Below are 230686 nucleotides of genomic sequence, written 5' to 3'. Positions count from 1 at the left end.
CGAACCAGCCGCGGCGTTGCCACTGGCGGGTAACGAAGTCGGACAGGAGATGGCGGGCAGCGGGCATCGGGTTCCAGGAAGAACGGTTATCGCCACAGTGTATCGGGTCGGGATGATGCTGCTTCCCGCCCGGGCCTTCGTGGGAAGGCAGGACGCCTAGCGCGTCCCGCCGCTCTGCGTCGCGAACGTCAGCCGCGACAGGCCGGCGACCCGCGCGGCTTCCATCACGTTGACCACCGACTGGTGGCTGGCCTGGGCGTCGGCGCTGACGATCAGCACCGGTGCCTGCGCCGCCGCCGTGCCGGCCAGCGCGCGCAGCCGCTCGGCGAGCCCCGCGACATCGCGCGCCCCCACGCGCTCCTTGTCGATCGCGTATTCGCCGCTGGCGGACACCGACACCACGATCTCGCGCGGCCGCTGCAGGGCCGTTTCCGCCTCGGCGGTCGGCAGTTGGATGCGCAGCTCGGTGTAGCGCGAATAGGTGGTCGTGATCATCAGGAAGATCAGGATCACCAGCAGCACGTCGATCAGCGGGATCAGATTGATCTCCGGCTCGTCGCGCCTGGCACGGGTACGGAATCGCATGGCCGCCATCCGTCTCAGGCGCGCCGCTGCGGCAGGATCGCGTCGAGGAAGGTGGCCGCGCGCGATTCCAGCTCGGCGACATAGTCGTCGACGCGCCGACGGAAATAGCGCCAGAAGATCAGCGCGGGGATCGCGACCATCAGGCCGAAGGCGGTGTTGTACAGCGCCACCGAGATGCCGTGCGCCAGTTGTTCAGGGTTTGCGCCGGTACCGCCCTGGCTGCCGAAGATCTCGATCATGCCGATCACGGTGCCGAGCAGGCCCATCAGCGGGGCGACCGAGGCGATCGTGCCCAGCGCGTTCAGATAGCGCTCCAGTTCGTGCGCCACCGCGCGGCCCGCTTCCTCGACGGCGTCCTTGGCGGCATCGCGCGAGGTGTCGGGCTGGGCGATCACGTGCCGCAGCGCGGCGGCCAGCACCCGGCCCAGCGGCGAATCGCGTTCGAGCGAGTCGACCACGTCCGGCGTCGCGCGCCGTTGCCGCGCCACCGTCAGCGCCTGGTCGTACAGCTTCGCCGGCAGCACCTTGCTGCGCTTCAGGCTCAGCGAACGTTCGACGATCAAGGCCAGCGCGATGACCGAGGCGAGCAGCAACGGCCAGATCGGCCAACCGGCCGCTTCAATGATGGAAAACACAAGAACACCCCGAGTTGCCGGCGCGAAGGGAAGGACTGCGGCAGGCCGGCGTAAAAAAACAGGCGCCACTCTAACGCGCGGCCCCCCGCGGGGCAAGCCGCGATGGCGCGCGCCATCCACCTGCCATCCACTTCGCCGACATGTCCACACCCGGCAGGGACAGTGCTGTGGATGGATTGTGGAAAGCAGGCGGACAGCCTCGCCAAGTCCTTGATTCAAAAGGGCGAACGCCGGCTTGCTTAAAATATGGGCAGAAGCGGCGGCGGGCGCGCCGTGGTTGTCCGAGGCCACGGGACGTGCCGATCCTGCCGATGCCGCGTCCCGGCTTTCCACACCGCAGCGGGACAGGATTGTGGAACAAGTGTGGACAGACGCCTGACAAGCGTGCCAAGTCCTTGATCCATATGGTATTCCGACGCCTTGCTTAAAAATTGTGCAGATGGCTTCAAACGGCCTGCGGCGTCGGCGTTGGGCAACAAAAATTCAAAAGTCGACTTCTTTCCACATCTCAACGGGACAGTGTTGTGGAGCGCCTGTGGATAAGCGCGGGAGAAGCGAGGCAAGGGTTTGATCCGTAACGGAATTCCCCGGGCTGCCTAATAAAGTGGCAACACGGCAGGCCGCGAGCCTCGCCGCTTCCCGAACCGGGTGCTTCGGTTTCGGTGCGAGAGCGACGTTTCGGTCACGAGGCAGTGTGTGCCGCCGTACGGTCCGTGTTACCGCTCTGTAGTTGTCCAGAGTTCCTGTGGATAACTTTGTGAACAAGCTGGTGTGGACAAATGGTAAGTGATTGACGCGTAAGAGAAATTCTTACATTGCTTAAAAAGTGATGTTCGGGAAAGTCATTAAGAATCAATGGCTTGTGTCAAGCCCCTCGATATACAGGCCGTTTCAGCCACCCTACAGCGATGGGCTTGACATAGCGGTTATGCTGTGGACATGTCCATCTGACGCCGCTTCGGCGGCGATCTGCCATGTCTGAACCATTCTCGTTTCCGCCTTCGCCAGTCTCCCGGACGGCACCCGGCGGGCGCGATGTGATCCCGGTCGGCGAATTGAACCATGCGATCGCATCGGTACTCGAACGCAACTTTCCGCTGGCCTGGGTGCGTGGAGAAATTTCCAACTTCACGCGCGCCGCGAGCGGGCACTGGTATTTCTCGCTGAAGGACACCCGCGCGCAGATCCGCTGCGTGATGTTTCGCGGACGAAACCAGCATGTCGACTTTCCGGTGCGCGAAGGCGAGGCCGTCGAGGTGCGCGCGCTGGTGTCGATGTACGAGGCGCGCGGCGAGGTGCAGCTCAGCGTCGAGGCGATGCGGCGCGCCGGCGTCGGCAATCTGTACGAGGCCTTCCTGCGCCTGAAGGACAAGCTCTCGCGCGACGGTCTGTTCGATCCCGCACGCAAGCGGCCGATTCCCTCGCATCCGCGCACGATCGGCGTGATCACGTCGCTGCAGGCCGCGGCGCTGCGCGACGTGCTGACGACCCTGCGCCGCCGCGCGCCGCATATCCAGGTGCTGGTCTATCCGGTGCCGGTGCAGGGCGCCGGTGCCGCGGACAAGATCGCGGCGATGCTCGACACCGTCAGCGAACGCGCCGAGTGCGACGTGGTGATCCTGTGCCGCGGCGGCGGCAGCATCGAGGACCTGTGGTCGTTCAACGAGGAAGTGGTCGCGCATGCGGTCGCGCGCTGCACGCTGCCGGTGGTCTGCGGCGTTGGCCACGAGACCGACTTCACCATCGCCGACTTCGTCGCCGACGTGCGCGCGCCGACGCCGACGGGCGCCGCCGAACTGGTCAGCCCCGATCGCGCGCATCTGCTGGCGCAGGCCGCGCGGGCGCGCGACGCGCTCGGCCAATGCATGCGCCGCCAGCTGGAGCGGCGCGCCCAACATCTGGACTGGCTGGCGCGGCGCGTGCGCAGCCCGCAGGCGCAACTGCAGGAGCGGCGCGGACAGCTCGACAATCTCGCGCGACATTTGCGCGCGGCATGGCGCGACAGCGTAGTGGCGCGGCGCCATCGGCTGCAGCTGTGGTCGATGCGGTGGACGGCCCAGCGTCCCGATGCGGGCATGCGCCAGGCAGAACTGGCACGGCTCGCCGCGCGCATGCAGGCAGCCAGCGAACGCCAGCACGAACGTGCCGCGCAGCGCCTGCATCGCGCCGCCGGCGCGCTCGAACTGCTGGCGCCGCAACGCACGCTCGAGCGCGGCTATGCGGTGCTGCTGGACCCGCGCGGCAAGGCGCTGCGGGCCCCGTCGGAGCTGCGCGCCGGCGGCCGCGTCGAGGTCCATCTGGCCGAGGGCGTGGCCGATATCGGCATCGCCAGCGTGCAGGCCAAACTGCTCGATCTATAGGGCCGATCTACAGGCCGCGATGGCCGGTTGAGTTGCCCCGGAAGGTGCCCCACAGGCGCGGCGCGGCGGGGCGCGCAGCGGCATACTGCCGCGCCTTGAAGGGGTTTTGCCGCTGGTTTGCGCCACTATGGCAAGTCACCTACAATCGGTGTCTCCCGTCCCACAACCCACAGAGACAGAACAATGGAACATACTCTCCCCCCGCTGCCGTACCCCCATGATGCGCTGGCCCCGCATATGTCCAAGGAGACCTTGGAGTTCCATCACGACAAGCATCATCAGACGTACGTCACCAATCTGAACAATCTGATCAAGGGCACGGAATTCGAGAACGCGACCCTCGAAGAGATCGTCAAGAAATCGTCCGGCGGCATCTTCAACAACGCCGCCCAGGTGTGGAACCACACCTTCTTCTGGAACTGCCTGAAGCCGCAAGGCGGCGGTCAGCCGACCGGCCCGCTGGCCGACGCCATCAACGCCAAGTGGGGCTCGTTCGACAAGTTCAAGGAAGAGTTCACCAAGACCGCGGTCGGTACCTTCGGTTCGGGCTGGGCCTGGCTGGTCAAGAAGGCCGACGGTTCGCTGGACCTGGTGTCGACCTCGAACGCCGCCACCCCGCTGACCACCGACGCCACGCCGCTGCTGACCTGCGACGTGTGGGAACACGCCTACTACATCGACTACCGCAACGCCCGTCCGAAGTTCGTCGAGGCCTTCTGGAACGTCGTGAACTGGGACTTCGTCGGCAAGAACTTCGCTGGCTGAGCGTTCTCCAGCGCAAGCAGCAAAGCCCTCCATGCGAGGGCTTTGTTTTTTTGGATTGCCGTCAGGCAGTCGCGGACGTCGCGCATCTGCCGAAGGCATCGTAGCCGTTTGCGCGCTGACGCGCCGTACCGCTCAATTCAGCGTCGCCCCTGCCTCCTTGACGATGCGCGCGTGCTTCTCCAGCTCGCTGCTGAAGAACGGCGCCGCCTGATCCGGCGTGCTGCCGATGATGACGAGGCCCTGGGCGGCGAGGTTCTGTTGCACCGGCTTCTCGTCGAGCGCGGCCTTGATTCTTGCCTGCAGGTCGGCCGTCTTGTCCTTCGCCAATCCGGCCGGGCCGACGATCGCCAGCCAGGCGTCGAAGCTGTAGCGCGGCAGGCCGGACTCGGCCAGCGAGGGCACCTCCGGCAGCATCGGGATGCGCTTCGGCGTGGACACCGCGATCGCCTTCAGCTTGCCGGCCTTCAACTGCGGCAGCACGGCCGGCACCGTCAGGAAGCCCATCTGCACCTGGCCGCTGAGCAGGTCGGTTGTGTAGTTTCCCGCGCCCTTGTAGGGCACGTGGCGGACCTCGACCTTGGCCTCGCTGGAGAACAGTTCGGCGGCCAGATGCAGCACGGTGCCGTTGCCCGATGAGCCGTAGTTCAGCTGGTCGGGCTTGCTCTTGAGCAGCGCGATCAGTTCCTGCACGTTGTTGGCCGGCACCGAGGGATTGACCACCAGCACCAGCGGCAGCGTGCCGATCACCGTGATCGGCGTGATGTCGCGCAGCGAGTCGAACGGCATCGAGCGGTAGATCGCGGGATTGATCACGTGGTTCGACGACACCAGTCCGAGCGTCAACCCGTCCTTGGGCGCGCGCACGATCTGCTGCGTGCCCGGGATGCCGCCGGCGCCGGCGATATTCTCGATGACGATCGGGTGGCCCAGCTGGCGGCCCATCGATTCGCTAAGCGCACGCGCCACGGCGTCGGCCTGCGAGCCGGGCTGGGTCGGCACGATCAGCCGCAGCGGCTTGCCATCGGGCGATTGCGCGTGGGCCGCGGGCGCGGCGGCCAATGCGGCAGCGAAGGCAGCGGCGAAGGTGGCGGCCGCGGTCAGGGACGAGGTCAGCCGAACGCCGCGGCGCAGGGGAAGCAGGGCGTGGCGCAGGGAAGGCAAGGTGCGGCGCAGGCGGCCGACGGTGCGAAGGAAGGGGGGCATGCTGTCTCCGTTGTCGCAAGGCGGGAACCTGTGGACGGTTCCTCTGCGCGCCAGTCTAGAGCGGTCGGCTTGCCCGCAAGAAATGCTGTTGCGACGGACCGGGTATCGCGTTCCGCGATATCGGTCCGCGCGGCGTCAGTCTGAGGCGGACGGTGCCGACGGCGGCTCGGCGGCGGTTCGGTCGGCGGTTGGGCCTGCGGTTCGGCCCGTGGTTCGGCCTGCGTTCCGGCCCGGCGATCATCAGGCTCGTGGTTCGGCCGCCGGTTCGGCCCGCAACGCGGCGATCAGCGCATCCACCGCCCGCAGCCGCGGCGATTTGCGCGGCGCGTAGACGCGCAGCTCGCGCTGCCGCCACGGCTCGTCGAGCGGCACCCGCACGAAACCGCGCGTGCCCGCGTAGGCCGTGGTCGCGCTGTGCGGAATCACCGCCAGGCCTAGCCCTGCCTCGACCATCCGGCACGCCGCCTCGAAGCTCGACACCGCCACGCTTTGCCGCATCGGCAGGCCCGCCTCGGCGGCCCGGTCGCGCAGCTCGGTATCGAGCGCCCCGCCTTGCTGCACGATCACCAGCGGATACTGCAGGACCTCGGCGTAGCGCAGTCCCGCGCGGTCGGCCAGCGCATGACCCGCGGGCAGCAGCACCATCAGCGGATCCTGCGCGAAGTGCCACGATTCGAGCCCGCGCGCGCCGTCGATCGCCACGCCCACGCCGACGTCGGCATGATCGTCGAGGCAGGCGCGCAGCGTGTCGCTGGTGGAGCGCTCGTGTAGCGCGATATCGACATGCGGATGGCTGGCGCGAAAGGCGTGCAGCCGTTCGGGCAGGAAGCCGACGATCGACGAAGGACTGGCCGACAGCCGCACGGTGCCGGCCACCTGGTCGCCGAGGTCCTGCACCTCGCGGGCGAAGGCGGCGATGTCCTCGTTCAGCTTGCGGCCCAGTTCCAACGCGCGCACGCCGGCCTCGGTCAGCGCCACGCCGGTGGGCGAGCGCACCAGCAGCGTCACGCCCAAGCTGCGCTCCAGATCGGCGATCCGCCGGCTCAGCGCCGATTGCGCGATGTGCTCGGTTTCGGCGGCGCGCTTGATGGAGCCTTCCCGCGCGGCGGCGAGAAAGAGCTGGATGCTGACGGGATCGATGCGGTGCATGCGGACTCGGACTTAGGAGTGGGCGACGATGGGGAGATCATGGGGCGATCATGGGGCGGCCATCGGGCGTCCATGGGCGGGCCGCGGGATCGCCATGGGATCGCCATGGGACGGCGATGGGACCGCAATGGGATCACCATGGAACGGCCCGATGGCTCTTGCCTTGGCCGCGCAAGTGTCCCGCAAAACCGCGGCGCGGGACAAGGGCGGCTCGCCGCGCGCCGTTTTCGCCGGGCTGTCCCGTCGGCGGCCGGGCCGCGCGTTTACCCGGATATCTCTGCCGAAGATAACCCCGATGCCGCATCGGCGCTTGGCCGCCACGCGACGCCGCGCGTAGATTCGGCGATGTTCGGCACTGTGCCGACGTTCACCGATGAGACTGGAGAAGACCGCGATGGACCGCCTGCAGATCGATGGCCGCATTCTGTTCCTTGCCGATTGCCCGCGGACCATCGAACGGCAGTTGCACGGCGAGGCGCTGACGCTGGAGCAGGCCGGCGCGCTGCGAGACGATGTCTCGACCGACGAGATCACGCCGGTCCCGATCCTGACCCATTTCGACGACAAGCTCGGGCGCTATCCCTATACCGGCTTTCGCGCGGGCGGCGCGCAGCCGATCGGCGTCGATGCGATCCGGCAGGGCGGGTTTGCCGTGACCGTCGCCGGCAACCGCTACGGCAAGGGCTCGTCGCGCGAGCACAGTCCCGCGGCCGAGAAGCTGGCCGGCATCCGGCTGGTGATCGCCCGCAGCTTCGAACGGATCTATCGGCAGAACGCCGACAATATCGGCCTGCTGACCTCGACGGACTTTGGCTTGATCCCGCGCCTGCTGGCGGGCGAGGCGATCGCCCTTGAGGAACTGCTGGCCGGCCGCGATGCGCTGGCCGCGCAGATCCTGCGCGAGGGCGGCCTGCTGCGCTTCGGCCAGCGGCATCTGCGCGGCCTCGCCGGCGACCGCGCGCCGGCCGCGCGGCCCACGCAGCCCACGCAGTCCGCGCAGCACACGCAGCCCACGCAGCCCACGCAGCCCACGCAGCCCACGCAGCCCACGCAGACTACGCAGACTACGCAGCCCACGCCGCCGGCCGCTGAGCGACCGCGTACGCTGTTCGAGAAGATCGTCGCCCGCCATGCGATCGCGACCGCGGTCACGCCGGCCGATCCCGCGCCGGGCGACGGCATCTTCGTGCGCGCCGATTGGCGCTTCATCCACGAGTACTACACCGGCATGGCGGCCCATATGCTGCACGCCGCGCTGGGTCGGCCGCTTACCTTGCACGCGCCCGAGCGGGTCGTCGTGTTCGAGGACCACACCTCTTACGTCGAGCAAAGTCCCGCCCATGTGCGCGGCGGCCTGGTGGGGAACGTCGTGCAGATGCGGGACGCCCAGCGGCGCTTCGTCGCGGACTACGCGTTGCGGGTCCACCGGACACTGACCGAGGACGAGGCGCTGCGCGACGACGGCAGCAATGTCGCCGGCATCTCGCATGCGATGATGGCCGAGCATTACGCGCTGCCCGGGCAGCTGGTGGTCGGCACCGACTCGCACACGCCGCACAGCGGCGCGCTCGGCTGCGTGGCGTTCGGCGTCGGCACGACCGACATGGCCAATGCCTTCGTGACCGGCGCGGTGCGCATGACCTTGCCGGCGTCGCTGCGGATCGTGCTGGACGGCGCGTTGCCCGCCGGCGTGACGGCCAAGGACGTGGTGCTGCATCTGCTGGCCTTGCCGGAGATTCGCAGCGGCGCGGGCGTCGGCAAGGTGTTCGAGTTCACCGGCCCGGTGGTGTCGGCGCTGTCGACCGACGAACGGGCGACGTTGACCAATATGTGCGCGGAGCTCGGCGGCTTCACCGGCATCGTCGCGCCCGACGCGGAAACGGTGCGCTTCCTGAAGGCCCGGCGCGGCGTCGATTTCGCGATCGAGCCGTGGATGCGCAGCGACGAGGGCGCGGACTATGCCGCGACGATCGAGGTCGATTGCAGCGGCCTTTCCCCGATGGTGGCGCGCCCCGGCGATCCAGGCAACGGCCTGGCGCTGTCCGCGCTGTCGGAAACGCACGAGCCGGTGCGGATCGATATCGCCTACGGCGGCTCATGCACGGCCGGCAAGCGCGAGGACTTCGACTACTATCACGCGGTGCTGCGCTGGGCCGCCGATCGCGGCCTGCAGGTGCCGGCCGGCGTCACGCTGTACCTGCAGTTCGGCACGACGGCGGTGCGCGACTACTGCATCGCGCAGGGCTATCTGGATGCGTTCGACGCGGTCGGCGCGAAGATCCTGCAGCCTTCCTGCGGCGCCTGCGCGAATTGCGGGCCGGGCTCGTCGACCGCGCCCGAGCAGGTCACGGTCAGTTCGGTCAATCGCAATTTCCCCGGCCGTTCGGGACCGGGGCAGGTGTGGCTGGCGAGTCCGCCGACGGTCGCAGCCAGCGCCATCGCGGGCCGCTTGCTGTCGTTCGACGATCTGCGCGCGCAATGGGAGCGGGGCGATTCGCCTCGTGCCGCGGCGCCGGCTTGATGCCGTGATGACGTGATGCCGTGATGACGTAGCCGACCCGCGCGCTCGCGGCATCAAGCCGGTGCGCGCCGGCCGCGTCGCGCCGCCGCCGCGATAACGCTGGCATCAAGCGGCGGCACGCTCGGTCTTCGCGACGTCGCCGCCGCGACAACGCAACCTCAAGCCGCGGCGCGCTCGCCGTCCGCGACCACGCCACCGCGGTAACGCGCCATCAGCTCGGCCCGGCGCTCGGCCGCCTTGCGCATGCTGGCCTCCTTCACCGGCCCGAAACCGCGGATATCGTCGGGCAGCGCCGCCAGCGCCAGCGCCGTGTCGATCCGCTGCGCATCGAGGCTGCGCGCAAACTCGTCGACCATCGCCAGGTACTCGTCCACCAGCCGCCGCTCCTCGCGGCGCTCCGCGGTGCGGCCGAAGGGATCGAGCGGCGTGCCGCGCAGCCCCTTGAGCTTGGCCAGCAGCCGGAACAGCGTCATCGTGCGCGGGCCGAAGCGGCGCTTGACGGGGCGGCCGTTGCGGGTTTCGCCGGACAGCAGCGGCGGCGCCAGCCAGAAATTCAGCTGATAGTCGCGCCCGGGCTCGCCGTCGAACTGCGCGCGCAGCTTGTCGAGGAAGGCCGGATCGGCGTACAGCCGCGCGACTTCGTATTCGTCCTTGTAGGCCATCAGCTTGGCCAGGTTGCGCGCGACCGCCTCGGTCAGCGGCAGCTTGCGGTCGGCGCCGAGCGCCAGCTCCGCCTGCCGCACCTTGTGGACGGCAGCCAGATAGCGCGCGGCATAGGCGTCGTTCTGGTAGGCGCGCAGCAGGGCGGCGCGGTCCTCGATCAGGCGGTCCAGCGTCTGCGGAAGCGGCAGCACCTGCGTCGGCGCGGCGCCGGCCTGGCGCGAAGCCTGGCCCGCGCCGTCGAGCGCCGCGCGTACGGCCGTCTCGCCGCGATGCGCCAGCGCGCGGCCCCAAGCGAAGGCGAGCAGGTTCTTCTGTACCGCGACGCCGTTCAGCGTGATCGCGCGCGTCAGGCTGGCCAGCGACAGCGGCACCCAGCCGCGCTGCCAGGCGAAGCCCAGCAGCAGCGGATTGGCGAAGATCGCATCGCCCAGCAGCCGGACCGCCCACGCATTGGCGTCAATGAACGCGCAGGCCTCGCCGATGTTGTCGCGCAGGTCCTGCTCCGCCGAGGCGCCGGGGAAGCGCCATTTCGGATTGGCGATCAGGTCGGCGGTCGGCGTGCGCGCGCTGTTGATCGCCGCGGCGGTGATGTCGCGCCGGACCTTGGACAGCACCTCGGCCGATGCCGACACGATTGCATCGCAGCCGATCACCAGCCGCGCCTCGCCGGTGGCGACGCGCGTGGCATGCAACGCCTGCGGCGTGGCGGCGATCTGCACATGGCTGAGCACGGCGCCGCCCTTCTGCGCGAGTCCCGCCATGTCGAGCACCGTGACGCCCTTGCCTTCGAGATGCGCCGCCATGCCGAGGATGCCGCCGATCGTCACCACGCCGGTGCCGCCCACGCCGGTCACGACGATGCCGTAGGCGCGCTCCAGCGCGGGCAGCGTCGGCGAGGGCAGGGCGTCCAGATCGATTGCACTCTTCGATCCGGTCTGCGTTCCCGTCTGCGTCCCCACCCCGGCCGGCTTGCGCACCTGCGCGCCCTCGGCCGTCACGAAGCTCGGGCAGAAGCCGTTCAGGCACGAGAAGTCCTTGTTGCACGACGACTGGTTGATCGCGCGCTTGGTGCCGAGCGGCGTCTCCAGCGGTTCGACCGACAGGCAGTTCGACTGCACCGAACAGTCGCCGCAGCCTTCGCAGACCGCGTCGTTGATGAAGGCGCGCCGCGCCGGATCCGGATAGTCGCCGCGCTTGCGCCGGCGGCGCTTCTCCGTCGCGCAGGTCTGGTCGTAGATCAGCACGGTGACGCCCGGCGTCTCGCGCAGGCGCCGCTGCACGTCGTCGAGCCGGTCACGGTGATGCACGGCGATGCCGGCAGGCAGCCCGCCGCCGCCGGCGTATTTGTCCGGTTCATCGGTCACCACGACGATCTCGCGCGCACCTTCGGCCAGCACCTGATGCGCGATACCCGGCACGGTCAGCACGCCGTCGACCGGCTGGCCGCCGGTCATCGCCACCGCGTCGTTGAACAGCACCTTGTAGGTGATATTGGCCTTCGCCGCGATCGCCGCGCGGATCGCCAGCAGGCCCGAATGGAAATAGGTGCCGTCGCCCAGATTGACGAACACGTGCTTCTCGTCGGTGAAATGCATCTGGCCGGTCCACGCCACGCCCTCGCCGCCCATCTGGCTGAAGGTGTCGGTATTGCGGTCCATCCACATCGCCATGTAGTGGCAGCCGATGCCGGCCAGCGCCCGCGAGCCCTCGGGCACGCGGGTCGACGTATTGTGCGGGCAGCCCGAGCAGAACCAGGGCTTGCGTTCGACCGACAGCCGCGGACGCGACGCGTCGCGCTCCTTGGCCTCGATCAGCGCGACGCGCGCCGCGATGCGCGCGCGCACGTCGTCGGGCAGGTCGGCCTTGTCTAGCCGGCGCGCGATCGCCTTGGCGATGATCGCCGGCGACAACTCGTAGTGCGCCGGCAGCAGCCAGCTGCCGCGCGGCACCGACCATTCGCCGCCCTCGTTGTCGCGCTCGTCGAACTTGCCGAACACGCGCGGGCGGACGTCGTCGCGCCAGTTGTACAGCTCTTCCTTCAGCGCGTATTCGAGGATCTGGCGCTTTTCCTCGACCACCAGGATCTCGTCGAGGCCGGTGGCAAATTCGCGCGCGTCCTGCGCGTCGAGCGGCCACACGCAGCCGACCTTCATCACGCGGATGCCGATGCGCGCGCAGGTGTCGTCGTCGAGGCCGAGGTCGGTCAGCGCCTGCCGCACGTCGAGATAGGCCTTGCCCGCGGTCATGATGCCGAAGCGGGCCCGCGGCGAATCGACCACCACGCGGTTCAGCTTGTTGGCGCGCACATAGGCGAGCGCGGCGTACCACTTGTGGTCGAGCAGCCGCGCTTCCTGCGCCAGCGGCGGATCGGGCCAGCGGATATTGAGTCCGCCTTCGGGCATCGCGAAGTCCTGCGGCAGCACGACCTGCACGCGCTCGGGATCGATCTCGATCGAGGCGCTCGACTCGACCACGTCGGTGACGCACTTCATCGCCACCCACAGGCCCGAATAGCGGCTCATCGCCCAGCCGTGCAGGCCGTAGTCGAGATACTCCTGCACGGTGGACGGGTAGAGCACCGGAATGCCGGCCGCGATCAGCACGTGCTCGGACTGGTGCGCGACAGACGAGGACTTGGCGGCATGGTCGTCGCCGGCCAGCAGCAGCACGCCGCCGTGGGGCGCGGAGCCGGCGGAGTTAGCGTGCTTGAGCACGTCGATCGAGCGGTCGACGCCGGGCCCCTTGCCGTACCACATCGAGAACACGCCGTCGCGCGTGGCGCCGGGAAACAGGTTGACCTGCTGCGTGCCCCAGACGGCCGTGGCCGCCAGGTCCTCGTTCAGGCCGGGCTGGAACACCACGTCGCTGCCCGCCAGATGCGTCTTCGCCTGCCACAACGCCTGGTCGAGCCCGCCGAGCGGCGAGCCGCGGTAGCCGGAGACATAGCCCGCGGTATTGAGCCCCGCCGCGCGGTCGCGCGCCTTCTGCAGCATCGGCAGGCGCACCAGCGCCTGGGTGCCGCTCAGGTAGATGCGGCCCTTTTCCACGGTGTATTTGTCGTCGAGGCTGACGTTGGCCAGCGCGTCGGCGAGGGCCTGTTGCTGCGCGGGCGAAAGCGGACTGTTCATGGGGGGTGTCTCCGGCGGGGGGCGATAGCTCGCCCGATATCTCGCCCGATATCTCGCTGACAAGGTCGGGCGGTATCGTTCGGTATGCGGTTTTTGTGCGCGCTCGGGATGCGGTTCCGCGAGCGGGCGCCGTGTGCGCGTGGTCTTGCGCGGTGCGCGCATTCGATCCATGGATCTGCGCGTTCTGGTTTGCCGAACGAGTGTAGGAAAGCGCCTCGCTATCGTAAAATCACAAATTCAGAGCGCTGATATTTGGAAATCGCATGGCTACCCGACCCACTTCTCCCGCCATTTCCCCCGCCATGACCGGCGGGGCCTCGCGCGACGCCAAGACCCGTCCGGCGCCGCTGGCCCGCGACATCACGCTGCGGCAGCTGCGCTATTTCCAGGCCGCCGCCGAGACCGGCCAGTTCTCGATGGCGGCCACGCGCGAGCACGTGTCGCAGTCGGCCATCACCAATGCGGTGCTGGCGCTGGAGCAGCGCCTGGCCGTGCGCCTGTTCGACCGGCTGCCGCATGGCGTCGCGCTGACCGCCGAAGGACACCGGCTGCTGCAGCGGGTCGCGGGCATTCTCGATTCGGTCGAGGACATGCTGCGCGAACCCTCGCTGCAGGGCCCGAGCCAGCAGGGCACGGTGTCGTTCGCCGCCTCCTACACGGTGCTGGGCTATCTGCTGCCGGCCTTGCTGGCCCGCTTTCGCTCGCACTATCCGGAGATCGTCTTCGACCTGCGCGACCTCGACCGGGTCGACATCGAGGAGGCGGTGCTGTCCGGCGAGATCGAGCTCGGCGTGGTGCTGCTGTCGAACGTCTCGCGCCCGCAGCGCTTCGCCCACCGCACGCTGATCCGCTCCCGCCGTCAGCTGTGGGCGCCGCCGGGCCATCCGCTGCTGCAGGGCGGCGCGCCGACGCTGAAGGAAGTCGCCAGCTACCCGTACATCCTGCTGACGGTCGACGAGGGCGAAACCTCGACGCTGCGCTACTGGAAGAGCAAGCGGTTGACGCCGGACATTGCGTTTCGCACCACCTCGATGGAGGCGCTGCGCGGGCTGGTCGCGCACGGCTTCGGCATCACGGTGCTGTCGGACATGGTGTTCCGCCCGTGGTCGCTGGAGGGCAAGGAGATCGAGGCGCGCCCGCTGGCCGACGCGGTGCCGGACATGGAGGTCGGGCTGATCTGGCGGCGCGACGAGCCGTTGAGCGAGCCCGCGCAGCTGCTGCGCGATTTTCTGGTCTACGCTTGTGGAGCGCCGTGACGTTGCCTCGGCCGCGTGCTTTCACGGCGCTGACATACCGGGCGGCTACGCTGGCGAGCCCGCGGGCTGCGGACGACCGGCCGGCTGCCGGTTTCCGGCTTCCGGCGGCGGGCCTTCGGGACCGGTGGCGGCATTGCCGGCGGTCGCCGAGGACGTGGCCGACGTGAGCGGCGTGATAGACGTGATGGACGTGAAGGAGCGCGACGATGACCCCGAGCGAAGAGGAACTGGTACGCCGCATTCACCGCGAGGTGGCGGACCACTACGATGAGGAATTCGAGCTCGCGCTCGAGGATGGCGACGCGCAGGCGTTGCTGAACTCCGAATCGCTGCCCGGAGGCGCGGCCGACCGGGAATCGCGCCGGCACTATTTCAGCGAGCTGTTCCGCCTGCAGGGCGAGCTGGTCAAGCTGCAGAGCTGGGTGGTCGCCACCGGCCAGAAGATCGTGATCGTCTTCGAAGGGCGCGATGCCGCGGGCAAGGGCGGTGTGATCAAGCGCATCACGCAGCGGCTCAATCCGCGCGTCTGCCGCGTGGCTGCGCTGCCGGCGCCCAACGATCGCGAGCGCACGCAGTGGTATTTCCAGCGCTATGTTTCGCATCTGCCGGCGGCCGGCGAGATCGTGCTGTTCGATCGCAGCTGGTACAACCGCGCCGGCGTCGAGCGTGTGATGGGCTTCTGCACCGACGACCAGTACGAGGAATTCTTCCGCACGGTGCCCGAGTTCGAGAAGATGCTGGTGCGCTCGGGCATCCGGCTGATCAAGTACTGGTTCTCGATCTCGGACGAGGAGCAGGAGCTGCGCTTCCTGTCGCGCATCCACGATCCGCTCAAGCAGTGGAAGCTCAGTCCGATGGACCTCGAATCGCGCCGCCGCTGGGAGGCCTATACCAAGGCCAAGGAAATCATGCTGGCGCGCACGCATATCCCCGAGGCGCGCTGGTGGGTGGTGCATGCCGACGACAAGAAGGTCGCGCGGCTCAATTGCATCCACCATCTGCTGACGCTGATTCCCTATCGCGAGATCGAGCAGCCAAACATCGTGCTGCCCGAGCGCCAGCGCAGCAACGACTACGCGCGCCAGCCGGTGCCCGACGAGATGTGGGTGCCGCAGGTGTATTGAGGCACTGATTCAAGCGTCTATTGAGGGCCGGCCGGCTGGACACCGGCCCGAGCGCCGGCTTGAATGCGATCGCTGGCGCTGCAGCTCGGGAAACGCCTGCGGCAGCGTCAGCAGGGCGCGGTCCGGCGCACCCCGACCGCATGGATGTCAGCGGATCACCCGCGGTCCGCTACGCGGCCTTGGTGGATTGACGGCAGGGCAAAAAAGCTACTTCACCCGCTGCAGAATCTCCAAAATCACCAGCGTAAAAATTGTGGCGAGCAGCGCGGTGGCCTCGCGGCCCATGCCGGCGGCGACGCCGATAGCGGACACCATCCAGATGCTGGCGGCGGTGGTCAGGCCCTTGATGCTTTCTTCGCTGTTGAGCTTGATGATGGCGCCGGCGCCGAGGAAGCCGATGCCCGAGGCGATGCCCTGCAGCACGCGGCTCATGTCGGCCAGCGGCACGCCGGCCTGCAGCGGTACCAGCACGAACATCGCCGAGCCGAGCGCGACCAGCATATGGGTGCGCAGGCCGGCCGCCTTGCCGGCGGCTTCGCGCTCGTAGCCGATCATCGCGCCGAGCAGCATCGCCATGCCGAGCCGGACCACGACGCGGGTCGCTTCCTCGATGTCCGGAATGTCGGCGAACTCCGTGCGCAGCGCGCTCAGCATGTCTGACCAGATGCCATCCATCGTTGCCTCCCCGAGAGTCCGCCGTTGCGGCGTGGTGAACGGGTTCGGCGCAGGCGGAACCCGGCTGCCAGCAGGCTAGCATGGCGCGCCGGGCGGCGCCGTCGGGTGGGCGCTGACAGCGGTGCCGGAAGGGGGAAAACCCGTAGCTATCTCAGCCGTTCGAGCAGCGCGGGCAAGGAGAAAGACCTAGCGCAGCCGCAGCGGCTCGAGCAGCGCGGCATCGTACTGGTGCCGGTCGATGCGGCCAAGTTCCAGCATGCGCAGCAGGATATAGGCTTGCCGCTGCCGCGCGCGGCGGGGATTGACGACCGGGTTGTTGGCCGACGGCGCCTTGGGCAGGCCGGCCAGCATCGCGGATTCGGCCAGCGTCAGCTCGGCCAGCGGCTTGCCGAAATAGGTCCGCGCCGCCTGCGCGAAGCCATAGGCGCCTTCGCCGAGATAGACCTTGTTCATGTACAGCTCGAGGATCTCGTCCTTGCTGAAGGCCCCCTCGATGCGGTAGGCCAGCAGCGCCTCGTAGAGCTTGCGGGTATAGGTCTTTTCGCGCGACAGGAAGAAGTTGCGGGCGACCTGCATCGTGATGGTCGACGCGCCCTGCGACAGGTCGTCGGACAGATTGGCCACGCCCGCGCGGATCACGCCGACGTAGTCGATGCCGTCATGCAAATAGAAGCGTTCGTCTTCGATGGCGACCACGGCCTGCGTCAGCGCGGGCGGCATCTTGTCCAGCGGCACGTAGCCGGCCGAGTGGCGGAACGCGGCGATGGCGTCGAGCGGGGGCAATTGGCGGCTGGCGACCACCACCGCGAGCGTGCCGAGCAGCGCGCAGGTTGCCACCACCAGCACGAGCAAGCCCAGAAGATGCGACCAGAGACGTTTCATGGGCCGCTATTTTGCCAGCGTTGTGTGATGGAAACCGCGATGTGGGTTCGCCGGCCAAGTCTCGCTGGCTGGAGCTGGCCGGGGAGAGGGCCCGGGAGAGGACCCGTCGCTTCCGTCACCGCTTGAGCAATGCCGCCAGCAGGTCCGATTGCGTGATCAGTCCCAGCAGCCGCCGCTGCTCGTCGACCACCGGCATCAGGTGCCAGCCGCCATCCGACATCGCGCCGGCCAGCTCGACGATGGGCTGGTCGGGGCGCGCGGTCGGCAGCTCGGTCAGCATCGCGTCGCGCACCAGGCCGTCAGGCCGGCGCTGGCCCTTGGCGGGGTCGCCGACGAACAGGTCCGGCAGCGCGATCAGGCCGACCAGCCGGCGCTGGCGCGGCGACACTACCGGCAGCGCCTGCAGCCGGTGGCGCGTCAGCAGCGTCCATGCCTCGCCGATGCGCTGGTCGGCGTGGACCGCGACCACGTCGCGCGACATGATGTCGCCGCAGCGCACGTCGCCGAAGCGGCGGCCGAACGCGCGCAGTTCGGCCGCGACCAGGATCTCCTCGAGATCGTCGCGATCGACGTCGAGGAATTCGCCGCGCGCCGCCAGCACTTCGTCCAGGTCCGCACGCGTGAAGCCGACGCGCTGGCCCGGCGGCGGATCGCTGGTGCCGTGTCCCGGCACCGGGGGCGGCGGCCGATGCGGATAGCGGCGGCCGGTCAGGTTGTTGAACGACAGCGCGATCAGCAGCATCAGCATCGAATTGAGCGCGACCGGGAACAGCACGAAGGCATAGCCGAGCTTGGCCACCGCCGGGCCGCCGAACACCGCGGTGATGGCGACCGCTCCGGCGGGAGGATGCACACAATGCAGATGGAACATCAGGCCGATCGCCACGGCCACCGCAACGGCGGCCGCCAGTCCCGGGTCCGGAATCCAGCGGGCGCAGGTCACGCCCACCAGCGCCGCCAGCAGATTGCCGCCGATCACCGACCACGGCTGCGCCAGCGGGCTCGAAGGCACGGCGAACAGCAGCACCGCGGAGGCGCCCATCGGCGCGATGAACCAGGGGTTGTGCCCGCCCAGCATATGCCGGCTGATCCACTCCGTGCAGGCCAGCGCGAATATCGCGCCGAGACAGCTCTTGAACCGCTCACGGCTGCTTGCCGCCACCGGCATCGGAACGAAGGCGGCCAGCCAGCCGCGCCAGCGCAACCGGACTTCGCCGGCCAGGGCTAGAAGGGGAGAGGTTCGGGAGGACATGAAGGCGCCAGCGCGTGCCGCGACGCAGCAAAAAAAGCGTCGCGCAAAAAAGCCGTCAATGTATCACGTGATGACATACCTTGCCGGCGGCGCCGCGACCAGGCTTGGTTCGGCGTGGCCGGGCGTGGCTCGGCTCGGCTTGGCCAGCGGCCCAGCCCAACCGAGCCCAACCCGGCCCGGCTTGGCTCGGCCAGCACCGCCCAACGCGTCCTAGCGCGTCCCAGCGCGTCCCAGCGCGGCCCCGCCCGACCGGCGCGGTAACATAGCGCCGTTCCGACACCCTCGCGCCGTCCGTGGCGGCGCCACCCTCATGCTCGAACTACAGGGCAAGATCTGGTTTCGCGCCGGCAGCCGGGACCTCGGCGGCAAGGACCGCATCGCGCTGCTCGCGGCGATCGCCGAACACGGCTCGATCACGGCGGCCGCCAAGGCGGTCGGACTCAGCTACAAGGCGGCGTGGGACGCGGTCGACGCGATGAACAACAGCGCCGGCGAACCGCTGGTGGTGCGCGCCGCCGGCGGCAAGGGCGGCGGCGGCACCATGCTGACGCCGCGCGGCGAGGGGCTGGTGCGCACCTACCGCGCGCTCGAGGCCGAGCACCGCGCCTTCGTCGCGCAGCTGTCGCGCGTCAGCGAGCAGCTCGACGCGACGGCCGCCGACGCGCTGCAACACGACATCCATCTGATCCGGCGACTGATGATCAAGACCAGTGCACGCAACCGGCTGTTCGGCACCGTGACCCAGGTGCGGACCGGCGCGGTGAACGACGAGGTCACCTTGGCCCTGCCCGGCGGGCAGCAGGTGGTCGCCACGGTCACGCATGAAAGCGTCGAGACGCTGGGCCTGGCGCCGGGCAGCGAGGCGTTCGCGCTGGTCAAGGCGTCGTCGGTGCTGATCGGCGTGCCGTCGCCCGGGCTGCGGCTGTCGGCGCGCAATCAGTTGCCTGGCACGGTGGCGCGCATCGTGCCGGGTGCGGTCAATGCCGAGGTCGTGCTCGCGCTCGATGGCGGCGCCACCATCGCGGCCATCGTCACGCATGCCGGGCTGGACGAGCTGGGTCTGACCGAAGGCGCGCCGGCGCTGGCGATCTTCAAGGCGTCGAGCGTGATCCTGGGGACGATGGACTGAGGTCCACGGTTTGTCCGTTTCCCGCTTTGGGGGAGGCTGGGGGAGGGCAAGCGGCGCTCGCAGGGCCGGCCGCCGTGGTTCGAGACCGCCCCTCTCCCCACAACGCCACTAAGCGCTCAAGCCCTGCGGCGCATAGATCCGCCCGTCGCGGATCTCCATCACATGATCGGCCAGCGCCGCGACATCGTCGGGATCGTGCGAGATGACCAGCATCGGCACCTCCAGGCTGGTCTGCAGCGCGCGCAGTTCGGCCCGCATGCGCGCACGCAGCGCCGGGTCCAGCGCCGAGAAGGGTTCGTCGAGCAGCACGATATCGGGCCGCGTCGCCAGCGCGCGCGCCAACGCCACGCGCTGCTTCTGTCCGCCCGAAATCTCGGCCGGATAGTGGCCGCGAACCTCGCGCAGGCCGAAGGCGTCGATCCAGCGTTCGGCATCGTCATGGCTCTTGCCGCGCGGCGGATTGCGCCAGCCGCGCGCGAGACCAAAGGCGACGTTCTGCGCGACGGTCAGATGCGGGAACAGCGCATAGTCCTGGAACAGATAGGCCACGCGCCGCTGCTGCGGCCGCACATCGACCCCCGCCGCCACGTCGAACAGCGTGCGCTCGCCGAGCACGATGCGCCCGCGGTCCGGCCGCAGCAGGCCCGCGATGGCGCGCAGCGTCAGCGTCTTGCCGGCGCCCGAGGGGCCGAACAGCGCGATGCGGCGGCTGGTGGACGAGAAGCCGATATCCAGCGCGAAATGCCGGTCGGCGGTATCCAGCCGTTTGCTGACTTCGACCTGCAGCGTCGTAGCCGGAGGTGCGGTGACCGGGAGGGAGCCAGGCAGGGGGGCAGACATGCAGCCTCCGTTCAACGCACCGCCTGGCGCGTGCTCGGCACCAGGCGGCCTGCGATCACCAGCAGCAGCACGCAGGTCAGCGAGGTGACCAGCACCAGCAGATTGGCGGTGTCGTCGTCGCCGGCCTGCACCGCTTCGTAGATCGCCACCGACAGGGTCTGCGTGCGGCCGGGCAGATTGCCCGCCACCATCAGCGTCGCGCCGAATTCGCCGAGCGCCCGCGCGAAGGCGAGCAGCACGCCGGCAGCGATGCCGCGCACCGCCAGCGGCAGCGTCACGCGAAAGACGATGCCGGTCTCGCTGACGCCCAGCACGCGCGCGGCGTGCTCCAGCTGCGGATCGACGCCCTCGATGGCCGCACGCGCGGACTTCAGTACCAGCGGAAAGGCGACGATGGTGGCGGCCAGCACCGCGCCCTGCCACGTGAAGACCAGTTCGATGCCCAGCGACGACAGCCATTCGCCGAACACGCCGCGGCGTCCTACCAGCACCAGCAGGTAATAGCCGAGCACGGTCGGCGGCAGCACCAGCGGCAGCGTCAGCACGGCGTCGACCAGGTCGCGCAGCGGCGAGCGCCAGCGCGACAGCGCCACCGCGGCGGCGACGCCGAGCACCGCATTGATCGCGGTGGCCCAGCCGGCCACCTTCAGCGACAGTGCCAGCGGGACCCAGACCGATTCCATCAGCGGGTAGTCCAGGGCGACGTTCAGCGCGGCCGGAAGCCGTGGCGCGCGAGCAGCGCCTGGCCTTCCGAGGACAGCACGAAATCGACGAAGCGCGCAGCCTCGTCCTTCTGGCGCGAGCGGGCGGTCACGGCGATCGGGTAGGTGACCGCCGTGCGCGTCGGCACGTGCGCGACGACGCGGACCCTGCCCGGCGTCACGGCCGCATCGGTGGCGAAGACGAAGCCGGCATCGACCTCGCCGCGCGCGACGTAGTCCAGCGCCTGCCGCGCGTTCTGCGCCGGCACGCCCTTGGCCGAGACGGCCTGCCACAGCCGGGCATCCTCCAGCGCGTCGCGCGTGTAGCGGCCCACCGGCACCGAGGCCGGATTGCCGTAGGTCACGCGCCGCACGTCGTCGCGCAGCAGGTCGCGCGGCGAGGCGAGCTTCAGCGTGCTGTCGGCCGGCTCGACGAGCACCAGCGCATTGGCGGCGAAATCGCGGCGCGAGCCCGGCACGATCACGTGCTCGGCCTGCGCCTTGTCCATGGCCTGCTGGTCGGCCGAGGCGAACACGTCGGCCGGCGCGCCCTGCACGATCTGCTGCATCAGCACGTCGGAGGCGCCGAAATTGAGCACCAGCTTCGTGCCCGGATGCGCCTGCTCATAGGTGGTGGCGACCGCGCGGAAGGCATTGGTCAGGCTGGCCGCGGCGGACACCACCAGTTCGGCGGCCGCCGCGGGGCGGGCCGGCAGGATCGCCAGCATCGCCAGCGCCGCCGCCACGAAGGCGCCTGACAGACGCGAGCGCGCGCGGATGGGCGCGGCGGCAATGGCGGGAGAACGACGAGCAGGCATGGCAGGTGTTCCGGATTCGGGGAGTCGGTGAGGACAGCGGCCGGGGCCATCGAAGGCGCCCAGCCGCAGAGGCCAGGCGCTGGGCGACACCCGAGTCACATCGAGCGCAATATACGGTGGTATATAGCGGGGCGTCAATGCACGCCGGCGCAGGGCAGCCGATACCCTGGACGCGGTAAATCGGCCCCCGCTCAGGGCACCTCGGGCACCAGCAGGTCTTCGAGGAAGTAGGCCGCCAGTTCGTGCCGGCCACGCAGGCCGGCCTTGGCGTAGATGTTGGTGGCGTGCTGGCGCACCGTCTTCGGCTTGCTGTCGCGCACGCCGGCGATCTCTTCCAGCGACAGGCCCTTGATCAGCAGATAGGCCACCTCGCGCTCGCTGGTGGTCAGGTTCCAGCGATCGAACTGGCTGCTGATCGCATGCCGCATCTGCAGGCCGGCCTGATGCGCGGCCGCGTCGCGCTGCGCCAGCGTCCGCTCGGCCTCGCCCAGCGAGGCGCGCAGCTGGCGGATTTCCTGATCGGTGCGCAGCCGTTCGCGCGCCAGCATGAAGACGCCGGCCAGCGTGATCGAAGTGCCGATCGCATCGATGATGACGTGCTGCAGCCCTTCGGCCTCGTCGTAGTCGAACACCAGGTCGAAGCACGCGTACAGCGCGATAAAGACGAACAGGTAAAGAAAATGCCGTGGCATGGCTGGCGCGAGGGCGAGGCGTGGAATCGGGAAACGGGAAACGGGAATCGGCAATCGGCAAACGCGAAATCACGCGGCGCGGTGCTCCCGGGGAACGCCGCGCCGCGGCATCGGGCAGGGCGGCAAGCCCGCCGAAGGGTCTTACACGATCGGCGTCAGCACCTTGCCGGTTTCGAGGAAGGCGCGCAGATTGTCGAGCATCAGCGCCTGCATCGCGCCGCGCGTCTCGACCGTGCCGCTGGCCATGTGCGGGGCCAGCACGACGTTGTCCAGCCCGATCAGCGCCGGCGGCACGCGCGGTTCGTCGCGGAACACGTCGAGCCCGGCGGCGCCCAGGCGCCCATCGCGCAGCGCTTCGACCATCGCGCCCTCGTCGATCACGCTGCCGCGCGCGACATTGACCAGCACGCCCTTCGGCCCGAGCGCCTCGATGACCTGGCGTGACACCAGCCCTTCGGTTTCCGGGCCGCCGACGCAGGTCACCACCAGGAAGTCCGCCCATGCGGCCAGCGCCAGCAGGTCGGGTTCATGGCGCCACGGCGCGCCCTCGCGCGGACGCCGGTTGTTGTAGGCGATCTCCATGTCGAAGCCCTGCGCGCGGCGCGCGACCTTCTCGCCGATGCGGCCCAGGCCCAGGATGCCCAGGCGCTTGCCGGATACCTTGCTCGTCAGCGGGAACGGGCCCTGGTGCCAGCGGCCGTCGCGCACGAAGCGGTCGCCGTGGGAGATGCCGCGCGCGGCATCGATCATCAGGCCGAAGGCGAGGTCGGCCACGCAATCGTTGAGCACGTCCGGCGTATTGCTGACCTGGATGCCGCGCGCGCGGGCCGCGTCCAGCGCGATGCTGTCGTAGCCGACGCCGAAGCTGACGATCGCCGCCAGTTGCGGCAGCGCGTCGATGACCGCGGCGCTGCAGCCGTGCCGGGCCGAGGTGACCACCACGCGCGCCTGCGCACCATGCTCGCGCAGCCAGGCGGGCCAGTCGTCCTGCTCCCACAGCGCGGCGGCGCCGTGGCGCTCCTGCAGCGTGGCGTTGAGGTGCGGCGCGAGCGGGCCGATCTGGATCAGGTCGATGGCAGGCATGGTGTAGTGGATACGGGAAAAGGACAGCAGAGTGTATCCTGCCGGACGGCCTCTTGTCCGTGCCGGCGGCCTCGCCGGCGGGCTTGCTGGCGTGCTTGCCGCGCAGCACCATGCCGTCGCTTCCGCGAAAGGGGGAATCCGGCGTCTTCAAGCGCCACCGGGTCCCCGTATTCGCGTGGACGACCACGTTTGTCGGCAAAACTGCGTCTCTACCGCCTATCCCGAATCCGAACCCCATGCCCACCGTTTACCTCGCCGGCCCCGATGTGTTCCGTCCCGATGCGATGGCCCATGGCCAGGCGCTGAAGGATCTTTGTGCGCAGCACGGCTTTACCGGCCTGTTTCCGCTGGACCATCAGCTGCCATCCGGCCTGGCCGGCGAGGCCGCGGCGCGCTGGATCTACCAGGCCAATGTCGCGCTGATCCGCCGTGCCGATCTGGTGATGGCCAATCTGGACGACTTTCGGGGGCCGGCCGAGCCGGATTCCGGCACGGCCTTCGAGGTGGGCTTCGCCGTGGCGCTGGGCAAGCCGGTGTGGGCCTATACCGGCGACCGCGGCACCATCGTGGAGCGCGCCGCGGTGGGCCATGACGCCGAGGGGAGGCCGCTCGACGCGCGCGGCTTTCATGTCGAGGACTTCGGCCTGGGCAAGAACCTGATGCTGGCCTGCTCGGTGCAGCTGGTGCAGGGCGGGCCGGCGCAGTGCCTGGCGGCGATGGCCGCGGCGGGCGCCGGCGTCAGGCGCTGAAGGCCCTCGGGGCGGTGAAGGACCCGGAGAGCTTGAAGGACCTGGAGGCGTGAAGGTGCCGGAGCCGCTGAAAGTCCAGATAGGCTGAAGCGCCTGGCGACCCTGGAGGCTGGCGCTGACGGCGCCGAAGCGCTAAGGCTTGCCGCTGACCGTCGCCGGCTCCGTCCGCAACGACGCCACGCCGGCCGCGATCTGCGTGGCGGTGTCGGCCACCACCTGCCGCATCGCCGCGACCACGCCGGCGATGTCGTCGCCGCTGCCCGTGGCGGGCAGTTCGGCCTGCGTGCGTCCGGCCAGCGTGCGGCCATCGGGCAGGCGGCGCACGGTCCAGTTGACGGTGGCGCCGACGCGCGTGCCGGGCTGCGCATCGAGCCGCACCACCTCGGTGGTGATGCGGTACAGCGGCTGCACGCCGCTCAAGCCCTGCTGATAGACATCGACCGCGCCCAGCACGATCTGCAGGCGCTGCGACAGCGCATCGCGCCACTCGTCGGGCAGCGGCGCCGACCAGCGCGCCATGTCGAGCGGGGTCACGCGGCCGTCGGCTCCGCCGATCACGATCTGCTGGCGATTGAGCCGTTCCGGCACGCGCGCCGGCGCGACCTCGATCCACAGCGGCTGGCTGGCGGCGCTTGTGCCCGTGCCTGTGCCCGTGCCTGTGCCCGTGCCTGTGCCCGTGGGCGAACTGGTGCCGCTCACCACCGCGGTGGCGGGCATCGCCGCGCCGGCCGCAGCGGCCTCGCCGCCGTGCGCCAGCGTGTAGTAGCGCGGCTCCGACGACGACGCGCAGCCGCCGAGCAGCAGGGCGCCGGCGCAGGCCGTGGCAAACGTCGCGGCACGCAGCCGGCGGGACAGGATAAGCGAGCCCTTCATCGTTGAGTCTCCGTCTTGCCGCGCAGCAGCGCTTCGGGATGGCGTTCGAGATAGTCGGTCAGCGTGCGCAGCGAGATCGCGGTGCGCGTCAGTTCCTGCAGCATGCGGCGCGTGTCCTGCTGCAGCGGCGCGTCCGAGGCCAGCGTGCCGTTGGCCGACTGGATCGTGCGGCGCGCGTCCTGCAGGGCCGCCAGCACCTCGGGCGCGACGTCGCCCTGCAGCTGCGCGACCAGCTTGTCCGCGCTGGCCAGCGTCGTGTTCAGCTGCGCCACCGTCTTGCGCAGATCCTGGCCGATCTCATCGAACGGCACCTTCTCGATCTTGCCGACGATGCTGCCGAGCTTGGCCTGCAGTTCGTCGAGCGCGCCCGGCATGGTCGGCAGCTCGGCGATTGCGGTATCGGCCGGCGGCTTGACCGCCTTGGCGTTGGGGAAGAAGTCGAGCGCCACGTACAGCTGGCCGGTCAGCAGGTTGCCGGTGCGCAACTGCGCGCGCAGGCCGCGCTGGATCAGGCCCAGCATCAGCTGGCGGGCGCGCTCGCGGTCGGCAAGGTCGCGCTCGCGGAAGCCCATCCGCGACGGATAGAGCTCGACCACCACCGGCAGCCGGAACGACTTGGTCTCGCGCACGTAATCGATGCCGATCGAGCGCACCTGGCCGACCACCACGCCGCGGAAGTCCACCGGCGCGCCGGGCGCCAGGCCTCGCACCGATTGCTCGAAGTTCAGCACCGCCAGCGTCGGCGCCAGTTCCTCGGGCTCCTTCATCGCGTCGGCCTGGTCGCCCGCCAGCAGGAACTGGGTGTTCTCCTTGGCGGCCTCGGTCACGTTCGAGTTCGGCGGCGCCTGGAAGGCGACTCCGCCCAGCAGCATCGTCACCAGCGACTGCGTATTGAGCTTGAAGCCGCCGGCATCGAGCTTCAGGTCGACGCCGCTGGCATGCCAGAAGCGCGTGTCGGCGGTGACCAGCTCGTCGTAGGGCTTGTTGATGAAGACCCGCAGCGTGATGTCGCGGCCGGCCGGTTCGAGCTGATAGGCGACCACCTGGCCGACCTGCACGCGCCGGTAGTAGACCGGCGAGCCGATGTCGAGCGAACCCAGGTCCGCGGCGCGCAGCACGAACTGCTTGCCGGACGAGTCGGTGGTGACCACCGGCGGGGTTTCCAGGCCGACGAACTCGCGCTGGCTTTCCTCGGACTTGCCGGCGTCGACGCCGACATAGGAGCCGGACAGCAGCGTCTCCAGTCCCGATACGCCGCTGACGGCCAGCCGCGGCCGCACCACCCAGAAACGCGTGTCCTTGACCGCGAAGTTGTCCGCGTCCTTGGTCAGGTCGATCGTCGCGACCACATGCGAGCGGTCGGGGGCCAGCCGCACGGACTTGACGAGGCCGATATCGACGTCCTTGTAGCGCACCGGCGTCTTGCCTGGAGCCAGCCCCTCCGCGGTGCGGAAGGTGACCTGGATCTCGGGGCCGCGCTGCGACAGCGTATGGAACAGCAGCGACAGCCCCACCACGGCGGCGACGATGGGAATCAGCCAGACCACCGATGGCAGCCAGCGCGCGCGGCGCCGGCGCGCCGGCTCGCCGGGCTGTGGCGGCCGCGCGGGCGGAGGAGAGGAGGAAAGGTTGTCCGGATCGGGCATCGATAAAAGTCCAGCGTACGTCGGTGTTCGGTATGGGTGATCGGATCGGTGTTCGGTATCGGATCGGTATCGGTATCGGTATCGATGTTCGGCAGCCGTCGCGGCGGCTCAGTCGTTCGCCCGTGCCGAAGCCGGGGCGGCGCCGCCGGGCGCCTCGCGTTGCCCGTGGCCGGCGGCGCGGCCATGCGTGTGGCCCTCCGCGTGGTCGTGCGCATCCCACAGCAGGCGAGGATCGAACGACAGCGAGGCCAGCATGGTCAGCACCACCACCATGCCGAACGCCGCCGCGCCGGTGCCCGGGTCGACCTGGGCCAGCGCGCCGGCGCGCACCAGCGAGGCCAGCAGCGCCACCACGAAGATATCGAGCATCGACCAGCGGCCGATCAGCTCGACCAGCCCGTACAGCTTGGTCTGCTGCCGCAGCCGCCAGGTCGAGCGCAGATGCACCGACAGCAGCAGGAAGGTCAGGATCATCATCTTCAGCAGCGGCACCACGATGCTGGCGATCAGCACCACGATGGCGAGCATGCGCGAGCCCGACAACCACAGATAGATGATCCCCGACAGGATCGTGTCCTCCTGCGTGCCGAGGATCGAGCGGGTGATCATGATCGGCAGCACGTTGGCCGGTATGTACAGGATGTAGGCCGCCAGCAGGAAGGCCCAGGTCCGCGTCAGGCTGGCCGGCTTGCGATGGTGCAGCGTCGCGCCGCAGCGGCGGCACGGCTGGCCCTCCTGGTCGATCGGGCTGAGCGCGTCGCAGGCGTGGCAGGACAGCAGGCCCATCGACGTCGCGGTCGGCACCTCCGGCAGCGGCGTGCGTTCGTCGTCGTCGGCGAGCTCCTGCACGACGCCGGCGACCACCTCGCGCGAGCGGCGCAGCGCGCGCTGGCGCACGGAAGGTTTGGGATCGCCCGGATTCATCGCTGCGCCTCCCCCTGGCGCCGCTCGGCATGGCGCCACAGGTCGCGCGGATCGTAGGTCAGCATCGTCGCCAGCACGATCACCAGCGCGCCGAACGACCACAGCGCGATGCCGGGCAGCACCTGGGCCATTGTCGAGAGCTTCACCAGCGTGACCAGCACGCCCATCATGAAGACCTCGAGCATGCCCCACGGACGGGTCTGGCGGATGCCGCGCATGATGCGTTCGAAGCCCGGGGGGACGGTGCCGCGCATCAGCGGCACCAGCAGATAGGCCATCATCAGCATCTCGGCCAGCGGGAACACGATGGTGGTGGCGAACACCAGCAGCGCCACCAGCGTCATGTTGTCGGCCTGCAGCGCCTGGACGGCGCCCCATAGCGTGGTGCGCGTGCGCACGCCCTGCAGGTCCATCTCGACGATGGGATAGGCGTTCGACACGATGAACAGGATCAGCGCGGTCAGCACCAGCGGCAGCAGCCGCCGATAGGCGCGCCGGCTCTCGTGGTACAGCTCGCCGCCGCAGCGCAGGCACTGCGCGCGTTCGCCGGGGCCGAGCACGAGGCGGCGGTAGACCGCGTCGCAATATTCGCAGGCCACCAGCCGGTCCAGCTCGGCGCGGTCGGTGACGGCAGGGCCCGGCGGGACCCGCTCCATCGACTTTTCAACCGGATTGCCGGACGTCATTCGAACAGATCTCCAACTACCCGCATTGGGAGCGGGAAACACGTCAATATATCGGAATTTCAGTATGTGGCTTTGGGATCACGAAAGCGGGGCTTCGCCGCTGGATGGCGAACGCTGCTTTCCTTCGCTGTCCGCCAATCACCCCGGCAGGGGTCAATGGCAATCGCCATCCCCTTGACCTTCGACCGCCCTCACAGCTTGTAGGTCGACAGCAGGATGCTGGTCTCCGTCGCCGCAATCCCCTCGATCAGCCGAATCCGGTCCAGCGTCCGGTCGAACGCCTCCAGCGTGTCCGCGCGCAGCTCCGCGATGATGTCCCAGCGCCCGTTGGTCGTATGCAGCGTCTGCACGTTCGGCTCGCCGCGCAGGGCCTGCAATACCTTGCCGATGCGGTTGCCTTCCACCGAGATCGTCGTCAGCGCGCGGATGCGGTGCGGCTCCGCCTCGGGCTTGAGCCGCACGGTGTAGCCGACGATCACGCCCGCCTCCTGCAGCTTGTCGATCCGGTTCTGCACGGTCGCGCGCGACAGCCGCAGCGCCTTGGCCAGCGCGGTGGTCGGCGTGCGCGCATTGTCGCGCAGCAGTGCCAGCAGTTGGCGGTCGATATCGTCCATGGCGGCTCGCAGGTCTCGCGGCGGATGGCTTCGAAAACGCCGGCCCATGCCGGCTCGCAGGTTCCCGGCGGATGGCTTGGCAAAACGCCGGCCCATGCCGCCATTCTGTCATAGGGACCGCGCTTTTTGCGCAGTTTGTGCGCTATCCGCTGGCGCGCGTGTGCACCACAATCCATTCCGACAATAACCCGAACCGGAAGGAGTGCGGCGTGATCACCGAACCCACCATCCTGCTTGTCGAGCCGACCCACTACGACGTGTCGTACAGCATCAATCCGTGGATGGATCCGCTGCGCTGGGCCGCCGATCCGCAGGGCATGCATCGGGGCGCGCTGCGCGCGTTCGCCGAGCTGCGCGACGCGCTTGAAGCGGCCGGCTTCGCGGTCGAGGTCGCCGCGGGCGAGCCCGGCCTGCCCGACATGGTGTTTCCCGCCAATGCCGCGGTGGTGCTCGACGGCCGCGCGCTGCTGGCGCGCTTTCGCTACCCGCAGCGGCAGGGCGAGGAAGCGCCGTTCGCGCGCCTGTTCGCCGGGCTGCGCGAGCGTGGCCTGCTCGACGAGGTGGCCACGCTGGCCGACGGCTGCTACCAGGAGGGCGCGGGCGACTGCATCTGGGATGCGGTGCGCGGCCACTTCTGGGCCGGCTTCGGGCCGCGTTCGGCCCGCTGCGCGGCCGATGCGGTCGGCGCCTATTTCGGACGCGAAGTGGTCGCCCTGGAGCTCGCCACCGCGCAGAGCTACCACCTCGACGTCTGCTTCTGCCCGCTGGCCGGCGGCGAAATTTTGTACTACCCGCCGGCCTTCACCGAGGCCTCGCTGCGCGAGCTGCACGCGCGGCTGCCGGCCAGCCAGCGCATCGAGGCCAGCGCCGACGACCTGCGGCATTTCAGCGTCAACGCCGTCAATCTGCACGACCGCATCGTGATGGCGCGCACCACGCCTCGCCTGCGCGATGCGCTCGGCAAGCGCGGCTATCGCGTGCAGGAGGTCGATCTCGCGCCGTTCATGCTTTCCGGCGGCGGCGCGTATTGCATGACGCTGCGGCTCGATCGCAGCAGCGGGGCGCGCCAAGGGATCGAGCAAGCGTCCGGCGGCCGGGCCAGCGTCGCGGCGGCCTGACCGTTGACGGGGCCAGGGCCATGGCTTCAGCACAGAACCACAAGGAGACGACGATGAAGGAGACCGCGATGACCCGCTTCCTGGACGCGACGGCGGTGGCGGCCCTGGTGCGCAGCATCGGCGTGCAGACCGCGCTGCGGCAGCTGGCCGAGCACGTGCGGCAGGACTTCCTGCGCTGGCAGCGCTTCGAGAAGTCCGCGCGGCTGGCCAGCCATTCGCCGGTCGGCGTGATCGAGCTGATGCCGGTCACCGACGGCGAACAGTACGCGTTCAAATACGTCAACGGCCATCCGCGCAACGCCGCGCACGCGATGCCGACCGTGATGGCGTTTGGCGCGCTGGCCGAGGTCTCGACCGGCTTTCCGCTGCTGCTGGCCGACATGACGCTGGCGACCGCGCTGCGCACCGCGGCGACCTCGGCGGTCGCCGCCAGGGCGATGGCGCCGCACGGCACCACCGCGATGGCGCTGATCGGCAATGGCGCGCAGGCAGAATTCCAGGTGCTGGCCTTCCACGCGATGCTCGGCGTGCACGAGATCCGCGCCTACGACGTAGACCCAGCGGCGACCGCCAAGCTGCAGCGCAACCTGGCCGGCCTGACCGATACCGGCGCGCTGCGCATCCTGCCGATGGCGTCGATCGACGAGGCGCTGGCCGGCGCGCACATCGTGTCGACGGTGACCGCCGACAAGACCCGCGCCACCATCCTGCGCGACGAGCAGATCGCGCCCGGCGTGCATATCAACGCGGTCGGCGGCGACTGCCCCGGCAAGACCGAACTCGACCCGGCGCTGTTGCGGCGCGCACGCGTCGCGGTCGAATACGAGCCGCAGTCGCGGCTCGAAGGCGAGATCCAGCAGATGCCGGCGGACTTCCCGGTCATCGAGCTGTGGCGAATCCTGAATGGCGAGGTGCCGGGCCGCACCGCGGTCGAGGACGTGACGCTGTTCGATTCGGTGGGCTTCGCGCTGGAAGACTATTCGACGCTGCGCTGGCTGCACGCCGCCGCCTGCGCGCGGCACGCGGGGCGCTATGTGGAGCTGGTGGCGACGCCCGACGATACGCGGGATCTATATGGCTGGCTGATGCGGCAGGACGAAGCCGACGGCGCGCCGGTCACGCGGCGGGCGGCCGCTTGATGGAGCCGCGCCAGCGACCTGGCTGAGCGACCGGGCTGAGCGACCGGGCTAAGCGACCGGGGTGAGCGGCGCGGCTGGGCGACTCGACTGAGCGGCTTGACTGGGCTGCTTGACTGGGCTGCTTGACTGAGCGTCTTGACTGGGCGACCGGCCCGAGCGCAAGCGCCGCCCGCGGTTCAGATCCACACCGCCGGATGGCGCATCAATCGCTGCACCCGCACGAAGGCTTCGACTTCGTCGTCGGTCGGCGCCTTCAGGAACACCATGATGCCCCAGCGCTGCAAGGTCTCCGCCATGCCGCGCGCAGCCTCGTCGGGCGCCACGACGGCGAACAGCACATGGCGCGCCGTGCAGAACGACTGCAGCTTCTCCAGCGGCTCGAGGTCGCTCTCGCGCAGGCGCTCGACCTGGCACAGCACCAGCGTCGGGTGCGAATCGCCGGCGCCCATATAGGTGATCAGGGTCGCCTTGCCGCGCGTCAGCACGGTCCTCTCGAACGGCGACCGGTGGCTCGACATGCCGGCGCAGGATCTGGGATCGGGCTTCATCGCGTGGCTTCCTGGCAGGGAACGGGCCGGGCCGGCCGCCGTGCGGCCGCTCCGGGCATGGCGCCGAGAATCGTGGCCGCGGCGCTTTTGCGCTGAGTATCCCTGTTGCGGTGGCCGCCGCTCTGTTCGCTAGCCGACAGAGGGCGCGGGCCCGGGCGGGGGCTGCCGGCGGCTGCCGACGGCGGCTTACAGCCCGTACTTCCTGACCTTGTCGAACAACGTCGTCTTGGCCACCCCCAACGCCTCACTAGCCCGGCTCAAATTCCCCTCATGCCGCCGCAGCGCATCCGCGATCAACGCCCGCTCGAATTGCTCCACCGCCTGCGCCAGCGGCAATAGGGCCGGTTCCTCGGTGCCCTGTTCGGGATTGCAGCCCAGGCCAAGCACATGCCGCTCGGCCAGGTTGCGCAGCTCGCGCACATTGCCGGGCCACGGATAGGCGACCAGCCGTGCGAGTTCGGCGGGGGAGGCGGGACGCGCGTCGCGCTCGAAGCGCAGCGCCGCCTGCGCGACGAAGTGGTCGAACAGCAGCGGCACGTCCTCGCGCCGCTCGCGCAGCGGCGGCAGTTCCAGCGTGATCACGTTGAGCCGGTAGTAGAGGTCGGCGCGGAACTGGCCGGCGTCGGCCAGGGCCTTGAGGTCGGCCTTGGTCGCCGCGACCACGCGGGCGTCGACCGGCACCGGCGTATTGGAGCCGAGCCGTTCGACCACGCGCTCCTGCAGCACGCGCAGCAGCTTGATCTGCATCGACATCGGCATGCTCTCGATTTCGTCGAGGAACAGCGTGCCGCCCTCGGCGTGTTCGATCTTGCCGATGCGGCGCTTGGCGGCGCCGGTGAAGGAGCCGGCCTCGTGACCGAAGATTTCGCTCTCGAACAGCTGCTCCGGCAACCCGCCGCAGTTGATCGGCACGAAGTTGCGCGCGTGGCGGGTGCTGGCGTCGTGCAGGCAGCGCGCCACCAGTTCCTTGCCGGTGCCGGTCTCGCCGTGGATCAGCACATTGGCGCTGGTGTCGGCAAGATCGGCGATCAGGCGGCGCAGCCGTTCCATCGCCGGCGACACGCCGATCAGCCGCGCCTCGAGCCGTTCGCGGCCGGCCAACCGGTCGCGCAGTTCGGCGACCTCAAGTGCAAGGCGGCGCTGCTCCAGCGCGCGGCGCGCGACCTCGACCAGCCGCTCGGGGGCAAAGGGCTTTTCCAGGAAGTCGTAGGCGCCTTGCTTCATCGCCTGCACCGCCAGGCCGACGTCGCCATGGCCGGTGATCATCACCACCGGCAGCGCGGCGTCGCGGGCCTTGAGCTGCGCCAGCAGCGCCATGCCGTCGATGCCGGGCAGGCGGATGTCGCTGACGACGATGCCGGGGAAGTGCGGCGCCACCGTCTGCAGCGCGGCCTCGGCCGTGCCGACGGCGCGCGTGGCGATGCCTTCGAGGCGCAGCGCCTGTTCGCAGCCCAGCCGGACGTCGGCGTCGTCCTCGACGATCAGTACCGACAGGTCATTGAGTTTGGGCGCCATGGTGTGTCTCCTTGCCGGCCATCGGCAGCACCATCGTGAAGCAGGCGCCGCCGTCGGGATGATTGCTGGCGACCAGCGTGCCGCCGTATTCGTCCAGGATCCCGGCCGACAGCGTCAGGCCGAGGCCCAGACCCTGTCCCGCCGGCTTGGTGGTGAAGAAGGGTTCGAACAGCCGCGCGAACGCTTCCTCGGACAGGCCCGGGCCGTTGTCGCGGACGGTGCAGCGGACCATGCCTTCGGCCACCGCGGCGCGCAGCTCGAGACGGGCCGGCTGGGCACCTTGCGCCGGGCCGGCCGCCATCGCGTCGAGCGCATTGCCGATCAGGTTGACCAGCACCTGTTCGAGCCGGTTGGGATCGCAGGCGACTGCCAGCGTGCGGTCGACATCGCGCACGATCTGCGGCTGCACCGCCTGCACGCGCGTCTCCAGCAGGAACAGCGCGTTGTCGATCGCATCGGCCAGCAGCGCGCTGCCCTTGCCGTTGCGGCCCGGCTTGCGGGCGAAGGACTTGAGCGCGCCGGTGATGCGGCCCATCTTTTCGACCAGGCCGATGATGGTGCCGAGGTTCGCCTGCGCGGTGGCGAGGTCGCCGCGCGCAAGGAATTTCTGGGTGTTGCCCGACAGCGTGCGCAGCGCGGCCAGCGGCTGGTTCAGCTCGTGCGCGATGCCGGTCGACATCTGTCCGACTGCCGCCAGCTTGCCGGCCTGCAGCAGACCGTCCTGGGCCTGGCGCAGTTCGCGCTCGGTGCGGATGCGCTCGGCGATCTCGGTCTGCAGCAGATGGTTGGCGCTGGTCAGGTCGGCGGTGCGTTCGGCGACCTTGCGTTCGAGCTCGCTGTTGGCGGCCTCGAGCGCGGCGCGCGCGGCCAGCCGCTCGCTGACGATGCGCCGGCGCACGTTCCAGGCGGCGCCGAGCAGCAGCACGAAGGCGGTCAGCACGCCGCACAGCGCGGCGGTGTTCAGCGCCGCCATACGTGCCTGCGACGTATCGGTCAGCAGCGTCAGCTGCCATTCGGTGCCGGGCAGCATCGCGTTCTGCTCGAGCATCGATGGGCCGCGGCGCATGCGTACCAGCGCGTCGCCGTTGTTCATCGCCCGCACGCGAGTGAATTCGAGCGGCTCCAGCGGCGCGCGGTTGTACTGCAGGCTGCGGTTCAGCCGTTCGCGCTGCGCGGCGCTCAGCGGCCGCCGCGCGCGCAGCTTCCACGACGGCTCGGAGGCAAGGATCACCACGCCGTTCTCGTCGGACAGCAGCATCTGCATGTCGGCGCTCTGCCAGCGCTGCTCCAGCGGCTCGAGGCCGACCTTGACCACCGCGACGCCGCTGGGCCGCTGGCCGTTGCCATTGCCCAGGGGCGCCGACAGGTAGTAGCCCGATTCATCGCGCGTGGTGCCGACGCCGTAGAAGCGTCCCAACTGGCCGTCGATGGCGGCCTGGAAGTAGGGGCGGAAGCTCAGGTCTTCGCCCAGATAGCTGTCGGGGCGCTGCCAGTTGCTGGTGGCGCGCACGCGTCCCTGGCGGTCGAGCACGAACACGGCCAGCGTGCCGGCGCGCGCATTGACCGCGGCCAGGTGCGCGTTGGCCGCGGCGACGCGGGCGGAATCCTCGGGCCGCGCCAGCAGCGAGCTGATCTCGTCGTCCAGCGACAGCAGGCTCGGCACGAAGTCGTAGCGCGCCAGTTCGCTGGAGAGGGCCTGGCCGTAGAGCCGCAGCTGCACCTGGCCGCGCTCGGCCTGGCGGGCCAGCGCGGCGTCGAAGGTATAGCGGTAGCCCAGCCAGCCGGCCAGGCCCACCAGCCCGGCCAGCGCCAGCAGCGCGAGCAGCTGCGCGGCGGCGGCCAGTCCGCGCTCGCGGTGGGGCGGACGATGGTGCGCAGGGCGGGCCGGGCGGGAGGGGACGGCAGCAGCGGTGGCAGCAGCAGCGGCGGCAGGGCCGGAACGGGGCGAAGACACGGCGGAAGACTGGCGGTTCGGCATGGCGGTTATCTGCATGCGCTCTCTTTTATCACACCCGGTGAGCCGGCCCGGACGCTCGGGTCCGCTGCCCTTCATCACCCGGCGCCCCGAATGAAAAAGGCCCGGCCGCCGGATTGGCGGTCGGGCCCCTGGCACGCCCCGTGGAGCAGGCAGGGAGGCTACTTGCTCGCCAGGACCTGGACGGGTGCCAGGTCGGTAGCGCCGTCTTCAGCGGTGTCGTCCGCTTCTTCCGGCACCGGCGCGCCGATCGCGCCTTCGCTTTTGGCGACGACGGTCGTGGCAATGGCGTTACCGAGCACGTTGGTGACGGTGCGGCCCATATCGAGAACATGGTCGATGCCCAGCACCAGCAGGATGCCGGCCTCCGGCAGGCCGAACATCGGCAGCACGGCGGCGACCACCACCAGCGAGGCGCGCGGCACGCCGGCGATGCCCTTGCTGGTGACCAGCAGCACCAGCAGCATGGTGATCTGCTGGGTCAGCGTCAGCTCGATGCCATAGACCTGCGCGACGAACAGCGCCGCGAACGAGGTGTACATGATCGAGCCGTCGAGGTTGAACGAGTAGCCGAGCGGCAGCACGAAGTTGGTGATGCGCTCCTTGACGCCGAAGCGGGTCAGCTGGTCGATCACCTTCGGATAGGCCGACTCGCTGCTGGCGGTGGCGAAGCCGATCATCAGCGGCGCGCGCAGCGTCTTGAGCAGGCGGAACACGTCGCGGCCGAGGAACAGATAGCCGCCGAAGATCAGCGCGACCCACAGCAGCGCCAGCGCCAGATACAGGCTGCCGAGCAGCTTGGCGTAGACCGTCAGCACGCCCAGGCCCTCGGCGGTGATCACCGCGGCGATGGCGCCGAACACGCCGACCGGGGCGAACGCCATCACATAGTTGGTGACCTTCAGCATCACCTTGGCCAGGCCATCGATCGCCGCCAGCAGCGGCTTGCCCGGACCGTCCTTGACGGCGCCCAGCGCGAAGCCGAAGAACAGCGAGAACACCACGATCTGCAGGATCTCGTTGTTGGCCATCGCCTCGGCGATGCTCTTCGGGAACATGTGGGTGACGAAGTCGCGCAGGTTCAGCGCGCCCGTCTTCAGGTTCGAGGTGGCGTCGGCCGGCGGCAGCGGCAGGTTCATGCCATGGCCGGGCGTCAGCAGATTGGCCATCACCAGGCCGAGCAGCAGCGAGGTCACCGACGCGATCACGAACCAGCCCATTGCCTTCAGGCCGATGCGGCCGACCGCCTTGCCGTCGCCCATGCTGGCGATGCCGCTGACCAACGTGGCGAACACCAGCGGGCCGATGATCATCTTGATCATCCGCAGGAACACGTCGGTCAGGATCGACAGATGGCCGGCGATCGATTTGGCCGCGGCGGCATCGGGCGCGAGGTGGTGCGCGGTGGTGCCGGCCAGCAGGCCGAGCAGCATGGCGAACAGGATCAGGGTGGGCAGTCGGTTCAGTTTCATCGTGATTCAAACCTGGGGCGTCCGGCGCGGGCCGGACAGCTTGGGAAACGAAAGACGCGCAAGGCGGCGTACCGCCCCGCACAGCTCGACGGGCGCCGGAGCGCCCGGGCGGCGACGCGGGCCGGCTTCAGGTCAGCCGGCGGGGACGCAATCGGGGGCGCTGTGTGGGCCGGGCGGGCGGGGTGGGGGCTGCCATGTCGTTTCCTCCATCGTTGTGGCGCAGCCGGGGGCGGCGACGCTATAGATGGGGGGCCTAGTTCGCACGAGGCGTGCCAGCTTTGCCAGGCTGACAGCAGCCTGCAAGTGATTGAAACGAAAGGGAAAAGTTTCGCGCGCTGGCGACCGCGTTCGGATTTCCGAGCGGGCGTGGTGTGGGCGTGTTCGGATTTCCGAACGGCGGACGGGAGATGGCCTGGTCCTCAGGTCCGCAGGTCCTCAGTGCTCCGCGTGCTCCGTACTCGAGGTGCTTCAAGGTGCTCAAGGTGCCCGGGTGCTCCGGGCACCAAATCCCCCGGTCGCGCAGGGCCTCCAGGCCCTCAAGGCGCCGACGACATCCCGGCGTCCCGGCCGCCGCGCGGTTCCGCGCCGCTGTCCGACCTCAGTGCCCGGGCACGTTCGAGCAGCCGATCCAGCGCCCGCGTCGCCAGCCTCAGCGGCCACGGCACCTCGCGGCGGCAGAAGGCGATCTTGCGCACATGGCGGTCGACCTCCCACAGCCATGTCGTGTGCGCCGGGAAATGTCCGACGTCGCCGGCCCGCAGCGTGCGCACCTGTCCGCCGGGGCTGGTCACCCGCACCTCGCCGTCGAGGATCACCACGGTCTCCTCGACGCTGAAACGCCAGGCGAACGCGCCGGCGCTGCATTCCCACAGATGGGTCGACGCCAGTCCGTCGCGCGCCATCGCATGGGTCGCGGCGCGCGCATGCGGCCGGCCGGCGCGCACCCAGCCCGGTTCGATTGGGCAGTCCTCAAGCGTCATCGCCTCGATGCGGCTGAACACGCCTTCGATGCGGGCGTCGGGTGCGTGGGCGGGCCTGCGTGGCGGCATGGCGCGGTCTCCTGTCTTTTCCGGTAGCGCGGATGGGCCCAGCGGGCGTGGTCCCAGCGTAGCGAGGCCGCACTTCCGGTCTCTGTGCGTTCACGCACGATGCCATCCCACCTTTGCGGATCAAGATCGAGGCGAGGTCCTTCCGATTCGCTTGCCCGGAAACTAAAGAAGCACGCATTCCGCGTGACTTTTGCAGTTGCACACGTCGTACATTCCCGCCATCCCGAATTCGATAGTGCGCCGCACCATACGGTGCGTCGGTCTTGTGTCTGCAGTGTATTTGCGATGTGTCGCCAGCAGCGCCTGGCGGCCGTTGCGGGGACGACCATCATGCCTACGACTGCCTTTGCACCTTCCTTCACGGGTTTGCCGCTGACGGCCCCATTGCCGCAGGGGCCGCTGCAAGGACCGTTGCGGCAAGGACCGTTGCCGCCGCCTGCGGCCGCGGGCAAGGTCGGCGCCGACGCCGCGGTGCTCGCCGGCGTGGCCTGCCGCATCACCGCCGACAAGGCCACCAAGCCGATCGGCCGGCTCGGCAAGACCGAATGCGTGCTCTATCCGTTCTGGGGGCTCCTGGCCGCCGCGCTGACCGGCGTGCGCGGCGCGCAACTGCCCGCCATGCTGCGCGATGTTCCGAGCGCCGGCATCCTCGCCACGTGCAGCTTTCGGATCGGAATCGCGATGCCGGTGCTGGCGGCGCTGGAGGCTGGCGTGGCGATCGCACGATTCGTCAAGGTGGTGCGCAAGCGCGGCCGTCTGGACGCGCGGCTCCGGGATACCGCCGCCGACCACACCCGGTGCGAAGCGGCGCTGCGCCAGCGGCTGGCTTCGCGCACCGAGGCGGCGCTGCCCGCCGAGCGCGCGGTGCGGCGGCAGCAGCGGCAGGCGCTGTGCGACGACGGCAGCCTCGACGCCTTCCTGCTGTATCGCCATTCGCGCGCGGAGCGCGGCGACAACGACGGCAAGCTGTTCAGCAGCGGCCTGACGCTGGCGCGCGATGCCGTCGTGCAGGGCGTGGCCGCCTCGTCCGGTGTGCTGCAGGTGCTCAGCCGGATGCTTCCCACCGTGGCGGCCGCGCTGCCTTGGACCGGCATCGCGGGATGCGCGGCGTCGGTGGCCATGTCGACGGCCCAAATCGTCACCGGTGTCATGCAGTGGCGAGACTCGGCCAGGCAGCGCGCGGCGTTGCATCAGCGGCGCGAGGTCCTGCGGCGTTCGCCGCTGGCCGCCGCCCTGGACGGCCTTGAGCGCCACGGCGCTGCGGCCACCGTCTGCAAGGCGCAGCCGCTGTCCCCGCGGCGGCAGCGCATCGTCGGCGAGGCCGACCCCGCCCAGCTGCGGCAGACGGCGGACTTCTATCGAACCGTGATGCAGTACTGCGACAGCCAGATCGGCGAGGCGATCGAGTCCGCGAACAAGGATGTGCGCAAGGCCGGCCTGCGCATCGCGTACGGTGCCGGCACGCTGGGCGTCAACGGCGCTGTGCTCGGACTGACGGTGGCCGCGTTGACCACCGTGACCGCGGCCACCGCGGGCACGGGGCTGATGGTGGTGGGCGGGGTGCTGGGGCTGTGCTGGCTCGGTTTCGCGGTCTACCGGATGGTGAAATGGGTCAAGAGCCGGCGCGCGCTGCGGGACGCCGCACTGACGGCCCGGCAGGTGCTGACGCCCGCCGCCGGCAACGACGCCGCCGCCGCCAAGGCGATCGCCGCGGCCTGCGCGCAGCTCGATGCCGGCAACGCGGCCGATCACCGCCATGTGATCGCGGCACGCGTGATGCAGCATCTGCAGGCGCGCGGTTCCGCGCAGGCGCTGGCCGAGCGCAGCCTGGCACGCGCGCTGATGCGCACCCTCGGTGCGGATGCCGAAGTAGTGGCCGCGATCGAGTCCGCGCAGACGCCTGAGCAATGCCGGCTGGCAATCAAGCTGGTGCTGCGTCATCTCGACGGCCGCTGCATCGATCCGGGGCGCGAGCAGGAGGCTGTGTCGACGCGCGATGCCGATGGCGCGTCGGAGCCGCCGGTGGAGGCGCCGGACGATGCACAGCGCGGCGTGCAACGCGATGTGCGCGACGACCGCGTGCCGCTGTTGCACCGGATGGCCGCCACCGCCAGTGCGAGCTGATCAGGCCGGGCCGGCAGCGGCGATCTGCGGCGATCGTCCGCGACCGCGCCGCGAGCCTGCCGCGAGCCCGGCGGGACCCCACGGCGAAACTGCGGCGACACCGCGGCGAAACCGCGGCGAAACCGCGGCGAAACCGCGGCGAAACCGCGGCGAGCTGTCGCTACCGCGACTGCCGCTGCGCCGTCTCGCCTGGCACGCTGCCCGCGCAGCGCGCCAGGTAGTCCTCCAGCGGCATCGGCCGGCCGATCGCATAGCCCTGCGCATAGTCGACGCCGATCTCGCGCAGCACGTCCAGCGTGGCTTCGTCCTCGACCGATTCGGCCACGGTGCGGATGCCCAGCCGGTGGCCGATGTCGTTGATCGAACTGACGATTTCCCGATCCACCGCGCTCGCGGCCAGATGCCGGATGAAGCTGCCGTCGATCTTCAGGTAGTCGACCGGGAACTGCTTCAGATAGGCGAACGACGACAGGCCGGCGCCGAAGTCGTCCAGCGCCATGGTGCAGCCGGCCTTGCGCATGTCGGCGACCAGCCGGTTGGCCGCGGCCATGTTGTTGATCAGCGCGGTCTCGGTGATCTCCAGCCGGATGCGGCTGGCCGGCAGCACCGAGTTCGACAGCTCGGCATGCAGGAACGGCAGCAGGAAGGGCTCGCCCAGCGAATTGGCCGACAGGTTGATCGACACCGACAGCCCGGGCACCGCCAGCAGCCGCGCGCCGAAATCGCGCAGCACGTGCTGGATGACCCAGCGGTCGACATGGCCCATCAGGTCGTAGCGCTCGGCCGCGGGGATGAAGGCGCCGGGCATCACCAGGCTGCCATGCTCATCGACCATGCGCACCAGGATCTCGATATGGGTCGGAGGGGAGGACGCAGCCGGCGATGCGGACGCAGATGCGGATGCCGATACGGACGCAGATGCGGACGCCGATGCCGGCATCGATGCGGACGCCGATGCAGAGGACGATGCTGTCGTCGATGCCGGCGGCGTACCCCCGGCCTCCGGCGCCAGTGCGCGGATCTCCTGCGCAAACAGCCGGAAGCGGTTGGCCTCCAGCGCCGAGTGGATGCCCGCGGCCACCTGCAGCTCCCGATGGTGACGGCACGCATCGCTTTCGTCGCGGCGATAGACCGAGACGCGATTGCGGCCCGCCGCCTTGGCGGCGTAGCAGGCCACGTCGGCGCGGCTCATCAGCTCGCCCAGCGGTGGCGCCTCGCGATCGATCGCCGTGATGCCGACGCTCGCGCCGACGTCGTAGACGCGGCCTTCCCACGGAAAACGCCGCGCTCGGATCGCATCGATGACCTTCAGGCAGACGCGCTCGCCCTGGTCCACCGAGCAGTTGCGCAGCAGCAGTGCGAACTCGTCGCCGCCCAGGCGCGCCAGCAGATCGCCCGGACGCACCTGGCTGCGGATCACGTGTCCGAGCTCGCGCAGCAGCACGTCGCCGGCCGCGTGGCCCGCCGTATCGTTGACGATCTTGAAGCGGTCCAGATCGATGAAGCACAGCGCATGCTGCTGATCGAACTCGCGCGCCGACTCGCACGCCTCGCGCAGGCGCTGCTCGAACCAGATGCGGTTGGGCAGCCCGGTCAGCGCGTCGTGCATCGCCGAATGGGCGAGCTTGCGCTGCAGCGCGCGCGCGGTGGTGATGTCCTGGAACACCAGCACCGCGCCGATCACGTCGCCGCGCGGCGTCAGCACCGGCGCGGCGGAGTCCTGCACGTCGTGGCGCTCGCCATGGCGGCTGATCAGCACCGCGCCGTCTTCGAGATAGACCGGGCGCAGCGTCTGCAGGCACTTGGCGACCGGGCAGGCAATCGGCTGGCCGGTGGTCTCGTCGACCACGTGGAAGACCGTGGCGAGCGGCCGGCCGTCGGCCTCCGCCATGGTCCAGCCGGTCAGCTGCTCGGCGATCGGATTGATGAAGGTGATGCGCAGCGCGGCGTCGGTGCAGATCACCGCATCGCCGATCGATCGCAGCGTGATATGCAGGCGCTCCTTCTCCTCGAACAGCGCCTCCGTCAGACGATGGTGCTCGGTGATGTCCCAGTTGGTGCCGACCATCGACAGCGCCGTGCCATCGTCGGCGCGCGAGACCACCGCCATCGCGCGGATATGCCGCACCTCGCCGTCGGGCCGCACGATCCGGTACTGCGTGTCGAAGGGCTGCGTGCCCTTGACCGCCTGGCGCATCTCGTGGCGCGCGCGCATGACGTCGTCGGCATGCACCATCGCGATCCAGCCGTCCAGGTCCGGTGCGCCGCCGACGGCCTCGGTGCCGTGCAGCGCGTGCATGCGGCGGTCCCATGACAGCGTGCCGGCGGCGATGTCCCATTCCCAGATGCCGACCCGGCCCGCTTCGACGGCCAGCTCGGTGCGCCGCGACAGCGCTTCGAGCCGCTGCTGCGCGAGCTTGTGTTCATGGATGTCCTCGACCTGCGCGATGAAATGCAGCGGCGCGCCGGTGGCCTCGTCGCGCACCAGCGATACCGCCAGCAGCGTCCAGATGAAGTTCCCGTCCTTGCGGCGGTAGCGCTTCTCCATCCGGTAGCTGTCGGTCTGGCCGGCCACCAGCCGTTCGAGCTGCGCCAGGTCGGCGGCGAGGTCGTCCGGGTGCGTGATGTCCTGGAAGGCGATGCGGCTCAGCTCGGCCGCGCTGTAGCCGAACAGCTCGCACATCGCGCGATTGACCTGCTGCCAGCGGCCGTCGAGGCTGACCAGCGCCATGCCGATCGCCGAATGCTGCATCGCCTGGCGGAAGCGCCGTTCGCTGCCGCGCAGCTCGCTGCGGTCGCGGCGATTCTGCTCGCTCAGGTAGGCGATGCAGACCGGGAACACCAGGATCAGGCTGGTCGACAGCTTCATCGCATGGGTCAGGAATGCCGGCGCGTCGACCAGGCCCGCCTGTGCCGCGGCCAGTCCGAGCATCACCGTGACCAGCATCGACAGCAGCGTCAGCAATGCGGTGGTGAAGGGGTTGGTGAACAGCGCGGCGACCACCAGCGGCAGCGACAGCACGCCGAAGGGGTCGTGGGTCTGCAGCACCGACAGGCCGCCGACCGAGGCGGTCAACAGCAGCAGCCCGGCCACGCGCGGCAGGCGTGCGCGGGAAAAGGTCTCCCGCAGGCGCTCGCGCGAGTAGGTGACCGACAGCGGCACCAGCATCAGCATGCCGATCGCATCGGCGCTCCACCAGGTCGACCAGATGTCGCCGATGGGCCGGCCATAGGCGGCGGAGATGGCCGCGGCGCCGATGGTGGCGCCGATCACGGGCGCCAGCGTGCAGGTCGCCCCCAGCATCAGCGCGAAGCGGGCCAGCGGCACCGCGCTGGCCCGGCCGATCCCGCCGCTGATGCTCGGCGCCAGCCACGCGACGAACAGGATCTCGGCAACATTGGACGCGCCCAGCACCAGCGCCAGCCACCAGGGGTCGCCGAACATCGCATTGGCGGCCACGCCCGACACCAGCATGCCTGCCAGCATCCAGGCGCGCTCGCGCGGCCGCTGGTGCAGCGCCACGCCGGCGCCGAACGCGGTGGCCAGCCAGACGATCGCCGCATTGCCGGGATAGCGCGTCAGCGCGATGCCGGCGATCGCCAGCAGGAAGAACAGCGCGGACGCAAGCGATACGCGCTGCCAGCGAGGCAGGGCGGGCAGGGGCGGGGCTTCCTGAGCGGACGTCATGGGAAGGTGTGTTGGCGCATGGCGTGGTGCCGGCGACGGGCGGACAAGATGCGGGGCCAGGAGGCATCCCGTGCCATCCGGCGCGGTGCCGGGCAACGGGGGCCACGCCGGACGCGGGTCCGGCAGCATCGGGCGACTATAGCGACAGGCCGATGCCGGCCAAGCGCCGATAAGGCGCAAAGTCGGGGCGCATTTGGGGATGGCGCTCGGCGGCGTTTTGAGGTAGGGGCCGTGCGGATTGGCGGCGGAAGGGGGACGGAAGGGCGGCGGAAAGGCGGCGGAAAGGCGGCGGAAAGGCGGCGGAAAGGCGGCGGAGGGCGGCGGAGGGCGGCGGAGGGCGGCGGAGGGCGGCGGAGGGCGGCGGAGGGCGGCGGAGGGCGGCGGAAGGGCGGTGGAAGGGTGGTGGAAGGGCGGTGGAAGGGCGGTGGAAGGGCGGTGGAAGGGCGGTGGAAGGGCGGCGGTATTGCCGCGGTATTGCGGCGATTACCTTGCAGGTCATCGCATTGCGCGCGGCCAGCGACGATGATGAAGCCATCGCAACCGCCATTCGTTTTTCCCTTCGTTTTCCCTTAGCCTTCCCTTCACCCTACGGAGATCGACCATGCAAACCGTCCAACCGACCCGCCTGCTGCGCCATGTCCTTCTCGCCGACGCCATCGTCAGCGGCCTGATGGGCCTGCTGATGGTGTTCGACGCCAACGTGCTGTCCCACTGGTTCGCCATTCCGGCGTCCTGGCTGCGCTATGCCGGCCTGGTGCTGCTGCCCTATGCCGCCATCGTCGGCCTGCTTGCGACGCGCAATCCGATGCCGCGCGCGCTGGTGCTGGCGGTGATCGCCTGCAATGCGCTGTGGGCGATCGACTGCATGCTGCTGCTGGCCGCCGGCTGGTTGTCGCCGACCTGGCTGGGCAGCGCCTTCGTGCTGCTGCAGGCCTGGGGCGTGGCGGTGTTCGCGTGCCTGCAGTGGGTGGGCCTGCGCCGCGCGCAAGGGCAGCGCAGCGCGATGGCCTGAGCGCCCGGACTCGACGCCTTGCCCCACGCCGCTCGCCGATGCGGGCGGTTTTTCATACCCCGCTCAATTCGACATCGAGTTGGCCGCCGACCTCACTCGACACCAATGAGGGGCCAGCAGTCCAGGCGGCGGTTGCCGCTTTCCCCAGTTCGACGCACCTTCCTTTCGCCCGCAATGCTGAACGCCCATCGGACAGGAAGGGGAACAAGGGTCGGTAATCGCAGATGCCGATGGACCACCCTCCGCCCGTCGACGTCGTGCCCTCATCGCCGGTGCCTCGGTCAACGGCTGTCACTCGATGGCACAATGCGCGCTGTTGCGCTGCTCTATCGAAGGCATATTTGGCCCCTTGCCATCATGCCGGTCATCCAGCGAAACGAGTACAACACTGCCATCTCGATCAATCAGGCGCCATGACAACTCTGCTTTCGCAGCTGCAGAGCCCCGCAGCGGTCCAGACCGCTCTCGATGAGTTCGTTGCACAGGGGAGAACCGGATTCCTCGAACATTACGGCTTTGGCAAGGCTCGGGACTATCTCGTTCGCGATCCACAAACCGGCACGCTGTGCGACGCCAAGGCCATCGTTGCCGTCGCGTTTGGCAAGCAATTTCCAGAGAGCGGCCCACTGAAGCCGACCGACCTCACCAATGGCGACGCGATCGCGGTGAAACTGCAGGCACTCGGCTTTGCAGTGACGCGGACGGGTGAAGATTGGTCGCTTGAGGAGGTGAGGGCGACCGTTTCATCGTACTTCGAAATGTTGAATCTCGAAGCACGGGGGCATCCCTACACCAAGACGCAGTTCAACGCCTCACTGCGTGAGCGCCTCAACGGACGAAGCAAAGCCGCGGTGGAGCTCAAGCATCAGAACATCAGCGCGGTTCTCCACGATATGGATCTGCCCTTCATCCCCGGCTACAAGCCTCGGGGTAACGTGCAGCTGTTGCTTCGCAAGGAGGTCCATCAGTTCATCCTGACCCACCCCGATACTCTGACGCAAATTGTCAATGCGCTTCAGGAAGCGCGAGACCCAGCGGAGCAACCCTTCAGAGCTGTGCTGGTTGACCCTCCGCGCGTGCGGATCATCAAGGTCAATGACGACCAACGGCCCTGGGTCCCAATGCCCAGGAAGGTCGATTTCGCCGCACGGGACGAAGTTAACAGGCGACTGGGTCGCGCCGGCGAACAATGGGCTATCGCGTTCGAGCAGCGACGCCTGACAGACGCAGGTTGCCCCGAGCTATTCGACCGGGTTGAATGGATTTCGGACGAGCTTGGCGACGGCATGGGCTATGACATCCTGTCATATGATGCACCGGGGGCTCCGCGTTATATCGAAGTGAAGACGACCAACGGACCCCACGAGTCCCCCTTTGTCATTAGCCGGAATGAGTTACGCTGCGCCCGCGAAATGGGGGACGCCTTCTTCCTGTATCGCATCTTCAGTTTCCGGCAATCGCCATCTCTCTACATGCTCCGTGGCGATGTGAGCCGCCACCTCCATCTGGAGCCGATCGACTATCGCGCATCGTTTCGACAACTTCGAGCTTAATCGCCGCCACGCTCGCGCACTTGTCCTGCGACACCACGGCACCATCGCGGAGCTTGGCGCAGGGGCAGGCGATGTCAACGGCAGAAGCAATATCATTCTTATCTCTCGTCGCAAGCGGTATCGAGACGTGCGTGTAGGGGTAGCGACATCGCGGTCAGCGCTGGCGCCGTCTTGGTCCCAGAGCACTTGGATAGGCCTGGACAACTCCATCCAGGTGTGGCGCCTGCCGCTTATCGGGATCCTGAATTATCCATAATTATCCGTCGTGGGTATAATTATGCCCACCACGTATAATTCGGTGTAATGCCATGAAGCTCACGGACCTCTGGCACTTCCCCCGGCCTCAACTCGCCCGGTCGTACCTGGCGGCGCTGAACGCGGGAATCCTTGCCTCGTTGACCATCTTCGCGCCACGGCGCACGGGCAAGACCGTGTTCCTGCGGCATGACTTGACCCCTGCCGCGGAGAAGGACGGCTACCTCGTCGTATATGTCGATCTCTGGCAGACCAGGCAAACTCCTGGTGCCGCACTATTGCACGCCCTGGAGACTGCCAAGACGCCGAGGACGTTCGCCGGCAGGTTGAAGGCGAAACTGTCGCCTTCGATCAAGTCCATCAAGGGGAAGGCATCCGTCGGCGCCGGATCCGTCGAAGGGACGATCGAGTTGGGTGACGAGAAGGGGCGGCTGGCCGTCGACATGGCGCTGCGACTGGATGACCTGCTTGGCCGCCTGACAAACGACAGTCAGGTTCTGCTGCTGATCGACGAGGCCCAGTCTCTGGGGCGCAGTGAGGAGGGCGAGGATGTGGCGCGTGCCCTTCGCACGGCTCTGACCAAGTACAACAAACGGCTCCGCGTAGTGTTCACCGGCTCGTCGCGCACCCAACTGGGTCACGTCTTTACCGATACGCGGGCTCCGCTCTACTCGGCAGGCCACCCGCTGCAGGACTTTCCGCTGTTGGACGACGATTTTGTCGAGTTCGTCGCCAAGCAGTTTGCCGCCTCCACCGGCCGCACACTCGATCTGAAGAAGGCAAAGGCAGCGTTCAAGCAGTTCCATCAGCGACCGGAGCCGCTGCTCGAAGTCGCCGTGACGCTGATGATGCAGCCGAAGATGAGCTTTGCCAAGGCGGTTGCCCTACAACTGGAGAAGCTGGCGCTGGCCGAGAATCACGAGGCCACGTGGGCGAACTTGAGCGCCCTGGAACGTCTCTTGGTAAAAGAGTTTGCGAACAACCCAGCCGTCAAGCCTTTCGCACGCTCCCTGCTCGCAGCCTTCAGGGAGCAACTTGGAATCGAGGTCCTTGGCGCTGCCCACGTGCAGAAGGCGCTCGCACGCCTCGACGAGAAGGGCGTCGTGTCAAAGTCGCCTCGGGGCTTGTACGAATTCGAGAACGAGAACTTTGGCGCCTGGGTTCGGAACCTGGCGGATGCTCCCTAGTACGCGCAATAGCCATTCCGTTGCCCGCTATCGGTGGCTTTACACCACTTGTCCACGGTTCATTGGCTCAATGAATGCTCCGCCCGGCTGACCGCAACATCGGGAATTTGGCCTGGTCCCGGGCGTCCCGCGCAGGCGGGGACCCAGCGTCTTTCCCGGCAGCGCGACCAATCTGACACCAGGCTGTCATCAACCTTGCGCTCCGCTGACAGCATCGATTTCGCGCCAAACAAACGCGCGACTTTGCACTATGCTTGCGTCGTTTTAGCGCGCCACCGGCATTCCGCCCCCTGTCGCGGCGCGCGTGGCTGGCGGTTCGACAAGGGGGCGGCATGACAAGGAACGATCCCCATGACGACGCTGGAAATCAACGGCAAGCCGATGCAGGTCGACGCCGATCCGAGCACGCCGCTGCTGTGGGCGCTGCGCGATCAGCTGCATATGACGGGCACCAAGTTCGGCTGCGGCATCGCGGCCTGCGGCGCCTGCACGGTGCACATGAACGGCCAGCCGATCCGCGCCTGCGTGACGCCGATCTCCGCGCTGCAGGGCGCGCGGATCACCACGATCGAAGGCGCCGGCACCGACAAGGTCGGCCGCGCGGTACTCGATGCCTGGGTCAGGAACGATGTGTCCCAGTGCGGCTATTGCCAGAACGGGCAGGTGATGAGCGCGATCGGGCTGCTGCGCAACAAGCGCAAGCCGACCGATGCGGATATCGACCAGGCGATGGCGGGCAACCTGTGCCGCTGCGGCACGTACCAGCGCATCCGCGCCGCCATCAAGGACGCGGCCAAGACGCTGGGCTGATCGGCTACCGGAGACACCATGCAAATGCAACGACTTGGCGCGCGGATTGCCGCGCTATCCGGCGGCGCCGGCGACGGCCCGCATGACGCCCATGGCGCGCACGACAGCCATGACGCGCCGGCCGCCGGCATCGACCGGCGCACCTTCCTGAAGCTGACCGGCATGGCCGGCGGCGGACTGGCGCTAGGCATCGCGCCGCTGGGCGAAGTGCACGCCGACGAGGCCGCCGCGCCCACCGCGAAGGGCCCGGCCGCCGCGCCGCAGGCCTTCATCGTGATCGCGCCCGACAACACCGTGACGGTCGCGGTCAACCGGCTCGAATTCGGCCAGGGCGTGCACACCGCGCTGCCGATGGCGCTGGCCGAGGAGCTCGACGTCGACTGGCGCAACGTGCGCGCGGTGCTGGCGCCGGCCGGCGATCCGTACAAGGACTCCGCGATGGGGATCCAGATGACCGGCGGCTCGACCGCGGTCAAGCACTCGTACCAGCAGTATCGCGAGCTCGGCGCCCGTGCCCGCGCGATGCTGGTGGCCGCCGCCGCGCAGCAGTGGCAGGTGGAGCCGTCCGCGTGCACCGCCGCGCAAGGCGTGGTCACCGCCGGCAATCGCCGCGCGACCTACGGCGAGCTCGCGCAGGCCGCGATGGCGCTTCCGGTGCCGCAGCAGGTCACGCTGAAGGATCCGTCGCGCTTCACGCTGATCGGCAAGCCGACGCCGCGGCTGGACACGCGCGGCAAGCTCGACGGCTCGGTCGGCTTCGGCATCGACACGCAGCTCGACAACCTGATGGTCGCCGTTGTCGCGCGCCCGCCGCGCTTCGGCGGCAAGGTGCGCCGCTTCAATGCCGACGCGGCGCGCGCGATCAAGGGCGTGGCCGAGGTGCTGGAGGTACCGACCGATGGCGGCGGCACCGGGGTCGCGGTGATTGCCAACGGCTATTGGCCGGCCAAGCAGGGGCGCGATGCGCTGCAGGCCGAATGGGACGACAGCGGCTCGACGGTCTCGACCGCGGCGCTGTATGAGGAATACGCCAAGCTGGCGCGCCAGCCCGGCAGGACGCCGCGCGCCGATGCCTTCGACCTGGCGGGCGCCGCGCGCACCATCGAGGCCGAGTACCGCTTCCCGTATCTGGCGCACGCGCCGATGGAGCCGCTGAACTGCACGATGCAGGCCGAGGTGGCCGGCGGCAAGCCAAGCCGCGTCAAGGTCTGGGCCGGCACGCAGTTCCAGACGGTCGACCAAGGCGCGCTGGCCAAGGCCTTCGGCCTGCCGCCCGAGCAGGTTTCGGTGGTGACGATGATGGCCGGCGGCGGCTTCGGCCGCCGTGCGGTGCCGACCTCCGACTATCTGGTGGAGGCCGCGCAGGTGATGCGCGCCTGGGTCGCGAAGGGCCATCGCGAGCCGGTCAAGGTCATCTGGAGCCGCGAGGACGATATCCGCGGCGGCTACTACCGGCCGCTGCATCTGCACCGCGCGCGCATCGGCGTCGATGCGCAGGGCAGGGTGCTGGGCTGGGAGCATGCGATCGTTGGCCAGTCGCTGACGATGGGCTCGCCGTTCGAGGCCTTCCTCGTCAAGGACGGCGTCGACCACACCATGACCGAGGGCATCGTCGACCATGACTATGGCTTCCCGCTGCGGCTGTCGGTCCATCACCCGAAGGTGCAGGTGCCGGTGCTGTGGTGGCGCTCGGTTGGCCACACGCACACGGCCTTCGTCAAGGAGACGCTGATCGACGAGCTGGCGACGGTGGCGAAGCAGGATCCGGTGGCCTACCGGCTCGCGCAGCTGGATCCGGTCAAGGGCGCACGGCAGCGGGCGGCATTGCAGCTCGCGGTGGAGAAGTCGGGCTACGGCAAGCGCAGGCTGCCGACGGGCCGCGCCTGGGGCGTCGCGGTGCACCAGTCCTTCGATTCGGCGGTGGCCTATGTGGTCGAGGTCTCGCTGCAGAACGGGCAGCCGCACGTGCATCGCGTGACCGCCGGCGTGCATGCCAATCGCGTGGTCAACCCGCTGTCGGCGCGCGCGCAGATCGAGGGCGGCTGTGTGTTCGGCCTGGCGATGATCCGGCCCGGGTTTGCCATCGAGATCGACAACGGCGCGGTCAGGAACAGCAACTTCGGCGACTTCCCGCCGGTGCGCATCAATGATGCGCCGCCGGTGGAGGTGCACTTCGTGCCGTCCGACGACCCGCCCACCGGGCTTGGCGAGCCGGGCGTACCAGTGATCGCGCCGGCGGTCGCCAATGCGGTGTTCAAGCTGACCGGCAAGCGCCAGCGGCAGTTGCCGTTCGTGATGGCGTAGGCGGCGGCTGCTGCGTCGCGGAAAGCGGAAGCGGCCGACCCTGGTTGGGGCCGGCCGCTTTTGTTTGCCTTGTTCAAGCGGCACGTGGATGCGGGCGTGTGTCATCCCCCGAACGCGGCTTGCCATTGCCGGATGTGGCGCCTAATGTACGGACATGGACCCCAAGCAGGAAGCCACCTTGAGCTATGCCTTGCTGACCGATCCGGCGCGTGCCGACATTTGCCGCGCGCTGCTGGAGGCCGGCGAGGACGGCATGCCCGCTGCCGACCTGGCCGCGGCGGTCGGCCTGAACCTGCGCCGCGCGGGGCGGATCTTCCAGGAGCTGCTGCAGGCGGACATCGTTGCGCTGACGGTGCGGGACCGGCAGGTCTGCTACAGCCTGAAGGCACGCCGGGAGATACGGCAGGCCCTCGGGTATATCGAGGACTCGGGGCTGTTGTCCTAGCCGCTTGAAACCTGCCGCGCCGCTGTCCGCTCCTCCAGCCGCCTCCGTCGGCACGCTTTCCGTCTCCCTTCCATCCCCCTGATCCCCCGTCGGAAAAAATTACCGCGCCCGCGCAGGATTTGCGCATCGGTCCCACGGCGCCCCGGCGTCCATATCGGTGGGGCCTCGGACGAACCCGCAGATGCCGCCAGACAGGCATGGAAGCTGCATCGATGGGCGGATGACAACCGTCATTGCCAGCGTGCCCATGAATGTGAACGTCCGTGCCACCGTACCGGCCGGGGCCATGCCCGGCCCGCCCGCCGATCCCTCGCAGACCGTCGAAGCGACGCGCGACACCTCGCTGTGGTGGAAGAGCGCCGTGGTCTACCAGATCTACCCGCGCTCCTTCGCCGATGCGAATGGCGACGGTGTCGGCGACCTGGCCGGCATCATCGAGCGGCTGGACCATGTGCGCGCGCTGGGCGCCGACACGATCTGGATCTCGCCGATCTATCGCTCGCCGATGGCCGACGCGGGCTATGACATCAGCGACTACTGCGATGTCGATCCGGTGTTCGGCTCGCTGGCCGATGCCGACCGGCTGATCGGCGAGGCGCACGCGCGCGGCCTGCGCGTGCTGCTCGACTTCGTGCCGAACCACACCTCGGACCAGCATCCGTGGTTCATCGAATCGCGCTCCTCGCGCGACAACCCGAAGCGCGACTGGTACATCTGGCGCGACCAGCCCAACGACTGGCGCGCGGCGCTCGGTGCCGGCAGCGCCTGGACCTGGGACGAGGCCACCGGCCAGTACTACCTGCACCTGTTCCTGCCGCAGCAGCCGGACCTGAACTGGCGCAATCCCGAGGTCGTGCAGGCCATGCACGGCGTGCTGCGTTTCTGGCTCGACCGCGGCGTCGACGGTTTTCGCATCGACGTCGCGCACTGCACCGGCAAGGACCCGACCTTCGCAGACCATCCGCGCTGCCTGGCGGGCGAGCCGCTGGCCGACTTCAACGACGACCCGTACAGCCACGAGGTGCTGCGCGGCATCCGCAAGCTGGTCGACAGCTATCCCGGCGATCGCGTGCTGGTCGGCGAGGTCAATATCCGCTCGACCGCCACCGTGGTGCAGTACTACGGGGCCGGCGACGAGCTGCACATGTCGTTCAACTTCCCGCCGCTCGATGCGCCCTGGGACCCGGTGGTGTTCCGCACCTGCATCCGCGAGGTCGATGCGCTGCTGCAGCCGGCGCAGGCGTGGCCGACCTGGGTGCTGTCGAATCACGACAACGAGCGCCATCGCACCCGCTACGGCGGCTCGATGCGCCGCGCCCGCGCCGCCGCCGTGATGCTGCTGACGCTGCGCGGCACGCCATTCATCTTCCAGGGCGAGGAACTGGGGCTCGAGGACGTGGTGGTCGAGCCGGGCCAGCGCGTCGATCCGGGCGGACGCGACGGTCCGCGCGGCCCGATCCCGTGGGACTTCGCGCCGCCGCATGGCTGGCGCGCGGCCCGCACCTGGCTGCCGTTCCCGCCCGAGGCCGCGACGCTGTCGGTGCAGTCGCAATGGTCGCAGCCCTCGTCGATGCTGCATCTGTACCGCACGCTGATCGAGACGCGCCGCGCCAGCCCGGCGCTGCGCCTGGGCAGCTGGGAGGAATTGCCGTCGCCGCCCGAGGTGCTGGCCTATCGCCGCCGGCATGGCGACGGCGACCGCGTGGTCTGCATCAACTTCGCCGAACGGCCGCTGCCGATCGATCTCGAGGGCGATTGGCGCGTCGCGATCGACAGCCTGCCGGAAGGTCCGGACCGCCGTTTCGACGGCATGCTGCAGCCGGAGCAGGCCGTCCTGCTGGAGCCGCTGCATCGGCCACGGCCGCAACCGCAGCAACAGCGGCAGCCGCTGCAGCCGTAATCGATGCGGGCGGCGCGGCACCGCGCGCCCGAGGTCGCCGTTCAATCGTCAGGAAGGAGAGTCCATGCGTTCGCTCTGGTACCGCAATGCGATCATCTACCAAATCGACGTCAGCGTATTTCGCGACGGCAATAACGACGGTTGGGGCGATCTCCAGGGTTTGACGGCGCATCTCGAATACCTGCGCGGGCTCGGCGTGACCTGCATCTGGCTGTCGCCGTTCTACCAGTCGCCGTTTCGCGATGGCGGCTACGACGTCACCGACCATCTCGCGGTCGACCCGCGCTTCGGCGACCTGGCCGACATGGTGGCGCTGCTGGAGAAGGCCGAGGAACTCGGTATCCGCGTGATGGTGGAACTGGTGGCGCACCACACGTCCGATCAGCATCGCTGGTTCCAGGAGGCGCGGCGCGACCGCAATTCGCCGTACCGCGACTACTACGTCTGGGCCGACGAGCCGGAGGAGACCCACGTCAAGCCGATCTTCCCGACCGTCGAGGACAGCGTCTGGACCTGGGACGAGGAGGCGGGGCAATACTACCGGCACGCCTTTTATTCGCATCAGCCCGATCTCAATATCGCCAACCCGGCCGTGCGCGCCGAGATCGAGGACATCATGTCGTTCTGGCTGCGGCTGGGCGTCTCGGGATTCCGCATCGACGCGGCGGGACACATGATCGACGGGGCGAAGGAAGCGGACCCGCGCGACGACGGCTTCTGGCTGCTGAACGACCTGCGCGCGTTCGCGACGCTGCGTCGTTCCGACGCGGTGCTGCTCGGCGAGGTCGACGTGCCGGCCGAGGACTACGCGCGCTACTTCGGCAAGGGCCATCGCCTGACGCTGGTGTCCAACTTCTTCCTGAACAACTTCCTGTTCCTGGCGCTGGCGCGCGAGCGCGCCGAGCCGATCGAGCGCGCGCTGCGCGAGCAGCCCGACCCGCCCGAGCGCGCGCAATACGCGGTATGGGTGCGCAATCACGACGAGCTCGACCTGGAGCGGCTCAGCGAGGCCGAGCGGGAAGAGGTGATGCAGCGCTTCGCGCCGGACGAGGACATGCGCGTCTACAACCGCGGCATCCGCCGCCGGCTGCCGCCGATGCTCGATGGCGACCAGCGCCGCATCGCGCAGGTCCATGCGCTGCTGTTCTCTCTGCCGGGCACGCCGATCCTGCGCTACGGCGAGGAGATCGGCATGGGGGAGGATCTGTCGCAAAAGGAACGCCACGCGGTGCGCACCGCGATGCAATGGTCCGACGAGGTCAATGGCGGCTTCTCGCCCGCCGATCCCGACTCGCTGCCGGTGCCGGTGATCCGCGAGGGGCCGTTCGCCTACGACAAGGTCAATATCTACGAGCAAACGCTGCGCGACGATTCGTTGCTGGCCAGGACGGGCAAGATGATCCGCGCGCGCCTCGGCATGCCGGAGATCGGTTACGGGGAATGCACGGTGATGGACGTGGGCTGCCCGGCGGTGCTGGCGCTGCGGCACGAACTGGATGGACAGGTGGTCTTCACCTTCGCCAATCTGTCGGGCCAGGACGTCGAGGTGGGGCTGCCCGATGTCGAGGTCGGCGAGCTGCGCGACATGCTGGTCGACGGCCCGTATCCGCCGCAGCAGAACGGGGCCCATGCGCTGAAGCTGCGTGCCTACGGCTATCGCTGGCTGCGGCAGCGGCCGTGCTTTGCGCCGTGATCGTCGACACGGTGGACGGCCTGGACACTGCCAATCCCGCCACTGGCGAACAACAAAGGAGAAACCGATGGAAGCGATCGGACAACGGCGCTGGGTGATTGCCGAAGGCTATCTGCCGCCGACCGACCCGGCCGCGAGCCGGCAATTGAACAGCCACGAGGCGGCCTGCCTGCTCAATACCGGCGATACCGAGGCCAATGTCACCGTGACGATCTTCTATGCCGACCGCGAGCCCGTGGGCCCCTACCGGCTGACGGTACCGGCTCGCCGCACGCTGCATCTGCGCTTCAACGATCTGCGCGACCCCGAGCCGATCCCCGAGGACACCGACTACGCCAGCGTGATCGAGTCCGACGTGCCGATCGTCGTGCAGCACACCCGGCTCGATTCGCGCCAGGCCGCGCTGGCGCTGATGACCACGCTGGCGTATCCGGTTCCGGCAGCGGCCGGCTGACGGCCACTGCCGGCCACTGTCGTTCACCTGACGACCAGAACACGACCAGAACACGACCGGAAGACGGCCGGCCCATCCCCATCCCGCCCAGGAGTCCGCCATGCCCTTGATCGGCTATCACGCCTCGCACGAACAGTTCTCGCCGGGCGATCTGCTGCGCTACGCGCGCGCCGCGCAGCTGGCCGGCTTTACCGCGCTCAGCAGCTCCGACCACTTCCATCCGTGGAGCGAGCGGCAAGGGGAGAGCGGCCATTCCTGGTCCTGGCTCGGCGCCGCGATGGCGACCGTCGATCTGCCCACCGGCGTGGTCGCGTGCCCGTTCGGCCGCTACCACCCGGCCGTGGTCGCGCAGGCCGCGGCGACGCTGGAGGCCATGTTTCCGGGCCGCTTCTGGATCGCGCTGGGCACCGGCGAGGCGCTGAACGAACACATCACCGGCCGGCCGTGGCCGTCCAAGGCCGAGCGGCAGGCCATGCTGACCGAATCGGTGGACGCGATGCGCGCGCTGTGGCGCGGCGAGGAGGTGACGCACCACGGCAGCATCGTGGTCGATCGCGCGCGGCTCTATACGCTGCCGCAGCGTCCGCCGCCGATCTTCGCCGCGGCGCTGACCGCGCAGACCGCGCGCTGGGCGGGGCAGTGGGCCGACGGCCTGATCACGATCTCGGCCCCACGCGAGACCATGCGCGCTGTGATCGATGCCTTCCGCGAGGGCGGCGGCGAGGCCAAGCCGGTCCATATCCAGGCCAAGATCGCCTATGCCGACCCCACCCAGGGCGACGAGGCGGCCCGCCGAATGGCCTACGAACAGTGGCGCACCAATGTGTTCGACAGCGAAACGGCGGCGAACCTGGCGACCCCCGCCGAATTCGATGCCCGCGCCCGTACGGTGTCGCCGGACGACATCGAGCGCGCGGTCCGCATCTCCTGCGACGCCGCGCAACAGGCGGCCTGGCTGGCCGAGGACCTGGCCATGGGCGCCGACGCGGTCTTCCTGCACAACGTCTGCGGCAACCAGCAGGCCTGGATCGACGCCTGCGCGCAGACGGTCTTGCCTCAGCTGCGGGGCGGGGCCTGAGCCTTCCGTGTCTCCCCCCGCGACGGCGAGGCCCAGTGTCTCGGCTCGAAAGGCGACAATCGCCGGGTCGCCGCTTGCAGGGGGGACGACGGTAGAGGGAGATCGACTCCCCGGGCGACATCCGCCTGAAAAAATACTGGCCGCACAATATAAGAGACAATGCCCGTCCGGCCTTGCCCGGCGCGGGGCCGCGACGTTTTTCCTTCCTTTCTGCGGGTAAACCCGTATTCAGACCTCGTCTTGAAAACCCGAAACCCCGTCCCTATAATTAGCACTCGCCGGGTGCGAGTGCTAACAGCGTGCTGTAGCCTGCATCCGGTGTCCGATTTCAAGGGTCTCCGCACTCCCGCGGTGGCCACTTTGCAAATAAATGCTCACTTGTACTAAGGAGTCCGTATGAATCTGCGTCCTTTGCACGACCGCGTGATCGTCAAGCGTCTGGACAACGAAACCAAGACCGCTTCCGGCATCGTGATTCCCGACAATGCTGCCGAGAAGCCCGATCAGGGTGAAGTGCTGGCCGTCGGCCCGGGCAAGAAGGATGACAAGGGCGCCTCGATCGCCCTCGACGTCAAGGTGGGTGACCGCGTCCTGTTCGGCAAGTACGCCGGCCAGAGCGTGAAGGTGGATGGCCAGGAACTGCTGGTCATGCGCGAAGAAGACATCATGGCGGTCATCAACAAGTGATGTCGCTGTCCGGGCGCCGCGCGTCCGGAACCCCTGGGCGCCTCGGTTCCGCCGCGGCGGCAATCGCGCCCGGGACATTTCCCGTACAGAATTCTGGAGATCTAGAACATGGCAGCTAAAGACGTAGTGTTCGGCGACAGCGCTCGCCACAAGATGGTCGAAGGCGTGAACATCCTGGCCAACGCGGTCAAGGTGACCCTGGGTCCGAAGGGCCGCAACGTGGTGCTCGAGCGCAGCTTCGGCGGCCCGACCGTGACCAAGGACGGTGTGTCGGTCGCCAAGGAAATCGAGCTGAAGGACAAGCTGCAGAACATGGGCGCCCAGATGGTCAAGGAAGTCGCTTCCAAGACCAGCGACAACGCCGGTGACGGCACCACCACCGCGACCGTGCTGGCCCAGTCGATCGTGCGCGAAGGCATGAAGTACGTTGCCGCCGGCATGAACCCGATGGACCTGAAGCGCGGCATCGACAAGGCCGTTGGTTCGGCTGTCGAAGAGCTCAAGAAGCTGAGCAAGCCGACCACGACCAGCAAGGAAATCGCCCAGGTTGGCGCGATCTCGGCCAACAGCGACGAAGTGATCGGCAAGCTGATCGCCGAAGCGATGGACAAGGTCGGCAAGGAAGGCGTGATCACCGTCGAGGACGGCAAGTCGCTGGCCGATGAGCTGGAAGTCGTCGAGGGCATGCAGTTCGACCGCGGCTACCTGTCGCCGTACTTCATCAACAACCCGGACAAGCAAGTCGTCCAGCTCGACAACCCGTTCGTGCTGCTGTTCGACAAGAAGATCTCGAACATCCGCGATCTGCTGCCGGTGCTGGAGCAAGTGGCCAAGTCGAGCCGTCCGCTGCTGATCATCGCCGAAGACGTCGAAGGCGAAGCGCTGGCGACCCTGGTGGTCAACAATATCCGTGGCATCCTGAAGACCGCCGCCGTCAAGGCGCCTGGATTCGGCGACCGCCGCAAGGCCATGCTGGAAGACATCGCCATCCTGACCGGCGGTACCGTGATCGCCGAGGAAGTCGGCCTGACGCTGGAAAAGGCGACCCTGCAAGACCTGGGTCAAGCCAAGCGTGTCGAGATCGGCAAGGAAAACACCATCATCATCGACGGTGCCGGTGACGCCGCCGCGATCGAAGGCCGTGTCAAGCAGATCCGTGCCCAGATCGAGGAAGCGACCTCGGACTACGACCGCGAAAAGCTGCAAGAGCGCGTGGCCAAGCTGGCCGGCGGTGTTGCGGTGATCAAGGTCGGTGCCGCCACCGAAGTCGAAATGAAGGAAAAGAAGGCACGCGTCGAAGACGCGCTGCACGCCACCCGCGCTGCCGTTGAAGAAGGCATCGTCCCGGGCGGCGGCGTGGCCCTGCTGCGTGCCCGCGCTGCGATCTCGAGCCTGACCGGCGACAACGCCGACCAGAACGCCGGCATCAAGATCGTGCTGCGCGCGATGGAAGAGCCGCTGCGCCAGATCGTGCTGAACGCAGGCGAAGAAGCTTCGGTCGTCGTGGCCAAGGTCATCGAAGGCAAGGGCAACTTCGGCTACAACGCCGCCAGCGGCGAGTACGGCGACCTGGTCGAGATGGGCGTGCTGGATCCGACCAAGGTGACCCGCACCGCGCTGCAGAACGCCGCTTCGGTCGCGTCGCTGATGCTGACCACCGACTGCGCGATCGCCGAAACGCCGAAGGAAGAGTCGGCGCCGGCAATGCCGGGCGGCATGGGTGGCATGGGCGGCATGGACGGCATGATGTAATCACGCCGGCTGTCGGCTTCGGCCGACTGCCCTGACTGCCGAGACGGCGCGAGTCGTCGCTTCAGTCGAAACCCCCGCGGGTGCAAGCCCGTGGGGGTTTTTGTTTTGGGGCTTCCTTCCTTGCCGGGGCAGAGCGTATGGGGCGGTCGGAATGGCTGACGGGTGCGGGATTATCGGGGGCTCTTCCCTGTCCCCAACCCGAGAGAAGGCCGCGAGAACCACAACCGACCCTCACACCTCCACCACATACCCCCAATCGAACTTCGCATTCTCCAGCGCCCCGTCGCCGCGCCGCACATAGCCGCGCGGGTTGCAGACCACGCGCGCGCGGTCGACGCGGTAGTCGAAGCTGGTGTGCGTATGGCCATGGATCCACAGGTCGGCGCGCTGGACCAGGTCGGGCCGGCGCGAGATAAAGCCGGCCGAGGCGAGGTCGTGCGCATAGCGCGGGTCGAGGCTGCCGAGGTCCGGCGCATGGTGGGTGACCACCACGGTGGCGCCGTCGAAGGGCTTGTCCAGTTCGCCGGCCAGCCACGCCGACTCGGCGCGGTGGCGCGCCAGCGCGTCGGCGGGCGTGAAGCGGCGGATGCCGCCGTGCCGGCCGCCGCGGCCGTCCGCGCTGTCATCCGCGCTGTCATCCGCGCTGTCGTGCGCGCCGCCGTCCGCGCTGTCGTCCTCGACCGAGATCAGCCGATGGTCGAGCATCACCCTGGCGCAGGCCTGCATCGCGTCGTCGATGCGCTCGCGGCCGAACAGCGCGTAGTCGGCCCACCATGTCGTGCCCAGCACGCGCACCGGCGCCTGGCCCGGCAGTTCGAACACCGCCACGCCGCCGGTCAGCAGATGCACCTGCGGATGCGCGGCCGCGGCGGCGGCCATTTGCGCATCGACCCGGGTGAAGGTGCTGTCGTAGTACTCGTGATTGCCCGGCACATAGACGATCGGCCCGCGCAGGTGCCGCGCCGCCCAGTCGATGCCATGGCGGCCGTTGGCGATGTCCCCCGCGAGCACGACGACATCGGCCTCGCAGTCGGGGACCGTTTCGGGGGTATGGTGTTCCAGGTGCAGATCGCTCAGAACGCGTAGCTTCATGCCGCCTCCAGCCGGCCTCCAATGGGCCTGTGCCTTCGGAGTGTTCAGCATGCGGCGGTACCGGTCAAGTGCGCGGGTTCCCGCGCCGCGGCGCGGCAGAACGACTCCCAGCGAAAAAGCCCGGACCGGGTCCGGGCAAAGGCTGTCCGCACTGCCTGGGGTGATGGCGGCCAGCCGAGGGCCGAAGCCCGGCGGCGTTATCCGCCCTGTCCGGTCATGGTCGGCAGCAGCACGCGCACGATCTGGATGAAGGCGGGGCCGAGCAGCACCACCAGCAGCGAGGGGAAGATCAGGAAGATCAGCGGGAACAGCAGCTTCAGCGCGATCTTGGCCGCCTGTTCCTCGGCCAGCATCCGCCGCTTGGTGCGCAGCATGTCGGACAGCACCCGCAGCGATTCGCCCAGGCTGGTGCCGAAGCGGTCGGCCTGCACCAGCATCGCGGCGAAGCGCTCGACGTCCTCGACGCCGGTGCGCAGCGCCAGGTTGGACAGCGCCTTTTCCTTGGAAAAGCCCGAACGCATCTCCAGCAGCATCAGTTCCAGCTCGCCCGCCAGCACGGGGCAGCGCAGCGACAGTTCGCTGGCGACGCGCATCAGCGCCGCGTCCAGGCCGAGCCCGGCCTCGACGCAGACGGTCAGCAGGTCGATCGCATCGGGAAACTCCTCGAACACGGCGCGCTTGCGCTGGGCGATCCGGCGCGCCAGCACCGCGTTGGGCAGGTAGTAGCCGACCGCGCAGATCGCGATCAGCAGCACCGCCAGCAGTGCGCCGTCGCTGGCCAGCGGCGTGCCGACCGTCGCCACCAGCGCCGCCAGCGGCAGTGCCAGCGCCAGCACGGTCTTGGCGGCGAAGTACAGCGTGGGCGCGGCGGCGCCGCGCCAGCCCGCGTTCATGAAGCGCACCCGCAGCGCCGAGTTCTCCCAGCCCTCTTTCGGCAGCGCCAGGCGCGACACCGGCCTTGCCCACTCGCTGAGCCGCGCGCCCCAGTCGTTGCGTGCCGACGTTCCCGCCGTCCCCGCGGCGCCCGTGCCGGCGCCGCCAAGCCGCTCCAGCCGCGCACGCAGCCGGTTCGGCGAACAAACCAGCATCAGGCCGAGCGCCGCGCCGAAGGCGGCGACGAACACCAGGCCGAGCAACAGCCATTGTTGTGTCTGCATGGCTTGCATGATTCCTCCTATACCCGGATGCGGATGATCTTGCGCATCCACAGCACGCCCAGCGCCATCATCCCCAGCGCCGTGCCGGCCATGCGGATGCCGGCCGGGTCCTGCCACAGCACGTCGAGAAAGCCCGGGTTCAGCACCGAGATCAGCCCGGCGGTGCCGAACGGCAGCAGGCCGAGGATCCATGCCGACAGCCGGCCCTCCGCGGACAGCACGCGGATCTTGTCGAACAGCTTGAGCCGCTCGCGCACCAGGCGGCTGATGGTGTCGAGGACCTCGGCCAGGTTGCCGCCGCTGTCGCGCTGGATCAGCACCGCGATGACGAAATAACGCAGATCGCCGACCGGTACCCGGATCGCCAGGCTGGTCAGCGCATCGTCGAGCGAGACGCCGTAGTTGATCTCCTCGAAGGCCAGGCGGAACTCGGGACCGAGCGGGGCCTTCATCTCCTGGCCGACGGTGCCGAGCGCGCCGGCGAAGGAATGCCCGGCGCGCAGCGAGCGGCTGATCATGTCGATCGCGTCCGGCAGCTGCGCCTCCATGCGCTTCAGGCGCCGTTGGCGCTGCGCCAGCGTGCGCAGGCATGGCAGCGCGGCGGCCTGCAGCGCGCCGCCGGCCGCCAGCGAGAACGGCAGCGGCAGCAGCGACAGCGCGGCGAAGGCGATCAGCAGGCTCGCGGCGCTGAAGCCCAGCAGTTGTCCGACCGACCAGCTGCTGCCCGACTGCTGCAGCCAGCGGTCCAGCGCCGCCACCCGCGGCACCCGCATCAGCAGGCGCTGCATCCGCGGGCTGCCGGCCAGCATCCGCTCCTTCAGGATCGACATCTGCTCGCGGCCGAGCTGGCCGCCGGCCGACAGCGCGCGGATGCGCGCGTCGATGCGGCGGGCCGAGGCGCCATGATGGCTGTTCCACCACAGGTAGACGGCCTCGATGGCCAGCACCACCGCGATGAACAGCAGCACGCCGAAGGCGTACAGCGCGTAGTGTCCCAGTTGTCCCAATTGCCCCAGTTGCCCCAGTTGCCCGAATCGGCCAAGGTCCATGATCGCTCTCCGTCAGTCCGGCAGGTGCTAGATCTCGAAACGCCGCGCGGGATCGTAGATCTCGTCCGGCAGCCCCACGCCGTAGACGCGCAGCCGCTCGGCGAAGCGCGGATAGACGCCGGTCGCGCGGAAGTGGCCGCGCACGGTGCCGTCCTGTCCCACGCCGGTGCGCTGGAAGGTGAAGATCTCCTGCATGTTGATCACGTCGCCCTCCATCCCGGTGATCTCCTGGATGCTGACGATCTTGCGGCTGCCGTCGGTCAGGCGCGCGGCCTGCACGATCACCGTGATGGCCGAGGCGATCTGCTGCCGGATCGCTTTCGGCGGCACGTTCATGCCCGCCATGCCGACCATGTTCTCCAGCCGTGTCAGCGCATCGCGCGGCGTGTTGGCGTGGATGGTGGTCAGCGACCCCTCGTGCCCGGTGTTCATCGCATTGAGCATGTCGAGCGCCTCGGCGCCGCGCACCTCGCCGAGGATGATGCGATCGGGCCGCATGCGCAGCGCGTTGCGCACCAGCGAGCGCTGCGTGATCTCGCCCTTGCCCTCGATATTGGGCGGGCGCGTTTCCAGCCGCAGCACATGGGGCTGCCGCAGTTGCAGCTCGGCGGCGTCCTCGATGGTCACCACGCGCTCGTCGGCCGGGATGAAGCCCGACACGATGTTCAGCAGCGTGGTCTTGCCGCTGCCGGTGCCGCCCGACACCACCAGATTGACCTTGGCGTGCGCCAGTGCCTGCAACAGCTGCGCCATCGGCGGCGTCAGGCTGTGGTACGCGATCAGGTCCGCGATCTGCAGCGGATTGACGGCGAAGCGGCGGATCGACAGCAGCGGGCCGTCGATCGCCGACGGGGGGATGATCGCATTGACGCGCGAGCCGTCGGGCAGGCGCGCATCGACCATCGGGCTGGTCTCGTCGATGCGGCGCCCGACGCGCGAGACGATCTTCTCGATCACCTTCATCAGGTGGGCGTCGTCGTAGAACGTGATGTCCGTCAGTTCGAGCTTGCCGCGCCGCTCGACATAGGTCTGGCGCGCGGTATTGACCAGGATGTCGGAGACCGTGGGGTCGCGCAGCAGCGGCTCCAGAGGGCCGAAGCCGAACATTTCGTCGTAGATCTCGCCGATCAGCTGCCGGCGTTCTGCGTCGTTGAGCAGCACCTTGTCCTCGTCGACGATGGCGCCCACCAGCAGGCCGATCTCGTGCCGGACCTGCTCGAGCGGGATGCGGGCCAGCCGCTCGAGCTCGACGCGCTCGAGCACGGTCTCGTGCACGGCGCGCTTGAGCGCGCGATAGCCGCTGCCCACGGGCAGCGCGGCGGCCGGGTGGCCGTTGACGGGCAGGGCGGCGAAGCCCGGGCTGGCGTTCGACAGTTGTTCGCGGATCGACATGGCGGTCTCCGGCTCGAGAGGTGGGTGCGTGTGGTGTGTGGGCGCGCGCGGCGAGGTGGCGTACGACGAAGCGATAGGGTTGCCGCGCTCACGCCGCCTTGACCCGCAGCAGCAGCCGGCGCAGCGACAACGGCTCGCCGCCCGCGCGCGGTTCCGGCTCGGCCGCGGCCAGCTGCGTGGCGAGCGACTGCAGCGCGCGCGCGATGGCGCTGCGCCGGTGCATCGCCAGCACCGGCTCCCCGTGGCTGATCGCCGCGTTCACCGCGGCGGCGTCCTCGGGCAGCGCCTGCCAGACCGGGGTGCCGCAGATCTGCTCCAGCGCGGCGCGGTCCAGTTCGTTGCGGCGGTCGTCGCGGTTCAGCAGCAGGCGCACCTTGTCGTCGGGGTAGTGCAGCGCCCGCAGGATGTCGAGCAGGCGCCGGCCGGTGCGGGCATGCGCGATGGTCGGCTGCAGCACCACGCCGATGCGGTCGCTGCGGTCCAGCACGCCGATCGACACCGGATCGATGGCCTGGCCGGCGTCGACCAGCACGAAGTCGTAGTGCGGCAGCGCCAGCGACAGGATCCATTCGACCTGTTCCTTGCGCACCGATGCCGCCTTGATCGGATCGACCGCGCCGGCCAGTACGTCGAAGCCCTCGGCCACCGGCGTCAGGCACGCTTCGAGGAAGGCCGCATCCATGCGGTCGATCTGCGCGCAGACGTCGGGCAGCGTCGCCGGCGGCGTGCGGTCGCAGATCGTGTGGACCAGATCGCCGAACTGCCGGTTCAGGTCCAGCGCCAGCACGCGCTTGCCCTGGGCGGCCAGCGCATGTCCAAGGTTGCCGGTCAGGAAGCTGACGCCGGCGCCGCCCTTGCACGACAGCAGCGACACCAGCCGCGCGCTGCGGCGGCGCCGCTGCGTGCTGGCCGCCTGCAGCCGGCGCAGCGCGTCGCCGAGCTGGTTCTGCTCCAGCGGCCACGCCAGCACGTCGCGGATGCCGGTGCGCAGCGCCTGGATCAGCAGCTCGGGCTCGACCGCATCGGTGACCAGGATGCAGGGCAGCTCCGGATGCTGCTGCCGCATGGTCTCGATGCCCTGCATCTGCGCCGGGCCTATCCTGTCGTGCGCGATCACCAGCATGTCGGCCAGCGCCAGCTGGCTCGCATGCGACGCGATGCGCGCCGGCGCCTCGCTCAGCGCCAGCGTCTGGAACGACCCGCACTGCGCGCACAGCCGCGCGATTTCGGCCAGCCGTTCGGTTTGCTCGGAGGCGATCAGAATCGTCAGCATGACGGCTTCTCCTGTTCGTTGTCCTGTGCGCCGCGGCGGGCGCGGCAATGCTTGCCCACGTTCAGCTGCAGACCGGCCCGCCGGTCGCGCTGTTCATGCTTTCGCGCGACAGCGTGGTGGCGAAGGGCGGCACCGGCAGCGTCATCGGAATCATCGGCACGAGCGTGCGCACGGTCAGGCCGGTGACGCGGACCGTCACGCTGGCGCAGCTCGCGCGCGCGGTATCGGGATCGCTGTCGCAGCCGGCTGGCTCGTAGTCGAGCGCGATGTTCGACGGCGACAGCTGCGGCATCAGCGCCGCCATGCGGGTCTTGATGATGGCGGCATTGGCATCGCAGACCACGGCCATGCGCGCGCCCCAGCGTGTCGCTTCGCTGGCGGTGTTCCAGTGGAACAGCACGCGCGCCATTTCGACGACGCCGATCAACAGCGTGAAGAACAGCATCGCGACGATCGCGAACTCGACCACGGTGGCGCCGCGCTGGCGTGCGCGAGGCCGCGGTGCGCCCCCTGGCGGCCGCGCTGGGGTGCGGTGTGGCGACCGATGTGGCGGCCGACGTGTCGTCCGATATGTCGTCCGATATGGCGATGCCATCGGTGCGGATGGGCGGACAGCGGGATTCATAGCACTTGCCTCATCACGGTCATCACATCGGAGAACACCAGCCCGCTGGCATCGATCAGCGGCTGGATCGGCGTATAGGCGAAGCCGGTGATCTTGACCGCCACCAGGTTGACGGTGCCGGCCGGCACGCCGGCGCCGCCGCCGTTGTCGTAGGTATTGACGTTGGCGAAGGCCATGCCCGGGCACCCACCCGCGTCGACGCGGTCGCAGATCACCACCATCGACGTGCTCAGGCCGCCGACCAGCGGGCTGCCGGTGCAGCCGGTATTGCCATGCACCGCCAGGCATTTGGCCTGCGCGGCGGGGTAGCCGGCGTCGTCGGGCGAGAACTGCGACAGGTAGCGGGTGGCGCCGCGCGTGGCCTTGGTCAACGCGTCGTACTGGTAGATCGCGCGGCCGAATTCGGCGACGCCGCACAGCATCAGCAGCAACGGGATCAACAGGATGGCGAACTCGACGGCGGCCACGCCGCGCTGGCGTTCGCGTGCGCCGGCGCGGCGCAGTCGGCGCGGACCGCGGCGCAGGTTGTGGCGCGGTCCATGGCGCGCCGCATTGCCGGCAGCGGAGCGGGGGATCGGCGTCTTCACGATGGCCTCCTGTCGCTTGTCGATGTGCCCGGCCGCTACTGCACCAGGACCGGCACCAGCGGGCCGGGTCCGCTGCCGAGTCCAGGGATGCCCTGCGTCGCGCAGGGACTGCCCATCGAGCTCGACACGCCGCGATATTCGAGCCGCACCGAGTTGATGTTGCCGCCCCATTGCATCGGCTCGATCATCAGCAGGCAGGCCCACTCCAGCACGCTGGCCTTGTGCGTGCCCGACACCGCGAAGCCGCTGCAGTCGACCACCGGGGCCAGCACCATGCGCCGGTCGGCGCCGCCCTGATGCGCGGCGGTGCTGGACGGCGATCCCTTGGTATCGATCATCGCGATGCTGTCGCCCTGGTAGGGCGCAAACGTCTTGCGCCTGGCGGTGAAGTCCGGATAGGCATTGGCCTTGGCGGGCCAGGTGGTGTCGTTGTAGGCGTGGCCGGTGAAGTCGGGCACGCCGGCGACCTTGCCGGCCTTGACGATGCCGAAGCGGCTGTTCCACTCGTCCGCCAGCGACGACTTGTTGCCGGTGGTGCCGATCTCGGTGCCGAGCGCCGGCAGGTTGCACTGGCCCGAGCCCTTGAGCTGCTCGGCCAGGCTCTTGGTGCCGCTGCCGCCCGCCAGGTCGGCCCAGCCGAAATTGCCGCCGCCATACTCGCCCTTGTTGCCTGCGTCGAGCTTGGACACCAGCCACTGGCCCACGGTGTAGGGCGGTTCGGGCGGACTGATGGTGTCGGGCTTGCAGACGAACACCGGGATCGCGCACGCCGTCTGCGCGGCGCCCACGGTGGCCACCGCGAACGAGGACACCGTGCTCGGCCCCACGCTGCCGCCCGGCAGCAGGTTCAGCACCTGGGCGAACCAGTTGGCGATGCCGGCGCGCGAGGCCGCGCATTTGACGTATTTGATGGTGTCCAGCGCATAGGGCACGCTGTTCTTCGGATAGAAGGGGTTGGCCAGCGCGTCGCTGTAGGTCACGCTGCTGTCGGCGGTGAACTGCACCGACTCGCTCTGGAACAGCGCCAGATTGCGATAGCCGGCGGTGATGCCGGCCGCCTCGGACACCGCCAGCGGCGTGGCGCCGGTCAGGTCGCGCGCCGCCGCCAGCGCGCAGGCATCGGCGCCGTTCTGCAACTCGCTCTTGGCCACGTAGAGCTTGCCCAGGTCCAGCGCCAGGCCGAGGAAGCCCACCATCGCCACCAGCGCCAGCGCGACGACGATCGCGACCGCACCCTGCTGGCGCTGCCGCATGGCGGTTCGCCGGCGCATGCGCGATCCCGCTGTGTTCGGCTTCATGATGGGTTCCTCCATGGCTTGGCGAAATGGCTTGCGCGCCTGCATCCGCCGCGTTCAGCGCGTGCCGATGCCGCCCGACATGCCGATGCCGCCCTGCATGCCGGCGCCATTGCCATAGGCGCCGGCGGGCGACAGGCGTTGCAGCGAGCGGTCGTAATTGCCCATCGCGGCCACCGCGGCCCTGCCGTCGACGCCGGTCAGCGAAGGCAGGCCGGCCGGCGCATTCGGATTGATGATCTGGGCCTGCTTGACCGCATTGACGGACTGGCCGAAGCGGCTGTCCCAGATCGGCGTGGTGCTGATGCAGGCCGCGAGCAGCGGCGCGCCGAGCAGGGCGGCGAGCAGGGCCGCGGGGCGGCCGCGCGCGCGCAGGCGGGACGATTGCGAAGGCTGGTTCATGGCGTTCTCCTTGCGGTGGCGCTCAGTTCAGTGCGGCCGGCTTGCCGTCGGTGGCGCCGGTGACGTCGTTTCCCGCCGGGGCGGCGGCGCGTGCCCTGGCGAGCCGCGAGGCGGTGGCCTCGATGCGGGCGATGCGTTCGGCCTGCGATTCCTCGCGTGCGGCGGTTGTCGGCAGCGCGGCCGGCCGTGCCGCGCGCGTCGCCGCTGACGCTGCCGGTGCAGTGGTAGTGGCAGCGGCCGGTGTCGCGGACAGCGCCGCGGCGGGCGCCTCGCCCAGCGGCCGGCCCACCGGCAGCGCGGTGCGCGGCACCGGAGACGGCGAGGCGGGCGTCGACGGCGGCGGCGCCAGCGTGGCGGGCTGCGGGGCGGGGGCCTGCGGGGCCGGCGATTGCGGTGCCGGGAACTGCTGTGCCGGCGGGCGCTGTGCCGGCGACTGCGGTGCCGTGGACCCGCTGCCGGCCGGCGTCGTGGCCGGGGTGGCCGCGCGCTGGCCGGCCGAGCCTTCCATATTGCCGAGCAGGTAGAGCTCGAGCGGATTCGGCGTCGAGAAGCTGTCGGTCGGCAGCGGCGCGCCCGCATGCTGCATCGGCTGCACCAGCCGCGGCGTGATGATGAAGACCAGTTCGGACATGTCCTGCTGGAATGACGTGCTGCGGAACAGCGCGCCGAGCACCGGCACCTCGCCCGCGCCGGGCAGCGCCTTCAGCGTGCCGCGCGCGTTGTTCTGCAGCAGCCCGCCGATGGCGAAGCTCTCGCCATCGCGCATCTGCACGGTGGTGGAGGCGCGCCGCGTGGTGATCACCGGCAGGATGGTCTGGCCGGTCAGCGTCGCTCCCGTCACGGTGGCACCGGTGGGCGAGAGCTCGGACACTTCCGGCGCGACCTTCAGGTTGATGCGGCCGTTGGCCAGCACGGTCGGCGTGAACTTGAGCCCCACGCCGAATTCCTCTTCCTGCAGCGTGATGGTAGGGACGCCGCCGACCACCGCGTTGCTCTGCGCCACCGGGATATAGATCTTGCCGCCGGCGAGGAAGCTCGCCTCCTGGCCGCTCAGCGTGACCAGGTTCGGCTCGGCCAGGATCTTGACCAGCGAGTCGTTCTTCTGCGCGTCGATCGCGATGTCGAGCGGCAGGTTGTTGGCCTTGCTGCCGAAGATCGCGGTGCGCGAGCCGGTCAGCAGCGAGGTCAGCAGGCCGCCGGTCCACGAACCGAAGCCGCCCTGCAGGTTCAGCTGCGAGCCGAGCTGGTTCAGCAGGGTCTTGGACACCTCGGCGACCTTGACCTCGAGCATCACCTGCTGCGGCGTATCGACGCTGAGCATGTTGAGCACGCCGCCGTTCTTCGCCTCCTTGTCGCCCTGCGCGACGGCGGCATAGGCGCGCGCGATCTCCACCGCCTGCTGGGCGGCCTGCGCGCTGGAGACGCTGCCGGTCAGCACCAGGTTGTCGGCGGCGGTGGCGACGCGGATGCCGCGCTCGGTGGGCATCAGCTGCGCCAGCGAGCCCTGCAGCCCGCCGGCATCGACATTGACCGCGATATTGATCACGCTGCAGGCGCCGCTGCGCCCCTGCACGATCATGTTGGTGGTGCCCAGGCTGCGGCCGAGCACATACATCGTCTGCGGTGACACCATGGTCGCCTGCACGATCTCCGGATTGCCCACGGTCCGGTTGCGCACCGGCTCGGGCAGCGGGATCAGCGTCGACTTGCCGATCGGCACCACCACATGGCTTTCCTCGCGTACCGCGCCGCTGCAGTTGGGCCCGCGCGTATCGGCGGCGGGCACCGGTGCGCGGGCGGGCGCCATGCTGATCGTCATCTGCATCGGCGCGCCGGCGGCGATGCCGGCGTTGGCGTTGGTATTGGCGTTGGCATTGGCATTGCTGCCGGCGCGGGTGCCGGCCGCGGGCGTGGTGCCCCTGGCCACCGCGCCGGCTTCGGCTGCCGTCTGCGCGCCGGCGGTGCCGGCCAGAGCCAGCAGCAGGCAGGCCGTGCCCGCGCCGCCCAGCGTGCGCGCCGTGCGCGCGCGGTCCCTCTGCTCATGGTTTGTTTTCATATCTCCCCCCGGAGAGAATTGGTGCTGCCCGATTCGCTGCACATCGTTCCTGACGTGCGACCCGCCTTGCGCGGCATGCCCAGTCATGCCGCTGCCGTCCCGGCTGAAACCCTCCGGCTCAGAAACATTCGAGACTGCCCTGCACGCCCGACAGCACGCCGATGCAGTGGCCGGATCGGGCCGGCGCGGCAGGGCGCGCACGCACCGGCGCGCTGACCTTGACCGGCTTGAGCGGCGCGGCTGCCGGCGCCGCGGCGGGCGTGCCCAGCAGCGTGGTCTTCGTTGCACCTTCGGTATCGACCGCGGCCAGATCCACCTGATTGCGCAGCACCAGCGACAGCGTTCCCACGCTGCGCGCGACGTCGAGCTTTTCGGCCTGTTCGGGCGTGACCTCCAGCGTCACCGCATTGACCACCTTCGGCTGCGTGTCGTCGCGGCTGACCTGCTGCGCGACCGCCAGCACCAGGATCTTTTCCAGCACGATCTTCGAGATGCTGGCTTCGCCGTTGCCACTGGCGGCGCCGTTGCGCCTGGCCTCGGCCGCGGTGTTGACGATCACGTCGACCAGGTTGCCCGGCAGCGCGAAGCCGGCCACGCCGACCACATCGTTGACACGCACCGTGATCGCGCGCTTGCCCTCGCCGATCACCGCCGACAGCCCGCCCTTGGTGCCCTGCGGCGCCAGCTTGGCCTCGAGCAGCGGCTCGCCGCGCAGCACGCTGGTCCTGGCCACGCGCCCCTGCAGCAGTGCGGCGTTGGTGAAGGCGCCGGGCGGCACGCTGCCGCTGGGCCAGCTGACCATCCGCAACTGCTCGGGCCCGATCGGCTGGCCCAGATTGATGTCGCTGGCGGCCACCACCACCTGCGCCACCGAGTTCGACGACTGCTGCATCAGCCAGCGCGAGGCCGCGATCACCGCCGCCACCCCCGCGGCCAGTGCGACCAGAAGCATCAGAATTGCCCGTGCGTTTTTCATGGAAGCTCTCCCTGAGGTCGCCCTCGTTTCCCTCGTTTCCCTCATTCCCAGCGCGTTCGCTGCGTTCTTCCGCGTTTCCTTGTCGGCGCGGCGTCCGTCCGATCTGCTATCGCCGCGCCGTTCGCTCACCGCTGCGCCAGCGCATGCCGTCGCCGGCCTCGCGGCCGAAGTACGCCTGCCAGGCGCGCCGCAGCGCCGCCTCGGTGACGCGCGGCGGGTCGCCGTGGTAGCGCCGGGCCGAGTCGATCAGCTTGAGCAGGTCGCCCGGGATGCAGGCCAGCAGCGGAATCCCGTCGGCCAGGTGCAGGCCGTCGAGCAGGAAGCGGAACACCTCGTCGGCGCCGTGCAGGCCGAGCGCGTGCGCGGCGCGCGCGTAGACCTCGCGGTAGTCGTCCTCGGCCAGCGGGCCGATATAGAGCTTGCTGCCGAGCCGGCGCAGGAAGGCGTCGTCGCCCAGCGCGCTGGGCTCCAGGTTGGTCGAGAACACCGGCCACACATCGAACGGCACCGAGAAGCGCACGCCGCTGTGCAGCGTGAACATGTCGATGCCGCGGTCCAGCGGTACGATCCAGCGGTTCAGCAGTTCGCTGACGCCGACCAGTTGCCGGCCCAGGTCGTCGACGATGTAGACGCCGTTGTTGGCCTTCATGTGCGGCGGCGCCTGGTAGTAGCCCGCGACCTGGTCGTAGCGCAGGTCCAGCATGTCGAGCGTCAGTTCGCCGCCGGTCAGCACCGCCGGACGATGGCAGATGGTCCAGCGCCGGTCGGCGCCGCGCCGCCATCCGGGGTTGGTGCCCTCGTCGAAGGGCACGTGCACCAGCGGATCGAATACCTGGATGATCTCGCCGGCCACGGTGAGCGCGTGCGGCACCGGCACCGCGCCGGGCATCAGCTCGCGCAGCCGCCGCGCCAGGAAGGTCTTGCCGCTGCCCGGCGGGCCGTACAGCAGCAGCGCCGCGCTCGCGTTCAGCGCGATGCCGGCCTCGTCGACCACGTGCGGCGCGGCCACCATGTCGCCCAGCACGGCGGCCACGTCCGCCTTCGACACGCTGGCCTGGCGCACCGAATGGCGCCGCACTGCTTCCAGATAGGCGTCCAGCGTGACGGGCGCCGGGCCCGCATAGCTGCAGCGGGCGGCCAGTTCGGCGGCGCGCGCGTAGCCGGCATCGGTGAGCCGGTAGCGCACGTCGAGGTCGCTGGCGCCGCGATGGGCAATCTCGAGCAGGCGTTCGCGCACGCACGAGGTCGCGATCTCGCCGATGACCGAGCCGGGCAGGCGCAACGTCTCGGCCAGTTGCAGCAGCGTGACGTCGCGGTACAGGTAAGCCGCCTTCATCAGCAGGCTCGCCAGCATCGTGATGTCGATGCCGGTATCGGCGACCGTGCGCGGCGCCACGTGCCAGGGCTGGGGCTGCGCGGTCTCCGCCGCCTCGGCCGGCGCAGGGTCGCCGGCATCGGCCGCGGTCGGCAGCCGGTGCAGCGGCGTGGTCGGCTGTTGCTCGATCATGAGATCCCCCGATCTGTGCTGGTTGCCTGCCCGATGGGCCGGTTCGCCGGTCGCCATGGCCGCTACGCCGACGCGAACAGCATCGCGACGGTTCCGGCGGCAATGGCGATGCCGTACGGCATCGCGCCCACCGATACCGATGGATCGAGCGCGCCGGGCTTGCACCGGTCCGGATTCCATCCGCCGGGCGCCCGCAGGATGTTCAGCATGTTGCGTCCCAGCTCGCGGCCGCGCCGGCGCAGCAGCGCCCACGCGAGGGCCCACGCGCCGCCGAGTACGAAGGCGGCCAGCGCGATGTCGAAGGCCATGCCCGCGCCCAGCCACGCGCCGACCGCGGCCATCAGCTTGACGTCGCCCGCAGCCATGCCGCGCAGCAGGTAGATCGGCAGGAACATCGCCAGTCCGGTCAGCCAGCCGCCGGCCCAGGCCAGCGCGCCGGCCAGCGCGCCGGTCGTCGCCATCAGCACCGGCAGCGCCAGCAGCCAGGCGCCGAAGGTCAGCCAGTTCGGAATGCGGCGGCTGTGCAGGTCGGTCGCGGCCGCGGCCAACACCAGCAGCATCGCGGCGGGTCCGATCAGCGTGGCGAGGTGCGGGTGGGACATGGCTGGCTCCAGTCGTTGGATGCGGGTCGTTCGGTGAAGGCCGCTCGGTGCAGATCCTTCTCTGCGGGTCGTTCGATGCGACATGGGCACGTCGTTCAGAACGACGACGCGACCTTGTCGAAGATGGTGCTCAGGGTTTCGCCGACGGCCCTGACCGAGACGATGATCACCAGCGCGATCAGCATCGCGATCAATGCGTACTCGATGCTGGTGACGGCGCCGTCTTCATCGACGAAGGTGCGGATGGCATTCGGTAGCGCGCGCATCGGTGTCTCCCTTTGGTGTCGCAGGCCCGCGGGGCCGGAGCGTGTGGCCCCGCGGGGTTTTGCTTGCGCCGATCTCGCCGGCGCGGGTTTGGCGCCCGGAGCGCGCCTACTTCAGTGCGGACTGCACCTTCTCGAACACCGCGCTCAGGTTCTGCCCGACCAGCTTGACGCCGGCGATGATCACGATGGCGATCAGTGCGGCGATCAGGCCGTACTCGATCGCGGTGACGCCGTCTTCGTCCTGGACGAACTGCTTGGCTTGTTGCATCAGGTCTTGCATGGCTCTCTCCTTGGTTGGAATGCAGGGCACTACTCTGTCGATTCGCTACGGTTGGCAGCGGGGAGTTGCCCGCTGCGATGCGTGATGGCACGCGCTCGCCGGTGCGGCGGCCCGCATGCCGCGCAGGCATCGAAGGGCCAGCGGCCATGGCCGCCGCAGTGTCCGGCGGGATGGCTGTGCCGATGGCGGTCCGCATGGGCCGGGTGGCCGCTCGCCGCCAGGCGGCGTGCGCGGCGATGCGTGTGGTCGCGCCGCGCATGCCGCGGCGCGGCGTGCCGCGGCGACGAGGCATCGGCGCCATGCATGCAGCGCAGGCGCGGCGCGCGGTGCGGCCGCGATCCCCGCGAGGCGGGAGGCTGCGTGAGGCGGTGCGGGTTCGTCAGCATGGTCAATGTCCTGTCGCTTGCGGCGCGCTCGCGCTGCCGCCGCGTGATTCGGAACTGCTGCCGGGGCCGGCGGCGCTGTGCCGGCGACCGTGTGGCCACATCAAGGCAAGAGCTTTGCCAGCCGATGTGAAATCGTTGTGCGATAAGGCCTTGCAGCAAGCGGGGTGTCGACCGGCAGGCCGAAAGCAGGCCCGTGGACGGCCGCTCGTTTCCGAGCGGAAACGCGATGCCGTGCGATGGGTGGACGATTGGCCGATGATGGTTCGGCGATGCGGCGCGCGCCTCCGTCCGGCACTCGCCGCAAAGGATGAGGCGCGCCATGAGGCGGCGGTGACGTGGCGGCGTGCCGGGATGCCCGCCTCATCCTTTCGCACGAGGGTGGCGATGATGCGTGCCCGCCCGTTGCGCGGCGATTGCCATCCGTCTGGCGCAGCCGGTTTGCGCCGGCGCCGTGTTTCCCGCTTGAAACGTTGCCGCGTGCCGCGGCGTTGCATGAAGCCGCGTCGGCACGCCTGGCGCGCAGACGGACACGACGGCCAGGCGACCGCAAGCACCGCGCCGGCGCGCCAGCGCGCGCTCGCATCGGCCGCTCGCATCGGCGAATGCGGCGGTTCGCCGTGCCGTGCTTCCGCGCGGAAACGCCGGCGTGCAAACCGCCTCGATCGTCGCGGCCCCGTCGGGCGGCGCGCCTTGCGCCGCGGGCCGCGTCTGATAGAACAAGGACACGCGATGCCGCGTCGCCGTGCCCATTCCCCTTCCGAGCGATCCCATGACCCTCGAACGCGCCTCGATTGCCAACACACTGCCCACCGCGCGCGGACACTGGCTGACGCTGGAGCGTGTGCGGCTGTACGCCGGCGCGATGCTGCTGGCGCAATGCCTGATCCTGGTGGCATGGGCCTGGATCACGCGTGGCTTCACGGCAGACACCATCGTTCGGCCAGGTGCCGACTTCTCGGTGTTCTGGAGCGCCTCGCATCTGCTGCGCGGCGCCGGCGCGCTGGCGGTCTACGACTATGCGCAGCTGCAGCCGGTGATCGCCGCGCATGGCGCCGTGCCGCCCGACTCGGGCTTCTATCTGCCGTGGCTCTATCCGCCGACCTTCCTGTGGGTCGTGCTGCCGCTGTCGCTGCTGCCGTTCGCATGGAGCTACGTCGCCTTCATCGGCCTGTCCGCGGCAGGCTATGTCGCCGCGCTGCTGCGCCTGGCCGCACTCGCCTCGCCGCCACGCGCGGCGCGCGGCGCAATCGTGATGGCGCTGCTCGGCTTCCCTGGCCTGTTCCTGGCGGCGACCATCGGCCAGAACGCGCTGCTGACCGCGGCGCTCGCCGCATGGGCGCTGGTGCTGCTGCCGCGCCGGCCTCTGCTGGCCGGCGTGCTGATCGGCCTGCTGGCGATCAAGCCGCAGCTGGCACTGATGTTTCCGGTGGCATTGATCGCCGGGCGCGAATGGCGCGCGCTGGCGGCCGCGGCGGTCACGGCGGGAGCGCTGGCCGCCGCGAGCGTCGCGGCGTTCGGCTGGCAGACGGTGCCGGCCTTCGTGAGCGCCACCGCGCAGGTCACCGACCTGCTGATTCAGGAAGGCATCCGCGCCTGGTACGTCAGCCCGACGCTGGTGGCCTCGGTGCGGCTTGCCGGCGGCCCGCCCGCGCTGGCCTATGCGCTGCAGGCGGTGCTGACGCTGGCGACGGCCGGCGCGCTGGCCTGCGTATGGCGCCGCCATCGCGACACCGGCTTGCGTACCGCCGCGCTGGCCTTGGCGGCGATGCTGGCCACACCCTATCTCTGGTACTACGAGCTGGCGTGGCTCGGCATGGCGGTGGCGGGCCTGGCGGGGGAGGGCGTGCGGCGCGGCTGGATGCCGGGCGAGCGTCTGCTGCTGGTCGCGCTGTGGTGCATGCCGATGCTGATGTTCGCCAATGCGCTGGCGCAGCAGTGGCAGGGCGGGGTGCAACTGCTCGCGCTGGGCATGGCCGCGGTGCTGCGGCGCGCCTGGCGGACGGACACCGATACGGGCAGCAAGGGCGGGGGGACGGGACATGTCGCGACATGACAGGATCGGCGCCGCAAGCCAGCGCCGCCGCGAGGACACGGGGGCAGGGAGGAGGACCGCCGGGGGCGCCGTCGAGGGCGCCCCCAAGGGCGGCAATGTCGGCGGTGGCAATCACGTCCGCTCTGATGGCGGCCCTCATGGGGGCTGTCACGGTGTCTTCCATGGCGGCCTCGGCGGCGAGGGTGCGACCGAGGGGGCCGTCGGCGCGCCGGCCGGATCCATGGGCGCCGCGCGCCCCGACCGCCAGACGCCGTGGCACCGCGATACCCGGCTGCTGTCGGTGGTGGCGCCCTGCTACAACGAGAGCGACGCCATCGTGCCGTTCTTCTCGCGTGTGATCCCGGTGCTCGAGGCGATCCCGGGCATCCGCTTCGAGATCGTCTGCGTCAACGACGGCAGCGCCGACGACACGCTGCCGCGGCTGCTGGCGCAGGCACGCGCCGATGCGCGCATCCGCGTGATCGAGCTGACCCGCAACTTCGGCAAGGAGGCCGCCCTGACCGCCGGCATCGACGAGGCGTTCGGCGATGCGGTGGTGCCGATCGACTTCGACCTGCAGGACCCGCCCGAACTGATCGGCGAGATGGTGGCGCGCTGGCGCGAAGGCGCCGAGGTGGTGCTGGCGCAGCGCATCGACCGTGCCTGCGATTCGTGGCTCAAGCGCGTGACCGCCGGCGCCTACTACCGGCTGCACAACCGCATGTCGGAACTGCGGCTGCCCGAGAACGTCGGCGACTTCCGGCTGATGGACCGCGCCGTGGTCAACGCGCTGAAGAGCCTGCCGGAGCGGCGCCGCTTCATGAAAGGCCTGTTCGCCTGGGTCGGCTTCCATACGGTAACGCTGCCGTACACGCGCGAGCCCCGCAGCGCCGGCCAGTCGAAGTTCTCCGGCTGGCGGCTGTGGAATTTCGCGCTGGAGGGCATCACCAGCTTCAGCACGGTGCCGCTGCGCTGCTGGACCTATATCGGCGTGGCCGTCGCCTTCGCCGCCTTCTGCTATGGCAGCTTCATCGTCGGCCGCACGCTGTGGCTCGGCGTCGACGTGCCGGGCTACGCCTCGCTGCTGTGTGCGCTGCTGTTCTTCGGCGGGCTGCAGCTGATCGGCGTCGGCGTGGTGGGCGAATACGTCGGCCGCATCTATCACGAGACCAAGGGCCGTCCTATCTATCTGGTGCGCCGGCGCTACCAGGAGCGGCCGGCGACGCAGGGGCTCGGCGGCCGCCGCGTGATCGAGCTGTCCGCGGTGCAACGGGCCCGCACGCGCTGATTCCGCGGCGTGCCGACCTCTTGCGCGCTGACCTCGATCGCGCCGAGGTCGAACGCGCTGATCGGAAGCGATCCGGCGCCGCGGCAGCGATGCCGCGGCGTTCTGCTTTGCTCCCTGTTGTCAGACGGCACGCGCGACCGCGAGCAGCGATACGCCGAACGGCAAGGTGCCGCGCCGCAGCCAGTGCCGCTCGCTGCGGAACAGCGTGTACAGCAGCGCGTTCAGCAGGGCGGGCGGCATCGCCGTGCCGGTCGAGCCGCCGGCCTCGCCCGGCACGCCGTGCTCGGGCAGGCGCGCGTGCAGCAGGTCGCGCAGCCGGTCGTGCCAGCGTGCCGCCACCGCCAGCGGAAACAGCACGGTGTTGAAGTAGCTCACCGTTTCCACGCACAGTCCCGCGTTGCCGAGCCGCGTGGTCAGCGCCGTACGGCGATAGCGGCGCTGATGGTGCAGGAACACGTCATGCCGGCTCCATAGCCACGGATGCGCCGGCACCGTGATCAGCGCCGCGCCGCCGTGCCGCAGCAGCGAGCGCACCGCCAGCAGCGCGCCGGCATCGTCGGCGATGTGTTCGAGGCAATCGAGCAGGCAGACCAGGTCGAAGCTGCCCGGGCGGTACGGCATCGCGTCGGGGCAGCGGCCGTCGGCGATGGCATAGCGGCCCGCGGTCTTGGCCACGGCGAGCCGGCGGGCCATCGCATCCATCTCGAGGCCGCTGACGGTGCCGAAGCGCGCCAGCATGTCGAGATTGCCGCCGGTGCCGGCGCCGATCTCCAGGATGGCAGCGCCGGGCGGCAGCGCCAATTGCTCGAGCACCGCGGCGACGATGTCGCGGCGCGCGCGGAACCACCAGTGATCGGCTTCGGTCTGCGCCATTTCGAGATAGGCTTGCGGCGACATGGTGGTCTCCTAGGGAAGCGGCCGCCCGGATGGCGGCGGGCAATCGCGCGTGGCGTACAGCGACCAGTCGCCGGCCGTACGCAGCCGTTCCACGCGGCAGTCGGCCGCGGCGAAATAGCCGGCGGGCAGCGGCGTCGCGCGCCGTACGAACAGATAGCGATAGCGTCCGGCATCGTGGCGATGCCAGTCGAAGTTGGCCGGAAACGCGTTGTCGAGCATGTCGGCGGGATCGAGCGGTGGCGCATGGCCGCTGCGATAGCGGACGATCTGCGGCAGGAACCAGGCGAAGTTGAAGTCGACCAGTCCGTGCCGCCGCGCCTGGTACCACAGCGGGAAGTGCTGATAGGCGCCGGGATGCGCGGCGGCCGCGCTGCCCGCATCGAAGACCAGCATCAGCGCACGCTGGCCCGGCGCGGCCGCGCCGAGAACCGCGTCGAAATCGCGCGTCTCCGCGCCGAAAGCCAGCGTGCGCCTGGCCTGCCAACCCAGGTGCAGTGCGCAGGCCGCGCACAGCGCGAGCGCGCACCAGTGCGCAGCCATCGCGCGGCGCGGACCGTTCGTGCTCGTCGGCGCCGCGAACAGCAGCGCATAGCACGGCAGCAGCAGGATGCCGAAGCGCTGGAACAGGAAGGCGGTGCGCATCGCGTAGTGCGGCACGCACAGCCAGACCAGCAGCACGGCCGCAAGAGGCAGCCAGGCCTGCGGTAGACGCCAACGCGGCCGCAGGCCCATCGCCCACGGCGCAGCCAGCATCAGCAGCGTGGCCAGCGCGAAGGGCAGATGCGTCGACCACGCGCCCCAGGGCGAGACCAGCAGCAACGGCACGCGCATCCAGTCCCAGCGCCATTCGACCGCGGGCCACGCGTAATCCAGCGTGGCGTCGAACCGCTGCGCGTGCCATGCATACAGCAGCGCGACCAGGCCCAGCAGCGCGTACGGCATCAGCGCGCGCAGCACGATGCGCGGCGTGTGCGAGGAGCGGGCGCGGTGGGCACCGTCGCTACGGCGGGCACGGCAAACGATGCCACCCAGTCCGATCAGCGTGCAGGCGCCGCCCACAGCGCAGGCGAACAGGAAGACGAGCCCATGCGCGACGAACAGCAGCGCGCCGCCGGCCACGATCATGGCGCCGGTACGCAGCGTGGGCGTACGCGCATGGCGCCATGCGGGCAGCAGGAACAGCAGGCCGAGCGGCACCGCCAGCAGGAAGGTCAGGAAGCCCCATTCATAGGCGAAGCCGAAGATTCCCGGCACGAACAGCCAGTCCAGCCGCGCATCGGCGCCAACCTGCCGGCGCAGCGCGATACAGGCGCCGATACAGGCGAGATAGGCCAGCGACAGCAGCAGCTTCAGCGCGGCCGTCACCGGCATCCACCACGACAGCGCCAGCGCCGCGCCATAGCCGAGCAGGTAGGGCGTGAACGGATTGATGCGCAGGTCCTGCTGCCATGGCGAGGTACCGGCCAGCAGGTCGCGCAGCGCGGCGATCTGGCCGGCATGCTGCGGCAGGTCGATCATCGGGGGATAGGGCGCGAGCCAGGGCAGGGCGGAGCCGGCCGCGACGGCAACGACGAACGGCGCGTTGGCCATGACGGCGCGCGCTGCCGCGACGCGCGTGGCGCGGCCGATCTTCTTCCGCTGCGTGCAGCCCACATGTCCGCGAAACGCCCAATGCCGCGCCCCCAGGTACGTCAGCCCCGTATAGACGGCCATGCCGCCGAGTTGCGCCAGCAGGCTGCGCGGCGCCAGCACGTTCGAGAGGGCCAGCACCGTCGCCAGGTTGGCCAGGTAGCCGAGCACGCAGACCGTGCCGAAGCGCCACAGGCTTGCCGGCACATGGCCGCGATGCGCGAAGGTCCAGCGCCGGTTCAGCGCGAAGCTCCACAGGAAGCCGACCGCATAGCCGGCGGCATTGGCCGCGGCCGGATGCCAGTCCAGCCCGCGCAGCGCCAGCCAGATGGCGGCGAAGCCGAGCACGGAATTGCTGGCGCCGACCAGCAGGTAGCGCAAGCCGGTGTGGCGGACGGTGGCGCGCGGCCGGGCGGTGGCGGATGGCATGCGGGCAGACTCGATCGGGCGCGGGGCAGGGTGCCGGGTGCGGGTGCGGGGTCCAGGCGGCGAGGGGGCAGCAGCGCTCAGCCCTCGCGTACCACCAGCCCGAGGTCCTGCCTGCGTATCTGGAGCTTGTAGTCGCGCATCAAGCGGAACAGCGTCACCCGCGACACGCCCAGTTCGGCGGCGACATCGATCAGCCGCTCGTGATGGCGTTGCAGCGCCTCGCGGATCGCGTTGCATTCGGCCGCCTCGCGCACCGCGGCGAGCGTGCAGGGATGCGCCTCCGCGGGCGGCTGCAGGTCCAGATCGGCGGGGCGGATCACGCCGCCTTCGCACATTGCCGCGGCATGGCGGATGCGGTTGATCAGCTCGCGCACATTGCCCGGCCACGGATGCACGGCCATCGCGCGCATCGCCGAGTTGGAGAACCCCTTGATGCGTGCCGGCGCCTGCCGCCGGATCTCGCCGAGCACATGCTCGGCCAGCAGCACGATGTCGCTGCCGCGCTCGCGCAGCGCGGGCTGGCGGATGCGCAGCACGCACAGCCGGTGATACAGGTCCTGGCGAAAGCGGCCGGCCGCTACGGCCGCCTCGAGATCGACGTGCGTGGCCGAGACGATGCGCGCATCGACGGCGACCGAGTCCGTGCCGCCCAGCCGTTCGATGCAGCCCGTTTCGAGAAAGCGCAGCAGGCTGGTCTGGCTCTCGAGCGGCATGTCGCCGATCTCGTCGAGAAACAGCGTGCCGCCCTGGGCCAGCTCGATGCGGCCCGGCTTGCGCTTGAGCGCGCCGGTGAACGCGCCGCGCTCGTAGCCGAACAGTTCGGACTGCAGCAGCGCGGGCGGGATCGCGGCGCAGTTCAGCGCGACGAACGGTTGCGCGGCACGCGGCGAGGCGCGATGGATCGCCTGCGCGGCCAGTTCCTTGCCGGTGCCCGATTCGCCGCCGATCAGCACCGGCGCGTCCCAGCGCGCAACCTTGGCGATGCCGCGGAACAAGGCCTGCATCGCCTCGCATTCGCCCACCATGCCGGCCGGGCCCGGTACACGCGCGTTGGGTGCCAGGCTGTCGTGGCGCAGCTGGACCATGCCCCAGGCGTGGCCCAGACCCTGGGCCAGCGTCGCCGATTCGAATGGCGCGGTCAGATAGTCGATGAAATACAGCCCCAGCAGCCGGCGCGCCGTCGGCGTCAGCCGGTCGCGACAGCCGACCATCGCGATCCACGCAATGTTGGGCTGCGCGAACCAGGGTTCGAGCGCCTCCAGATCGGCGTCGCCGATATCGCCGCCGAGGTCGAGCAGGCCGGCGATCGGCTGCTCCTCCAGCGGGTGTGCTTCCACCTCGTGCGGGGTGGCGGCGAACAGCAGCTTCCAGCCACGCTGGCTGAGGAAGCGGCAAAGATTGGCCTCGTGGTGCTGCGATACGAACAGCAGCGGGCGGGTGATGGCGCCGCTCATGATGATTCCCCCGGATTCTTCTTATTGCCGAGGCAGACGCGGACAACGTCCCGCGCCTGCCACGGTTCCGGCCGGCGGCGGGCCGTCCCAGACAGACGTGCCCGTCGCCGTTCTCCGCTCGCGCGAAGATGCCCATCCCCAACCAGGCAATGTGCAACCTCCCATTGCCTGACCGCTGCTTCAAACATGACCAGTGGCCAGTGGCGCATCGCCTGTGTTGCGGCGTCGGGCGGTAGCGGTCGTGGTGCCGCCTTGCCGCCCGCCGTTGCCGCGTGCCTTCTTGCGAGACCGCACGCGTTTTTGTAACGATTCACCCAGCGACGAGCGTGCCACGCACTATAAGTCCTTGATTTTTATTGCGTTTATTTCTGCGCACTTGTTACATCGATGAAATCTTGTAACACCATGTATCCGACCTGGAACGGTGGCCTGTTTCGGCGTGATGCACTCCAGTGCATCAGTCGCGAAGGATGAGGCGAACGATTCTTATTCTTCGGGATGAAAGTGGCGCAGGAGGCGGTTCTTTGGATGCGCTCCGGCGGATGGCTTCATCGGCACGATTGACCAGGCAGGGTTTTCGCCGATGTGACAGCGCGTCCGCCGAGATGCCGAATGGTTGCGTTTGCTTTACAGCGTGGTGCCACCTGTGAAACGGCAAGGCGGAACCCTGCATACGCCACGCCATCGCGGCATCGCCCGGATGGGCGGCCCGGCGCATGGGGCACCGGGGGCGGGCAGAGGGCGCCCGATGCCCATGCGGGGCGCCAACGCCGACCGGTCTCATCCATTCGGCGTAGGCGGTGCGCCTACGGCATGGCCCTGCGCGGGCTGGCCAAAGTGTTCCGATCCTGAAACAAAGCGGCGCCGAAGGAATACCCGGTGCCCGTCGCCGATACGCCGCTGTGTCAGTCGGCGGCGCCGGCATCGGGTACGCGCGACGCCTCGATCTGCTGCCGCAGCCACGCGTGCATGCGCCGGATCGCGCTTTCGTGCGGATGGCCTTCCCGCCAGATCATCCAGTACTGCAGCGTCGACGGAATGCGCGTGGGCCCGATCTGCACCAGCGCGCCGCTGACCAGATAGTCGTGGGCCAGCAGCGCGCGCGCCGTGGCCACGCCGACGCCGGCCACCGCCGACTGCAGCAGCATGCCGGCATCCTGGAAGATCGGCCCGCGCTCCGGCTCGTTCGTCGGCAGGCCGGCCTGCTCGAGCCAGTCGCGCCAGGAACGCAGCGCGAAGCGCAGCATCGGCAGGCGCGGCAGGTCGGCCACCGTGAAGCCCGGATAGCGGGCCAGCAGCGCGGGACTGGCCACCGCGATGACGGTGTCCTCGATCAGCCGGTGGCATTCGAAGCCGGGCAGGTCGACGCGCTGGTGCCAGATGCCGACGTCCACCGAATACGGGTCCGGCGGCGGGATCTCGGCATGCAGGCGCAGGTGCACGTCCAGCATCGGCATCGCCTCGTACAGGCTGGGCAGCCGCCGGATCAGCCAGGCGTTGGCCAGGTCCGCCATCACGCTGACCTCGAGCCGGACGGCGGGCTGCTCGCCCTCGCCGCCGGCCTCGTTCAGCGCCTGCTGCAGGCCATCGAGCGCCGCGCGTACGCGCTCGGCCAGCCGCGCGCCGACGCTGGTGGGCAGCATGCGGGCGCCGGCCCGCTGGAACAGCTTGGTGCCCAGGCTCTGCTCCAGCGCGCGCACATGGTGGCTGATCGCGCTGTGCGTCAGCGCCAGTTCCTCCGCGGCGCGCGAGAAGCTGCGATGGCGCGCCGCCGCCTCCAGCGCGCGCAGCGCCTGCAGCGGTGGAAGATGCGGAACCTGGGCCATGGTGTCGAGGGAAGGGAGGGAGGAAACCGGGAGGGGCGAAGCCGAGATCGAGGAAACCGAGATGGAGACAGCGGCACAATCGAACGTCGGCCGTCAAATTTTACTCACAATCCGGGCGGGAATTCTTCGTTGGTGCCGGCGGGCCGGAGCGCCGACAATCCGCGCATGACAACCGCAACGCTTTCTCCTTCCGGACTTCCCGCCGCGGCCAACGGCCTGCGCTGGCGCGTGCTGGCGATCTTCTCGCTCGGCTTCTTCGTCTCCTACGTCTATCGCGGCGTCAATTTCGGCTTCGCGCCGTACCTGTCGCGCGAGCTGGGACTGTCGGCCAGCGATCTGGGGCTGCTGACCAGCTGCTACTTCCTCGGCTTTGCCTGCGCGCAATTGCCGGCCGGCCTGCTGCTGGACCGCTTCGGTCCGCGCCGCACCGAGGCGGCCTTGCTGCTGGTGGCGGCCGCCGGCACGCTGCTGTTCGCGCTGGGCGAGGGCATGGCCGCGCTGGCGGCGGGGCGCATGCTGATCGGCGTGGGCGTGTCCGTCTGCCTCGGCGCCGCGATCCAGGCGCTGTCGATGTGGTTTCCGCTGTCGCGCATGCCGCTGCTGAACGGGCTGGTGATGGCCATCGGCGGCCTCGGCGCGGTGGTCGTCGGTATGCCGCTCGACTGGCTGTTGTCGCTGGTGGATTGGCGCGCGGTCTGCATGGGCCTGGGCGGCGTCACGCTGGCGATGGCGCTGCTGCTGTGGTTCGGCGCGCCCGAGGCCGCGCGGCCCGGCGCACGCGAGAGCCTGGGCGCGCAATGGCGCGGCACCGTGGCGATCCTGCGCAGCGCGCCGTTCTGGCGCGTGGTGCCGCTGACGCTGCTGAACCAGGGCGTGTTCCTCGCGGTGCAGAGCCTGTGGGTCGGCGCCTTCCTGCGCGATGTCGGCGGCGTGGAGCCGGCCCAGGCCGCGAGGCTTGTCTCGCTGATCGGCTTCGCGATGATGGGCGGCTGCGTGGTGACCGGCTGGGCCGCGCGCCATCTGGAGCGGCTCGGCGTCAGCCTGTACGCGTTCGCGGGCGCCGGCATGACGATGTTCATCGTGGTGCAGGCGCTGCTGATGGCCGGCGCGCCGCTGCCCGCCTGGCTGCTGTGGTCGGGTTACGGCGTGTTCGGCTCGACCGGCATCCTGACCTACGCGGTGCTGGCGCGCCAGTTCGACGGCGCGATGATCGGGCGCGCGACCACCGCGCTGACGCTGACGGTGTTCCTGGCGATCTTCCTCTGCCAGCTCGGCATCGGCATGGTGCTGGACCTGTGGCCGGCGGTGGCGGGCCGCTATCCGGTGCGCGCGCATCTGGCCGTATGGGCCGTGCTGGTCGGGCTGCAGGCGCTGGCCGCGATCTGGTACTGGATGGGCGCGCGGCGGTATCGCGGCGCGGCCGCGGCATAACGCGGGAACGCCGCGGCGCAGGCGCGCATGAACGCCCGCGGGCAGGAGCGCCGGTGCGCCGGTGCGCCGGTGCGCCAGGAAGGCGGGAGCGCCGGTAGCGGCGCCCCCCGTTACAGCACGATCGGCCGGTCGTCGAGCTCGTTCGGATTGCCGTCGCCGTGCTGCGGGAAGTGCCGGGCCAGCAGCGCGTGGACCTGTGCCACCGTGGCGAGCACGGGCTCGATCGACAGATCGCTGGCGAGACCATGTGCCAGCGACTGGCACAGCGCGGCCCAGGTCTCGTGCTCGACGCGGGCATCGATGCCGCGGTCGGCGAGCAGTTCGACCGCATGATCGGCGAGGTTGATATAGAGCAGCACGCCGGTGTGGTCGGCGGTGTCCCAGACCTCGAGCGCGGCGAACAGTGCGCGGGCGCGATCGCGCGGCGTCACGCCGGCCCAGGCCTGCATCGCGGGCATGCTCGATTCAATGACCACGCGCACTTCGCCGCGATGCTGGCGTTCGCCGTCGCGCACGGCGCGCTGCAGCCGCGCCAGCGCATCGGGCGGGAAGTGGCGGTGCGCAAACGAGACGGGGGTCAGCGCATGGCGCAGGGCGCGCCGCAGTCCGCCGGCGGGGGAAGGAGAACGGGTAGGCATGATGTCGTTCCCTTACCAGTTGCCGGAGGCGCCGCCGCCATCGAAGCCGCCGCCGCCGCCACCGCCAAAGCCGCCACCGCCGCCGAAGCCGCCGCCACCGAAACCGCCGCCGCCATGATGGCGACCCCAACCGCCACCGAGGCCACCGAGTCCTCCCAGCCCGCCGAGGCCGCCTGCGGCGGCATCCCAGCCGCGCCGGCCGACCACGATCTGCCGGCGGCGTCCGCGCGTGGCGGAGAACAGGAAGAAGGCGATGATCAGCAGCGGAAACAGCACCGGCAGCCAGTCCGCGAGCCCGCTCTGCTGCGCCTGGCGGCGCGCCTGCGGGCCGGGCAGGCCTTCCTTGTCGATGGTCGCCTGGATCGCCGAGATGCCGGCCGCGAGGCCGCCATAGAAATCGTTCTGGCGGAAATGCGGCGCCATGATGTCCTGCAGGATGCGCCTGGACATCGCGTCGGTCAGCGAGCCCTGCACGCCGCGGCCGACTTCGAGCCGCATCTTGCGCAGGCCGGGCGGATTGTCCTTGGCGATCAGCACGATCACGCCGTCGTCGATGCCCTGGCGGCCTGCGCGCCACGCGTCGGCCACGCGGATGCCGTAGGCATCGATGGTCTCGGGATCGGTGGTCGGCACCATCAGTACGAAGATCTGGCTGCCGCGCGTGCGCTCGTATTCGGCGAGCACGTTTTCCAGCGCGCTGCGCTGCGCCGGCGCCAGCGTGCCGGTCAGGTCGGTGACGCGCTGGGTCAGCGGCGGCACCGCGACGAAGCCGTCGCCCTGGGCACGCGCCGCGCCGGCCACGCCAAGCAGCATGGCCAGCGCGAGCAGGGATGCCAGCATCGGCACCAGCGTGGGTACCAGTATCGGCACCAGCGCTGCCCGCAGCCAGCGCCGAAGTCCTGCGGCGAAGGTCATCGGCACGAGGATCAGAACTTGACCGCCGGCGGCGTCGAGATCGCCTTCTCGTTCTCGACCGTGAACGACGGCTTGACCTCGTAGTTGAAGATCATCGCGGTCAGGTTGGTCGGGAAGCTGCGGGCAAGCACGTTGTAGTCGCGCACCGCGGCGATATAGCGCTGGCGCGCGACCGTGATGCGGTTCTCGGTGCCCTCCAGCTGCGATTGCAGGTCGCGGAAGGCGGCGTCGGCCTTGAGCTGCGGATAGTTCTCGGCGACCGCCAGCAGCCGCGACAGCGCGCCGCTCAGTTCGCCCTGCGCCTGCTGGAAGCGCTGGAAGGCCTGCGGGTCGTTCAGCGTTTCCGGCGTGACCTGGATGCTGGTGGCGGTGGCGCGGGCCTTGGTCACGGCCTCGAGCGTCTCGCGCTCATGCGAGGCGTAGCCCTTGACGGTATTGACCAGGTTCGGAATCAGGTCGGCGCGGCGCTGGTACTGGTTGACGACCTCGCCCCAGGCCGCCTTGATGGCTTCGTCCTTGGCCTGGAAGTCGTTGTAGCCGCAGGCGCTCAGCAGGCTCGCCAGCCAGGCCAGCAGCAGCCAGCGCAAGGGGCGCAGCGACAACAGGGAAGACCGCGACGAAGCGAAGGTGGGCGACGAGGAAAGGAAGGCGCGCATCGGAAACTCCGTGGATCATCGGAACGCCAGTGTAGCGCACCGGCCGCTTGATTCATCCACGGAGCGGGCTGGGAGAGGGGGCCGGCGCGGACAGGCAGCGGCGGGAAGCGCGGCCTTGCTGCAGGGCTCACTGCACCGCCCCACTGCGCGGCCTCACCGCACCGCCTCACTGCAGCGCCTCACCGCACCGCCTTGCCGCAGCGCCTCTCTGCCCTCGTTACAGCGCCGCGAAGGCCCGGCGCGCGGCCTCGAAGGTCGCCTCGAGGATCGCGTCGTCATGCTGCGCGCCGACGAAGCCCGCCTCGAAGGCGGACGGCGCCAGGTAGACGCCGTTGTCCAGCATCGCGTGGAAGAAGCGGTTGAAGCGCGCGGTATCGCATTGCGTGACCTCGGCAAAGCTGGCCGGCACGCCCTCGCGGAAATACAGCCCGAACATGCCGCCGACCGCGTCCGCGGCAAACGGCACGCCCGCGGCGCGCGCGGCCTCGGCCAGGCCATCGGCGAGCTTGCGGGTCTGCGCTGCCAGCCTGTCGTGGAAGCCGGGCGCCTGGATCAGCTTCAACGTCGCCATGCCGGCCGCCACCGCCAGCGGATTGCCCGACAGCGTACCGGCCTGGTAGACGCCGCCCAGCGGCGCCAGTTTGGCCATGATGTCGCGCCGGCCGCCGAAGGCCGCCGCCGGCATGCCGCCGCCGATCACCTTGCCCAGGCACGTCATGTCGGGCTTGATGCCGTAGTGCGCCTGCGCGCCGCCCAGCGCGACGCGAAAGCCCGTCATCACCTCGTCGAAGATCAGCACCGCGCCGTCGGCGCTGCACAGCCGGCGCATCGCCTGCAGGAAGGCGTCGCTGGCACGCACCAGATTCATGTTGCCGGCCACCGGCTCGACGATCACCGCGGCGATCTCGCCGGCGTGGCGCGCGAAGGCCTGCTCCAATTGCTCGACGTTGTTGTACTCGAGCACCATCGTGTGGCGCGTGACGTCGGCGGGCACGCCGGCCGACGACGGCGCGTTCTGCGTGGTGTCGGCGAAGGTCAGCAGGCCCGAGCCGGCCTTGACCAGCAGGCTGTCGGCATGGCCGTGATAGCAGCCCTCGAACTTGATGATGAGGTCGCGCCCGGTGAAGCCGCGCGCCAGCCGCAGCGCGCTCATGGTGGCCTCGGTGCCCGACGACACCAGCCGGACCTGCTCGATCGACGGCACCAGCTTGCAGATTTCCTCGGCCATCTCGATCTCGGCCTCGGTAGGCGCGCCGAACGAGAAGCTGCCGGCCGCGACCCGCTGCACCGCACTGACGACCTCGGGGTGGGCATGGCCGACGATCATCGGACCCCACGAACCGATGTAGTCGATGTAGCGCTGGCCATCCGCGTCCCACATGTAGGGACCTTCGGCGCGCTCGATGAAGCGCGGCGTGCCGCCGACCGAGCGGAAGGCGCGCACCGGCGAATTGACGCCGCCGGGAATGGTCTGCTGGGCGCGGTCGAAAAGCTGCTGGTTTCGTGACATGTCGTGATCTGCCTGGAAGAGGAGAGGGGGCGCCGCCGGGAGGGAGGCGTGCGGACGCCAATTCGCGCGAACCGTCTGCGATCGGCTGCAATCCGCGTCAATCGCCATCGATTTCGGCGCCAAATACCGGGATGCCGGTGGCGCGCCGCGCGTCGATTCGGTACCATCTGCGCTGAATTTTAATCGAGACGTCACCACCCTATGGAATACAAGACCTGGATGTGCCTGATTTGCGGATGGATCTACGATGAAGCCGCCGGCGCGCCCGAAGACGGCATCCCGCCCGGAACCAAGTGGGAGGATGTGCCGATCAACTGGACCTGCCCGGAATGCGGGGCCCGCAAGGAAGACTTCGAGATGGTGGCGATCTGAGGGACGGTCCGGCAGGCATCAGGTACGCATTACACGCATCCCCGCACCCGCACAACGCATCGGCCGACGGTGGCCATCGCCGCCACCGTCCGGCTGGGCCAGCCTAGCCCGAGAACGGCCCGCGCCCACGCAGCGCATTGGCCACCATCATCAGCGCCAGCAGGAACGGCAGCGCGACATACAGGCACCAGTGCACCCGGTCGCCGATCGTTTCGCCCCACTTGCGCTTGAATACCTGCAGCCGCGGCATGCCCGACGGATTGGTGGCGCGCTTGTGATTGACGTGCCAAGCCATCCAGAAAAAGAAGATGGCGAAGGCGACCGAGAGGAAATTGATATTACCCATGGTGGATGGCGATGGTTTTGAGGGTGGTGAAGCCGTATAGCGCCTCGAAACCCTTTTCGCGCCCGTGGCCCGACTGTCCGGAGCCGCCGAACGGCAATTCGACGCCGCCGCCGGCGCCATAGTTGTTGATGAAGACCTGGCCCGCACGGACCTTGCGGGCCAGCCGCAGCTGGCGCGCGCCGTCGCGCGTCCAGATGCCGGCCACCAGGCCATAGGGCGTGCCGTTGGCCAGCGCGATCGCGTCCTGCTCGTCGTCGAAGGGCATCGCCGCCAGCAGCGGGCCGAACACCTCCTCCTGCGCCAGCCGGTGCGTCGCGGGCACGTCGCGCAGCAGCATCGGCACCTGGTAGTAGCCGGTCTCGGGCGCGTCGGCGACGATCTGGCCCTGCGCCATCACCGGGATGCCGGCGTGCTGCGCGTCCGAGACGAAGTCCCAGACCCGCTGCTGCTGCTTGCGGCTGATCAGCGGTCCGCATTCGAGGTCCTGCTCGGCGGGGCCGACCCGCAGCGACTCGAACACCATCGCCAGCCGGTCCAGCAGCGCGTCGTACAGCGGCCGCTCGACCAGCAGCCGGCTGCCGGCCGAGCAGGTCTGCCCGGCGTTCTGCACGATGCCGCGCACCACGACCGGCACCAGCGCATCGACATCGGCGTCGGCGAACACGATCTGCGGCGACTTGCCGCCCAGCTCCAGCGTCACCGGCACATGGTTCTCGGCGGCCATCTGCGCGACCAGCTTGCCGGTCTGCGGCGAGCCGGTGAACGACAGATGGTCGATGCCGGGATGGCGCGCCAGCGCGGCGCCGGCTTCGTGGCCATAGCCGGTCACCACGTTCAACGCGCCCTCGGGCAGGCCGACTTCGGCGGCCAGTTCCGCCACGCGCAGCAGCGACAGGCAGGCGTCCTCGGCGGGCTTGACCACGCAGGCGTTGCCGGCGGCCAGCGCCGCGCCGACGCTGCGGCCGAAGATCTGCAGCGGATAGTTCCACGGCACGATATGGCCGGTGACGCCGTGCGGCTCGCGCACGGTCAGCACCGTATAGCCGTTCTGATACGGGATGGTCTGGCCGTGCAGCTTGTCGGCCGCGCCGGCGTAGAACTCGAAATAGCGGGCGATCGCGCGGGCGTCGGCGTGCGCCTGGCTCAGCGGCTTGCCGGTGTCGCGCGCCTCGAGCGCGGCCAGCTCGGCCTCGTGCTCGGCGAGCTTGCGCGCGAGATCAGTCAGCAGGCGGCCGCGCTCGGCGGCGGACAGCGCGCCCCAGGCGCCATCGAAGGCCTGGCGGGCGGCATAGACCGCGGCGTTGATATCGGTCGCGTTGCCGCGCGCGATCTCGGCGAAGGGCGCGCCGGTGGAGGGGTCGAACACCTTGATGCGCATGCCGGAATCCGGCGCCATCAGGCGGTTGGCAACGAAGTGCTGGGCGTGCATCGTCATGCTCCGGCTGAAATTCCAAGCCGGCATTATCGCCCAGCCGGGCCGCGCGGCTGCAAGGGCGCGCCGCCGGCAGCGCCCCGGCGGAGCGTCTCCAGAGCGTCAGCAGCGCATCGGCAGCGCGTCGGCGGAGCGTCGCCAGAGCGTCGGCAGTGCATCGGCAGCGCATCGGCAGTGCATCGGCAGCGCATCGGCAGTGCATCGGCAGCGCATCGGCAGCGCATCGGCAGCGCGTCGCCAGAGCGTCAGCAACGCATCGGCAGCGCGTCGGCAAGGCCGCCGGGCTCGTCCCCGGGCTTGTCAGTTCCCGGTCAGACCGAGCCGCTATAATGCCGGCCATCGTCAAACCTTGGCCAAATACCGGCCGAATACAGGCATCTGGAGAACCGCATGAGCTTCAATCTCGTCCCGCCGGGCAAGGACATCCCGAACGACTTCAACGTGATCATCGAGATCTCGGCCCAGAGCGATCCGGTCAAGTACGAGGCCGACAAGGAAACCGGCCTGCTGTTCGTCGACCGCTTCATCGGCACCGGCATGCGCTATCCGGCCAACTACGGCTTCATTCCGCAGACGCTGTCGGGCGACGGCGACCCGGTCGACGTGCTGGTGATCACTCCGTTCCCGATCCTGGCCGGCGCCGTGGTGCGCTGCCGCGCGCTGGGCATGCTGAAGATGACCGACGAAGCCGGCGTCGATGCCAAGCTGGTCGCGGTGCCGGTCGACAAGCTGTCGCCGGCCACGGCCTACATGAAGGGCCTGTCGGACGTGCCGCAGAACACGCTGGACCAGATCAAGCACTTCTTCGAGAACTACAAGGCGCTCGAGGCCGGCAAGTGGGTCAAGGTCGAGGGCTGGGGCGGCATCGAGGAAGCGCACAAGGAAATCACCGACGGCGTGGCGAACTACAAGAAGTAAGCCGCCGCACGATCCCGCTGCTTGCTCCGATGCTTGCGGCGGGGCGGCGCGCTCTCCCCGGGCGCGCCGCGATCAGAACCATTGCCGCAGGCGCCGCAGCGCCGGCGGCAGACGCGGACCCTGCCTCGCCTTTGAGGCGGAGTCCGCGGCGGCGGCCACCTTCGAGGCCGCGTCGGCCGTGACCGCCACCCTGGCGCCCGTGCCGGCCGCCGTTCCCACCGGCTGTTCCGCCAGTCCTTTCCCTGTCGTTGCTCCGTAGACCCCCGCCGCAGCGGCGTTGGCGGAGGCGTGCACCGCAGGCACCGCCTGTGCCAGCGCGGCCCGCAGCGGCGCACCACAGGCCTGCGCCACCGCCGTCTCGCCGACCATCCCGCTCTGCTGCAATTGCCGGCGCTCGTCCGCGTCCAGCCATTGGCCGGCATCGAGAAAGGCCAGCATCGCGTCGACCCGTCCCATCCGGCAAGCCTCGAAGATCGGCCGCTCGCCCGCGGCATTGCGCGCTTGCGGGTCGGCGCCGCACGCCAGCAGCAGCGTCACCGTGGCGGCATGGCCCGCCGCGGCGGCCGCATGCAGCGGCGTGCGCTGTTGGCGGTCGCGCTCGGCCAGGCTCGCGCCCTGTTCGAGCAGCCAGCCGATCGCCGAACGGTTGCCGTGATAGGCGGCTTCGTTCAGCGCGCTGCGGCCATTGTCGTCGCGGGCCAGGGGATCGGCGCCCTGGATCTTCAGCCAGGCGAGCAGCGTGCGAGTGCGTTCGCCCTGGTCCTCGTGCGTGGCCAGCTGGATCGGCAGGCGGCCCAGCTCGGTGCGCCTGTGTGGATCGGCACCCAGCCGCAACAGCGACACGGCGAGCGCGAGTTCGTGGTGCTCGCAGGCCAGATGGAAGGCATTGCACCCGTCCGGCCCGGGCCGGTCGATGAAGGCCTTGCGCTCGGCGTCCGGCACGGCCTGCAGCACCGCCTGCACCACGTCGAGACGGCCCTGCCTGCAGGCCTGCAGCCAACCCTGGTGCAGCCCCGCGTCGACCACCGTGGCATGGCGCTCGCCGCGCAGCCGCGCCAGCGCCTGCGCGACGCGTGCCTGCTGCTCGACCGTGGGCAGGTTCAAGGCATCGAGCTGGTCTTTCAACTCGCACAGCATGGCTTCGAGCGCGGTCCACTCGTGTTCCAGGTCGGCACGCAAGGCTGCCCACCGGGTCGGCGGCCCGAACGAGAAGCGCCGGTGCACGGCCATCTCTTCAGCGAGCCGTCGATCGAAGCGGGCGACGCGGCGCGCCACTTCGTCGGCGTCGAGGCGGACGAAGCCGCTGCCGTCTTCGGCGACCACATGGGCGGTCCTCGCTTCGGGCATGCGGGCCTCGATGGTTTCGCGATAGCGCGCGGCGATCGTGGCGGCCAGCGCGTCCAGTTGGGCGAGATAGCGCCTGGCCAGGGCTTGCTGCGCGTGCGGCGCGGCGGAGTGCGCTTCGTCGGCATCATCGGCCCGATCGTCGCGCAGCAGCGTCAACTGAAGATGCACGACCTGCGAGCGCCGGCTCAGCCATCGCTCCAGTTCCTCGATCGGGGACACCACTGGATGGTGCGCGATGGCGGCCTGCGCCATCTGCTGCGTCAGCGCGTCGGCGCGCGCGCTCAGGGCGTTGTGAGCGGATACGGACAGCATGGCGGTTCTCCGGCTGAGGGGACGCAATACGGGCGCAATACCGGCGCAATACCGGCGCAATGCGCGCGCGATACGGACGCAGTACGAACGCAATACGAGCGCAATACGAGCGCAACGAACTCGACGAACGCGAACGCAATGCGGACGCAATGTGGACGCAATACGGACGAGACCGGACGGGCTCCGAATCTAACGGCCCGCGCCCCGTGCCCTGTCGAATTTGGCATCGTCTCTGTCGCGAATGATCCGCGCCGACTGGTTGTCGGCAGGGGCATCGCCTACCGTTCGCTGCGCCGCCGGTGCCCGCAGCCAGGCGGTGCCATCCATCGAACGGAGCGGGTCCGGGAGGGTTGCATCGCCATGTTCACCACCGTCAGCACACGTATCGGCATGCTGGTCCAGCTGGGGGCCGGCCTTTCCCCCGGCACGCAGCGGGACGCGCTGCGCGATGCCGTTCTCGCCGGCGACCGGCGGCGGGTCAAGGACCTGCTGGCCGGCATGCCCGCGCTGGCGCGCGCCGTCGACGACGACGGCGACTCGTCGCTGCACTGGGCGGTTCGTGCCGCGGGGCGCCACGACGTCGAAGACTGGCGCGTCATCGTGACCTGCCTCCTGGAAGCGGGTGCGGACTGCAAGGCCAGGAACCGGCAGGGTTTGACGCCGCTCGATCTCGCCGCCCAGGTGCCATACGATCCGGCGGTGCTCGGCGCGCTGCGTGCCGGCGGCCCGCACGCGGCGCACGACGCCGCGGACGAGGCTGCCGATGCCGATGGCCGAATCAATGAAGGCCGCGTCGACGAGGACCGCGGCGACGAGGGCGCGGCACACGACCACGAGGGCATGACGGTCCAGCAGGGCCTGCACGGCATCGCAGGCATGCTGCGCGCGCAGGCCGATCCGCCCGTCGGCGTGCCGCGGCTGCTTGGCAAGCTGGTCGCGCTGTACCGCGACGCCGGCGCCGATTGCGCCAAGGCCTGCCTGTCCTGCTTGCGCCTGCTGCTGCAGCGGTACCCGGCGCTGGACCATACCCGCCGGGACGACATGGTGCCCTTGTACGAGGCGCTGGTGCGGATGTGGACGCGCGGCAGCCATTGGAAGGAGGGCTTCTGCTACGCGCATCACGCGCGGCGCCTGCTGCCCGCCGGCGGCCGCCTCGCCGGGGAGCTCGGCGCGGTGATCGACCGGCTGGAAGCCGCGATGGTGCGCGAGCATCTGTCACAGTGGGCGCCGCGCGCGCAGGTGCAACTGCGTGCCGCACTGTTCGACCTCGGCATGCAGTGCGCGTCGATGGCGGCGCCATTGCGGATGCTGGAGCGCGCGCATTGCCTGTTCCAGGCGGTGGCGCGCACGGAGGCGCTGATGGCCGCGCACGGCATGGCGCTCGCGCCGGAGGAGGACCCGCGCGAGGCCCTGCCGGCGCGCCAGTTGTCCATCGCGATCGCCGCGGCGCTGGACCGCTTGCGCCGGACCACCCGAGGTGCGATCGACTTTGTCGACGTCGCGCAGCGCGTGCTGCTGCTTGCCGAATCGGCCGGCGCGATCGGCCTGCACGCGCATGGCGCCGCGTGGTGCGACAGCGTGGTGCGCAACGTCGAGCAGGAAGAGTGCGTGGCCTCGCTCAGGAACTACGACTGCGGCGCGCATCGGCGCATGGCGCAGGCCTTGCGCGGTGGATCGATGGTGCCGGGGGCGCCCGCCGATCCGCCACGGCCGGTCTGGCGCACGCTGCGCGACAGCCTCGAGGCCTTGCGGGCCCAGGCCGCGGCGGAGCTGGCGCATGTGGATCTGCCCGATCCGAGCGATCGCGCGGCGTTGCGCGACTGGGAAACCCCGCTGCCCATCGAGGAACTGCAGGAACGGATGACCGCGCGCTACAAGGCGCTGGTCGCGCAGATCGCGCGCGCCTGCCGGCACTGGATGCTGACCGAGCCGCCGTGCGCGTTCGCCATCGTCGGACTGGGCTCGATGAGCCGCGGCGACATGAGTCCGTATTCCGACTTCGAATATGCGCTGCTGCTGGCCGAGCCCGCACCGGCCGGCAGCCTCGCGCAGGCATGGTTCGCCAACTTCGGGCGGCTGTTCGACCTGGCCGTCTGCAGCCTCGGCGAAACGGCGGCGGGCGGCGATCATCCGCTGCCGGCGCCGGGCGGATTCGAGGTCGACGCCGGCGTGCGGGTGGCGGCGTCGGCGCTGGCCTGGACGGGCACGCCGGAGCAGCTTGCCGACATGCTGCGCCAGCGCTGCACGGCCAACGCCAACACCCATCCCGATTCGGACCAGGGGCTGCATTTCTCGTTGCTGACGCCATGCCTCGCGCATGGCGAGCCCACGCTGATGCGGCGGCTGTCGGCGGCGATGGCGGCCGTGCTCGACGTGCCGCTGCGCGCGGACGACCCGGGCCGCCTGTGCGCGCGCGAGGATCTGGCGCTGCGCCAGCTGCAGGCAGACATGGTGCGGCTCGGCGACGCGCTGGCGCATCCGCCCGCCGGCGGCCTCGATCTGAAGCACGGCTATCGCGGCCCGCTGGTGCATGCGCTGACGTCGCTGTCGCTGCTGTCCGGCCACCCCGACACGCCGCCGCGCGCGGCGCTGGCGCGGCTCGACGCACTCAAGCGGTTCTCGGCGCCATTCCTGGCCGACTGGCGCTGGGCCATGGCAGCGGTACAGATGCTGCGCTATCGGCTGCAGCTGCAGGCGAACCGGCGCGCGGAACGGGCCGATGCGGCATGGAGCCCGTCGGATCGCCGCATGCTGCAGGCCGTCCACGACCGCGTGGTGCTGCCGCTGCGGGCGGCGCTATCGGCGTTCGCGGGCATCGGTCAACGCCCGCCCTGGCCGGTCGGCGAGGCCGTGCGCGCGCTGCGCCGGCTCGACGACGCCGATCCCGCGCTGCATCCGCTCGTGCTCGGCGCGGCGGGCCGGACGTTGTCGCTGGAGGCGACGCGGAGCCTTGCCGCCACGCTGGCGGTGCGCCGCGCCCCGGCGGCCGAACTGCGCCGCCACTACGAGGCGGCGACGGCCGGCGTGCCGCCTGAGGAGGCCATGCAGCGCTGGAGCGTCTGGCGCGATGCGCTGTGCGCGGTGGCGGGCAACGAAGGCCGGCTGCGCGCACTGGGCCTGGTGCCGTGGCCCGACGGCTGGCGCGCGCAATGGGCCGAACGGCAGGCGGCGTTTCGCGCGCGCCTCGATGGCTGGCTGGCCGACGAGGGGAATGCGGCAGCGGCGGGGGCAAGCGCGAGCGCAAGGGCGGCATGGGGAGCCGCCTGGGATGCGGTGCAGGTGCGAGTTCCGACGTCCCATGCCATCGGCGTACGTACGCTCGTGCCCGAGATCGCGCGGCAGTTGTTCGACGAGCAGGGCAATGTCCTGCCGAAGCCCGCCGGTCAGCCGGGCTCGCACCGCGTGTTGCCGGTCACCTTCGAGGCCGAAGGGCGCGAGCAGGTCTGTTGGGTCAAGTTCGATCCGGAAGCGCCGGGCAGCGAGGCGATATGGCATGCGCTGGACCGCCGCCTGACCGGCGGGCGAGGCATGCCGGCCAGTGTGCCGATGCAGCTGTGCAGCGGCACGCGCATCTTCAATGTGCAGGTCATCGAAGCGGTCGCGGGCCGCTCGCTGGCGCAACTGCTGCGCGAGGAGCCGGCCGCGCTGCGCGCGATCGATGCCGCCTCGTTTACGCGGGCGCTGCTGCGGGAACTGGTCGGCGGGCCCGGCGACGACAAGGCCGACGACTATGTCGTGGTCGAACGCGGTCCGCGTCAGGTGCTGAAGCGGATCGACAACGGGCGCGCCGCCATGGGCGCGATGGGTCTGGCGGCGCCCGGTCGGCACGCGTTGCCGGTGCGCAGCCATCTGTTTTGCCTGGACCAGATGATGCAGCCGCTGGACCTTGCCGTGCTGGAGGAGGTGGGGCGGCTGCAGCCGGACGCGGTGCTGCGCGGCTGGCTCGAGGACGGTGCCCGCTTGCAGCGGGATCTTGGCGCCTTGTTTGCCGGCGCGGAAGGCGGGGACGGGAACGCCATGCCGCCGCATGCGGGCCTGTTGGGCGCGATCCCGGCCGACGCGCTGCCGGCGCTGCGGCAGCGCGTCGAGACCGTCGTCGGCATGGCGGCCTTGGCGGCGCGCATGTGCATCGCGCCAACGGGTATCGCCTGGCTGCGCAGCCTCGCGCCGGAGCTGGCGGTGCCGTATCTGGCGGCGTTCGCGCGCTATCCGGTGCGCGCGAGCGAGCCAGGAGCACCGGCCTCGCGCTTCGCCTGCCTCGACGAGGGGCTTGCCGGCGCGGACGCGGATGGGGGTTATGCCGGCGGCGGAGGCGCCCGAGCAGGGGGCCAGGCAGGCGGCCAGGCAGGCGCCCCGGCAAGCGCACTTGCCGCCCGCTTCGGCCTCACGGCGATCCATCCGCGTCCCCGGGCGCTGCCGTGGCGGCCCGCCGATGCGCTGCAGATCGCGCCGGGCGGCACCATGTCGGCCGCCGGCGCGTTGTCGCGGCTCGCCGGATCGCCGGCGCGCGATCTCGCGGCCATCGTGCTCGGCGCGCTGGGCGGGCGCGACGGCGCCGCGCGCACCTTCGCCGCGCTGCCCGCGGGCCAGCGCACCGCCGTGCTCGACGCGATCGCCATGGCACTGCATGCCGACGCGCGCGCCATCGCGGTCGAGGACCAGCGCCGGCTGCTGGCGGCGCTGGCCGGCACGGCGCTGGTCTGCCTGGATCTGAGTCCCTTCGCCGCGGCGCTGACCGACGCGCTGCTCGAAACGCTGTTGCGCGGCACGGGCGCGTCGCTCAGGCGGCTCGATCTGAGCGGCTGCTCGCGGCTGTCGCCGCAGGCGCTGCGCCATGTGGAAGCGTATGCGCCCGGGCTGCGGACGCTGCTCCTGCGAGCGATGCGGATGCCGGGCGACTGGATGCCGGGCGACCCGACGCTGGCCGAGCGCGCCGCCGCGCCGCTGGTCGCGCAGCCGGGCCCGCCGCAATCGCCGCTGCTCGTTCTGCGCGCGCTGGAGGAGCTCGATCTGCGCGACAACGGCGCGCTGCGGACGGTGCGGCTGGAGGCGCCGGCGCTGCGCGTGCTGCGGCTGGACGGCTGCGCGGCGTTGCGCGAATTGCGGCTCGATGGCGCCCGGCAGCTGAGCCGGCTCGACGCACGTCACTGCACCGCGTTGCCCGAGCCGGTGCTGCGATCGCTGGCGCGCGACAATCCCGCGCTTGCCGAGGTCCAGCTCGCGGGCTGCGGACAGCTGCGCCAGGCCGCGCTGTGCGAGGCCCATCCCTGGCTGCTGGCCTGGCCGTGGGACGGCTGGACCAAAGGCGGCATCGCGCGGCTGCGCCAGTCGCTGTCCGGGCCCGACGGCAGCGCTTGCGGCCCGATGCCGCGCTACGTGATCCGGCAGATCACCGATTGGCTGCGCGAGCGTGAGCGGGCGGTGCAGGCGCTGAACCGGCTCTACCGCGACCCCGGCACGCCGCGGCGCCTGCGCGAGGCCGCCGAGGCGGCGCTGCTGGGCCGCGAGAGCGTGGCGCAGCGGGAGGCCGGCGTGGCGGCCGCCACGCTGATCGGCAACGCCACCGATTCGCAGCCGGCGCTGGGCATCGGCATGCTGGTGCCGGCGCTGTCGTCGTCCGGCAGCGAGGAGAGCCGCATCGCGGCGGCGGCCGCGCTCGGCGGCCTCATTGCGATCCCCTCGCGGGAGGATGTCGTGCGCTGGGCGCAGCGCGATGGGGCGGTGTCGCGGTAGTGGTGCGGGGCCTGGTGCGCTGGGCGCATTGCGCCCGAGTCATTGCGACCGGCTCAATGCACCCAACTCAATGCCCCCAACTCAATGCCCCCAACTCAATGCACACAATTCAAAGCGCCCGACGCAATGCCCCCCACTCAATGCGGCGGCTCGTTGCTGTCCGCGGCACTGGCGGCGGTCCCCATCGTCGCGCCGGTGGCCGCGGCAGCCTCGGCGGCCTGCGCCGCGGCGCCGCGCACGTGCGGCCGCAACACCTCCATCATCTCGATCGGCACCGGAAACACGATGGTCGAGCTGCGATCGCCCGCCACCTGCGTCAGCGTCTGCAGATAGCGCAGCTGCATCGCCTGCGGCTGCCGCGCCAGCATCTGCGCCGCTTCCAGCAGCTTCACCGACGCCTGCAGCTCGCCCTCGGCGTGGATCACCTTGGCGCGCCGCTCGCGTTCCGCTTCGGCCTGCCGCGCAATCGCGCGCACCATCGATTCGTTCAGATCCACATGCTTGATCTCGACGTTCGACACCTTGATGCCCCAGGCGTCGGTCTGCGCGTCCAGCACCTTCTGGATGTCCAGGTTCAGCTTCTCGCGCTCGGACAGCATCTCGTCGAGATCGTGCTTGCCGAGCACCGCGCGCAGCGTGGTCTGCGCCAGCTGGCTGGTGGCCTCGAGGAAGTTGGCTACCTGGATGATCGCGTTCTGCGGATCGACCACGCGGAAATAGACCACCGCGTTGACCTTGACCGAGACGTTGTCGCGCGAGATCACGTCCTGCGCCGGCACGTCCATCACCACGGTGCGCAGGTCGACCCGCACCATCTGCTGGATCACCGGGATCACCAGCACCAGACCCGGTCCCTTGACGCGCCAGAACCGGCCCAGCATGAACACCACGCCGCGTTCGTACTCGCGCAGCACGCGGAAGGCGGAGAAGATCAGCAGGGCCAGCAGGATGACGAGGGTGCCGGCGCTGAGGCTGAAGATCATGGTCGGTCTCCTTGTGGGGAGGTGGGGGACGTGGGGGAGGGCGGCGGCCGCGCGGGGGATTCGTCCGTGGACAGGCTGTCGGCCGGCTCGACGTCGAGCACCAGGCCCTGGCGGCCTGTCACGCGCACGGCCTGGCCGGTCTGCAGCGGTGCCGCGCTGCGCACGCGCCAGCGTTCGCCCTGCACCTCGGCCCAGCCGTCATCGATGATGCGGCCGGCATTGCCGACCACGCGGGTGTCGGTGATCACCGCGGGCTGGCGGCGTGCGCGCACGGCGGCCGCGGACACGCCGAAGCTCAGCGCCGCGGCCGCCAGCGACAGCGTGCCGATCATCCACAACGGCACGCCGAAACCCGGGATGTCGGTGTCGATCAGCATCACGGCGCCCAGCGCGAACGCCACGATGCCGCCCAGGCCCAGCGCGCCGAAGCTCGGCAGGAAGGCCTCGGCCACCATGCAGCCGATGCCCAGCGCGATCAGCGCCAGGCCGGCGTAATTGATCGGCAGCATCTGCAGCGCGAACAGCGCCAGCAGCAGGCAGATCGCGCCGGCCACGCCGGGCAGCACCATGCCGGGTGTCGAGAATTCGAAGATCAGCCCGTAGATGCCGATCATCATCAGGATCAGCGCGACGCTCGGTTCGGTCAGCACGGCGAGCAGCCGATAGCGCCAGTCGGGCTCCAGCTCGATCACGCCGGCCTGCGCGGTGCGCAGCGTGCGCGACGCGCCGGCCGCGACCACGGCGCGCCCGTCGACCGCGCGCAGCAGCGCCGGCACGTCCGGCGCGATCAGATCGACCACGCGCTGCGCCGCGGCCTCGTCGGCCGACAGGCTGACCGCCTCGCGCACCGCGCGCTCGGCCCATTCCGCATTGCGCCCGCGCAGCTGCGCGAGGCCGCGGATATAGGCGGCGGCATCGTGCAGCTGCTTGCGCTCGAGGGTGTCGAGACCGTCGTCCTTGCTTTCCGGAGCGGCGCGGCCGGGCGCGCTGGCGGCGCCCTCCGAGGCCGGGCGGGTATCCGCAGGCCGCTCGGCCCGCTCGGCTCGCTCCCGCCGTTCCGGGCCGCCGATGCCGAGCCGTACCGGGCTGGCGGCGCCCAGATTGGTGCCCGGCGCCATCGCGGCCAGATGGCTGGCGTAGAGGATGTAGGTGCCGGCGCTGGCGGCGCGCGCCCCGCCCGGATAGACGTAGCTCAGCACCGGGACCGGGCTCGCGAGGATGTCCTGGATGATCTGCCGCATCGATGGGTCCAGCCCGCCGGGCGTGTCCATCTCCAGCACGATCAGCTGGGCGCCGGCCTGGCGCGCCTGCTCGAAGCCGCGCCGCACGAAGCTGGCGCTGGCCGGGCCGACCGCGCCCTTGAGCGGAATCAGGTAGACCGGCGCAACGCCTCCCGGCTTCGCACGCGCGCGGTCGGCCGGGCCGCCGGGCTGGGCCAAAGCCAGCGTCATGCCGACGATCAGCAGCAGGACGGCGGCGAGCCGCCGCGCGAAGCTTGCCTGTGCGTTCATGGTCTGCGCTCGTGAAGTCCTTCGCGCCGGCGGGGCCAAGGCTGCCGCGCCAGCGTTCGCACCATTGCTTGCGCGGTGGCCGCCCAGTGGCGCGCCGTCCGCCGATTGCGCTGCAACGGTCATCGTGTCGTTCCCGCGAAAGCGGGAATGCGGCGTCCTGGACAGCCACTGGGTCCCCCGCCTGCGCGGGGACGACCAGTTCGTCGAGGCGCTGAAACGCCTTGCGGCGCTCATTCCAGTGTAGGCGACACGACACGGCTTGCCCGGGACGGTGCCGTGGTCTTGGCGCGCCGCCGTCGCGCTTTGCCCGCCGCGGGTACGATAGCGGGATCGCCGACGCGCCAGAACGGAGAATCCGCATCGTGTCAGTCTCGCCCTCCCGCAATCCCGAGCTGGTCCACGGCACGCTCGCCGGCAGCGAAGCCCGCCGTCCCGGCGCCTGGGCGGTCGCGCTCGGCGGCCTGGTCTCGCTGGCCGTCGCCATGGGCATCGGCCGCTTCGCCTTCACGCCCTTGCTGCCGATGATGCTGCACGACGGCAGCGTGACGCTGCATCAGGGCGGGTGGATCGCGACCTGGAACTACATCGGCTATTTCGTCGGCGCGCTGGCCTGCCTGCTGATCCGGCCCGATGCCGCGCGCATGGTGCGCTGGGGCCTGGCGGCCACCGTCGCGCTGACGCTGGCGATGGCGTTGCCGCTGGGCATGCTGTCCTGGTCGCTGTGGCGCGCCGCCGCCGGTGTCGCGAGCGCCTTCGTGCTGGTCTATACCGCGGCCTGGTGCATGCAGCGGCTGGCCGAGGCCGGCAAGCCGGCGCTCGGGGGCCTGATCTTCTGCGGACCGGGCATCGGCATCGTCGCCACCGGGGTTTCGGCCTTCGGCATGGTCGGCATGGACTGGAGCGCGGCCTGGGGCTGGATCGCGTTCGGCGTGCTGGCGCTGGTGCTGGTGGCGGCGGTATGGCGCATCTTCCAGCCCGACTCGGCTCCCCACTCGGCCACGGCTTCCGCCGCGGCCGCGCCGCCGCGCATGGCGGCGTGGTCCGGCGAGGCCTGGGCGCTGACCGTGGCCTACGGGCTGGCCGGATTCGGCTACATCATCACCGCGACCTTCCTGCCGGTGATCGCGCGCCAGGCGATGCCGGGCTCGTTGTGGGCGGACCTGTTCTGGCCGCTGTTCGGCGCCGCGGTGGCGCTCGGCGCGCTGACGGCCGTGCGCATCGGCGTGCGGCACGACAACCGCGTGCTGCTGGCGCTGGCCTATGGCATGCAGGCGGCGGGCGTGGCGATCGCGGCGGTGTGGCCGACGCTGGCCGGTTTCGCGCTCAGCAGCCTGCTGGCGGGGCTGCCGTTCACCGCGCTGGTGCTGTTCGCCATGCACGAGGCGCGCCGGCTGGCCGGCGGCCAGGCGCCGCGGCTGATCGGGCTGATGACGGCCGCGTACGGGCTCGGTCAGATCGTCGGGCCGCCGTTCGCCACCGCGCTGGTGGCCCGCACCGGCGGCTTTGCCGCGTCGCTGGTCGGCGCCGCGCTGGCGCTGCTGGCCGGCGCGCTGATCTACCTGTGGCTGCGCCGGGTCGCGCCCTTGCCGTCCGCCGCGGCGCCGCATGCCTGAGCCGGGCTGAGCTGGGCCGGGCCGAGCTGGGCCGGGCAGAGTTGGGCCGGGCAGAGTTGGGCCGGGCAGAGTTGGGCCGGGCAGAGTTGGGCCGGGCAGAGTTGGGCCGGGCAGAGTTGGGCCGGGCAGAGTTGGGCCGGGCAGAGCTGGGCAGAGCTGGGGCAGAGTTGGGTAGAGGAGGCCGGGCAGGGTTGGGCGGGCTGACCCGAGCGGGCTGGGCCGGCGAGCAGCTGGGCGCGGCGAGCCGGCCCAATCCACGCCCCTGCGCGCTTCGGCTACAGTATCGCCTTCGCCGCCATCGGCAACCGGCCCGCGGGCCGGCATCGCCGACGGCGCAAGGAGCCATCGATGTCCTTCGCCCTGCAACCCGCCCGCGCCACCGGCGCTTCCGCCAACGCTTCGGCCACCGTTTCCGAAGCCGAGCGCCGCATGCGCGTCGATCTCGCCGCGGCGTACCGGCTGTGCGCGCTGGCCGGCTGGGACGACCTGATCTACACGCATATCTCGGCGACGGTGCCCGGGGAGCCGGACCACTTCCTGATCAACCCGTTCGGCCATGCCTTCGACGAGATCCGCGCGTCGGACCTGGTCAAGATCAACGGCCGCGGCGAGGTGGTCGGCGACAGCCCGCATCCGGTCAACGTGACCGGGTTTGCGCTGCATGCGGCCGTGCACGCCGCGCGTCCGGACGCGGTCTGCGTGATGCACCTGCACAATACCGCCGGCGTCGCGGTGTCGGCCCAGGCCGACGGGCTGCTGCCGCTGTCGCAGCATGCGATGCGCTTTTACGGCCGGCTCGCCTATCACGACTACGAGGGCCTGGCCTTCACGCCGGCCGAGGGCGCGCGGCTGACCGCCTCGCTGGGCAGCCATCCCGCCATGCTGCTGCGCAACCACGGCACGCTGACGGTCGGCCGTACCGTGGCCGAGGCCCATGTGCTGATGGCCACGCTGATCAAGGCGTGCGAAATCCAGCTCGGCGCGCTGACCGCCACGCGCGTGGTGCTGCCCTCGGTCGAGGTGGCGACGCGGACCTCGGCCCAGCTCGACGACGGCGGCGCCATCGAGGGCGCGCTGGAATGGCCATCGCTGCTGCGCAAACTCGATAAAATCGATCCCTCGTATCGCGACTGAGCGCGACGGGTGCCACGCAGCGCGAGCAAGCGCAACGCAGGGCAGCGCCCGCTTCAGTCCTTGCACCATTCATCCATAACTCATCCATAACAACAGGAGCCATCCATGCCGACTTTCCACGTAGAGATGTTCGAGGGCCGCACCATCGAGCAGAAGCGCAAGTTCGTCGAGGAAGTGACCCGTGTCACCTGCGAAACCCTCGGCTGCTCGGCCGGCGCGGTCGACATCATCATCACCGACGTCAAGCGCGAGAACTGGGCCACCGGCGGCGAGCTGTGGGCCGACAAGAAGTAACGCCCGTCGACATCGTCCTCGCCATCGTTCCTGGTCATCGTTCCTTCTCCGGGCATCCACGAACCGGCGCCTCGCGCCCCTGTACGGAACCGTCATGCAGCATTTCGCCTCGGACAACTACGCCGGCTTCTGCCCGGAATCGCTGAAGTACTTCCTCGAAGCCAACGGCAGCGGGCACGAGCAGGCCTATGGCGACGATTCGTGGACGCAGAAGGTCTGCGATCGCATCCGCGACCTGTTCCAGACCGATTGCGAGGTGTTCTTCGTATTCAACGGCACGGCGGCCAATTCGCTGGCGCTGTCGGCGCTGTGCCAGTCGTATCACTCCGTGATCTGTCACGAGCTGGCGCATATCGAGACCGACGAGTGCGGCGGGCCGGAGTTCTTCTCCAACGGCTCGAAGCTGCTGACCGCGCCGGGCGCCAACGGCAAGCTGACGCCGGATGCGGTCGAGGCGCTGGTCACGCGCCGCAGCGACATCCACTATCCGAAGCCCAAGGTCGTGTCGCTGACGCAGTCGACCGAGGTCGGCACCGTCTATACGGTCGAGGAAGTGCGCGCGATCTCGGCCATCGCCAAGCGGCGGCAGCTGCGGGTCCATATGGACGGGGCGCGCTTTGCCAACGCGGTGGCGTCGCTGGGCGTGCATCCGTCCGAGATCACCTGGCGCGCGGGCGTCGACGTGGTGTGCTTCGGCGGCACCAAGAACGGCCTGCCGGTCGGGGAGGCGGTGGTGTTCTTCGACCGCAAGCTGGCCGAGGACTTTGCCTATCGCGTCAAGCAGGCCGGGCAGCTGGCCTCGAAGATGCGCTTCATCTCCGCGCCGTGGCTGGGGCTGCTGGAGAACGACGTGTGGCTGGCCAACGCCCGCCATGCCAATGCGATGGCGCAGCTGCTGCACGATCGCATCGCCGGCATTCCCGGCGTGCGCATCATGTTCCCGACGCAGGCCAACGCCGTGTTCGCCGAGCTGCCGCTGCCGGCGATCGAGGCGCTGCGCGGGCGCGGCTGGCGCTTCTATACCTTCATCGGCGCCGGCGGCTGCCGCTTCATGTGCTCGTGGGACCTGCGGCCCGAGACGGTCGAAGCGCTGGCGGCCGACATGCGCGAGGTCTGCGCCGCGTGATTGCGGGCGTGTGGATGCCGGCGCGTGCTTGCCGGCGCGTGATTGTCGGCGTGTCCATATGGACCGTTGTCTGACCCCGGCGCCTTGCGCCATCGAACAGGAAATCGAGCCATGCCCTCCTATCGCTACTGTCCCCACTGCGGCACGCCGCTGATGGCGCTGCCCATGTCCGGGCGCGAACGCATGGCCTGCGTGCAGGACGGCTGCCAGTTCGTGCAGTGGGACAACCCGCTGCCGGTGCTGGCCGCGGTGGTCGAGTACGAGGGCAAGCTGCTGCTGGCGCGCAATGCCGCGTGGCCGCCGTCGATGTACGCGCTGGTCACCGGCTTTCTGGAGCGCGACGAAACGCCGGAGGCGGGCGTGGCGCGCGAGCTGAAGGAAGAGACCAATCTCGATGCGCAATCGGTTTCGCTGATCGGCGTCTACGAATTCATGCGCAAGAACGAGCTGATCATCGCCTACCACGTGCGCGCGACCGGCACCATCGCGCTGTCGGAGGAGCTGGCCGACTACAAGCTGGTGGCGCCGGAAAAGATGCGGATCTGGAATGCGGGCACCGGCTTCGCGGTGGCCGACTGGCTGGCCGCGCGCGGCTATCCGGTGCGCTTCTTCGACCGCCAGACCGGCGAGGACATTCCCGACCCGCGCCAGGCCGCGCGGGCGGAGGGCGCCGGCGCGACGCTACAATACCGGCCATGAAGCCTCAGGGAAGGCTTGCCGACATCGCCCATACCAGGGAAACAAGGAAGAGACCATGGAGTTCCAGAAGGAAGTGGACGCGCGCGGGCTGAACTGCCCGCTGCCGATTTTGCGGACCAAGAAGGCGCTGGCCGATATGGCGAGCGGAGAAGTGCTGAAGGTGCTGGCCACCGACCCGGGCGCGACCCGCGACTTCCAGGCCTTCGCCAAGCAGACCGGCAACGAGCTGCTGTCGCACCAGGAGGTCGACAAGGTGTTCGTGTTCTACATGAAGCGCCGGTAAGCGGGCGAGCAGGCCAGCAACCGAGCGGTCCCGCAGTTCGGGCCGCAGACGACAAAGCCGCCCTCGGGCGGCTTTTTGTTTTAGGGCTGCGAGAGGGCAAGGGCGCCGGCGATCGCAGGCGCCCTTGCCCGGACAATCTTGCGGCCGAACGCCTCAGATCCGCTCGCGCAGATAGCTGCCGAACTCGTCGCGCACCTCGGGATGCTTCAGCGCGAACTCGACCATCGCCTTCAGATAGCCGAGCTTGCTGCCGCAGTCGTAGCGCACGCCCTGGTAGCGGTAGGCCAGCACCTGTTCCTGGCCGAGCAGCGACTGGATCGCGTCGGTCAGCTGGAATTCGCCGCCGGCGCCCGGCTTCAGGTTGCGGATATGTTCGAAGATGCGCGGGGTCAGGATATAGCGGCCGACCACGCCCAGGTTCGACGGTGCCACTTCCGGGTCCGGCTTCTCGACGATGCCGGCGACCTTGATCACGCCTTCGTCCCACTCGCGGCCGTCGACCACGCCGTAAGATTTACTCTGCTCGGGTGCAATTTCTTCCACACCCAGGATGGAGCAGTTGTAATGATTGTAGAGGTCGACCATCTGCTTCATCACCGGCGGCTGGCCGTCGAGCAGGTCGTCCGCCAGCATCACGGCGAAGGGCGCGTCGCCGACCAGCTTCTCGGCGCACAGCACCGCATGGCCCAGGCCGAGCGCCTCGGGCTGGCGCACGTAGAAGCATTCCACATGCGACGGCTTGATCGAGCGGACCACCTCGAGCAGCGCCTGCTTGTTCTTCGCCTCCAGCTCAACCTCGAGCTCGTAGGCCTTGTCGAAATGGTCCTCGATCGCACGCTTGGAGCGGCCCGTCACGAAGATCATCTCCGTGATGCCGGCAGCCATCGCCTCTTCGACCGCATACTGGATCAGCGGCTTGTCCACCACGGGCAGCATTTCCTTGGGGCTCGCCTTGGTAGCGGGCAGGAAACGGGTGCCGAGCCCGGCTACCGGGAATACGGCCTTGGTGACGCGGGTTTCCATAAAAGAGGCTCCTTCTCAGTTTTTGATGTCGTCAGCCTTGCGTTAAAGCAAGGCGCATGCCCTGGACCGCGCTGCCGGCACTGCTGCCGGCACGGACACCGACATCGAGGCCACCACCGACGCGAACGCGGCCGGTGGCGACCTCATGCCGGCAGCCGTTGCAACTGGTCCTGCAGCTTGGCCAGCGTCTGCTCGAAATCGGCCAGCCGCTGGTTTTCCTGTTCGACCACCGCGGCCGGCGCCTTGGCCACGAAGCTCTCGTTGGCCAGCTTGCCGCGGGCCTTGGCGATCTCGCCGCCGATGCGCTGGATCTCCTTGCCGAGGCGCACGCGTTCGGCGGCGACGTCGATCTCGATCTTCAGCAGCAGGTGACTGCCGCCGACGATGGCGACCGGCGCACCGGCGCCTTCGGCCATCAGGGTCTGCTCGTCTTCGAAGACGCGAACCTCGGAAAGTTTCGCCAGCGCCTGGATATAGTTCTTTGCCGCGTGCAGGAAGGCGTTGTCGCCATGCGCGTACAGCGGGATCCGCTGCGCCGGCGAGATGTTCATTTCGCCGCGCAAATTGCGGCAGGCATCGACCATCGCCTTCAGTTGCGCGACCCAGGCCTCGGCCGTTTCGTCGATCTTCGCGGCGGCGGCGAGCGGGTAGGGCTGCAACGCGATCGATTCGCTGCCGTCGCCCTTGCCGCGACCGGCCAGCGGGCCGACCTTCTGCCACAGTTCCTCGGTGATGAACGGGATGATCGGATGCGCGAGCCGCAGCACGGTCTCGAGCACGCGCAGCAGCGTGCGGCGCGTGGCGCGCTGCTGCGCCGGCGTGCCGTTCTGGATCTGCACCTTGGCCAGTTCCAGGTACCAGTCGCAGTACTCGTCCCAGACGAACTTGTAGATCGCGTTGGCGATATTGTCGAATCGGTATTCGCCGAAGCCCTTCTCGACCTCGGCCTCGACCCGCTGCAGCAACGACACGATCCAGCGGTCGGCCTGCGAGAAGTCGAGGTAGCCGTCCGGACCGCAGTCCTGGTTGCACGGCCCCATGCCGCAGTCGTGCCCCTCGGTGTTCATCAGCACGAAGCGGGTCGCGTTCCACAGCTTGTTGCAGAAGTTGCGGTAGCCCTCGCAGCGGCCGGTGTCGAAGTTGATGTTGCGGCCCAGCGTGGCCAGTGAGGCGAAGGTGAAGCGCAGCGCGTCGGCGCCGAAGGCCGGAATGCCGTTGGGGAATTCCTTCTTCGTCTTCGCTTCGATCTTCGGCGCATCCTTGGGCCGGCGCAGGCCGGTGGTGCGCTTCTTCAGCAGTTCGGGCAGCTCGATGCCGTCGATCAGGTCGACCGGGTCGAGCGTGTTGCCCTCGGACTTGCTCATCTTCTTGCCTTCGAAGTCGCGCACCAGGCCGTGCACGTACACGTCCTTGAACGGGACCTGGCCGGTGAAGTGCTTGGTCATCATGACCATGCGCGCGACCCAGAAGAAGATGATGTCGTAGCCGGTAACCAGCACCGACGACGGCAGGAAGTGCTGCAGTTCGGGCGTCTGCTCGGGCCAGCCCAGGGAGGAGAACGGCACCAGCGCCGAGGAGAACCAGGTGTCGAGCACGTCCTCGTCGCGGCGCAGCGGCCCGGCAAAGCCGGCGGCCTGCGCCTGCGCGCGCGCTTCCTCTTCGGTGCGCGCGACGTAGCAGTTGCCGGCCTCGTCGTACCAGGCCGGGATCTGGTGGCCCCACCACAGCTGGCGCGAGATGCACCAGTCCTGGATATTGGCCAGCCACTGGTTGTAGGTGCTGACCCAGTTCTCGGGGATCAGGCGGATCTCGCCGCTCTGCACGGCGTCGAGCGCGACCTCGGCGATCGAGCGGCCGGGGTAGAAGGTGCCTTCCGGCGCCGGCTTGCTCATCGCGACGAACCACTGGTCGGTCAGCATCGGCTCGATCACGCTGCCGGTGCGCTCGCTCTTCGGCGTCATCAGCTTGTGCTTCTTGACCTCGACCAGCAGGCCCTGCGCGTCGAGGTCGGCGACGATGCGGCGGCGCGCCTCGAAGCGGTCCAGGCCGACGTATTGCGCGGGCGCGCCATCGGCGATCTTCGCGTCGAGGGTCAGCACCGACAGCTGCGGCAGGTTGTGGCGCTGGCCCACCGCATAGTCGTTGAAGTCATGGCCCGGCGTGACCTTGACCACGCCGGTGCCGAATTCGCGGTCGACGTAGTCGTCGGCAATCACCGGGATCTCGCGATCGGTCAGCGGCAGCTTCGCCATCTTGCCGATCAGGTGAGCGTAGCGCTCGTCCTCGGGATGGACCATCAGCGCGACGTCGCCCAGCATCGTTTCCGGGCGGGTGGTGGCCACCGTCAGATGGGTCAGCCCGGTGCGCGTATCCGGCTCGACCAGCGGATAGCGGATATGCCAGAGCGAGCCTTCCTCCTCGACGCTCTCGACTTCCAGATCGGACACGGCGGTGCCCAGCACCGGGTCCCAGTTGACCAGCCGCTTGCCCCGGTAGATCAGCCCCTGCTCGTGCAGGCGCACGAACACCTCGGTGACCACGCGCGACATCTTCGGGTCCATCGTGAAATATTCGCGGCTCCAGTCGATCGACGCGCCCATGCGCCGCACCTGCCGCGTGATGGTCGAACCCGATTCCTCCTTCCAGGCCCAGACCTTCTGCACGAAAGCCTCGCGGCCGAGGTCGTGGCGCGAGACGCCCTGCGCATCGAGCTGGCGCTCGACCACGATCTGCGTGGCGATGCCGGCGTGGTCGGTCCCGGGCACCCACAGCGTGTTGGCGCCCCGCATGCGCGCGTGCCGTGCCAGGCCGTCCATGATGGTCTGGTTGAACGCGTGTCCCATGTGCAGCGTGCCGGTGACGTTGGGCGGCGGCAGCTGGATGGCGAAATCGGGCCGGTCCGGGTCGAGGGTGGGCCTGGCGATGCCCCGTTTTTCCCACTCGGGGCCCCACTTGGCCTCGATGGCGGCGGGTTCGAAGCTCTTGGCTAGGGACTGGTCTTGGGCGGTCATGCTTGGGATGTCGATCGATGCGTGAAGGCCGGCGAGCCGGTGCGGCTCTCGCGGTCTGGTGCGCGCCTGCAGGGCGCGGCCAAAGGGAGACAAGCCCTAAATTATAGGGGAGCCCGCTCGGTGACGCCCAAAATGCCCTTGCGGGGCGCGCCTGCCCGCCGCGCGCCGCCTCCACATCCACCGCAGGACAAACCGCAGTATCGCCGCTCCGCGGACGCCGATGCGTTCGCTAGAGCACGGTCGCGGCAGGCCGCCGGGCCTATCGTCTGCGTTGGGGGCTCGGGCAGGGGACGCCGCATGGCGGTCCGGGCGGGTTGCCGGGGCGCGGGCGGGCCCCCGGCGTGCAGTCGGCCGACGGCCGGGTCATGGACATGAACCAGAACGAGAACGAACACAATCAGGGCGGCGCCCCAGGCCACAGCCTGGCGCCGCTGCTGCTGCGCCTGCGCCGGGCCCCGGTGCGGGCGCGCGGCCGGGTCACCTTCGAACGGATCCTCGATACCACCGCGTTGCTGCTCGACGAGGTCGGGGTCGAGCGGATCACCACCAACCTGATCGCCAGCCGCGCGGGGATCAATATCGCCACGCTGTACAAGTACTTTCCCAACAAGCTGTCGGTCATCAATGCGCTGTTCGAGCACCAGATGCGCCAGCGCGCGGCCGATTCGCTGGCGGTGCTGCCCTCGGCCGGGGCGGTGGAGGACTGGCGCGCGGTGGTCGACGCGGTGTTCGACCAGGTCCGCACCGCGCGCAGCCGCCAGCCGGGCAGCATCGCGCTGCGCCGGGCGATGCAGTCGTCGCCGGAGCTGCGCCGCATCCACGATGCCACCAGCCGCGAGGTCGCCGAACTGCTGGCGCGCTGGCTGATGCAGCACCAGCAGGTGGCCGAGGACGATGCCCGCCTGACCGCGCGCTGCGCGATCGAGGTGCTGACCGCGCTGATGGACCTGGCCGAGGGCGAGGACGAGGCGGTGCGCGAGCGCATCCACGCCGAGGCCCGGCGCCTGCTGAAGGCCTGCCTGGCGCCGTGCTTCGAGCCGCAGCGACTGGACGACGCGGCGCTGCCGTAGCGCGGGAGGCCGGGCGAGGCCGGGCTGAGGCTGAGGCTGAGGCAGGCTGAGGCAGGCTGAGGCAGGCTGAGGCAGGCTGAGGCAGGCCCCCGGCTGAGCCGGCCGGCGAGGCCGTGGAAAGGCGCGCCGTTATAATGGCCCGATTCCTCAAGGCCCCTCCCGATGTCCGACCTGCTTGCCAATCTGAACGCCGAACAACTTGCCGCCGTCACGCTGCCGGACGAACCGGCGCTGATCCTGGCGGGCGCGGGCAGCGGCAAGACGCGGGTGCTGACCACGCGCATCGCGTGGCTGATCCAGAACGGCCGCGTGTCGCCGGCCGGCATCCTGGCGGTGACCTTCACCAACAAGGCCGCCAAGGAGATGCAGACGCGGCTGTCGTCGATGCTGCCGATCAATACCCGCGGCATGTGGATCGGCACCTTCCACGGCCTGTGCAACCGCATGCTGCGCGCGCATTTCCGCGATGCCGGGCTGCCGCAGACCTTCTCGATCCTCGACAGCCAGGACCAGCTGTCGGCGCTCAAGCGCCTGCTGAAGTCGCTGAACGTCGACGACGAGAAATATCCGGCGAAGAACCTGCAGTACTTCATCAACAGCGCGAAGGAGCAGGGCCTGCGCGCGGCCGACGTCGAGGCCAACGACGACTTCAACCGCCGCTTCGTCGACCTGTATGCCGCCTACGACGAGCAGTGCCAGCGCGAGGGCGTGGTCGATTTCGCCGAGCTGCTGCTGCGCTGCTACGAGCTGCTGCGCTACAACGACGCGATCCGCCAGCACTATCAGCACCGCTTCCGCCATGTGCTGGTCGACGAGTTCCAGGACACCAACGTGCTGCAGTACCAGTGGCTGAAGCTGCTGGCGGGCTTCGGCACCGGCAATGCCGCGGCGGTGTTCGCGGTCGGCGACGACGACCAGAGCATCTACGCGTTCCGGGGCGCCAATGTCGGCAACATGCGCGATTTCGAGCACGAATTCCGCGTGCGCCATCTGATCAAGCTGGAGCAGAACTATCGCTCGCACGGCCATATCCTCGACTCGGCCAATCACCTGATCGCCCACAACGCGCGCCGGCTCGGCAAGAACCTGCGCACCGACGCGGGCCACGGCGAGCCGGTGCGGGTCTACCAGGCCGGCACCGACGGGCAGGAGGCCGGGTGGATCGTCGAGGAGATCCGCGACCAGATCGCCCAGGGCACCAGCCGCGCGGAGATCGCGATCCTGTATCGCAGCAACGCGCAGTCGCGCGTGATCGAGCACGCGCTGTTCTCGTCCGGCATTCCGTACCGCGTCTACGGCGGCCTGCGCTTCTTCGAGCGGGCCGAGGTCAAGCACGCGCTGGCCTATCTGCAGCTGCTGGAAAATCCGCGCAACGACGCCGCCTTCGCCCGCGTGGTCAACTTCCCTACGCGCGGCATCGGCGCGCGTTCGATCGAGTCGCTGCAGGACGCCGCGCGGCAGTACAACTGCGCGCTGTCCGAGGCGGTGGCCTATGTCGCCGGCGCGGCCGGCGGCAAGCTGGCGTCGTTCGTGCGGCTGATCGACCAGATGCGCTTCGAGACCCGGCAGATGACGCTGCCGGAGACGGTCGAATACGTGATCAATACCAGCGGGCTGATCACGCATTACCAGGCCGAGAAGGAAGGCCAGGACCGCATCGAGAACCTGCGCGAACTGGTGACCGCGGCGCAGGCCTTCGTGGTGGAAGAGGGCTACGGCCTCGACGCGCCGGCCAACGCGATTCCGGTGAGCCGCCGGCAGAGCCTGGATCGGCCGCTGCCGGCCCTGGCCGAGGGCGACCAGGCGCAGCAGGTGCTGGACCCGGAAGCGTTGCCCGAGGTGATGACGCCGCTGGTCGCCTTCCTGACCCATGCCTCGCTGGAGGCCGGCGACAACCAGGCCCAGGCCGGGCAGGACGCGGTGCAGATGATGACGGTGCACGCGGCCAAGGGCCTCGAATTCAATGTGGTGTTCATCAGCGGGCTGGAGGAAGGGCTGTTCCCGCACGAGAACAGCATGCTCGACGCCGACGGGCTCGAGGAAGAGCGCCGGCTGATGTATGTGGCGATCACGCGGGCGCGCGAGCGGCTGTACCTGTCGTTCGCGCAGAGCCGCGTGCTGCATGGCCAGGTGCGCTACCACATCCGCTCCCGCTTCTTCGACGAGCTGCCCGAGGGCGCGCTGAAGTGGCTGACCCCGCCGGCGCAGAACTACGGCGCGCAGCGGCGCCAGTCATCGGAAAGCGCGTGGGGCCGCGACTGGTACAAGCGGGCCGAGGACGTGCCCTATACCGGCAGCCGCGCGACCGGCGGCATGGACACCGGCAACGGCTACGCCGACCACAAGCGGCAGGCCGAATCCGGCTGGCGCATCGGCCAGCAGGTCTTCCACAACAAGTTCGGCGAGGGCGTGATCAAGGCGCTCGAAGGCGAGGGCGCGGATGCCCGCGCCAATATCGAGTTCAAGCGCCACGGCGCCAAGTGGCTGGCGCTGTCGGTGGCGAAGCTGGACGCGATCGATTGAGCCTGGTGGGTGGTGTCAGGCTGCCGCGCTGTCCCCATTCGGCGGCGCGATGTTGAAGCAGCCGCGATAGGTCGCGTAGAACGAGCAGTACAGGATCGCCAGCATCAGCAGCGAATACGGCGTCACCAGGAAGGACAGCACGCCTTCGGCGCCGAAGGCGCTGAAGATCGCCTCCAGGAAGAAGGGCACCGCCACCAGCAGCAGCACGAACAGCATCGCATAGGTGAAGAAGGCCCCGCGGTTGCGCCAGCACGCGGTCCAGCTGAAGAACAGCGCCTTGACCGGCGGCACGTTGTGCCAGGCGGCCAGCAGCGGCGCGAACCAGAACAGCATCGCGATCGGCGTGTACAGCGCCGCCCCTACCAGCAGCGCGTAATACAGCTGGCGGATCGCCTCCGGGGTCGGCGGCTCTTCCTTGAGCAGCACCGGCAGCAGCGCGCGCATGTCGACCAGCGTGCCGGCGATCAGGCTGAGCAGGAACACCAGTCCCGCATAGATGGCGCCCAGGATCAGCAGATGGCGCGCGGCCACCTTGCCGTTGCTGCGATATCCCGCCAGCAGCACGGTGGGCATCACCTTGCGGTTCTGGATCACCTCGCGGCACGCGGTCATGATGCCGACCGACAGGCCCGGCGTCACCACCAGCAGCGCAACGATGCCGATCAGCGGAATGAAGATGGCGATCTGCGCGGCGATCAGATAGATGAACAGCAGCATCAGGAAGGTCAGCGGGTTCTTGCGGAACAGCCACAGACCTTGGCGGAACCAGACGTAGCCTTCCTTGGCGGGGACTTCCAGTAGTTGCATGACGAATCGGGTCCGAATCAGGTGCGGCGATCAGGGGCTGCCGTCGGCGGCGCCCATCAGGTCCAGGGGAGCGCGGTGGCGGCGATGCGCCGGCGCAGGATGCGTTCGAAGTGAGTCGGGTCGTGCGGCTCGAGCATGTCGGCCTCGCGCGGCAGATGGTAGTCCCACAGCCGCGAGACCCAGAAGCGCAGCGCGCCGGCCCGCAGCATGTGCTGCCAGTGCGCGGCCTCGATCGCGTCCAGGGGTCTGACCGCATGATAAGCCCGCAGCAGCGCCGTCGCGCGCGGGGCGTCCAGCTCGCCGCTGGCCAGGTCGATGCACCAGTCGTTGACGGTCACGGCCAGATCGAACAGCCACTTGTCGTCGCCGGCGAAGTAGAAATCGAAGAAGCCGCCCAGCCGCGACTGGCCGTTGCCGGCGTCCTCGAACAGCACGTTGTCGCGGAACAGGTCGCAATGGCAGGGGCCGCCCGGCAGTGCGGCATAGGCTGCGCCGCCAAAGAACGCGCTCTGGAACGCGAGCTCGTCCTGCAGCAGCGCGCGCTGGCTGTCGTCGAGGAAGGGCAGGATCTGCCCTTCCGTCTCGCGCCACCACGCCAGGCTGCGCAGGTTCGGCTGCTGGCGCGGATAGCCGCGGCCGGCCAGGTGCATGCGCGCCAGCATGTCGCCGACCTCGGCGCATTGCTGCGCGTTCGGTGCCAGCTGCGAGCTGCCCGGCAGCCGCGTGACGATGGTGGCGGGCTTGCCCTTGAGCGTGCGCAGGATCTCGCCGTCCTTGCCCGGCATCGGCGCGGGCACGCGGATGCCGCGTTCGGCCAGATGCGCCATCAGATGCAGGTAGTACGGCAACTGGTCGAAGCGCAGCCGCTCGAAGATGGTCAGCACGTAGTCGCGCGTCTGGCCGTCCCGCTCCATCGTCACGAAGAAATTGCTGTTCTCGATGCCCGAGGGAATGCCGCGCAGCGCGCGCAGCGTACCGAGGTCGTAGTCGAGCAGCCATTGCGCGATCTCGTCGTGCGAGACCGTGGTGAATACAGCCATACTGTCTTGTCTGGTTGGAACCGGATGTAAAGCCGGATGGCGCCGGCGGGCAAGGCCCGCGGCATGCCGTGGCGCCGCGGACAGCGGCGTCCGGCGCGGCCCGGAAGCGAACCCCCGGGCCGGGAGCGGTGAAACGTCGGATGGCGCGCGCGGACGGGTCGGCCCCGTCCGCGGCAGGCTCAGAACTGCAGCACGCGCACCGAAGGCACGCGATTGACTTCCCGTTCGCGGATGCGCGGCGAGCTGTCCTCGGGACGGCTCATCTGGTATTGCGTGCCCGCGCCGGACTTCACTTCGATATCGACCTGCTGGCCGCGGCGGTCGCGGTATTCGCGCACCTGCGTGCCATCGGCCTCGTTCAGCTGGAAGCTCGGCTCGCGCGGATGATTGAGCTGGGTCTTCGCCGACGGGGCGATGGGCTGGTTGTTGATCTCGTTCAGTTCCTGCTGGGACAGCGCGCCGTTGTCGTCGGCGGCCTGCTGTGCGGACTGCTGGGCCAGCGCGGCCGGCGCGGCGATCAGCGCGAGTACCGTCGCGGCCAGCGTCAGGCCGCGTCGCGCAACCCCCGGCAGGGGCTCCGGCTCGTCCGCGCTGGCGGCCGGAAAGGAAAGGGAGGTCATCTCGGGCTCCTGTGCGATGCGCGCGGGGTGCCGGCGCATCCGAATGGGCGCCGCGCGCGGCAGGGCCGGGCGCGACTCGGGCATCAGGCTTGCATTCTAGCAATTCCTGCCGCCCGCGGGCCCGTGGCGAGGCGGTTCGGGCACTCGGGCACCGCCCGCCCACGCCACTCACAGATAGAACATCTCTTCCTTCGGCGGGATCGGGTTTTCGCCGCCGCGGCGCTCGTAGTAGTCGTAGACCGCCTCCAGCACCTCGTGCGGCTCGTCGACGATCTGCATCAGATCGAGGTCGTGCTCGGCAATCAGGCCCATCGGCAGCAGCGTGAAGCGGAACCAGTCGAGCAGGCCCTTCCAGAAGCGGCTGCCCACCATCACCACCGGTACCGCGCGCGACTTGCCGGTCTGCACCAGCGTCAGCACCTCGGCCAGTTCGTCGAGCGTGCCGAAGCCGCCCGGCATCACGATGAAGGCGTCCGAGTTCTTGACGAAGGTCACCTTGCGCGTGAAGAAATGGCGGAAGCGCATGGCGATGTCCTGGTACGGATTGCCCTGCTGTTCGTGCGGCAGTTCGATATTGAGGCCGACGCTCGCGGACTTGCCTGCGTGCGCGCCCTTGTTGGCCGCTTCCATGATGCCGGGGCCGCCGCCGGAGATCACGGCGAAGCCCGCGTCGGAGAACAGCCGCGCGATGTCGATGGTCTGCTGGTAGTACGGCGAATCCTCGCGCAGGCGCGCGCTGCCGTAGATCGAGACGGCCGGCCGGACCTCGGACAGGTACTCGGTCGCCTCGATGAACTCTGCCATAATCGTGAACATTTGCCACGAGGCGCGCGCCTTCTTTGCAGTCGCGCGATCTTCGTCGGCCAGCGCACGCAGGCTGGGAATCATCTTGCGCGGGTTGGTCCGCGCCGCCTTGGCGGACGCCGGCGCTTCGGCGGGCGAGGCGGTATCGCCCGGGCCATCGTCGGCGGGGCCGACGGTGACGTTCACATCCATATCCGCAGCCGTGGTGATCTTGCCTTCGTTGGCACGGACCACCGCGGTCACGGGGTTGCTGCGGCTGCCGGCCACGCCGTTGGCGTGGTCGGGGGCGGTGGGTTCACCGCTTGCCGCGGCACCAGTCAATTTCGAGTCCATGGGAATGTCGGATAGTCCTAAAACACTGCTGCTCGTCGATGGGTCGAGCTATCTATATCGCGCGTATCACGCGCTGCCGGATCTGCGCAACGGCGAAGGCCTGCCCACAGGGGCCATCTACGGCATGATCAACATGCTGCGCAAGCTGCGCAACGATTACCCGGCAGAGTATAGCGCCTGCGTGTTTGACGCCAAGGGCAAGACCTTCCGCGATGCGCTGTACCCCGCATACAAGGAACACCGCCCGTCGATGCCCGAGGATCTCGCGCGGCAGATCGAGCCGATTCATGAGGCGGTGCGCGCGCTGGGCTGGCCGATCGTCGTCGTCGATGGCGTCGAGGCCGACGACGTGATCGGCTCGCTGGCCTGCCAGGCTACCGCGGAGGGCATCCGCACCGTGGTGTCGACCGGCGACAAGGACCTGGCGCAGCTGGTGAACGACAGCGTCACGCTGGTCAATACGATGAGCGGCGAGGTCCTCGATCCGCCGGGCGTGGTGGCCAAGTTCGGCGTGCCGCCGGAACGCATCGTCGACTATCTGTCGCTGATCGGCGATGCGGTCGACAACGTGCCGGGCGTGCCCAAGGTCGGTCCGAAGACCGCGGTCAAATGGCTGACCGAATACGGCACGCTCGACGGCATCATGGCCAACGCCGACAAGATCAAGGGCGTGGTCGGCGAGAACCTGCGCAACACGCTCGACTGGCTGCCGCGCGCGCGCGAGCTGGTGACGGTGAAGATCGACTGCGATCTGTCCGGACCGATTCCCGACTTCCACGCGCTGCGCGACATGGGCGAGGACAAGGAGAAGCTGGTCGCGTTCTTCTCGCGCTACGGCTTCAAGACCTGGCTGCGCGAGCTGACCGGCGAACGCCTGCCCGATGCGCGCACGCAGGCCGCTGCCGCCGCGGCGTCGCGCGGTCCGCAGGCGAGCCTGTTCGACGGTCCGGCCGCCACCGATGAGCCCGTGGCGGAGACCCCGCCGGCCGAGATCCGCTACGAGACCGTGGTCACAGAGTCCGCGCTCGAGGAATGGGCGCGCCGCATCGAACGCGCCGAGCTGACCTGCATCGATACCGAGACCACATCGATCGATCCGATGCAGGCGCAACTGGTCGGCATCTCGCTGTCGGTCGAGCCCGGCATCGCCTGCTATATCCCGGTCGCGCACCAGGGCCCCGACGTGGCCGGCATGGAAGGCCGCGGCCAGCTGCCGCGCGACTTCGTGCTGGCGCGGCTGCGTGCGTGGCTGGAGGACCCGGACCGGCACAAGGTCGGCCAGCATCTGAAATACGACGTCCATGTGTTCGCCAACCACGGCATCGCGCTGCGCGGCATTCGCCATGACACCATGCTGCAGAGCTACGTGCTGGCCTCGCACCGCAATCACGGCATGGACAGCCTCGCCGAACGGCTGCTGAACCTGAAGACGCTGACCTACGAGGAGGTCTGCGGCAAGGGCGTCAACCAGCTGTGCTTCGACCAGATCGACCTGGCGCGCGCGACCGAATACGCGGCCGAGGACGCCGACGTGACGCTGCGCCTGCATCGCAAGATGTATCCGCAGCTGGAGGCGGCCGAGGGCCTGCGCTACGTCTACGAGCGCATCGAGATGCCGGTGTCGGTGGTGCTGCAGAAGATCGAGCGCAACGGCGTGCTGATCGATGCGCCGCGCCTGGCCGCGCAAAGCGCCGAATTGGGTCAGCGCATGATGGAACTGGAGCAGCGCGCCTACGAGGCCGCCGGCCAGCCGTTCAACCTGGGCTCGCCCAAGCAGATCGGCGAGATCCTGTTCGGGCGGATGCAGCTGCCGGTCGTCAAGAAGACCAGCAGCGGCGCGCCGTCGACCGACGAAGAGGTGCTGCAGAAGCTGGCGGAGGACTATCCGCTGCCGCGGCTGCTGCTCGACTATCGCGCGCTGTCCAAGCTGAAGTCGACCTACACGGACAAGCTGCCGCGCATGGTCAATCCCGCCACCGGACGCGTGCATACCAGCTACGGCCAGGCCACCGCGGTGACCGGCCGGCTGGCGTCGACCGAGCCGAACCTGCAGAACATCCCGGTGCGGACCGAGGAGGGCCGCCGCATTCGCGAGGCCTTCATCGCGTCGCCGGGCCATGCGATCGTGTCGGCGGACTATTCGCAGATCGAGCTGCGCATCATGGCCCATATCTCGGGCGACGAGAACCTGCTCGGCGCCTTTGCGCGCGGCGACGACATCCACCGCGCGACCGCGGCCGAGATCTTCGGCGTGGCGGCGGATGCGGTCAGCAGCGAGCAGCGCCGCTATGCCAAGGTCATCAACTTCGGCCTGATCTACGGCATGAGCGCGTTTGGCCTGGCCAGCAACCTCGGCATCGAGCGCGACGCGGCCAAGCACTATATCGACCGCTATTTCATGCGCTATCCCGGCGTGGCGCGCTACATGGAAGAGACGCGCCAGACCGCGCGGGAGCAGGGCTATGTCGAGACCGTGTTCGGCCGCCGGCTGTGGCTGCCGGACATCAACGGCGGCAACGGCCCGCGCCGCCAGGCCGCCGAGCGCGCCGCGATCAATGCGCCGATGCAGGGCACCGCGGCCGACCTGATCAAGCTGTCGATGATCGCGGTGCAGGACTGGATCGAGCGCGAGTCGCTCGGCACGCGGCAGATCATGCAGGTGCACGACGAACTGGTGCTGGAGGTGCCGACCGCCGAACTGGAACTGGTGCGCACGCGCCTGCCGGAACTGATGTGCGGCGTGGCGGCGCTGCGGGTGCCGCTGGTCGCCGAAACCGGGGTCGGTGCGAATTGGGAAGAAGCGCACTGAGGTGTTCGCCCGGTGCCGTCTTGCCAAGTTTGCTGCATTGCAGCAAACTGGTGCCGACAGAACTGACAGAACTGACAGAACTGACAGCAGCAGGCAGCAGTCGCCGCCGGCATGCCGGCGGTCCGACCATTCAGAACGGGTAGAACAATGCAAACAAGCGCGCATCGGATTGTCGTAGTCGGCGGTGGAGCAGGTGGCCTGGAACTGGTGACGCGTCTCGGCGACAAGCTGGGCAAGCGCGGCGCCGCGCATATCACGCTGGTCGACCGTTCGCCCACGCATATCTGGAAGCCGCTGCTGCACGAGGTCGCCGCGGGCAGCATGGACCAGAACACCCATCAGCTCGAATATGCGGCGCAGGCGCTCTGGCACCATTTCGAGTTCCAGCAGGGCGAGCTGACCGGCCTCGACCGCACGCGCAAGACGATCTCGGTCGCGGCCTGTGTCGACCAGGACGGGCTGGAACTGCTGCCCGCGCGCGACATTCCCTATGACACGCTGGTGCTGGCGATCGGCTCGGTCACGCATTTCTTCGGCACGCCCGGCGCGGCCGAACATGCGATCGCGCTCGATACCGTCGAGCAGGCCGAACGCTTCCGCCGCCGGCTGATCTCGGCCTGTGTCCGCGCGCAGAACGGGCTCAGCCGGAACGACGACGATGGCGACGGCCGGCCGGACGTCGATGTCGTGATCGTCGGCGCCGGCGCGACCGGCGTCGAGCTGTCGGCCGAGCTGCGCAATACCGCGCAGGTGCTCAATGCCTACGGGCTGCACCGCCTGGACCCCCGCCGCGACATCCATATCACGCTGATCGAAGGCGGCCCGCGCATCCTGCCGGCGCTGTCCGAGCGCGTGTCGAGTGAAACCGCCGAACTGCTGCGCAAGCTGGACGTGCGCATGCTGGTCGGCGAGCGCGTCACCGAGATCGGGCCCGATGCGGTGCTGACCGCCAGCGGCAAACGGATTCCCGCCGAACTGACGGTGTGGGCGGCGGGCATCACCGCACCGCCGGTGCTGAAGACGCTCGGCCTGACGTTGAGCCGGCAGGGCCAGATCGTGGTCAGGCAGACGCTGCAGAGCGAAGACGACCCGGACATCTTCGCGTTCGGCGATTGCGCCAGCTGCGCGTGGCCGGCCAAGCAGACCACGGTGCCGCCGCGCGCGCAGGCCGCGCACCAGCAGGCCAGCTTTCTGTACGACGCGTTGCGGGCGCGGCTGGAGGGCCGGCCGCTGCCGGAATTCCAGTTCAAGGATCTCGGCTCGCTGGTGTCGCTGGGCCGTTTCACCGCGGTCGGCAACCTGATGGGTGGGTTGATCGGCGGCTCGATGTTCATCGAGGGGCTGATGGCCCGGCTGATGTACTCGTCGCTGTACCGGATGCACGTGATGGCGCTGCACGGTGCGGTGCGCATGGCGCTCGATACGGTCGCGCACTGGCTGCGCAGCAAGACCAATCCGCGGGTGAAGCTGCACTGAGCGGTTGGCCGCCCCGGGCGGGGCGGGCGCGGCAAGGGCCGGGCGCGGAGGGGCGCCGCAAAGGCGCGGCAGGGGCTGGCAGGGGCTCGGCGGAGGGCTCGGCAGGGGCTCCGCAGCGGCTCCGCACGGTCTTGGTAGGGGCTCGGTAGAAGCTCGACATGCGCTCGGCAAGGGCGCGGGCACCGCGCGCCGCCCGCCGGCCTGCAGCGTGCGCTGGACACCATGTTTGCTTAGAATCGCCTTCCTGATGCCCCGGCTCGTCTGCTGGCGCAGCGTCCCCCGTTCGCCAACATCAGGAGACCCGCATGCTCAAGCCCGAAGTGGAAAGCCTCGTACCCGGCCAGACGTTCGACCGGCGCAGCTTCGTCAAGACCGCCCTCGGCTCGGCCTTCGCCGCCGCAGCGCTGCCGGTCACCGCGCAAGCGATCAAGACCGACTTCGAAGGGCTGACGGCCGGCGAGGTCACCATCCCCTCCGGCGACTTCAAGATGCCGATCTACCGCGCGATGCCGCAGGGCAAGCGCGACCTGCCGGTGGTGCTGGTGATCAGCGAGATCTTCGGCGTGCACGAATACATCGCCGATACCTGCCGACGCTTCGCCAAGCAGGGCTATCTGGCGATCGCGCCCGAGCTGTTTGCGCGCCAGGGCGATCCGACCAGCTTCGGCACGATCCAGGAACTGCAGCGCGAGATCATCGCCAAGACGCCGGACAACGAGGTGCTGGGCGACCTCGATGCGGCGGTGGCCTGGGCCGGCGCCAACGGCGGCAATCTCGGCAAGGTCGGCATCACCGGCTTCTGCTGGGGCGGCCGCGTGGTCTGGCTGTACGCCGCGCACAGCAGGCAGCTGAAGGCCGGCGTCGCGTGGTACGGCCGGCTGAACGGCGACACCACGCCGCTGCAGCCCCGCCATCCGATCGATCTCGCCGCGCAGCTGAAGGCGCCGGTGCTTGGGCTGTACGGCGGCAAGGACACCGGCATCCCGCTGGAGGCGGTCGACCGGATGAAGGCCGCGCTGGCGGCGGCCAACAACCCGGCGGCCAAGGCCTCCAAGTTCATCGTCTACCCCGAGTCCGGCCACGCCTTCCATGCCGACTACCGGCCGAGCTACCGCGAGGCGGACGCGAAGGACGGCTGGCAGAAGTGCCTGGCGTGGTTCAAGGAGCATGGGGTGGCGTAGCTCTACCAAAAGAACCACGACACCGGGAGCCAACCGCCGTCCAAGTATCCCTATAATGGGTACGATCGTACCTAAATTGGGGATATGTGTGGGACTAGCTGACTTCATGTTCTCGCCGGGGGTTCAACGCGTGTTGGCGAGAGTCTACGGGGAGCCGACGCGGACGTTCACGTTGAGTGAACTGATCGAGCATGTCGGTGGAGGGCGTGGCAACGGTCAGCGCCACGTCCAACGGCTCATTGATGCGGGCGTCTTGTCGGAGGAGCCGCGACGCGGCAACCAACGCGTCATCCGGGCCAATACCGCGTTTGCGCTTTATCCCGAACTACAGAGCATTTGCAGCAAGTCGTTTGGCTTGGTAGAGCCGATACGAAATGCGCTGCGGCCGTTTGCAGCCGAAATCGCCGAGGCCTTTCTCTTTGGATCGGTTGCACGCGAGGAGGACAGCCATCGCAGCGATATCGACCTGATGGTGATAGGGACAGCGCCGATGATGGCGTTAATGGACGCAATGCTGAAGGTCGGAGTGGAACTTGGTCGCCCCGTACATCTGAATGCGTACTCTCCTGCCGAATGGGCGGATCTCGTGAGCAGCGACCCCCTCGTTGCCCGTATTGCCGCCGGATCGATCGTGAGGGTGCTACCTGATGTCCCGGCCACATGAGTATGAAAATCTGATTCGTCTTAACTGCTTTACAGAGCAACCTCGAACGCCAGGCGCACTGGAGGCCTATTTACGCAACGCGCGCGCCTATTTGGCTGCCGGGCGGCAACTGGATGCTGACGAAGCCCCAATGCCCGTCTTTTCCATTGCCTACGAAGGGTTTTTCCAGGTGGTTCAGGCAGTGTTGGAGTTCCACGAGGTACGGATTCGCGATGCCGGTCGCAATATGGCGATTCAGAGGGTATGTGCGGATCTCGGAATGAGCAATGCTGAATTCGCTTTTGTGGTCAATGCCCATATGCGGCGCAACGGCACGAGCTACACGTCTCCCTTTCCCCCAATTTCCGCCGGTCAGGCCACGAGCCTCCTTTCGATACTCGAAAAGTATCTGGGACAGGCTCATCGCTTGACCGGCGCATCCTGGGCGGAAGAGTAGCGAAGACGCAAAGGGCCGGCACGCGTCAAGCCCATTGCAAAACCGCCCCCGACCTCCGTACAATGCGGGCTTTGCGCCTCTTGCAACAGTGTTGCGTTTATACGGATCGACGCGGCCAGGCCGCGCGGCCCGCGACACGGGCAGGGGCGAACCCTCCGGGAGCCCATCATCTTTTCCACGCTCGTCTTGATCCTGCTGGCCACCACGATTTCCGGCGTGGGCAGCATTCTCGGTGCCGCCCTGCTGTCCCTGACCGCGGCATCGCGCGCGGTGGAGCGCATGGTCAGTTTTTCGGTCGGCGTGCTGCTGGCCACCGCCTTGCTGCATTCGCTGCCGGAGGCGTTCGCCTCGGGCGCCGACCCGCGCGCGCTGTTCGGCACGCTGCTGGCCGGCCTGCTGGGCTTCTTCCTGCTGGAAAAGATCTCGCTGCTGCGCCATTCGCACCATCACGAGGGCGACGGTCATCATCACCATCACGGGCATGACCGCGAAGAGGCGGGCCGCAGCGGCCTGACCATCCTGGTCGGCGACACCTTCCACAATTTCGCGGACGGCATCGTGATCGCCGCGGCCTTCCTGGCCGACCCGAAGATCGGCATCGTCACCGCGCTGGCGATCGCCGCGCACGAGATCCCGCAGGAAGTGGGCGACTTCATCGTGCTGCTCAATGCCGGGTTTTCGAAGGCGCGCGCGTTTGCCTTCAATCTGCTGTCGAGCCTGGCCGCGGTGGTCGGCGGGTTGGTGGGGTACTTCCTGCTCGACGAGATGAGCAGCTGGGTGCCGTATGTGCTGGTGATCGCCGCCAGCAGCTTCCTCTATATCGCGGTCAGCGATCTGATGCCGCAGATGCAGCGCAAGCCGCGCTGGCGCGAATCGATCGTGCAGGTGGTGCTGGTCGCCGCCGGGATCGCGGCGATCGTCTGGGTGACCGACGGCGTCCACGATCACCACGGCCACGGCGAGGCCGGCCATGGCGCGGCCGACCATGCGCACGCGCACACCGACCATTGAGTTCGTCCAGCCGCCGCTCTCCCCGGGCGGCTGGCTGGACTAGCGCCGGACCGGCGCCCGCTACCGCGCCCCGAGGGCGGTTGAGTCGACTGGCGGCGGCTACCGCTCTCCGAGGGCGGTTGACTCGACTGGCGCCGGCTACCGCTCCCCGAGGGCGGTTGACTTGACTGGCGCCGGCTACCGCTCGCCGAGGGCGATCGACTCGACTGGCGCCGGCTACCGCTCCCCGAGGGCGGTTGACTCGACTGACGCCGGCTTGCCAGTCCCGAGGGCGGCTGGCTTGACCGACGCCGGCCTACCGGTCCCCGGTCGCGACCGGCCGCGCCGGATCGGCGCACCACTCGCTCCACGAACCGGGGTAGAGCGCCGCGCCCGGCAGTCCCGCCACTTCCAGCGCCAGCAGATTGTGGCAGGCGGTGACACCGGAGCCGCACTGCATCACCGCGCGCTCCGCTGGCGTCGCGCCCAGCACGCCGCCGAATTCGCCGCGCAGCGCCTCGGCGGGCTTGAAGCGGCCGTCGGGCTGCAGATTGTCCTTGAAGCAGCGGTTGACCGCGCCGGGAATATGGCCGCCGACCGGGTCCAGCGTCTCGTTCTCGCCGCGGAAGCGATCCGGCGCGCGGGCATCGACCACCAGCCGCGTCGGCGACTGCAGATTGGCCATCAGGGTATCGGCGTCGACCGTGCCGACCAGCGAAGGGCGGCGGGTCAGGTTGCCGCCCGCCAGGGCCTCGGGCTCCGGCGTGGTGCCGCTCTCCAGCGGCAGGCCGGCGGCGACCCAGGCCTGCTTGCCGCCGTCGAGCACGGCCACCGCCTGATGGCCGACCCAGCGCAGCAGCCACCAGGCCCGCGCGGCGTACATGCCGCCCTGGGCGTCGTAGACCACCACCTGGGTGTCGTCGTTGACGCCGAGCGCGCGCAGGCGCGCCGTCAGCGCATCGGCATCGGGCAGAGGATGGCGGCCGTTGCTGCCGGTCTTCTCGCCCGACAGCTCGTTGTCCAGATGCAGGTAGAAGGCGCCGGGCAGATGGCTCTGGTGGTAGGCCTCGCGGCCGGCGGCGGGATCGGTCAGGTCGAAGGAGCAATCGATCAGCACGCTGTGCCGGCCCGGATCCTGGCGCAGCGCATGCAGGTCGGCGCAGGAGATCAGCGTGGTCCAAACGGCTTGGGGCATCGTAAAACCTGTCTAGTGGCGACGGATCGTCGAGGAATCCCGATGATCGCCGAAAGTGGCGTCTGCCGCTATCGGGCCGAGGCTGACGCGGAGCGGGCCAGCCTGCGCGCGCGCCATGCCGGCTTGCGCGGGGCGTTCTCCCGCTTGCGGGAGAGGGCCGGGGAGAGTGGGGCGGCGTTCGCCGTCCCGGAACGACCGCGACTTCCCCGAGGGGAGTGCCACGCCGAGGGGGGCCTACACCTCGGGATGCACCTCCGCCTCGGCCGACTTGACCGGCGTCGCCGCCGTCGGCTGGCTGGTGCTCTCGCGCGCGCGGGTCAGCGTGGTGGCGATGCCGCTGGCGATGATCAGGCCCATGCCGAGCCACGACAGCCAGTTCAGCGCGTCGTTCCAGATCATCATGCCCCACAGGCTGGAGAACACGATGCCGGCGTACTGCAGGTTGGCAGTCAGCAGCGTGTTGCCGCGCTTGTAGGCCCGCGTCATCGCGGTCTGGCCCAGGGTGGCCAGGATGCCGATGCCCAGCAGCAGGCCGGCGCCGTGCCAGGTGTGGCTGCTGACGCCCGAGAACATCATCCAGACCACCCCCGCCAGCGTGCCGACCAGCGAGAAATAGAACACGATGCGGCCTTCGGGCTCGCCCAGCTGGCCGAGCTGCCGCACCTCGACATAGGCCAGCGCCGTGAACATGCCCGAGATCAGCCCGACCAGGCCGCCGGTCAGCTGGTCCTTGCCGACGGAAGGCTGCAGCAGGCAGATCACGCCGGCGAACGACATCACGATCGCGCCGATCAGCTTGCGGTCCGCGCCGCCAGCGGTGCCGGCCAGCGCCGCGCCGGCGCCGACGATCAGCGCGATCCAGACCGGCGACATGTAGTTCAGCGTCATCGCGGTGGCCAGCGGCAGCAGGCTGATCGAGGTGAACCACAGCATCAGCGCGGTCACGCCGAACAGGCTGCGCTTGATATGCGTGGTCATATGCGGGGTGCGCACCGAGATGCCGCTGGAGGCGAGGATCGCCCAGATGATCAGCATGCTGATCATGCTGCGGTAGAACACGATCTCGCCGGTGGTGTACATCTCGGAAGCCAGCTTGACGCCCACCCCCATCAACGAGAACGAGAAGGCGGCGAACAGCATCCAGAGCGATTGCATGGCGAGGAAAGGCGAGGACAGCGGGGAAGGTCGGGAACCGCGGCGCGGCGCCCATCGGCGCGGCAGCGTGCCGGGCGGCAAGTGAGGTGACAGCCGCTTGGGCGAGCCGATTGTAGCAGTGCTGATGCAATGCACCAAAGCGGATGCGCGGTCATCGCCCAGGAGTGTGCGAAGCGGCGTGCCGGGCGGCGCACCAGGGGGCGTGCGAGGCGGCGGTGGAGGCGGCGGTTGAGGCGATGTGTGGCGTGCGAGGCAGTGTACGACGCAGCGACGCCCGCGTCCGCGCCAATGAAAAACGGACCGACGTGGCGGTCCGTCTCAGGCAGGGCCGGGGCCGGCGCTCAGGCCGCCGGTCCCATCGCGCGGCGATACCACTCGTGGAAGTGCTGCATGCCGTCTTCCATCGGCGACTGGTACGGGCCGACCTCGTTGTCGCCGCGCTTCATCAGCGCCAGCCGGCCGGCATCCATGCGCTCGGCGATCTCGTCGTCCTCGACGCAGGTCTCCATGTAGGCGGCCCGCTCGGCCTCGACGAACTCGCGCTCGAACAGCACGATTTCCTCGGGGTAGTAGAACTCGACCACGTTGCGGGTCTTGCGCGGGCCCATCGGGTGCAGCGTCGAGATGACCAGCACGTTGGGGTACCACTCGACCATCACGTTCGGGTAGTAGGTCAGCCAGATCGCGCCATGCTTGGGCAGCTCGCCGTTGTTGAAGCGCAGCACGGCGTCGTGCCACTTCTGGTAGGTCGCGCTGCCGGGGCGCTTCAGGCCGGCGTGCAGGCCCACGGTCTGCACGCTGTACCACTCGCCGAACTCCCACTTCAGGTCGTCGCAGGACACAAAGCTGCCCAGGCCCGGGTGGAAGGGCACGACGTGGTAGTCCTCGAGATAGACCTCGATGAAGGTCTTCCAGTTGTAGTCGCAGTCGTGGACCTCGACATGGTCGAGCATGTAGCCGTCGAAGTTCAGGTCCTGCGAGACGCCCAGGCGCGCGAGATCGGCGCGCACATCGCGCTCGCCTTCGAACAGCAGGCCGTTCCAGTTCTGCAGCGGCGAACGTTTCAGATGCAGGCAGGGCTGCTGGGCGAAATGCGGCGCGCCGAGCAGCTCGCCCTTCAGATCGTAGGTCCAGCGGTGCAGCGGGCAGACGATGTTGGAGGCGTTGCCGCGGCCGTTCAGCATGATGGCCTGGCGGTGGCGGCAGACGTTGGACATCAGTTCGATGCCCTCCGGATTGCGCACCAGCATGCGGCCCTCTTCCTCGGCGGCCAGCGTATGGTAGTCGCCGACTTCGGGCACCATCAGCGCGTGGCCGACATAACCGGGGCCCTTCTTGAACAGCAGATCCAGTTCCTGTTGATGCAAGGCCTCGTCGAAGTACGCACGGACGGGCAGCTGTGTATCAGCCGGCGCAAGCTTCAGCGCGGTGCTGAGATTGGACATTATCCCCACTCCCTAATAAACAGGCGAAAGCAGTGAACAACCCAACCATCGAAATTGAAATCGATATGGGAAAGACAGTCAGACCCTGAGCCCCGGGGCATGGTGCCGCGGTTTTCGCTGACGAACCGGGGATTGTACCCCACCCCCGGGATAAGGGCCTGATTTTTTTGCCTTTTTGGCGCGACCGCGAACATTGGGCGGCCATAATGTGGCGATTTATGCTCACGGTGACATGCCGGCTATCGGCGTGCCGGCCGGGCCGCGCCGGCCCCCTCCATCGGATCGGGCTTGGCCGCGGCGATTTGCCGTAAAATCGCGGTTTCTGGATCGAATCCCCTTTATGCCAAAGACAAACACCGTGCCTGCCGGTGACGGCGACCAGGTCCCCACCAGCGCGCCGCCGGCCTCGTACGAGGCCGCCATGGCCGAGCTCGAAGCGCTGGTCACCAGCATGGAAAGCGGGGCCCTGCCGCTGGAGGAATCGCTGGCGGCCTACCGGCGCGGTGCCGAACTGGTCAAGTATTGCCAGCAGATGCTCGAGCGCATCGAGCAGCAGGTCAAGGTGCTCGAGGGCGATACCCTCAAGCCCCTGGCCGAGCCGGGCAGCCAGGCAGAGACCGAATGACCGCCTTCGCGCAATGGATGCAGGACCGCGCCGCCCGTACCGAGGCGGCACTGGCGGCCGCGCTGCCGGCGGCGGACCGCCTGCCGGCAAGGCTGCACGAGGCGATGCGCTACGCGGCGATGGGCGGCGGCAAGCGGGTGCGCCCGCTGCTGGTCCATGCGGCGGGCGAGGTTGGCGGCGCCGACCCGCGGGCCTGCGATGCCGCGGCCTGCGCCGTCGAGATGATCCACGCGTATTCCCTCGTGCACGACGACATGCCGTGCATGGACGACGACGACCTGCGCCGTGGCCGGCCGACCGTGCACAAGGCCTATGACGAGGCCACCGCGCTGCTGGTCGGCGATGCGCTGCAGACCCAGGCCTTCATCGTGCTGGCCGAGACCGACGCGCTCGAACCCGCCGCGCGGCTGCGGCTGGTCGGCGAACTGGCGCGCGCCTCGGGCTCGATCGGCATGGCCGGCGGCCAGGCGATCGACCTGCAGCATGTCGGCCAGGCGATGTCGCTGGACCAGCTCGAAACGATGCACCGGATGAAGACCGGCGCGTTGCTGCGCGCGAGCATCCGCATGGGCGCGCTGTGCGGCGGCATCGACGAGGCCGGACTGGCGGCGCTGGACCGCTACGCCGCCGCGATCGGTTTGGCGTTCCAGGTGGTAGACGATATTCTGGACGTTACCGCCGATACCGCCACACTGGGCAAGACCGCCGGCAAGGATGCCGAGCAGCACAAGCCCACCTATGTGTCGCTGCTGGGCCTGGATGCGGCTCGCGAACTGGCCGCCCGGCTGCGCGACGACGCGCGCAAGGCGCTGGGCGATTTCGGCGCCCCCGCGGCAAGACTGGCGGACCTGGCCGACCTGATCGTGCTGCGCACGCATTGACTGCGCGCCGCGCGACCGATCGCCGTAAAACGACGAGCCGGACGGGAGAATCCGGCGGCAGGACGGATACCATGACTTACGCATTGCTCAATACCATCGACGACCCCGCGGACCTGCGCAAGCTCGACCGCCGCCAGCTGACCACGCTGGCCGACGAACTGCGCGCCTTCGTGCTGGAGTCGGTCTCGCAGACCGGCGGCCATCTGTCGTCCAATCTCGGCACGGTCGAGCTGACGATCGCGCTGCACTACGTGTTCGACACCCCGGTGGACCGCCTGGTGTGGGACGTCGGCCATCAGAGCTATCCGCACAAGATCCTGACCGGGCGGCGCGAGCGCATGAACACGCTGCGCCAGTGGAACGGCATCTCGGGCTTTCCCCGCCGCAGCGAAAGCGAGTACGACACCTTCGGCACCGCGCACTCGTCGACGTCGATCTCGGCCGCGCTGGGCATGGCGCTCGGCGCGCGCACGCTCGGCGAGCAGCGCGTGTCGATCGCGGTGATCGGCGACGGCGCGATGACCGCCGGCATGGCCTTCGAGGCGATGAACAACGCCGGCGTCTACAAGGACCTGCCGCTGGTGGTGGTGCTCAACGACAACGACATGTCGATCTCGCCGCCGGTCGGCGCGCTGAACCGGCACCTGGCGCGCCTGCTGAGCGGGCAGTTCTATGCCGCGACCAAGAAGGGCATCGAGCGCGTGCTGTCGGTCGCGCCGCCGGTACTCGAATTCGCCAAGCGCTTCGAGGAACATGCGAAGGGCATGGTGGTGCCGGCCACGCTGTTCGAGGAATTCGGCTTCAACTACATCGGGCCGATCGACGGCCACGATCTCGATTCGCTGGTGCCGACGCTGCAGAACATCCGCCGCCGCGCGCTCGAGGGCGCCGGCCCGCAGTTCCTGCATGTCGTCACCAAGAAGGGCCAGGGCTACAAGCTGGCCGAGGCCGACCCGATCCTGTATCACGGCCCCGGCAAGTTCAATCCGGCCGAGGGCATCCGCCCGGCCGCCAAGCCGGCGCGCAAGACCTATACGCAGGTGTTCGGCGAATGGCTGTGCGACCAGGCCGCGGCCGATCCGCGCCTGATCGGCATCACGCCGGCGATGCGCGAAGGCTCGGGGCTGGTCGAGTTCGAACAGCGTTTCCCGGACCGCTACTACGACGTGGGCATCGCCGAGCAGCATGCGGTGACCTTCGCCGGCGGCATGGCCTGCGAGGGCCTGAAGCCGGTGGTCGCGATCTACTCGACCTTCCTGCAGCGCGGCTACGACCAGCTGATCCACGACGTGGCGCTGCAGAACCTGCCGGTGGTGTTCGCGCTGGACCGCGCAGGCCTGGTCGGCGCCGATGGCGCGACCCACGCGGGCGCCTACGATATCGCCTACCTGCGCTGCATCCCCAACATGATGGTGATGACGCCGGCGGACGAGAACGAATGCCGCCAGCTGCTGAGCACCGCCTTTGCGCAGGACTGCCCGACCGCGGTGCGCTATCCGCGCGGCGCCGGTCCGGGCGTGGCGACCGCGGCCACCCTGGAGACGCTGCCGGTCGGCAAGGGCGAGATGCGGCGCAGCTGCGGCGCGCGTGCCGGCCAGCGGGTCGCCGTGCTGGCGTTCGGCTCGATGCTGCATCCCGCGCTCGGCGCGGCCGACAAGCTCGACGCCGCGGTGGCCAACATGCGCTTCGTCAAGCCGCTCGATGTGGAGCTGGTCAAGACGCTGGCGCGCGAGCACGACTACCTCGTCACGGTGGAAGAGGGCGTGGTGATGGGCGGCGCCGGCAGCGCGGTGCTCGAGGCGCTGGCCGCGGCCGGCATCGAGATTCCGGTGCTGCAGCTCGGCCTGCCGGACCACTTCATCGACCACGGCGATCCCGCCTTCCTGCTGTCGCAATGCGGTCTGGACGCGGGCGGCATCGAGCGCTCGGTGCGCGAGCGTTTCGGCCTGGTGGCGCCCGCTGCCACGGACGCCACCGCCGCCTCTGCCGCGGCAACCAAGGCCGCCTGAGCGGGTTTTTCCCACGCACCCGCACCGGCCGCTGTCGGCCCGGTGCGGGCGGCATCACCCGAATTCCCTTAGAATCGCGGGTTTCGTGTTCGCAGCTGCGGGCTGGCGCCGCCGTGTTTTCCGGCGCGCCCGTGGTTTCACACTCGTTGCGCGGCAAGGTGGACTGCGAAGATGCCGCGACCGTAAAGGAAACCGAGGAAATCCGTCATGAATGACATCAATCCGGCCTTCGTGATGCCCGATGTGCAATCGAGCCTGGACACCCGCCAGATCCCGATCCAGCGCGTGGGTGTGCGCGGCGTGCGCTATCCGCTCACGATGCGTACCGCGCAGGGCGTGCATCCGACCGTCGGCACCTTCAACCTCGACGTGCATCTGCCCGCCGACCAGAAGGGCACGCACATGTCGCGCTTCGTCGCGCTGCTCGAGGACGAGCGCGAGCCGCTCGACCTGGCCTCGTTCCGCGCGCTGCTCGACAAGATGCTGCAGCGCCTCGAAGCGCAGGCCGGCCGTATCGAAGTCACCTTCCCGTATTTCATCAACAAGATCGCGCCGGTGTCGGGCGTCGCTTCGCTGATGGACTACGAAGTCACGCTGATCGGCGAAGCGCGCGACGGCGTCACCCGCGTGTGGCTGAAGGCGCTGGTGCCGGTCACCAGCCTGTGCCCGTGCTCGAAGAAGATCTCGCAGTACGGCGCGCACAACCAGCGCTCGCACATCACGATGAGCGTCGAACTGGCGGCCGATCTGCCGATCGAGGCGCTGGTACGCATGGCCGAGGAAGAGGCCTCCTGCGAGCTGTGGGGTTTGCTCAAGCGTCCTGACGAGAAGTACGTGACCGAGCGCGCCTACGAGAACCCGAAGTTCGTCGAGGACCTGGTGCGCGACATCGCGATGCGGCTCAATGCCGACGAGCGCATCGTGGCCTATGTGCTGGAAGCCGAGAACTTCGAGTCGATCCACAACCACAGCGCGTATGCGGTGATCGAGCGCGACAAGCGGGTGAGCCAGCTGGCCGGCTGAGCGATCTCTTCGTCGCCACCCACCAAGAAAAACGCCACCCGGCCGGGTGGCGTTTTTTTTTCGCTGATGCGCCCTGCGGTTCAGGCGGGGGTCATGGGGCGGGCCACGGGGCAGGTCAGGGCGTGGCTCATGGCGCAGGTTATTGCGCCGGTCATGGCCTGCTGGCACATGGCGCCGCTCATTGCACCGCAGGCAGCCGCAGATCCGACAGATCCCAGCGCGGCGTGACGCCGTAGCCGTACTCGCGCTGCGCCAGTTGCGGCGCGGCCTGCAGCCGCATCGCGCCGGCGAAGGCGATCATCGCGCCGTTGTCGGTGCAGAAGGCGAGGTCGGGATAGAACACCTGCGCGCGGCGCTTCGCCGCCAGCTCGTCGAGCCGTTCGCGCAACTGGCGGTTGGCGCCGACGCCGCCGGCGACCACCAGCCGCTTGTGGCCGGTCACCTTCAGCGCCGCCATCGACTTGGCGGCGAGCACATCGACGATCGCGTCGACGAAGGCGCGCGCCAGGTTGGCGCGATCCTGCTCGCAGATATTGCCGAGCTTGCGCGCCTGCGTCAGCACGGCGGTCTTCAGGCCGGCGAACGAGAAATCCAGATTGCCCGAATGCAGCATCGGCCGCGGCAGTTCGTAGGCGCCCGGCAGGCCGAACTCGGCCAGCCGCGACACTTCCGGCCCGCCGGGGTAGCCCAGGCCGAGCAGCTTGGCGGTCTTGTCGAAGGCCTCGCCCGCGGCGTCGTCCAGCGTCTCGCCGAGCAGCGCGTAGTCGCCGATGCCGCGCACTTCCATCAGCTGCGTATGGCCGCCCGATACCAGCAGCGCGACGAAGGGGAAGGCGGGCGGATTCGGCGTCAGCAGCGGCGACAGCAGATGGCCTTCCAGATGATGAACGCCGAGCATCGGCACATCGAGGGCGAATCCCAGCGCGTTGGCCACCGAGGCGCCGACCAGCAGCGCGCCGGCCAGGCCCGGGCCCTGCGTGAAGGCGATCGCGTCGATATCGCCGCGCTTGCGGCCGGCCTCGTCCAGCACCTGCTGCAGCAGCGGCAGCACGCGGCGGATATGGTCGCGCGAGGCCAGCTCCGGCACCACGCCGCCGTAGTCGCGGTGCATCGCGATCTGCGAATGCAGCGCGTGCGCGAGCAGGCCGGCCTCGGTGTCGTAGAGGGCCAGGCCGGTTTCGTCACAGGAGGATTCGATGCCGAGAACGAGCATGGTGTAAGGCGGGGTCCAGGAGTCCCGAGGTGGCTGCGGGGCAAAGCCTGTGAGGGTAGCACAGCAGGCCATTGCCCGCTTTTCGCTACAATCGCCGATTCTCCAGCAGGACAGTCATGCCACAGTCGCACCCAGCAGTGCCCCCATCGGCGCGCCCATTATCGCGCCAGCCGTCGTCATCGTCCCGGGCCGGGCGCTACGACGTCGCCGTGCTCGGCGCCGGGGCGGCGGGAATGATGTGCGCCGCGGTCGCGGGCCAGCAGGGCGCCCGCGTGGTGCTGATCGACCATGCCACGCGGCTCGCCGAGAAGATCCGCATCTCCGGCGGCGGGCGCTGCAATTTCACCAATCTGCATGCCGGTCCCGCGAACTACCTGTCCGACAACCCGCATTTCTGCCGCTCGGCGCTGGCGCGCTATACGCCGCAGGACTTTCTCGCGCTGATGCGGCGCCATCAGATCGACTGGCACGAGAAGCACCGCGGCCAGCTGTTCTGCAACGACAGCGCCGAGCAGGTCATCGAGATGCTGCGCGCCGAGTGCGGCGCGGGGCAGGTGCACTGGCGCACCGGCTGCACGGTCGCCGAGGTCCGGCGCGAAGGGGACGATTTTCTACTGCTGACGCCCGACGGCCCGGTGCGCGCGGGCGCCCTGGTCGTCGCGACCGGCGGGCTGTCGATCCCGAAGATCGGCGCCACCGACTTCGGCTACCGGATCGCTCGCCAGTTCGGCTTGCCGATCGTGGAAACCCGGCCAGCGCTGGTGCCGTTGACCTTCGATGGGGCCGCCTGGCAGCCGTTCGCGCCGCTGGCAGGTTTGTCCAAGGAAGTCGATATCGCCACCGGCAAGGGCAAGGAGGCCGGCGCCTTCCGCGAGGATCTGCTGTGGACCCACCGCGGGCTGTCCGGCCCGGCGGTGCTGCAGATCTCCAGCTACTGGCGCCCCGGCACGCCGATCACCATCGACCTGTTCGAGGGCGAGGACGCGGCGGCCTGGCTGCTGGAGGCCAAGAACGGCACCCGCAAGCATCTTGGCAATCTGCTGGCCGCGCGCATGCCGGCACGGCTGGCCGACGCCTGGTGCCAGGCGGCAGGGCTGGACGCCGCCAGGCTGCCGCACGATCTGCCCGACAAGGCGCTGCGCAAGCTGGGCGAGGCGCTGAACCGCTGGCAGCTGGTGCCGTCCGGCACCGAGGGCTACCGCAAGGCCGAGGTCACGCGCGGCGGGGGCGATACGCGCGCGCTGTCGTCCAGCACGATGATGGCGCGCTCGGTGCCGAACCTGTACTTCATCGGCGAGGTGGTTGACGTCACCGGGTGGCTCGGTGGCTACAATTTCCAGTGGGCTTGGGCGTCCGGCGTCGCGGCCGGCAAGGCGGTGGCCGAGAACGTTCGGGCCGTGGCCCAGGCATCCGGCGATGGGGTCGCGTCTTCGACGTAATTGCGGACCAGACCCGCCGCCAACTGAACGCGCCGAAAAGCAACCCGGCCGCCAAGTAAACTGGTACGCTTGACGGATTTCGTGCTAGACTCCAAGTCTTCGTAAAACCGCTAACTCCTTTTTTGGCACATGACCACGATTCGCCTCAAAGAAAACGAGCCGTTTGAAGTTGCAATGCGTCGTTTCAAGCGCACCATTGAAAAGAACGGTTTGATTACTGAACTGCGGGCGCGCGAGTTTTATGAAAAGCCGACGGCAGAGCGGAAGCGCAAGAAGGCAGCGGCGGTGAAGCGCCACTACAAGCGCATTCGCAGCCAGATGCTGCCGAAGAAGCTGTACTGATCGACCAGTCGATCGGCTGATCGCCTTTCCGCGTCAGCATCCCGACCCGCTGTGGGCCTTGCTCCGGCGGGTTTTTGTGTTGGTGCTGCGCTTCCCTGTCCGCCCTGGCTCGTCGCGGTTTTGTGCCGACGAGTTCACCTGGAAAGATTGCCATGTCCCTCAAGCAACGAATCAGCGATGACATGAAGGCCGCCATGCGGGCGCGCGAGTCCGAGCGGCTCGGCACGATCCGGCTGCTGCTGGCGGCGATCAAGCAGCGCGAGGTCGACGAGCGGACGGAGTTGGACGATGCCGCCGTGCTGGCGGTGGTCGAAAAGCTGATCAAGCAGCGCAAGGATTCGATCTCGCAGTTCCAGCAGGCCGGCCGCACCGATCTGGTCGACAAGGAGAGCGCCGAGGTCGAAGTGCTGCAGGTCTACATGCCGGCCGCGCTGTCCGAGGATGAGGTGGCGGCCGAAGTCGCCAAGGCGGTCGCCGAGAGCGGCGCCGCGGGCCCGCAGGACATGGGCAAGGTCATGGCCCTGCTGAAAGGCCGGCTGGCGGGCCGCGCCGATATGAGCGCCGTGTCGGCCCAGGTCAAGGCCGCGTTGACCGGCAAGTAGCGCGGCAGGTAGTGCGGCAAACAGCGCCGGCAAGTCGGGCGCGGCGCCGGTGCGATCGCATGCCGCGGCACAGCATAGTGGCAATATAGTCACAAATTTCTGGCAAGCTGCGATCGACGCACTACAATAATTTCACACTTCGCCGGGTGGAACACCGCCCGGCTTGCATTTCTACAAGGGCTGCCCGAGGTTTGCGGCGGCCGCGTCGTCAGGACGGCCAACCGGGTGATTCCGCAATCCTTCATTCAGGACCTGCTGAACCGCGTCGATATCGTCGATGTGGTGGGCAAGTATGTCCAGCTGAAGAAGGGAGGCGCGAACTTCATGGGGTTGTGCCCCTTCCATAACGAGAAGTCACCATCGTTCACAGTATCGCCGGCCAAGCAGTTCTACCATTGCTTCGGCTGCGGCGCGCATGGGTCGGCCATCGGCTTCCTGATGGAGTACTCCGGGCAGAGCTATCCCGATGCGGTGCGCGAACTGGCGCAGTCGGTCGGCCTCAGCGTGCCCGAGGAGCGCGACCGGTTGCCGCCGGCCCAGCGTGCCGAGCAGCAGGCGAAGTCGCTGGCGCTGTCCGACGCGATGACGCGGGCCGGCGAGTTCTATCGCCGCCAGCTGCGCGGGGCGCCGACGGCGATCCAGTACTTGAAGGGCCGCGGCCTGACGGGCGAGATCGCCGCCCAGTTCGGCATGGGCTATGCGCCGGACGATTGGCAGGGCTTGGAGTCGGTGTTCGGCAGCTATCGCGACGATGCGATTGCGGGCCCGCTGATCGAGGCGGGGCTGCTGATCGAGAGCGAAAAGCGCGACGCCGACGGCAAGCCGCGCCGCTACGACCGCTTCCGCGATCGCATCATGTTCCCGATCCGCAATACCAAGGGACAGGTGATCGGCTTCGGCGGCCGCGTGATGGGGCAGGGCGAGCCCAAGTATCTGAATTCGCCCGAAACGCCGCTGTTCAGCAAGGGCACCGAGCTGTACGGGCTGTTCGAGGCGCGGCATGCGATCCGGGAAACCGGCTATGTGCTGGTGGTCGAAGGCTATATGGATGTGGTGGCGCTGGCTCAACTGGGTTTCGCCAATGCGGTAGCCACGCTGGGCACCGCCTGTACTCCCGTGCATGTGCAGAAGCTGCTGCGCCAGACCGACGCGGTGGTGTTCTCGTTCGACGGCGATGCCGCCGGGCGCCGCGCCGCGCGCCGTGCGCTGGAGGCGTGCCTGCCCTACGTCGCCGACAACAAGACCATCCGCTTCCTGTTCCTGCCCGCCGAGCACGACCCCGACAGCTACGTCCGCGAGGAAGGCACCGAGGCCTTCGCCGCCCAGGTGCGCGATGCGATGCCGCTGTCGCGCTTCCTGCTGCAATGCGTGACCGAGGAGCAGGACCTGCGGCAGCCGGAAGGCCGGGCGCGTGCGCAGTACGAGGCCAAGCCGCTGCTCAAGGCGATGCCGCCCGGCGGCCTGCGCCTGCAGATCGTGCGCGAGCTCGCCGAGGCCACCGGTACCACGCCGGCCGAGATCGAGGCGGTGTGCGGTCTGGGCAGCGACGCCGCGCGGGTCGGCCGCTTCGCCCAGCCGCGTGCGCGGGCACGCCGGCAGGCCCCGGCGGGACTGGAGCAGCGTGTGCTGCAGCTGCTGATGCGCTATCCGGCGCTGTCGGCGCGGCTCGACGACGACGCGCGTGCGTTGCTGCTCGATGCCGATACCGGCGGTTCCGAAGTGCTGGCCCATCTGGTGGCGAGCTGCGACGCCCTGCAGGGCGAGGTCAACTTCGCCGCCTTCAGCGAGCAGCTGGCGCAGTCGCCGTTTGCCGACGTCTATGCCAATGTGCGCGCCGGCGTGTTGCGCGAGGACATCGACGAGGAGCCGGCGACGCTGGAGTTCGACGCGGCGATCGCCAAGCTGCTGGTCGAGCCGCTGCAGCGCGAGTTGACGCAGCTGCAGTCCGCGATCGAGAACGGCACCGCGGACGAGGCGGGCAAGACGCGCATGCGCTGGCTCATCGCGGAGATCCACCGGCGCAAGCGCCTTGGTTGAAAAACGGAATTCGGCCGCCATACCGGAGACAGGTACGCGGCCAACTGGCAACAAACAGGGCAAAAGTCCATCGATTTTGGGCTTAAGCCTTGATTTTTCAGGTGAAAACCTCACCTGTCGGGAAGGCCGGCTAGTGGCGACGTGCTACAATAGCCGGTTTGGATTGCGAAATCTTTCTCTCCAGTTCTGGTGAAAGTGAGCGTGCCAATGGCAAAGGCCAAAGCAACCGAAAAGGTTTCCACTAAGGCTCCCCGAGCGGGGAGCGGCAAGGCGTCGACACAAGCGACCGCGGCGGAAAAGCCCGCCACGCGATCTGCGACGCAAGCCAGGTCTGCGCCAGCCAAGTCAGCGCGTCCCGCCAAGGCGGCCGCAACGACGACACCCACCAGAACCCGCGCATCCGAGAAACAGCCCTCGACTTCGGCACGCGAGAGCGGCAAGAACGCCAATGCAAGCGCGAGCGCAAGCGCGCATACGGCAACAGCGGGCGGCAAACGTGCCGCGTCCGAACCTGTTAAAGGCAAGAGTATCCCCGTGGCGAAACAGCAGAACACCGAAGTCGAGAGCAAGCGAACGGCAGCCGCCGGCGCCAAGACCGCCAGCGCCAAGTCCGGCGCGACCGCGGCGGCGTCCAAGGCGCGCGCCGCCACCTCCGCACCCGTAGCATCCCAGCGTCCCGCTGCGGCCGTCGCGCCGGAGCCCAAGAAGCGCGGCCGCAAGCCCAAGGCCGAGATGCTGCAAGACGAAAGCCATACTGACGACGTGAACGACGAGCTTTACGAAGACGACACGCGTGCCGCCGCGCCGGCGGCCGCTCCGAAGACCGAGAAGCAGAAAGCCAAGGACCGCAAGGCCAAGGAAAAGGCGCTGCTCAAGGAGTTCGCCTCGGCCCAGCAGGGCACCGAGGAAGAGCTCGAGGCGCGCCGCCAGAAGCTCAAGGCGCTGATCAAGCTGGGCAAGTCGCGCGGCTACCTGACCTACGCCGAGATCAACGATCACCTGCCGGACGACATGGTCGATTCGGAAACGATCGACACCCTGGTCGCGACGCTGAATGACATCGGCATCGCCGTCTACGAGCAGGCGCCCGACGCCGAGACGCTGCTGCTCAACGACAATGCCCCGTCCGCCACCAGCGAGGAAGAAGCCGAGGAAGAGGCCGAAGCCGCGCTGTCGACGGTCGACTCCGAATTCGGCCGCACCACCGACCCGGTCCGCATGTACATGCGCGAGATGGGTACCGTCGAGCTGCTGACCCGCGAAGGCGAAATCGAGATCGCCAAGCGCATCGAGGCCGGCCTGAAGGACATGGTGATGGCCATCTCGGCCTGCCCGGTCACGATCTCGGAAATCCTGGCGCACGCCGAGCGCGTCGCCAATGACGAGATCAAGATCGACGAGTTCGTCGACGGCCTGATCGATCCGAACGCCGAAGAGTCGGTCGAGGAAGTCGGCGTGACGCCGGCGGCCGCCGCGGCCTCCGACGACGAGGAACTCGAATCGGACGACGAGGAAGCCGACGAGGACGAGGACGACGACGCCGCCGGCGGCGGTGCCTCGGCACGCCAGCTGGAAGAGCTCAAGGTGGCCGCGCTGGAAAAATTCCGCGTGATCGCCGACCAGTTCGACAAGATGCGCCGCGCCTTCGAGAAGGAAGGCTACAAGTCCAAGCCCTACATCAAGGCGCAGGAAGCCATCCAGAACGAACTGATGGGCATCCGCTTCACCGCGCGTAACGTCGAGCGCCTGTGCGACACGCTGCGCGGCCAGGTCGACGAAGTGCGCAAGCTCGAACGCGCGATCCTGAACATCGTGGTCGACAAGTGCGGCATGCCGCGCGCCGACTTCGTGGCCCGCTTCCCGGGCAACGAGACCAACCTGGACTGGATCCACACGGTCGTCGCCGACAACAAGCCGTACAGCACGATCGTCGAGCGCAACGTGCCGGCCGTGCACGAGCTGCAGCAGAAGCTGATCGACCTGCAGGCGCGCGTGGTGCTGCCGCTGAAGGAACTCAAGGAAGTCAACCGCAAGATGTCCGAGGGCGAGAAGCGCGCCCGCGAGGCCAAGCGCGAGATGACCGAGGCCAACCTGCGTCTGGTGATCTCGATCGCCAAGAAGTACACCAACCGCGGCCTGCAGTTCCTGGACCTGATCCAGGAAGGCAACATCGGCCTGATGAAGGCGGTGGACAAGTTCGAATATCGCCGCGGCTACAAGTTCTCGACCTACGCGACCTGGTGGATCCGTCAGGCCATCACGCGTTCGATCGCCGATCAGGCGCGCACCATCCGTATCCCGGTGCACATGATCGAAACGATCAACAAGATGAACCGCATCTCGCGCCAGATCCTGCAGGAAACCGGCAACGAGCCGGATCCGGCGACGCTGGCCGAGAAGATGGAGATGCCCGAGGACAAGATCCGCAAGATCATGAAGATCGCCAAGGAGCCGATCTCCATGGAAACGCCGATCGGCGACGACGACGATTCCCATCTGGGCGACTTCATCGAGGACACCAACACGCTGGCGCCCGCCGAGGCCGCGCTGCACGGCTCGATGCGCGACGTGGTCAAGGACGTGCTCGATTCGCTGACGCCGCGCGAAGCCAAGGTGCTGCGCATGCGCTTCGGCATCGAAATGAGCACCGACCACACGCTGGAAGAGGTCGGCAAGCAGTTCGACGTCACGCGTGAACGGATCCGTCAGATCGAGGCCAAGGCACTGCGCAAGCTGCGCCACCCGAGCCGCTCCGACAAGCTGAAGAGCTTCCTGGAAGGCAGCTGATAGAACTGCCCTGATGGCCGGCAAGCATCCATGGTGCGGCGGCTATTGGGATCGGTTTTTGGGGCCTCTAGCTCATGCCTGGTTAGAGCAGTGGACTCATAATCCATTGGTGCCGTGTTCGACTCACGGGAGGCCCACCACTGTAGTAAAAAGGGGTTACGTGCAAACGTAACCCCTTTTTGTTGGTGCTCCGGCATCGGCTCCGTCATTGGTTTCAGCACTGGCCTGAGCACTGGCTTGAGCACTGCCTTCGGCACCGGATGAGAACGACAGCCATGTACTTCGATCCCGTCGAATCGTCCGTCGTGGCCGCCATCGGCTACGACTACCGCAAGCGCGTGCTCGGCATCGAGTTCGTCAGCGGCAAGCTCTACCACTATCTCGACGTCCCGGCCAGCGTGTACCGCGATTTCATGGACGCCGACTCCAAGGGCGGATACTTCAACGACTACATCCTGGGCGCCTACGAATACGAGTCCATCCACGAACCATGATGCAGACCCAAGCGATCGACACGAAGCCAATCCCCGAGCGGACCGCTCAGCGAACCCTGAACCGCCGCCTGTTTCTCCTCACCTGGTGTGCCGGCCTTCCCGGCGTGATCGCCATGGCATGGCTGGGGGTGCCGGTGCTGCTGCAGCACCAGGTCCTTCCCGTGCCGATGTGGGTGGTGGGCGTGGCCAGCGGCGTGCAGAGCGCGCTGTTGCTCGCGCTGGCGGCCTTCGCCGGTGCCCGGCTCGCCGGCAAGGCCGGGCTGCGGGCGCAGGCCATGGCCGAGCTGGCGGCGGGCCGGGCGCCGTGGGGCGCGTTGCGTCCGCAGTGCTTGCCGGGCTTGATAGGGGGCCTGCTTGCCGGCGTATTGCTGTGGGGTTTGATCGCGACCGCGCCGCAAGCGGCGGCGCCGATTCACGGCACGACGATGCCGCTGGCCGTGCGGCTGCTGTACGGCGGCGTGACCGAGGAAGTCCTGGTCCGATGGGGACTGATGAGCCTGCTGGTATGGGCGCTGTGGCGCGTATTCCGACGCGGTGCCGCCAACCCGGGCGCGGGGCTGGCCTGGATCGCGATCGCGCTCAGCGCGGTGGTGTTCGGCTTCGCGCATCTGCCCGCCGCGGCAGGGCTGGCCGGGGCGCTGACGTGGCCAGTGGTGCTGCATCTGACCGCGGCCAACGCGGCCTTCGGCGTGATCGCGGGCTTCCTGTTCTGGCGCTACGGCCTCGAGGCGGCCATCATCGCCCACGTGGTGGCGCACCTGACGCTGGCCGCGATGGTCGGCAGGTAAGCGGCAGGTAAGCGGCAGGTAAGAGGCAGGTAAGAGGCAGGTAAGAGGCAGGTAAGAGGCAGGTAAGCGGCAGGCGAGCGGCCGGTGAGCGGGGGGCGAGCGGCAGGTGAGCGGCAGGTCAGCGTCCCTCGGCCCACGAGGCCCCATGTTAGACTCGCCGCCGATCCCCGGCCGCATGCGCCGGCGACGTCCAGATTCCGACCCTTCCCCGACACCCCACCGTGGTCCCGCCGCAGCACGGCTTCATCCTGACCCGCCATTGGCACGACACGCCGGCCGGCACCGAGATCGAAATCTGGTTGGCCACCGATGACGGTCCGCGGCGCCTGCGCCTGCCGCCGCAGCCGTGCGTCGCCTTCATTCCCGAGGAACAGCAGCTGCGCGCCGATGCCTTGCTGCGCGGCGAGCCCCAGGTTGAGCTCAAGCCGCTGGCGCTGAAGGACTTCCGGCTGCGTCCGGTCACCGGCGTCTATTGCCGCCACTACCGGCACCTTCTGCGCATCGAGAAGACGCTGCGGCAGGCCGGCATCGATGTCTACGAGGCCGACATCCGTCCGCCGGAGCGCTACCTGATGGAGCGCTTCATCACCGCGCCGGTGCAGTTTTCCGGGCGGCCCGATGCGGACGGCGCGCTGGTCGACGTGCAGATCCGGCCCGCCGCCAGCTATCGCCCCCAGCTGCGCTGCGTGTCGCTGGATATCGAGACCAGCATGCAGGGCGATCTCTATTCGATCGCGCTGGAAGGCTGCGGCGATCGCACGGTGCTGATGCTCGGTCCGCCGACCGGCAGCGATGCCGGCACGCAGGATTCCCGCGTCGATCCCCGCCTCGATCCCGGCGTCGATTTCCACCTCGAATACTGCGACAACCCGGCCGAGATGCTGCACCGGCTGATCGCCTGGTTCGACCGCCACGACCCCGACGCGATCATCGGCTGGAACCTGGTGCAGTTCGACCTGCGCGTGCTGCGCCAGCATGCCGAGCAGTTGAAGGTGCCGCTGCGCCTGGGCCGCGGCGGCGCGCCGCTCGAATGGCGCCAGCACGGCACGCGCGAGCATCACTACTTCGCCGCGCTGCCCGGACGCCTGATCATCGACGGCATCGAGGCGATGCGATCGGCGACCTGGAGCTTCGCCTCGTTCAGCCTGGAATTCGTCGCCCGCTCGCTGCTCGGCGAGGGCAAGGACATCGACGATCCGTACGACCGGATGGATGCGATCGACCGCATGTTCGCCACCGACAAGGCGGCGCTGGCGCGCTACAACCTGAAGGACTGCGAGCTGGTCACGCGCATCTTCCACAAGGCCGAGCTGCTGCAGTTCCTGCTGGACCGCGCCACCGTCACCGGCCTCGAGGCCGATCGCAGCGGCGGCTCGGTGGCGGCCTTCACGCATCTGTATCTGCCGCGCATGCATCGGCTCGGCTATGTCGCGCCGAACCTGGGCGACCAGCCGGAAGAGGCCAGTCCCGGCGGCTACGTGATGGATTCGCGCCCGGGGCTGTACGACTCGGTGCTGGTGCTCGACTACAAGAGCCTGTATCCGTCGATCATCCGCACCTTCCTGATCGATCCGGTCGGGCTGGTGGAGGGCATGCACAGCGCCGATCCGGCGCAGACCGTGCCGGGCTTTCGCGGCGCGCGCTTCTCGCGCGACAGCCACGCGCTGCCGGCCATCGTCGCCGAGATCTGGCAGGGGCGCGACGCCGCCAAGCGCGACGGCAACAAGCCGCTGTCGCAGGCGCTGAAGATCATCATGAACGCGTTCTACGGCGTGCTGGGCTCGACCGGCTGCCGCTTCTTCGATGCGCGGCTGGCCTCGTCGATCACGATGCGCGGCCACGAGATCATGCGCAGGACGCGCGAGCTGGTCGAGGGGCGCGGCTATACGGTGATCTACGGCGATACCGATTCGACTTTCGTCGCGCTGGGCCGCCGCCACGCCGACGAGGAGGCGGACCGCATCGGGGGCGAGCTGGTCGCGCACATCAACGACTGGTGGCGCGAGCACCTGCGCGAGGCCTACGGGCTGGACAGCGCGCTGGAGATCCAGTACGAGACCCACTACCGGCGCTTCCTGATGCCCACCGTGCGCGGCGCCGAGGATGGCAGCAAGAAGCGCTATGCCGGCCTGGTGCGCGGCGCGGACGGCAGCGAGCAGATGGTGTTCAAGGGGCTGGAGGCGGTGCGCACGGACTGGTCGCCGCTGGCGCAGGCCTTCCAGCAGGAGCTGTATCGGCGCGTCTTCCAGGGCGAGCCGTATGCGGACTATGTGCGCGAGTACGTCGCCAGGCTGCTGCGCGGCGAGCTCGATGCGCTGCTGGTCTATCGCAAGCGCCTGCGCCGGCAGCTCGACGACTACCAGCGCAATGTGCCGCCGCATGTGCGGGCGGCGCGCGTGGCCGACGACTTCAATCGCGAGCGTGGCCGGCCGCTGCAATACCGGCAGGGCGCGTGGATCCAGTACGTGATGACGATCGCGGGGCCGGAACCGCTGGAGGTCCGCCGGGCCCCGATCGACTACGACCACTACCTGAGCCGGCAGCTGCAGCCGGTCGCCGACGCGATCCTGCCCTTCGTCGGCGACGCCTTCGACAACGTGGTCAGCCGGCAGCTGGGGCTGTTCTAGCCGCCGGCGCGTCCGTGGATCGCGTTCCGTGTCGCGTTCAGGTGGGCGTTCAGGCGGGCGTTCAGTTCGCCGCCACCGGAGCGATCGACTCGTGCGGCGTGGCGGTGCGCTGCGCGGCCTTGTGGACCATCGTGTAGGCGTAGTCGATGCCCATGCCGTAGGCGCCCGAATGTTCCTGCGCCAGGCCGATCACGGCGTCGTAGGTGTCGCGGCGCGCCCAGTCGCGTTGCCATTCCAGCGCGACCTGCTGCCAGGTCACCGGCACCACGCCGGCCTGGATCATGCGCTGCATCGCGTAGTCGTGCGCTTCCTTGGTGGTGCCGCCCGAGGCGTCGGCGACCATGTAGATCTCGTAGTCGCCCTCGAGCATCGCGCTCAGCGCAAACGTGGTATTGCAGACCTCGGTCCACAGGCCGGCCACGACCACCTTCCTGCGCCCGTTGGCCTTCAGCGCGTCGCGCACCTTCTGGTCGTCCCACGAATTCATCGAGGTGCGTTCGAGCGTCTTCTGGTTCGGGAACACATCGAGCAGCTCGGGATAGGTGTAGCCCGAAAACGATTCGCTCTCGACCGTGGTGATGATGGTCGGAATCTCGAAGATCTTGGCGGCCTTGGCCAGGCCCACCACATTGTTCTTCATCAGCTGGCGGTCCATCGACTGCACGCCGAAGGCCATCTGCGGCTGGTGGTCGATGATGATCAGCTGGCTGTTTTGCGGGGTCAGGACTTCGAGCTTCGGGTTCGACATGATGGTTCCTTTGGTGAAATTGATTGAATTCGTCGCAGCGCGCGCCTTGTTGCAGTTTGTTGGCGCTGTGGTACCGCGCCGTGGTGCCGATGTGTTGCTGCGATGGGTGAACTATACGGACCAAAGGATTCGAGGAGCCGGGCTCTTTGCGAAATAGTTATTCAATAATTTTGAATTTACGAGGAACGGTCATTTTTCAGCTCGCCGCCGCGTCGGCGTCGCCGTCGGCATCGTCGGCCGTCTCCACCCGCAGCGTCGCCCCCGGCCATTTCCCCTCGCGCACCAGCGTGCGTGCGACATCGGTCAGCACCACGCGCGCGGCCAGCGCGGCCGGCGACAGCTCGTCGTCGTTCAGGCTGACCAGCAGGTTTGGCCGGCTCGCGCGCTCGGCGAGCAGCGGCACGCTGGCGAGCTGGTCGCTGTGGGTGCGGGCCAGCGCCGCGCCGGGCTGGATCGTTGCGCCGAGACCGCCTTGCACCGCGTCCATCAGCACCGCCAGTCCATCGACCTCGGCGACGATGCGCGGCTGCGCCTTGGCATCGTGGAAGCAGCTCGTCACCAGCGCGCGCAGGCCGTGCGTGCCGCTTGGCAGCACCAGCGGCAGCCCCGCCAGCGATGCCATGGCGACGCCTTCGCCGTCGGGCATGCCGGCGAGCGAGCGCACGCCGATCACGAACAGCCGTTCGTCGAGCAGCGGCTGCACCGTCCAGCGCTGCGCCGGCTCGTCGTTGAACAGCATTGCCAGATCGATCTGGCGCGCGTTCAGCATCGAGGCGAGATAGCCCGACAGGCTCTCGACCATGCGCAGCCGCACGTCGGGGTAGCGCTCGGCCATCGCCCGCATGAAGGGCAGGCCGAGCACGCTGGCGGTGGTCGGCGCCAGGCCGACGCTGACATGGCCGGACAGCCGCGCATGCCTGGCCGCCTCGGCGGCATCGTCGATATGCCGCAGCGCCAGCTGAGCCTGCCGCCAGAACGCGAGGCCGGCATCGGTGGGCACCACGCCGCTGGAGGTCCGCTGCAGCAGCCGCGTCGACAGCTCGCTCTCGAGGCGGCTGATCTGCTGGCTCAGGGCCGAGGTGACGACGCCCAGTTCGAGCGCCGCCTTGCCCATGCTGCCGTGCTGCACCACGGTGACGAAGTAGCGCAGTTGTCTGAGTTCCATGGCGCGGTCCCTTGCCAGTTCTTGTCGTGTTCGAAGGCTGCATGGTAGCGAAGATGGCTTTGCGCTCCTCGGCTGTGTCGCGCGCCCGGTGTCTGGCCGGTGTGCGTTTTGTCGGCCGCGCACACGCCGAATGCCGCCTCTCGTGAGCGGCAACGCCATCGCGCCCTACGTTCGGGTGATGTGCTTCGGACAATCCTTGAGCAAGATAGCGCCCGTGGGTGCGAATGCAATTCGACCCCGCTACCACTGATGCCCCGCAGCTCCCCGGCTTGCGGGGCTTTTTTTGTTTGCGCCCTCGGCCTGCCCGAACGGGGCGGGGTTTGGGCTCAGCGGGCGCGCAGTACCGCCTCGATCGCCGCGGCGACCTCGCGCAGCGGCGACAGATAGCGCTCGACCAGCGTGGCGGCACTGCGGCTGCCGAGCACCATGCTGAAGCCCAGGCCGGCGACCACCTTGCCGGTCTGGTCGCGCAGCGGCACCGAGATGCCGGCGAAGCCGTCGACCAGCTCGCTGACCAGCACGCAATGGCCGTCCTCGCGCACCTGCGCCAGCGTGGCGCGCAGCGCCTCGCGCGAATCGATGGTGAACGGCGTCAGCTTGCGCAGCTCGGCGTGCGCGAGGTAGCGCTCCAGCGCCTCGTCATCGAGGCCCGCCAGCAGCACGCGTCCGAGCGAATGCGCGTAAGCCGGCATGCGCCGCCCGATCGCCATGTCCACGCGCAGGATCTGGCGCGGCTCTTCGCGCGCGACCAGCACGACGGCGTCGTCGTCCAGCATGCCGATGGAACAGGTCTCGCCGCAGCGGCTCGCGAGCGCGCGCAGATGCGGCTGCGCCAGCCGCGGCAGGCTCATCGAGGCGAAATAGGCGTAGCCGAGCTCCATCACCCGAGGGGTCAACGAGAACTGCCGGCCGTTCTGCGCCAGATAACCGTTGTGGTGAAGCGTCAACAGCAGCCGGCGCGCCGCTGCCCGCGTGACATCGAGGCGGTCGGCCACGTCCTGCATCGACAGGCTCTCGACGCCGCTGGCGAACAGCCGCAGCAGCGCCAGCCCCTTGTTCAGGGAGTCGAGCAACTCATCCTTTTTCTGCGTCGGGGCCTCGGCTTCGGGCATGGAGAGCGTCCTGGATCGAGCGTTGAAGTGACGTGAAATATACGTCGAAATGGAATTGCGGCGATTCTAGTGCCGACTTCGGGCTTGCGCGAATCGGCCAGTCGTCCGTATGATACGGCGATCCGCGAACAAATGTTCGCAAAACGCGAACCGCAATATTCCGCCGACAAGCGCGCTCCGATGCCGGGCGCCGACGGCGACAGCGGCGCCCCGCGCGCCGCAGCATCAGGAGACAGCATGAAGGTGATCACCGCAGACCAGGCGGCGGCCCTGGTACAGGACCGATGGACGGTGGCAAGCGCCGGCTTCGTCGGGGCCGGCCATGCCGAGGCGGTGACCGAGGCGCTGGAGCGGCGCTTCCTGCAGAGCGGCCTGCCGCGCGACCTGACGCTGGTCTACTCGGCCGGGCAGGGCGATCGCGGCGCACGCGGCGTCAATCATTTCGGCAATGCCGGCATGACCGCGTCGATCGTCGGTGGCCACTGGCGCTCCGCGACGCGGCTGGCGGATCTGGCAATGGCCGAGCAGTGCGAGGGCTACAACCTGCCGCAGGGCGTGCTGACGCACCTGTACCGCGCGATCGCCGGCGGCAAGCCCGGCGTGATGACAAAAATCGGCCTGCACACCTTCGTCGATCCGCGCAGCGAGCGCGATCCGCGCTACCACGGCGGCGCCGTCAACCGGCGCGCCCGCGAGGCGATCGCCGAGGGCCGCGCCAACTGGGTCGAGGCGGTGTCCTTCCGCGGCGACGACTACCTGTTCTATCCAAGCTTCCCGATCCATTGCGCGCTGATCCGCTGCACCGCGGCCGATCCGCGCGGCAACCTGAGCACGCATCGCGAAGCCTTCCACCACGAGCTGCTGGCGATGGCGCAGGCCGCGCACAACTCCGGCGGCATCGTGATCGCGCAGGTCGAGCAGCTGGTCGACCATCACGACAATCTGCAGGCCATCCATGTGCCGGGCATCCTGGTCGACTACGTGGTGGTCAGCGAGGATCCGGCCCATCATCAGATGACCTTCGCCGAGCGCTTCAATCCGGCCTACGTGACGCCGTGGCGCGGCGAGGCGGCGGCGCAGCAGGCGGCGACTGCCGAGGCCGGTGCGGTTGCCAAAGCCGGCGTCGCGCCCGATGCCGATGTTGTGCCCGACATCGATCCCGCGCCCCCAACACTCGACGCCCGCACCATCGCGCAGCGCCGTGCGGTGCTGGAGCTGGCCAGGCGCCGGCCGCGCGTGGTCAATCTGGGCGTCGGCATGCCGGCGGCGGTCGGCATGCTGGCCGAGCAGGCGGGGCTGGACGGCTTCACGCTGACGGTCGAGGCCGGCCCGATCGGCGGCACGCCGGCCGACGGCCTGAGCTTCGGCGCGTCGGCCTATCCCGAGGCGGTGATCGACCAGCCCGCGCAATTCGATTTCTACGAGGGCGGCGGCATCGACCTGGCCATCCTTGGTCTCGCCGAGCTCGACGGCCACGGCAACGTCAACGTCAGCAAGTTCGGCGAGGGCGCGCAGGCGCTGATCGCCGGCGTCGGCGGCTTCATCAACATCACGCAGAGCGCCAAGGCGGTGGTCTTCATGGGCACGCTGACGGCGGGCGGGCTCGAGGTCCGCGCCGAAGGCGGCCAGCTGCAGATCGCGCGCGAGGGACGCGTGAAGAAGATCGTGCCCGAGGTCTCGCACCTGAGCTTCAACGGGCCGTACGTGGCCTCGCTGGGCGTGCCGGTGCTGTACATCACCGAGCGAGCGGTGTTCGAGATGCGAGCCGATGCGAATGGCGAAGCGCGCCTGACGCTGATCGAGATCGCGCCCGGCGTGGACCTGCAGCGCGATGTGCTGGCGCAGTGCGCGACGCCGATCGCGGTCGCGCCGGATCTGCGCACGATGGATGCCTGCCTGTTCCGGCCGGGGCCGTTCTCGATCGCCACGGCGGGCTGACGCGCGCCGGCGGGCCGGCGCGGCCGACGCGGGCCGAGGCGAGCCGACACCCGCCGACGCCCGATGCTCGCCGGCAGCCCGAAGATTTCGCGGGGCGGAGCACCGCCCGCCCTTCCTCCACAACAACGACAAGGCCGGACCACCGGCCACGCAGTACGCCAAGGAGACCAACCACGCCTTGTTTCGACTGGAAATGACGGGATCGATTTGCGCTCCACGGGCCATGGACTGCCCCGCGAGTCGCCGAGAGTTGCCTGTTTCGCCGGCGCCCCCGACGCGGACCGCGCCGATTTCGGATGACGTTTCTCTTGTTGCCATGCAGAACACAAGCCGCCGTACCTTCGCGCGCCGCCTCGGCGCCGCCATGCTGACCCTTTCCCTGCCGCTGTGCGCCACCCAGGCGTTCGCCGACAGCTATCCCTCCAAGCCGATCCGGCTGGTGGTGCCGTTCCCGCCGGGCGGCCCGACCGATACCGCCGCGCGCATCATCGGGCAGAAGCTCAGCGATTCGCTGAAGCAGCCCGTGGTGGTCGACAACCGCCCCGGCGCCTCCGGCACCATCGGCGCCGAGACCGTGGCCAAGAGCGCGCCGGACGGCTACACGCTGCTGGTGCTGGCCACGCCCACGCTGATCGCGCCGCACCTGATCAACCGCAAGGGCTACGACCTGTTCAAGGACTTCGCGCCGATCGGCGCCGCCTACGATCTGCCGATCGTGATGGTGGTCAATCCGAACGCGCTGCCCGACGTGACCACGCTGCAGCAGTACATCGCCAAGGCCAAGGCCAAGCCGGGCGAGATGAACTACACCAGCGCCGGCAACGGCAGCTTCGGCCATCTGTCGACCGAGCTGCTGCAAAACCTGGGCAGCTTCGACGTGCAGCACGTGCCGTACAAGGGCAGCGCGCCGGCGATCTCGGATCTGCTCGCCGGCCAGGTGCCGATGATGTTCTCCGACATGATCGCCGCGCTGCCGCACATCAAGGCCGGCAAGCTGCGTCCGATCGCGGTGGGCTCGGCCAAGCGCGTCAGCTTCACGCCCGAGGTCAAGACCGTGGCCGAGCAGGGCTTCCCGGGCTTCGAGGCGACCGCCTGGGGCGGCCTGCTGGCGCCGGCCGGCACGCCGAAGGACATCATCGCGAAGCTGTCGGCCGAACTGAAGGCCGCGCTGGCCGATCCGACCGTCCAGCAGAAGATGCTGGGCGCGGGCACGGTGGCGGCCTATATGCCGCCGGAACAGTTGGCCGCACGCATGCGCGCCGACGACAAGAAGTGGGGCAAGGTCATCCAGGACAACGGCATCAAGGGCGACTGATACGCCCGCGCCCGTCATGGGCGCACCGTGGCTTGCCTTCTTAGCGGGGTAGGGTGAGGGCTGGCGATCGTATGGTCGCCGGCCCTTGCTTTTTTGTGGCGGACGTCGGTGGCGGACGTCGGTGGCGGCCGTCGATAGCCGCCGGAGATGCCTGCGGTCGATGGCGGCGCTGGATGGCTCCGCTCGATGGTCGCCGGCGATGGCGGCCCGCTCGGCTGCGCTTACTGCCGTGCCGGCGAAGCCGCCAGCGCCTCGCCGCGCGCGAGAAAGCGCCGGTATTCCTCCGGCGGAACGAACAGCCCGCCGGTGGTCCAGACCAGATGCGTGGCGGTGGGCGTCGCGTCGGTCAGGCCATGGCGGGCCAGATAGGCCTGCCCGGCCTCGGTGCCCGTCAGCATCGCCGGCCCTGCGAAGCCCGCCGCGGCCGAGGGCTCGATCTCGATGCCGGCATCACGCCTGGCCAGATACAGGTCGCGGAACAGCTGTTCGTCCGCCACGGTATAGACCCCCGACAGCAGTTCGCGCATCGCCGCCGCGGCCAGCTCGGAGGCGCGCGGCACAGCCAGGCCGTCGGCCTCGGTGCGATTGCTGAGCCCGTAGTCGTAGACCGAAGGATTGCCGCCGGCGCCGTTGACCTCGGCGCCGATCATCTGCACCAGGAAGCAGGGCGACTGCGTCGGCTCGGCGAAGAAGCAATGCGCGTGCGGCCCGTACAGCTGCTTCAGGCCGAAGGCGATGCCGGCCGGCGCGCCGCCGACCCCGCAAGGCAGATAGACGAACAACGGACGCTTCGCGTCGGGCGCGATGCCGTGCTCGCGCAACTGCGCGTCGAGCCGCAACACCGCGGCGCTGTAGCCGAGCAGCAGCGACAGCGAGCGCTCGTCGTCGACGAAATGGCAGAAGGGGTCCTGCTGCGCCTGGGCACGGCCGGCGGCCACCGCCTGCTGGTAGTCGCCCGCGTGCTCGATCACCTCGACGCCGCGCGAGCGCAGCCGGTCCTTCTTCCACGCCTTGGCGTCGGCCGACATGTGCACCACCGCGCGAAAGCCCAGCGCGGACGCCATCACGCCGATGCTCAGGCCCAGATTGCCGGTCGAGCCCACCGCGACCTGGTAGCGAGAGAAGACCGCGCGCGCCGTCGGTTCGGCCAGCCGGCGATAGTCGTCGGGGCTCGCATCCTTGGTGACCAGTCCGTGTTGCAGCGCCAGTCCTTCGGCGAATTCCAGCACCTCGTGGATGCCGCCGCGGGCCTTGATCGAACCGGCCACCGGCAGGCTGTGATCGGCCTTGATCCACAGCGCGCCGCTGCCGGAAGGCAAGCCAATGGCGGGCGCCAGCGCGGCGGCCGGCAGCACCGGCGATTCGATGGCGCCGGCGCTGTCCGCCAGCTCCGGAAACAGCCGCTGCAGCAGCGGGGCGAAACGCGCGAAGCGGGCGTGGGCTGCATGGACATCAGCTAGACTAATGTCCTTCTCGCCCGTGCGGACTGCCGCCGGGGTTTGCGGCGCCAGCAGCGGGTTGGTCCACAGGCAGGGCCGGGCCGCGCCGAGCGCCGCCAGCAGCGCGGCATCGGCCGCGGGAGCCGCCGCGCTTGCCGCCGGGGCGGAGCCGGTGTTTTCGGGCAGGGAAAACGTCGAGTTGGGGCTGGAGTGGTTCACTTCGGTCATCGGTGCGGGAGCGCGGCTGCTGTGCGGTTGTAAAACAGTTGCGTTGTTCTTCGGGTGTCAGGCAGGCCGACCTTGCGGGGGCGCTTTTCCCGCATTGTTCGCGCAACCACCGATTCCGGCAAACCATTCCTGCTGCGCCATGCATTAGCCGCACTAATGACAACGATGACCACGACGCTCTCCGCCTCCCTCCTTGCCTGGCTGCGCTGCTTCGAGGCGGCGGCGCGCCACCACAGCTTCACCCGTGCCGCCGGCGAGCTGTGCGTGACCCAGGGCGCGGTCAGTCAGCAGGTCAAGCACCTGGAGCAATGGCTGGGACGCCCGCTGTTCGTGCGCACGCCGCGCGCGCTGGTGCCGACGCCCGAGGGCGAGCGGCTGCGCGTGGTGCTGCGCGATTCCTTCGAAGCGATCGAAGGCGCGCTGGGCCAGTTGCGCCGCCGCGGCGAGATGGGGCCGGTGTCACTGTCCTGTTCCCCTTCGTTCGCGATGCGCTGGCTGACGCCGCGGCTGGGCAGCTTCTTCCGCGACCATGCCGATATCGGCCTGCGCGTGCAGGGCGAATTCCAGGCGCTGGACCGCGGCCGGATGCTGCGCGAGGGCATCGACGCGGCGGTGCGCTTCGATCCGGGTGCCTACCGCGACGTGCACGCGCGGCGCTTCCTCGACGAATGGCTGCTGCCGGTGGCCAGCCCCGCCTTCGTCGCCGCGCATCCGGAGCTGCGTTCGCCGGCCGACCTGCGCGGCGAGCTGCTGCTGCACGACGCCAGCCCCTGGGACGGCGCCGGAGAATTCGACGAATGGGGCGCGTGGCTGGAGCAGGCCGGCGTCACGGTGCCGGACCTGGCGCAGGGCCAGCGCTTCAACCTGTCGCAGCTGGCGATCGGCGCGGCGCTGGCGGGGCAGGGCGTCGCGATGGGGCGGACCGCGCTGGTGCTGGAAGACCTGCAGGCCGGCCGGCTGGTCGACCTGTTCGGCCTGCATCTGCCCAGCCAGGCCGCCTACTACTTCGTCTCGGCTCACGGCCAGAGCCCGGAAGTGGCTGCCATCGAAAGCTGGCTGGAGGCCGAGGGGGCGCGCTTTCGCGCGGCACGGACGCTGTGGCTGACGCGGGCCGCCGCGCCGGGCAAGGGTCGCCGGCCACCGCCGCGGCGCTCCCGATAGCTTGCCGGGGCCAGGGAGCGCCCGTACCACACTCCCGAGCGCCGCACTACCCCGCACCTGCCCGCTGTTGTAGAATCTAAGTCTTTGATTCTGTAGCGCTATTGATCGGCTTGCCAGATGTTGCCGATCTCGACGCGGCAGGGGCCTCGAAATCGGCGCCGGAATGCGGTGCCGACCCCACAGCCCCACTCCGCCCTTGCCGCCCAGGCCAAGTGCTGCGCGGCTTCCGCCAGTTCCATTGCGTTCGATCGATGCGTGTCCGCTGGCGCCGGGTTCGCCTTCGCCAGACACCCATACCATGACCACCACCACGAACACGAACACCACTGCTGTACCGACTTCCACCGACGACATCACCTTCGACAGCTTCGGGCTCGACCCGCGCGTGCTGCGGGCGCTGACGGAGCAGGGCTATACCAAGCCGACGCCGATCCAGGCGCAGGCGATCCCGGTGGTGCTGCTGGGCAAGGACGTGATGGGCGCGGCGCAGACCGGCACCGGCAAGACCGCGGGCTTCGCGCTGCCGATCATCCAGCGCCTGCTGCCGCTGGCCAACGCCAGCGCCTCGCCGGCGCGGCACCCGGTGCGCGCGCTGATGCTGGCGCCGACGCGCGAACTGGCCGACCAGGTCTACGACAACGTGGCCCGCTATGCGCGCCACACCGACCTGCGCAGCACCGTGGTGTTCGGCGGCGTCGACATGAATCCGCAGACCGACGCGCTGCGGCGCGGCGTCGAGATCCTGGTCGCGACCCCGGGCCGCCTGCTCGACCACGTGCAGCAGAAGTCGGTCAACCTGTCGCAGGTGCAGATGCTGGTGCTGGACGAAGCCGACCGCATGCTCGACATGGGCTTCCTGCCAGACCTGCAGCGCATCATCAACCTGCTGCCGGCCAAGCGCCAGACGCTGCTGTTCTCCGCGACCTTCTCGCCCGAGATCAAGAAGCTGGCGGCCAGCTATCTGCACCAGCCGGTGACGATCGAAGTGGCGCGCAGCAATTCGGCCAACGAGAACGTGCGCCAGACCGTGTACCAGGTGCAGGACGGCCAGAAGCAGGAGGCCGTGGTGCATCTGCTGAAGCAGCGCGCCGAACAGGGCCTGTCGCGCCAGTGCATCGTCTTCGTCAACAGCAAGATCGGCTGCTCGCGCCTGGCGCGCCATCTGGAGCGCGAGGGCATCAATGCCGCCGCGATCCACGGCGACAAGACCCAGACCGAGCGGATGCAGACGCTGGAAGGCTTCAAGCAGGGCAACATCGACGCGCTCGTTGCGACCGACGTCGCCGCGCGCGGCCTCGACATCGCCGACATGCCCTGCGTGATCAACTTCGATCTGCCGTTCAACGCCGAGGACTATGTGCACCGGATCGGCCGTACCGGCCGTGCGGGTGCCACCGGCGACGCGCTGTCGATCTTCGTGCCGGGCGACGAGCGCCTGCTGGCCGATATCGAGAAGATGCTGAAGCGGCAGATTCCGCGGGCGCAGCTCGAGGGCTTCGATCCGGCGGCTGCGCGCTTCCGTGCCGCCGACGACGACCGCCGCCGCGGCCGCTCGAGCGAACCGCGCCGCCCGCGCGCCGACAGCGAGGACCGTCCGCGCAAGACCGATCACGGCAATGCGCGCAACGCCTTCCGGCCGGCCGACGATCCCTTCTTCTCGCGGCCCTACGAGCCGAGCCCGAGCGCATCGTCGGCGCCTGCGGAGCCGACGCTCGATCCGCGCCAGGTCGGCCTGGCACGCGCCCGGCCGAAGCGCCCCGTCGCCGCGCTGCTCGGCGGCGTGCCGCGCAAGTCCTGATTCCTGCTCGCCTTCCGGGCGCTTCCCGGCGAAGCGTTTCGTCACGACGCGCCGCCTGACGACGGCGCGGTTCCCTAACTGGCCGCCGGTGTCACCCACCTCGCGGCCCACTGCGCCGTCGCCTCGGCCAGCCAGCCCTCCACATCGGTGCGGCCGCTGCGCAAGTCCAGATGCGCGCCGGCCGCGCGCAGCGCGTCCAGCGGCGCGAGCGCGTCGACCGCTTCGGCGCCGGTCTGCTTGCTCAGTTTCTCCCCGATCTCGTTGACCACCACCGGCACATGCAGATAGGCCGGCGTCGGCAACCCCAGCAGCCGCTGCAGATGAATCTGCCGCGGCGTCGAATCCAGCAGGTCGGCGCCGCGCACGATATGCGTGATGCCCTGCAGCCCGTCGTCGACCACCACCGCCAGTTGATACGCCCATAGGCCGTCGGCCCGGCGCAGCACGAAGTCGCCCAGCTCGGTGGCCAGGTCCTGGCATTGCCGGCCCTGCCAGCGATCGTCGAAGCACAGCAGCGCCGCTTCGCCGTCCGGCACGCGCACGCGCCAGGCGCGCGGCAGCTTGCCGTGCAGGCCGTTGCGGCAGGTGCCGGGATAGGCCAGGGTCTGATGGCGCTCGCGCACGTGCCGCAGCGAGTCGGCGATCTCCTTGCGCGAGCAGCCGCAGGGATAGACCAGCCCGGCCGCCTCGAGCCGGTGCAGCGCGTCGGCGTACAGCGCCTCGCGCCGGCTCTGCCAGACCGGCTCCTCGTCCGGATGCAGGCCCAGGCGGTCGAGCGTCTGCAGGATCTGGCGGTCGGCGTCGCGCACGCAGCGGGGATAGTCGATGTCCTCGATGCGCACCAGCCACCGGCCGCGATGGGCGCGCGCGTCGAGCCAGCTTGCCAGCGCGGTGACCAACGAGCCCAGATGCAGCGGCCCGGTGGGGGAGGGGGCGAAGCGGCCGCGGTAGGGTGGATCTGACGGCCGGCCATCTCGCGGCCGGCTATCCGGCAACTGACGGTCGGACGGCGGAAGATCGGACGGCTGAAGATCGGACGACCGACGGCCGGCGGGCCGGGGTTCTGACGGCCGACGATCCGATGGCTGATCGGTCTGCCCCGGTACTGCTGTCATGTCCGGCTACTCCGGCGCGCCCGGTTGTTGCGACAGCAGCGCCTGCGCCAGCCGGGGATTCTGCAGCTTGTCGGTCCACCATTGCAGCGCCTTGCCGCGATGGCTGGTGCGCCAGGCGATGGTGAAGGTGCCCGGCGCGCGCACCTCGACGGTCTCGCGCACCTGCAGCACGCCGCTCTCGATATGCGGCTGCGCCATCGGCGCCGGCAGCCAGCCGCAGCCCAGGCCGCGGATCTGCGCATCGAGCTTGTCGCGCATGGTCGGCACCACCAGCATGTCCTGCCCGGCCAGCACGCCATGCGTGCGCGCCGGCAGATTGCGCGAGGTGTCGCCGACCGCGACGATGCGGTGGCGGGCAATCTGCGTGCTGGTCAGCGGGCCGGGCTCGGTGGCGAGCGGATGGTGAGCGGCGACCGCGAACACGAACGGCATCGCGCCGAGCGAGCGGATCTGGAAGCCCTGCGTGCTGGGCGCGTCGTAGGCGCCGCCGATCACCAGGTCGGCGCGGTTGCTGACCAGCGCGTCCCAGGAGCCGCCCAGCACCTCCTTGGCGAAGCGCAGCCGCGTGGCGCTGTTCTCCGCGTAGAAGTCCTGGATCACCGGCAGCAGCGCGCGGAAATTGATCAGGTCGTCGACCACGATATTGAGGCTGGCCTCCCAGCCGGTGGCCAGGCGCTTGACCCGGCGCGCCAGGTCGTCGGCCGCGTGCAGCAGGTGGCGGCCCTCGTCGAGCAGCGCGCGGCCGGCCGGGGTCAGCTCGGCACGGTGGCGGCGCCGATCGAACAGCAGCACGTCGAGGTCTTCCTCCAGCCGGCGCACCACATAGGTGAGCGCCGACGGCACCTTGCCCATTTCATGCGCGGCGGCCGCGAAGCTGCCCTTGCGTTCGATCGCGTCGAGAACTTCCAGGGATTCGAGAGAGAGTGGCATATTCAGAAATTCTGAATGAGTGCTTGCAAATGGCCCGCCGCCAATATAGCGCAGGCGTCCTAAACTTCCTAGCATCGTTGCAGAACAGACGGTCCATATGCAAGTCCGGGAGGATGAAGCCGAGGACCACTAGCCAGGAAGGACATCAAAATGATTGAAATTCGCAAGTCCGCAGAACGTGGTTATGCCGACCATGGTTGGCTCCAGTCGTATCACAGCTTCTCGTTCGCCGATTACTTCGATCCGCGCCATGTGCAGTTCGGGCCGCTGCGGGTCATCAACGAAGACCGCGTCGCGCCCGGCATGGGCTTCGGCACGCACGGCCACCGGGACATGGAGATCATCAGCTATGTGCTGTCCGGCGAACTGGCGCACAAGGACAGCATCGGCAACGGCAGCGTGATCCGCCCCGGCGACGTGCAGCGGATGAGCGCCGGCACCGGCGTGCGGCACTCCGAGTACAACCACGCGGCGCACGACACCACGCATTTCCTGCAGATCTGGATCGTGCCGGACCGCAACGGCATCGAGCCGGGCTACGAGGAGAAGCATTTCGACGCTGCCGACAAGCGCGGCCGGCTGCGCCTGGTCGGCAGCCGCGACGGGGCCGACGGCTCGGTGCGGATCCATCAGGACGTGCGTCTCTACGCCGGCCTGTTCGATGGCGACGAGGCCGCCACGCTGGCGCTGGCCCGGGGACGGCGCGCCTATGTGCATGTCGCCCGCGGCGCCATCACGGTCAACGGCCAGGCGCTGGAGGCCGGCGATGCCGCGAAGCTCGAAGGCGTCGATGCGGTCAGCCTGGCGCAAGGCGATGGCGCCGAGGTGCTGGTGTTCGACCTGCCGTGACATGCAAGGCGTCGTCCCCGCGAAAGCGGGGACCCGCTGACTCATCCCTGTGCCGTCAGGCCGCCGCGCGCCCGCATGCGCGGGGGCGGCGGGATGACGGCAGGCAGATGTAACGCAAAGTCCCGCCCGGCAGGGCAGGCGGAAGCGCTGTGCTATCTTCTCGCTATAGATAAGCGCCCGGACCGGCACATGGTCCGGGACGCCCCGGCAGCTCGCCTCGCCGCCTATTTTCGACCCGAGATGACCTTCGTTTCCGTCCTTCTTGCGCTGATCGCCGAGCAGTTCCGCGCCCTGGGCCGCAACAATCCCATTCACGAAATGGTGCGCGCGCTCGCCGAACGGGCCGAGCGCGCCTTCGACACCGGCCGGCCGCGCGACGCGGCGCTGGCGTGGATGACGGTGGCGCTGCCGCTGACCCTGGCGGCGCTCGTAGTCCATCACTTGCTGGCCACCATCAGCGTGGCGCTGACGCTCGCCTGGAACGTCCTGCTGCTGTACCTGACGCTGGGCTTCCGCCAGTTCAGCCACTACTTCACCGATATCCACGACGCGCTCAATCGCGACGATCCGGCCACCGCCCGCGCGCTGCTGCACGAGTGGACCGGGCTCGATACCGTCGACATGCCGATCAGCGAGATCGTGCGCCACACGCTCGAGGCGGCCATCGTCGCCGTGCACCGGCATGTGTTCGGGGTGTTCTTCTGGTTCCTGCTGCCGATCGGCCCCGCCGGCGTGGTGCTGTACCGCGTCGCCGAATACCTGTCGCGGCAGTGGAACCTGCCGTCGTCCGAGCGCAGCCCGGCCTTCGGCCGCTTCGCGGCGCGCGCCTTCCATCTGATGGACTGGATCCCGTCGCGGCTGACGGCGATCGGCTTTGCGATCGTCGGCAACTTCGAGGACGCCGTCTACGCCTGGCGCAACCATGCGCGCAAGTGGCGCGACGAGACCAACGGCATCCTGCTGGCCAGCGGGGGCGGCGCGCTCGGCGTGCGGCTCGGCACGCCGCTGCCCGAGGACGACACCAGCGTGGTGCTGGCCAGCCCCGGCACCGGCGCCGCGTTCGACTATGCGCCCGGCATGGAGGACGACGGCGTGCCCGAGCCGGCCGCGCCCGAACTTGGCGCCGATCCCGGCGTGCGGGCGCTGCAGTCGGCGGTCGGGCTGGTCTGGCGCGCGGTGGTGCTGTGGATGCTGCTGCTGGCGATGCTGTCGCTGGCGAGCTGGGTCGGCTGAGGGTCGGCAGCCAGAGCAGTCGGCCCATGCCCGGGCCGCGGTTCAGTGTCCCGGTTCATGGCTGCGGATACAGTGCCCCGGCTCGGCGCTTTGGCTCAGTGCCCCGGCTCAGTGCTGCGGTTCAGGGCTGAGGCTCACGGCCGCCGATTCACGGCCGCGGACTGCCGCACTGCCAGCAGGCGCCGAACTGCGCCTCGTGCCATTCGCCGCAGCGCGTGCAGCGCCAGCGCGGCCCCGGCGCCGGATTGGCGGCGGCATCGAGCACCGCCCACGCTTCCTCCTCGCGCGCATCGTCGAGCAGCCACACCTGCGGCGCGCTCTCCTGAAACGGAATATCGCCGGTCGCCCCGGCCAGCCAGGTATTGCGCAGTTGCGCGCGAATGCCCGCCGCCAGCAGCAGATTGCGGCAGTGGGCCGCATGCACCAGCGAGGGCGTCGACAGCAGCAGTTTCATCGGCGTCACCGGCAGTGGGGATGCGGGACACCTTAGCACGGGGTTGGGGAGAGGGGAGAGACCCCTACGGCTTGCCTACCACGGCTTCTGCTGCCGCGACTCGTGCAGCAGCTGCAGATACAGCTGATGCCGCCGCGGCGCGATGCCGCCGGCGTCCACCGAGGCCAGCACGCCACACCCCGGTTCGTTGATGTGGTGGCAGTTGTAGAAGCGGCATTCGGTCAGCCGCGGGCGGAATTCGGGGAAGGCGCGCTCGAGCATCCCTTCGGACAGATGGTGCAGGCCAAACTCCTGGAAGCCGGGCGAATCGATCAGGCTGCCGCCTTGGCCCCAGTCGTCGGGCAGGTGGTAGAGCCGCGTGAACGTCGTGGTGTGCTTGCCCGAATCGAGCTTGGCCGAGATCTCGCGGGTTTGCGCCTCCACGCCGGGAATCAGCAGATTCAGCAGCGACGACTTGCCCATGCCGGACTGGCCGATCAGGATGGTCGCGCGCCCGGCGGTCAGGGGGCGCAGCTGCGCCAGCGCGTCCTCGGGGTTGCCGTGCACCGACAGCTCCACGGTGCGATAGCCGAGCTGGCGGTACAGCGTCAGCCGGCGACGCGCCTCCTCCAGCCGTTCGGTCAGGTCCGTCTTGTTCAGCAGGATCAGCGGCGCGATCTCCAGCGCCTCGGCGGAAACCAGCGCGCGGCCCAGCAGGTCCTCGGAGAAGCTGGGCTCGGTCGCCAGCACGATCGCCACCTGGTCGATATTGGCGGCCAGCAGCTTGGACTTGAACTGGTCGGAGCGATGCAGCAGATTGCGGCGCGGCTCGACCTCGACGATCACGCACTGGTCCGTCGCGGCACGCTCGACGCGCACGCGATCGCCGACCGCGCATTCGCTCTTCTTGCCGCGCGGAAACGCATGCATGCGCGTGCGCTCGCCATCGTCGAGCTCGATCACATAATGGCGGCCGTGCGCGGCGACGATCAGCGCGGTGTCTCGTTTCGACTCGCGCGTCGATGCGCCTGGCAATGCGCCAGGCACGCCGCGGCCGGCGGCGGCGCCGCCTCGTTGTCGGGCGGGGCGGTTCATGCGTGCGCCAGCAGCCGGTCGATGCGCTGCGCCGCGGGCGGGTGCGAGTAGTAGAACGCGCTGTAGAGCGGATCGGGCGTCAACGTCGAGGCATTGTCCTTGTACAGCTTGACCAGCGCCGATACCAGATGGCCGGCGTCGGCGTGCTCGGCGGCGAACGCATCAGCCTCGAACTCGTGCCGGCGCGAGGTCAGGCTCGACAGCGGTCCGAGCAGGAAGGTGAATACCGGCAGCGTCAGGAAGAACAGCACCAGCGCCAGCGCATGGCTGTCCGACATCAGGTTCGGCAGCACACCCAGGCCCGTGTAGAACCACGCCTGCGTCGACAGCCAGCCCAGCAGCGCGAGGAAGGCCAGGCTCAGCGCGAACGTCACGACGATGCGCTTGACGATATGGCGCCGCTTGAAGTGGCCGAGCTCGTGCGCGAGCACGGCCTCGATCTCGTCGGCGTTCAGCCGCGACAGCAGCGTGTCGAAGAAGACGATGCGCTTGGCCGCGCCGAAGCCGGTGAAATAGGCGTTGCCGTGCGCGCTGCGGCGCGAGCCGTCCATCACGAACAGGCCCTTGCTGGCGAAGCCGCAGCGGCGCATCAGCGCCTCGATGCGCTGCTTCAGCGTCTCGTCGGTCAGCGGCTCGAACTTGTTGAACAGCGGCGCGATCCAGGTCGGGAAGATCACCAGCAGCACCAGGTTGAAGGCCATCCACACCACCCAGGTCCACAGCCACCACCACGGTCCGGTCCGGTCCATCAGCCACAGCACCGCGAGCAGCAGCGGCAGGCCCAGCACCGCGGCCACCACCAGCATCTTGATGGTGTCGAGCAGCCACAGCCGCCACGTCATCCGGTTGAAGCCGAAGCGCTGCTCGATGCCGAACTGCGCGTACAGCGTGAAGGGCAGCTCCGCCAGCCCGCCGATCAGCGCGACGCTGGCGATCAGCGCGACGCCATAGGCATAGCCGGGACCGAAGGTGCCGTACCAGAACTGGTTCAGCCAGTGCAGGCCGCCGAGCAGCGTGAAGCCGATCAGCACGGCGGCGCCGGCCAGCACTTCGAGCATCGACAGCCGCGTGCGGGCGATCGTGTAGTCGGCGGCCTTGCGGTGCGCGGCCAGCGAGATGGTGTCGGCGAAGCGGGGCGGCACGGTGTCGCGATGCAGGCCGACATGGCGAACCTGGCGCGCGGCCAGCCAGAGTTTGGTGAGCACCATCACCACCAGGGCGACGAGAAAAAGCAGCGTGAACATCGGGTCCTTGCCTTGTGGGGCGGTCTAGTGCCATCGATATGCGAGAATTATATGTCTTCGCGCCGGGCCGCCGTCCGTGCTGTCCATTCGTGCAGCCCATTCGTGCCGCCGTCCGGTCGCGATCGTCCGTACCGGATGTTCCGAAGATTCCGATCATTCCGATCATCCGATGAGTCCGGTTCTTTCGATCCCTCCCGCTTCCCGATCCTCACGCAGTCCGATGACAAGCTCCAGCACCGCCGCCTCCGTACCCGCTCCCGCCTCCGTCCCGGCCCCGGCTTCCGCCACGCCCGCCGTCAAGTCGGTCAAGAGCGAAAACAATCTGGTCTGGCTCGATATGGAGATGACCGGGCTGTCGCCCGAGAACGACCGCATCATCGAGGTCGCGGTGGTGGTCACCGACTCCGAGCTGCATATCCTCGCCGAGGGCCCGGTGCTGGTGATCCATCAGGACGACGCCGTGCTCGACGCGATGGACAACTGGAACAAGGGCACCCATGGCCGCTCGGGCCTGATCGACAAGGTCAAGGCCTCGACGCTGACCGAGGCCCAGGCCGAGGCCGAGCTGCTCGCCTTCCTCAAGCGCTGGGTGCCGGCCGGCAAGTCGCCGATGTGCGGCAACTCGATCTGCCAGGACCGCCGCTTCATGGCGCGCTACATGCCCAAGCTCGAGGCCTTCTTCCACTATCGCAACCTCGACGTGTCGACGCTGAAGGAGCTGTGCAAGCGCTGGGAGCCGGCGATTCACAAGGGTTTCATCAAGCGGCAGCTGCATACGGCGCTGGCCGACATCCTCGAGTCGATCGAGGAGCTGCGCTACTACCGCACGCATTTCATTCGCAGCAGCCAGCAGGCGGAGCAGGGCGCGGCGGACACGGGCGGCACGGCCGCCTCCGCCGGCGGCGCCTGATCCATCCCGGTCCGTCGTCCCCTTGGATGCGGGGCCCCGGCGACCTGCCGCGAGCCGCTGGTCCCCGCCTGCGCGGGGACGGCGGATGATGCCGCCGCCGGTTTCGTCCCGCTCGCCATTGCCCTCACTCGTCCACCGGCACTCGTTCCACCCACACCCATCCCGCCATGCTTGAGCGCATCGTCTCGATCATCACGCCCGTCATCCTGATCATCCTGGTCGGCTGGCTGTACGGGCGCAAGGCCCATCCCGACATGGCGGGCATCAATCGCGCCACGCTGGACGTGATCGCGCCGCTGCTGGTGGTGTCGGCCTTCGTCAGCAAGGAGTTCGTGCTGGCCGACCAGCTGGCGCTGCTGGCCTGCGCGGTTGGCGTGGTGCTCGGCTCGGGCCTGCTCGCGCTGGGCGCGGCGCGGCTGATGGGCGCGGACCCGCGCACCTTCGTGCCGCCGATGATGTTCAACAACTCGGGGAACATGGGGCTGCCGCTGTCGGTGTTCGCCTTCGGGCCGGCCGGGCTGGCCCCGGCGGTGGCGCTGTTCGCGGCGTCCAACCTGATGCACTTCACGCTGGGGCTGAAGATCGTCAACCGCCATGCCTCGCTGGCGCAGATCTCGCGCAACCCGATGGTGCTGGCGACGATCGCCGGCGTGGCCTTGTCGTTGATGCGGCCGTGGTTTGCGCTGCCCGATCCGGTCTACCAGTCGATCAAGCTGCTGGGCGACGCCACCGTGCCGCTGATGCTGTTCGCGCTCGGCGTGCGGATGAAGGACGTCAATCTGCGCAACTGGGGCATGGGGCTCGCCGGCGCGGTGATCTGCCCGCTGACCGGCATCGCCTGCGCGCTGGCGCTGGCGGCGGTGGTGCCCCTGACCGAGCTGCAGCGCGGGCTGCTGTTCGTCTTTGCCGCGCTGCCGCCGGCGGTGCTGAACTTCCTGGTGGCCGATCATTTCCGGCAGGAGCCGGACCAGGTGGCCTCGATCGTGCTGCTGGGCAATATCGCGGCGGTGGTGTTCGTGCCGGTGGGGTTGTATCTGGGACTGCGGTAGAGGGCGTTGGCCTGCAGGCCCCCTCCGCCAACCCCGCTGTCGCAAGCGGGGAAGGAAGGAGCGGGTAGCAAGCGCCCTTGGTGTTCTCCCTCCCACGCGCGACAGAGGCGCGGGGAGAGGGGCCCGGCGCTCGCTTACCTGGACGGACGGATCGCGTGCTTGGGCCGCCAGGCCTTGAGCACGGCCTCGTCGGTCTCGATGTAGGGCCCGCCGATCAGGTCGATGCAGTACGGCACCGCGGCGAAGATGCCTTGCACCAGCGGCTTGCCGTCGTCGCCGCGCAGCCCTTCGAGGGTCTCGCGAATCGCGCGCGGCTGGCCCGGCAGATTGATGATCAGCGCCGCATGGCTCGGCGTCTCGCGGATCACGGCCACCTGGCGCGACAGGATCGCGGTCGGCACGAAATGCAGGCTGACCTGGCGCATCTGTTCGCCGAAGCCCGGCATCTCCTTGGTGGCGACCGCCAGCGTGGCTTCGGGCGTCACGTCGCGGCGCGCCGGGCCGGTGCCGCCGGTGGTCAGCACCAGGTCGCAGCCGGCCACGTCGACCAGCTCGATCAGCGTGCGCGAGATCTGCGCCTGCTCGTCGGGAATCAGCCGCTCGACGCCCTGCCACGGCGAGGTCAGCGTGCGGCCGAACCAGTCGCGCAGCGCGGGGATGCCTTCGTCCTGATAGGTGCCCGCGGAGGCGCGGTCCGAGATCGACACGAAGCCGACCAGCAGCTCGTCGGGATGGCGGCGGGCGATCGGTTGGCTGATCGGCTGGCTGTTCGCCTGACTGCTCGATTGGCCGCTCGCTTGGCTGAGGGTTTGGGTGGGGTCGCTCATGCTGGCTCCTGGTCCTGTCCGGGTGAGGGCTCGGCCGCTGCCGCGCCGGGCTGCTCGCGTGCCTCCAGCGCGCTCTTGATGGCCTGGAACAGCTCGCGGAAGTGCCGCGGCGGCTTGGACAGCTGCTGCTCCTTGCGCGCGTTGCGGATCAGGCTCCGCAGCGCCTGCACGTCGACGGCCGGATGCTCGGCGAGGAAGCGCGTCAGCGCCTCGTCGTCCTTGAGCAGCAGCTCGCGCCAGCGCTCGATCAGATGCAGCCGTGCGGTCTCGGCCTTGCTGGTGCCCTTGAAGCCGTCCAGCGCGCGCCGGATCGCGTCGATCTCGTCGTCGTTCAGGCCGCGCATCACCTTGCCGACATACTGCATCTGGCGGCGCTTGCCTTCATGGCTGGTGATGCGGCGGGCCTCGCGGATGGCGTCCTCGAGCACCTCGGGCATCGGCACGCGCGCCAGCCGGTCCTTGGGCAGCGCCTCGAGCTCGCTGCCCAGGTCCTGCAGCGCATGCATGTCGCGCTTGCGCTGCGATTTGCTCTTGGGCGAGTCGTCGTCGGGCTCGGGGGCGAAGGCGCCGGGAAAGCCGGCGCCGGGGGAGTGGCGGGGATGTCGCGTCATGGGCGGCATTTTATCTTGCTATGATTCCCGTTTGGGTTTCGTTTGCCTCCCCGGCTTCCGGCCCGACGCCGGAATCGCCCCTCCCACGCCCGACCTACGCCAGACTTACGCATGTCCGATCTCATGACCGACCAGAACGTCCACTTCACCTACACCCAGGCGCAACTGAGCGAAATGGCAGCCGATGTGCTGCGCGTCGCCCGCGAACTGGGCGCCACCGATGCCGCCACCGAGATTTCCGAGGGCAGCGGCCTGTCGGTCTCGGTGCGCAAGGGCGAGGTCGAGACGATCGAGCAGAACCGCGACAAGGTGGTCGGCGTGACCGTGATGATCGGCAAGCGGCGCGGCAATGCCAGCACCTCGGACTTCTCCCCGGCCGCGCTGCGCGCCACCGCCGAGGCGGCCTACAACATCGCGCGCTTTACCGCCGAGGACGACTGCGCGGGCCTGGCCGAAGAGGAACTGCTCGAACGCGATCCGCTCGACCTGGACCTGTTCCACCCCTGGGCCATCGACGCCGAGCAGGCCATCGAGATCGCGCGCCGCGCCGAGGCCGCGGCCTTCGCGGTGTCGCCGCGCATCCGCAACAGCGATGGCGCCAGCGTGTCGGCGCAGCATTCGCAGTTCGTGCTGGCCACCACGCGCGGCTTCGTCGGCGGCTATCCGTATTCGCGCCATTTCGTCTCGTGCGCGCCGATCGCCGGCAGCGGCAGCGGCATGCAGCGCGACGACTGGTATTCGTCCAAGCGCGCGCCCGAAGCGCTGGCCGAGCCCGAGGCGATCGGCCGCTACGCCGCCGAACGCGCGCTGGCGCGGCTGCATGCGCGCAAGCTGTCGACGCGCCGCTGCCCCGTACTGTTCGAAGCGCCGCTGGCGGCGGGGCTGCTGGGCGCCTTCGTGCAGGCGGTATCGGGCGGCGCGCTCTATCGCAAGTCGACCTTCCTGTACGACACGCTGGGCAAGGCGGTATTCGCCCCGCATATCGACATCCATGAGCGTCCCCACGTGCCGGGCGCGATGGGCAGCGCGCCGTTCGACGAGGAGGGCGTCAAGACCCGCGCCCGCGACGTGGTGCGCGACGGCGTGGTGGAAGGCTATTTCCTGTCGACCTATTCGGCGCGCAAGCTCGGCATGCAGACCACCGGCAATGCCGGCGGTTCGCACAACCTGGCGCTGACCAGCAAGCTGACGCAGCCGGGTGACGATTTCCCGGCGATGCTGCGCAAGCTGGGCACCGGCCTGCTGGTGACGGAGCTGATGGGGCAGGGCGTCAACTACGTGACGGGCGACTATTCGCGCGGCGCGTCGGGCTACTGGGTCGAGAACGGCGTGATTCAGTATCCGGTCGAGGAAATCACGATCGCCGGCAACATGGCGGAGATGTTCCGCCAGATCGTCGCGATCGGCGCCGACACGCTGGTGCGCGGCACCAAGGAGACCGGCTCGATCCTGATCGAGCAGATGACGATTGCGGGGAATTGAGCGGAAAGCTCGCTCGCTCAAGCGAAGCCGGCGGCGGTGTTCTCCCCTCTCCCGCATGCGGGAGAGGGAGTACCGTTATCGCCAGTGCGCTCGCTTCAGCGCTGGCCGATTCTGGCTGCTGCTTACTCCGGCGCCCGTTCGTACGTCACGAACGCATAGTCGAAGCCGTTCGACTCCGAATGATGCCGCTCGCGCTCGGTGGCAATCCACCGCCGCGGATCGATCTCGGGGAAGTGGGCATCGCCCTCGATATCGGCGTCGATCTCGGTGACGATCAGCCGGTCGGCGCTGGGCAGCGCCTCGGCATAGAGCTGCGCGCCGCCGATCAGGAAGACCTGCTCGACGCCGACGCACAGGCGCAGCGCATCCTCGAGCGAGGACGCGGTTTCCGCGCCTTCCAGCCGCAGTCCCGCATTGCGGCTCACCACGATATTGCGGCGGCCCGGCAGCGGCCGGCCGATCGATTCCCAGGTCTTGCGGCCCATGATCACCGGCGCGCCCATCGTGGTGCGCTTGAAGTGCGCGAGGTCCTCGGGCAGCCGCCACGGCAGCGTGTTGTCGCGGCCGATCACGCCGTTGCGCGCGCGCGCGACGATCAACGTCAGCAGCGTCATACCGCGACCGGGGCCTTGATGGCCGGATGCGATTCGTAGCCGACCAGCGCGAAGTCCTCGTAGCGGTAGTCGAAGATCGAATCGGGCTTGCGCAGGATCTGCAGCTTCGGCAGCGCCATCGGCTCGCGCGCGAGCTGCGTGCGCACCTGCTCCTCGTGGTTGCTGTAGATGTGGCAGTCGCCGCCGGTCCAGACGAAATCGCCGACTTCGAGGCCGGTCTGCTGCGCGATCATGTGCGTCAGCAGCGCATAGCTGGCGATGTTGAACGGCACGCCGAGGAAGATGTCGGCGCTGCGCTGGTACAGCTGGCACGACAGCCGGCCGTCGGCCACGTAGAACTGGAAGAACGCGTGGCAGGGCGGCAGCTTCATGCGGGGGATGTCGCCGACGTTCCAGGCCGACACGATCAGCCGGCGCGAATCCGGATTGCCGCGGATCTGTTCGATCAGCTGGGCGATCTGGTCGATGTGCTCGCCGTTGGGCGCGGGCCACGAACGCCATTGGTAGCCGTAGATCGGGCCGAGCTCGCCGTTCTCGTCGGCCCATTCGTCCCAGATCGTGACGCCGTTTTCCTGCAACCAGCGCACATTGGTCGAGCCCTGCAGAAACCACAGCAGCTCATAGATGATCGACTTCAGATGCAGCTTCTTGGTGGTGACCACCGGGAAGCCTTCGCGCAGGTCGAAGCGCATCTGATAGCCGAACACCGAGCGCGTGCCGGTGCCGGTGCGGTCCGCCTTGACGGTGCCATGCTCGTACACATGGCGCATGAAGTCGAGATACTGTTTCATCGGCGTCGGAAAGGAAAAAGGGCCGCAGCGCGGCGGCATGCGGGCCAGGCCGTCATTCTAGCCGATGCGCCTCGAACGGGCGCCGGCATGAAAAAAGGGGCGGCCCCTGTGGAGCCGCCCCTTGATCCGATCTCGTCATTCCCGCGCGGGCGGGAAGCGAGCGTGCTGCTTACTGGCTTTCGACCGCCGGTGCGCGGCGCTTCTGCACCAGATAGCCGGCGCCAAGCACGCCGCCGATGATCACGGCATACAGCAGCCATGCCAGCGCCGGGTTGGCGGCGAAGAACGGCTTGACCAGCGGTTCGCCCAGGATCATCTTGGCCGCGGTGAAGGCCAGCACGCCGGCGCCCAGGTAGATGATGACCGGGTAGCGCGACATCAGCTTGAGCACCAGGCGCGAGCCCCAGACCACGATCGGGATGCTGATCAGCAGGCCCAGCACCACCAGCAGGAAGCTGCCGTGCGCGGCGCCGGCCACGGCCAGCACGTTGTCGACGCCCATCACGGCGTCGGCGATGATGATGGTCTTCATCGCGCCGGCCAGCGTGGTCGCCGGGGCGCCGTGCTCGTCCTCGCCGTTTTCGTCCGACAGCAGCTTGTAGGCGATCCACACCAGCGCGAGGCCACCGACCAGCATCAGGCCAGGGATCTTCAGCAGCCAGACCACGCCGATGGTCATGGCCGAACGCACGACCACGGCGCCGATGGTGCCCCAGACGATGGCCTTCTTTTGCAGATGCGGCGGCAGATTACGCGCCGCCAGCGCGATCACGATGGCATTGTCGCCAGCGAGCACCAGGTCGATGACGACGATCGACAGCAGTGCCGTCAGAAACTGCATCGTGAACAGATCGGTAAGCCACTCCATGAACTCTCCTATTGGAAACGTGAAATACAGGTTCGCCTGGAGTCATGCAGCCGCGGACGGGAGCCTCTGCAAACCATGAATCCAGGTTGCAAAGGTCTTGCTCGACCGACCGGCGATTCGCCGGTACGGTCAGCACAACCGGAGGCCGCAATGGGGACGCGGCGCTCGTAATGACGATTGTGCTAAGGGCGGGCTGCCCTGGAGCTACTCCCCTTTGAAGGGGCTTGGCCGTGGTCGGCCTTGCTTGGGCACGGATTATAAACGAGGTCCATGGCGATTGTCGCCTTTGCGGCAAATGGCGTTTACCCTCGCGGCGGGCCATGGCGCGTGGCCCCGGGGCGATCGCGCGGGGTCCACGGCGGGGCCACGGCGGCGGTGCGGCGAGGGCCGCCACGCGGCGTGTCGGAGGCAGCCGGGCAGGCAGAGGGGCCCGATAGCGCCTATCCTTACCGGATCGGCAGTGGCCGATGCGCCGCCGGACAGCGATGGCGGCGCGTCCTTCTGCCCGCACCGGCCGCTTGCCGCGGCGGTGTGCCGGGGGTTCGGGGTTGTGCAGTGCCCAGTGACATCCAGCCACATCCAGCCACATCAACCGACCAGAAGGAAGAACTCCATGCCGGCTGATTCCATCGGTATGCCATCGCGCCGCCTTCGCCAGGACAATGGATCCGGATCGCGCGCCGCCTCTTCATCGTCCTCGTCTTCGTCGTCCCCTTCTTCGTCGTCCCCTTCTTCGTCCTCGTCTTCATCCCCTTCTCCGTCGTCCCCAACCACCAACGGAGCCGCCGCCGCGGCCTCGTCCCTCGCCAGGGCCCGCTCGCGTTTCGGCGATCCGCTCGCCTTCGTGCAGCAGTACCGCCACGACGACGAGGCCGAGCGCGCCGACCTGATCGACGGCCTGCTGGCGCCGCACGCCAGCGTCCAGCCCAAGCATTTCTACGACGTGCTTGGCTCGCGGCTGTTCGAGGCCATCACCGCCTTGCCCGAGTACTACCCGACCCGCACCGAGGCCGAGATCTTCGCCGCGCATGCCACCGCGATCGGCGCGCGCTGCGGCAGCGGCGGCGTGCTGATCGACCTGGGCGCCGGCAACTGCCAGAAGGCCGCGCGGCTGTTCGGCGTGCTGCGCCCCGCCCAGTACGTCGCGCTCGATATCTCGGTCGAGTTCCTGCGCGACACGCTGGCCGGCCTGCAACAGCAGCATCCGCAGATTCCGATGATGGGACTGGGCGCGGACCTGTGCGCGCCGCTCGCGCTGCCGGCGCCGATCCGGCAGGGCCGGCGGCTGTTCTTCTATCCGGGCTCGAGCATCGGCAACTTCGCGCCCGACGCCGCGCTGGCGCTGCTGCAGCGCCTGCGCGCGGCGGCGCGCCAGGGCGACGGCGTGCTGATCGGCGTCGACCTGCTCAAGGACGAGGCGCAGCTGGTATCGGCCTACGACGATGCGCTGGGCGTGACCGCGGCGTTCAACCGCAACGTGCTGCGCAACGTCAATCGCGCGATCGACGCCAACTTCGCGCTGGCCGACTGGCGCCATGTCGCCAGCTTCGACCGGCAGGGCTCGCGTATCCAGATGCATCTGCAAGCGGTGCGCGACGTCGAGGTCCACTGGACCGGCGGCGGCCGCGCCTTCCATGCCGGCGAGCGCATCCATACCGAGGACTCGCACAAGTACCGCGTCGAGGGCTTTGCCGCGCTGCTCGAGGAAGCGGGCTTTGCCGATCCGGTGTGCTGGACCGACGCGCGGCAATGGTTCGCGGTGTTCCACGCGCGGGTGCCGGCTTGACGGGCTTGATGGTCTCAGCGGGCCCGATGGCCCCACTGCGCCTGAGGTCTCAACGGTCCTGAGGGTCTCGACGCGCTTGACGGGCCTGAGGGTGAGGCAAAGGGCCGGCGCCAAAGGCGTGCCCGGGGAAGGGAAAAGCCGCGGTGTCATAATGTCCGCTGACATGCCGCCCGCGCTGCGAGCGGTTTTTCCAGCGGCGTTTGACGAGACGGGCAATCCGATGAGCGGCTTCACCATGCTTCCCGATCTGTATTTCACCGGCGGCCGGCACGACTGGAGCGACGCGCGGCGCCTGCCGCGCGAGGGGCTGGCGCAGGCGCTGGTCGACAGCCGCAACCGCACGCTGGCCTGGCTGTCCGCGTTCGGCGCGGCCCGCCGCGGCTGGATCGTGCCGCGCCAGTACGATGCCGATCCCCCGCTATGGACGCTCGGCCATCTCGCCTGGCATGCCGAATGGTGGTGCCTGCGCGACGTCCAATGGCAGGAGCGCGGCGGCGTGCTGCTGCCGGTGCCGGCCGCGCCGGCGCTGCTCGACGGCGCCGACGAATGGTTCGATCCCGAGCGCATCGGCCCCGATGCGCGCTGGGAAGTGGCCTTGCCCGACGTCGCCGCGCTGAAGCACTACGCGGCCTCGGTGCTCGACGCGGTGCTGCGCCGGATCGCGCTGCTGCCCGACGATGGCGACGACACGCTGTATCCCTTCCGCCGGGCCCTGCAGCACGAGGACGCGCAGATCGAGCGCATCGCGGCGCTGCTGCAGGCGCTGGCGATGGCGCCCGACGATCCCGCGCTGACCCGCCCGCCGGTCAGCGTGCCCGACGCCGGCACGCTGCAGTTTCCCGGCGGCCGCTTCACGCAGGGCTGGGGCGAGCCGGACGGCTTCGCGATGCCCGACGAACTGCCCGCGCAGCCGACCTATGTGCCGGCCTTCGAGATCGACGCCGCGCCGGTCACCAACGCGCAATACCTGGAATTCGTCGACGACGGCGGCTACGAGCGGCCCAACTGGTGGTCGCCCGCCGGCCGCCAGTGGCTGATGACGCAGGAGCGCTCGGCGCCGCGCTACTGGGAGCGCCATGCGCAGACGCGCGCCTGGATGGCGCAGCGCTTCGACACGCTGCGCACGCTCAATCCCGACGAGGCGGTGCGCCACGTGACGCTGTACGAGGCGCAGGCCTGGTGCGCCTGGGCCGGCCGCCGCCTGCCGGACGAGGCCGAGTGGGAGATGGCCGCGGTGCAGAATCGCGGCGGCTTCCGCTGGGGCATGGTGCGCGAATGGACCGCGACGCCGTACGAGCCCTATGCCGGCTTCGCCGACGTGCCCTCGCACCCGGGTCCCGGCGACAGCGAGATGCAGGCGCGGTTCGGCCTTTGCCAGGCCGTGCGCGGCGCCTGCTTCGTGGGGCCCACGCGGCTGCGCCATGCGCGCGCGCGGCTGGCGCTGGCGCCCGAGGAAGACGCGGCCTTCGTGGGGTTCCGTACCTGCGCGCTGTGAGCGCTGTCAGCGCTTTGAGCACTGTGGGCGCTTCGCGTGCGTAACGCCCCGAAGAACCGGCGACGAAGCGGCGGAGCACCGGCGACGCGGATCGTCCCGCCATGAAAAAGCCCCGCCGAAGCGGGGCTTTTTTCGTTGCCGGACTTGCCGTCCCGCTTGCGCGGGAACGGCATCGCCGTCGGTCGATCAGTGGATCAGTGGATCAGTGGATCACCAGGCGGGTGAACGGGTCCACATAGGCCTGCAGCGTGACGAACAGGCCCACCAGGATCGCCAGCACGACCGAGTGGAAGAACACGTAGCGCAGGATGTCGCCCTCGTGGCCGTACCACTTGGTCGCGGTCGAGGCCACCACGATCGATTGCGCGTCGATCATCTTGCCCATCACGCCGCCCGAGCTGTTGGCCGAGGCCATCAGCACCGGCGACAGGCCAAGCTGCTCCGCGGTGGTCTTCTGCAGGCCGCCGAACAGCACGTTCGACGCGGTGTCCGAACCGGTCAGCGCGACCCCCAGCCAGCCCAGCATGGTGCCGAACAGCGGATAGAACACGCCGGTGTGGGCAAAGGCCAGGCCCAGCGTCGCGTCCAGGCCCGAATAGCGGGTCAGGTAGCCGACGCCGAACATCGCGCAGATCGTCAGCAGCGAGTAGCGCACCAGCTTGATGGTGTTCCAGTACTCGCGCAGCAGGCGCGGCACCGAATAGCCCATCAGCAGCCCGCCGACGACGGCGGCGACCAGGATGCCGGTGCCGGCCATCGACAGCACGTTGAAGTTGAACACCGCGGCCTCGGCGACCTGCTGCGGCACCACCGGCGGCACCTTCAGCACGGCCTTGTCCAGGCCCGGGATCGCATACTTCCAGGACCAGATCGCGTCGAAGGCCTTCTTGATCTGCGGCACGCCCCAGATGAAGACGAACACGGTCAGGATGACCCAGGGCATCCACGCCTTGGCGGTCGAGATGCCGGCGGCAGCGGCGTTGGCGCGCGCCTCGGCGGCGACCGCTTCGGGATCGTCGACCTTCGACTCGTCGTGGCGACCGAGGATCTTGGTGGTGGTCCAGATCTTCTTCGGCCTCCAGACCTTCAGGAACAGCGCCAGCGAGCCCATCGACACCAGCGCGGCGATCACGTCCACCAGCCACGGACCGTGGTAGTTCGACACCAGGAACTGCGGGATCGCGAAGCTGACGCCCGCTACCAGGATGGCGGGCCAGACTTCCAGCATGCCGCGGAAGCCGGCAAAGGCCCAGATCAGCCAGAACGGCACCAGCACCGAGAACAGCGGCAGCTGGCGGCCGATCATCGCCGACAGGTCGAGCAGGTCAAGGCCGGTCACCGCCGACAGCGCGATGATCGGCGAGCCGAGCGCGCCGTAGGCAACCGGCGCGGTATTGGCGATCAGCGCCAGGCCCGACGCGGCCAGCGGCGAGAAGCCCAGGCCGATCAGGATGGCGCCGGTCACTGCCACCGGCGTGCCGAAACCGGCCGCGCCCTCGAAGAAGGCGCCGAAGCTGAACGCCACCAGCAGCAGCTGCAGGCGCCTGTCCTCGGTGATGCCGGCGATCGAGCCCTGAAGCACCTTGAACGAGCCGTTCAGCGTGGTCAGCCGGTGCAGGAAGATGATGTTCAGCACGATCCAGCCGATCGGGAACAGGCCGGAAGCGATGCCCAGGCCGGCGGCCTTGCCGGCCATCGCGGCGGGCATGCCGAAGATCGCCGAGGCGACCACGATGCCGACCACCAGCGCCAGGCCGGCGGCCAGATGGGCCTGCAAATGAAAGAACGCCAGCGCGCCCAACAGCACCGCGACCGGCACGCCCGCGGCGAGCGTGGACAGGGCCATGCTGCCGAGCGGGTCGTAGACTTGACTCCACACGATTGAATCCTCCTCAGTGATGGGCCGGCGAGCCATCCTTCTGCGGGCGATCCTCGCCGGTTTGCCTGCGCACGACAGGGACGCGCAGGGGTGACCCAAGCTTCGCGCACGAGCAAGCGAAGGATTTTAAGGACGGCTATAGGTCACCCGCGATACATCGCGTCACGATGGGCGTGAACCGGATTCAGGAATCAGGGTTTGCCCGGGGCGCGCGTCCGGTGTGCAGCGTACTCCAATTGTTGCGGAACGGAAATGTCTGCTTGCCGGCACGGCGGGCGGGGGAAGGAACAACTGCGGGGGAGGGAACCGCTGAGGAGATGGTGTTCCGGCGGCTGGCCCGGCGCCAGCGCCGGGGCCAGCGCCGGCGCCAGCGCCGGGGCCATCGGAGGTGTTCAAGCCAGCGGCAGCACCAGGATGCCCGACGCGGCCGGCCGCGCGCGCATCTTCGCCAGCCAGCGCTCCAGCTCGGGGCGCGGCTCGCGCTGGATCGGCATGCCCATCCAGCGATGCGCGGCGCAGGCCAGCGAGATGTCGGCCATGCTGAAGCGGTCGTCGCAGATGAATTCGCGCCCGGTCAGCGCCTTGTCGAGCAGGGCGGCCAGCGGCTCGGCCCGCGCGATCGAACGGGCGATCGCGTCGGCGTCGCGGCGCTCCGCCGGCGTGCGCACGGTCTGCACGAAGGCGTCGACCATGGCCGGCGTGAAGGCGGTGTTCTGCCAGTCCATCCAGCGGTCGGCGGAGGCGCGGGTGCGCACGTCCTCCGGCCACAGCGTGCCTTCGCCGTACTGCGCGCACAGGTAGCGCACGATCGCATTCGATTCCCACAGCACGAACGGCTCGCCGCCGATATCGGTGCCGCGGAAGTCCTCGATCACCGGGATCAGCCGGTTCGGGTTCAGGCGGACGTAGGCCTCGGTATCCAGGTCGCCGCGCGTGACGCCGATATCGATCCGCTCGTGATCGAGATGCAGTTCGCGCGCGCACCAGACGACCTTCTGGACGTTGATCGAAGAGAGCCGGCCCCAGATGCGCAACATATTGGTCTTCCTTGTTCTGGTCGGTGCCGTGGCCAGTCAGCGCCGGATCAGGCCGCCTTGGCGTGGCCGGCCTGCGCCGCGATGGCCTCCGCGAACAGCTTGCCAAGGATCGCCACGCCTTGCTCGATGCGCTCGGGCGGCACTGTGACGAAGGCCAGCCGCAGCGTATTCTGCCGCGGATTGGTGGCGAAGAACGGGGCACCGGGCACATAGGCGACGTTGCGTTTGACCGCTTCCTGCAGGATCGCCATGCTGTCCAGCCCTTCCGGCAGCGACATCCAGATGAACATGCCGCCCTCGGGCTGGTTCCACTTGACGCCGGCCGGCATATGGCGCGCCAGCGCATCGAGCATGTAGCGGCACTGGTTGCCGTAGAGCTCGCGGATGGTCGGGATATGCGTATCGAGCAGGCCGTCGCGGATCGTCTCGTAGGCGACGCGCTGCGTGAAGCTCGGCGTATGCAGGTCGGAGGCCTGCTTGGCCTGGCACAGCTTGAAATGCAGCTCGGGCGGGGCGATCACGTAGCCCAGCCGCAGGCCGGGCGCCAGTACCTTCGAGAACGAGCCCATGTAGATCACGCCGTCCGGGTTCATCGACAGCAGCGTGGGCAGCTGGTTGCCGGTGTAGCTCAGCTCGCCGTAGGGATCGTCCTCGATCAGCAGCACGTTCAGTTCGCGCGCCCGCTGCACCAGCGCCTGGCGGCGCTCCAGCGGCATGCGGCGGCCGGTCGGGTTCTGGAAGTTCGGCAGCGCGTACAGGAAGCGCGCGCCGGCGGTCAGCTCGGCGGTCAGCGCCTCGGGCTGCAGGCCCTGGTCGTCGCTCGGCAGCGAGACGAACTCAGGCTCGAACAGCGAGAAGGCCTGCAGCGCCCCGAGATAGCTCGGCGTCTCGACCAGCACCGGGCTGCCCGGATCGATCAGCACCTTGGCCAGCAGGTCCAGCGCCTGCTGCGAGCCGGTGGTGATCAGCACGCGCTCGACATCGACGCCATGGCGGCGCGCGATGAATTCGCGCAGCGGCAGATAGCCCTCGGTGGCGGTGTACTGCAGCGCGGCGTGCGGATTGTCGGCGAATACACGGGCCACCGCCTGTTCCATCGCGGCGACCGGGAAGGTCGCGGGCGACGGCAAGCCGCCGGCGAACGAAATGACTTCCGGACGCTCGGTGACCTTGAGGATTTCGCGGATGGCCGAGCTGGTCAGTTGTTGCGCCCGGCGGGAGATGGCCCAATGCATGATGGTCTCTTGGTGTGGTTCTCGCGCGGCGGCGCCGCGCGATGTCGGTCAAATCGGTGCGGCGATGCGCGCTGCGCGCACGCCTGAAAAGTTGGGGCTGGCCTTATTGGACCTCGACGATCATCTCGATCTCGACGCAGGCGCCCAGCGGAATCTGCGCGACGCCGAACGCGCTGCGGGCATGCTTGCCCTTGTCGCCGAACACTTCGGCCAGCAGCTCGGAGCAGCCGTTGGTGACCAGGTGCTGCTCGGTGAAGTCCGGCGTCGAATTGACCAGGCTCATCACCTTGACGATGCGCGTCACGCGGTTCAGGTCGCCGACGTGCGCGTGCAGCGTCGCCAGCAGGTCGATCGCGATCGCGCGCGCCGCCGCCTTGCCCTCTTCGGTGCCCAGCTGGTCGCCGAGCTTGCCGACCCACGGCTTGCCGTCCTTGCGGGCGATATGGCCCGACAGGAAGACCGTGTTACCGGTCTGCGCGGCCATCACGTAGGCGGCGGCGGGGGCGCCGGCGGTCGGCAGTTCGATGCCCAGGCGGGCGAGGGTGTCATAGACGGACATGCAGACTCCTGTTGTGCGAGAGTTCGTGAGGGTTCAGCGGGATCGTGCGGGCGGCAGGCCCGCGGACGCAGCGGACGGGCCCGACGTGGCCGACGTGGCCGACGTGGCGGACCCGGGCGCGGCACGCACCGCGGTCCGGCGCCCCAGCGCCACCACCGCGATCACCGCGACGGCGAAACCGATGGTCGGCGCGTCGAGCGGCTCGGCCAGCAGCAAGGCGCCGCCGGCCAGCGTCATGAACGGCTGCAGCAATTGTATCTGGCCGACGCGGGCCACGCCCCCTTTCGCCAGTCCGGCGTACCAGAAGACGAAGCCGATGAACATCGAGAAGAGGGAGACGTAGGCCATGCCCAGCCATGCGCGCGCCGACGCGGCGGCGATCTGCGGCAGCGTCTGCGCGGCCATCCAGGCGACCGTCGGCAGCACCACCGGCAGCGACACGACCAGCGCCCAGCTGATGGTCTCGAGGCCGCCGAGCTCGCGCGACAGCTTGCCGCCCTCGGCGTAGCCCAGCGCGCCCAGCACCATCGCGGCGAACAGCAGCCAGTCGGCGTGCTGCAGCGCGCCGGCGCCTTGCCACAGCGCGAAGCCGACCACCAGCGCGCTGCCGGCCAGCGCCGCGGCCCAGAACGCGATCGACGGCCGCTCGCGGCCGAACCAGGCGGCGAACACCGCGGTGGCCAGCGGCAGCAGCCCGATCACGATGGCGCCGTGGCTGGCCGGCACCTCGCGCATCGCCAGCGACGAGAACAGCGGAAAGCCGATCACCACGCCGAGCGCGGTCACGGCCAGCCGGAACCATTGGCCGCCGCGCGGACGGCGCGCCGCGGACAGCGCGCCGCGCTGCCACAGCAGCGCCAGCGCGAGCAGCGTCGCCACCAGCGCGCGGGCCAGCGCGACGAAGGTGGCGTCCAGCTCGGCCACCGCCATGCGCGTGAACGGCAGCGTCTGGCTGAAGATCGCCACGCCGATGAAGCCGAGCAGCATGCCGCCGCTGGGGGCCTCGGCGGGCATGGCCGCGCGCGAGGGACAGGGCGCGGCGGTGTCGCGTTGCGTCATGGCAGGGTCCTGGTGGCGTTCTTGCGGGTGGTCTTGCGGGCGTTCATGCGGGGCTGTTCTGGCAGGGACTGTGTTCGGTGGCGTTCTTGAGCGACTGTTCTTGTGCGGCTGTGCTTGTGCGCTGTTCTTGCGGCGGCTTTTGCGTGCGCTACGGCATCGCCGGCCGCCCCGCGAAGGCGATCCACAGCGCGGTCGCGGCCAGCGCCAGCCCCATCGCGCGATTGAACCAGCGGATGCGCTGGCCGACCTGCAGCCACTGGCGCAGCGACGCGCCCATCGCGCCGTAGGCGCCATTGCTGAGGAAGCCGAACACGCCGAACACCGCGCACACCAGCAGGCCGCGCTGCAGCGGCGACTCGGCCCCGGACATGTAGGAGGCGGCGATCGCCAGCGCCAGCATCCAGGCCTTGATGTTGGCGTACTGCAGCGCCACCGATTGCCAGACCGACAGCGGCGCCAGTACCTGCCGGTCGCTGAGCGCGGCGCTGCGGCCGATCTTCGCGGCCAGCCACAGCAGGTAGGCGACGCCCGCCAGATGGACGATCATGGCCAGCACGGGGCTGGCGACGATCAGCGCACCGACCCCTGCCGCGCACAGCGCGAGGATGCTGGCGAAGCCGAGCGCGACGCCGATGCAGTGCGGCAGCGTCGCGCGCAGGCCGAAGTTGGCGCCGGTCACCGCGGCGATGGTGGTGTTGGGGCCGGGCGTGAACAGGCCGACCGTCATCAGCGACAGCAGCGCGGCAAACTGCGTGGCGGTCAGGCCCGCAAGCCAGGCGGACAGGGACGCATCGATCGGCATCGGGCTCATGCCGCGGCACGCGCCGGACCGGCGTCGGAGATCATCGCCTGATCGGCCGCTTCGGCGAAGTTCACCACCACGCGCCGGTTGGTGCGGCTCTTCTTCTCGATCTTGCTCACCACCACCGGGCCGATCTCGCCGACCGCGGCGACATGGGTGCCGCCGCAGGGCTGGCGGTCGATGCCGGGGATCTCGATGATGCGGATCTGGCTGGTGCCCGCCGGCGGTGCCGCGCCAATGGTGCGCACCAGGTCCGGCTCGGCCGCCAGCTGCTCCGGCGTGATGCGGTCGATGCGAACCGGCGTATCGGCGGCGATCAGCGCATTGAGGCGCTCGGTCAGATCGGCCTTGTCCAGCGTCGATTCGGGCAGGTCGAAGTCGATGCGCGCGGTGTCCGGGTTGATGTTGCAGCCGGTGACCGGCACCGGGATCAGCGAGCCGAGGAGATGCAGGCAGGTGTGCAGGCGCATCAGCCGATGGCGGCGCGCCCAGTCGATCGCCACGGTGACGCGGTCGCCCGGGGCCAGCGCCGGCAGCGCCTGGTCCGGCGCGGGCACGTGCAGGATCGCGCTGCGGTCGGCCGCGTAAAGGGTCTCGGCCAGCGCGATCGTGCTGCCGTCGGCCAGCGTCAGGGTCCCGGTGTCGCCGGCCTGGCCGCCGCTGCGCGCGTAGCAGACCGTTTCGTCGAGCACGATGCCTTCGGGCAGTACCGCCAGCACGGTGGCGCTGCAGCGGTCGAGATAGGCGTCCTCGTCGAAGCGCTTGCGCGTCGGCGGCAACAGGGTGTCGGACATCGAGAGTCTCCTTTGTTCTGCGGGGAAATTGCGGATATCGGCGGATATCGACGGATACCGCGGGATATCAGCGGTATCGCGAGTATCGCCGGTATCGGCTTGGGTATCGGCTCGCGTATCGGCTCGGGTATCGCTATTGGGTCGGCGGTGCCTCTGGGCCTGTACCGGTGCGGCCGCCTGTCCCGGCACGGCGGTGCCGCCCGGACAGCCTGGCGCCGGCCGTCAGGTGATGCCCGGCAGGCTTTCAACGTGGGTCGATGTTAGACAAGGTTGTCGGTACAGTACCGATACAGTTATTCTGCTGATCCTCAGTACAGTTTTCGGGGGCCGTCCATGGAAACAGGAAACCAAGCCAGATCGCCGCACGGCGAGACCGAACCAGCGCCGCCAGCCGGGCACGCGATGGGCGAAGCGAAGGCCGAGGCTGCCGGCAAGGCCGCGCGTGCCGGCAGCCGCCGTCCGCTGCGGCTGGTGTTGCCGTCGGCCCCCACGGCATCCGGCGAGCTGTCGGCCGCCGGCAGCCTGCCCGACCCGGTGCCGTCGGCGCAGATGACGCTGGTCGGGCAACTGACCGAATGGGCGCGGATGCGGATCGAGGAGCGGGTGTTCCGCCCCGGCATGCGCATGCCGTCGATCCGCCAGCTCGCGCAGGACAAGGGCATCTCGCGCTTTACCGTGGTCGAGGCCTACGACCGGCTGGTCGCGCTGGGCTACCTCGAATCGCGGCGGGGCTCGGGCTTTTTCGTGCGCGAGCGCGGGCCCGGCATCGGTGCGGGCCTGGGCGCGGGCTTGCCCAGCGAGGCCGCGCCGCCGGCGCCGCATGGGTCGCGCAATATCGACGTGCCCTGGCTGCTGCGCAACATGTTCCACCGGGCCGAGCCGCGCAAGGCGCCGGGGCTGGGCTTCCTGCCCAACGACTGGCTCGACGGCGAGCTGATCGGCAGCGCGCTGCGCGGCCTGGCGCGCCAGCCGGGCAGCCACTTCCTCGCCAGCGGCACGCCCGAGGGCTTCCTGCCGCTGCGCCAGCAACTGCGCACGCGGCTGGCCGAACTGGAGATCGGCGCCGCGCCCGAGCAGATCCTGCTGACCTCGGGCATCACCCAGGCGCTGGACCTGATCGCGCGCCTGTATGTCCGGCCTGGCGATCCGGTGCTGGTCGGCGATCCGGCCTGGTTCGTGATGTTCGCCCGCTTCGCCGCCCAGGGCGCGCAGGTGATCGGCGTGCCGTACACGGCGGAGGGCCCGGACCTCGAAGCGCTGGAGCGCATCGTGCAGGCCCACCGTCCCAGGCTGCTGATCTTCAATTCGGTGCTGCACAATCCGACCGGCACCTCGCTGTCGGCCGCCAAGGCCTTCCAGCTGCTGCGGCTGGCCGAGCAGTACGACTTCCTGGTGGTCGAGGACGACATCTACTGCGACCTGTGCCCGCCGGGCCATCCGGCCACGCGGCTGGCGAGCCTGGACCAGCTCAAGCGCGTGGTCTACCTCGGCAGCTTCTCCAAGACGCTGGCGGCCAATCTGCGGGTCGGCTTCGTCGCGGCCCGTCCCGAACTGGTGCAGAGCCTGACCGACGCCAAGCTGCTGGCGGGGCTCGCCACGCCGGAGATCAACGAGCGCGTGCTGTACAAGGTGCTGACCGAGGGGCACTACCGCAAGCACGTCGAGCGCGTGCGCAACCGGCTCGAGCGCGCCCGCGACGAGACCCGGCACGCGCTGGAGAAGCTGGGCCTGACGCTGTTTCCGGGCCAGCATGCCGGCATGTACCTGTGGGCCGATACCGGCCGCGATACCAATGCGATCGCCACCGCGGGGCACGAGGAGGGCTATCTGTTCGCGCCCGGCAGCCTGTTCTCGCCGTCGCAGCTGCCGTCGGGCTGGATGCGCTTCAATGTCGCCTGCGGCCACGATCCGCAGATGCTGGACTTCCTGGCGCGCCAGCTGGATCGGTTGTAGCCGGGGCCGGGGCCGGGGCCGGAGCCGTGCCGCGTCCCCCTGGCCGTGGCGGGGCCCCGCCCTTGGCTTGGGGGGCACCGAGCCGCCCCGGGCCGTGCCGCGGCCACCACCGAGCCGCCCCCGCCGTGCCGCGGCCACCACTTGAAAAACCGCCGGGGCGTCCCTATCTGGCCGCCACCGGCGCGGCCATGCCGGCCCTGGCCCAGCGCCATGCCAAGCCCGCCGCGGCGACGCGAATTGCACGATGGCGCTGCCGCCCTGCGCGGCGGCGGCGCCCGGATCCATTCACGAGGAGAACCATGAACGCCACGCACGAGACGATGAGCTTCCAGGCGGAAGTCAAGCAGCTGCTGCATCTGATGATCCACAGCCTGTACAGCAACAAGGAGATCTTCCTGCGCGAGCTGATCTCGAACGCCTCGGATGCCACCGACAAGCTGCGCTTCGAGGCGATCGCCAATCCCGCGCTGCTGGAGAACGACGCCGACCTGGCGATCCGCATCGAGACCGACAGCAAGGCCCGCACCATCACGATCACCGACAACGGCATCGGCATGAGCCGCGACGAGGCGATCCGCAACCTGGGCACGATCGCGCGTTCGGGCACCAAGGAATTCTTCGAGCAGCTGTCGGGCGACCAGCAAAAGGACGCCGCGCTGATCGGCCAGTTCGGCGTCGGTTTCTACTCGGCCTTCATCGTCGCCGACCGCGTCACGGTCGAGACCCGCCGCGCCGGCGTACCCGCCTCCGAGGCGGTGCGCTGGGAGAGCGGCGGCGACGGCGAGTTCACCGTCGATGCGATCGAGCGCGCCGAGCGCGGCACCGCCATCACGCTGCATCTGCGCGAGGGCGAGGACGACTTCCTGTCGGCGTGGAAGCTCAAGGACATCATCCGCAAGTACTCGGACCATATCTCGCTGCCGATCCGCATGCCCAAGGAGGTCTGGGACGCCGACACCAGCGCGTACAAGCGCACCGGCGAGTGGGAGAGCGTCAACCAGGCCAGCGCGCTGTGGACCCGCGCCAAGAGCGACATCACCGACGAGCAGTACGTCGCCTTCTACCAGCACATCGCGCACGACCACGAGAAGCCGCTGGCGTGGACGCACAACCGCGTCGAAGGCCGCAACGAATACACGCAGCTGCTGTACATCCCGGCGCGCGCGCCGTTCGACCTGTGGGACCGCAACCATCGCGGCGGCCTGAAGCTGTACGTCAAGCGCGTCTTCATCATGGACGACGCCGAGCAGCTGCTGCCGAACTACCTGCGCTTCGTCAAGGGCGTGATCGATTCGTCCGACCTGCCGCTGAACGTCTCGCGCGAGCTGCTGCAGGAAAGCCGCGACGTCAAGGCGATCCGCGAGGGCAGCACCAAGCGCGTGCTGTCGATGCTCGAGGCGATGGCCGACAGCGAGGACCAGGCCGAGCGCGACAAGTACGCGAGCTTCTGGCAGCAGTTCGGCCAGGTGCTCAAGGAGGGCCTGGGCGAGGACACGGCCAACCAGCAGCGGCTGGCCAAGCTGCTGCGCTTTGCCTCCACGCACCAGGACTCGGCCGAGCAGACCGTGTCGCTTACCGACTATGTCGGCCGCATGAAGGAAGGCCAGGACAAGATCTACTACGTGACCGCCGACACGTGGAATGCCGCCAAGGCCAGCCCGCATCTGGAGGTGTTCCGCAAGAAGGGCATCGAGGTGCTGCTGCTGACCGACCGCGTCGACGAGTGGATGCTGTCCTTCCTGAACGAGTTCGACGGCAAGGAGCTGGTGTCGGTCGCGCGCGGCGGCCTGGACCTGGGCGCGCTGGCCGACGAAGAGGAAAAGGCCGAGCAGCAGAAGGCCGAGGACGAATGGAAGGACGTGCTGACGCGCGCGAAGGAAGTGCTGGCCGACAAGGCCAAGGACGTGCGCGTGACGCTGCGCCTGACCGACTCGGCCTCGTGCCTGGTGTCGGACGAGGGCGAGATCAGCGGCTATCTGCAGCGGCTGCTGAAGCAGGCCGGCCAGAAGGCGCCGCAGACCAAGCCGATCCTCGAACTGAATCCGTCGCATGCGCTGGTCGGCAAGCTGCGCCAGCTCGCGGGCGCCGGGGCCGATGGCGATGCCGATGCCTTCGCCGACCGCGTGCACGTGCTGTTCGACCAGGCGCTGCTGGCCGAAGGCGGCATGCTGGAGGATCCGGCGGCCTACGTGCAGCGGATCAACAAGCTGCTGGCCTGATGCCGGCCCGGCGTGGGGCGCCACGGGCGGCGCGACCGGAGGCAGCAGCGGGGGCACTACCCGGTGCAACGCCCGTTGCAACACCGGAGGTACCGGCGGACCTGCAGCAAGGTCTGCCGCCGGTGATCGACCGCCATACCCGCGTGCTGATCCTCGGCAGCTTCCCGGGCGCCGCCTCGCTGGCGGCGCGCCAGTACTACGCGCATCCGCGCAACCAGTTCTGGCCGCTGCTGGGGGCGCTGCTCGGCGAGCCGCTGCCCGAGCTGCCCTATGCCGAGCGGCTGACGCGCGTGCTGGCACATCGCGTCGGCATCTGGGACGTGCTGGGCGCCTGCGTGCGCCCGGGCAGCCTCGATTCCAATATCCGCCATCCGCAGGCGAACGATTTCGAGCGCCTGCGGCAGCTTGCACCGGCGCTGCGCCGCGTCGGCTTCAACGGCGGCACATCCGGCCGCTTTGCGCCGCAATTCGCCGCGGCCGGCTACGAGACCGTGGTGCTGCCCTCGTCGAGCCCCGCCCATGCCGCGCGCACCTTCGAGCAGAAGCTGCAGCTGTGGCGCGCGCTTCTGTCACAATCGCGGCCGTGATTTGACGCGGACCGCCCGTCGGACTCCTTGGACGCCTTGGACCCGGGCTGTCTTTCCGTAGCCTGCCGCATTGCTGACTGATGACCCTGTTGAAACGAAAATCGATCGAAGCCGTGGCTTCCCGCCGTCCCGCGCGCGGCGAACGGGAGCGCAATGCGCGCCGCCACGATTGCGACACTGCCTCCGATCTCGGTGCGGCGGAGGATCGCCGCGACGAGAAACGGATGACGCCGCGCTTTGCGCCGGTGACCTTCTCCGAATGGAATGGCGTGCGCTACCTGCATTTCGGTACCGAGTGGGTGCAGGGCGCGATGCGGCTGCGCAAGCCCGACGCGATCGAGCTCGAATACGCGCAGCAGATGATGGCCTGGCTGCTGTTCCTGTCGCCGTCGCAGCGCGACTTCCATATCGCGCAGCTTGGGCTGGGCGCGGCCTCGCTGACGAAGTTCTGCCATCGGCATTTCGCCAGGGCGCGCGTGACCGCGGTCGAACTGAACCCGGCCGTGATCGTCGCCGGGCGCAGCATGTTCGGCCTGCGCGAGGACGATGCGCGGCTGACGGTACGCGAGCAGGACGCCTGGGACTATGTGATGGACCCCGCGAGCACTGGCGCGCACGACGTGCTGCAGGTCGATCTGTACGACGCCACCGCGCGCGGTCCGGTGCTGGACACCACGGCCTTCTACAAGGCCTGCCGGCGCGTGCTGAAGGCCCCCGGCGTGATGACGATCAACCTGTTCGGCGACCACGACAGCTTCCCGAAGAACATCGTGCGGATCTGCGAGGCGTTCGAGGACCGCGTGCTGGTGTTCCCGGAGGTGCACGACGGCAACGTGATCGCGCTGGCCTTCAACGGGCCGGCGATCGATATCGACTGGGAGACCCTGGAGCAGCGCGCGCGCGTGGTGCAGGAAGCGACCGGGCTGCCGGCGCGGCAGTGGGTCAAGGGCTTGCGCCGCGCGAATGCGCGGCAGGAAGAGCGGCTGCGGATTTAAGCCGCGGCTCTCTCCCCCGGCCCCTCTCCCGCGCGCGGTAGAGGGGCGCCTCTCGCCGGATTTCTGCTCAGGGGTTCTCCCTCTCCCGATCAGGGGGGAGAGGGGTGGGAGAGTCGGGGAGAGCGAGGTGGTTCCTCCCGCCTGCCGTTATTCCTTGTGGAAGAACTGCGCCAGCGACCATTCGTCGGTGCGGGCTTCGTAGCGTACGCCCTTGCGCATCGCCCACATCGCCAGCTGGCTGTGCGACGGGATGATGGCGTGGTCGGCCAGCGCGAACCTGGCCGCGCTGCGCGCGTTCTCCTCGCGCGCCTTGTCGCTGCTGATCGTCGTCAGCGAGGTCTCGATCAGCTTGTCCAGCTGCGGATTGCTGTAGCGCCCCCAGTTCCACGTGCCGTAGCCCGTCTTGGGATCGGGCGTGCCCGTGATCGAGCGCAGCGCGACGTCGGCCGCGGCCGAGCCCCAGCCCAGCATCTGGAAGGAAAAATCGCCCTGGCGCGCGCGCGTGAAGTACGCCGCCACCGGCATCGTCTCGACCTTGGTCTGGATGCCGATGCGCGTCAGCATGCTGGCGGTGGCCTGCGCCACCGCGGCATCGTTCAGATAGCGGTTGTTGGTCGCATGCAGCGTCAGCCCGAAGCCGTTCGGATAGCCCGCCTGCGCCAGCAACTGCCTGGCGCGCTGCGGATCGTAGGCGTCCGGCTTGGTGCCCGGATGGCCGAAGATCTGCGGCGAGACGATCGACGAGGCCGGCACCGCCAGGCCTTCCATGATGCGCGAGACGATCGCGTCGCGGTTCAGCACATGGCTGATCGCGGCACGCACGCGCGCGTCCTTGAACGGGTTCTTGCCGAGCGGCTTGCCGGCGCGGTCGGTCACATAGGGCGGATCGTCGCGCCACTGGTCCATCTGCCAGAAGATCGTGCGCCACGAGACCTGCTGCTCGATGCGAAAGCGCGCGTCCTTCTTCAGCTTGGCCACGTCGGCCGACGGCACGCTCTCGATCACGTCGACGTCGCCGGCGAGCAGCGCCGAGGTGCGCGCGCCGCTGTCGGTGATGATGCGGAACACCGCGCGGTCCCACTCGGGCTTCGGACCCCAGTAGTCCGGATTGCGCTCCATCACGATCTCGCTGCCGCGCGCGAAGCGGACGAACTTGAACGGCCCGGTGCCGATCATCGCCTTGCCGCTGTCGAAGTCGGTCTGATTCAGCGTGGCCGCGATGCGCTTGGGCATGATCGGCACGCTGTTCAGGTCGTTGGCGAGGTTGGCGTAGTTGCGCACGTTCATGGTCAGCCGCACCGTCAGCGGGTCCGGCGTGTCGATGCGCGCGATCGGCTTGGTGTAGCTGGTGAACGAGCCCGGCGCGTTGGTCAGCTTCTCGGGGCGCTGCAGCGACGCCTTGACGTCCTCGCTGGTGAACGGCGAGCCGTCGTGCCATTTGACGTTGGGGCGCAGCTTGATTTCCCAGGTGGTGGCGTCGATCGGTTTCCACGACAACGCCAGGCCCGGGATATAGCGGGCGTTCTTGTCCATGAACACCAGCGACTCGAAGATATGCAGCGCGATCGCGTTGTTGGGCCCGGCGTTGTTCCAGTGCGGGTCCATCGAGGTGACGTCGGCCGCCAGGCCAATGCGCAGGTCCTCGGCCTGGGCGGCGCCCGCGGGCAGCAGCGTGAAGGCCGCGCTGGCGCCCAGCGTGGCCAGCAGCGCGGCGCTGGTGCGCAGCCAGCCGCGGCGGGACGGTTGGGCGGGGGTCGTCTGGCGGGACTTGTGAAGGGGGCGGTGGCGGTGCGGCATCGTTGCTTGGCTCCTGTACGGGCCTGCGCGGGAGGCGGGCTTGCCGGTCCCCGCATCGACACATCGACGCATTGGGGAGGACGGCGGCCACGCCGGGCAGGCGGGTTCGCGGATGGCTTCGTGCGCATTGTGCCGATAAATCGCGGCCGGCGTGCGATGCGTGCGTCATATGCTTATGGCGACTGCAGGCGCGGGTCGCGCAGGCACGGCGCGCCCGAACCGACGCGCGTCCCACCGAAGCCCATCCACCGAAACACCGAAACACCGAAACACCGAAGCACCGAAACACCGAAACACCGAAGCACCGAAACACCGAAGCACCGAAGCACCGAAACACCGAAGCACGTCCACCAACGAGCGCCCGCCGGAGCCCGCCCGGTAGAATCGCGCCCATGTTCGCCAACTCCCGCTCGATCACGTCGGCCCAGACCGATGCCCACCACCAGCTTGCCACCCGCGTCGCCCGCCATCTCGCCGAACCGTTCCGCAAGCCGATCGGCGAGGTCAGCCGGCGCGCGCTCGACGCGGCGCTGGCCAGCTGGCAGGCCGCCGGCGGCGCGCCGCTGATCCTCGATGCCGGCTGTGGCGTCGGCGAAAGCACGCTGCGGCTGGCGCAGGCCTTTCCGGACCATTTCGTCATCGGCGTCGATCAGTCCGAGAAGCGGCTGACCGCCGGCAAGGACTGGTGGCAGGGCGCGCTGCCCGACAACTTTGTCTGGGCGCGCGCCGATCTGGTCGACGTCTGGCGCCTGCTGCAGCGCGACCGCATCGCGGTGGCGCGCCACTACGTGCTGTATCCCAATCCCTGGCCCAAGATCGGGCATCTCGGACGGCGCTGGCACGGCCATGCGGTGTTTCCCGCGCTGGCCGCCTGCGGTGACTATCTGGAGTGCCGCAGCAACTGGCCGGTGTATATCGACGAATTCGCGCAGGCGCTGGCGCTGGTGGGCCGGCCCGCCCGTACCGAGCCCTGGCATCCGGCGCAGCCGATGACGCCGTTCGAGCGCAAGTACCAGGCCTCGGGCCACCCGCTGTGGCGCTGCGTCAGCGAGGGGCCGGCCCCGCAATGACAACGGGCCCGGCGCAAGGGCAACGGTCCGCGTCTCAACGAGCCACGCCGCAATGACAACGGCCCGCAAGGTTGCGGGCCGTCGGGTCGTTCCGTTGCCGCCTCGCGCGGCTCAGTGGAACAGCGGCTGCTGCGTCGGCGCGTCCTCGGGCAGCTCGGCGTGCACGATCTCGCCGGAACGGTCCGCGTACAGCGGCGTGCCGCAGTCCTCGCAGTACTCGGGATCGAACAGCGAGGCGTGGCGGAAGATGTCGTCGACGCCGGCGTTGCGCAGTTCCTCGCAGATCTGTTCGAGCGGATTGCCTTGCCCGCTGTCGTCGATCTCGCCCGACTCGCGGCCGTAGACCGGCCAGACGATGCCGTAGATCACGTCCTTCTCGCCGCGCATCGTGAAGGCGACGCGGTATTCCTCGACCTCGTCCTCGCCGAAGGCCGCGGTGACGGCCGCCAGCTGGCCGGCCGTGATATCGAGCGTGCCGCACAGATAGTTGACCGCCGCGCGCACGGTCAGCGGACGGATGCTCTTGTCCGACTCGCGGCACGACAGGAAGAAGGCGTCGGGCAGCAGCAGCTCGAACTCGCAGCCCGGCAGCAGCAGCGCCAGCGAGGGCTGGACCTGGGTGCGCCATTGCTCCAGGCACACCGAGCGCTCGGCATGGTGCTCCTTCGATTCCTCCTGCCAGCGGAACAGCGGCTGCTCGTGCTCGGCGACCACCACCGCCAGCAGATAGCGCGGATCGGCCAGGATGGGCGCGGTCTCGGGCAGGTCGCGCAGATCGACCTTGGGCGCGACGCCGGCCAGCGCGGCCGAGATCAGCTTGTGGGTCAGCGCGAAGGTGTCGCTATGGGTGCGCGGCAACTGGTCGATGCTGTACAGGTACGGCGACAGCGCCATGCGGGCATTCGAGGCCACCACATGGGCCTGCAGGTGCACGGCCAGCGTCTGCGCCTGCTCGGGTTTGAGCGCGCCCGACGGAATCGCGTAGCGGGTGTGGGCCAGGATCGGCGCCGCGATCAGCAGCGCGTCGTAACGCACGCCGTCGATCTCGACGGTGGCCGACTCGGCCAGCGTCTCGGCCTGCTCGGCCAGGACGTCGGAGGCGTCGACGTTGTGCTTGAACAGATGCTCGAGCGCGGCGTCCAGCGCCGACTGGCTGCCGTTTTTCAGCAGCCGGCCCAGGCGTTGCGATAGGCGCCGTTCCCAATACGCGTCCTCCATGCGGCTACCCGACGCATCGAGTGCGAGCGCGTCGGCGACGAGACGCTCGGCGTCCGGCGACAGTCGTTGAGAGGCCTTGGGGCGAAAACCTGCCATATGCTGAGTTCATCCGTTTTTCGGTAAAACGGTATTCTACTCGTTGCGTTGACACGGCCCAGCCAACACATGGGCAAACCCTGATGGATGTGCCATGCGCCGCATCGTCGGCGTGTCGGCATCGCCCGCATGGAGTGCGCATCCGCAAGCGATACGGCAGGTGCCTGCCGGACCGGCGCGGTGCTGCCGGGCGACGCATCGGAACGGTGTCCGCCTTGCCACAAGCCCGTCAGGGCTGCCCGGTCACTTCTGGGTCTTGGCCTCGCCCGAGGCCGGCGCGTGGGTCTCGGTGCCGTGTTGCTCGCCACCCATCGAGACGTCGCCGCCTCCCTGCATCAGCAGCATCAGGGCGGCGCCGGCGATGACGATAAAGGCGATCAGGATCTTGGCCATGCTTGTCTCCTAGGTCTCGTTGGCGGCCGCCAGGGAGGGGCCGCGCTGTTCTATGGATGAGACCGAGTGTGGCAGCGCAGGCTTGCGTGGAACTTACATGCGGCCATGAAGCGGCGATGACGGAGTCATGACAAGGCGATGACCGCGCCATCGCCCCGGGCGGCGAATGCCACCGGGGGCCATGGCGCGGCCTTCATGGCGCGGCGTTTACGCCACCAGCAGCTGCCGCAGCACGAAGGGCAGGATGCCGCCGTGATTGAAGTAGTCGACCTCGATCGGCGTGTCGATGCGCAGCAGCAGCGGCACGCGCTGGGTCTGGCCGCCGTCGCGGTGGATCACCAGCGTGACGTCCTGTTGCGGCCGCAGCTCGCCCTCGATGCCTTCGATGTCGAAGGTTTCGGTGCCGGTCAGTCCCAGCGACTGCGCGCTGTCCTCGCCCTTGAACTGCAGCGGCAGCACGCCCATGCCGACCAGGTTCGAACGGTGGATCCGCTCGAAGCTGCGCGCGATCACCGCCTTGACGCCCAGCAGCTGCGTGCCCTTGGCGGCCCAGTCGCGCGACGAGCCCGTGCCGTATTCCTCGCCGCCGAATACCACCGTCGGCGTGCCCTCGGCGATGTACTTCATCGCCGCGTCGTAGATCGACAGCTGCTCGCCGGACGGCTGGAACAGCGTGTAGCCGCCCTCGACGCGCGTGCCGTCTTCCCGCGGCGGGATCATCAGGTTCTTGATGCGCACGTTGGCGAAGGTGCCCCGCATCATCACCTCATGGTTGCCGCGGCGCGAGCCGTAGCTGTTGAAGTCGGCCTTCAGCACGCCGTTCTCGAGCAGGTACTTGCCGGCCGGCGAGGTGTCCTTGATCGAGCCCGCGGGCGAGATGTGGTCGGTGGTCACCGAGTCGCCGAAGATGCCGAGCGCGCGGGCGCCGCGGATGCTGCGCGCGCCGCTGTCGGGCTCCATCGTGAAGTTCTCGAAGAAGGGCGGCTGCGCGATATAGGTCGACTTGGGCCAGTCGTAGACCTGGCCCGAGGTGCCCTTGATCTTGCCCCACAGCGTGCTCGGCTTCTTGACCTTCTCGTAGTTGTCCTTGAAGGTCTCTTCGTCCATCGCGAAGCGCATCAGCGCATTGACCTCGTCCGAGGTCGGCCAGATGTCGCCGATATAGATGTCGCGGCCGTTCTTGCCCTTGCCCAGCGGCTCGGTCATCAGGTCGCACAGGATGTTGCCGGCGATCGCGTAGGCCACCACCAGCGGCGGCGACGCCAGGAAGTTGGCGCGGATGTTCGGATGGATGCGCGCCTCGAAGTTGCGGTTGCCGGACAGCACCGCGGCGGCCACCAGGTCGTTCTGCACGATGGCCTCGTTCAGCGACGGCGTCAGGTCGCCGGCATTGCCGATGCAGGTGGTGCAGCCGTAGGCGGTGACGCCGAAGCCGAGCTTCTCCAGATACGGCAGCAGGCCCGCGGCCTTCAGGTATTCGGTCACCACGCGGCTGCCGGGGGCCAGCGAGGTCTTGATGTGCGGCGCCACGTGCAGCCCCGCCTGCACGGCCTTCTTGGCCAGCAGGCCGGCGGCCAGCATCACGCTCGGGTTCGAGGTGTTGGTGCACGAGGTGATCGCCGCGATCAGCACGTCGCCGTTGCGCACCGGAATGCCGTCCGAGGTCTTGTAGACGCGCTCCAGGTCCTCCGGGTCCTTGCTGAAGCCGTTCTCGGCGACCGGCTTGCTGAACAGGTCGGCGAAGGTCCGCTTGACGTTGCCGATCTCGATCCGGTCCTGCGGACGCTTCGGGCCTGCCAGCGACGGCGCCACCGTGGACAGGTCCAGTGTCAGCACCTTGGTGTAGTCGATCTCGCCGGCGCGCGGGATGCCGAACAGCTCCTGGGCGCGGAAATACGCCTCGAACGCGGCGATCTCGTCGGGCGTGCGGCCGGTGCCGCGGAAGTATTCGATGGTCTTCTCGTCGACCGGGAAGAAGCCCATGGTCGCGCCGTACTCCGGCGACATGTTGCCGATGGTGGCGCGGTCCGGCACCGACAGGCTGGCGGTGCCTTCGCCGAAGAACTCGACGAACTTGCCGACCACCTTCTCGCGGCGCAGCATCTCGGTGATCGTCAGCACCAGGTCGGTGGCGGTGACGCCTTCGCGCAGCCGGCCCTGCAGCTCCACGCCGACCACGTCGGGCGTCAGGAAGTAGACCGGCTGGCCCAGCATGCCGGCCTCAGCCTCGATGCCGCCGACGCCCCAGCCGACCACGCCGATGCCGTTGATCATGGTCGTGTGCGAGTCGGTGCCGACCAGCGTGTCCGGGTAGTAGATGCCGTCCTTGCGGTGCACGCCGCGCGCCAGGTATTCGAGATTGACCTGGTGCACGATGCCGAAGCCGGGCTGCACCACGCCGAACGTGTCGAACGCCTGCATGCCCCACTTCATGAACTGGTAGCGCTCGTTGTTGCGCTGGAATTCGAGCTGCATGTTCAGGTCCAGCGCCTTCTTCTCGCGGAAGTGGTCGACCTGCACCGAGTGGTCGACGACCAGGTCGACCGGCACCAGCGGCTCGATCTTCTTCGGGTTCTGGCCCATCTTCTCGGCGACGTTGCGCATCGCGGCCAGGTCGGCCAGCAGCGGCACGCCGGTGAAGTCCTGCAGCACCACGCGCGCGACCACGAAGGGAATCTCGTCGACACGCGCGCCGGTCGGGTCCCAGTTGGCCAGCTGGCGCACGTGTTCCTCGGTCACCTTCTTGCCGTCGCAGTTGCGCAGCACCGATTCGAGGACCAGGCGGATCGACACCGGCAGGCGCTCGATGGCGACGCCCAGGGTCTTGCCCAACTGCGGCAGCGAGTAGAACTGTCCCTTCGCGGAAGGGCCGATCTGGAATTCTTTGAGCGTGTCGTTCAAGTTGTGGGGCATTGCCTGACTCCAATCGAAGAGGTGCTATTTGCGGGACTTCGTGCGGACGTTGTGCGAACTTCGCTGCGCATCGACATGACGTGGCGGGCGGCGACTGCAGCGCCGGCGTGACGGCATCAGCATTACTTTATGCGTCACGTTCGGCACGGGCAACCGGCACGCCACTTCGGCCTCGCGCATCCTATACCAGTAAAAGAGCGGAAAAAATCACATCTGGTGATGATGACCCGAAGCGCCGGAGCGGCATCCAATGATGCCGAGGCGACGCTATATGACATACAGATCGACGTACTCGTGCACCGGCATCGCCTCCAGCGCCGCCTGGTCCAGCGACACGTCGAGGATCGCCTGCTGCTGTTTCGGCGGAAAGCGGCGCGCCAGATTGGTGCGGAATTTCTCGACCAGCAGCGGAATGCCGTCCTCGCGCCGCCGCCGGTGTCCGATCGGGTATTCGACCGCCACCTCGGGCAGCACCGTGCCGTCGGTCAGTTCGACCGTCAGCGCGTTGGCGATCGAGCGCTTGTCCGGATCGTGATAGTCGGCGGTGAAGCCGGCATCCTCGACACAGGCGATCTTTTCGCGCAGCGCATCGATGCGCGGATCGGCGGCGACGCTGTCCTCGTAATCCTCGGCGGTCAGCCGCCCGAACAGCAGCGGCACCGCCACCATGTACTGGATGCAGTGGTCGCGGTCGGCCGGATTGGCCAGCGGCCCCTTCTTGTCGATGATGCGCAGGCACGCCTCGTGGGTGCGGATGGTCACGCGCCGGATCTCGGCCGCCGTGCGCCCCATGCCGTCCAGCAGCCCGTGCAGCGTCATCGCGGCTTCGACCGCGGTCTGCGCGTGGAATTCGGCCGGGAACGAGATCTTGAACAGCACGTTCTCCATCACGTAGCTGCCGTACGGGCGCTGGAAGCGGAACGGCTTGCCGTCGAACAGCACGTCGTAGAAGCCCCAGGTCTTGGCCGTCAGCACCGAGGGATACCCCATCTCGCCGGTCCTGGCGATCAGCGCCAGCCGCACCGCGCGGCTGGTGGCGTCGCCGGCGGCCCAGCTCTTGCGGCTGCCGGTATTCGGCGCATGCCGATAGGTGCGCAGGCTCTGGCCGTCGACCCAGGCCAGCGACAGCGCATCGACGATCTCGTCGCGCGACAGGCCCAGCATCTGCGCGACCACGGCGGTGGAGGCGACCTTGACCAGCACCACGTGGTCCAGCCCCACCTTGTTGAACGAATTCTCCAGCGCGATGCAGCCCTGGATCTCGTGGGCCTTGATCATCGCGGTCAGCACGTCCTTCATCGTCAGCGGCTTCCTGCCGCCCGCGACGCGCTGGCGCGACAGCCAGTCGGCGGTGGCCAGGATGCCGCCCAGGTTGTCGGACGGATGGCCCCATTCGGCCGCCAGCCAGGTGTCGTTGAAGTCCAGCCAGCGGATCATCGTGCCGATGTTGAAGGCGGCCTGAACGGGGTCGAGCTGGAACTGGGTGCCGGGGACCCGGGCGCCGTGCGGCACGACGGTGCCAGGGACGATCGGGCCGAGCAGCTTGGTGCAGGCGGGGTAGGACAGCGCCTCGAGGCCGCAGCCGAGCGTGTCGATCAGGCAGTTGCGGGCGGTGTCGTAGGCGAGGGCGCTCTTGACCTGGTACCGGGTCACATAGTCGGCGATGTCGACCAGCACCTGGTCCGGCTCGGGCCGGGCCTGCGGATGGGGATTTGGACGGAGATTCGGACTGGCTGCGGACACGACACTTCTCCTCGGTGTGGTGCTGCGTGGCCCCGCGCGGCATGCGAGCGCGGGGCCGGGTACCGCGTCTTACTGGCGCGGCGCCGCTTGCTGCTCGGTGGCGCCGGCGGCCGCGGCCGGGGCGGCGGCCGACGGAGCGGCCGGAGCGGCGGGCTGGCCGTCCTGGGCCGGCGTGGCCGGCGTCGGCGGCGCGACCAGCAGCGGCGTAGTTACCGGGGCGCGCAGCGCGCCGGACTGGGTGGGCGCGGCGGCGCCAGCCAGCATGGCGGTGGTCTGGCATTCGTCCGCCAGGCGCTGGCCGTGGTTGCGGTCGAACAGCATGGCCTTGCTGGGGATCACCACCAGGTCCAGGCCCGATTGCGGGTCGAAATAGCGGTCGGCGCCGGTCACCGTGGCCTGGCGGGGCAAGCGGTGGTTACGGCCGTCCCAGTGCACGGTGATCACTTCGTCGCGCAGCATGTTGCCGGCGACGTACAGCGACTTGCCCAGTTCGCACTGCCACTTCTCGCCTTCCGGCACCACCGGGGCCGCGGCCGCGGTCTTGGTCGTGCCTTTCTTGCTGCTGGCCTTGGCCTTCGGTTTGGCGGCGCTCTTCTTGGCCGTGCTGGCCTTCTTGGCGGTTTCCTGGGCGATGGCGGCGCTTCCGGCCGACAGCGTGAAGACGCCGAGGCAGGCGGCGAGAAGGAGGTGTTTCATCGGATACTTCCTCGATATGGATGGGTGGATGCGGAAATTGCAGGTCTCAATCTGAAATTGGATCTGGATCTGCGGATTCTGCGCTGTCGCGCTTATTGGTCTTGGGTCTTGAGTCTTGGGTCCTGAGTCCCGTGTCCCGGGTCCTGGATACGGGCCCCGGATCTTGGTCCTGGCCTTGCGGCCTGCCGGTCTGCCGGGTTCACGCCAAACGCGGCGCCGCTATTCTCGCCGATTTGCCGAACCGCCGGCGCACCGTCATTGGCGATGCCCCCGGCGCCGGCCTAGCCGAAAAACAGTTCCGTCACATTGGCCGGCAGCGTGGCGCCGGTCGCATGGGCGCGCTGCAGCAGCGCCCAGTAGTAGCGGTAGCTGGCGCGGTCGTGCAGCTCGCCCTGGTGCCGGATCGGCGCCCAGTTGTTCTCGTGCGCGGCCAGCAGGATCGCGCTGGCCAGGCCGATCTCCTCATCGCCCGGCTGGAAGGCCCGCACGATCGGCGCGATCTGCGCCGGATGGATGCTCCATTTGCGCAGGAAGCCCAACTCGGCGCGGGCGCGGCGCGCGTCGTCGCCTGCGCGCTCCGGGTTCTGGATATCGGTGCTGACGTTGTGCGAGGGCACCTTGCCGTGGCGATGGCAGGCCGCCGAGATCTCCAGCATGGCGCGGCGCACCAGCGGATGCTCGAACTGCTGCGGCGAGCGCATCGCCTCGCCGGGAATCGCGCCGTGATGCGCCGACACGAAATCCATCAGGCCGAAGCTCAGGCATTCGACCTGCACCAGCGAGGCGATGCGGAATACCTGCTCGAGCGCGGCGTGGGTTTCGATCAGCACGTGGATCGGGATATGGCGGGCGATTCCGGCCGCGCGCGCGGCCTGGTTGACGCGGTCGGTCACGCGGGCGACTTCGACCACGTCGGTGACCTTGGGCACCGTCACATAGGCCAGCCGCGCGCCGGCGCCGGCGACCAGGATATCGACGTCGTCGCCCCAGCTCGGATGCGCGGGATCGTGGATGCGCACCCCGACGCGGTTGTACAGGTTCAGCGGGCCGTTGATCAGCTGCGCGCACAGCTGCGCATGCTCGCGCTCGCTGCCGACCGCGGCGCCGTCCTCGCAATCGAGCGTCAGGTCGAATACCGGGCCGAGCTCCTGCTGCAGCGCCAGCGATTTGCGCATCAGCTTCTCGCTGCCGGCATAGTGGTCGCAGACCGGCAACTGGACCGGTACGGCTTCGCCCTGGAACAAGACTTCGGATGGATGCACGTCGTCTTCGTCTCTAACGGTGGGAGAGGGAATCGGGAAAATTCGGGAAGCGGGGCTGGCTTGCCCGGCCGCATCGCGGCACATCAGGGCAAGGACGGCAAACGCCGGAACAACCCGTTTACAGCGAAGGCGGCGCGGCCGGTATCGGACGTACGCCTACGCGAGGAGCAACAAAAAAACCGGGGCCCGCTTCGATGATTCGTTGCGGTGCCCCGGTTTCGCATGCGGCGAAGGGAAGGGTATCAGCCCAGCAGGTGCTGCACGCCGGCGCGTTCCTCTTCCAGTTCCTTCAGCGTGATGTTGATCTTTTCCTGGCTGTAGGCGTCGATCTCCAGGCCCTTGACCAGTTCGTACTTGCCGTTGGCGGTGGTGACCGGGAAGCCGAACATCACGTCCTGCGGAATGCCGTACGAGCCGTCCGACGGGATGCCCATCGTGACCCACTTGCCGTTCGAGCCCAGCACCCAGTCACGCACGTGGTCGATCGCCGCATTGGCGGCCGAGGCGGCCGACGACAGGCCGCGCGCCTCGATGATGGCGGCGCCGCGCTTGCCGACGGTCGGCAGGAACACGTCGTTGTTCCAGGCGTGGTCGTTGATCAGGTCCTTGACGCTCTGGCCGTCGACGGTCGCGTAGCGGTAGTCGGCGTACATGGTCGGGCTGTGGTTGCCCCAGACGAACAGCTTCTCGATCGACGACACCGGCTTGCCAGTCTTGGCGGCGATCTGCGACAGCGCGCGGTTGTGGTCCAGGCGCAGCATCGCGGTGAAGTTTTCCTTCGGCAGGTTCGGTGCCGACTTCATCGCGATATAGGCGTTGGTGTTGGCCGGGTTGCCGACCACCAGCACCTTGACGTTGCGGCTGGCGACTTCGTCCAGCGCCTTGCCCTGCACCGTGAAGATCTGCGCATTGGCTTCGAGCAGGTCCTTGCGCTCCATGCCCTTGCTGCGCGGACGGGCGCCGACCAGCAGCGCGACGTCGGCGTCCTTGAACGCGACCTTGGGATCGTCGGTGATCACCACGCCGGCCAGCAGCGGGAACGCGCAGTCTTCCAGCTCCATCACGACGCCCTTGACGGCGTTCTGGGCCTGCGGCAGGTCCAGCAGCTGCAGGATGACCGGCTGGTCTTTGCCGAGCATGTCGCCGTTGGCGATGCGGAACAGCAGGGAGTAGCCGATCTGGCCAGCGGCGCCGGTCACTGCGACGCGCATGGGGGCTTTAGCCATCTGTAAGTCTCCAAACGAAGAAAGGGAAACCGGCCGGTGCGGCACGAGGCGCGGCGCGCGATTGTCGCGCCATTGCGCCGGGGCACACCGGGAGCGAGGTTGTCGCCACGGGCGGCGGCGCACCGTCCGGCGCCGCGCTCGGCAGGGCGGGCGGAGGTGCCGCGGCGGGTCGCGGATGACGACAAGGCGTAAGTCTACTGCGAAGCCGGGGACCGCATCCAGCCGTATTCCGGCCGAGGCAGGCGGCGAACCGCACCACAGCGCACCCGGGGACGCGCATCCGTGGGCGGACCGCGGGCGCACGACAGGGCGCGAGTGTAGGCGCCGTGGCATGGGCTGTCAATTCATATGTCTTATATAAGACATAAGACATTTGATGCAGTGCTGGACGCGCTTTGTCGATCTGTGGTGAAATCCGCCTATGTCCACGTTGCCCACGTCCCTCGCCGCCGCCGCCGTGACGGCCGCGCAAGATGGCGCCGCCACGCCCGGCGCCGGGACGTCGGCGTCCACGCCCGCCAGCGCACCGGCCGCTTCCAGCGCCGCCAGTGCCGCGGCCGTCCCCCCGGCCACTGCCTCCGCCGCTTCCCAGGCCGCTTCCCAGGCGGTTTCCCCGACCTTCAGCCCGCTTTACCAGCAGATCAAGTCGCTGATCCTGCAGAGCCTGCAGTCCGGCGAGTGGAAGCCGGGCGAGATGATCCCCAGCGAGATGGAGCTGGCGGCCCGCTACAAGGTCAGCCAGGGCACGGTCCGCAAGGCGATCGACGAGCTCGCGGCGGAGAACCTGGTCGCGCGCCGGCAGGGCAAGGGCACCTTCGTGACGACCCATCACGAGGACGTGGTCAAGTTCCGATTCCTGCGGCTGGTCCCCGACGAGGGCGAGCCGCACTACGGCGCCAGCCGGGTGCTCGAATGCAAGCGCCTGCGGGCGCCGGCCGAGATCGCGCGGCTGCTCGACATCCGCACCGGCGACAGCGTGGTGCAGATCCGCCGCGTGCTGTTCTTCTCCGGCGAAGCCACCGTGCTCGACGACATCTGGCTGCTGGGCGCGAACTTCAAGGGCCTGACGGCGGAGAAGCTGACCGAGTGGAAAGGGCCGATGTACGCGCTGTTCGAGGCCGAGTACGGCACGCGCATGGTGCGCGCCACCGAAAAGATCCGCGCCGTCAGCGCCGACGAAACCGCCGCGGCGCTGCTGTCGGTCGAACCCGGTTCGCCGCTGCTGTCGGTGGAGCGGGTCTCGTTCACCTATGGCGACCGTCCCGTCGAAGTGCGGCGCGGGCTGTATGTGACCACGCGGCACTATTACCAGAACGATCTGAGCTGAACGGCCCCGCGCACCCACGCGCGAGAGAACGCATGACGCGGGCGATTGTTGCGCGCCTTGTCGTCAACGGCGGCCGGCATTGCGCAGGGCGATCGGAATGCGCGGCGAGGGGTGGTGGAGAGCGCCGCGGCTGCGTGTCGCGTGGCGTGTTGAATGCGCGTTCAATGCGTGATGCGAGCGCGTGGCATGCGTGACGGCGGCGCGAAATCCGGCACCGCGAGATTCGTTGCGCAATGGCGTTGCGCGCGATTGTCGCGGCTGCCATGTTGGTGTGCGATAGTCGAAAATTATTGGTGCGCCGCGCAACAAAGGCGCTAAAATCACGTGGATTTGCACATTGTGCATTCGGCTCTTTCGTTTTTTTATCGCTAATGGGGTCTCGCATGGCTGAAGCCGTCAAACAAGCCAGGCCGGAGTTCCGGAATATCGGTATCGGGCAACTCGCACGCTACCGGTTGCCCTGGGCCGGCAAGGTGTCCATCCTGCATCGCGTCAGCGGTGCGCTGCTGTTCCTCCTCCTTCCTTTCATCCTCTACCTCTTCGAGCAGAGCGTCACTTCCGAACTGAGCTTCGCAAAGTTCTCGGCCCTTCTGTCCGGTGGCTTCGTCAAGCTGGTTCTGCTGGTTCTGATCTGGGGCTATCTGCATCATTTCTGCGCCGGTATCCGCTTCCTCCTGCTGGACATGCACGTCGGCGTGGACAAGCCGTCGTCGGCCAAGTCGGCCATCGCCGTGCTGATCGTCAGCCTGCTTCTGACCGCCGTGTTCGGTCTGAAGCTGTTCGGCGTGTTTTGAGGAGCATGCAAGGTGGCAAATAACAATATCGGTCCCAAGCGTCTGGTCGTCGGTGCCCACTACGGCATGAAGGAATGGCTGGCGCAACGCGTGACCGCCGTGGTGATGGTGGTCTACACCGTCGTGCTGGCGGTGGCGTTCCTGTTGTCGAACGGTGCCTCGTATGAGGGCTGGGCGGGCCTGTTCGCCAATCAATGGATGAAGATCCTGACATTCGTCACGATCCTGTCGTTGCTCTATCACGCCTGGATCGGCGTGCGCGACATCTGGATGGACTACGTGAAGCCGATGGCGGTTCGCCTCGTGCTGCAAGTTCTTACGATTCTGTGGCTCGTCGGATGCGCGGGCTACGCTGCTCAGATTCTCTGGAGGGTGTAATTCATGGTCGCAGTCAAGACTGGATTGCCGCGTCGGCGCTTTGACGTGGTCATCGTCGGGGCGGGCGGCGCCGGGATGCGCGCATCCCTCCAGCTCGCGGAAGCCGGCCTGAACGTCGCCGTGCTCTCCAAGGTGTTCCCCACGCGCTCGCACACGGTGGCGGCGCAGGGCGGCATCGGTGCCTCGCTCGGCAACATGAGCGAGGACAACTGGCACTATCACTTCTACGACACGGTCAAGGGCTCGGACTGGCTGGGCGACCAGGACGCCATCGAGTTCATGTGCCGTGAAGCGCCGAAGGTGGTCTACGAGCTCGAACACTTCGGCATGCCGTTCGACCGCAACCCCGACGGCACGATCTACCAGCGCCCGTTCGGCGGCCACACCGCCAACTACGGCGAGAAGCCGGTGCAGCGTGCCTGCGCCGCGGCCGACCGTACCGGCCACGCGCTGCTGCACACGCTGTACCAGCGCAACGTCCGCGCCAAGACCCACTTCTTCGTCGAATGGATGGCGCTGGACCTGATCCGCGACCAGGACGGCGACGTGCTGGGCGTGACCGCGCTGGAAATGGAAACCGGCGAGGTCTACATCCTCGAAGCCAAGACCACGCTGTTCGCCACCGGCGGCGCCGGCCGCATCTACGCCGCGTCGACCAACGCCTTCATCAACACCGGTGACGGCCTGGGCATGGCGGCGCGCGCCGGCGTGCCGCTGGAAGACATGGAGTTCTGGCAGTTCCACCCGACCGGCGTGGCCGGCGCGGGCGTGCTGATCACCGAAGGCGTGCGCGGCGAAGGCGGCATCCTGCGCAACAAGGACGGCGAACGCTTCATGGAGCGCTACGCGCCGACGCTGAAGGACCTGGCGCCGCGCGACTTCGTCTCGCGCTCGATGGACCAGGAAATCAAGGAAGGCCGCGGCTGCGGCCCGAACGGCGACTACGTGCTGCTCGACCTGACCCACGTCGGCGCCGAGAAGATCATGAAGCGCCTGCCGTCGATCCGCGAGATCGGCCTGAAGTTCGCCAACGTCGACGCGATCAAGGAACCGATCCCGGTCGTGCCCACCATCCACTACCAGATGGGCGGCATTCCGACCAACTACTACGGCCAGGTGGTGGTGCCGAAGAACGGCAATCCCAACGAGGTCGTCAACGGCTTCTACGCGATCGGCGAATGCTCCTGCGTGTCGGTGCACGGCGCCAACCGCCTGGGCACCAACTCGCTGCTGGACCTGGTGGTGTTCGGCCGCGCCGCCGGCAACCACATCATCTCGACCGCGCTCAAGCAGAAGGAACACAAGCCGCTGCCGGCCGATGCCGCCGACCGCGCGCTGTCGCGCCTGGCCAAGCTGCAGTCGTCCTCGTCGGGCGAGTATGCGCAGGACGTCGCCAACGACATCCGCCGCAACATGCAGTCGCACGCCGGCGTGTTCCGCACGCAGAAGCTGATGGACGAAGGCGTGCAGCGCATCCTGGAAGTGGCCGAGCGTTCGGACAACATCCACCTGAAGGACAAGTCGAAGGTGTTCAACACCGCGCTGGTCGAGGCGCTGGAAGTGGCCAACCTGGTCGAAGTGGCCAAGGCCACGATGATCTCGGCCGCGGCCCGCAAGGAATCGCGCGGCGCCCACGCCCACAGCGACTTCCCGACGCGCGACGACGAGAACTGGCTCAAGCACTCGCTGTTCTACAGCGAAGGCAACCGTCTCGACTACAAGCCGGTCAAGATGCAGCCGCTGACGGTCGAAAGCGTTCCGCCCAAGGCCCGCACCTTCTAAGCACCGCGTAGGCGACTACAGACGACTACAGGACCCACAGAAATGAAGCGTATTTTCGAAGTCTACCGCTACGATCCGGACAAGGACGCGGCGCCCCGCATGCAGACCTACGAGGTCGAGCTCGACGGTCACGAGCGCATGCTGCTCGATGCCCTGGTCAAGCTCAAGAAGCTCGACGAGAGCATCTCGTTCCGCCGCTCCTGCCGCGAAGGCGTGTGCGGTTCCGACGCGATGAACATCAACGGCAAGAACGGCCTGGCCTGCCTGACCAACATGCGCGAGCTGCCGGACCGCATCGTGCTGCGTCCGCTGCCGGGCCTGCCCGTCGTGCGCGACCTGATCGTCGACATGACGCAGTTCTTCAAGCAGTACCACTCGATCAAGCCGTTCCTGATCAACGACGAGCCGCCGCCCGAGAAGGAGCGCCTGCAGTCGCCGGAAGAGCGCGACGAGCTCGACGGCCTGTACGAGTGTATTCTGTGCGCGAGCTGCTCGACCTCGTGCCCGTCGTTCTGGTGGAACCCGGACAAGTTCGTCGGCCCGGCCGGCCTGCTGCAGGCCTACCGCTTCATCGCCGACAGCCGCGACCAGGCCACCAACCAGCGTCTGGACGACCTGAACGACCCGTATCGCCTGTTCCGCTGCCACACCATCATGAACTGCGTGGATGTGTGCCCGAAGGGACTGAATCCGACCAAGGCGATCGGCAAGATTCGGGAATTGATGGTTCGCCGCGCGGTCTGAACCTGCTGGACCGGACGACGCCCCACGGCGTCGTCCGTGAAGGCCAAGCCATATGACGGATCACCCCACCACTTTCTCCCATCAGGCCGACCCGCACAAGCGGGCGCGACTGCGCTGGCGCGCGCGCCGCGGCCTGCTGGAGAACGACATCATCGTCGAACGTTTTTTCAACCGTTACGAGGAGAGCCTGTCCGACGAGGACGTGGCATCGCTGAGCGAGCTGCTCGAGCTCAGCGACAACGAGTTGATGGACCTGCTGCTTGCCCGCAAGGAGCTGGACGGTGAGCTCGACACGCCGCCGATGCGCAAGCTGCTAGGCCTGCTGCGCTCGGTGTGAGTTTGGTCAACACTATTATTCTTAGCATTTGAAGGAACCGACATGACGCCGTCCGATGTGAAAGCCACGCTATCGTTCTCCGATGGGTCCCCCAGCGTCGAGCTGCCGATCTACAAGGGTACCGTCGGCCCGGACGTGATCGACATCCGCAAGCTGTACGGCCAGACCGGCAAGTTCACCTACGACCCGGGTTTCATGTCGACGGCCTCCTGCAATTCCCGTATCACCTATATCGACGGTGACAAGGGCGAACTGCTGTACCGCGGCTATCCGATCGAGCAACTGGCCGAGAAGTGCGACTTCCTCGAAGTCTGCTACCTGCTGCTCAAGGGCGAGCTGCCCAACGCCAAGCAGAAGGAAGAATTCGTCGGCCGCGTGATGAACCACACGATGGTTCACGAGCAGATGCAGTTCTTCATGCGCGGCTTCCGCCGCGACGCGCACCCGATGGCCGTGCTGACCGGCCTGGTGGGCGGCATGTCCGCGTTCTATCACGACGCGATGGACATCAACGATCCGCATCAGCGCGAAATCTCGGCGATCCGCCTGATCGCCAAGATGCCGACGCTGGTCGCGATGTCCTACAAGTACAACATCGGCCAGCCGTACATCTATCCGCAGAACGACCTGTCGTACACCGGCAACTTCATGCGCATGATGTTCGCCACGCCGTGCGCGCCGTTCCAGGTCAACCCGGTGCTCGAACGCGCGCTGGACCGCATCTTCATCCTGCACGCCGACCACGAGCAGAACGCCTCGACCTCGACCGTGCGCCTGGCCGGTTCGTCGGGCACCAACCCGTTCGCGGCGATCGCCTCGGGCGTGGCCTGCCTGTGGGGCCCGGCTCACGGCGGCGCCAACGAGGCGGCGCTGAACATGCTGGAAGAGATCGGCAGCGTCGACAACATCAGCGAGTTCATCAAGCAGGTCAAGGACAAGAACTCGGGCGTGCGCCTGATGGGCTTCGGCCACCGCGTCTACAAGAACTACGACCCGCGCGCCAAGCTGATGCGCGAGACCTGCCACGAGGTACTGAACGAGCTGGGCCTGCACAACGACCCGCTGTTCAAGCTGGCGATGGAGCTCGAGAAGATCGCGCTGGAAGACGAGTACTTCGTCAGCCGCAAGCTGTACCCGAACGTCGACTTCTACTCGGGCATCGTCCAGCGCGCGCTGGGCATCCCGACCTCGATGTTCACCTGCATCTTCGCGCTGGCCCGTACCGTGGGCTGGATCTCGCAGTGGGAAGAGATGATCACCGATCCGGAGTACAAGATCGGCCGTCCGCGCCAGCTGTTCAACGGCGCCGCGACCCGCGACGTGCCGGAGATGGGCAAGCGCTGATTCCCGCTTCCCGTTCCGCGTCGAAGAACGCCCCGTGCTCCGGCACGGGGCTTTTTTTTGGGGGCGCGGCTAGCGAGCGCGATTTCTGAACAGGGATTTGTCCCTACTCAACCCTTTCGTCCAGTGCGCCGTAAATCGATGCAGTAATCCTCTGCATCCGGCCCATCACAAGAGAAGGGGTAATCACATGTTTGCCTCGCTGCGCGCGCGCATCGTTGGATTTTCCGTCGCCATCGTCGTCGTCGCGCTGGTCTGCAACGCCTTCGTCAATCACCTCGTTGCCTCCCGCTACAACGACGAAGCCATCCGCAACAACCTGCGCGCGGTGCAGGCCGGCCATGTCGATGCCATCGCCGAATGGGTGTCGGCCCACACGGCCAGCATGGCCGCGCTGCATGAGGCCGCGCTGCAGGACGAACCCGGCCCCGTGCTGAAGCTGATCGTCGAGGCCGGCGGCTTTCTGAACACCTTCGTCGGCTACCCCGACAAGCGCCACCATTTCTCGAATCCCGAGAGCGTGAAGCCGGGCTTCGACCCGACCTCGCGGCCGTGGTACAAGCTCGCCGCGGCCGCCGGCAAGCCGGTGGTCACCCCGCCTTATGTCTCGGCCAGTACCGGCAAGATGGTGGTGACGTTCGCGGTGCCGATCGTCCGCGACGGCAGCCTGCGCGCCGTGGTCGGCGGCAATGTGCCGATGGACGGCGTGGTCAACAACGTGCGCTCGATCCATCCGACGCCGAGCAGCTTCGGCATCCTGGTGTCGCGCAACGGCCAGATCGTCGCGTACGGCGACGACAAGCTCATGCTCAAGCCGATCGGCGAACTGATTCCGGGTCTCGACGGCGACAAGCTGGCGGCGCAGCTGGGGCTCGACACGCCGATGGAGGTGATGGTCGGCGACGAGGCCAAGCTGCTGGGCGTCACCGCCGTTCCGGGCACGGACTGGATGGCGGTGATCGCGCTGGACAAGGCCGAGGCCACCGCGGGCATGCGTTCGGTGTTGGTCGCCTCGGTGATCTCGCTGGTCGTCGTGGCGCTGGCCGCCGCGCTGATCATGGCGGCCGTGACGGCGGTCTCGTTCCGCCGCCTGTCGTCGATTCGCGATGCGATGGCGGCCATCGGCAGCGGCGACGGCGACCTGACGCGCCGGCTGCCGGCGCAGGGCAAGGACGAAGTCGCGCAGATCGCCGTCGCCTTCAACGCGTTTGCCGACAAGCTGGTCGGCGTGATGCGGCAGATCCGCGATGCCAGCGAGGCCGTGCACGGGGCCGCCAACGAGATCGCCGCCGGCAATGCCGACCTGTCGCGTCGCACCGAATCGGCGGCCGCGAGCCTGCAGCAGACCGCCGCGTCGATGGAGCAGATCACGGCCACGGTGGGGCAGTCCGAAGCGTCTGCCCGCGCCGCCGAGCGCTCGTCGGTGCAGGCCAGGCAGGTCGCCAACGAGGGCGGGCAGGCGATCGACGCCGCGGTCCAGACCATGGGCGACGTGCAGCAGGCGGCGGTCAAGGTGTCGGACATCACCGGCGTGATCGACGGCATCGCGTTCCAGACCAATATCCTTGCGCTGAACGCCGCCGTGGAAGCGGCGCGCGCCGGCGAGCAGGGGCGCGGCTTTGCGGTGGTGGCGGGCGAAGTGCGCTCGCTGGCGCAGCGCAGTTCTCAGGCCGCCAGGGAAATCAAGACGCTGATCGAGTCGACGGTCAGCAGCGTCAACGCCGGCTCCGAGCAGGTCGAGCGCAGCGGCGGGACCATGCGCGAGATCGTCGGCAACGTGAACAGCGTGTCGCAGGTGATCTCCGAAATCCTGCATGCGGCGCAGGAGCAGACGCGCGGCATCCAGGAGGTCAATGCGGCGGTGGGGCAGCTCGACCAGATGGTCCAGCAGAACGCGGCGCTGGTGGAGCAGTCGACCGCGGCGGCCACGATGCTGCAGGACCAGGCGGGCCGGCTGGCCGGCGTGGTGCGGACGTTCAGGCTGGATTGAGGGCATCGACGGCTTGACGGAGGGAAGGGGCGGGCGAGCGGGCAGCCGCCCGCCGCCGGCCTTGCAAGGCCCCGAAAAGCGCGGCCCTGAAAAACGCGCCCTTGCAAAACGGGGCCTTGCGAAACGAGGCCTTGCGAAACGGGGCGTTCGAGAACGGTGTCAAAACCGGCGCCAAAACCCCGTTTTCGCCATCCGCGAAATCCCCCTTTCGCCAATCACATTACATCGCTGGCGGCGCCAAACCCTTGTTTCGCCGGGGTTTCCGGCATAATTCCCCCCGAAGTCAAGCAAACGCAGCCACGCAGCCCCGCGCTGCCACCGACGCTGCGAAGACCTCCTCCCCGCAACTTCTATCAGCGGTGCCGGCCCGCCTCGGCGAGGCTGTCGCCGCCCCCCGCGACATGGCCAAGACGCTCTACGACAAACTCTGGGACGACCATACCGTGCACGTCGAGGAAGACGGCACCACGCTGCTCTATATCGACCGGCACCTGCTGCACGAGGTGACCAGCCCGCAGGCGTTCGAAGGGCTGAAGCTGGCCGAGCGGCCGGTGTGGCGCATCAGCGCGAACCTGGCGGTGTCCGACCACAACGTGCCGACCACCGACCGCAGCCACGGCATCGCCGATCCGATCTCCAGGCTGCAGGTCGACACGCTGGACGCCAACTGCGACGCCTACGGCATCACGCAGTTCAAGATGAACGACCACCGCCAGGGCATCGTGCACGTGATCGGACCGGAGCAGGGCGCGACGCTGCCGGGCATGACGGTGGTCTGCGGCGACTCGCACACCAGCACGCACGGCGCCTTCGGCGCGCTGGCGCACGGCATCGGCACCTCCGAGGTCGAGCACGTGCTGGCCACGCAGACGCTGCTGGGCAAGAAGGCGAAGAACATGCTGGTCAAGGTCGAGGGCAAGCTGCCGCGCGGCTGCACCGCCAAGGACATCGTGCTGTCCATCATCGGCAAGATCGGCACCGCGGGCGGTACCGGCTACACCATCGAGTTCGCCGGCTCGGCGATCCGCGACCTGACCATGGAAGGGCGCATGACGGTCTGCAACATGGCGATCGAAGCGGGCGCGCGCGCCGGCCTGATCGCCGTCGACGACGTCACGCTGGAATACGTCAAGGGCCGTCCCTACGCGCCGCAGGGCGCCGAATGGGAGCAGGCGGTCGCCTACTGGCGCACGCTGCATTCGGACCCGGGCGCGCATTTCGACCGCGTGGTCGAGCTGCGTGCCGAGGAAGTGCGTCCGCAGGTCACCTGGGGCACCTCGCCCGAAATGGTGATCAGCATCGAGGACCGCATTCCCGATCCGGACAAGGAAAAGGACCCGAACAAGCGCAACGCGATCGAACGCGCGCTGCAGTACATGGGCCTGCAGCCGAACGTGCCGATCCAGGACGTGCGCATCGACAAGGTGTTCATCGGCTCGTGCACCAACAGCCGGATCGAGGACATGCGCGCCGCCGCCTGGGTGGTGCAGAAGCTGGGCCGCCGCATCGCCCCGAACGTCAAGCTGGCGATGGTGGTGCCGGGCTCGGGCCTGGTCAAGGAACAGGCCGAGCGCGAAGGGCTGGACAAGGTCTTCAAGGCCGCCGGCTTCGAATGGCGCGAGCCGGGCTGCTCGATGTGCCTGGCGATGAATGCCGACCGGCTCGATCCGGGCGAGCGCTGCGCCTCGACCTCGAACCGCAATTTCGAGGGCCGGCAGGGCGCCGGCGGCCGCACGCATCTGGTCAGCCCGGCGATGGCCGCGGCGGCCGCGATCGAAGGCCATTTTGTCGATATCCGCCAGCTCGGCTGACGCATCGCCGACCCCGGAACCAAGGACGAGACCATGGAAAAGTTCACTGTACACAAGGGCCTGGTGGCGCCGCTCGATCGTGCCAACGTCGATACCGACGCGATCATCCCGAAGCAATTCCTCAAGTCGATCAAGCGCACGGGCTTCGGCCCGAACCTGTTCGACGAATGGCGCTATCTCGATGTCGGCCAGCCCGGCCAGGACAACAGCAAGCGCCCGCTGAACCCGGACTTCGTGCTGAACCAGCCGCGCTACCAGGGCGCGTCGATCCTGCTGGCGCGCGAGAACTTCGGCTGCGGCAGCTCCCGCGAGCATGCGCCGTGGGCGCTGACGCAGTACGGCTTCCGCGCGGTGATCGCGCCGAGCTTCGCCGACATCTTCTTCAACAACTGCTACAAGAACGGCCTGCTGCCGGTGGTGCTGACCGCGGCCCAGGTCGACCAGCTGTTCAACGAGACCAACGCCTTCAACGGCTACCAGCTGACCATCGACCTGGAGCGCCAGGCCGTGATCACGCCGTCGGGCGCGGGCTTCGAGTTCGACATCGCGCCGTTCCGCAAGTACTGCATGCTGAACGGCTTCGACGATATCGGCCTGACGCTGCGCCACGCGGACAAGATCCGCGCCTTCGAGGCCGAGCGCGTGACGAAGATGCCGTGGCTGAACAACCGGCTGGTCGGCTGACGCCGCCGTAGCACCGCACAGCGCGCGCCGAGCCGCGCGCGCATTGCAACGAACCGAAACGACAACAAGGCAAACACAGCATGAAGATCGCAGTCCTGCCGGGCGACGGCATCGGCCCCGAGATCGTCGAACAGGCCGTCAAGGTCCTGAACGCGCTCGACGAGAAGTTCGAGATGGAAACCGCCCCGGTGGGCGGCGCCGGCTACGAGGCCAAGGGCCACCCGCTGCCCGAGGAGACGCTCAAGCTGGCCCAGCAGGCCGATGCGATCCTGTTCGGCGCGGTGGGCGACTGGAAGTACGACAGCCTGGAGCGCGCGCTGCGCCCCGAGCAGGCCATCCTGGGCCTGCGCAAGCATCTGCAGCTGTTCGCCAACTTCCGCCCGGCGATCTGCTATCCCGAGCTGACCGGCGCCTCGAGCCTGAAGCCCGAGCTGGTGGCGGGCCTGGACATCCTGATCGTGCGCGAGCTGAACGGCGACATCTATTTCGGCCAGCCGCGCGGCGTGCGCACGGCGACCGACGGGCTGTTCCCCGGCGCGCGCGAGGGCTTCGACACGATGCGCTACAGCGAGCCGGAAATCCGCCGCATCGCCCACGTGGCGTTCCAGGCGGCGGCCAAGCGCGGCAAGAAGCTGTGCAGCGTCGACAAGGCCAACGTGCTGGAGACCTTCCAGTTCTGGAAGGACATCGTGATCGAGGTCTCGAAGGAGTATCCGGACGTCGAGCTGTCGCACATGTACGTCGACAACGCGGCGATGCAGCTGATCAAGGCACCCAAGAGCTTCGACGTGATCGTCACCGGCAACATGTTCGGCGACATCCTGTCGGACGAGGCGGCGATGCTGACGGGCTCGATCGGCATGCTGCCGTCGGCCTCGCTGGACGCCAACAACAAGGGCCTGTACGAGCCCTCGCACGGTTCGGCGCCGGACATCGCCGGCAAGGGCGTCGCCAACCCGCTGGCGACCATCCTGTCGGCGGCGATGATGCTGCGCTATTCGCTGAACAAGGCCGAGCAGGCCGACCGCATCGAGAACGCCGTCAAGTCCGTGCTGGCCCAGGGCTACCGCACCGCGGACATCGTCACGCCGGGTTGCCGGCAGGTCGGCACCCGCGAGATGGGCGAGGCCGTGCTCGCCGCGCTGTAAGGGCTCGCAGGCCGGGGCGCGTGCGCCCCGGCCGGATCCCGCAAAATCGTGTAGACTGCGCCGATGCTCCCGAACCCCCGGTCCCTCCCGACTGACATCGCCTCGACGGCCGCCCTGCGCGCGACGACAGGCGCGGGTGCGCGCGGCACCATCACCGCAACGACGATTAAAACCATTATTAAAACCACGATCGCCTAGATCGTTCGTCGTGCCTGCTCGTCTTCCCCGCGCAGCCACGCCGGGCGAGGAAAATGCGGGGAAGTTTCAATCACATCCGAGGTTAGTCATGATTGTAGGTCTCGTCGGTTGGCGAGGAATGGTCGGCAGCGTGCTGATGCAACGCATGCAGGAAGAGCGCGACTTCGACCATATCGAGCCGGTTTTCTTCAGCACGTCCAACGCAGGCGGCAAGGCCCCGGCGATGGCGAAGAACGAAACCACGCTGCAGGACGCCAACGACATCGAGGCGCTCAAGCGCTGCGACGTCGTGCTGACCGCCCAGGGCGGCGACTACACCAACGAGGTCTTCCCCAAGCTGCGCGCCGCGGGCTGGAAGGGCTACTGGATCGATGCCGCCTCGTCGCTGCGGATGAAGGACGACGCGATCATCGTGCTCGATCCGGTCAACCAGGGTGTGATCAAGGACGCGCTGTCCAAGGGCGTCAAGAATTTCATCGGCGGCAACTGCACGGTCAGCTGCATGTTGATGGGCTTGGGCGGGCTGTTCCAGCACGACCTGGTCGAGTGGATGACCTCGATGACCTACCAGGCCGCCTCGGGCGGCGGCGCGCAGCACATGCGCGAGCTGCTGACCCAGTTCGGCACGCTGAACGCCGCGGTCAAGCCGCTGCTGGACGATCCGGCCTCGGCCATCCTCGAGATTGACCGCACCATCCTGGCGACCCAGCACGGCCTGTCCGGCGAGGAAACGAAGCAGTTCGGCGTGCCGCTGGCCGGCAACCTGATTCCGTGGATCGACAAGGACCTGGGCAACGGCGTGTCGCGCGAGGAGTGGAAGGGCGGCGCCGAGACCAACAAGATCCTGGGCCGCGGCGACGGCTTCCTCGGTGCGACCGGCGCCACGCCGATCGCGGTCGACGGCCTGTGCGTGCGCATCGGCGCGATGCGCTGCCACTCGCAGGCGCTGACCATCAAGCTGCGCCGCGACGTGCCGCTGGACGAGATCGAAGGCATGCTGGCCGCCCATAACCCGTGGGCCAAGGTCGTGCCGAACACCCGCGAAGCCAGCATGACCGACCTGACGCCGGCCGCCGTGACGGGCACGCTGACGATCCCGGTCGGCCGCCTGCGCAAGATGCAGATGGGCGGCGAGTACCTGTCGGCCTTCACCGTCGGCGACCAGCTGCTGTGGGGCGCCGCCGAGCCGCTGCGCCGCATGCTGCGGATCCTGATCGAGAGCTGATCCCGCCGAGGTGGCGTTGCGGCAAGGCAACATACAGGCCGCCGCCGCGCCACCCGCTGGCCAACGACGCCGCGCCGATGCGCGGCGTCGTCGTTTCCGGACATTGTTCCGTCGGGGTCCTGGGTCACAATACCGTGCTTTCGCGCGATCGCCCGTCGAACCCCCACCCGCATGAGGTCCCTGTGAGCCACCATCGCCGCCGCCCCACGCCGAACCATCCGCACCGTGCACAAGGTGCGCGCCGCCCGCGCCGCCACGCGCTGGCGGCCGCCGCCCTCGGCGTGCTGCTGAGCCAGGCGCTGCCGCCGTCGGCCGCTCACGCCGCGGCGCTCGGTTCGCTGCAGGTGCGCTCGGCGCAGGGCCAGCCGCTGCAGGCGGAGATCGAGCTGCGCGATGTCGCGGCCGGAGAGGCCGAGGGCCTGACGGTGGCACTGGCGTCGCCGCAGGCCTATGCCGCGGCCGGGCTGACCTACCCGGCGGGGGCCGAGGGGCTGCGGATCGAGCTGACGCGCAATGCCGACGGCCACCCGGTGGCGCGGCTGCGCTCGGCGCAGCCGGTGGGGGAGACCTTCATCGACCTGCTGCTGGAGCTGCGAGGGCCGGCGGGAACCGTGGGGACAACGGGGGCAACGGGCACAACGGGCACAACGGGCACAACGGGCACAACGGGCACAACGGGCACAACTGGCACAACTGGGGCAACTGGGGCAACTGGGGCAACGGGCACAACTGGGGCAACTGGGGCAACGGGCACAACGGGGACTGTGACCAGGGCCTACACCGTGCTGCTTGCCCCGCCGCCAGCCGATCCCGCCATCGCGGCGCAGCCCGACGCCGGCGCGGCGCCGCTGGTGCAGGCCGCCACGCCGGAGCCGGCCGGGCCGTCGGCTGCCGCGACCGAGCAGCAACGGCCGGCCGCCACTGCCAACTCGGGTGCGAAGCCGGGCGCGAACGCCGCCGCCGACTCGGTCACGAAGCCGGCCGCCAAGCCCGCCACGAAGTCGCCCGCCATGGCCGGCGGCAGCTATACCGTGCGCCGTGGCGACCATCTGTACGGCATCGCGCGGGAGCTCGCGCAGCAGCGCGTGGTGGCCGACGACGTCTCGCTCGATCAGATGGTGGTGGCGCTGTACCGCGCCAATCGCGACGCCTTCATCGCCGGCAACATGAACCGCCTGAAGGCCGGCGCGGTGCTGTCGCTGCCGTCGGCGCAGCAGGCCGGCACGATCGCCGGGCCCGAGGCGCGCCGCGAGATCGTCGCCCATACCCGCGCCTTCGACGCCTACCGCAACCGCTTGGCCGATGCCGCTGCCGCGATGCAGGTGCAGCCGCAAAGCGGCCAGCAACAGCGGGGCCAGATCACCGCGCGCGTGCGCGATGCCGCCGTGCCCGAACAGGCCCGCGACGAACTGCGGCTCAGCAAGCCCGAGGCCGGCGCCGTGGCGCCGAAGGGCGAGACCGCGGAAGCACAGGTCGCGCGCGAACGCCAGTTGCGCGAAGCGGAGGAGCGCCTGACGCAGCTGCGCAAGAACGTCGGCGACATGCAGCGCCTGCTGGAGATGAAGAGCGCCGAGCTGGCCAGGCTGGGGCAGGAAGGGCAGGGCGGGGCGCAGGCACAGGGACAGGCACAGGCACAGGCACAGGCACAGGCACAGGCACAGGCACAGGCGCAGGGGCAAGGGCAAGGGCAAGGGCAAGGGCAAGGGCAAGGGCAAGGGCAAGGGCAAGGGCAAGGGCAAGGGCAAGGGCAAGGGCAAGGGCAAGGGCAGGGCGCCAGCGCATCGGCGGCGCCGGCCACGGTCGCGCCAGGCACGCAGCCCACGGCGGCCGCGCCAGCCGCGGTCGCCCAAGGGGCGCAGCCGGCCGCGGCTGCGCCGGCGAGGTCCGCATCGGCGTCGGCGGCTGCGGCCGCCTCAACCCCCGCCGCCTCCCCGCTGCACGCCTCGGCCTCCTGGTTCGACACGCTGCTGCAGAGCCCGTGGACGTTGCCCGGCGGCGGCCTGGTGATCGCGCTGCTGGGAGGCTACGCGCTGTACCGCCGCCAGCGCCGGCCGCTGGCCCGGGAGCCCGGCGCGCCCACCGCGGGCGACGATATCCTCGCCGGCGCGCCGGTCGCGCTGACCGGCCTGAGCCTGCCGCTGGACGCCTTCCCGGCGCCCACCGGCGACCAGCCGATCGCGGCGCCGGCTTCCGCGGCGCAGGCCTTCGCCGGTCCCCCGATCGCGGCCCGCGAGGGCGGCGAGGCTGACGAGGGCATCGAGGCCGACGAGGGCATCGAGGACATCGAGGCAGACGCGGGCAACGAGGGCATCCAGGTCAATGACGGCGACGAGGGCGCCGGCGGCGTATCGCACACCGCCCGCGCCGCCGCGCCCATGCCCCGCCCGCTGGCCTTCGACCTCGGCGGGATCTCGCTCGACCTCGATGCCGGCGGGGATGCCGGCCGCCATGCCGCAGATGCCGCCGACGCCAACGACCCGGGCGACCGGCCCCGCAAGGGCTCGCCTGATATCATGGCGCCCCCCGACAAGCCCGCCGACACGCCCCCGCGTCCGTAACCCCGCATCCATGACCCGTCTTGCCCTCGGCCTCCACTACGACGGCACCGCCTTCTCCGGCTGGCAGTCCCAGCCGCATCGCAATACCGTGCAGGACGTGCTGGAGGACGCCATCGCCCGCTTCGCCGGCGAGCGGCTTCCGACCACCGTGGCGGGGCGCACCGATGCCGGGGTGCATGCGCTGGGGCAGGTGATCCATCTCGATACCGTGCTGTCGCGCGAACCGTTCTCCTGGGTGCGCGGCGTCAATGCCTTCCTGCCGCCGACGATCGCGCTGCAATGGGCCAAGCCGGTCGACGAGGCGTTTCACGCGCGCTTTGCCGCCTTCGAGCGGACCTATTACTACGCGCTCTATACCGGACCGCACCGCGCGCCGCTGGTGCACGGCCGCGCCGGCTACCTGATGCTGCCGCCGGGCAAGCGGCTCGACGTGGACGCGATGCGCGAGGCCGCCGCCTGCCTGATCGGCGAGCACGATTTCTCGGCCTTCCGCGCCGCCGAATGCCAGGCAAAGTCGCCGGTCAAGACGATGTACGAGATCCGCATCCACGCCGACCGCGACTGGGTGTTCCTGCGTTTTCGCGCCAGCGCCTTCCTGCACCACATGGTCCGCAACCTGATGGGTTGCCTGGTGGCGGTGGGGCGGGGTCGCTATCCGGCCTCGTGGCTGGCCGAGGTGCTGGCCTCGCGCCAGCGCAGCATGGCCGCGCCCACCTTCATGCCGGACGGCCTGTATCTGGCCGGGGTCAGGTATCCTGAGCCCTATGGCATCCCGGCCGCCGATCCGGCCGGCAGCCTGTTTCATGGAGTGTTTGCCGATGCCTTCGCCAACTAGCGCGCCCGGCGCCGCAGCCGCGCCCGCCGCTGCGCCGGCCGAGTTTGTGCCGGTCCGCCCGCGCACCCGCATCAAGATCTGCGGGCTGACGCGCGAGGACGATGTGCGCGCGGCGGTCGACGCCGGCGCCGATGCGATCGGGCTGGTGTTCTATCCCGGCAGTCCCCGCCATGTCGACGTGGCCCGCGCCGCGGCGCTGGCCGAGGCCGCCGGCCCCTTCGTCGCGGTGGTCGGCCTGTTCGTCAATGCCGACGCCGAGGACATCGCCCACGTGGCCGAGCGCGTGCCGCTGTCGCTGCTGCAGTTCCACGGCGACGAGAGCGCGCAGGACTGCGCGCGCGCCGCCCAGCGCTGCCGGCTGCCGTTCCTGCGCGCCGCGCGTGTGCGCCCCGGCCTCGATTTGGTAGAATTCGGCGATCAATATCGTGACGCCGCGGCCATCCTGCTCGATGCCTTCGTCGAAGGCTATGGCGGCGGCGGCCACGCCTTCGACTGGACCCTGATCCCTCCCGGATGGATTGCGCCTAGCCCCAGCACATCACCATGCAACGGCAATCGAACCGCAAGCGCCGCTCCTCGCATCGTTTTGAGTGGTGGGTTGAACGCGCAAAACGTGGCTGGCGCGATTGAGCGCGTGCGCCCCTACGCCGTCGATGTCAGCAGCGGCGTGGAGGCGGCCAAGGGCGTCAAGGATCCCGCCCGCATCGCCGACTTCGTGCGCGCGGTGCGCGCCGCGGATGCCAACCACGCCGCCTGAGCCTGGCGACCGACCGGCGCCGATGACAGACATCGCGCCGGTCCCGCAAGCCACCCTGTTCCCCTGCCGCGGCCGATCCATCGAGGACGGCCGCGCCACCCGGAAGCCCCACTCATGTACAACCTGCCCGATTCCCGCGGCCATTTCGGCCCCTATGGCGGTACCTTCGTCTCCGAGACCCTGACCCATGCGCTGGACGAACTGCGCGAGGCCTATGCCGGCCTGAAGAACGACGCCGAGTTCGACGCCGAATTCCGCCGCGAGCTGAAGCACTTCGTCGGCCGGCCGTCGCCGATCTACCATGCGCAGCGCTGGGGCGAGACGCTCGGCGGCGCGCAGATCTTCTTCAAGCGCGAGGACCTGAACCACACCGGCGCGCACAAGATCAACAACGTGATCGGCCAGGCCCTGCTTGCCAGGAAGATGGGCAAGCCGCGCGTGATCGCCGAGACCGGCGCCGGCCAGCACGGCGTGGCCACCGCCACCATCGCCGCGCGCTTCGGCATGGAGTGCGTGGTCTATATGGGCGCCGAGGACATCAAGCGCCAGGCCGCCAACGTCTACCGGATGAAGCTGCTCGGCGCCACCGTGGTGCCGGTCGAGAGCGGTTCGAGGACGCTGAAGGACGCGCTGAACGAGGCGATGCGCGACTGGGTGACCAACGTCGAGAACACCTTCTACATCATCGGCACCGTCGCCGGCCCGCACCCGTATCCCGCAATGGTGCGCGATTTCCAGTGCGTGATCGGCGAGGAGGCCAAGGTGCAGATGCCCGAGCTGACCGGCCGGCAGCCCGATGCGGTGATCGCCTGCATCGGCGGCGGCTCCAACGCGATGGGCATCTTCTATCCGTATATCGACCACCAGGACGTCAGGCTGATCGGCGTCGAGGCGGCCGGCGACGGCATCGACACCGGCCGGCACGCTGCGTCGCTCAGCGCCGGTTCCCCCGGCGTGCTGCACGGCAACCGCACCTATCTGCTGCAGGATCCGAACGGCCAGATCATCGAGACGCATTCGGTGTCGGCGGGGCTGGACTATCCGGGCGTCGGTCCCGAGCACGCGTGGCTCAAGGACAGCGGCCGCGCCGAGTACGTCTGCATCACCGACGACGAGGCACTGCGCGCCTTCCACGATTGCTGCCGCATCGAGGGCATCATCCCGGCGCTCGAATCGAGCCATGCGATCGCCTACGCGTGCAAGCTGGCGCCGACGCTGCCCAAGGACAAGCTGCTGCTGGTCAATCTGTCCGGGCGCGGCGACAAGGACATGCACACGGTCGCCGAACGTGCGGGGTTGACGCTCTGATGCGCACGCTTCCCGAAGCCGCACCGGGCGCCGCCGCCGCGGATACCACCACGCCGACGGGCGGCGGCGACGACGCGATCGCGCTGACCGCCGCGCCGGCGCTGCCGGCCCTGCTGTACCAGGAGGACGTGCTCGACGGCGTGCGCCGGCTGGCCGACGGTTCGATCGATCTCGTGGTCGCCGACCCGCCCTACGGGCTCGGCAAGGACTACGGCAACGATTCGGACCGGCTGTCGGGCCAGGCCTATCTGGAATGGTCCGAGCGCTGGATCGACGCGGTGGTGCCCAAGCTGTCGCCGCGCGGCTCGCTGTACCTGTTCTGCACCTGGCAGTACTCGCCCGAGCTGTTCGTGATGCTCAAGCGCCGGCTGACGATGGTCAACGAGATCATCTGGGACCGGCGCGTGCCCAGCATGGGCGGCACCACGCGCAAGTATTCGTCGGTGCACGACAACATCGGCTTCTTCGCCAAGGCGCGCGACTACTACTTCGACCTGGACTCGGTGCGCGTGCCGTACGACGCCGAGACCAAGAAGGCGCGCAGCCGGCCGCGCTTCGAGGGCAAGAAGTGGCTGGAGGTCGGCTACAACCCGAAGGACCTGTGGAGCGTGCCGCGCATCCATCGGCAGGACCCGGAGCGCGCCGACCATCCGACCCAGAAGCCGCTGCAGATCGTCGAGCGGATGGTGCTGTCCAGCTGTCCGCCCGGCGGGCTGGTGCTCGATCCGTTCACCGGCAGCGGCACCACCGCGGTGGCCTGCGCCCGGCATGGGCGCCGCTTCGTCGGCTTCGAGATCAATCCCGACTATGTCGATGTCGCGCGGGCGCGCGTCGCCTCGGTGATGCCGCTGGCGCGGCCCGATGCCGCCGCGGCGGCGGACGCCGCTGAAGCCGCGGCGGAGGCTGCCTCCCAAGCCGCCGCCAATGCCTCCGTCGCCGCGATCGCCGCCTCGGCTCCGTCTACCCCGTCTACCCCGGCAGCCGCCAACGACGCCGGTCCGGCGGACGCGCTGCCCCACCTCGCATCCTGACCATGTCCCGCATCCAATCGACTTTCGCGGCGCTGTCCGCACAAGGCAGGAAGGGCCTGATTCCCTTCATCACCGCCGGCGATCCCGAGCCCGGCCTGACGGTCGCGCTGATGCATGCGCTGGTCGAGGGCGGCGCCGATGTGATCGAGCTGGGCGTGCCGTTCTCCGACCCGATGGCCGACGGCCCGGTGATCCAGCGCGCGTCCGAGCGGGCGCTGGCCAACGGCGTCAGCCTGACCCAGGTGCTGGGCTGGGTGCGCGAATTCCGCCAGCGCGACGCCGGCACGCCCGTGGTGCTGATGGGCTATGCCAACCCGATCGAGCGGATGGGCGAGCGCGCGTTCGCGCAGGCCGCTCGTGAGGCCGGCGTCGACGGCGTGCTGGTGGTCGACTACCCGCCCGAGGAGTGCGAGTCGTTTGCCCAGCTGATGCGCGAGCACGGCATCGATCCGATCTTCCTGCTGGCGCCAACCACCACCGATGCGCGCATCGCGCAGGTCGCCAAGGTGGCCAGCGGCTACCTGTACTACGTGTCGCTCAAGGGCGTGACCGGTTCGGGCGCGCTGGACCTGGACAGCGTCGCCGCGCGCCTGCCGGTGATCAAGCGCCACGCCAACCTGCCGGTCGGCGTCGGCTTCGGCATCCGTGACGCGCAGACCGCGCGGGCGATCGCCAGCGTGGCCGACGCGGTCGTGATCGGCAGCCGGCTGGTGCAACTGCTGGAGGAAGCGCCGCGGGAACAGGCGGTACAATCGCTGCGTTCGTTCATCGCGGAGATCCGCACGGCGCTGGACGCCAAGGCGTGATGTATTAGCCTCATATCGGCGGCCATCGGCGGGCTCTGGCGACATTTCCCCGTCGACGGCCGCCGATTCCTGCTTTCCGCGGCACAGAATCTCGGCCCTTGTGCGGCGCCCGTGGTACATTCGCCGCCTTGGCCGATGGCCGGGCCTGCCCCCTGCGCGCGCGTGCGCCATATCACTTCGCGATGCGCCAGGCCGCGGCCTTATCCGAAAGGAGCGTTTTGATGAGCTGGTTGGATAAACTCCTGCCCCCCAAGATTCAACAGACCGACCCCTCGTCCCGCAAGGGCATCCCCGAGGGCCTGTGGGTCAAGTGCCCGTCGTGCGAGTCCGTGCTGTACCGGACCGACGTCGAGGCCAATCTGCATGTCTGCCCCAAGTGCGACCACCATATGCGCATCCGCGCGCGCGAGCGGCTCGATTCGCTGCTCGACGCCGAGGGCCGCTATGAGATCGGCCAGGAAATCGTGCCGGTCGACGCGCTCAAGTTCAAGGACTCGAAGAAGTATCCGGACCGCATCAAGGCGGCGATGGACGAGACCGGCGAGACCGACGCGATGGTGGTGATGGGCGGCGCGATCCATACCATTCCGGTGGTGGTCAGCTGCTTCGAATTCGCCTTCATGGGCGGCTCGATGGGTTCGGTGGTCGGCGAGCGCTTCGCGCGCGGCGCGCAGGCCGCGCTCGAGCAGAAGGTGCCGTTCATCTGCATCACCGCCACCGGCGGCGCGCGCATGCAGGAAAGCCTGCTGTCGCTGATGCAGATGGCCAAGACCACCGCGATGCTGAACAAGCTGTCGGGCGCCAAGCTGCCGTTCATCAGCGTGCTGACCGACCCGACCATGGGCGGCGTGTCGGCCAGCTTCGCCTTCCTGGGCGACGTGGTGATCGCCGAGCCCAAGGCGCTGATCGGCTTTGCCGGCCCGCGCGTGATCGAGCAGACCGTGCGCGAGAAGCTGCCCGAAGGCTTCCAGCGTGCCGAGTTCCTGCTGCAGAAGGGCGCCATCGACATGATCGTCGACCGGCGCAAGCTGCGTGCCGAGCTCGCGCAACTGCTGGCGCTGCTGCAGAAGCAGCCGGCCGACGCGGTGGCCTGAGCGGACCCCGATCGCCGAAGGATGGTTTGACGACGCGGACCTGGTCCGCGTTTTTCATTGGATAGTATGGTTCGCCGCAGGGTGTTCTCCCTCTCCCCCTCAGCGGGAGAGGGTTGGGGAGGCGGGGTGGTGTTGAGCTGCCCTCTCCCCCAACCCCTGTCCCGCCAGCGGGAGAGGGGAGGAAACCGCATGGGACGCCTGGCGTAACCGGGCGCGAACCGCAGCACATCACAGCAGCATCATGCCTATCTTCTCCTCCCTGCCCGAGTGGCTGGCCCACCTCGAAACCGCGCACCCGGTCGGCATCGACATGGGCCTGACCCGGATCAGCCGGGTCAAGGAAGCGCTCGGCCTGCGCATCGACGCGCTGGTGTTCACCGTGGGCGGCACCAACGGCAAGGGCTCGACCTGCGCGATGCTCGAGCGGATCCTGCTGGAGGCGGGGTACAAGGTCGGCTGCCATACCTCGCCGCATCTGCTGTCGTTCAACGAGCGCGCGCGCATCAACGGCGAGATGGCGACCGACGCGCAGCTGCTGCCGCATTTCGAGGCGGTGGAGCGCGCCCGCACCCGCTTCGCCGACCCGGTCAGCCTGACCTATTTCGAGTTCACCACGCTGGCGATCGTCCATGCCTTCGCCGCCGCGCAGCTCGACGCGATCATCCTCGAGGTCGGGCTGGGCGGCCGGCTCGACGCGGTCAATGTGTTCGATCCCGACTGCGCCATCGTCACCAGCGTCGATATCGACCATGCCGAGTACCTGGGCGATACCCGCGAGAAGATCGGCTTCGAGAAGGCGGGCATCTTCCGCCCGCATGTGCCGGCGATCTGCGGCGACCCGATGCCGCCGGCCTCGCTGGTCGAGCATGCCGAGACGATCGGCGCCGACCTGTGGCTGGTCGGGCGCGATTTCCAGCACCAGGCCGCCAAGGGGCAGGAGCGCCTGCAGTGGGACTGGAGCGGCCGCGGGCGCAAGCTCAATGGGCTGGGGTATCCGGCGCTGCGCGGCGCCAACCAGCTGCTGAACGCGTCGGCCGCGCTGGCCGCGCTGCAGGCGGTGCGCGACCGGCTGCCGGTCAGCGCGCAGGAGGTACGCAACGGGCTCGCCTTCGTCGATCTGCCGGGCCGCTTCCAGGTGATGGCGGGGCGTCCGACCGTGATCCTCGATGTCGCCCACAACCCCCATGCCGCGGCGACGCTGGGCCAGAGCCTGGAGAACATGGGCTTCTTCCGCTACACCTACGCGGTGTTCGGCGCGATGGCCGACAAGGACATCGCCGGCGTGCTGCGCCACCTGAGCGACAAGGTCGATCACTGGTGCCTGTGCGACCTGCCGACACCCCGCGCGGCCAGCGCCCAGGACCTGCTGGAGCACCTGGAGCAGGGCGGCTTCCGGCCGGGCCCGGACGCCACCGCGGCGTGCTTCGCCAGCCCCGAGGCGGCCTATCGGGACGCCATCGAGCGTGCCACCGAGAATGATAGAATCCTGGTCTTCGGATCGTTCTACACCGTGGCCGGCGTGATGGCGTACCGGGCGACTCAGGCGAACTAGCCTGCCGCACCGTTTTCCCGGGACACTTCCGGGGCACTGCCGGGGCACTGCCGGGGCACGCGCCGCGGTCGAGCGACAAACTCAAGGGGCGGCCGCGCCTGCCGCCCGCACCGAACCAATCTATGGGCCTGCTTTCGCTGTTTTCCTTCCGCAAGGGCAAAGACGCGGCACCGGAGCGCGCACGGCGCGCCCGCAGCGCCGACGCCGGAGCAGCCGGCGCGCGCGCCGGCAGCCGCGACATGCGCCGGGGTGGCGACCGCGGTGGCGACGACTATGCGGACGACATGCTGGACCCGGAATTCCCCCAGAAGCAACGCGCGCGGCGTCGCCTGATCGGCGCGCTGGTGATGACGGTGGCCGCGGTGATCGTGCTGCCGATCGTCTTCGAGACCGAGCCGCGTCCCGCCGCCGACCAGATCGCGGTGCGCCTGAGCGGCGGCCAGGGCGAGGCGCAGGCCAGGCCGGAACCGCGCAAGGCCGCGCCGCTGGCGCCGCAGCAGCAATCGCGCCTCGATGCGCAGGCGCTCGATGCCGGCGAGGAACTGGTCAGCGCACCGGCGGCCCGCGCGGCCGACAAGGCGCCGGAAAAGCCGGCCGAGCGTACCGAAGCGGCGCGCCAGGCCGAGGCGAAACCCGATCCCAAGGCGGAATCGAAGGCCGAATCGAAAACCGACAAGGCCGAAGCCAAATCGTCCGGCAGCGGCAAATACGTGATCCTCGTCGGCGCCTTCTCGACCGAGGACAAGGCCAGGCAGTGGATGAGCAAGTTGAAGGCGAACAAGGTGCCCGCATATATCGAACGCAAGGCGCTGGCCGACGGCGAACGCATCCTGCTGCGCGCCGGCCCGTTCTCGGACCGTGATGCCGCCGATGCCGCCGAAAAGCGGGTCCGCGCCACCGGCCTGACGGCCCGCGTGGTCGAGCTCTGAGCGGCGGCGGACGGCGGTGCTCGCGGGAATGCAGCTCACGTTCTTCGACTACGCGGTCGTGTTCGTGCTGGTCGCCTCGGGGCTGGTCGGCGCGCTGCGCGGCCTGATGCGCGAACTGCTGTCGCTGGTGGGGTGGATCGCGGCCTTTTTCGTGGCCTACAACTATGTCGGCGTCGCGACGCAATGGATGCCCGAGTCGCTGCCCGGCGGCGCGCTCGCGCGCAGCGCCGCCGGATTCGCGGTATTGTTCTTCGGCACCGTCATTGCCGCGGCGCTGGCCGGCGCGGTGATCGGCCAGTTGCTGGAAACCACCGGCCTGAAGCCGGCGGATCGCGGGCTTGGACTGGTGTTCGGGGTGGCGCGCGGCGCGCTGGTGGTGATGCTGCTGGTCACGTTGGCCGGCTTCACCAAGATGCCCGACGAACCTTTCTGGCGCGACGCGGTGTCGCGCCCCTATGTCATCGCCGCGATGGAGTCGCTGCGGCCCTGGTTGCCGCCGGAAATCGCCAAATACGTCAGAACCTGAGGCCGGGCGCGCGCCCGGCATGAACTTTTCGCGCCTGGTCTGCCGTCGGCAGCGCGCAGGGCGCGCCGAATCAAAGCCTTTCCTGGGAGCTTGGCATGTGCGGTATCGTCGGTGTGGTGTCTGCCACGCCCGTCAATCAGTTGATTTACGACAGCCTGCTGCTGTTGCAGCATCGCGGTCAGGACGCCGCTGGCATCGCGACCGCCAACGGCAGCACCTTCCACATGCACAAGGCCAACGGCCTGGTGCGCGACGTGTTCCGCACGCGCAACATGCGCGGCCTGCCGGGCGCGGCGGGCATCGGCCAGGTGCGCTACCCGACCGCGGGCTCGGCCTCCAGCGAGGAAGAGGCGCAGCCGTTCTACGTCAATGCGCCGTACGGCATCATCCTGGCGCATAACGGCAACCTGACCAACTGGCAGCAGCTGCGCGAGGAGATGTTCCGGCGCGATCGCCGCCACATCAATACGCACTCGGATACCGAGGTGCTGCTGAACGTGCTGGCCGACGAGCTGCAGCGCGCCAGCAACGACACCTCGCTCGATCCCGAGATCATCTTCGCCGCGGTGGCGGGCATGCACCGCCGCGTGCGCGGCTCGTATGCGATCGCCGCGCAGATCGCCGGCTACGGCATGCTGGCCGTGCGCGATCCGTTCGGCATCCGCCCGCTGTGCCTGGGCAGCATCGAGACGGCGACGGGCAAGGAATGGATGGTCGCGTCGGAATCGGTGGCGCTCGAAGGCATCGGCTACAAGCTCGAGCGCGACGTGGCGCCGGGCGAGGCGATCTTCATCGACCTGGACGGCAAGCTGTACACCAAGCAGTGCGCCGACAATCCGCTGCTCAATTCCTGCATCTTCGAATACGTCTACCTGGCGCGGCCGGATTCGTGCATCGACGGCGTGCCGGTCTACGACGCGCGCCTGCGCATGGGCGATTACCTGGCCGAGAAGATCCGCAGCGAAGTCAGCGCGGGCGATATCGACGTGGTGATGCCGATTCCCGATTCGAGCCGGCCGGCGGCGATGCAGGTCGCCAACAAGCTGGGCCTGAACTATCGCGAGGGCTTCTTCAAGAACCGCTATGTCGGCCGCACCTTCATCATGCCGGGCCAGGCGGTGCGCAAGAAGTCGGTGCGCCAGAAGCTCAACGCGATGGGCGTCGAGTTCAAGGGCAAGAACGTGCTGATCGTCGACGACTCGATCGTGCGCGGCACCACCTCGTTCGAGATCGTGCAGATGGCGCGCGATGCGGGCGCCAACAAGGTGATCTTCGCGTCCGCGGCGCCGCCGGTGAAGTTCCCCAACGTCTACGGCATCGACATGCCGACCCGCAGCGAGCTGGTCGCGCATGGCCGCAGCCATGACGAGATCTGCCGCATGATCGGCGCGGACCAGCTGGTCTATCAGGACGTCGAGGCGATGAAGCAGGCGGTGCGCGACATCAACCCGGCGCTGAAGGACTTCGAGGCCTCGTGCTTCGACGGCAAGTACATCACCGGCGATATCGACGAGGCCTATCTGGACCGCCTCGAGACCGCACGCAGCGAAGCCGACCGCGAAGGCGGCGGCGATACCGAGCGTTCGCAGCTGCATCTGCAGCGCTCGGGCGGCAACGAGTAAGGCCCGCCGGTTTCTCCCTGTCCCAACCCCTCTCCCGCGCGCGGGGGAGGGGAGCCATTCCATCGCTACCCACGATTGCCCCGACCATGAACGACCCGCTCGACCTCGACTCCCTCGGCATTGATACGCTCGGCGTGCGCGCCGGCACGCTGCGCAGCGAGTTCATGGAGCATTCCGAGGCGATGTACCTGACGTCGAGCTTCTGCTTCGGCAGCGCCGCCGAGGCGGCCGAGCGCTTCGCCAACTCGGAAGAGGGCTACACCTACTCGCGCTTCACCAATCCGACCGTCAGCATGTTCCAGCAGCGGCTGGCCGCGCTGGAAGGCGCCGAGGCCTGCATGGCGACCGCCTCGGGCATGAGCGCGATCCTGTCGGTGGTGCTGTCGTCGATGCAGGCCGGCGACCACCTCGTCAGCTCGCGCGCGATCTTCGGCTCGACGATGACGCTGTTCTCGAACATCTTCGCCAAGTTCGGCGTCGAGACCACCTTCGTCGACGGCACCGACCTAGCCGGCTGGCGCGCCGCGGTCAAGCCGAACACCAAGCTGTTCTTCCTCGAGACGCCGTCGAACCCGCTGACGGAGGTGGCCGACATCGCCGCGGTGGCGGATATCGCGCACGACGCCGGTGCGCTGCTGGTGGTCGACAACTGCTTCTGCTCGCCGGCGCTGCAGCAGCCGCTGCGCTTCGGCGCCGACCTCGTGGTGCATTCGGCGACCAAGCATATCGACGGCCAGGGCCGCGTGCTCGGCGGCGCGGTGCTGGGCAAGCACGACTTCATCATGGGCAAGGTGTTCCCCTTCGTGCGGACCGCCGGCCCGACGCTGTCCGCCTTCAACGCCTGGGTGATGCTCAAGGGCATGGAGACGCTGGCGATCCGCATGGAGCGCCATTCGGCCAGCGCGCTGGCGCTGGCCCAGTTCCTCGAATCGCATCCGGCGGTGGCACGGGTCTATCACCCCGCGCTGAAGTCGCATCCGCAGCACGACATCGCGATGCGCCAGCAGAGCGGCGGCGGGGCCATCGTGTCGTTCGAACTGAAGGGCGCGACGCCGGAACAGCAGCGCGCCAACGCCTGGCGCGTGATCGACAGCACGCGCCTGTGCTCGATCACCGGCAACCTGGGCGACACGCGCACCACCGTGACGCATCCGTACACCACCACGCACGCACGCGTCAGCCCCGAGGCCAAGGCCGCGGCCGGCATCGGCGAGGGCCTGATCCGCATGGCGGTGGGGCTGGAGTCGGTCGAGGACCTGAAGGCGGATCTGCTGCGCGGCTTGGGCGACTAAGCTTCACTGACTCGACGCGCTCGACCTACTCGACGCGCTCGACGCGCTCGACCCGCCCGACCCGCTCGATTCGCTCGATTCGCGCGATCCAATCGATTCGCTTAATTCGCTCGATTCGATCGACGAGGAAAAAGCCGGCCCCAGGGTCGGCTTTTTCCATGGCGTGTCCCCCAGCACGCGGGGCGCCGAACTTACCGCAGCATCCGCCGGCGCAGCAGCATCAGCGCCACCACCAGCGCCACCGCCGCATAGGCGGCCAGCACGGCCAGATGCAGGCCGACCTGGTCGACCGGGCGATCCAGCATCAGCGGCCGGATCAGCGCCACCGCGTGCGCCAGCGGCAGCGCCTGCGTGGCGGCCTGCACGCCGGGCGGCAGCTGTTCCAGCGGAAAGAACACGCCCGACAGCAGCAGCATCGGCGTCATCACCAGCGTCTGGTAGAACATGAAGAAGTCGTAGCTGGGCGCAAGCGCGGTGACGATCATCGCCAGGCTGGCGAAGGCGATGCCCGCCAGCGCGATCACCGGCAGCGCCAGCAGCGCGTTCGGCATCTGCGCATAGCCCAGCGCGCTGGCCACCAGCATGATCGCCACGCCCGACAGCACGGCCTTGCTGGCCGCCCACAGCACCTCGCCGAGCACCACGTCGCCCAGCGTCAGCGGCGCGTGCATGATGGCCTCCCAGGTGCGCTGCACGTGCATGCGCGAGAAGGCCGAATACATCGACTCGAAGCTGGCCGACATCATCACGCTGGAGGCGGTGGTGCCGGCGGCGAGGAAGGCAATGTACGAGACGCCGTCGACGCGTCCGACCAGCAGGCCGAGCCCCAGTCCCAGGCCGAACAGGTAGATCATCGGATCGGCCAGGTTGCCGATCATCGACGGGATCGCCAGCTTGCGCCAGACGCGGTAGTTGCGATACCAGACCATGGTCCAGTTGCGCAGGTTCAGCGGCCACAGCGGCTGCGGATAGCGCCGCGTGGTGAGGGTCGCGCCGCCGGACGCCGCCGCCGCGGTGGCCAGCTTGCCGTCGTTGCCCGGGTCCGGGTCTCGTTCGCTCATGGTTTCCTCGATGGTTCGGTGCGTGGCGGTGGGCTGCGGATGGGTTGCGGGGTCGTTGAGGGCTCGGTGCGGGTGAGCGTCAAGCTGGCTGCGGCTCGGCTGCGGGCAGGCCGGTCAGGCGTTCAATCCCGCATCTCGCGGCCGGTCAGTTTCAGGAACACATCCTCCAGATTGGCCGGGCGATGCAGGTAGCGGATGCCGCCATTGCCGTGCAGCGCCGCCAGCAGCGGCTCGGGCTCGCGCACGTAGCAGAACAGCGTCTCGCCGCTCTTCTCGGTGCGCTCGGCCAGCGGCGCCAAGCGCTCGCGCAGCGCGTCCAGTTCCTCGCCATAGACCTCGACCACGTCGCAGCCGATCTGCCGGTCGATCAGCTCGTGCGGCTTGCCTTCGGCGATCTTGCGGCCACCGTCGATCACGCACAGATAGTTGCACAGCCGCTCGGCCTCCTCCATGAAATGGGTGGTCAGCAGAATGGTCTTGCCGGCGGCCAGCAGCGACTTGAGCCGGTCCCAGATCAGATGGCGCGCCTGCGGGTCCAGCCCGGTGGTCGGCTCGTCCATCACCAGCAGGTCGGGATCGTTGATCAGCGCCCGCGCTACCGTCAGGCGCCGGCGCATGCCGCCGGACAGGTCGCGCACATGCGCGTCGGCGCGGTTTTCCAGGCGGGCGAATTCGAGCAGCATCGGCACGCGCCGTTCGATCTCGGCGGCCGACAGGCCGAAATAGCGGCCGAAGATGCGCAGGTTCTCGACCACGGTGAAGTCCGGGTCGAGATTGTCGAACTGCGGCACCACGCCGACGCGCATGCGGGCCTGCGGCGCGCGGGCGGGAACCGGTTCGCCGCACAGCGTCAGCTCGCCCGAGGCCGGCGTGGTCAGCCCGAGCAGCAGGCGCAGCGTGGTGGTCTTGCCGGCGCCGTTGGGGCCCAGCAGGCCGAAGCACTGGCCGCGCTGCACCTGCAGGCTCAGATCGTCGACGACGACGGTGTTGCCGTATTGCTTGCGCACGTGGCGCAATTCGAGAATGGCAGTCAACGCAGCGTTCCGGTGAAGCGCGCCTGGCGCAATCCCGCCATTATGCCGATCTGCTTGCGATCGGTCCTTGGCGCGCCGCAGCAGGGCGTCGGTCAATCCGGCCGGGGGCCAGGCTCCACCAGGCCCGCTATGCCGTTTATGCCGTTTATGCCGGTTATGCCGGCCAGGCCCGTCAGGCCGCGCGTCGTGCCCGCAGGCGGCGCATCAGCGCACGCACCAGTCCGTGCATCAGCCACCCCAGCGCGAGGCCCAGCGCGTCGGCCAATATGTCGATGGCGTCGGCGGAGCGGTAGGGCGTCATCGACTGCAGCCACTCGATCAGTCCGCCATAGACCAGCAAGCCGAGCGGCACGGCCCATGGCCGCGCCGGATAGGCGCGCCATCCGAGCACGCCCAGCGTGGCGAACGCCAGCAGGTGGTTGCTCTTGTCCCAGCCGGTGGTCGGCATCGGCGTCGTTGGCGGCATCAATGCGAGCGTCAGCACGGCGCACAGGCATAGCCAGAAGGCGAGACGCCACTGCGACGGGCCGATCGTCAGGCTGGAGAATGGACGCAAAGACGGACGCGAGGACGGACGCGAGGACGGACGCGAGGACGGACGCGAGGACGGACGCGAAGACTGGCCGGAAGACATGCGGAAACGGTTCCTGGGGCGAGACAACAGGAACGTACTGTAGCAGCCGGGGCAGGGGCCCGATATCGGCTGTGGGGATGGGTGGCGCAGCGGGTGTCGTCGGCCAGATGGCTGGACGAGAGGGCGCTCCCCGGGGGAGTGCGCGTTCTCCCGGGCGGTGGGAGAACGGGACAGCAACGGGGGTCACGCGGCGGACGATGGGCCGC

General features: G+C 69.0%; 190 protein-coding genes, 1 tRNA gene and 2 pseudogenes (1 of these 193 only partly in view). 95 read left to right on the top strand and 98 right to left on the bottom strand.

Features of this window, described 5'->3' with window-relative positions; genetic code table 11:
* From lpxK to KZ686_RS15130, 3 genes are all read right to left on the bottom strand, one after another.
* On the bottom strand, positions 1-67 hold the 5' end (the start) of the coding sequence (gene lpxK, locus KZ686_RS15140; RefSeq protein ID WP_149316861.1) for a tetraacyldisaccharide 4'-kinase. 1046 nt of this gene lie to the left of the window's left edge; the window shows 67 of its 1113 coding nt (coding positions 1-67); it begins with the start codon at positions 65-67; its stop codon lies beyond the left edge, outside the window.
* A gap of 89 nt (positions 68-156) precedes the next feature.
* Positions 157-585 (bottom strand): ExbD/TolR family protein, encoded by a 429-nt coding sequence (locus KZ686_RS15135; RefSeq protein ID WP_149316862.1) that lies wholly within the window; start codon positions 583-585, stop codon positions 157-159.
* Positions 586-599: 14 nt separating this feature from the next.
* On the bottom strand, positions 600-1220 hold the full coding sequence (locus tag KZ686_RS15130) for a MotA/TolQ/ExbB proton channel family protein (protein WP_149316863.1): 621 nt from the start codon (positions 1218-1220) through the stop codon (positions 600-602).
* A 974-nt stretch (positions 1221-2194) separates the two neighbouring features.
* On the opposite strand from KZ686_RS15130, the gene xseA reads away from it, so the two are divergent.
* Together xseA and KZ686_RS15120 are read left to right on the top strand one after the other, a co-directional pair.
* On the top strand, positions 2195-3580 hold the full coding sequence (gene xseA, locus KZ686_RS15125) for an exodeoxyribonuclease VII large subunit (protein ID WP_265632731.1): 1386 nt from the start codon (positions 2195-2197) through the stop codon (positions 3578-3580).
* 183 nt (positions 3581-3763) lie between these two features.
* On the top strand, positions 3764-4345 hold the full coding sequence (locus KZ686_RS15120; protein WP_265632730.1) for a superoxide dismutase: 582 nt from the start codon (positions 3764-3766) through the stop codon (positions 4343-4345).
* A 132-nt stretch (positions 4346-4477) separates the two neighbouring features.
* On the opposite strand, the gene KZ686_RS15115 is transcribed toward KZ686_RS15120, so the two are convergent.
* Together KZ686_RS15115 and KZ686_RS15110 are read right to left on the bottom strand one after the other, a co-directional pair.
* Entirely contained in the window at positions 4478-5548 is a 1071-nt protein-coding gene (locus tag KZ686_RS15115) for a tripartite tricarboxylate transporter substrate binding protein (RefSeq protein ID WP_265632729.1), read from the bottom strand.
* A 240-nt stretch (positions 5549-5788) separates the two neighbouring features.
* Complete coding sequence (locus KZ686_RS15110; protein WP_265632728.1) at positions 5789-6697, bottom strand: LysR family transcriptional regulator; 909 nt, start codon at positions 6695-6697, stop codon at positions 5789-5791.
* 394 nt (positions 6698-7091) lie between these two features.
* Between KZ686_RS15110 and KZ686_RS15105 the strand changes: the two genes are divergently transcribed.
* Positions 7092-9218 (top strand): aconitase family protein, encoded by a 2127-nt coding sequence (locus KZ686_RS15105; protein WP_407648551.1) that lies wholly within the window; start codon positions 7092-7094, stop codon positions 9216-9218.
* A 158-nt stretch (positions 9219-9376) separates the two neighbouring features.
* On the opposite strand, the gene KZ686_RS15100 is transcribed toward KZ686_RS15105, so the two are convergent.
* Positions 9377-13009, bottom strand: coding sequence for an indolepyruvate ferredoxin oxidoreductase family protein (locus KZ686_RS15100; protein ID WP_265632726.1), 3633 nt, complete (start codon positions 13007-13009; stop codon positions 9377-9379).
* Between the two features lie 347 nt (positions 13010-13356).
* On the opposite strand from KZ686_RS15100, the gene KZ686_RS15095 reads away from it, so the two are divergent.
* Positions 13357-14265: a LysR substrate-binding domain-containing protein gene (locus KZ686_RS15095; RefSeq protein WP_149317104.1), complete on the top strand. Its 909-nt coding sequence runs from the start codon at positions 13357-13359 to the stop codon at positions 14263-14265.
* Between the two features lie 206 nt (positions 14266-14471).
* Positions 14472-15389, top strand: a complete 918-nt coding sequence (gene ppk2 / locus KZ686_RS15090; RefSeq protein WP_149316868.1) for a polyphosphate kinase 2 — start codon at positions 14472-14474, stop codon at positions 15387-15389.
* A 207-nt stretch (positions 15390-15596) separates the two neighbouring features.
* Here the strand turns inward: ppk2 and KZ686_RS15085 are convergent, their stop codons facing one another.
* From KZ686_RS15085 to KZ686_RS15075, 3 genes are all read right to left on the bottom strand, one after another.
* Positions 15597-16064 carry an MgtC/SapB family protein gene (locus tag KZ686_RS15085; protein ID WP_053822307.1) on the bottom strand — a complete coding sequence of 156 codons (468 nt, stop codon included), beginning with the start codon at positions 16062-16064 and terminating at the stop codon, positions 15597-15599.
* A gap of 186 nt (positions 16065-16250) precedes the next feature.
* Positions 16251-16946, bottom strand: a complete 696-nt coding sequence (locus tag KZ686_RS15080) for a transglycosylase domain-containing protein (RefSeq protein ID WP_265632725.1) — start codon at positions 16944-16946, stop codon at positions 16251-16253.
* Between the two features lie 115 nt (positions 16947-17061).
* Positions 17062-18198 (bottom strand): HPP family protein, encoded by a 1137-nt coding sequence (locus KZ686_RS15075; RefSeq protein WP_150081666.1) that lies wholly within the window; start codon positions 18196-18198, stop codon positions 17062-17064.
* A gap of 310 nt (positions 18199-18508) precedes the next feature.
* Between KZ686_RS15075 and KZ686_RS15070 the strand changes: the two genes are divergently transcribed.
* Positions 18509-19327: a TOBE domain-containing protein gene (locus KZ686_RS15070; protein ID WP_265632724.1), complete on the top strand. Its 819-nt coding sequence runs from the start codon at positions 18509-18511 to the stop codon at positions 19325-19327.
* Between the two features lie 108 nt (positions 19328-19435).
* Here KZ686_RS15070 and KZ686_RS15065 read toward each other — a convergent pair whose 3' ends face one another.
* From KZ686_RS15065 to KZ686_RS15045, 5 genes are all read right to left on the bottom strand, one after another.
* On the bottom strand, positions 19436-20167 hold the full coding sequence (locus tag KZ686_RS15065; RefSeq protein WP_150081669.1) for a sulfate/molybdate ABC transporter ATP-binding protein: 732 nt from the start codon (positions 20165-20167) through the stop codon (positions 19436-19438).
* 11 nt (positions 20168-20178) lie between these two features.
* Entirely contained in the window at positions 20179-20850 is a 672-nt protein-coding gene (gene modB, locus KZ686_RS15060; RefSeq protein ID WP_149316873.1) for a molybdate ABC transporter permease subunit, read from the bottom strand.
* A gap of 23 nt (positions 20851-20873) precedes the next feature.
* Entirely contained in the window at positions 20874-21686 is an 813-nt protein-coding gene (modA, locus tag KZ686_RS15055) for a molybdate ABC transporter substrate-binding protein (protein ID WP_407648493.1), read from the bottom strand.
* A 191-nt stretch (positions 21687-21877) separates the two neighbouring features.
* Positions 21878-22378 (bottom strand): helix-turn-helix transcriptional regulator, encoded by a 501-nt coding sequence (locus KZ686_RS15050; RefSeq protein ID WP_149316875.1) that lies wholly within the window; start codon positions 22376-22378, stop codon positions 21878-21880.
* A gap of 141 nt (positions 22379-22519) precedes the next feature.
* Positions 22520-23461 carry a 2-hydroxyacid dehydrogenase gene (locus KZ686_RS15045; RefSeq protein WP_265632723.1) on the bottom strand — a complete coding sequence of 314 codons (942 nt, stop codon included), beginning with the start codon at positions 23459-23461 and terminating at the stop codon, positions 22520-22522.
* Between the two features lie 236 nt (positions 23462-23697).
* On the opposite strand from KZ686_RS15045, the gene KZ686_RS15040 reads away from it, so the two are divergent.
* Entirely contained in the window at positions 23698-24210 is a 513-nt protein-coding gene (locus KZ686_RS15040) for a nucleoside 2-deoxyribosyltransferase (protein WP_149316877.1), read from the top strand.
* 132 nt (positions 24211-24342) lie between these two features.
* On the opposite strand, the gene KZ686_RS15035 is transcribed toward KZ686_RS15040, so the two are convergent.
* The 5 genes from KZ686_RS15035 to KZ686_RS15015 all read right to left on the bottom strand — a co-directional run bounded on the left by KZ686_RS15035 (position 24343) and on the right by KZ686_RS15015 (position 28953).
* On the bottom strand, positions 24343-25083 hold the full coding sequence (locus KZ686_RS15035; RefSeq protein ID WP_265632722.1) for a PqiC family protein: 741 nt from the start codon (positions 25081-25083) through the stop codon (positions 24343-24345).
* Complete coding sequence (locus KZ686_RS15030) at positions 25080-26729, bottom strand: PqiB family protein (RefSeq protein WP_149316879.1); 1650 nt, start codon at positions 26727-26729, stop codon at positions 25080-25082. Before KZ686_RS15030 ends, KZ686_RS15035 begins: the two co-directional genes overlap by 4 nt.
* A gap of 108 nt (positions 26730-26837) precedes the next feature.
* Entirely contained in the window at positions 26838-27653 is an 816-nt protein-coding gene (locus KZ686_RS15025; protein WP_265632721.1) for a paraquat-inducible protein A, read from the bottom strand.
* The gene (locus tag KZ686_RS15020; protein ID WP_150081765.1) at positions 27650-28309 is read right to left on the bottom strand and encodes a paraquat-inducible protein A; all 660 of its coding nucleotides are present in this window, start codon (positions 28307-28309) and stop codon (positions 27650-27652) included. Before KZ686_RS15020 ends, KZ686_RS15025 begins: the two co-directional genes overlap by 4 nt.
* 221 nt (positions 28310-28530) lie before the next feature.
* The gene (locus tag KZ686_RS15015) at positions 28531-28953 is read right to left on the bottom strand and encodes an Lrp/AsnC family transcriptional regulator (RefSeq protein WP_149316881.1); all 423 of its coding nucleotides are present in this window, start codon (positions 28951-28953) and stop codon (positions 28531-28533) included.
* A 209-nt stretch (positions 28954-29162) separates the two neighbouring features.
* Here KZ686_RS15015 and KZ686_RS15010 point away from each other — a divergent pair, with 209 nt between their 5' ends.
* Together KZ686_RS15010 and KZ686_RS15005 are read left to right on the top strand one after the other, a co-directional pair.
* Positions 29163-30071: a dimethylarginine dimethylaminohydrolase family protein gene (locus tag KZ686_RS15010; RefSeq protein ID WP_149316882.1), complete on the top strand. Its 909-nt coding sequence runs from the start codon at positions 29163-29165 to the stop codon at positions 30069-30071.
* Positions 30072-30124: 53 nt separating this feature from the next.
* Entirely contained in the window at positions 30125-31210 is a 1086-nt protein-coding gene (locus tag KZ686_RS15005; RefSeq protein ID WP_265633495.1) for an ornithine cyclodeaminase, read from the top strand.
* Positions 31211-31386: 176 nt separating this feature from the next.
* Here KZ686_RS15005 and KZ686_RS15000 read toward each other — a convergent pair whose 3' ends face one another.
* From KZ686_RS15000 to KZ686_RS14980, 5 genes are all read right to left on the bottom strand, one after another.
* Entirely contained in the window at positions 31387-31758 is a 372-nt protein-coding gene (locus KZ686_RS15000; RefSeq protein ID WP_149316883.1) for a hypothetical protein, read from the bottom strand.
* Positions 31759-31944: 186 nt separating this feature from the next.
* A complete protein-coding gene (locus KZ686_RS14995) occupies positions 31945-33273 on the bottom strand; it encodes a sigma-54-dependent transcriptional regulator (RefSeq protein ID WP_149316884.1) in 1329 nt (442 codons plus the stop codon).
* Positions 33254-35266 (bottom strand): sensor histidine kinase, encoded by a 2013-nt coding sequence (locus KZ686_RS14990; RefSeq protein ID WP_265632720.1) that lies wholly within the window; start codon positions 35264-35266, stop codon positions 33254-33256. The genes KZ686_RS14995 and KZ686_RS14990 overlap by 20 nt, the downstream gene beginning before the upstream one ends.
* A gap of 143 nt (positions 35267-35409) precedes the next feature.
* Complete coding sequence (locus KZ686_RS14985; RefSeq protein ID WP_149316885.1) at positions 35410-36720, bottom strand: dicarboxylate/amino acid:cation symporter; 1311 nt, start codon at positions 36718-36720, stop codon at positions 35410-35412.
* Positions 36721-37256: 536 nt separating this feature from the next.
* Complete coding sequence (locus tag KZ686_RS14980) at positions 37257-37769, bottom strand: cupin domain-containing protein (RefSeq protein WP_265632719.1); 513 nt, start codon at positions 37767-37769, stop codon at positions 37257-37259.
* A 183-nt stretch (positions 37770-37952) separates the two neighbouring features.
* On the opposite strand from KZ686_RS14980, the gene KZ686_RS14975 reads away from it, so the two are divergent.
* A complete protein-coding gene (locus tag KZ686_RS14975; protein WP_265632718.1) occupies positions 37953-39893 on the top strand; it encodes a hypothetical protein in 1941 nt (646 codons plus the stop codon).
* Positions 39894-40053: 160 nt separating this feature from the next.
* On the opposite strand, the gene KZ686_RS14970 is transcribed toward KZ686_RS14975, so the two are convergent.
* A complete protein-coding gene (locus KZ686_RS14970; protein WP_265632717.1) occupies positions 40054-43581 on the bottom strand; it encodes a diguanylate cyclase in 3528 nt (1175 codons plus the stop codon).
* A gap of 601 nt (positions 43582-44182) precedes the next feature.
* Between KZ686_RS14970 and KZ686_RS14965 the strand changes: the two genes are divergently transcribed.
* The 12 genes from KZ686_RS14965 to groL all read left to right on the top strand — a co-directional run bounded on the left by KZ686_RS14965 (position 44183) and on the right by groL (position 58711).
* Complete coding sequence (locus tag KZ686_RS14965) at positions 44183-44593, top strand: hypothetical protein (protein WP_265632716.1); 411 nt, start codon at positions 44183-44185, stop codon at positions 44591-44593.
* 413 nt (positions 44594-45006) lie between these two features.
* Positions 45007-46146 (top strand): DUF3883 domain-containing protein, encoded by a 1140-nt coding sequence (locus KZ686_RS14960; protein WP_149316889.1) that lies wholly within the window; start codon positions 45007-45009, stop codon positions 46144-46146.
* A 308-nt stretch (positions 46147-46454) separates the two neighbouring features.
* Positions 46455-47588: an ATP-binding protein gene (locus KZ686_RS14955; protein WP_149316890.1), complete on the top strand. Its 1134-nt coding sequence runs from the start codon at positions 46455-46457 to the stop codon at positions 47586-47588.
* Between the two features lie 351 nt (positions 47589-47939).
* Positions 47940-48398: a (2Fe-2S)-binding protein gene (locus KZ686_RS14950; protein ID WP_149316891.1), complete on the top strand. Its 459-nt coding sequence runs from the start codon at positions 47940-47942 to the stop codon at positions 48396-48398.
* 18 nt (positions 48399-48416) lie between these two features.
* The gene (locus KZ686_RS14945) at positions 48417-50702 is read left to right on the top strand and encodes a xanthine dehydrogenase family protein molybdopterin-binding subunit (protein WP_407648492.1); all 2286 of its coding nucleotides are present in this window, start codon (positions 48417-48419) and stop codon (positions 50700-50702) included.
* Between the two features lie 154 nt (positions 50703-50856).
* Positions 50857-51147 (top strand): winged helix-turn-helix domain-containing protein, encoded by a 291-nt coding sequence (locus KZ686_RS14940; protein ID WP_149316893.1) that lies wholly within the window; start codon positions 50857-50859, stop codon positions 51145-51147.
* A gap of 220 nt (positions 51148-51367) precedes the next feature.
* Complete coding sequence (locus KZ686_RS14935) at positions 51368-53047, top strand: alpha-amylase family glycosyl hydrolase (protein ID WP_265632715.1); 1680 nt, start codon at positions 51368-51370, stop codon at positions 53045-53047.
* A gap of 64 nt (positions 53048-53111) precedes the next feature.
* The gene (locus KZ686_RS14930) at positions 53112-54740 is read left to right on the top strand and encodes an alpha-amylase family protein (RefSeq protein WP_149316894.1); all 1629 of its coding nucleotides are present in this window, start codon (positions 53112-53114) and stop codon (positions 54738-54740) included.
* Positions 54741-54807: 67 nt separating this feature from the next.
* Positions 54808-55194 carry a sensory rhodopsin transducer gene (locus KZ686_RS14925; RefSeq protein ID WP_149316895.1) on the top strand — a complete coding sequence of 129 codons (387 nt, stop codon included), beginning with the start codon at positions 54808-54810 and terminating at the stop codon, positions 55192-55194.
* A 100-nt stretch (positions 55195-55294) separates the two neighbouring features.
* Positions 55295-56272 carry a TIGR03885 family FMN-dependent LLM class oxidoreductase gene (locus tag KZ686_RS14920; RefSeq protein WP_265632714.1) on the top strand — a complete coding sequence of 326 codons (978 nt, stop codon included), beginning with the start codon at positions 55295-55297 and terminating at the stop codon, positions 56270-56272.
* A 396-nt stretch (positions 56273-56668) separates the two neighbouring features.
* Complete coding sequence (gene groES, locus KZ686_RS14915; RefSeq protein ID WP_149316897.1) at positions 56669-56959, top strand: co-chaperone GroES; 291 nt, start codon at positions 56669-56671, stop codon at positions 56957-56959.
* Between the two features lie 108 nt (positions 56960-57067).
* Entirely contained in the window at positions 57068-58711 is a 1644-nt protein-coding gene (gene groL, locus KZ686_RS14910; protein ID WP_149316898.1) for a chaperonin GroEL, read from the top strand.
* 231 nt (positions 58712-58942) lie between these two features.
* On the opposite strand, the gene KZ686_RS14905 is transcribed toward groL, so the two are convergent.
* From KZ686_RS14905 to KZ686_RS14835, 15 genes are all read right to left on the bottom strand, one after another.
* A complete protein-coding gene (locus KZ686_RS14905) occupies positions 58943-59803 on the bottom strand; it encodes a metallophosphoesterase (protein WP_265632713.1) in 861 nt (286 codons plus the stop codon).
* A gap of 197 nt (positions 59804-60000) precedes the next feature.
* Entirely contained in the window at positions 60001-60969 is a 969-nt protein-coding gene (locus KZ686_RS14900) for a type II secretion system F family protein (protein ID WP_265632712.1), read from the bottom strand.
* Positions 60970-60977: 8 nt separating this feature from the next.
* The gene (locus KZ686_RS14895; protein ID WP_265632711.1) at positions 60978-62009 is read right to left on the bottom strand and encodes a type II secretion system F family protein; all 1032 of its coding nucleotides are present in this window, start codon (positions 62007-62009) and stop codon (positions 60978-60980) included.
* Positions 62010-62036: 27 nt separating this feature from the next.
* Positions 62037-63401 (bottom strand): CpaF family protein, encoded by a 1365-nt coding sequence (locus KZ686_RS14890; protein ID WP_265632710.1) that lies wholly within the window; start codon positions 63399-63401, stop codon positions 62037-62039.
* An 88-nt stretch (positions 63402-63489) separates the two neighbouring features.
* Entirely contained in the window at positions 63490-64674 is a 1185-nt protein-coding gene (locus KZ686_RS14885; protein ID WP_149316902.1) for an AAA family ATPase, read from the bottom strand.
* A 61-nt stretch (positions 64675-64735) separates the two neighbouring features.
* Complete coding sequence (locus tag KZ686_RS14880; RefSeq protein WP_262484840.1) at positions 64736-65143, bottom strand: TadE family protein; 408 nt, start codon at positions 65141-65143, stop codon at positions 64736-64738.
* A gap of 152 nt (positions 65144-65295) precedes the next feature.
* Positions 65296-65802 (bottom strand): TadE/TadG family type IV pilus assembly protein, encoded by a 507-nt coding sequence (locus tag KZ686_RS14875; RefSeq protein WP_149317111.1) that lies wholly within the window; start codon positions 65800-65802, stop codon positions 65296-65298.
* 119 nt (positions 65803-65921) lie between these two features.
* Entirely contained in the window at positions 65922-67184 is a 1263-nt protein-coding gene (locus tag KZ686_RS14870) for a pilus assembly protein TadG-related protein (protein WP_223819414.1), read from the bottom strand.
* A 54-nt stretch (positions 67185-67238) separates the two neighbouring features.
* Positions 67239-67583, bottom strand: coding sequence for a hypothetical protein (locus tag KZ686_RS14865; RefSeq protein WP_226107406.1), 345 nt, complete (start codon positions 67581-67583; stop codon positions 67239-67241).
* A 22-nt stretch (positions 67584-67605) separates the two neighbouring features.
* Positions 67606-69639, bottom strand: a complete 2034-nt coding sequence (locus tag KZ686_RS14860) for a type II and III secretion system protein family protein (protein ID WP_265632709.1) — start codon at positions 69637-69639, stop codon at positions 67606-67608.
* A 118-nt stretch (positions 69640-69757) separates the two neighbouring features.
* Entirely contained in the window at positions 69758-70615 is an 858-nt protein-coding gene (gene cpaB, locus KZ686_RS14855) for a Flp pilus assembly protein CpaB (RefSeq protein WP_150083610.1), read from the bottom strand.
* Between the two features lie 106 nt (positions 70616-70721).
* Entirely contained in the window at positions 70722-72122 is a 1401-nt protein-coding gene (locus KZ686_RS14850; RefSeq protein WP_265632708.1) for an ATP-binding protein, read from the bottom strand.
* A 62-nt stretch (positions 72123-72184) separates the two neighbouring features.
* Positions 72185-72724 (bottom strand): A24 family peptidase, encoded by a 540-nt coding sequence (locus KZ686_RS14845; protein ID WP_149316908.1) that lies wholly within the window; start codon positions 72722-72724, stop codon positions 72185-72187.
* 95 nt (positions 72725-72819) lie between these two features.
* The gene (locus KZ686_RS14840) at positions 72820-72990 is read right to left on the bottom strand and encodes a Flp family type IVb pilin (RefSeq protein WP_149316909.1); all 171 of its coding nucleotides are present in this window, start codon (positions 72988-72990) and stop codon (positions 72820-72822) included.
* A gap of 106 nt (positions 72991-73096) precedes the next feature.
* Positions 73097-73270: a Flp family type IVb pilin gene (locus tag KZ686_RS14835; RefSeq protein WP_149316910.1), complete on the bottom strand. Its 174-nt coding sequence runs from the start codon at positions 73268-73270 to the stop codon at positions 73097-73099.
* Positions 73271-74425: 1155 nt separating this feature from the next.
* Here KZ686_RS14835 and KZ686_RS14830 point away from each other — a divergent pair.
* Together KZ686_RS14830 and KZ686_RS14825 are read left to right on the top strand one after the other, a co-directional pair.
* Positions 74426-75709: a glycosyltransferase family 87 protein gene (locus KZ686_RS14830; protein ID WP_265632707.1), complete on the top strand. Its 1284-nt coding sequence runs from the start codon at positions 74426-74428 to the stop codon at positions 75707-75709.
* Positions 75710-75929: 220 nt separating this feature from the next.
* Complete coding sequence (locus KZ686_RS14825) at positions 75930-76976, top strand: glycosyltransferase family 2 protein (protein ID WP_265632706.1); 1047 nt, start codon at positions 75930-75932, stop codon at positions 76974-76976.
* Between the two features lie 120 nt (positions 76977-77096).
* Here KZ686_RS14825 and KZ686_RS14820 read toward each other — a convergent pair whose 3' ends face one another.
* The 4 genes from KZ686_RS14820 to KZ686_RS14805 form a co-directional block, all read right to left on the bottom strand.
* On the bottom strand, positions 77097-77873 hold the full coding sequence (locus KZ686_RS14820) for a class I SAM-dependent methyltransferase (protein ID WP_149316913.1): 777 nt from the start codon (positions 77871-77873) through the stop codon (positions 77097-77099).
* Positions 77874-77882: 9 nt separating this feature from the next.
* Positions 77883-79931, bottom strand: coding sequence for a GtrA family protein (locus KZ686_RS14815; RefSeq protein WP_265632705.1), 2049 nt, complete (start codon positions 79929-79931; stop codon positions 77883-77885).
* 77 nt (positions 79932-80008) lie between these two features.
* The gene (locus KZ686_RS14810; RefSeq protein WP_149316915.1) at positions 80009-81385 is read right to left on the bottom strand and encodes a sigma-54 dependent transcriptional regulator; all 1377 of its coding nucleotides are present in this window, start codon (positions 81383-81385) and stop codon (positions 80009-80011) included.
* Positions 81386-82290: 905 nt separating this feature from the next.
* The gene (locus KZ686_RS14805; RefSeq protein ID WP_149316916.1) at positions 82291-83211 is read right to left on the bottom strand and encodes a LysR substrate-binding domain-containing protein; all 921 of its coding nucleotides are present in this window, start codon (positions 83209-83211) and stop codon (positions 82291-82293) included.
* A 165-nt stretch (positions 83212-83376) separates the two neighbouring features.
* Here KZ686_RS14805 and KZ686_RS14800 point away from each other — a divergent pair, with 165 nt between their 5' ends.
* The gene (locus tag KZ686_RS14800) at positions 83377-84642 is read left to right on the top strand and encodes an MFS transporter (protein WP_265632704.1); all 1266 of its coding nucleotides are present in this window, start codon (positions 83377-83379) and stop codon (positions 84640-84642) included.
* Positions 84643-84752: 110 nt separating this feature from the next.
* Here the strand turns inward: KZ686_RS14800 and KZ686_RS14795 are convergent, their stop codons facing one another.
* The 4 genes from KZ686_RS14795 to hemL all read right to left on the bottom strand — a co-directional run bounded on the left by KZ686_RS14795 (position 84753) and on the right by hemL (position 88361).
* The gene (locus KZ686_RS14795) at positions 84753-85280 is read right to left on the bottom strand and encodes a TPM domain-containing protein (protein WP_226107418.1); all 528 of its coding nucleotides are present in this window, start codon (positions 85278-85280) and stop codon (positions 84753-84755) included.
* A gap of 12 nt (positions 85281-85292) precedes the next feature.
* Positions 85293-86120 (bottom strand): TPM domain-containing protein, encoded by an 828-nt coding sequence (locus KZ686_RS14790; protein ID WP_265633493.1) that lies wholly within the window; start codon positions 86118-86120, stop codon positions 85293-85295.
* Between the two features lie 86 nt (positions 86121-86206).
* On the bottom strand, positions 86207-86851 hold the full coding sequence (locus tag KZ686_RS14785) for a LemA family protein (RefSeq protein WP_149316919.1): 645 nt from the start codon (positions 86849-86851) through the stop codon (positions 86207-86209).
* A gap of 217 nt (positions 86852-87068) precedes the next feature.
* A complete protein-coding gene (gene hemL, locus KZ686_RS14780) occupies positions 87069-88361 on the bottom strand; it encodes a glutamate-1-semialdehyde 2,1-aminomutase (protein WP_150083602.1) in 1293 nt (430 codons plus the stop codon).
* Positions 88362-88562: 201 nt separating this feature from the next.
* Between hemL and KZ686_RS14775 the strand changes: the two genes are divergently transcribed.
* Entirely contained in the window at positions 88563-88733 is a 171-nt protein-coding gene (locus KZ686_RS14775) for a rubredoxin (RefSeq protein WP_006577065.1), read from the top strand.
* Positions 88734-88836: 103 nt separating this feature from the next.
* On the opposite strand, the gene KZ686_RS14770 is transcribed toward KZ686_RS14775, so the two are convergent.
* Entirely contained in the window at positions 88837-89079 is a 243-nt protein-coding gene (locus KZ686_RS14770) for a hypothetical protein (protein WP_006577064.1), read from the bottom strand.
* Positions 89072-90508 (bottom strand): aldehyde dehydrogenase family protein, encoded by a 1437-nt coding sequence (locus KZ686_RS14765; RefSeq protein ID WP_150083601.1) that lies wholly within the window; start codon positions 90506-90508, stop codon positions 89072-89074. The genes KZ686_RS14770 and KZ686_RS14765 overlap by 8 nt, the downstream gene beginning before the upstream one ends.
* 393 nt (positions 90509-90901) lie before the next feature.
* Between KZ686_RS14765 and ppa the strand changes: the two genes are divergently transcribed.
* Positions 90902-91429, top strand: coding sequence for an inorganic diphosphatase (gene ppa / locus KZ686_RS14760; protein ID WP_006577062.1), 528 nt, complete (start codon positions 90902-90904; stop codon positions 91427-91429).
* 72 nt (positions 91430-91501) lie between these two features.
* Here ppa and KZ686_RS14755 read toward each other — a convergent pair whose 3' ends face one another.
* Entirely contained in the window at positions 91502-93088 is a 1587-nt protein-coding gene (locus tag KZ686_RS14755) for an ankyrin repeat domain-containing protein (protein ID WP_265632703.1), read from the bottom strand.
* Between KZ686_RS14755 and KZ686_RS25510 the strand changes: the two are divergent.
* A pseudogene (locus KZ686_RS25510) lies at positions 93002-95182 on the top strand (DUF294 nucleotidyltransferase-like domain-containing protein); the annotation flags it as partial. The gene KZ686_RS14755 and the pseudogene KZ686_RS25510 overlap by 87 nt on opposite strands.
* 3887 nt (positions 95183-99069) lie before the next feature.
* On the opposite strand, the pseudogene KZ686_RS14745 reads toward KZ686_RS25510, so the two are convergent.
* Together KZ686_RS14745 and KZ686_RS14740 are read right to left on the bottom strand one after the other, a co-directional pair.
* Positions 99070-99804: pseudogene (locus KZ686_RS14745) on the bottom strand (slipin family protein); the annotation flags it as partial.
* Positions 99801-101315 (bottom strand): NfeD family protein, encoded by a 1515-nt coding sequence (locus KZ686_RS14740; RefSeq protein ID WP_265632701.1) that lies wholly within the window; start codon positions 101313-101315, stop codon positions 99801-99803. The pseudogene KZ686_RS14745 and the gene KZ686_RS14740, both read right to left, overlap by 4 nt.
* A gap of 392 nt (positions 101316-101707) precedes the next feature.
* Between KZ686_RS14740 and KZ686_RS14735 the strand changes: the two genes are divergently transcribed.
* From KZ686_RS14735 to KZ686_RS14710, 6 genes are all read left to right on the top strand, one after another.
* Positions 101708-102928: a YbfB/YjiJ family MFS transporter gene (locus tag KZ686_RS14735; protein WP_223819884.1), complete on the top strand. Its 1221-nt coding sequence runs from the start codon at positions 101708-101710 to the stop codon at positions 102926-102928.
* A 348-nt stretch (positions 102929-103276) separates the two neighbouring features.
* On the top strand, positions 103277-104062 hold the full coding sequence (locus KZ686_RS14730; RefSeq protein ID WP_149316923.1) for a class II aldolase/adducin family protein: 786 nt from the start codon (positions 103277-103279) through the stop codon (positions 104060-104062).
* A 105-nt stretch (positions 104063-104167) separates the two neighbouring features.
* A complete protein-coding gene (locus KZ686_RS14725; protein ID WP_150084926.1) occupies positions 104168-104356 on the top strand; it encodes a 4-oxalocrotonate tautomerase in 189 nt (62 codons plus the stop codon).
* 94 nt (positions 104357-104450) lie between these two features.
* Positions 104451-105482, top strand: a complete 1032-nt coding sequence (locus KZ686_RS14720; protein WP_265632700.1) for a threonine aldolase family protein — start codon at positions 104451-104453, stop codon at positions 105480-105482.
* 111 nt (positions 105483-105593) lie between these two features.
* Entirely contained in the window at positions 105594-106181 is a 588-nt protein-coding gene (locus KZ686_RS14715) for an NUDIX domain-containing protein (RefSeq protein ID WP_150084924.1), read from the top strand.
* 55 nt (positions 106182-106236) lie between these two features.
* Positions 106237-106464 (top strand): sulfurtransferase TusA family protein, encoded by a 228-nt coding sequence (locus tag KZ686_RS14710; protein WP_006578930.1) that lies wholly within the window; start codon positions 106237-106239, stop codon positions 106462-106464.
* A gap of 153 nt (positions 106465-106617) precedes the next feature.
* Here KZ686_RS14710 and galU read toward each other — a convergent pair whose 3' ends face one another.
* Positions 106618-107487, bottom strand: a complete 870-nt coding sequence (gene galU / locus KZ686_RS14705; RefSeq protein ID WP_149316927.1) for a UTP--glucose-1-phosphate uridylyltransferase GalU — start codon at positions 107485-107487, stop codon at positions 106618-106620.
* A 143-nt stretch (positions 107488-107630) separates the two neighbouring features.
* Positions 107631-110498 (bottom strand): valine--tRNA ligase, encoded by a 2868-nt coding sequence (locus KZ686_RS14700; RefSeq protein WP_150084923.1) that lies wholly within the window; start codon positions 110496-110498, stop codon positions 107631-107633.
* Between the two features lie 371 nt (positions 110499-110869).
* Between KZ686_RS14700 and KZ686_RS14695 the strand changes: the two genes are divergently transcribed.
* Positions 110870-111568 carry a TetR/AcrR family transcriptional regulator gene (locus KZ686_RS14695; RefSeq protein WP_187829107.1) on the top strand — a complete coding sequence of 233 codons (699 nt, stop codon included), beginning with the start codon at positions 110870-110872 and terminating at the stop codon, positions 111566-111568.
* Positions 111569-111730: 162 nt separating this feature from the next.
* Positions 111731-114091, top strand: coding sequence for a UvrD-helicase domain-containing protein (locus tag KZ686_RS14690; RefSeq protein WP_226107434.1), 2361 nt, complete (start codon positions 111731-111733; stop codon positions 114089-114091).
* A gap of 15 nt (positions 114092-114106) precedes the next feature.
* Here KZ686_RS14690 and KZ686_RS14685 read toward each other — a convergent pair whose 3' ends face one another.
* The 4 genes from KZ686_RS14685 to KZ686_RS14670 all read right to left on the bottom strand — a co-directional run bounded on the left by KZ686_RS14685 (position 114107) and on the right by KZ686_RS14670 (position 117695).
* On the bottom strand, positions 114107-114898 hold the full coding sequence (locus KZ686_RS14685; RefSeq protein ID WP_150084921.1) for a BPSS1780 family membrane protein: 792 nt from the start codon (positions 114896-114898) through the stop codon (positions 114107-114109).
* A gap of 56 nt (positions 114899-114954) precedes the next feature.
* Positions 114955-115938, bottom strand: coding sequence for a homoserine kinase (locus KZ686_RS14680; RefSeq protein ID WP_226107436.1), 984 nt, complete (start codon positions 115936-115938; stop codon positions 114955-114957).
* 179 nt (positions 115939-116117) lie between these two features.
* Positions 116118-116558 (bottom strand): hypothetical protein, encoded by a 441-nt coding sequence (locus tag KZ686_RS14675; protein WP_370639530.1) that lies wholly within the window; start codon positions 116556-116558, stop codon positions 116118-116120.
* 168 nt (positions 116559-116726) lie between these two features.
* Complete coding sequence (locus KZ686_RS14670) at positions 116727-117695, bottom strand: LOG family protein (RefSeq protein ID WP_265632699.1); 969 nt, start codon at positions 117693-117695, stop codon at positions 116727-116729.
* A gap of 4 nt (positions 117696-117699) precedes the next feature.
* Here KZ686_RS14670 and polA point away from each other — a divergent pair, with 4 nt between their 5' ends.
* The 6 genes from polA (at position 117700) to KZ686_RS14640 (ending at position 125272) form a co-directional block, all read left to right on the top strand.
* On the top strand, positions 117700-120504 hold the full coding sequence (gene polA / locus KZ686_RS14665) for a DNA polymerase I (RefSeq protein ID WP_265632698.1): 2805 nt from the start codon (positions 117700-117702) through the stop codon (positions 120502-120504).
* Positions 120505-120651: 147 nt separating this feature from the next.
* Positions 120652-121980 carry an NAD(P)/FAD-dependent oxidoreductase gene (locus KZ686_RS14660; protein ID WP_149316936.1) on the top strand — a complete coding sequence of 443 codons (1329 nt, stop codon included), beginning with the start codon at positions 120652-120654 and terminating at the stop codon, positions 121978-121980.
* Between the two features lie 305 nt (positions 121981-122285).
* Positions 122286-123161, top strand: coding sequence for a dienelactone hydrolase family protein (locus KZ686_RS14655; RefSeq protein WP_149316937.1), 876 nt, complete (start codon positions 122286-122288; stop codon positions 123159-123161).
* Positions 123162-123333: 172 nt separating this feature from the next.
* Positions 123334-123825 (top strand): nucleotidyltransferase domain-containing protein, encoded by a 492-nt coding sequence (locus tag KZ686_RS14650; protein WP_226107442.1) that lies wholly within the window; start codon positions 123334-123336, stop codon positions 123823-123825.
* A complete protein-coding gene (locus KZ686_RS14645; RefSeq protein ID WP_149316938.1) occupies positions 123809-124261 on the top strand; it encodes a hypothetical protein in 453 nt (150 codons plus the stop codon). The genes KZ686_RS14650 and KZ686_RS14645 overlap by 17 nt, the downstream gene beginning before the upstream one ends.
* Positions 124262-124447: 186 nt before the next feature.
* The gene (locus KZ686_RS14640; RefSeq protein ID WP_223819880.1) at positions 124448-125272 is read left to right on the top strand and encodes a ZIP family metal transporter; all 825 of its coding nucleotides are present in this window, start codon (positions 124448-124450) and stop codon (positions 125270-125272) included.
* Between the two features lie 295 nt (positions 125273-125567).
* Here the strand turns inward: KZ686_RS14640 and KZ686_RS14635 are convergent, their stop codons facing one another.
* The 3 genes from KZ686_RS14635 to KZ686_RS14625 form a co-directional block, all read right to left on the bottom strand.
* Positions 125568-126446 carry a sulfurtransferase gene (locus KZ686_RS14635; protein ID WP_265632697.1) on the bottom strand — a complete coding sequence of 293 codons (879 nt, stop codon included), beginning with the start codon at positions 126444-126446 and terminating at the stop codon, positions 125568-125570.
* A gap of 234 nt (positions 126447-126680) precedes the next feature.
* Positions 126681-127601, bottom strand: coding sequence for a DMT family transporter (locus tag KZ686_RS14630; RefSeq protein WP_149316941.1), 921 nt, complete (start codon positions 127599-127601; stop codon positions 126681-126683).
* A gap of 341 nt (positions 127602-127942) precedes the next feature.
* Positions 127943-129046, bottom strand: a complete 1104-nt coding sequence (locus KZ686_RS14625; RefSeq protein WP_149316942.1) for an aromatic ring-hydroxylating oxygenase subunit alpha — start codon at positions 129044-129046, stop codon at positions 127943-127945.
* 340 nt (positions 129047-129386) lie between these two features.
* On the opposite strand from KZ686_RS14625, the gene KZ686_RS14620 reads away from it, so the two are divergent.
* The 4 genes from KZ686_RS14620 to folE2 all read left to right on the top strand — a co-directional run bounded on the left by KZ686_RS14620 (position 129387) and on the right by folE2 (position 133584).
* A complete protein-coding gene (locus KZ686_RS14620) occupies positions 129387-129671 on the top strand; it encodes an exodeoxyribonuclease VII small subunit (protein ID WP_149316943.1) in 285 nt (94 codons plus the stop codon).
* On the top strand, positions 129668-130552 hold the full coding sequence (locus KZ686_RS14615) for a polyprenyl synthetase family protein (protein WP_149316944.1): 885 nt from the start codon (positions 129668-129670) through the stop codon (positions 130550-130552). Before KZ686_RS14620 ends, KZ686_RS14615 begins: the two co-directional genes overlap by 4 nt.
* Positions 130553-130623: 71 nt before the next feature.
* Complete coding sequence (gene dxs / locus KZ686_RS14610) at positions 130624-132561, top strand: 1-deoxy-D-xylulose-5-phosphate synthase (RefSeq protein WP_265632696.1); 1938 nt, start codon at positions 130624-130626, stop codon at positions 132559-132561.
* 207 nt (positions 132562-132768) lie between these two features.
* On the top strand, positions 132769-133584 hold the full coding sequence (gene folE2, locus KZ686_RS14605; RefSeq protein WP_226107456.1) for a GTP cyclohydrolase FolE2: 816 nt from the start codon (positions 132769-132771) through the stop codon (positions 133582-133584).
* Between the two features lie 178 nt (positions 133585-133762).
* Here the strand turns inward: folE2 and tsaD are convergent, their stop codons facing one another.
* Positions 133763-134797 (bottom strand): tRNA (adenosine(37)-N6)-threonylcarbamoyltransferase complex transferase subunit TsaD, encoded by a 1035-nt coding sequence (gene tsaD, locus KZ686_RS14600; protein ID WP_150084913.1) that lies wholly within the window; start codon positions 134795-134797, stop codon positions 133763-133765.
* A 116-nt stretch (positions 134798-134913) separates the two neighbouring features.
* Between tsaD and KZ686_RS14595 the strand changes: the two genes are divergently transcribed.
* From KZ686_RS14595 to KZ686_RS14555, 9 genes are all read left to right on the top strand, one after another.
* Positions 134914-136236, top strand: coding sequence for a BaiN/RdsA family NAD(P)/FAD-dependent oxidoreductase (locus KZ686_RS14595; protein WP_265632695.1), 1323 nt, complete (start codon positions 134914-134916; stop codon positions 136234-136236).
* Between the two features lie 129 nt (positions 136237-136365).
* A complete protein-coding gene (rpsU, locus tag KZ686_RS14590) occupies positions 136366-136578 on the top strand; it encodes a 30S ribosomal protein S21 (RefSeq protein ID WP_006576196.1) in 213 nt (70 codons plus the stop codon).
* A 152-nt stretch (positions 136579-136730) separates the two neighbouring features.
* Complete coding sequence (locus KZ686_RS14585) at positions 136731-137180, top strand: GatB/YqeY domain-containing protein (RefSeq protein WP_149316949.1); 450 nt, start codon at positions 136731-136733, stop codon at positions 137178-137180.
* A 225-nt stretch (positions 137181-137405) separates the two neighbouring features.
* Positions 137406-139217, top strand: a complete 1812-nt coding sequence (gene dnaG, locus KZ686_RS14580; RefSeq protein WP_265632694.1) for a DNA primase — start codon at positions 137406-137408, stop codon at positions 139215-139217.
* A gap of 207 nt (positions 139218-139424) precedes the next feature.
* Positions 139425-142004 (top strand): RNA polymerase sigma factor RpoD, encoded by a 2580-nt coding sequence (gene rpoD, locus KZ686_RS14575; RefSeq protein ID WP_265632693.1) that lies wholly within the window; start codon positions 139425-139427, stop codon positions 142002-142004.
* Between the two features lie 61 nt (positions 142005-142065).
* Positions 142066-142144 (top strand) — tRNA-Ile (locus tag KZ686_RS14570).
* Between the two features lie 135 nt (positions 142145-142279).
* A complete protein-coding gene (locus tag KZ686_RS14565) occupies positions 142280-142498 on the top strand; it encodes a KTSC domain-containing protein (RefSeq protein ID WP_226107464.1) in 219 nt (72 codons plus the stop codon).
* Between the two features lie 113 nt (positions 142499-142611).
* The gene (locus KZ686_RS14560) at positions 142612-143286 is read left to right on the top strand and encodes a CPBP family glutamic-type intramembrane protease (protein WP_265632691.1); all 675 of its coding nucleotides are present in this window, start codon (positions 142612-142614) and stop codon (positions 143284-143286) included.
* 221 nt (positions 143287-143507) lie between these two features.
* Entirely contained in the window at positions 143508-145913 is a 2406-nt protein-coding gene (locus tag KZ686_RS14555; protein ID WP_265632690.1) for a DNA polymerase II, read from the top strand.
* A 61-nt stretch (positions 145914-145974) separates the two neighbouring features.
* Here KZ686_RS14555 and KZ686_RS14550 read toward each other — a convergent pair whose 3' ends face one another.
* The 3 genes from KZ686_RS14550 to KZ686_RS14540 all read right to left on the bottom strand — a co-directional run bounded on the left by KZ686_RS14550 (position 145975) and on the right by KZ686_RS14540 (position 148938).
* Positions 145975-146661, bottom strand: a complete 687-nt coding sequence (locus KZ686_RS14550) for a hydrolase (RefSeq protein WP_149316953.1) — start codon at positions 146659-146661, stop codon at positions 145975-145977.
* A 196-nt stretch (positions 146662-146857) separates the two neighbouring features.
* Positions 146858-147826, bottom strand: coding sequence for a LysR family transcriptional regulator (locus tag KZ686_RS14545; protein WP_265632689.1), 969 nt, complete (start codon positions 147824-147826; stop codon positions 146858-146860).
* 326 nt (positions 147827-148152) lie between these two features.
* Entirely contained in the window at positions 148153-148938 is a 786-nt protein-coding gene (locus KZ686_RS14540; RefSeq protein WP_265632688.1) for an IclR family transcriptional regulator domain-containing protein, read from the bottom strand.
* Positions 148939-149175: 237 nt separating this feature from the next.
* Between KZ686_RS14540 and KZ686_RS14535 the strand changes: the two genes are divergently transcribed.
* Positions 149176-150876 carry an acyl CoA:acetate/3-ketoacid CoA transferase gene (locus tag KZ686_RS14535; protein WP_265632687.1) on the top strand — a complete coding sequence of 567 codons (1701 nt, stop codon included), beginning with the start codon at positions 149176-149178 and terminating at the stop codon, positions 150874-150876.
* 316 nt (positions 150877-151192) lie between these two features.
* Entirely contained in the window at positions 151193-152191 is a 999-nt protein-coding gene (locus KZ686_RS14530) for a Bug family tripartite tricarboxylate transporter substrate binding protein (protein ID WP_149316957.1), read from the top strand.
* 221 nt (positions 152192-152412) lie between these two features.
* Here the strand turns inward: KZ686_RS14530 and KZ686_RS14525 are convergent, their stop codons facing one another.
* A complete protein-coding gene (locus tag KZ686_RS14525; RefSeq protein WP_265632686.1) occupies positions 152413-153858 on the bottom strand; it encodes a D-serine ammonia-lyase in 1446 nt (481 codons plus the stop codon).
* Between the two features lie 165 nt (positions 153859-154023).
* Between KZ686_RS14525 and KZ686_RS14520 the strand changes: the two genes are divergently transcribed.
* Both KZ686_RS14520 and KZ686_RS14515 read left to right on the top strand, forming a co-directional pair.
* Positions 154024-155019, top strand: coding sequence for a LysR substrate-binding domain-containing protein (locus KZ686_RS14520; RefSeq protein WP_265632685.1), 996 nt, complete (start codon positions 154024-154026; stop codon positions 155017-155019).
* Between the two features lie 298 nt (positions 155020-155317).
* Complete coding sequence (locus KZ686_RS14515) at positions 155318-156817, top strand: DEAD/DEAH box helicase (RefSeq protein ID WP_265632684.1); 1500 nt, start codon at positions 155318-155320, stop codon at positions 156815-156817.
* 74 nt (positions 156818-156891) lie between these two features.
* On the opposite strand, the gene gluQRS is transcribed toward KZ686_RS14515, so the two are convergent.
* Complete coding sequence (gene gluQRS / locus KZ686_RS14510) at positions 156892-157812, bottom strand: tRNA glutamyl-Q(34) synthetase GluQRS (RefSeq protein WP_226107480.1); 921 nt, start codon at positions 157810-157812, stop codon at positions 156892-156894.
* Positions 157813-157938: 126 nt separating this feature from the next.
* Positions 157939-158862: a LysR family transcriptional regulator gene (locus KZ686_RS14505; RefSeq protein WP_149316961.1), complete on the bottom strand. Its 924-nt coding sequence runs from the start codon at positions 158860-158862 to the stop codon at positions 157939-157941.
* Positions 158863-159012: 150 nt separating this feature from the next.
* Here KZ686_RS14505 and KZ686_RS14500 point away from each other — a divergent pair, with 150 nt between their 5' ends.
* Both KZ686_RS14500 and KZ686_RS14495 read left to right on the top strand, forming a co-directional pair.
* The gene (locus tag KZ686_RS14500; RefSeq protein ID WP_149316962.1) at positions 159013-159711 is read left to right on the top strand and encodes a pirin family protein; all 699 of its coding nucleotides are present in this window, start codon (positions 159013-159015) and stop codon (positions 159709-159711) included.
* A gap of 240 nt (positions 159712-159951) precedes the next feature.
* The gene (locus tag KZ686_RS14495) at positions 159952-160944 is read left to right on the top strand and encodes a CobD/CbiB family protein (protein ID WP_149316963.1); all 993 of its coding nucleotides are present in this window, start codon (positions 159952-159954) and stop codon (positions 160942-160944) included.
* A 148-nt stretch (positions 160945-161092) separates the two neighbouring features.
* Here the strand turns inward: KZ686_RS14495 and KZ686_RS14490 are convergent, their stop codons facing one another.
* From KZ686_RS14490 to KZ686_RS14480, 3 genes are all read right to left on the bottom strand, one after another.
* Positions 161093-161398 carry a putative signal transducing protein gene (locus tag KZ686_RS14490; protein WP_149316964.1) on the bottom strand — a complete coding sequence of 102 codons (306 nt, stop codon included), beginning with the start codon at positions 161396-161398 and terminating at the stop codon, positions 161093-161095.
* A gap of 75 nt (positions 161399-161473) precedes the next feature.
* Positions 161474-162472: a ribosome small subunit-dependent GTPase A gene (rsgA, locus tag KZ686_RS14485; protein WP_265632682.1), complete on the bottom strand. Its 999-nt coding sequence runs from the start codon at positions 162470-162472 to the stop codon at positions 161474-161476.
* Positions 162469-163716 carry a M48 family metallopeptidase gene (locus KZ686_RS14480; protein ID WP_150084899.1) on the bottom strand — a complete coding sequence of 416 codons (1248 nt, stop codon included), beginning with the start codon at positions 163714-163716 and terminating at the stop codon, positions 162469-162471. The genes rsgA and KZ686_RS14480 overlap by 4 nt, the downstream gene beginning before the upstream one ends.
* Before the next feature lie 220 nt (positions 163717-163936).
* On the opposite strand from KZ686_RS14480, the gene orn reads away from it, so the two are divergent.
* A complete protein-coding gene (orn, locus tag KZ686_RS14475) occupies positions 163937-164626 on the top strand; it encodes an oligoribonuclease (RefSeq protein ID WP_149316967.1) in 690 nt (229 codons plus the stop codon).
* A 167-nt stretch (positions 164627-164793) separates the two neighbouring features.
* Positions 164794-165675, top strand: coding sequence for an AEC family transporter (locus tag KZ686_RS14470; RefSeq protein WP_150084897.1), 882 nt, complete (start codon positions 164794-164796; stop codon positions 165673-165675).
* A gap of 134 nt (positions 165676-165809) precedes the next feature.
* Here the strand turns inward: KZ686_RS14470 and mog are convergent, their stop codons facing one another.
* Positions 165810-166502 carry a molybdopterin adenylyltransferase gene (gene mog, locus KZ686_RS14465; RefSeq protein WP_223819876.1) on the bottom strand — a complete coding sequence of 231 codons (693 nt, stop codon included), beginning with the start codon at positions 166500-166502 and terminating at the stop codon, positions 165810-165812.
* The gene (gene yjgA / locus KZ686_RS14460) at positions 166499-167113 is read right to left on the bottom strand and encodes a ribosome biogenesis factor YjgA (protein ID WP_395897226.1); all 615 of its coding nucleotides are present in this window, start codon (positions 167111-167113) and stop codon (positions 166499-166501) included. Before yjgA ends, mog begins: the two co-directional genes overlap by 4 nt.
* A gap of 111 nt (positions 167114-167224) precedes the next feature.
* Here yjgA and pmbA point away from each other — a divergent pair, with 111 nt between their 5' ends.
* On the top strand, positions 167225-168595 hold the full coding sequence (pmbA, locus tag KZ686_RS14455; RefSeq protein ID WP_226107489.1) for a metalloprotease PmbA: 1371 nt from the start codon (positions 167225-167227) through the stop codon (positions 168593-168595).
* 122 nt (positions 168596-168717) lie between these two features.
* On the opposite strand, the gene KZ686_RS14450 is transcribed toward pmbA, so the two are convergent.
* The 4 genes from KZ686_RS14450 to KZ686_RS14435 form a co-directional block, all read right to left on the bottom strand.
* Positions 168718-169209, bottom strand: a complete 492-nt coding sequence (locus tag KZ686_RS14450; RefSeq protein WP_149316971.1) for a dihydrofolate reductase — start codon at positions 169207-169209, stop codon at positions 168718-168720.
* On the bottom strand, positions 169206-170000 hold the full coding sequence (locus tag KZ686_RS14445) for a thymidylate synthase (RefSeq protein WP_226107491.1): 795 nt from the start codon (positions 169998-170000) through the stop codon (positions 169206-169208). Before KZ686_RS14445 ends, KZ686_RS14450 begins: the two co-directional genes overlap by 4 nt.
* A gap of 169 nt (positions 170001-170169) precedes the next feature.
* Positions 170170-170868: a TerC family protein gene (locus KZ686_RS14440; RefSeq protein ID WP_149316973.1), complete on the bottom strand. Its 699-nt coding sequence runs from the start codon at positions 170866-170868 to the stop codon at positions 170170-170172.
* A gap of 588 nt (positions 170869-171456) precedes the next feature.
* On the bottom strand, positions 171457-171642 hold the full coding sequence (locus KZ686_RS14435) for a hypothetical protein (protein ID WP_265632681.1): 186 nt from the start codon (positions 171640-171642) through the stop codon (positions 171457-171459).
* 70 nt (positions 171643-171712) lie between these two features.
* Between KZ686_RS14435 and egtD the strand changes: the two genes are divergently transcribed.
* Together egtD and KZ686_RS14425 are read left to right on the top strand one after the other, a co-directional pair.
* Positions 171713-172654, top strand: a complete 942-nt coding sequence (egtD, locus tag KZ686_RS14430) for an L-histidine N(alpha)-methyltransferase (RefSeq protein WP_149316974.1) — start codon at positions 171713-171715, stop codon at positions 172652-172654.
* Positions 172655-172874: 220 nt separating this feature from the next.
* The gene (locus tag KZ686_RS14425) at positions 172875-174149 is read left to right on the top strand and encodes an SUMF1/EgtB/PvdO family nonheme iron enzyme (protein ID WP_265632680.1); all 1275 of its coding nucleotides are present in this window, start codon (positions 172875-172877) and stop codon (positions 174147-174149) included.
* A gap of 202 nt (positions 174150-174351) precedes the next feature.
* On the opposite strand, the gene KZ686_RS14420 is transcribed toward KZ686_RS14425, so the two are convergent.
* The 7 genes from KZ686_RS14420 to KZ686_RS14390 form a co-directional block, all read right to left on the bottom strand.
* A complete protein-coding gene (locus KZ686_RS14420) occupies positions 174352-176028 on the bottom strand; it encodes an L-lactate permease (RefSeq protein ID WP_149316976.1) in 1677 nt (558 codons plus the stop codon).
* 392 nt (positions 176029-176420) lie between these two features.
* On the bottom strand, positions 176421-177065 hold the full coding sequence (locus KZ686_RS14415) for a glutathione S-transferase family protein (RefSeq protein WP_149316977.1): 645 nt from the start codon (positions 177063-177065) through the stop codon (positions 176421-176423).
* Positions 177066-177112: 47 nt separating this feature from the next.
* The gene (locus KZ686_RS14410) at positions 177113-178300 is read right to left on the bottom strand and encodes an aminotransferase-like domain-containing protein (protein WP_150084892.1); all 1188 of its coding nucleotides are present in this window, start codon (positions 178298-178300) and stop codon (positions 177113-177115) included.
* Positions 178301-178403: 103 nt separating this feature from the next.
* Positions 178404-178859: a RidA family protein gene (locus KZ686_RS14405; protein ID WP_149316979.1), complete on the bottom strand. Its 456-nt coding sequence runs from the start codon at positions 178857-178859 to the stop codon at positions 178404-178406.
* 33 nt (positions 178860-178892) lie between these two features.
* Positions 178893-179873, bottom strand: a complete 981-nt coding sequence (locus tag KZ686_RS14400) for a DMT family transporter (protein ID WP_265633492.1) — start codon at positions 179871-179873, stop codon at positions 178893-178895.
* A gap of 193 nt (positions 179874-180066) precedes the next feature.
* Positions 180067-180720 carry a LysE family translocator gene (locus KZ686_RS14395; RefSeq protein WP_265633491.1) on the bottom strand — a complete coding sequence of 218 codons (654 nt, stop codon included), beginning with the start codon at positions 180718-180720 and terminating at the stop codon, positions 180067-180069.
* A 5-nt stretch (positions 180721-180725) separates the two neighbouring features.
* On the bottom strand, positions 180726-181499 hold the full coding sequence (locus KZ686_RS14390; protein ID WP_149317122.1) for an alanyl-tRNA editing protein: 774 nt from the start codon (positions 181497-181499) through the stop codon (positions 180726-180728).
* Positions 181500-181916: 417 nt separating this feature from the next.
* Here KZ686_RS14390 and KZ686_RS14385 point away from each other — a divergent pair, with 417 nt between their 5' ends.
* From KZ686_RS14385 to KZ686_RS14370, 4 genes are all read left to right on the top strand, one after another.
* Positions 181917-183467: an aminotransferase-like domain-containing protein gene (locus tag KZ686_RS14385; RefSeq protein WP_265632679.1), complete on the top strand. Its 1551-nt coding sequence runs from the start codon at positions 181917-181919 to the stop codon at positions 183465-183467.
* Between the two features lie 299 nt (positions 183468-183766).
* Positions 183767-185686 carry a molecular chaperone HtpG gene (gene htpG / locus KZ686_RS14380; RefSeq protein WP_226107495.1) on the top strand — a complete coding sequence of 640 codons (1920 nt, stop codon included), beginning with the start codon at positions 183767-183769 and terminating at the stop codon, positions 185684-185686.
* The gene (locus KZ686_RS14375; RefSeq protein ID WP_223819875.1) at positions 185686-186273 is read left to right on the top strand and encodes a DNA-deoxyinosine glycosylase; all 588 of its coding nucleotides are present in this window, start codon (positions 185686-185688) and stop codon (positions 186271-186273) included. The genes htpG and KZ686_RS14375 overlap by 1 nt, the downstream gene beginning before the upstream one ends.
* An 80-nt stretch (positions 186274-186353) precedes the next feature.
* Complete coding sequence (locus KZ686_RS14370; protein ID WP_265632678.1) at positions 186354-187268, top strand: class I SAM-dependent methyltransferase; 915 nt, start codon at positions 186354-186356, stop codon at positions 187266-187268.
* Between the two features lie 147 nt (positions 187269-187415).
* Here KZ686_RS14370 and KZ686_RS14365 read toward each other — a convergent pair whose 3' ends face one another.
* A complete protein-coding gene (locus tag KZ686_RS14365) occupies positions 187416-189065 on the bottom strand; it encodes an ABC transporter substrate-binding protein (RefSeq protein ID WP_265632677.1) in 1650 nt (549 codons plus the stop codon).
* 392 nt (positions 189066-189457) lie between these two features.
* Here KZ686_RS14365 and trmB point away from each other — a divergent pair, with 392 nt between their 5' ends.
* Positions 189458-190135 (top strand): tRNA (guanine(46)-N(7))-methyltransferase TrmB, encoded by a 678-nt coding sequence (gene trmB, locus KZ686_RS14360; protein ID WP_265632676.1) that lies wholly within the window; start codon positions 189458-189460, stop codon positions 190133-190135.
* A gap of 111 nt (positions 190136-190246) precedes the next feature.
* Here trmB and KZ686_RS14355 read toward each other — a convergent pair whose 3' ends face one another.
* From KZ686_RS14355 to KZ686_RS14325, 7 genes are all read right to left on the bottom strand, one after another.
* The gene (locus tag KZ686_RS14355) at positions 190247-191449 is read right to left on the bottom strand and encodes a DUF2863 family protein (protein WP_006579014.1); all 1203 of its coding nucleotides are present in this window, start codon (positions 191447-191449) and stop codon (positions 190247-190249) included.
* Positions 191450-191692: 243 nt separating this feature from the next.
* Positions 191693-191842 (bottom strand): hypothetical protein, encoded by a 150-nt coding sequence (locus KZ686_RS14350; protein ID WP_170265902.1) that lies wholly within the window; start codon positions 191840-191842, stop codon positions 191693-191695.
* 207 nt (positions 191843-192049) lie between these two features.
* Positions 192050-194755: an aconitate hydratase AcnA gene (gene acnA, locus KZ686_RS14345; RefSeq protein WP_149316984.1), complete on the bottom strand. Its 2706-nt coding sequence runs from the start codon at positions 194753-194755 to the stop codon at positions 192050-192052.
* 267 nt (positions 194756-195022) lie between these two features.
* Positions 195023-196498: a bifunctional 2-methylcitrate dehydratase/aconitate hydratase gene (locus KZ686_RS14340; RefSeq protein ID WP_265632675.1), complete on the bottom strand. Its 1476-nt coding sequence runs from the start codon at positions 196496-196498 to the stop codon at positions 195023-195025.
* A 69-nt stretch (positions 196499-196567) separates the two neighbouring features.
* Positions 196568-197194, bottom strand: a complete 627-nt coding sequence (locus tag KZ686_RS14335; protein WP_262484844.1) for a hypothetical protein — start codon at positions 197192-197194, stop codon at positions 196568-196570.
* 281 nt (positions 197195-197475) lie between these two features.
* A complete protein-coding gene (locus tag KZ686_RS14330) occupies positions 197476-198456 on the bottom strand; it encodes an HpcH/HpaI aldolase/citrate lyase family protein (protein ID WP_226107506.1) in 981 nt (326 codons plus the stop codon).
* A gap of 242 nt (positions 198457-198698) precedes the next feature.
* Positions 198699-199682: a malate dehydrogenase gene (locus tag KZ686_RS14325; protein WP_006578853.1), complete on the bottom strand. Its 984-nt coding sequence runs from the start codon at positions 199680-199682 to the stop codon at positions 198699-198701.
* A 421-nt stretch (positions 199683-200103) separates the two neighbouring features.
* Between KZ686_RS14325 and KZ686_RS14320 the strand changes: the two genes are divergently transcribed.
* Complete coding sequence (locus tag KZ686_RS14320) at positions 200104-201009, top strand: GntR family transcriptional regulator (protein ID WP_150082711.1); 906 nt, start codon at positions 200104-200106, stop codon at positions 201007-201009.
* Between the two features lie 63 nt (positions 201010-201072).
* Here KZ686_RS14320 and KZ686_RS14315 read toward each other — a convergent pair whose 3' ends face one another.
* Positions 201073-201354, bottom strand: a complete 282-nt coding sequence (locus tag KZ686_RS14315) for a hypothetical protein (protein ID WP_265632672.1) — start codon at positions 201352-201354, stop codon at positions 201073-201075.
* A 38-nt stretch (positions 201355-201392) separates the two neighbouring features.
* Between KZ686_RS14315 and sdhC the strand changes: the two genes are divergently transcribed.
* From sdhC to KZ686_RS14200, 23 genes are all read left to right on the top strand, one after another.
* A complete protein-coding gene (sdhC, locus tag KZ686_RS14310; protein ID WP_006578084.1) occupies positions 201393-201803 on the top strand; it encodes a succinate dehydrogenase, cytochrome b556 subunit in 411 nt (136 codons plus the stop codon).
* Between the two features lie 66 nt (positions 201804-201869).
* Positions 201870-202181: a succinate dehydrogenase, hydrophobic membrane anchor protein gene (sdhD, locus tag KZ686_RS14305; protein WP_255650780.1), complete on the top strand. Its 312-nt coding sequence runs from the start codon at positions 201870-201872 to the stop codon at positions 202179-202181.
* A 3-nt stretch (positions 202182-202184) separates the two neighbouring features.
* The gene (sdhA, locus tag KZ686_RS14300) at positions 202185-203963 is read left to right on the top strand and encodes a succinate dehydrogenase flavoprotein subunit (RefSeq protein WP_149316990.1); all 1779 of its coding nucleotides are present in this window, start codon (positions 202185-202187) and stop codon (positions 203961-203963) included.
* A gap of 42 nt (positions 203964-204005) precedes the next feature.
* Positions 204006-204707, top strand: a complete 702-nt coding sequence (locus KZ686_RS14295; RefSeq protein ID WP_149316991.1) for a succinate dehydrogenase iron-sulfur subunit — start codon at positions 204006-204008, stop codon at positions 204705-204707.
* 52 nt (positions 204708-204759) lie between these two features.
* The gene (locus KZ686_RS14290) at positions 204760-205044 is read left to right on the top strand and encodes an FAD assembly factor SdhE (RefSeq protein WP_006578088.1); all 285 of its coding nucleotides are present in this window, start codon (positions 204760-204762) and stop codon (positions 205042-205044) included.
* A 42-nt stretch (positions 205045-205086) separates the two neighbouring features.
* Entirely contained in the window at positions 205087-206388 is a 1302-nt protein-coding gene (gltA, locus tag KZ686_RS14285) for a citrate synthase (RefSeq protein WP_149316992.1), read from the top strand.
* A 187-nt stretch (positions 206389-206575) separates the two neighbouring features.
* Positions 206576-208375 (top strand): methyl-accepting chemotaxis protein, encoded by a 1800-nt coding sequence (locus KZ686_RS14280; RefSeq protein WP_265632671.1) that lies wholly within the window; start codon positions 206576-206578, stop codon positions 208373-208375.
* A 401-nt stretch (positions 208376-208776) separates the two neighbouring features.
* Entirely contained in the window at positions 208777-210186 is a 1410-nt protein-coding gene (gene leuC / locus KZ686_RS14275; RefSeq protein WP_226107514.1) for a 3-isopropylmalate dehydratase large subunit, read from the top strand.
* Between the two features lie 33 nt (positions 210187-210219).
* Complete coding sequence (gene leuD, locus KZ686_RS14270; protein ID WP_149316995.1) at positions 210220-210870, top strand: 3-isopropylmalate dehydratase small subunit; 651 nt, start codon at positions 210220-210222, stop codon at positions 210868-210870.
* An 80-nt stretch (positions 210871-210950) separates the two neighbouring features.
* Complete coding sequence (leuB, locus tag KZ686_RS14265) at positions 210951-212018, top strand: 3-isopropylmalate dehydrogenase (RefSeq protein WP_149316996.1); 1068 nt, start codon at positions 210951-210953, stop codon at positions 212016-212018.
* Positions 212019-212304: 286 nt separating this feature from the next.
* Positions 212305-213441 (top strand): aspartate-semialdehyde dehydrogenase, encoded by a 1137-nt coding sequence (asd, locus tag KZ686_RS14260; RefSeq protein WP_150082706.1) that lies wholly within the window; start codon positions 212305-212307, stop codon positions 213439-213441.
* 182 nt (positions 213442-213623) lie between these two features.
* A complete protein-coding gene (locus tag KZ686_RS14255; protein WP_265632670.1) occupies positions 213624-215999 on the top strand; it encodes a type IV pilus assembly protein FimV in 2376 nt (791 codons plus the stop codon).
* A 10-nt stretch (positions 216000-216009) separates the two neighbouring features.
* Positions 216010-216834, top strand: coding sequence for a tRNA pseudouridine(38-40) synthase TruA (truA, locus tag KZ686_RS14250; RefSeq protein WP_150083588.1), 825 nt, complete (start codon positions 216010-216012; stop codon positions 216832-216834).
* On the top strand, positions 216818-217591 hold the full coding sequence (locus KZ686_RS14245) for a phosphoribosylanthranilate isomerase (protein WP_149317000.1): 774 nt from the start codon (positions 216818-216820) through the stop codon (positions 217589-217591). Before truA ends, KZ686_RS14245 begins: the two co-directional genes overlap by 17 nt.
* 114 nt (positions 217592-217705) lie before the next feature.
* The gene (gene trpB / locus KZ686_RS14240; protein WP_265632669.1) at positions 217706-218899 is read left to right on the top strand and encodes a tryptophan synthase subunit beta; all 1194 of its coding nucleotides are present in this window, start codon (positions 217706-217708) and stop codon (positions 218897-218899) included.
* Positions 218899-219930 (top strand): DNA-methyltransferase, encoded by a 1032-nt coding sequence (locus KZ686_RS14235; protein ID WP_265632668.1) that lies wholly within the window; start codon positions 218899-218901, stop codon positions 219928-219930. The genes trpB and KZ686_RS14235 overlap by 1 nt, the downstream gene beginning before the upstream one ends.
* Before the next feature lie 2 nt (positions 219931-219932).
* Positions 219933-220736 (top strand): tryptophan synthase subunit alpha, encoded by an 804-nt coding sequence (trpA, locus tag KZ686_RS14230; protein WP_149317003.1) that lies wholly within the window; start codon positions 219933-219935, stop codon positions 220734-220736.
* Positions 220737-220957: 221 nt separating this feature from the next.
* Entirely contained in the window at positions 220958-221830 is an 873-nt protein-coding gene (accD, locus tag KZ686_RS14225) for an acetyl-CoA carboxylase, carboxyltransferase subunit beta (protein WP_149317004.1), read from the top strand.
* Positions 221831-222071: 241 nt separating this feature from the next.
* Positions 222072-223382: a bifunctional tetrahydrofolate synthase/dihydrofolate synthase gene (folC, locus tag KZ686_RS14220; RefSeq protein ID WP_265632667.1), complete on the top strand. Its 1311-nt coding sequence runs from the start codon at positions 222072-222074 to the stop codon at positions 223380-223382.
* 122 nt (positions 223383-223504) lie between these two features.
* A complete protein-coding gene (locus tag KZ686_RS14215) occupies positions 223505-224311 on the top strand; it encodes an SPOR domain-containing protein (RefSeq protein ID WP_149317006.1) in 807 nt (268 codons plus the stop codon).
* 28 nt (positions 224312-224339) lie between these two features.
* Positions 224340-224837: a CvpA family protein gene (locus KZ686_RS14210; RefSeq protein WP_149317007.1), complete on the top strand. Its 498-nt coding sequence runs from the start codon at positions 224340-224342 to the stop codon at positions 224835-224837.
* Between the two features lie 95 nt (positions 224838-224932).
* Entirely contained in the window at positions 224933-226459 is a 1527-nt protein-coding gene (gene purF / locus KZ686_RS14205; protein WP_265632666.1) for an amidophosphoribosyltransferase, read from the top strand.
* An 86-nt stretch (positions 226460-226545) separates the two neighbouring features.
* A complete protein-coding gene (locus tag KZ686_RS14200; protein WP_149317009.1) occupies positions 226546-227751 on the top strand; it encodes an O-succinylhomoserine sulfhydrylase in 1206 nt (401 codons plus the stop codon).
* Positions 227752-227776: 25 nt separating this feature from the next.
* Here KZ686_RS14200 and KZ686_RS14195 read toward each other — a convergent pair whose 3' ends face one another.
* From KZ686_RS14195 to KZ686_RS14180, 4 genes are all read right to left on the bottom strand, one after another.
* Positions 227777-227911: a hypothetical protein gene (locus KZ686_RS14195; protein WP_265632665.1), complete on the bottom strand. Its 135-nt coding sequence runs from the start codon at positions 227909-227911 to the stop codon at positions 227777-227779.
* Between the two features lie 31 nt (positions 227912-227942).
* Positions 227943-228812 carry an ABC transporter permease gene (locus KZ686_RS14190; RefSeq protein ID WP_223819659.1) on the bottom strand — a complete coding sequence of 290 codons (870 nt, stop codon included), beginning with the start codon at positions 228810-228812 and terminating at the stop codon, positions 227943-227945.
* A 122-nt stretch (positions 228813-228934) separates the two neighbouring features.
* The gene (gene nodI, locus KZ686_RS14185) at positions 228935-229846 is read right to left on the bottom strand and encodes a nodulation factor ABC transporter ATP-binding protein NodI (protein ID WP_149317010.1); all 912 of its coding nucleotides are present in this window, start codon (positions 229844-229846) and stop codon (positions 228935-228937) included.
* Positions 229847-230018: 172 nt separating this feature from the next.
* A complete protein-coding gene (locus KZ686_RS14180) occupies positions 230019-230480 on the bottom strand; it encodes a VanZ family protein (RefSeq protein WP_407648490.1) in 462 nt (153 codons plus the stop codon).
* Positions 230481-230686: the final 206 nt, after the last annotated feature.

It is taken from the genome of Cupriavidus cauae (assembly GCF_026210475.1).
Classification (GTDB): Bacteria; Pseudomonadota; Gammaproteobacteria; order Burkholderiales; family Burkholderiaceae; genus Cupriavidus; species Cupriavidus cauae.
The sequence above is the reverse complement of the archived record's forward strand: the minus strand, read 5'-3'. Positions and strand labels throughout refer to the sequence as shown.

Excerpts from the sequence above, each read along its gene's own strand:
- KZ686_RS14445 (WP_226107491.1), bottom strand. The coding sequence starts at position 170,000 with ATGAAACAGTATCTCGACTTCATGCGCCATGTGTACGAGCATGGCACC.
- mog (WP_223819876.1), bottom strand. The coding sequence starts at position 166,502 with ATGAGCGACCCCACCCAAACCCTCAGCCAAGCGAGCGGCCAATCGAGC.
- KZ686_RS14800 (WP_265632704.1), top strand. The coding sequence starts at position 83,377 with ATGACAACCGCAACGCTTTCTCCTTCCGGACTTCCCGCCGCGGCCAAC.
- KZ686_RS14965 (WP_265632716.1), top strand. The coding sequence starts at position 44,183 with ATGCAAACCGTCCAACCGACCCGCCTGCTGCGCCATGTCCTTCTCGCC.
- KZ686_RS14280 (WP_265632671.1), top strand. The coding sequence starts at position 206,576 with ATGTTTGCCTCGCTGCGCGCGCGCATCGTTGGATTTTCCGTCGCCATC.
- KZ686_RS14585 (WP_149316949.1), top strand. The coding sequence starts at position 136,731 with ATGTCCCTCAAGCAACGAATCAGCGATGACATGAAGGCCGCCATGCGG.
- KZ686_RS15005 (WP_265633495.1), top strand. The coding sequence starts at position 30,125 with ATGAAGGAGACCGCGATGACCCGCTTCCTGGACGCGACGGCGGTGGCG.
- KZ686_RS14415 (WP_149316977.1), bottom strand. The coding sequence starts at position 177,065 with ATGTTGCGCATCTGGGGCCGGCTCTCTTCGATCAACGTCCAGAAGGTC.
- trpA (WP_149317003.1), top strand. The coding sequence starts at position 219,933 with ATGTCCCGCATCCAATCGACTTTCGCGGCGCTGTCCGCACAAGGCAGG.
- KZ686_RS14820 (WP_149316913.1), bottom strand. The coding sequence starts at position 77,873 with ATGTCGCCGCAAGCCTATCTCGAAATGGCGCAGACCGAAGCCGATCAC.
- trmB (WP_265632676.1), top strand. The coding sequence starts at position 189,458 with ATGTTCGCCAACTCCCGCTCGATCACGTCGGCCCAGACCGATGCCCAC.
- KZ686_RS14685 (WP_150084921.1), bottom strand. The coding sequence starts at position 114,898 with ATGCAACTACTGGAAGTCCCCGCCAAGGAAGGCTACGTCTGGTTCCGC.
- KZ686_RS14395 (WP_265633491.1), bottom strand. The coding sequence starts at position 180,720 with ATGCCGATCGATGCGTCCCTGTCCGCCTGGCTTGCGGGCCTGACCGCC.
- KZ686_RS14565 (WP_226107464.1), top strand. The coding sequence starts at position 142,280 with ATGTACTTCGATCCCGTCGAATCGTCCGTCGTGGCCGCCATCGGCTAC.
- KZ686_RS14935 (WP_265632715.1), top strand. The coding sequence starts at position 51,368 with ATGACAACCGTCATTGCCAGCGTGCCCATGAATGTGAACGTCCGTGCC.
- KZ686_RS14680 (WP_226107436.1), bottom strand. The coding sequence starts at position 115,938 with ATGGCTGTATTCACCACGGTCTCGCACGACGAGATCGCGCAATGGCTG.
- KZ686_RS15035 (WP_265632722.1), bottom strand. The coding sequence starts at position 25,083 with ATGAAGGGCTCGCTTATCCTGTCCCGCCGGCTGCGTGCCGCGACGTTT.
- KZ686_RS14200 (WP_149317009.1), top strand. The coding sequence starts at position 226,546 with ATGAACGACCCGCTCGACCTCGACTCCCTCGGCATTGATACGCTCGGC.
- KZ686_RS14950 (WP_149316891.1), top strand. The coding sequence starts at position 47,940 with ATGACGACGCTGGAAATCAACGGCAAGCCGATGCAGGTCGACGCCGAT.
- KZ686_RS15025 (WP_265632721.1), bottom strand. The coding sequence starts at position 27,653 with ATGAATCCGGGCGATCCCAAACCTTCCGTGCGCCAGCGCGCGCTGCGC.
- KZ686_RS14690 (WP_226107434.1), top strand. The coding sequence starts at position 111,731 with ATGTCCGACCTGCTTGCCAATCTGAACGCCGAACAACTTGCCGCCGTC.
- KZ686_RS14960 (WP_149316889.1), top strand. The coding sequence starts at position 45,007 with ATGACAACTCTGCTTTCGCAGCTGCAGAGCCCCGCAGCGGTCCAGACC.
- KZ686_RS14545 (WP_265632689.1), bottom strand. The coding sequence starts at position 147,826 with ATGGAACTCAGACAACTGCGCTACTTCGTCACCGTGGTGCAGCACGGC.
- KZ686_RS14635 (WP_265632697.1), bottom strand. The coding sequence starts at position 126,446 with ATGCCCCAAGCCGTTTGGACCACGCTGATCTCCTGCGCCGACCTGCAT.
- KZ686_RS14930 (WP_149316894.1), top strand. The coding sequence starts at position 53,112 with ATGCGTTCGCTCTGGTACCGCAATGCGATCATCTACCAAATCGACGTC.
- rpsU (WP_006576196.1), top strand. The coding sequence starts at position 136,366 with ATGACCACGATTCGCCTCAAAGAAAACGAGCCGTTTGAAGTTGCAATG.
- KZ686_RS14365 (WP_265632677.1), bottom strand. The coding sequence starts at position 189,065 with ATGCCGCACCGCCACCGCCCCCTTCACAAGTCCCGCCAGACGACCCCC.
- modB (WP_149316873.1), bottom strand. The coding sequence starts at position 20,850 with ATGGAATCGGTCTGGGTCCCGCTGGCACTGTCGCTGAAGGTGGCCGGC.
- KZ686_RS14775 (WP_006577065.1), top strand. The coding sequence starts at position 88,563 with ATGGAATACAAGACCTGGATGTGCCTGATTTGCGGATGGATCTACGAT.
- modA (WP_407648493.1), bottom strand. The coding sequence starts at position 21,686 with ATGCCTGCTCGTCGTTCTCCCGCCATTGCCGCCGCGCCCATCCGCGCG.
- KZ686_RS14355 (WP_006579014.1), bottom strand. The coding sequence starts at position 191,449 with ATGGCAGGTTTTCGCCCCAAGGCCTCTCAACGACTGTCGCCGGACGCC.
- KZ686_RS14540 (WP_265632688.1), bottom strand. The coding sequence starts at position 148,938 with ATGCCCGAAGCCGAGGCCCCGACGCAGAAAAAGGATGAGTTGCTCGAC.
- KZ686_RS15075 (WP_150081666.1), bottom strand. The coding sequence starts at position 18,198 with ATGTCCTCCCGAACCTCTCCCCTTCTAGCCCTGGCCGGCGAAGTCCGG.
- KZ686_RS14985 (WP_149316885.1), bottom strand. The coding sequence starts at position 36,720 with ATGAAACTGAACCGACTGCCCACCCTGATCCTGTTCGCCATGCTGCTC.
- KZ686_RS14290 (WP_006578088.1), top strand. The coding sequence starts at position 204,760 with ATGACGGATCACCCCACCACTTTCTCCCATCAGGCCGACCCGCACAAG.
- KZ686_RS14725 (WP_150084926.1), top strand. The coding sequence starts at position 104,168 with ATGCCGACTTTCCACGTAGAGATGTTCGAGGGCCGCACCATCGAGCAG.
- KZ686_RS14670 (WP_265632699.1), bottom strand. The coding sequence starts at position 117,695 with ATGGACTCGAAATTGACTGGTGCCGCGGCAAGCGGTGAACCCACCGCC.
- KZ686_RS14615 (WP_149316944.1), top strand. The coding sequence starts at position 129,668 with ATGACCGCCTTCGCGCAATGGATGCAGGACCGCGCCGCCCGTACCGAG.
- KZ686_RS14440 (WP_149316973.1), bottom strand. The coding sequence starts at position 170,868 with ATGGAGTGGCTTACCGATCTGTTCACGATGCAGTTTCTGACGGCACTG.
- KZ686_RS14715 (WP_150084924.1), top strand. The coding sequence starts at position 105,594 with ATGCCCTCCTATCGCTACTGTCCCCACTGCGGCACGCCGCTGATGGCG.
- KZ686_RS15105 (WP_407648551.1), top strand. The coding sequence starts at position 7,092 with ATGGACCGCCTGCAGATCGATGGCCGCATTCTGTTCCTTGCCGATTGC.
- KZ686_RS14385 (WP_265632679.1), top strand. The coding sequence starts at position 181,917 with ATGGGCGAAGCGAAGGCCGAGGCTGCCGGCAAGGCCGCGCGTGCCGGC.
- KZ686_RS14500 (WP_149316962.1), top strand. The coding sequence starts at position 159,013 with ATGATTGAAATTCGCAAGTCCGCAGAACGTGGTTATGCCGACCATGGT.
- KZ686_RS15085 (WP_053822307.1), bottom strand. The coding sequence starts at position 16,064 with ATGGATGGCATCTGGTCAGACATGCTGAGCGCGCTGCGCACGGAGTTC.
- KZ686_RS14895 (WP_265632711.1), bottom strand. The coding sequence starts at position 62,009 with ATGGACCTTGGCCGATTCGGGCAACTGGGGCAACTGGGGCAATTGGGA.
- purF (WP_265632666.1), top strand. The coding sequence starts at position 224,933 with ATGTGCGGTATCGTCGGTGTGGTGTCTGCCACGCCCGTCAATCAGTTG.
- trpB (WP_265632669.1), top strand. The coding sequence starts at position 217,706 with ATGTACAACCTGCCCGATTCCCGCGGCCATTTCGGCCCCTATGGCGGT.
- folC (WP_265632667.1), top strand. The coding sequence starts at position 222,072 with ATGCCTATCTTCTCCTCCCTGCCCGAGTGGCTGGCCCACCTCGAAACC.
- KZ686_RS14245 (WP_149317000.1), top strand. The coding sequence starts at position 216,818 with ATGCCTTCGCCAACTAGCGCGCCCGGCGCCGCAGCCGCGCCCGCCGCT.
- KZ686_RS15115 (WP_265632729.1), bottom strand. The coding sequence starts at position 5,548 with ATGCCCCCCTTCCTTCGCACCGTCGGCCGCCTGCGCCGCACCTTGCCT.
- KZ686_RS14770 (WP_006577064.1), bottom strand. The coding sequence starts at position 89,079 with ATGGGTAATATCAATTTCCTCTCGGTCGCCTTCGCCATCTTCTTTTTC.
- KZ686_RS14945 (WP_407648492.1), top strand. The coding sequence starts at position 48,417 with ATGCAAATGCAACGACTTGGCGCGCGGATTGCCGCGCTATCCGGCGGC.
- rpoD (WP_265632693.1), top strand. The coding sequence starts at position 139,425 with ATGGCAAAGGCCAAAGCAACCGAAAAGGTTTCCACTAAGGCTCCCCGA.
- truA (WP_150083588.1), top strand. The coding sequence starts at position 216,010 with ATGACCCGTCTTGCCCTCGGCCTCCACTACGACGGCACCGCCTTCTCC.
- KZ686_RS15020 (WP_150081765.1), bottom strand. The coding sequence starts at position 28,309 with ATGGAGCGGGTCCCGCCGGGCCCTGCCGTCACCGACCGCGCCGAGCTG.
- accD (WP_149317004.1), top strand. The coding sequence starts at position 220,958 with ATGAGCTGGTTGGATAAACTCCTGCCCCCCAAGATTCAACAGACCGAC.
- KZ686_RS14215 (WP_149317006.1), top strand. The coding sequence starts at position 223,505 with ATGGGCCTGCTTTCGCTGTTTTCCTTCCGCAAGGGCAAAGACGCGGCA.
- KZ686_RS14655 (WP_149316937.1), top strand. The coding sequence starts at position 122,286 with ATGCTCAAGCCCGAAGTGGAAAGCCTCGTACCCGGCCAGACGTTCGAC.
- leuC (WP_226107514.1), top strand. The coding sequence starts at position 208,777 with ATGGCCAAGACGCTCTACGACAAACTCTGGGACGACCATACCGTGCAC.
- cpaB (WP_150083610.1), bottom strand. The coding sequence starts at position 70,615 with ATGAAAAACGCACGGGCAATTCTGATGCTTCTGGTCGCACTGGCCGCG.
- KZ686_RS14450 (WP_149316971.1), bottom strand. The coding sequence starts at position 169,209 with ATGACGCTGCTGACGTTGATCGTCGCGCGCGCGCGCAACGGCGTGATC.
- KZ686_RS15030 (WP_149316879.1), bottom strand. The coding sequence starts at position 26,729 with ATGCCCGATCCGGACAACCTTTCCTCCTCTCCTCCGCCCGCGCGGCCG.
- KZ686_RS14835 (WP_149316910.1), bottom strand. The coding sequence starts at position 73,270 with ATGCAAGACCTGATGCAACAAGCCAAGCAGTTCGTCCAGGACGAAGAC.
- KZ686_RS14410 (WP_150084892.1), bottom strand. The coding sequence starts at position 178,300 with ATGCATTGGGCCATCTCCCGCCGGGCGCAACAACTGACCAGCTCGGCC.
- KZ686_RS14785 (WP_149316919.1), bottom strand. The coding sequence starts at position 86,851 with ATGCGCGCCTTCCTTTCCTCGTCGCCCACCTTCGCTTCGTCGCGGTCT.
- KZ686_RS14695 (WP_187829107.1), top strand. The coding sequence starts at position 110,870 with ATGAACCAGAACGAGAACGAACACAATCAGGGCGGCGCCCCAGGCCAC.
- orn (WP_149316967.1), top strand. The coding sequence starts at position 163,937 with ATGACAAGCTCCAGCACCGCCGCCTCCGTACCCGCTCCCGCCTCCGTC.
- KZ686_RS15045 (WP_265632723.1), bottom strand. The coding sequence starts at position 23,461 with ATGCCTGCCATCGACCTGATCCAGATCGGCCCGCTCGCGCCGCACCTC.
- galU (WP_149316927.1), bottom strand. The coding sequence starts at position 107,487 with ATGGAAACCCGCGTCACCAAGGCCGTATTCCCGGTAGCCGGGCTCGGC.
- KZ686_RS14235 (WP_265632668.1), top strand. The coding sequence starts at position 218,899 with ATGCGCACGCTTCCCGAAGCCGCACCGGGCGCCGCCGCCGCGGATACC.
- KZ686_RS14480 (WP_150084899.1), bottom strand. The coding sequence starts at position 163,716 with ATGTTCACGCTGCTTTTTCTCGTCGCCCTGGTGGTGATGGTGCTCACC.
- KZ686_RS14530 (WP_149316957.1), top strand. The coding sequence starts at position 151,193 with ATGCAGAACACAAGCCGCCGTACCTTCGCGCGCCGCCTCGGCGCCGCC.
- KZ686_RS14335 (WP_262484844.1), bottom strand. The coding sequence starts at position 197,194 with ATGAAACACCTCCTTCTCGCCGCCTGCCTCGGCGTCTTCACGCTGTCG.
- KZ686_RS14325 (WP_006578853.1), bottom strand. The coding sequence starts at position 199,682 with ATGGCTAAAGCCCCCATGCGCGTCGCAGTGACCGGCGCCGCTGGCCAG.
- KZ686_RS14995 (WP_149316884.1), bottom strand. The coding sequence starts at position 33,273 with ATGGCGCCCAAACTCAATGACCTGTCGGTACTGATCGTCGAGGACGAC.
- KZ686_RS14320 (WP_150082711.1), top strand. The coding sequence starts at position 200,104 with ATGTCCACGTTGCCCACGTCCCTCGCCGCCGCCGCCGTGACGGCCGCG.
- KZ686_RS14490 (WP_149316964.1), bottom strand. The coding sequence starts at position 161,398 with ATGAAACTGCTGCTGTCGACGCCCTCGCTGGTGCATGCGGCCCACTGC.
- polA (WP_265632698.1), top strand. The coding sequence starts at position 117,700 with ATGTCGGATAGTCCTAAAACACTGCTGCTCGTCGATGGGTCGAGCTAT.
- asd (WP_150082706.1), top strand. The coding sequence starts at position 212,305 with ATGATTGTAGGTCTCGTCGGTTGGCGAGGAATGGTCGGCAGCGTGCTG.
- KZ686_RS14675 (WP_370639530.1), bottom strand. The coding sequence starts at position 116,558 with ATGACCTCCCTTTCCTTTCCGGCCGCCAGCGCGGACGAGCCGGAGCCC.
- KZ686_RS14370 (WP_265632678.1), top strand. The coding sequence starts at position 186,354 with ATGACCCTGTTGAAACGAAAATCGATCGAAGCCGTGGCTTCCCGCCGT.
- KZ686_RS14970 (WP_265632717.1), bottom strand. The coding sequence starts at position 43,581 with ATGACGTCCGCTCAGGAAGCCCCGCCCCTGCCCGCCCTGCCTCGCTGG.
- KZ686_RS14740 (WP_265632701.1), bottom strand. The coding sequence starts at position 101,315 with ATGAACGCACAGGCAAGCTTCGCGCGGCGGCTCGCCGCCGTCCTGCTG.
- KZ686_RS15070 (WP_265632724.1), top strand. The coding sequence starts at position 18,509 with ATGCTCGAACTACAGGGCAAGATCTGGTTTCGCGCCGGCAGCCGGGAC.
- KZ686_RS14795 (WP_226107418.1), bottom strand. The coding sequence starts at position 85,280 with ATGCCTACCCGTTCTCCTTCCCCCGCCGGCGGACTGCGGCGCGCCCTG.
- leuD (WP_149316995.1), top strand. The coding sequence starts at position 210,220 with ATGGAAAAGTTCACTGTACACAAGGGCCTGGTGGCGCCGCTCGATCGT.
- yjgA (WP_395897226.1), bottom strand. The coding sequence starts at position 167,113 with ATGACGCGACATCCCCGCCACTCCCCCGGCGCCGGCTTTCCCGGCGCC.
- KZ686_RS14525 (WP_265632686.1), bottom strand. The coding sequence starts at position 153,858 with ATGACCGAAGTGAACCACTCCAGCCCCAACTCGACGTTTTCCCTGCCC.
- KZ686_RS14520 (WP_265632685.1), top strand. The coding sequence starts at position 154,024 with ATGACCACGACGCTCTCCGCCTCCCTCCTTGCCTGGCTGCGCTGCTTC.
- KZ686_RS14195 (WP_265632665.1), bottom strand. The coding sequence starts at position 227,911 with ATGGAAAAAGCCGACCCTGGGGCCGGCTTTTTCCTCGTCGATCGAATC.
- KZ686_RS14730 (WP_149316923.1), top strand. The coding sequence starts at position 103,277 with ATGTCCTTCGCCCTGCAACCCGCCCGCGCCACCGGCGCTTCCGCCAAC.
- KZ686_RS14515 (WP_265632684.1), top strand. The coding sequence starts at position 155,318 with ATGACCACCACCACGAACACGAACACCACTGCTGTACCGACTTCCACC.
- KZ686_RS14180 (WP_407648490.1), bottom strand. The coding sequence starts at position 230,480 with ATGTCTTCCGGCCAGTCTTCGCGTCCGTCCTCGCGTCCGTCCTCGCGT.
- KZ686_RS15040 (WP_149316877.1), top strand. The coding sequence starts at position 23,698 with ATGCCCACCGTTTACCTCGCCGGCCCCGATGTGTTCCGTCCCGATGCG.
- KZ686_RS14700 (WP_150084923.1), bottom strand. The coding sequence starts at position 110,498 with ATGACCGCCCAAGACCAGTCCCTAGCCAAGAGCTTCGAACCCGCCGCC.
- KZ686_RS14900 (WP_265632712.1), bottom strand. The coding sequence starts at position 60,969 with ATGCAAGCCATGCAGACACAACAATGGCTGTTGCTCGGCCTGGTGTTC.
- groES (WP_149316897.1), top strand. The coding sequence starts at position 56,669 with ATGAATCTGCGTCCTTTGCACGACCGCGTGATCGTCAAGCGTCTGGAC.
- sdhC (WP_006578084.1), top strand. The coding sequence starts at position 201,393 with ATGGCTGAAGCCGTCAAACAAGCCAGGCCGGAGTTCCGGAATATCGGT.
- KZ686_RS15050 (WP_149316875.1), bottom strand. The coding sequence starts at position 22,378 with ATGCCACGGCATTTTCTTTACCTGTTCGTCTTTATCGCGCTGTACGCG.
- KZ686_RS14885 (WP_149316902.1), bottom strand. The coding sequence starts at position 64,674 with ATGCTGACGATTCTGATCGCCTCCGAGCAAACCGAACGGCTGGCCGAA.
- KZ686_RS14815 (WP_265632705.1), bottom strand. The coding sequence starts at position 79,931 with ATGCCATCCGCCACCGCCCGGCCGCGCGCCACCGTCCGCCACACCGGC.
- KZ686_RS14315 (WP_265632672.1), bottom strand. The coding sequence starts at position 201,354 with ATGCACAATGTGCAAATCCACGTGATTTTAGCGCCTTTGTTGCGCGGC.
- acnA (WP_149316984.1), bottom strand. The coding sequence starts at position 194,755 with ATGCCCCACAACTTGAACGACACGCTCAAAGAATTCCAGATCGGCCCT.
- KZ686_RS14925 (WP_149316895.1), top strand. The coding sequence starts at position 54,808 with ATGGAAGCGATCGGACAACGGCGCTGGGTGATTGCCGAAGGCTATCTG.
- KZ686_RS14375 (WP_223819875.1), top strand. The coding sequence starts at position 185,686 with ATGCCGGCCCGGCGTGGGGCGCCACGGGCGGCGCGACCGGAGGCAGCA.
- KZ686_RS14400 (WP_265633492.1), bottom strand. The coding sequence starts at position 179,873 with ATGCCCGCCGAGGCCCCCAGCGGCGGCATGCTGCTCGGCTTCATCGGC.
- xseA (WP_265632731.1), top strand. The coding sequence starts at position 2,195 with ATGTCTGAACCATTCTCGTTTCCGCCTTCGCCAGTCTCCCGGACGGCA.
- KZ686_RS14755 (WP_265632703.1), bottom strand. The coding sequence starts at position 93,088 with ATGCTGTCCGTATCCGCTCACAACGCCCTGAGCGCGCGCGCCGACGCG.
- htpG (WP_226107495.1), top strand. The coding sequence starts at position 183,767 with ATGAACGCCACGCACGAGACGATGAGCTTCCAGGCGGAAGTCAAGCAG.
- folE2 (WP_226107456.1), top strand. The coding sequence starts at position 132,769 with ATGAATGACATCAATCCGGCCTTCGTGATGCCCGATGTGCAATCGAGC.
- KZ686_RS15015 (WP_149316881.1), bottom strand. The coding sequence starts at position 28,953 with ATGGACGATATCGACCGCCAACTGCTGGCACTGCTGCGCGACAATGCG.
- groL (WP_149316898.1), top strand. The coding sequence starts at position 57,068 with ATGGCAGCTAAAGACGTAGTGTTCGGCGACAGCGCTCGCCACAAGATG.
- KZ686_RS14425 (WP_265632680.1), top strand. The coding sequence starts at position 172,875 with ATGAGCGGCTTCACCATGCTTCCCGATCTGTATTTCACCGGCGGCCGG.
- KZ686_RS14620 (WP_149316943.1), top strand. The coding sequence starts at position 129,387 with ATGCCAAAGACAAACACCGTGCCTGCCGGTGACGGCGACCAGGTCCCC.
- KZ686_RS14495 (WP_149316963.1), top strand. The coding sequence starts at position 159,952 with ATGACCTTCGTTTCCGTCCTTCTTGCGCTGATCGCCGAGCAGTTCCGC.
- KZ686_RS14595 (WP_265632695.1), top strand. The coding sequence starts at position 134,914 with ATGCCACAGTCGCACCCAGCAGTGCCCCCATCGGCGCGCCCATTATCG.
- KZ686_RS14850 (WP_265632708.1), bottom strand. The coding sequence starts at position 72,122 with ATGATCGAGCAACAGCCGACCACGCCGCTGCACCGGCTGCCGACCGCG.
- sdhD (WP_255650780.1), top strand. The coding sequence starts at position 201,870 with ATGAAGGAATGGCTGGCGCAACGCGTGACCGCCGTGGTGATGGTGGTC.
- KZ686_RS14535 (WP_265632687.1), top strand. The coding sequence starts at position 149,176 with ATGAAGGTGATCACCGCAGACCAGGCGGCGGCCCTGGTACAGGACCGA.
- KZ686_RS14660 (WP_149316936.1), top strand. The coding sequence starts at position 120,652 with ATGCAAACAAGCGCGCATCGGATTGTCGTAGTCGGCGGTGGAGCAGGT.
- KZ686_RS14845 (WP_149316908.1), bottom strand. The coding sequence starts at position 72,724 with ATGTCCCACCCGCACCTCGCCACGCTGATCGGACCCGCCGCGATGCTG.
- KZ686_RS14920 (WP_265632714.1), top strand. The coding sequence starts at position 55,295 with ATGCCCTTGATCGGCTATCACGCCTCGCACGAACAGTTCTCGCCGGGC.
- ppk2 (WP_149316868.1), top strand. The coding sequence starts at position 14,472 with ATGACCCCGAGCGAAGAGGAACTGGTACGCCGCATTCACCGCGAGGTG.
- KZ686_RS14645 (WP_149316938.1), top strand. The coding sequence starts at position 123,809 with ATGTCCCGGCCACATGAGTATGAAAATCTGATTCGTCTTAACTGCTTT.
- KZ686_RS14550 (WP_149316953.1), bottom strand. The coding sequence starts at position 146,661 with ATGTCGAACCCGAAGCTCGAAGTCCTGACCCCGCAAAACAGCCAGCTG.
- KZ686_RS14505 (WP_149316961.1), bottom strand. The coding sequence starts at position 158,862 with ATGCCACTCTCTCTCGAATCCCTGGAAGTTCTCGACGCGATCGAACGC.
- KZ686_RS14840 (WP_149316909.1), bottom strand. The coding sequence starts at position 72,990 with ATGCGCGCGCTACCGAATGCCATCCGCACCTTCGTCGATGAAGACGGC.
- dxs (WP_265632696.1), top strand. The coding sequence starts at position 130,624 with ATGACTTACGCATTGCTCAATACCATCGACGACCCCGCGGACCTGCGC.
- KZ686_RS14955 (WP_149316890.1), top strand. The coding sequence starts at position 46,455 with ATGAAGCTCACGGACCTCTGGCACTTCCCCCGGCCTCAACTCGCCCGG.
- ppa (WP_006577062.1), top strand. The coding sequence starts at position 90,902 with ATGAGCTTCAATCTCGTCCCGCCGGGCAAGGACATCCCGAACGACTTC.
- KZ686_RS14940 (WP_149316893.1), top strand. The coding sequence starts at position 50,857 with ATGGACCCCAAGCAGGAAGCCACCTTGAGCTATGCCTTGCTGACCGAT.
- tsaD (WP_150084913.1), bottom strand. The coding sequence starts at position 134,797 with ATGCTCGTTCTCGGCATCGAATCCTCCTGTGACGAAACCGGCCTGGCC.
- KZ686_RS15120 (WP_265632730.1), top strand. The coding sequence starts at position 3,764 with ATGGAACATACTCTCCCCCCGCTGCCGTACCCCCATGATGCGCTGGCC.
- sdhA (WP_149316990.1), top strand. The coding sequence starts at position 202,185 with ATGGTCGCAGTCAAGACTGGATTGCCGCGTCGGCGCTTTGACGTGGTC.
- KZ686_RS14350 (WP_170265902.1), bottom strand. The coding sequence starts at position 191,842 with ATGGCCAAGATCCTGATCGCCTTTATCGTCATCGCCGGCGCCGCCCTG.
- KZ686_RS15000 (WP_149316883.1), bottom strand. The coding sequence starts at position 31,758 with ATGAAGCCCGATCCCAGATCCTGCGCCGGCATGTCGAGCCACCGGTCG.
- KZ686_RS14295 (WP_149316991.1), top strand. The coding sequence starts at position 204,006 with ATGAAGCGTATTTTCGAAGTCTACCGCTACGATCCGGACAAGGACGCG.
- KZ686_RS14470 (WP_150084897.1), top strand. The coding sequence starts at position 164,794 with ATGCTTGAGCGCATCGTCTCGATCATCACGCCCGTCATCCTGATCATC.
- hemL (WP_150083602.1), bottom strand. The coding sequence starts at position 88,361 with ATGTCACGAAACCAGCAGCTTTTCGACCGCGCCCAGCAGACCATTCCC.
- KZ686_RS14865 (WP_226107406.1), bottom strand. The coding sequence starts at position 67,583 with ATGAACCAGCCTTCGCAATCGTCCCGCCTGCGCGCGCGCGGCCGCCCC.
- KZ686_RS15110 (WP_265632728.1), bottom strand. The coding sequence starts at position 6,697 with ATGCACCGCATCGATCCCGTCAGCATCCAGCTCTTTCTCGCCGCCGCG.
- KZ686_RS14625 (WP_149316942.1), bottom strand. The coding sequence starts at position 129,046 with ATGTCCAATCTCAGCACCGCGCTGAAGCTTGCGCCGGCTGATACACAG.
- KZ686_RS14990 (WP_265632720.1), bottom strand. The coding sequence starts at position 35,266 with ATGCAGATAACCGCCATGCCGAACCGCCAGTCTTCCGCCGTGTCTTCG.
- KZ686_RS14825 (WP_265632706.1), top strand. The coding sequence starts at position 75,930 with ATGGGCGCCGCGCGCCCCGACCGCCAGACGCCGTGGCACCGCGATACC.
- KZ686_RS15065 (WP_150081669.1), bottom strand. The coding sequence starts at position 20,167 with ATGTCTGCCCCCCTGCCTGGCTCCCTCCCGGTCACCGCACCTCCGGCT.
- KZ686_RS14890 (WP_265632710.1), bottom strand. The coding sequence starts at position 63,401 with ATGTCGATCCGCGAACAACTGTCGAACGCCAGCCCGGGCTTCGCCGCC.
- KZ686_RS14710 (WP_006578930.1), top strand. The coding sequence starts at position 106,237 with ATGGAGTTCCAGAAGGAAGTGGACGCGCGCGGGCTGAACTGCCCGCTG.
- KZ686_RS14405 (WP_149316979.1), bottom strand. The coding sequence starts at position 178,859 with ATGTCCGTCTATGACACCCTCGCCCGCCTGGGCATCGAACTGCCGACC.
- KZ686_RS14765 (WP_150083601.1), bottom strand. The coding sequence starts at position 90,508 with ATGCACGCCCAGCACTTCGTTGCCAACCGCCTGATGGCGCCGGATTCC.
- KZ686_RS14870 (WP_223819414.1), bottom strand. The coding sequence starts at position 67,184 with ATGAAGCCGAACACAGCGGGATCGCGCATGCGCCGGCGAACCGCCATG.
- gltA (WP_149316992.1), top strand. The coding sequence starts at position 205,087 with ATGACGCCGTCCGATGTGAAAGCCACGCTATCGTTCTCCGATGGGTCC.
- KZ686_RS15100 (WP_265632726.1), bottom strand. The coding sequence starts at position 13,009 with ATGAACAGTCCGCTTTCGCCCGCGCAGCAACAGGCCCTCGCCGACGCG.
- KZ686_RS14720 (WP_265632700.1), top strand. The coding sequence starts at position 104,451 with ATGCAGCATTTCGCCTCGGACAACTACGCCGGCTTCTGCCCGGAATCG.
- KZ686_RS14210 (WP_149317007.1), top strand. The coding sequence starts at position 224,340 with ATGCAGCTCACGTTCTTCGACTACGCGGTCGTGTTCGTGCTGGTCGCC.
- leuB (WP_149316996.1), top strand. The coding sequence starts at position 210,951 with ATGAAGATCGCAGTCCTGCCGGGCGACGGCATCGGCCCCGAGATCGTC.
- KZ686_RS14905 (WP_265632713.1), bottom strand. The coding sequence starts at position 59,803 with ATGAAGCTACGCGTTCTGAGCGATCTGCACCTGGAACACCATACCCCC.
- KZ686_RS14630 (WP_149316941.1), bottom strand. The coding sequence starts at position 127,601 with ATGCAATCGCTCTGGATGCTGTTCGCCGCCTTCTCGTTCTCGTTGATG.
- KZ686_RS14190 (WP_223819659.1), bottom strand. The coding sequence starts at position 228,812 with ATGAGCGAACGAGACCCGGACCCGGGCAACGACGGCAAGCTGGCCACC.
- KZ686_RS15080 (WP_265632725.1), bottom strand. The coding sequence starts at position 16,946 with ATGAAACGTCTCTGGTCGCATCTTCTGGGCTTGCTCGTGCTGGTGGTG.
- KZ686_RS15135 (WP_149316862.1), bottom strand. The coding sequence starts at position 585 with ATGCGATTCCGTACCCGTGCCAGGCGCGACGAGCCGGAGATCAATCTG.
- KZ686_RS14560 (WP_265632691.1), top strand. The coding sequence starts at position 142,612 with ATGGCATGGCTGGGGGTGCCGGTGCTGCTGCAGCACCAGGTCCTTCCC.
- rsgA (WP_265632682.1), bottom strand. The coding sequence starts at position 162,472 with ATGAACCGCCCCGCCCGACAACGAGGCGGCGCCGCCGCCGGCCGCGGC.
- KZ686_RS14810 (WP_149316915.1), bottom strand. The coding sequence starts at position 81,385 with ATGAGCGGCGCCATCACCCGCCCGCTGCTGTTCGTATCGCAGCACCAC.
- KZ686_RS14980 (WP_265632719.1), bottom strand. The coding sequence starts at position 37,769 with ATGCCGCCACGCAGGCCCGCCCACGCACCCGACGCCCGCATCGAAGGC.
- KZ686_RS14830 (WP_265632707.1), top strand. The coding sequence starts at position 74,426 with ATGACCCTCGAACGCGCCTCGATTGCCAACACACTGCCCACCGCGCGC.
- KZ686_RS14805 (WP_149316916.1), bottom strand. The coding sequence starts at position 83,211 with ATGGCCCAGGTTCCGCATCTTCCACCGCTGCAGGCGCTGCGCGCGCTG.
- KZ686_RS14860 (WP_265632709.1), bottom strand. The coding sequence starts at position 69,639 with ATGAAAACAAACCATGAGCAGAGGGACCGCGCGCGCACGGCGCGCACG.
- pmbA (WP_226107489.1), top strand. The coding sequence starts at position 167,225 with ATGTCCGATCTCATGACCGACCAGAACGTCCACTTCACCTACACCCAG.
- KZ686_RS14790 (WP_265633493.1), bottom strand. The coding sequence starts at position 86,120 with ATGCTGGCATCCCTGCTCGCGCTGGCCATGCTGCTTGGCGTGGCCGGC.